163 protein-coding genes, 2 pseudogenes and 2 riboswitches (1 of these 167 running past the window's edge) are annotated in these 174379 nt (G+C 73.4%); of the genes and pseudogenes, 73 read left to right on the top strand and 92 right to left on the bottom strand.

The genetic code is table 11. The features are described from left to right. Nucleotides 1-159: 159 nt before the first annotated feature. Nucleotides 160-699: a hypothetical protein gene (locus tag ACFYPH_RS07355; RefSeq protein WP_354863216.1), complete on the top strand. Its 540-nt coding sequence runs from the start codon at nt 160-162 to the stop codon at nt 697-699. 269 nt (nt 700-968) lie between these two features. On the opposite strand, the gene ACFYPH_RS07350 is transcribed toward ACFYPH_RS07355, so the two are convergent. Further along, nucleotides 969-2501: a M1 family metallopeptidase gene (locus ACFYPH_RS07350; RefSeq protein WP_354863217.1), complete on the bottom strand. Its 1533-nt coding sequence runs from the start codon at nt 2499-2501 to the stop codon at nt 969-971. Between the two features lie 190 nt (nt 2502-2691). Here ACFYPH_RS07350 and ACFYPH_RS07345 point away from each other — a divergent pair, with 190 nt between their 5' ends. The 7 genes from ACFYPH_RS07345 (at nt 2692) to ACFYPH_RS07315 (ending at nt 11138) form a co-directional block, all read left to right on the top strand. Further along, nucleotides 2692-5247 (top strand): FtsK/SpoIIIE domain-containing protein, encoded by a 2556-nt coding sequence (locus tag ACFYPH_RS07345; protein WP_387179952.1) that lies wholly within the window; start codon nt 2692-2694, stop codon nt 5245-5247. 2 nt (nt 5248-5249) lie between these two features. Next, a complete protein-coding gene (locus ACFYPH_RS07340) occupies nt 5250-6149 on the top strand; it encodes a hypothetical protein (RefSeq protein ID WP_387179949.1) in 900 nt (299 codons plus the stop codon). 266 nt (nt 6150-6415) lie between these two features. Next, entirely contained in the window at nt 6416-7594 is a 1179-nt protein-coding gene (locus tag ACFYPH_RS07335) for a radical SAM/SPASM domain-containing protein (protein WP_387179946.1), read from the top strand. Nucleotides 7595-7598: 4 nt separating this feature from the next. After that, nucleotides 7599-7850 (top strand): phosphopantetheine-binding protein, encoded by a 252-nt coding sequence (locus ACFYPH_RS07330; RefSeq protein WP_354861041.1) that lies wholly within the window; start codon nt 7599-7601, stop codon nt 7848-7850. A 1-nt stretch (nt 7851) separates the two neighbouring features. Then, entirely contained in the window at nt 7852-9123 is a 1272-nt protein-coding gene (locus ACFYPH_RS07325; protein ID WP_387179943.1) for a hypothetical protein, read from the top strand. Between the two features lie 21 nt (nt 9124-9144). After that, nucleotides 9145-10230, top strand: coding sequence for a hypothetical protein (locus ACFYPH_RS07320; protein WP_387179941.1), 1086 nt, complete (start codon nt 9145-9147; stop codon nt 10228-10230). Beyond that, nucleotides 10227-11138, top strand: coding sequence for an NAD-dependent epimerase/dehydratase family protein (locus ACFYPH_RS07315; protein WP_387179938.1), 912 nt, complete (start codon nt 10227-10229; stop codon nt 11136-11138). Before ACFYPH_RS07320 ends, ACFYPH_RS07315 begins: the two co-directional genes overlap by 4 nt. 29 nt (nt 11139-11167) lie before the next feature. Here the strand turns inward: ACFYPH_RS07315 and ACFYPH_RS07310 are convergent, their stop codons facing one another. Both ACFYPH_RS07310 and ACFYPH_RS07305 read right to left on the bottom strand, forming a co-directional pair. Next, a complete protein-coding gene (locus ACFYPH_RS07310; RefSeq protein WP_387179935.1) occupies nt 11168-12454 on the bottom strand; it encodes an MFS transporter in 1287 nt (428 codons plus the stop codon). Next, nucleotides 12451-13716 (bottom strand): condensation domain-containing protein, encoded by a 1266-nt coding sequence (locus ACFYPH_RS07305; protein ID WP_387179932.1) that lies wholly within the window; start codon nt 13714-13716, stop codon nt 12451-12453. The genes ACFYPH_RS07310 and ACFYPH_RS07305 overlap by 4 nt, the downstream gene beginning before the upstream one ends. Nucleotides 13717-14356: 640 nt before the next feature. Here ACFYPH_RS07305 and ACFYPH_RS07300 point away from each other — a divergent pair. After that, complete coding sequence (locus ACFYPH_RS07300) at nt 14357-15604, top strand: FAD-dependent monooxygenase (RefSeq protein ID WP_387179929.1); 1248 nt, start codon at nt 14357-14359, stop codon at nt 15602-15604. On the opposite strand, the gene ACFYPH_RS07295 is transcribed toward ACFYPH_RS07300, so the two are convergent. The 4 genes from ACFYPH_RS07295 to ACFYPH_RS07280 form a co-directional block, all read right to left on the bottom strand. Then, nucleotides 15492-16541 (bottom strand): aminoglycoside phosphotransferase family protein, encoded by a 1050-nt coding sequence (locus tag ACFYPH_RS07295; protein WP_354861029.1) that lies wholly within the window; start codon nt 16539-16541, stop codon nt 15492-15494. The genes ACFYPH_RS07300 and ACFYPH_RS07295 overlap by 113 nt on opposite strands. Nucleotides 16542-16667: 126 nt before the next feature. After that, the gene (locus tag ACFYPH_RS07290; RefSeq protein ID WP_354861028.1) at nt 16668-17138 is read right to left on the bottom strand and encodes a hypothetical protein; all 471 of its coding nucleotides are present in this window, start codon (nt 17136-17138) and stop codon (nt 16668-16670) included. Then, nucleotides 17135-17899, bottom strand: a complete 765-nt coding sequence (locus tag ACFYPH_RS07285; protein WP_387179926.1) for a hypothetical protein — start codon at nt 17897-17899, stop codon at nt 17135-17137. Before ACFYPH_RS07285 ends, ACFYPH_RS07290 begins: the two co-directional genes overlap by 4 nt. A gap of 16 nt (nt 17900-17915) precedes the next feature. Then, nucleotides 17916-18266, bottom strand: a complete 351-nt coding sequence (locus ACFYPH_RS07280) for a hypothetical protein (RefSeq protein ID WP_387179925.1) — start codon at nt 18264-18266, stop codon at nt 17916-17918. Between the two features lie 181 nt (nt 18267-18447). On the opposite strand from ACFYPH_RS07280, the gene ACFYPH_RS07275 reads away from it, so the two are divergent. Together ACFYPH_RS07275 and ACFYPH_RS07270 are read left to right on the top strand one after the other, a co-directional pair. Further along, on the top strand, nt 18448-18693 hold the full coding sequence (locus tag ACFYPH_RS07275; protein WP_039906608.1) for a winged helix-turn-helix domain-containing protein: 246 nt from the start codon (nt 18448-18450) through the stop codon (nt 18691-18693). Nucleotides 18694-19012: 319 nt separating this feature from the next. Continuing rightward, nucleotides 19013-19276: a DUF6244 family protein gene (locus ACFYPH_RS07270; RefSeq protein ID WP_387179922.1), complete on the top strand. Its 264-nt coding sequence runs from the start codon at nt 19013-19015 to the stop codon at nt 19274-19276. Nucleotides 19277-19464: 188 nt separating this feature from the next. Here ACFYPH_RS07270 and ACFYPH_RS07265 read toward each other — a convergent pair whose 3' ends face one another. After that, complete coding sequence (locus ACFYPH_RS07265; RefSeq protein ID WP_354861020.1) at nt 19465-20046, bottom strand: Fic family protein; 582 nt, start codon at nt 20044-20046, stop codon at nt 19465-19467. Continuing rightward, nucleotides 20039-20569 carry a Panacea domain-containing protein gene (locus ACFYPH_RS07260; protein ID WP_387179919.1) on the bottom strand — a complete coding sequence of 177 codons (531 nt, stop codon included), beginning with the start codon at nt 20567-20569 and terminating at the stop codon, nt 20039-20041. Before ACFYPH_RS07260 ends, ACFYPH_RS07265 begins: the two co-directional genes overlap by 8 nt. A gap of 300 nt (nt 20570-20869) precedes the next feature. On the opposite strand from ACFYPH_RS07260, the gene ACFYPH_RS07255 reads away from it, so the two are divergent. Beyond that, a complete protein-coding gene (locus tag ACFYPH_RS07255) occupies nt 20870-21163 on the top strand; it encodes a hypothetical protein (protein ID WP_387179916.1) in 294 nt (97 codons plus the stop codon). Between the two features lie 142 nt (nt 21164-21305). On the opposite strand, the gene ACFYPH_RS07250 is transcribed toward ACFYPH_RS07255, so the two are convergent. The 4 genes from ACFYPH_RS07250 to ACFYPH_RS07235 all read right to left on the bottom strand — a co-directional run bounded on the left by ACFYPH_RS07250 (nt 21306) and on the right by ACFYPH_RS07235 (nt 25002). Beyond that, the gene (locus tag ACFYPH_RS07250) at nt 21306-21713 is read right to left on the bottom strand and encodes a hypothetical protein (protein ID WP_355067184.1); all 408 of its coding nucleotides are present in this window, start codon (nt 21711-21713) and stop codon (nt 21306-21308) included. A gap of 67 nt (nt 21714-21780) precedes the next feature. Beyond that, entirely contained in the window at nt 21781-22248 is a 468-nt protein-coding gene (locus ACFYPH_RS07245; protein WP_355067183.1) for a nitroreductase family deazaflavin-dependent oxidoreductase, read from the bottom strand. A gap of 200 nt (nt 22249-22448) precedes the next feature. Beyond that, nucleotides 22449-23426, bottom strand: coding sequence for an SEC-C domain-containing protein (locus ACFYPH_RS07240; protein ID WP_387179912.1), 978 nt, complete (start codon nt 23424-23426; stop codon nt 22449-22451). Between the two features lie 109 nt (nt 23427-23535). After that, nucleotides 23536-25002, bottom strand: coding sequence for an MFS transporter (locus tag ACFYPH_RS07235; protein WP_387179909.1), 1467 nt, complete (start codon nt 25000-25002; stop codon nt 23536-23538). 217 nt (nt 25003-25219) lie between these two features. Between ACFYPH_RS07235 and ACFYPH_RS07230 the strand changes: the two genes are divergently transcribed. Beyond that, nucleotides 25220-25795 (top strand): helix-turn-helix domain-containing protein, encoded by a 576-nt coding sequence (locus tag ACFYPH_RS07230; RefSeq protein WP_354861005.1) that lies wholly within the window; start codon nt 25220-25222, stop codon nt 25793-25795. A gap of 34 nt (nt 25796-25829) precedes the next feature. Here ACFYPH_RS07230 and ACFYPH_RS07225 read toward each other — a convergent pair whose 3' ends face one another. After that, complete coding sequence (locus tag ACFYPH_RS07225; RefSeq protein ID WP_387179906.1) at nt 25830-26126, bottom strand: hypothetical protein; 297 nt, start codon at nt 26124-26126, stop codon at nt 25830-25832. A gap of 188 nt (nt 26127-26314) precedes the next feature. Here ACFYPH_RS07225 and ACFYPH_RS07220 point away from each other — a divergent pair, with 188 nt between their 5' ends. Continuing rightward, nucleotides 26315-27130, top strand: coding sequence for an esterase/lipase family protein (locus ACFYPH_RS07220; RefSeq protein WP_387179903.1), 816 nt, complete (start codon nt 26315-26317; stop codon nt 27128-27130). Nucleotides 27131-27357: 227 nt separating this feature from the next. On the opposite strand, the gene ACFYPH_RS07215 is transcribed toward ACFYPH_RS07220, so the two are convergent. The 4 genes from ACFYPH_RS07215 to pdhA all read right to left on the bottom strand — a co-directional run bounded on the left by ACFYPH_RS07215 (nt 27358) and on the right by pdhA (nt 32747). Then, a complete protein-coding gene (locus ACFYPH_RS07215) occupies nt 27358-29037 on the bottom strand; it encodes a right-handed parallel beta-helix repeat-containing protein (RefSeq protein WP_387180529.1) in 1680 nt (559 codons plus the stop codon). Nucleotides 29038-29170: 133 nt separating this feature from the next. Next, entirely contained in the window at nt 29171-30571 is a 1401-nt protein-coding gene (locus tag ACFYPH_RS07210; RefSeq protein WP_355137235.1) for a dihydrolipoamide acetyltransferase family protein, read from the bottom strand. After that, complete coding sequence (locus tag ACFYPH_RS07205) at nt 30568-31584, bottom strand: alpha-ketoacid dehydrogenase subunit beta (RefSeq protein ID WP_355067829.1); 1017 nt, start codon at nt 31582-31584, stop codon at nt 30568-30570. Before ACFYPH_RS07205 ends, ACFYPH_RS07210 begins: the two co-directional genes overlap by 4 nt. Continuing rightward, entirely contained in the window at nt 31581-32747 is a 1167-nt protein-coding gene (gene pdhA / locus ACFYPH_RS07200; protein WP_387179900.1) for a pyruvate dehydrogenase (acetyl-transferring) E1 component subunit alpha, read from the bottom strand. The genes ACFYPH_RS07205 and pdhA overlap by 4 nt, the downstream gene beginning before the upstream one ends. Nucleotides 32748-32916: 169 nt before the next feature. On the opposite strand from pdhA, the gene ACFYPH_RS07195 reads away from it, so the two are divergent. Next, nucleotides 32917-33360 carry an Lrp/AsnC family transcriptional regulator gene (locus ACFYPH_RS07195; protein WP_234587152.1) on the top strand — a complete coding sequence of 148 codons (444 nt, stop codon included), beginning with the start codon at nt 32917-32919 and terminating at the stop codon, nt 33358-33360. 15 nt (nt 33361-33375) lie between these two features. Here ACFYPH_RS07195 and ACFYPH_RS07190 read toward each other — a convergent pair whose 3' ends face one another. The 4 genes from ACFYPH_RS07190 to ACFYPH_RS07175 are packed head-to-tail and all read right to left on the bottom strand — an operon-like array spanning nt 33376 to nt 37606. Then, complete coding sequence (locus ACFYPH_RS07190) at nt 33376-34347, bottom strand: DNA primase small subunit domain-containing protein (protein WP_355067818.1); 972 nt, start codon at nt 34345-34347, stop codon at nt 33376-33378. Nucleotides 34348-34384: 37 nt separating this feature from the next. Then, on the bottom strand, nt 34385-35689 hold the full coding sequence (locus tag ACFYPH_RS07185; protein WP_363941049.1) for an acyltransferase: 1305 nt from the start codon (nt 35687-35689) through the stop codon (nt 34385-34387). Nucleotides 35690-35711: 22 nt separating this feature from the next. Beyond that, a complete protein-coding gene (locus ACFYPH_RS07180; RefSeq protein ID WP_387179895.1) occupies nt 35712-36686 on the bottom strand; it encodes an NAD-dependent epimerase/dehydratase family protein in 975 nt (324 codons plus the stop codon). A gap of 29 nt (nt 36687-36715) precedes the next feature. Beyond that, nucleotides 36716-37606 carry a glycosyltransferase gene (locus tag ACFYPH_RS07175; protein ID WP_354862608.1) on the bottom strand — a complete coding sequence of 297 codons (891 nt, stop codon included), beginning with the start codon at nt 37604-37606 and terminating at the stop codon, nt 36716-36718. 207 nt (nt 37607-37813) lie between these two features. On the opposite strand from ACFYPH_RS07175, the gene ACFYPH_RS07170 reads away from it, so the two are divergent. The 5 genes from ACFYPH_RS07170 (at nt 37814) to ACFYPH_RS07150 (ending at nt 43304) form a co-directional block, all read left to right on the top strand. Next, a complete protein-coding gene (locus tag ACFYPH_RS07170) occupies nt 37814-39373 on the top strand; it encodes a glycosyltransferase family 39 protein (RefSeq protein WP_387179892.1) in 1560 nt (519 codons plus the stop codon). 72 nt (nt 39374-39445) lie between these two features. Next, nucleotides 39446-40177 (top strand): histidine phosphatase family protein, encoded by a 732-nt coding sequence (locus ACFYPH_RS07165; RefSeq protein ID WP_355067811.1) that lies wholly within the window; start codon nt 39446-39448, stop codon nt 40175-40177. After that, nucleotides 40161-41030 (top strand): NAD(P)H-hydrate dehydratase, encoded by an 870-nt coding sequence (locus ACFYPH_RS07160; RefSeq protein WP_355067809.1) that lies wholly within the window; start codon nt 40161-40163, stop codon nt 41028-41030. The genes ACFYPH_RS07165 and ACFYPH_RS07160 overlap by 17 nt, the downstream gene beginning before the upstream one ends. A gap of 91 nt (nt 41031-41121) precedes the next feature. Further along, nucleotides 41122-41622 carry a hemerythrin domain-containing protein gene (locus ACFYPH_RS07155; RefSeq protein ID WP_354862600.1) on the top strand — a complete coding sequence of 167 codons (501 nt, stop codon included), beginning with the start codon at nt 41122-41124 and terminating at the stop codon, nt 41620-41622. 136 nt (nt 41623-41758) lie between these two features. Next, a riboswitch (ZMP/ZTP riboswitch) is annotated at nt 41759-41848 on the top strand. 19 nt (nt 41849-41867) lie between these two features. Next, nucleotides 41868-43304 (top strand): glycine hydroxymethyltransferase, encoded by a 1437-nt coding sequence (locus ACFYPH_RS07150; RefSeq protein ID WP_354860687.1) that lies wholly within the window; start codon nt 41868-41870, stop codon nt 43302-43304. Nucleotides 43305-43447: 143 nt separating this feature from the next. Here the strand turns inward: ACFYPH_RS07150 and ACFYPH_RS07145 are convergent, their stop codons facing one another. The 6 genes and pseudogenes from ACFYPH_RS07145 to ACFYPH_RS07120 all read right to left on the bottom strand — a co-directional run bounded on the left by ACFYPH_RS07145 (nt 43448) and on the right by ACFYPH_RS07120 (nt 49772). Then, complete coding sequence (locus ACFYPH_RS07145; RefSeq protein ID WP_234587138.1) at nt 43448-43708, bottom strand: hypothetical protein; 261 nt, start codon at nt 43706-43708, stop codon at nt 43448-43450. After that, nucleotides 43708-45036, bottom strand: coding sequence for a PLP-dependent aminotransferase family protein (locus tag ACFYPH_RS07140; protein ID WP_355137245.1), 1329 nt, complete (start codon nt 45034-45036; stop codon nt 43708-43710). The genes ACFYPH_RS07145 and ACFYPH_RS07140 overlap by 1 nt, the downstream gene beginning before the upstream one ends. 3 nt (nt 45037-45039) lie before the next feature. Next, complete coding sequence (locus ACFYPH_RS07135; protein WP_387180525.1) at nt 45040-46143, bottom strand: alpha-hydroxy acid oxidase; 1104 nt, start codon at nt 46141-46143, stop codon at nt 45040-45042. 142 nt (nt 46144-46285) lie between these two features. After that, nucleotides 46286-47206: pseudogene (locus ACFYPH_RS07130) on the bottom strand (alpha/beta hydrolase); the annotation flags it as partial. A gap of 9 nt (nt 47207-47215) precedes the next feature. Continuing rightward, nucleotides 47216-48427, bottom strand: a complete 1212-nt coding sequence (locus ACFYPH_RS07125; RefSeq protein WP_363937640.1) for a cytochrome P450 — start codon at nt 48425-48427, stop codon at nt 47216-47218. A 67-nt stretch (nt 48428-48494) separates the two neighbouring features. Further along, nucleotides 48495-49772, bottom strand: coding sequence for an SGNH/GDSL hydrolase family protein (locus ACFYPH_RS07120; protein WP_387180523.1), 1278 nt, complete (start codon nt 49770-49772; stop codon nt 48495-48497). A gap of 310 nt (nt 49773-50082) precedes the next feature. Between ACFYPH_RS07120 and ACFYPH_RS07115 the strand changes: the two genes are divergently transcribed. The 3 genes from ACFYPH_RS07115 (at nt 50083) to ACFYPH_RS07105 (ending at nt 54026) form a co-directional block, all read left to right on the top strand. Then, on the top strand, nt 50083-51648 hold the full coding sequence (locus tag ACFYPH_RS07115) for an AMP-binding protein (protein WP_387179885.1): 1566 nt from the start codon (nt 50083-50085) through the stop codon (nt 51646-51648). Next, entirely contained in the window at nt 51645-52868 is a 1224-nt protein-coding gene (locus ACFYPH_RS07110; protein ID WP_354860692.1) for an MFS transporter, read from the top strand. The genes ACFYPH_RS07115 and ACFYPH_RS07110 overlap by 4 nt, the downstream gene beginning before the upstream one ends. A 234-nt stretch (nt 52869-53102) precedes the next feature. Beyond that, complete coding sequence (locus ACFYPH_RS07105) at nt 53103-54026, top strand: aminoglycoside phosphotransferase family protein (RefSeq protein ID WP_387179882.1); 924 nt, start codon at nt 53103-53105, stop codon at nt 54024-54026. A gap of 35 nt (nt 54027-54061) precedes the next feature. On the opposite strand, the gene ACFYPH_RS07100 is transcribed toward ACFYPH_RS07105, so the two are convergent. Next, nucleotides 54062-54637 (bottom strand): hypothetical protein, encoded by a 576-nt coding sequence (locus ACFYPH_RS07100; RefSeq protein ID WP_387179879.1) that lies wholly within the window; start codon nt 54635-54637, stop codon nt 54062-54064. A 302-nt stretch (nt 54638-54939) separates the two neighbouring features. On the opposite strand from ACFYPH_RS07100, the gene ACFYPH_RS07095 reads away from it, so the two are divergent. Next, nucleotides 54940-55896, top strand: a complete 957-nt coding sequence (locus ACFYPH_RS07095) for a sialidase family protein (RefSeq protein ID WP_387179876.1) — start codon at nt 54940-54942, stop codon at nt 55894-55896. A gap of 9 nt (nt 55897-55905) precedes the next feature. After that, the gene (locus ACFYPH_RS07090; RefSeq protein WP_387179874.1) at nt 55906-56577 is read left to right on the top strand and encodes an SGNH/GDSL hydrolase family protein; all 672 of its coding nucleotides are present in this window, start codon (nt 55906-55908) and stop codon (nt 56575-56577) included. 72 nt (nt 56578-56649) lie between these two features. On the opposite strand, the gene ACFYPH_RS07085 is transcribed toward ACFYPH_RS07090, so the two are convergent. The 12 genes from ACFYPH_RS07085 to ACFYPH_RS07030 form a co-directional block, all read right to left on the bottom strand. Beyond that, nucleotides 56650-58008: a hypothetical protein gene (locus tag ACFYPH_RS07085; protein WP_387179871.1), complete on the bottom strand. Its 1359-nt coding sequence runs from the start codon at nt 58006-58008 to the stop codon at nt 56650-56652. Continuing rightward, on the bottom strand, nt 58005-58973 hold the full coding sequence (locus tag ACFYPH_RS07080; protein WP_387179868.1) for an alpha-ketoacid dehydrogenase subunit beta: 969 nt from the start codon (nt 58971-58973) through the stop codon (nt 58005-58007). The genes ACFYPH_RS07085 and ACFYPH_RS07080 overlap by 4 nt, the downstream gene beginning before the upstream one ends. A 28-nt stretch (nt 58974-59001) precedes the next feature. Continuing rightward, nucleotides 59002-59973 (bottom strand): thiamine pyrophosphate-dependent dehydrogenase E1 component subunit alpha, encoded by a 972-nt coding sequence (locus ACFYPH_RS07075; protein ID WP_387179865.1) that lies wholly within the window; start codon nt 59971-59973, stop codon nt 59002-59004. Beyond that, nucleotides 59970-60761: a DUF3050 domain-containing protein gene (locus ACFYPH_RS07070; protein ID WP_354860704.1), complete on the bottom strand. Its 792-nt coding sequence runs from the start codon at nt 60759-60761 to the stop codon at nt 59970-59972. Before ACFYPH_RS07070 ends, ACFYPH_RS07075 begins: the two co-directional genes overlap by 4 nt. A 1-nt stretch (nt 60762) precedes the next feature. After that, the gene (locus tag ACFYPH_RS07065; protein ID WP_355067792.1) at nt 60763-61692 is read right to left on the bottom strand and encodes a phytanoyl-CoA dioxygenase family protein; all 930 of its coding nucleotides are present in this window, start codon (nt 61690-61692) and stop codon (nt 60763-60765) included. Further along, a complete protein-coding gene (gene hppD, locus ACFYPH_RS07060) occupies nt 61689-62780 on the bottom strand; it encodes a 4-hydroxyphenylpyruvate dioxygenase (RefSeq protein ID WP_387179861.1) in 1092 nt (363 codons plus the stop codon). Before hppD ends, ACFYPH_RS07065 begins: the two co-directional genes overlap by 4 nt. A gap of 71 nt (nt 62781-62851) precedes the next feature. Further along, nucleotides 62852-64090, bottom strand: a complete 1239-nt coding sequence (locus tag ACFYPH_RS07055; protein ID WP_387179858.1) for a beta-ketoacyl-[acyl-carrier-protein] synthase family protein — start codon at nt 64088-64090, stop codon at nt 62852-62854. 22 nt (nt 64091-64112) lie between these two features. Beyond that, on the bottom strand, nt 64113-65729 hold the full coding sequence (locus tag ACFYPH_RS07050) for a class I adenylate-forming enzyme family protein (RefSeq protein WP_387179854.1): 1617 nt from the start codon (nt 65727-65729) through the stop codon (nt 64113-64115). After that, nucleotides 65726-66220, bottom strand: a complete 495-nt coding sequence (locus ACFYPH_RS07045; RefSeq protein ID WP_354860712.1) for a beta-ketoacyl synthase chain length factor — start codon at nt 66218-66220, stop codon at nt 65726-65728. Before ACFYPH_RS07045 ends, ACFYPH_RS07050 begins: the two co-directional genes overlap by 4 nt. Nucleotides 66221-66318: 98 nt before the next feature. Next, complete coding sequence (locus ACFYPH_RS07040) at nt 66319-67416, bottom strand: beta-ketoacyl-[acyl-carrier-protein] synthase family protein (RefSeq protein ID WP_387179851.1); 1098 nt, start codon at nt 67414-67416, stop codon at nt 66319-66321. Further along, on the bottom strand, nt 67409-67654 hold the full coding sequence (locus tag ACFYPH_RS07035) for an acyl carrier protein (protein ID WP_354862636.1): 246 nt from the start codon (nt 67652-67654) through the stop codon (nt 67409-67411). Before ACFYPH_RS07035 ends, ACFYPH_RS07040 begins: the two co-directional genes overlap by 8 nt. Continuing rightward, nucleotides 67654-67920: an acyl carrier protein gene (locus ACFYPH_RS07030; protein ID WP_387179848.1), complete on the bottom strand. Its 267-nt coding sequence runs from the start codon at nt 67918-67920 to the stop codon at nt 67654-67656. Before ACFYPH_RS07030 ends, ACFYPH_RS07035 begins: the two co-directional genes overlap by 1 nt. A 30-nt stretch (nt 67921-67950) precedes the next feature. Between ACFYPH_RS07030 and ACFYPH_RS07025 the strand changes: the two genes are divergently transcribed. Continuing rightward, the gene (locus tag ACFYPH_RS07025) at nt 67951-68676 is read left to right on the top strand and encodes a 4'-phosphopantetheinyl transferase family protein (RefSeq protein ID WP_387180520.1); all 726 of its coding nucleotides are present in this window, start codon (nt 67951-67953) and stop codon (nt 68674-68676) included. Here ACFYPH_RS07025 and ACFYPH_RS07020 read toward each other — a convergent pair. Next, entirely contained in the window at nt 68571-69965 is a 1395-nt protein-coding gene (locus ACFYPH_RS07020; RefSeq protein WP_387179845.1) for a class I adenylate-forming enzyme family protein, read from the bottom strand. The two genes, ACFYPH_RS07025 and ACFYPH_RS07020, sit on opposite strands and share 106 nt — an antisense overlap. A gap of 356 nt (nt 69966-70321) precedes the next feature. Further along, the gene (locus tag ACFYPH_RS07015; protein WP_354862631.1) at nt 70322-70999 is read right to left on the bottom strand and encodes a TetR/AcrR family transcriptional regulator; all 678 of its coding nucleotides are present in this window, start codon (nt 70997-70999) and stop codon (nt 70322-70324) included. 292 nt (nt 71000-71291) lie between these two features. Here ACFYPH_RS07015 and ACFYPH_RS07010 point away from each other — a divergent pair, with 292 nt between their 5' ends. Together ACFYPH_RS07010 and ACFYPH_RS07005 are read left to right on the top strand one after the other, a co-directional pair. Beyond that, on the top strand, nt 71292-71951 hold the full coding sequence (locus ACFYPH_RS07010; protein ID WP_387179841.1) for a carboxymuconolactone decarboxylase family protein: 660 nt from the start codon (nt 71292-71294) through the stop codon (nt 71949-71951). Further along, a complete protein-coding gene (locus ACFYPH_RS07005) occupies nt 71948-72343 on the top strand; it encodes a DoxX family protein (protein ID WP_363940843.1) in 396 nt (131 codons plus the stop codon). The genes ACFYPH_RS07010 and ACFYPH_RS07005 overlap by 4 nt, the downstream gene beginning before the upstream one ends. Before the next feature lie 158 nt (nt 72344-72501). Here ACFYPH_RS07005 and ACFYPH_RS07000 read toward each other — a convergent pair whose 3' ends face one another. Genes ACFYPH_RS07000 through ACFYPH_RS06965 form a run of 8 tightly spaced genes read right to left on the bottom strand, consistent with a single transcriptional unit; the run spans nt 72502 to nt 80421 of the window. Next, nucleotides 72502-73752: a beta-ketoacyl synthase N-terminal-like domain-containing protein gene (locus tag ACFYPH_RS07000; protein WP_387179837.1), complete on the bottom strand. Its 1251-nt coding sequence runs from the start codon at nt 73750-73752 to the stop codon at nt 72502-72504. Further along, nucleotides 73749-75023: a beta-ketoacyl-[acyl-carrier-protein] synthase family protein gene (locus tag ACFYPH_RS06995; RefSeq protein WP_387179833.1), complete on the bottom strand. Its 1275-nt coding sequence runs from the start codon at nt 75021-75023 to the stop codon at nt 73749-73751. Before ACFYPH_RS06995 ends, ACFYPH_RS07000 begins: the two co-directional genes overlap by 4 nt. After that, nucleotides 75020-75424, bottom strand: coding sequence for a cupin domain-containing protein (locus tag ACFYPH_RS06990; protein WP_387179830.1), 405 nt, complete (start codon nt 75422-75424; stop codon nt 75020-75022). Before ACFYPH_RS06990 ends, ACFYPH_RS06995 begins: the two co-directional genes overlap by 4 nt. Continuing rightward, on the bottom strand, nt 75417-76199 hold the full coding sequence (locus ACFYPH_RS06985) for an SRPBCC family protein (protein WP_354862621.1): 783 nt from the start codon (nt 76197-76199) through the stop codon (nt 75417-75419). The genes ACFYPH_RS06990 and ACFYPH_RS06985 overlap by 8 nt, the downstream gene beginning before the upstream one ends. Next, nucleotides 76196-77638, bottom strand: a complete 1443-nt coding sequence (locus ACFYPH_RS06980; protein WP_387179827.1) for an acetyl/propionyl/methylcrotonyl-CoA carboxylase subunit alpha — start codon at nt 77636-77638, stop codon at nt 76196-76198. The genes ACFYPH_RS06985 and ACFYPH_RS06980 overlap by 4 nt, the downstream gene beginning before the upstream one ends. A 19-nt stretch (nt 77639-77657) precedes the next feature. Further along, nucleotides 77658-78320, bottom strand: coding sequence for an acetyl-CoA carboxylase biotin carboxyl carrier protein (locus ACFYPH_RS06975; RefSeq protein WP_387179824.1), 663 nt, complete (start codon nt 78318-78320; stop codon nt 77658-77660). Next, the gene (locus ACFYPH_RS06970; RefSeq protein ID WP_387179821.1) at nt 78317-80086 is read right to left on the bottom strand and encodes an acetyl-CoA carboxylase carboxyltransferase subunit alpha; all 1770 of its coding nucleotides are present in this window, start codon (nt 80084-80086) and stop codon (nt 78317-78319) included. The genes ACFYPH_RS06975 and ACFYPH_RS06970 overlap by 4 nt, the downstream gene beginning before the upstream one ends. Then, nucleotides 80083-80421 carry a TcmI family type II polyketide cyclase gene (locus ACFYPH_RS06965; protein ID WP_354862797.1) on the bottom strand — a complete coding sequence of 113 codons (339 nt, stop codon included), beginning with the start codon at nt 80419-80421 and terminating at the stop codon, nt 80083-80085. Before ACFYPH_RS06965 ends, ACFYPH_RS06970 begins: the two co-directional genes overlap by 4 nt. 446 nt (nt 80422-80867) lie before the next feature. Between ACFYPH_RS06965 and ACFYPH_RS06960 the strand changes: the two genes are divergently transcribed. From ACFYPH_RS06960 to ACFYPH_RS06940, 5 genes and pseudogenes are all read left to right on the top strand, one after another. After that, nucleotides 80868-81671, top strand: coding sequence for a BTAD domain-containing putative transcriptional regulator (locus tag ACFYPH_RS06960; protein ID WP_387179818.1), 804 nt, complete (start codon nt 80868-80870; stop codon nt 81669-81671). A gap of 102 nt (nt 81672-81773) precedes the next feature. Continuing rightward, the gene (locus ACFYPH_RS06955) at nt 81774-82121 is read left to right on the top strand and encodes a TcmI family type II polyketide cyclase (protein ID WP_354862794.1); all 348 of its coding nucleotides are present in this window, start codon (nt 81774-81776) and stop codon (nt 82119-82121) included. A gap of 1 nt (nt 82122) precedes the next feature. Continuing rightward, nucleotides 82123-82793, top strand: a pseudogene (locus ACFYPH_RS06950) (FAD-dependent oxidoreductase); the annotation flags it as partial. Nucleotides 82794-83189: 396 nt separating this feature from the next. After that, on the top strand, nt 83190-84242 hold the full coding sequence (locus ACFYPH_RS06945; protein WP_387179815.1) for a hypothetical protein: 1053 nt from the start codon (nt 83190-83192) through the stop codon (nt 84240-84242). Nucleotides 84243-84535: 293 nt separating this feature from the next. After that, complete coding sequence (locus ACFYPH_RS06940; RefSeq protein WP_387179813.1) at nt 84536-85741, top strand: low temperature requirement protein A; 1206 nt, start codon at nt 84536-84538, stop codon at nt 85739-85741. 43 nt (nt 85742-85784) lie between these two features. On the opposite strand, the gene ACFYPH_RS06935 is transcribed toward ACFYPH_RS06940, so the two are convergent. Beyond that, nucleotides 85785-86612: a hypothetical protein gene (locus ACFYPH_RS06935; RefSeq protein WP_387179810.1), complete on the bottom strand. Its 828-nt coding sequence runs from the start codon at nt 86610-86612 to the stop codon at nt 85785-85787. 252 nt (nt 86613-86864) lie between these two features. Here ACFYPH_RS06935 and ACFYPH_RS06930 point away from each other — a divergent pair, with 252 nt between their 5' ends. Then, nucleotides 86865-87071, top strand: a complete 207-nt coding sequence (locus tag ACFYPH_RS06930) for a hypothetical protein (protein ID WP_007460667.1) — start codon at nt 86865-86867, stop codon at nt 87069-87071. A gap of 307 nt (nt 87072-87378) precedes the next feature. Here the strand turns inward: ACFYPH_RS06930 and ACFYPH_RS06925 are convergent, their stop codons facing one another. The 4 genes from ACFYPH_RS06925 to ACFYPH_RS06910 all read right to left on the bottom strand — a co-directional run bounded on the left by ACFYPH_RS06925 (nt 87379) and on the right by ACFYPH_RS06910 (nt 94255). Beyond that, a complete protein-coding gene (locus ACFYPH_RS06925; protein ID WP_355067759.1) occupies nt 87379-89472 on the bottom strand; it encodes an amino acid transporter in 2094 nt (697 codons plus the stop codon). A gap of 100 nt (nt 89473-89572) precedes the next feature. Continuing rightward, nucleotides 89573-89962: a hypothetical protein gene (locus ACFYPH_RS06920; RefSeq protein WP_354863324.1), complete on the bottom strand. Its 390-nt coding sequence runs from the start codon at nt 89960-89962 to the stop codon at nt 89573-89575. A gap of 490 nt (nt 89963-90452) precedes the next feature. Beyond that, nucleotides 90453-91223 carry a DUF5995 family protein gene (locus ACFYPH_RS06915; RefSeq protein ID WP_354862756.1) on the bottom strand — a complete coding sequence of 257 codons (771 nt, stop codon included), beginning with the start codon at nt 91221-91223 and terminating at the stop codon, nt 90453-90455. Between the two features lie 134 nt (nt 91224-91357). Continuing rightward, complete coding sequence (locus ACFYPH_RS06910; protein ID WP_354862755.1) at nt 91358-94255, bottom strand: AAA family ATPase; 2898 nt, start codon at nt 94253-94255, stop codon at nt 91358-91360. A gap of 192 nt (nt 94256-94447) precedes the next feature. Between ACFYPH_RS06910 and ACFYPH_RS06905 the strand changes: the two genes are divergently transcribed. Next, on the top strand, nt 94448-96703 hold the full coding sequence (locus tag ACFYPH_RS06905) for an AAA family ATPase (protein ID WP_387179806.1): 2256 nt from the start codon (nt 94448-94450) through the stop codon (nt 96701-96703). 4 nt (nt 96704-96707) lie between these two features. Here the strand turns inward: ACFYPH_RS06905 and ACFYPH_RS06900 are convergent, their stop codons facing one another. Beyond that, entirely contained in the window at nt 96708-97253 is a 546-nt protein-coding gene (locus ACFYPH_RS06900; RefSeq protein WP_387179803.1) for a YciI family protein, read from the bottom strand. Nucleotides 97254-97312: 59 nt separating this feature from the next. Beyond that, the gene (locus tag ACFYPH_RS06895) at nt 97313-98131 is read right to left on the bottom strand and encodes a class I SAM-dependent methyltransferase (RefSeq protein ID WP_354862750.1); all 819 of its coding nucleotides are present in this window, start codon (nt 98129-98131) and stop codon (nt 97313-97315) included. A 12-nt stretch (nt 98132-98143) separates the two neighbouring features. Between ACFYPH_RS06895 and ACFYPH_RS06890 the strand changes: the two genes are divergently transcribed. Then, nucleotides 98144-98350 (top strand): hypothetical protein, encoded by a 207-nt coding sequence (locus ACFYPH_RS06890; protein ID WP_387179800.1) that lies wholly within the window; start codon nt 98144-98146, stop codon nt 98348-98350. A gap of 23 nt (nt 98351-98373) precedes the next feature. Here the strand turns inward: ACFYPH_RS06890 and ACFYPH_RS06885 are convergent, their stop codons facing one another. From ACFYPH_RS06885 to ACFYPH_RS06870, 4 genes are all read right to left on the bottom strand, one after another. Beyond that, on the bottom strand, nt 98374-98940 hold the full coding sequence (locus tag ACFYPH_RS06885) for a dienelactone hydrolase family protein (protein ID WP_387179798.1): 567 nt from the start codon (nt 98938-98940) through the stop codon (nt 98374-98376). Nucleotides 98941-98995: 55 nt separating this feature from the next. Further along, a complete protein-coding gene (locus ACFYPH_RS06880; RefSeq protein ID WP_387179796.1) occupies nt 98996-100102 on the bottom strand; it encodes a nucleotide disphospho-sugar-binding domain-containing protein in 1107 nt (368 codons plus the stop codon). 66 nt (nt 100103-100168) lie between these two features. Next, nucleotides 100169-101476 (bottom strand): phenylacetate--CoA ligase PaaK, encoded by a 1308-nt coding sequence (gene paaK, locus ACFYPH_RS06875; RefSeq protein WP_387179793.1) that lies wholly within the window; start codon nt 101474-101476, stop codon nt 100169-100171. A 78-nt stretch (nt 101477-101554) separates the two neighbouring features. After that, the gene (locus tag ACFYPH_RS06870) at nt 101555-102004 is read right to left on the bottom strand and encodes a MarR family winged helix-turn-helix transcriptional regulator (RefSeq protein WP_124816318.1); all 450 of its coding nucleotides are present in this window, start codon (nt 102002-102004) and stop codon (nt 101555-101557) included. 136 nt (nt 102005-102140) lie between these two features. Between ACFYPH_RS06870 and ACFYPH_RS06865 the strand changes: the two genes are divergently transcribed. The 7 genes from ACFYPH_RS06865 (at nt 102141) to ACFYPH_RS06835 (ending at nt 108698) form a co-directional block, all read left to right on the top strand. Further along, nucleotides 102141-103361, top strand: coding sequence for an MFS transporter (locus ACFYPH_RS06865; RefSeq protein ID WP_354862244.1), 1221 nt, complete (start codon nt 102141-102143; stop codon nt 103359-103361). Nucleotides 103362-103503: 142 nt separating this feature from the next. Continuing rightward, nucleotides 103504-104262, top strand: coding sequence for a class I SAM-dependent methyltransferase (locus ACFYPH_RS06860; RefSeq protein ID WP_387179789.1), 759 nt, complete (start codon nt 103504-103506; stop codon nt 104260-104262). Between the two features lie 156 nt (nt 104263-104418). Beyond that, nucleotides 104419-104895, top strand: coding sequence for a CrcB family protein (locus tag ACFYPH_RS06855; RefSeq protein WP_354862240.1), 477 nt, complete (start codon nt 104419-104421; stop codon nt 104893-104895). Continuing rightward, nucleotides 104892-105254, top strand: a complete 363-nt coding sequence (gene crcB / locus ACFYPH_RS06850) for a fluoride efflux transporter CrcB (protein ID WP_387179785.1) — start codon at nt 104892-104894, stop codon at nt 105252-105254. The genes ACFYPH_RS06855 and crcB overlap by 4 nt, the downstream gene beginning before the upstream one ends. An 89-nt stretch (nt 105255-105343) precedes the next feature. Then, entirely contained in the window at nt 105344-105868 is a 525-nt protein-coding gene (locus ACFYPH_RS06845; RefSeq protein WP_354862237.1) for a PadR family transcriptional regulator, read from the top strand. Then, a complete protein-coding gene (locus ACFYPH_RS06840; protein ID WP_387179782.1) occupies nt 105865-106545 on the top strand; it encodes an ABC transporter ATP-binding protein in 681 nt (226 codons plus the stop codon). Before ACFYPH_RS06845 ends, ACFYPH_RS06840 begins: the two co-directional genes overlap by 4 nt. Then, nucleotides 106542-108698 (top strand): FtsX-like permease family protein, encoded by a 2157-nt coding sequence (locus ACFYPH_RS06835; RefSeq protein ID WP_354862233.1) that lies wholly within the window; start codon nt 106542-106544, stop codon nt 108696-108698. The genes ACFYPH_RS06840 and ACFYPH_RS06835 overlap by 4 nt, the downstream gene beginning before the upstream one ends. Nucleotides 108699-108701: 3 nt before the next feature. Here ACFYPH_RS06835 and cobA read toward each other — a convergent pair whose 3' ends face one another. The 13 genes from cobA to ACFYPH_RS06770 form a co-directional block, all read right to left on the bottom strand. After that, complete coding sequence (gene cobA, locus ACFYPH_RS06830) at nt 108702-110390, bottom strand: uroporphyrinogen-III C-methyltransferase (RefSeq protein ID WP_387179778.1); 1689 nt, start codon at nt 110388-110390, stop codon at nt 108702-108704. Further along, on the bottom strand, nt 110387-110983 hold the full coding sequence (locus ACFYPH_RS06825) for a precorrin-8X methylmutase (RefSeq protein WP_354862230.1): 597 nt from the start codon (nt 110981-110983) through the stop codon (nt 110387-110389). The genes cobA and ACFYPH_RS06825 overlap by 4 nt, the downstream gene beginning before the upstream one ends. Beyond that, the gene (locus ACFYPH_RS06820; RefSeq protein ID WP_387179775.1) at nt 110980-111177 is read right to left on the bottom strand and encodes a DUF362 domain-containing protein; all 198 of its coding nucleotides are present in this window, start codon (nt 111175-111177) and stop codon (nt 110980-110982) included. The genes ACFYPH_RS06825 and ACFYPH_RS06820 overlap by 4 nt, the downstream gene beginning before the upstream one ends. Continuing rightward, on the bottom strand, nt 111165-112952 hold the full coding sequence (cobJ, locus tag ACFYPH_RS06815) for a precorrin-3B C(17)-methyltransferase (protein ID WP_387179772.1): 1788 nt from the start codon (nt 112950-112952) through the stop codon (nt 111165-111167). The genes ACFYPH_RS06820 and cobJ overlap by 13 nt, the downstream gene beginning before the upstream one ends. Further along, complete coding sequence (gene cbiE / locus ACFYPH_RS06810; RefSeq protein WP_387179769.1) at nt 112949-114307, bottom strand: precorrin-6y C5,15-methyltransferase (decarboxylating) subunit CbiE; 1359 nt, start codon at nt 114305-114307, stop codon at nt 112949-112951. The genes cobJ and cbiE overlap by 4 nt, the downstream gene beginning before the upstream one ends. Then, entirely contained in the window at nt 114304-115455 is a 1152-nt protein-coding gene (locus tag ACFYPH_RS06805; protein ID WP_355065295.1) for a cobalt-precorrin-5B (C(1))-methyltransferase, read from the bottom strand. The genes cbiE and ACFYPH_RS06805 overlap by 4 nt, the downstream gene beginning before the upstream one ends. After that, nucleotides 115452-116285, bottom strand: coding sequence for a precorrin-4 C(11)-methyltransferase (gene cobM, locus ACFYPH_RS06800; protein WP_387179765.1), 834 nt, complete (start codon nt 116283-116285; stop codon nt 115452-115454). Before cobM ends, ACFYPH_RS06805 begins: the two co-directional genes overlap by 4 nt. Next, on the bottom strand, nt 116282-117103 hold the full coding sequence (gene cobI / locus ACFYPH_RS06795; protein WP_387179762.1) for a precorrin-2 C(20)-methyltransferase: 822 nt from the start codon (nt 117101-117103) through the stop codon (nt 116282-116284). The genes cobM and cobI overlap by 4 nt, the downstream gene beginning before the upstream one ends. After that, complete coding sequence (locus ACFYPH_RS06790) at nt 117100-118455, bottom strand: cobyrinate a,c-diamide synthase (RefSeq protein WP_387179759.1); 1356 nt, start codon at nt 118453-118455, stop codon at nt 117100-117102. Before ACFYPH_RS06790 ends, cobI begins: the two co-directional genes overlap by 4 nt. Continuing rightward, a complete protein-coding gene (gene cobO / locus ACFYPH_RS06785; RefSeq protein WP_355137341.1) occupies nt 118449-119060 on the bottom strand; it encodes a cob(I)yrinic acid a,c-diamide adenosyltransferase in 612 nt (203 codons plus the stop codon). Before cobO ends, ACFYPH_RS06790 begins: the two co-directional genes overlap by 7 nt. A 73-nt stretch (nt 119061-119133) precedes the next feature. Beyond that, nucleotides 119134-121263: a VWA domain-containing protein gene (locus ACFYPH_RS06780; RefSeq protein ID WP_355137343.1), complete on the bottom strand. Its 2130-nt coding sequence runs from the start codon at nt 121261-121263 to the stop codon at nt 119134-119136. Next, entirely contained in the window at nt 121260-124928 is a 3669-nt protein-coding gene (gene cobN / locus ACFYPH_RS06775) for a cobaltochelatase subunit CobN (protein ID WP_387179755.1), read from the bottom strand. Before cobN ends, ACFYPH_RS06780 begins: the two co-directional genes overlap by 4 nt. 282 nt (nt 124929-125210) lie before the next feature. Beyond that, a riboswitch (cobalamin riboswitch) is annotated at nt 125211-125340 on the bottom strand. 283 nt (nt 125341-125623) lie between these two features. Beyond that, nucleotides 125624-125959: a hypothetical protein gene (locus tag ACFYPH_RS06770; protein WP_234589536.1), complete on the bottom strand. Its 336-nt coding sequence runs from the start codon at nt 125957-125959 to the stop codon at nt 125624-125626. Between the two features lie 262 nt (nt 125960-126221). Here ACFYPH_RS06770 and helR point away from each other — a divergent pair, with 262 nt between their 5' ends. Both helR and ACFYPH_RS06760 read left to right on the top strand, forming a co-directional pair. After that, nucleotides 126222-128384, top strand: coding sequence for an RNA polymerase recycling motor ATPase HelR (gene helR / locus ACFYPH_RS06765; RefSeq protein ID WP_354862219.1), 2163 nt, complete (start codon nt 126222-126224; stop codon nt 128382-128384). Between the two features lie 18 nt (nt 128385-128402). After that, nucleotides 128403-129065 carry a hypothetical protein gene (locus ACFYPH_RS06760; RefSeq protein ID WP_354862220.1) on the top strand — a complete coding sequence of 221 codons (663 nt, stop codon included), beginning with the start codon at nt 128403-128405 and terminating at the stop codon, nt 129063-129065. Nucleotides 129066-129132: 67 nt separating this feature from the next. Here ACFYPH_RS06760 and ACFYPH_RS06755 read toward each other — a convergent pair whose 3' ends face one another. Both ACFYPH_RS06755 and ACFYPH_RS06750 read right to left on the bottom strand, forming a co-directional pair. Continuing rightward, nucleotides 129133-130029 carry an aldo/keto reductase gene (locus ACFYPH_RS06755; RefSeq protein WP_354862221.1) on the bottom strand — a complete coding sequence of 299 codons (897 nt, stop codon included), beginning with the start codon at nt 130027-130029 and terminating at the stop codon, nt 129133-129135. Nucleotides 130030-130102: 73 nt separating this feature from the next. Beyond that, nucleotides 130103-131413, bottom strand: coding sequence for an MFS transporter (locus ACFYPH_RS06750; protein ID WP_387179750.1), 1311 nt, complete (start codon nt 131411-131413; stop codon nt 130103-130105). A 163-nt stretch (nt 131414-131576) separates the two neighbouring features. Between ACFYPH_RS06750 and ACFYPH_RS06745 the strand changes: the two genes are divergently transcribed. After that, complete coding sequence (locus tag ACFYPH_RS06745; RefSeq protein ID WP_355065277.1) at nt 131577-132566, top strand: LacI family DNA-binding transcriptional regulator; 990 nt, start codon at nt 131577-131579, stop codon at nt 132564-132566. Nucleotides 132567-132641: 75 nt separating this feature from the next. Continuing rightward, nucleotides 132642-133376: an alpha/beta hydrolase gene (locus tag ACFYPH_RS06740; protein ID WP_387179747.1), complete on the top strand. Its 735-nt coding sequence runs from the start codon at nt 132642-132644 to the stop codon at nt 133374-133376. Between the two features lie 4 nt (nt 133377-133380). Here ACFYPH_RS06740 and ACFYPH_RS06735 read toward each other — a convergent pair whose 3' ends face one another. Then, entirely contained in the window at nt 133381-134505 is a 1125-nt protein-coding gene (locus ACFYPH_RS06735; protein ID WP_387179745.1) for an aromatic acid exporter family protein, read from the bottom strand. Nucleotides 134506-134707: 202 nt separating this feature from the next. Continuing rightward, complete coding sequence (locus ACFYPH_RS06730; RefSeq protein ID WP_387179743.1) at nt 134708-135337, bottom strand: TetR/AcrR family transcriptional regulator; 630 nt, start codon at nt 135335-135337, stop codon at nt 134708-134710. Between the two features lie 66 nt (nt 135338-135403). Between ACFYPH_RS06730 and ACFYPH_RS06725 the strand changes: the two genes are divergently transcribed. The 18 genes from ACFYPH_RS06725 (at nt 135404) to ACFYPH_RS06640 (ending at nt 151127) form a co-directional block, all read left to right on the top strand. Then, nucleotides 135404-135505, top strand: coding sequence for an FAD-binding protein (locus ACFYPH_RS06725; RefSeq protein ID WP_387179740.1), 102 nt, complete (start codon nt 135404-135406; stop codon nt 135503-135505). Further along, complete coding sequence (locus ACFYPH_RS06720) at nt 135502-136581, top strand: FAD-dependent monooxygenase (protein WP_387179737.1); 1080 nt, start codon at nt 135502-135504, stop codon at nt 136579-136581. The genes ACFYPH_RS06725 and ACFYPH_RS06720 overlap by 4 nt, the downstream gene beginning before the upstream one ends. A gap of 206 nt (nt 136582-136787) precedes the next feature. Continuing rightward, nucleotides 136788-137588: an LppM family (lipo)protein gene (locus tag ACFYPH_RS06715; RefSeq protein WP_387179734.1), complete on the top strand. Its 801-nt coding sequence runs from the start codon at nt 136788-136790 to the stop codon at nt 137586-137588. Nucleotides 137589-137731: 143 nt separating this feature from the next. Further along, complete coding sequence (locus ACFYPH_RS06710; protein ID WP_355065267.1) at nt 137732-138067, top strand: hypothetical protein; 336 nt, start codon at nt 137732-137734, stop codon at nt 138065-138067. Between the two features lie 11 nt (nt 138068-138078). Next, nucleotides 138079-138687: a glycine zipper family protein gene (locus ACFYPH_RS06705; protein ID WP_387179731.1), complete on the top strand. Its 609-nt coding sequence runs from the start codon at nt 138079-138081 to the stop codon at nt 138685-138687. Beyond that, entirely contained in the window at nt 138684-139382 is a 699-nt protein-coding gene (locus tag ACFYPH_RS06700; RefSeq protein ID WP_355137365.1) for a carboxypeptidase-like regulatory domain-containing protein, read from the top strand. The genes ACFYPH_RS06705 and ACFYPH_RS06700 overlap by 4 nt, the downstream gene beginning before the upstream one ends. Before the next feature lie 23 nt (nt 139383-139405). Continuing rightward, nucleotides 139406-140641 (top strand): phage tail sheath subtilisin-like domain-containing protein, encoded by a 1236-nt coding sequence (locus tag ACFYPH_RS06695; RefSeq protein WP_355065261.1) that lies wholly within the window; start codon nt 139406-139408, stop codon nt 140639-140641. A gap of 3 nt (nt 140642-140644) precedes the next feature. Beyond that, nucleotides 140645-141127, top strand: coding sequence for a phage tail protein (locus tag ACFYPH_RS06690; protein WP_354862842.1), 483 nt, complete (start codon nt 140645-140647; stop codon nt 141125-141127). A 952-nt stretch (nt 141128-142079) separates the two neighbouring features. Beyond that, nucleotides 142080-142481 carry a hypothetical protein gene (locus ACFYPH_RS06685; RefSeq protein ID WP_387179727.1) on the top strand — a complete coding sequence of 134 codons (402 nt, stop codon included), beginning with the start codon at nt 142080-142082 and terminating at the stop codon, nt 142479-142481. After that, nucleotides 142481-143383 (top strand): hypothetical protein, encoded by a 903-nt coding sequence (locus tag ACFYPH_RS06680; protein ID WP_354862845.1) that lies wholly within the window; start codon nt 142481-142483, stop codon nt 143381-143383. Before ACFYPH_RS06685 ends, ACFYPH_RS06680 begins: the two co-directional genes overlap by 1 nt. Continuing rightward, complete coding sequence (locus ACFYPH_RS06675) at nt 143380-144972, top strand: contractile injection system protein, VgrG/Pvc8 family (RefSeq protein ID WP_387179724.1); 1593 nt, start codon at nt 143380-143382, stop codon at nt 144970-144972. The genes ACFYPH_RS06680 and ACFYPH_RS06675 overlap by 4 nt, the downstream gene beginning before the upstream one ends. Further along, nucleotides 144972-145310, top strand: a complete 339-nt coding sequence (locus ACFYPH_RS06670) for a hypothetical protein (RefSeq protein ID WP_354862849.1) — start codon at nt 144972-144974, stop codon at nt 145308-145310. The genes ACFYPH_RS06675 and ACFYPH_RS06670 overlap by 1 nt, the downstream gene beginning before the upstream one ends. Next, on the top strand, nt 145307-145738 hold the full coding sequence (locus tag ACFYPH_RS06665) for a GPW/gp25 family protein (RefSeq protein WP_354862851.1): 432 nt from the start codon (nt 145307-145309) through the stop codon (nt 145736-145738). Before ACFYPH_RS06670 ends, ACFYPH_RS06665 begins: the two co-directional genes overlap by 4 nt. Continuing rightward, complete coding sequence (locus ACFYPH_RS06660; RefSeq protein ID WP_355065249.1) at nt 145735-148371, top strand: putative baseplate assembly protein; 2637 nt, start codon at nt 145735-145737, stop codon at nt 148369-148371. Before ACFYPH_RS06665 ends, ACFYPH_RS06660 begins: the two co-directional genes overlap by 4 nt. After that, nucleotides 148352-148909 carry a phage tail protein gene (locus ACFYPH_RS06655; RefSeq protein WP_355065247.1) on the top strand — a complete coding sequence of 186 codons (558 nt, stop codon included), beginning with the start codon at nt 148352-148354 and terminating at the stop codon, nt 148907-148909. The genes ACFYPH_RS06660 and ACFYPH_RS06655 overlap by 20 nt, the downstream gene beginning before the upstream one ends. Beyond that, nucleotides 148906-149838: a hypothetical protein gene (locus tag ACFYPH_RS06650; RefSeq protein ID WP_387179720.1), complete on the top strand. Its 933-nt coding sequence runs from the start codon at nt 148906-148908 to the stop codon at nt 149836-149838. The genes ACFYPH_RS06655 and ACFYPH_RS06650 overlap by 4 nt, the downstream gene beginning before the upstream one ends. Then, nucleotides 149835-150293: a hypothetical protein gene (locus tag ACFYPH_RS06645; protein WP_355137383.1), complete on the top strand. Its 459-nt coding sequence runs from the start codon at nt 149835-149837 to the stop codon at nt 150291-150293. Before ACFYPH_RS06650 ends, ACFYPH_RS06645 begins: the two co-directional genes overlap by 4 nt. An 81-nt stretch (nt 150294-150374) precedes the next feature. Next, a complete protein-coding gene (locus tag ACFYPH_RS06640; protein ID WP_354863362.1) occupies nt 150375-151127 on the top strand; it encodes a hypothetical protein in 753 nt (250 codons plus the stop codon). Nucleotides 151128-151222: 95 nt separating this feature from the next. On the opposite strand, the gene ACFYPH_RS06635 is transcribed toward ACFYPH_RS06640, so the two are convergent. Genes ACFYPH_RS06635 through ACFYPH_RS06610 form a run of 6 tightly spaced genes read right to left on the bottom strand, consistent with a single transcriptional unit; the run spans nt 151223 to nt 157337 of the window. Further along, a complete protein-coding gene (locus ACFYPH_RS06635) occupies nt 151223-152197 on the bottom strand; it encodes a PmoA family protein (RefSeq protein ID WP_387179715.1) in 975 nt (324 codons plus the stop codon). After that, entirely contained in the window at nt 152194-152943 is a 750-nt protein-coding gene (locus ACFYPH_RS06630) for a hypothetical protein (RefSeq protein ID WP_387179712.1), read from the bottom strand. The genes ACFYPH_RS06635 and ACFYPH_RS06630 overlap by 4 nt, the downstream gene beginning before the upstream one ends. Next, nucleotides 152927-153826, bottom strand: coding sequence for a carbohydrate ABC transporter permease (locus tag ACFYPH_RS06625; protein ID WP_354863368.1), 900 nt, complete (start codon nt 153824-153826; stop codon nt 152927-152929). The genes ACFYPH_RS06630 and ACFYPH_RS06625 overlap by 17 nt, the downstream gene beginning before the upstream one ends. Continuing rightward, nucleotides 153826-154809, bottom strand: a complete 984-nt coding sequence (locus ACFYPH_RS06620) for a sugar ABC transporter permease (protein WP_363941924.1) — start codon at nt 154807-154809, stop codon at nt 153826-153828. The genes ACFYPH_RS06625 and ACFYPH_RS06620 overlap by 1 nt, the downstream gene beginning before the upstream one ends. Before the next feature lie 31 nt (nt 154810-154840). Further along, on the bottom strand, nt 154841-156187 hold the full coding sequence (locus ACFYPH_RS06615) for an extracellular solute-binding protein (RefSeq protein WP_355065235.1): 1347 nt from the start codon (nt 156185-156187) through the stop codon (nt 154841-154843). A 19-nt stretch (nt 156188-156206) separates the two neighbouring features. Beyond that, on the bottom strand, nt 156207-157337 hold the full coding sequence (locus ACFYPH_RS06610) for a LacI family DNA-binding transcriptional regulator (RefSeq protein WP_354863044.1): 1131 nt from the start codon (nt 157335-157337) through the stop codon (nt 156207-156209). A 238-nt stretch (nt 157338-157575) separates the two neighbouring features. On the opposite strand from ACFYPH_RS06610, the gene ACFYPH_RS06605 reads away from it, so the two are divergent. From ACFYPH_RS06605 to ACFYPH_RS06570, 8 genes are all read left to right on the top strand, one after another. Continuing rightward, the gene (locus tag ACFYPH_RS06605) at nt 157576-158904 is read left to right on the top strand and encodes a Gfo/Idh/MocA family protein (protein WP_387179707.1); all 1329 of its coding nucleotides are present in this window, start codon (nt 157576-157578) and stop codon (nt 158902-158904) included. A 23-nt stretch (nt 158905-158927) separates the two neighbouring features. Next, nucleotides 158928-160361, top strand: coding sequence for a glucuronate isomerase (gene uxaC / locus ACFYPH_RS06600; RefSeq protein WP_387179704.1), 1434 nt, complete (start codon nt 158928-158930; stop codon nt 160359-160361). Further along, nucleotides 160358-161662, top strand: coding sequence for an enolase C-terminal domain-like protein (locus ACFYPH_RS06595; RefSeq protein ID WP_387179701.1), 1305 nt, complete (start codon nt 160358-160360; stop codon nt 161660-161662). The genes uxaC and ACFYPH_RS06595 overlap by 4 nt, the downstream gene beginning before the upstream one ends. Continuing rightward, nucleotides 161653-163146: a mannitol dehydrogenase family protein gene (locus tag ACFYPH_RS06590; RefSeq protein ID WP_387179699.1), complete on the top strand. Its 1494-nt coding sequence runs from the start codon at nt 161653-161655 to the stop codon at nt 163144-163146. The genes ACFYPH_RS06595 and ACFYPH_RS06590 overlap by 10 nt, the downstream gene beginning before the upstream one ends. A gap of 55 nt (nt 163147-163201) precedes the next feature. Then, nucleotides 163202-164377, top strand: coding sequence for a Gfo/Idh/MocA family protein (locus tag ACFYPH_RS06585; RefSeq protein WP_387179696.1), 1176 nt, complete (start codon nt 163202-163204; stop codon nt 164375-164377). 213 nt (nt 164378-164590) lie between these two features. Further along, a complete protein-coding gene (locus ACFYPH_RS06580; protein ID WP_354862302.1) occupies nt 164591-164923 on the top strand; it encodes a hypothetical protein in 333 nt (110 codons plus the stop codon). Between the two features lie 112 nt (nt 164924-165035). After that, complete coding sequence (locus ACFYPH_RS06575) at nt 165036-166391, top strand: polysaccharide lyase family 1 protein (protein WP_387179693.1); 1356 nt, start codon at nt 165036-165038, stop codon at nt 166389-166391. Between the two features lie 69 nt (nt 166392-166460). Continuing rightward, nucleotides 166461-167183, top strand: a complete 723-nt coding sequence (locus ACFYPH_RS06570; protein WP_387179690.1) for an HD domain-containing protein — start codon at nt 166461-166463, stop codon at nt 167181-167183. A gap of 32 nt (nt 167184-167215) precedes the next feature. Here the strand turns inward: ACFYPH_RS06570 and ACFYPH_RS06565 are convergent, their stop codons facing one another. From ACFYPH_RS06565 to ACFYPH_RS06535, 7 genes are all read right to left on the bottom strand, one after another. Further along, the gene (locus ACFYPH_RS06565) at nt 167216-168022 is read right to left on the bottom strand and encodes a BTAD domain-containing putative transcriptional regulator (RefSeq protein WP_354862307.1); all 807 of its coding nucleotides are present in this window, start codon (nt 168020-168022) and stop codon (nt 167216-167218) included. Nucleotides 168023-168160: 138 nt separating this feature from the next. Next, nucleotides 168161-169288: a hypothetical protein gene (locus ACFYPH_RS06560; protein WP_354862309.1), complete on the bottom strand. Its 1128-nt coding sequence runs from the start codon at nt 169286-169288 to the stop codon at nt 168161-168163. A 13-nt stretch (nt 169289-169301) separates the two neighbouring features. Beyond that, a complete protein-coding gene (locus ACFYPH_RS06555) occupies nt 169302-171650 on the bottom strand; it encodes a hypothetical protein (RefSeq protein ID WP_387179686.1) in 2349 nt (782 codons plus the stop codon). Between the two features lie 11 nt (nt 171651-171661). Further along, complete coding sequence (locus ACFYPH_RS06550; RefSeq protein ID WP_387179683.1) at nt 171662-173098, bottom strand: baseplate J/gp47 family protein; 1437 nt, start codon at nt 173096-173098, stop codon at nt 171662-171664. Next, nucleotides 173091-173594 carry a hypothetical protein gene (locus ACFYPH_RS06545; RefSeq protein WP_387179680.1) on the bottom strand — a complete coding sequence of 168 codons (504 nt, stop codon included), beginning with the start codon at nt 173592-173594 and terminating at the stop codon, nt 173091-173093. Before ACFYPH_RS06545 ends, ACFYPH_RS06550 begins: the two co-directional genes overlap by 8 nt. 1 nt (nt 173595) lies before the next feature. Next, nucleotides 173596-173919, bottom strand: coding sequence for a hypothetical protein (locus tag ACFYPH_RS06540; RefSeq protein ID WP_354862316.1), 324 nt, complete (start codon nt 173917-173919; stop codon nt 173596-173598). A 10-nt stretch (nt 173920-173929) separates the two neighbouring features. Next, nucleotides 173930-174379, bottom strand: partial view of a hypothetical protein gene (locus ACFYPH_RS06535; protein WP_387179677.1) — the end only. The gene runs 1578 nt beyond the window's last position; the window shows 450 of its 2028 coding nt (coding positions 1579-2028); its start codon lies off the right edge, out of view — the gene reads right to left on this strand; its stop codon occupies nt 173930-173932.

Here is a 174379-nt window from a genome sequence, read left to right as displayed (position 1 = left end):
TACGGGGGGGGGGGGGGGGGGGCGGGGGGGGGGGGGGGGGGGGGGGGGCGCGGGGGGGGGGGGGGCGCGGCGCCCCCCCCCCGCCGGCCGGACGCCGGTGAGACAGCGGTCACCGCTGGCGGGACGAACCGGCGCCAAGATCATCGTTACGCTGCGGTCATGGACATCGAGGAGCGGTTGCGGCGTACGCGTCGGTGGCTGTGGATCGTGCTGATCGGCCTCTTCCTGAGCGGTGCCACCGCCTTCCCGCTGGAGATCGAGGTGCGCTGGCTGCTGCGCGCGCTGGACCCGCTCGCCGGGCAGATGCCGGCGCTGGTCGACTGGATCGAGCGGGTCCACACCGGACTCGTGACGGCGGGGCAGGACTACCCGTTCCTGCTCTACGGCACCGACTGGCTGGCCTTCGCCCACCTGGTGCTGGCGGTGGCGTTCTGGGGGCCGCTGCGTGACCCGGTGCGCAACGTCTGGGTGGTGCAGGTCGGCATGATCGCCTGCGCGGGGATCGTTCCGCTGGCGCTGATCTGCGGCCCGATCCGGGACATCCCGTGGTTCTGGACACTCATCGATTTGTCCTTCGCGGTCGGGGCGTTCCCGCCGCTGTGGTTCGCCTACCGGCACATCCGCGCCGTCGAGGCGAGCACGGCCGAGGCGGCCGGGTCCCCGGCGACCGTGGGCCGTCCGGTGGCGCCGGCGTCCTGAGCCGCCCGCCTGAATCCGGCCGCTGGCGACGACTCCGACCCGGAGGTCAGCCTCCCTCGCGCGTCCTTTGCTCTGCTTCACTCCACGCAACACCGCCCGTCCGATAGTCGGACAACCGGTGTTGCGTCCGTTGAAGCAGAGCAAAGGACGCGTGGGGGAGGGGCGACGGGGGACGCTGCGTTGACAGGTGAGATCGCTCCGGCGGGACCAGCGGGAAACGACGCAAGGCCCGCCGCCTGGGCGACGGGCCTTGCGGGTGACGACTGCCGCTAGTGCGACAGCAACTCGTGGGACTCCCGGATCTTGGCCCACGACTTGGGCTCGGCCGGCGGCGCGGCCTTGCGGGCGGCGCTGGCCACGTCGGGCCGGCCCGCGGTGAACAGCCAGGTGGTGAACAGCTCGTCCAGGTCCAGACCCGAGATGCGCTCAGCCAGGGCCTGGAACTCCTCGATGGTGCCGTTGCCGTGCCGGTGTTCGGCCGTCCACGCCGGCAGGATCGCGAAGAACGCGTCGTCGCCGACGGCCAGCCGGAGCTGGTGCAGGGTCATCGCGCCCCGGTCGTAGACCGCGTTGTCGAAGACCCGGTCCGCGCCCGGGTCACCGGGCAGCACCTGCCAGAACTCGTCGTCGGCCGGGTAGCTGGCGTAGGTGAAGTCGAAGACCTCCTGCGCGGTGCCCTCGTCCTGCTCCTCGGACCAGAGCCACTCGGCGTACGAGGCGAAGCCCTCGTTGAGCCAGATGTTGCGCCACTCGGCCACCGAGACCGAGTCACCGAACCACTGGTGGGCGTTCTCGTGGGCCACCACGTACGTGTTGGCGCCGCGACGCCAGAAACCCGGGCCGTACACCGGGCGGGTCTGCGTCTCCAGGGCGAAGCCGATGCCGTCCACCGGCCCGGCCACGCCACCTCGCGCCTCGAACGGGTACGGGCCGAAGATCCCGCTCTCCCAGTCGACGATCTCGCCGGTCCGCTCGATGCTGGCCCGCGCGGCCGGCCCGAGCGCCCCCAGCGAGGTGCTGTACGCGTTGATCACCGGCTGACCGCCCGGCGTGGTGTCGGTGACGATGTCGTACTGACCGATCGCCATGAAGGCCAGGTAGGTGGCGGTGGGGGAGGTGGTCCGCCAGATCCACCGGGTGCGGTTGCCGGCCTCGGCCGCCGGCGGACGGGGCTGCACGCCGTTGCTGATCACCTCGACGCCGGTGGGCACCGAGACGGAGATGTCGAAGGTGGCCTTGTCCAGCGGGTGGTCGTTGCTCGGGAACCACCACCACGCCGACTCGGGCTCGTTGACCGCGAGCGCCCCGTCGTCGGTGCGCGTCCAACCGGTGTAGCCGCCGACCAGGGTCTCCGACGGGATGCCGTCGTAGCGCACCACGATGGTGAGCTGCTGGCCCCGGGTGATCGTGCGGGTTGGCGTGACCACCAGCTCGTGCGTGCCCGCCCTGGCGGTGCCGGCCTCCCAGCCGTTGACCCGCACCGACTCGACGTCGAGCAGGAAGTCCAGGTTGAACGCCGAGAGGTCCTGTGTCGCGGTGGCGAGGATGGTGGTGGTGCCGGTGAGCCGGTCGGTGGCCGGGTCGTAGCGCAGCCGGACGTCGTAGTGCGAGACGTCGTAGCCGCCGTTGCCGTAGTCGGGGTAGTAGGTGTCGCCCAGGCCGGGAGCGCCGGGTTGCGGCGCGACCGAGACGACGGGCCGGCCCCAGCCCGTCGGGGCGGCCGGGGCGGGTGCGCCGGTGAGCATGGTGCCGGCGGTGGTGAGGGTCAGGGCGGCGGTGGCCGCCGTGAGGACTCGTCGCACGAGGTGGACTCCCTCCATCGGGTGTACGCACCGCCAACCTAATCGACAACTGTGAACGTCGCTGGCCCGGCGCGCTGTGGGCGTGTCACGGCGTCGGCCGCCGCGAAAGCGCGGGTCGCTACTGTCCCGGTGTCACCGCTGTCCGTTAGGGTTTCGGCGAACCGGACGGCCGTGGCGTGGGAGGCAGAGCGTGGGCAGGCTCGCGTCGGCGTACGGGCAGGCGGTCACCGCCCACCGGGCGGCCCGCGTACACCTGGATGCCGCCCGGGGCGTGCTCGGCGCGGCGCCTGCTCCGCCGGCGCAGGCGGGCGGGGGCGACCTCGTGGCCCGACTCGCGCGCCTCGGCGGCGCGCTGGCCACCCCCACCCCCGGCGCCACCGCGCTGACCGACACACCGGCCGCGGTGCGCATCGGCGAGGCGTCCACTCCGGACGGCGGCTTCCCGGTCCTGCTGCCGCTCGGCGGCGGCCACCACCTGGCACTGGGCACCGACGCCCGGGACGGGCGCGTCGCCGCGCTGCTGCGGGCGCTGGTGCTGCGGCTGGTCGCGACCGCGCCACCCGGTCGGGTCCGGGTCACCGGCATCGACACCGCCGCGCTGGGCGCCACCTTCGGCCCGCTGCGCCCGCTGCTCGACGCCGGCGTGCTCGACCCGCCGGCCACCAGCGAATCCGAGGTGGCCGCCCTGCTGACCGCCGCCGAACGGCACGCCCGCGCCGCCCAGCACGCCGATCCCTCCACCCGGCAGTTGCTGCTGGTGGTCGCCACCGCCGCCCCGCCGCCGCGCGAGCTGGCCCGGCTCGCCGCGCTCACCCACGCCGGCCCGGCCGCCGCCGTCTGCGTGCTCCTCGCCGGCCATCCGTCCCGGCTGCCCGGCGAGACCGCACCGCCGCTGGGCAGCACCACCGCCCTCCGGATCAGCGAGGGGTACGCGCACGTCGGCGACCCGCCCGGCGTCCCGTTCAGCGTCGACGGCAGCGGTCTCGCCGCCCCGGTGCTGCTCGACGGCGACCCGCCGCCGGCCTCGGTCCGCGCGCTCGCCGAGCACCTCGGCGCCGCCGCCCGCCGTGCCGAGGCGCTGCCCTTCGCCGAGCTGCTGCCCGAGCGGCGCTGGGCCGAGTCCGCGGCCAACGGGCTGCGCACCGTCGTCGGCCGGGCCGGCCCCGCGCCGCTGACGGTCGCCTTCGACACCGCGCTGACGGTCGCCTTCGACGACGCCACCCCGCACTGGCTGGTCGGCGGGCGCACCGGCGCCGGCAAGACCGTCTTCCTCCTCGACGTCCTGTACGGACTGGCCGCGCGCTACTCGCCGGCCGAGTTGCAGCTCTACCTGCTCGACTTCAAGGAGGGCGTCAGCTTCACCGAGTTCGTGCCCACCGGGCGTGACCCGTCCTGGCTGCCGCACGCCCGGGCCGTCGGCATCGAATCCGACCGCGAGTACGGCCTCGCCGTGCTGCGCGAGCTGCGCCGGGAGGCACAGCGCCGGGCCACCGCGCTGAAGCGGCACGGCGTCACCAAGCTCGCCGACCTGCCACGGGACAATCCGCTGCCGCGCATCGTGGCCGTCATCGACGAGTTTCACGTGCTGCTCGCCGGCAACGACGCGCTGGCCCGCGAATCGGTCGACCTGCTGGAGGAGCTGGCCCGCAAGGGCCGCTCCTACGGCATCCACCTGGTGCTGGCCAGTCAGAGCATGACCGGCATCGAGGCCCTCTACGGTCGGGCCGAGGCGATCTTCGGGCAGTTCGCGCTGCGGGTGGCGCTGCCCGGCGGCAGCGGTGTCCTCGACCAGCTCAACGACGCCGCGGCGGCCCTGCCGATCGGCTCCGCCGTGGTCAACACCGCCGCCGGCGCGGTCGGCGCCGACACCCTGCTGCGCTTCCCCGACGCGCACGCCGCCGCGGCCGACCTCGCCGCGCTGCGCCACGAGCTGTGGCAGGCCCGCCCGCCGGGCTCGCGGGCCCCGGCGGTCTTCAAGGGGTACGAGGCGGCGCGCGTCGAGGACGATCCCACCTTTGCCGGGCTGCGCCCCGGTGGCCGACGCCCCATGGCGCTGGTCGGCAGGACGGTCGACGTGCACGGCACCACGGCGCTGTTCCTGATGGACTCCACCCCCGGCCGGCACCTCGCCGTGGTGGGCACCGCACCGGCCGGCGCGGACGTGCTGCGCGCCGCCGCGCTGAGCCTGGCCCGTCAACACACCCCCGGCGACGCCCGGTTCCAGGTGGCCTCCCTGGTCACCGCCGCCGACCCGATCGCGGCCGAGACCGAGGCCGCGCTGCGGGCCGCCGGCCACCCGGTGCACCGCCTCGACGCGGCCGGGCTGCGCGACCGGATCGCCACGCTGGCCGCCGAGCCGGCCGGCCGCGAATACCTGGTGGTGTTCGGGATGGACGCCGCCGCTCCGGTCCTCGGTGCGGCCGACCCGGTCACGTTCCGCTCCGGCCTGGACGACCTGCGTACGCTGCTGCGCCACGGCCCCGCCCAGGGCGTGCACCTGCTCGGCTGGTGGCGCGGCCTGCGGCGGCTCTCCGACGACCTCGGCGGCACCCAGAACCGCGACGACGTCGCCTGCCTCGTCGCGCTCAACGTGCCCGGCGCCGAGCTGGCCCTGCACCTCGGGGTGCACGACCTGGCCTACACGCCGCGCGCCGACCGGGCGCTGCTGGTCGACCGGCACGACCAGCGCACCAGGCTGATCGTGCCGTTCGCCCGCGACGGGCACGAGCCGCACGGGGAGCGTTGACAGTGTCCTTCGAGGAGTACGCGGCGCTGGCCCGACAGCTCGCCGAGCACCGTCGCGCCTGCGAGCGGGACGCCGCAGCCGAGTCCGAGCGCCGCCGTGACCTGCACGCCGCCGCCGACTACCTGCACCAGCGGCTGACCGCCCAGGGCCACCGCCTCGACCAGCTCGGCCGCGCGATCGGCATTGACCAGCCACCGGCCGGCCCGACCGCCGCACCGGGCAACGACGCGCCGGGAACGAGTACGGGCGTCCCGCCCCGCCCGCCGGCAACCGGGCCGGCCACCACCTGGCCCGGTTCGCCGCCGCCGACCGGCTCGCCCATCGTCAGCGGATCGGGGGACGGCGGGTCCGCCGGCGCAGCCGGCGTGCCGGGGCGGGCGGGTGTCGGGGCGTACCCCGAGCTGCCGGTCGTGCAGTCGCCGCTGGCGCTGCCGACGGCGGTGAGCCCGGCGGGCGCCGGGGTGCCGGCGCAGCGGGCGGCGGCGGTCGACCCGGTGGTGGAGCTGGAGCTGGCCCGGCGGATGGCCGACGAGGCCGACCGGCACGGGCAGCAGGCCGAGCTGCTTGCCCAACGGCCGGCGCTGCTGCCGACGTGGTCGCCGCTGGCGCGGGCGGTCGCCGTCTACGCCGCGTGCGGGGCGGCGGCGGGGGTGCTCATGCTGACCCTCGTGCTCGCCTCCGGGGTCGGCCTGGTCGACGGCTTCACCCTCGGCGCGTGGATCTGTGCGGGGCTGCCGGCGCTGGCGTTCTTCGGCGGGTACCTGGTGCTGGGCCGATGGGGGAGACCCGCCATGGTCGCCGGCACCCCACCCCGGTACCTGCCGCTCGGGTTCCTGATCTGCTTCCTGCTGGTGCCGCTGGGCTACTGCGCCTACCTGCTGCTGTTCCGCGCCCTGCGCTGAGGCGCATCCGAGTGGCCGAAAGGCGGAGCACGCGGGGTTTACGACGAAGACCTCATGTGTCAGTGTGGTGAACGACCCGTGGCGGGGGGTGAGCAGGACACTCACATCCACGTCGGACTGCCGCCGCCGGTTCCTTGTGTGATACCGGGGGTTCGTGCGCATGTAGGGATGCGAACGGCCCCCGATCCAATCACGAATCTGGCGAAGCGATGTCCCCTGCCCCGCGCAGGAGTGACCGTTTCGTGGCAGACGAGCGGGGAGCCTGCATGTCCTACCCACGTACCAACAAGGTCTTCACGTCGGGGGAACTGCACGATCTGCGCCGGACGGTGGCGATCCGGTCGGCGACGCGCCGCAATCTGGCGGCGGACCCCCTCTACGCCACCGCGTTGCCGCAGGAGGTCAGCATGCAGCTGACCTACCGGTGCAATCTGCGGTGTCACCACTGCTTCCAGTGGAATGAGCAGGGGTTCTTCCACAACTACGACAGCCAGCGCAGGCGTTCCGAACTCGACCTCGACGTCGTCCGGGACGTGCTGGAGACGACCGCGCCCGAGCAGGCGAAGGTCTTTCTGTGGGGCGGTGAGCCCCTGATGCACTCCCGGTTCGGAGAGATCGCCAAGCTGCTGGGCGCCGTGCCGCGAGTCGTCAACATGTGCACCAACGGCCTGTTGATGGAGCGCAACGCGAAACACCTGCTGGCCATCGGGCCACGACTCAACCTGCTGGTCAGCCTGGACGGCTTCGAGCCGGAGCACGAGGCGTTGCGGGGCAAGGGATCGTTCCGGCGCACCCTGCGCAACGTCGAGGCGATGCTCGACCTCCAACGGCGCGGCGAGTACCAGGGCGAGTTGTCCGTCGCGTGCATGGTCAGCGAGGACATGGTCGGCCGCATGTACGAGTTCACCGAGTGGGCCGAGCAGACCGGCTTCAACTCGGTCTACTGGCTGCTGCCCTGGTACATCAGCCCGGAGACGGCGTCGGCGATGGACCGGCTCTACGAGGAGTCGTTCTCGTGGCTCAACCCGCCGGAGCCGGGCGACAAGCCGACGTGGCACTCGTACACCTATGCGCTGCCCGAGCAGTACCTGCCGGTGCTGAAGGAGTCGATGGCGCGGCTGGCGAGCCGGGTGTGGGATCTGCGGGTGCGCTACCAGCCGCAGGTCGAGGCGGATGAGATCGACGACTTCATCCGCGGCACGTCCCGTCCCGCCCAGCGGCGCAGCCGCTGCCTGGCGGTGTCCAACCGGATCGAGATCCACGCCGACGGCCGGGTCAGCTCGTGCAAGTTCTTCCCCGAGTTCGTCATCGGCGACCTGAGCGAGCAGTCCATGCAGGACATCTGGCAGAGCGAGCGGTTCACCCGGGTCCGCGGCATCCTGCGCGACAGCGGCCTCATGCCGGTGTGCTCGAAGTGCATCCTTCTCTACCTGAGCGGGGAGTGAACGCATGGCAGAGGTGGTCACCCGCATGGCGGTCCTGCTCGCGCGGGTTCTGGAGGATCCGGCGCTGGCCCAGGAGGTGACGGCGGACACGAATCTGCTGCTCGACCTCGGAATCGACTCGCTGCACATGATCACGTTCCTGCTCGCCGTCGAGGAGGAGTTCGACGTCGAGATCGACTTCGAGTCGCTGGACAGCATCCACCTGGAGTCGGTGAAGGCGTTCTGCCATTTCGCCCTCGACGGCGATGGTCGGTGAGGTGAGCGGGACCGTTCACTTCGGCTCGTTCGACGCGGAGGCGGCGTGGCGGCCGGAGGATCTCGCCGGGCTGCCCGCCGGCCCGGCGGCAGGTGGCAGCCGGGGACGTCGCGGCATGGACGAGCTGCTGGCGGTCGGGTGCGCTCCGGGCGATCTGCTGCTCACCGCCGAGCCGATGGACGAGGCCCTGGTCGAGGCGCTGGCGGTCGCCGGCATCGCGCCACGGGTCGCGGCCGTGCCGGGTCACCAGGACGCCACCGTGGAGGAGCGGCTGGCGTCGGCTGGTGGCACGTCCCTGCCGGAGATGTCCGGGTGGGCCGCGGCGTTCTACGCCGTCCGGCCGGACACCTCCGTGGCGGTGCGCCGACTCGGCCTGCGTGCCACGGTCCCCGCCGTCGAGGTCGTCGCCCGCGTCAACTCCAAGGTCTGGTCGAACGACCTGGTTCGGGACGCCGGCCTGCCCGGCGCCGCCGTCCTGGCCACCACGCCCCGGCAGGTGCGGCGGCTGGTGCAGGACGCGCCGGACGACGTCGTGCTCAAGGATCCGTACGGGGTCGCCGGCCGGGGCGCCCTGCGGGTCGGCAACCCTCGGGTGCTGGACACGGTCGTCCGGCACCTGGAGCGGCAGGTCGCGCGCGGGGCTCGGGTGGAGCTGCTGGTGCAACCCCTCTTCGCGGAGGCGTCCAGCTTCTCCACCCACCTTGAGGTCGACCCGAGCGGCGCGGTGCGGTGGCGGGGCGTACAGCACGTCGACAACGCCGAGTTCGCCTACCGCGGCTCCGGTCCGCTCCCCGCGGATCAGCACGCGAGCCTCGACACCACCGCGCACCGGGAGGTGATCGCGCGGGTCGGGACGGCGCTCGCGGCCGAGGGCTACACCGGGCCGGTCTGCGTCGACGGACTGCGGCTGGGCGACGGCACGGTCGTACCGGTGCTGGAGATCAACGCCCGACGATCGATGGGCCTGCTGAACCTGCACCTCGACCGGCGGGCCCGGACGGTCGGCCTGCGCTCCTGGTTGCGCTGCCGCACGACGCCGGTGCGGCCCGGCGACACGGTGGCCAGGCTGGTGTCCGCGTTGGACGACGCGAAGCTGCTGTTTCGCGGCGACGAGCCGGGGGTGCTGCCGCTGGCCTCGGGGACGCTCACCCCGCCCCGTGGGCGGCTCTTTCTCGCCGTGTTCGCCCCGGACGACGCGGCCCGGGTCGCCCTCGAAGCGCAGGTGGGCGACCTGCTCGTCGCGACGGCCGGCGCCCCGAGTCTCGTCACCTGACTCCCGACGATCGGAGCATCGATGGCCACTGTGCTGCTGACGTCGGGCGCCACGCTCGGCACCCACGTACCGGCCCTCATCCTGGCGGGTCGGTTGCGGGCCCTCGGGATCGAGGTGCGCGTGGAGGTGTTCGAGCGGCTGCTGCGACCCGACGAACTCGACCGGCTGAGGGCCGCCAAGCTGGCCTTCAGAGGGAACTTCAAGCTCGCGGTGGCCGCCCAGCGCATGGTGCGTGATCAGATGCCGGCGCTCGACGACGCTGCTGTCGATCAACTGCTGCACCGGTGGCGGGCCGCGGACGTGGACCAGGTGGTGATCTTCTCCGGCTTCTGGGTGCCCGTCGTCGAACGGTACGAGGCGCTCACGTCCCGAACGCCTCGGGTGGACATCTGTCACCTCGACGCCGCGCCGACCGCCTCCTTCAACCTCTTCCGGGCCCGCACGGAGCGCTTCCGTCACGTGTGGATGTTCGACGCCGAGCGGGGCACCGCGCCGACGAGCATCCGCGTCGGCGACGAGGGCCCGGTGCCGTGGCAGCGGCGGGAGCCCCGCCTGCTGGCGCACGGCGGCGGCTGGGGGCTGGGCACCTACCGGGACCGCGCGGCGGATCTCGCCCGGGCGGGGCTGCTGGTCGACGTGGTGACCCACGACCCGGCCGACGTGTCCGAGCTGCCCCCCGGCTGCCGGGCTTTCATGATCGACCCGGAGTGGGAGGCCTGGCAGGACGACGGCTTCCCACCGTTCGGCGAGATCCTTCCGGACGGCGCGGTGCGGTACCGACGGGGTGCGGCGTACCACGACTCGTTCGACCTCGCCCGACACCGCGTCGCCATGCTCTGCAAGACCGGCGGGGGCACTTTGATCGACTCGCTCTGGTCGGCCACGCCGATCGTGCTGCTGGCGCCCTTCGGCGCGCACGAGCAGGTCAACGCCGACCTGTGGCGTCGGCTGGGCTACGGCGTCACCGAGCAGGAGTGGCGTGACAGCGGATACTCCCTCGACCTGCTGGAGACCCTGCACCGCAACCTGCTGGCCGCCCGTGAGGGGACCGCCGACTACGCCGCCGACCTGGCGACCCGCGCCGTGCAGACCGAGGTCCCGGGATGAGCGCCGTCCCCGCCCCGGTCACGGTGGTCGTCGGGTCGGACGGTTTCATCGGCGCCAGTCTGTGCCGTGCGCTCGAACGCCGCCGCCTGCCTCCGCACCGGGTGACCCGACCCCGCAACGCCGTCGAGGAACACCGCTACGCCGATACGATCAGGCGGGCGGACCTGGTCTTCTGGGCCGCCGGCACGGTCACGCCGAAGAGGGCCGTCAGCCAGCCCGAACTCGTCGAGCTGGACCAGCGTGCCCTCGCCGCCGCGCTGGAGGCGTGCAAGCTGGGCGCCCGTCGTCCCACCTTCGTCCTGCTGGGATCCGGCGGGACGGCGTACCGGCCGGATGTGCCGCCACCGGTGGACGAGACCGGCCCACTCGGCCCCGACAGCGTCTACGGCCGGGCGAAGCTGGCCCAGGAGCAGGCCCTGCGCGAGGCCGCCGACCACCTCCGGCCGGTCGTGCTGCGGCCGTCCAACGTGTACGGGCCCGGCCAGCGCGCCGAGGGTGGGCTCGGCGTGGTGTCGCACTGGCTGGAGGCTGCGGCCGCGCACCGGCCGTTGCAGGTGTTCGGCGACCCGGTCACCCGTCGCGACTACGTCTACATCGACGACGTCGTGGCCGCCCTGCTGGCAGTGTGGGACCGTCACCTGGACCGCGACACCCGCGAGGCGCTCGACGGCGCCGTCCTCAACGTCGGCGCCGGCCATCCCACCTCCCTCGCCGAGCTGCTGGAGGTGGTGAGGGCGACCGTCGGTCGGCCGTTGACCATCCGGTACGCGGACCGTCGGGCCTTCGACCGGCGCGACATCTGGCTCGACGTCCGACGCGCGTCGGCTTTGCTGGGCTGGCATCCCGTCACCGACCTGCCCACCGGGGTGGCGCGTACGTGGGCGGCGCTGGCCGGCCCGAACCGCTGACGTCTCCGCGCCTCGCCGGCGACTCGCTGTCAGGCCTGGCTGGCCGGCTCGGGGACGGGCGTGAAGTCACGCATTTTCCGCAGCGGGGAGAAGTAGACCCACAGCCCGGAGGCCCAGACGCCGAGGGCGGCGATCACCAGGGTCTCGCGGACGCCGAGCCAGGTGCCCAGCACACCACCGAGGACCGCGCCGATCGGCAGGGCGCCCCACACGATCCAGCGGACCCCGGCGGTGAGGCGGCCGAGCAGTTCCGGCGGGCACATCTGCTGCCGGTAGCTGATCTGGGCCGCGTTGTAGATCGCGCAGAGTGCGGCGAAGCCGGTCATGCCGACGGTGTAGAACGCGACCCGCCAGCCGGGCTCGGCCAGCGGCACCAGCAGCATCGTCCAGCCGAGCCCGAGCAGGGAGACCCAGATGATGCGGGCGGTGCCGATCCGTCGAGCCAGCCTGCCGGAGGCGAGTCCGCCGGCGATGCCGCCGGCCGTGCCCAGCGCCAGTTGCACGGCCACCTCGGCCGGCGTCAGCTTGAGGACCCGGACCAGGTAGATGACCGAGAGGGCGTAGATCACCTGACTGAACACGTTCAGGGTGCCGCTGGCCGCGACGATCTTCCGCAGCACCGGATGCCGGAAGGCGAAGGCCAGGCCGACGGAGATCTCCTCCCGCAGCCGCGGCCGGGGGCCCTGCGGTACGGCCACCTCCGGCTCCTTGCGGCGGATCAGCAGCAGCGAGACGGCGCTGACCGCGAACGAGGCGGCGTCGATGAGGACCGTCCGCGCCGCACCGAAGACCGCGACCAGTCCTCCGCCGAGCCCGATACCCGCCACCTGAGCGACCGAGTACGTGGTGCTGAGTTTGCCGTTCGCGTCCAGCAGCTGGTCGGAGCGCACCACAGTCGGCAGGTAGCACTGGTAGGCCACCTCGAAGAAGACGGAGCAGACGCTGCACAGGGCCGCCACCAGCCACAACTGCGCCATGGTGAGTTCACCGGCGAAGAAGGCCAGCGGAATGGTGCCCATCGCGAGGGCCCGCAGCAGGTTGCAGAACACCATCAGCCGCCGCTTGCGCATCCGGTCGACGATCACCCCGGCCGGCAACGCGACGAGCAGGTACGCCGCCATCCCGGCGGCCTGCAGCAGGCTCACCGAGAACGTGGACGCGTTCAGCACGGACACCGCGATGAGCGGGACGGCGAGGGTGGACACCGCGGAACCGGTCTCGCTGAGGGTCTGGCCGGTCCACAGCGTCATGAAGTCCCGGTGACGCCACAGGCTCGGCGTGACCGCCGGGGTGGTGGGCGGCGCGGTCGTGGTCATCCGGCGGCCTCCGCGCTCGCGCCGACCAGCTCCAGCAGGTCGTCGCGCATGGCGACGAGCAGAGCGTCGAGTTCCGCGCGGCGGTAGCCCTCGCGGATCACCCGCACGGTCAGCCGGACCGTCGTGTCGGCGTTGGCCATCAGATAGAAGCCGGGCCCGGTCGAGCGGATCGGCACGTGCCACTCGATCCGCGATTCCTGGATCGTCTCCGGCGGCTGCACCACCATCGGGGGCAGCAGGAAGGTGAAGTGGTACCCCGGGTCGAGCGGGCCGCCCTCCCGTTCGGCGTCCTCGCGAATCCGCGCCACCGTGTCCGGGTCGTAGACCCCGTGCTTGAGGGCCCGCATGTTCCGTACGTACAGGGCGCGCGCGGTGTGCGCGAACGGTTCGTCCGGTTCCGGCGCGGCCAGCAGCGGCACCCACTGGTTCATCGACGTGACGAGCGACGTGACCGCCGGGTCGAAACGGTTGGACGACATGGGGTAGAGCAGGACCGGGGTGCTGGTGGTGCCCGTCGCGATGATCGCCCGGCAGTACGCGGTGAGCAGCACCCCTGCCACGGTCACGCCGATGCCGCGCGCCGCCTGGCGGAGGATGGGCTCGGGGATGCCGGTGTGCATCGTCGCCCGGAGCACCGGCCCCGGCGCGGGCGGGGTCCGCCGGGGTGCCCCCGCCAGCACCTTGCGCCAGTACGACTCCGCGGCGAGCAGTCTGGCGTCCATCTCGCCGGACCGTTGCCGCGTCGCGAGGTCGGCCGGCTGCGGCGCCGGTGGCAGCGCCTCCCCGGCCAGCAGGGCGTAGAAGTCCCGCTCCATGGTGTTGATGCCCGCGCCGTCGGCCGCCATGTGGTGGATGACGACCAACAGCTCACGGGCGCGGCCGTCGCTCTCGGTCAGCCACACCCGCCACGGCAGGTCGGTGGTGAGCGTGAACGGCCGCTGGATCTCCTCGGTCTCGATCCGGGACATCCCCGTCTCGCCGTCGGGCTGTCGTACCGCCTCGACCACGTCGGCGGGGGAATCCACCGCGACGCGCTGGCGCGGATCTCCCGGGTCCCCGACGTCGAACGTCGTGCGCAGCGAGGCGTGCCGCATGCCGAGTGCTCCGACCGCGCGCCAGACGTCCGCCGCGGTCACATTTTCCGGCAACGACCAGGAAAAGCAGAGGTTGCCCTCCCACCACTTCTCCGGATGCATTTTTTCGATGTCCCGCCAGACCGATAGTTGGCCGAGGGTCATCGGGTAGGTCGTCTCCGGGGTCACACCTGTTCCTTCCCGAGCGGGAACGGTTGCGCTGCCGATGAGCGTGTGCCGCGACGCGACACACGCTCATCGGGACGAAAGATAATTGGTTGCGTCAGCCGGCCGAGTTGTTCTTCATCACGACACCTCCCGAAGAATACGGTTGTCGGAAGTGAGGCCGCGGCCCTGCGCCGTGCTTAGGGGTGCATGACGCGCCACCGTCGGATGACGGGTGGAATCACCGTGCAGCAGTCCGACCAGCGATCGACCGAGCTGGTGCGACAATTGCCCAGGCCCTACTTCGGATGCTCTTCGCGGCAGTACCGCAGCACCCGACAGCGACCATGGACGACGGCCGTCCTATTCGGAGCATTCGCTGGCGGAGAGACTTCCAGTGATGGCCATGGAGCCGCGCACAGGCGAATGCAGTGAAAGACCGACTCCCCCGGATACGTGGCCCCGCCTCGGTTAGCAGGACCCCCACAGCATTCCGGCCGTCTATGCCGGTGTCAACCCTCACATTGATGGATCTTGCTGTCTTGACCACGATGGCCGCCGTGATTACGGTCGGGGCGGCGGACGTGCCCACAGCACCCGCCACACGGGGGCACAAAATGGGTACGACGAGTCCTTTCGGGCCACCGATGACGGCTGGCCCGACATGATCAATCCCGCGCACGCCGTCATCGTCGGGGCGGGAATCGCCGGAACGGCAGTCGGTCTCTTCCTGCGCCGGATCGGGTGGCGCGTGACGGTTCTCGAGGCCCGGCCGCCGCGCGAGCGGCCCCTCGGGTCGCACCTGAGCCTGGCCGACAACGGCCGTACCGTGCTGCGCGACCTGGGCCTGCTCGCCGCGGTCGACGCCGCCGGCACGCCGACTGACCGCATCTCCTTTTACGACCACCGGGGACGGGAGATCGGCAGCAACAACCAGGTGAGCACGCTGATCCGCCGGGACCGGCTCGGCGAGGTGCTGCGCGAGGCGGCCCGTGGCGCCGGCGTCCGTATCGTCGAGGGTGAGCGGGTCGTCGGGCTGCGCGATGACGGGCACGACCGGGTCGTCGCCACCCTCGCCGACGGATCCAGTCACAGCGGTGACCTCTTGATCGGCGCCGACGGGGTGCACTCGTACACGCGTCGGACGATGTTCCCCGAGCATCCGCCCGCCCGGTTCACCGGAGCCCTCGACGGCGGCGGCTCGGCCCCGCGGGTCGACGGGATCGCACCGGACGGAGTGCTGCGGCTGACGTTCGGCGCCAACGCGTTCTTCGGCTACCAGGCGTTGCCGGACGGCGAGGTGGTCTGGTTCCAGAGCCTGCTCACGGGCGAGGGGGAGGTGGTGGCGGGGCCACGGGCTGATCCGATGGACCGGTGGCGGCAGCGGCTCGTTGAGCTGCACGGCTCAGACCACCCGCCGATCCCCGCCATCATCGACGCCAGCACCGGCCCGATCATCCGGTGGCCGGTGCACGACCTCGTCCCGCCCGCGCGGTGGAGCCGCGGTCGGATGTGCCTGGTCGGCGACGCGGCGCACGCGATGCCGCCGCACGACGGGCAGAGCAGCTCCATGGCGCTCGAAGACGCCCTGGTCCTGGCCCGGTGTCTCGCCTCGGCAGAAGACGTCGGTGACGCCTTCGTGAGCTTCCAACAGCTGCGTGAGCCACGGGTGGCGACGGTCGCCGGGCTCGCTCGCCGTACCGGCAGCCTGAAGTTTCCGACCGGCGCCCGCGAGCGGCGGGCGCGCGACGCCGTGCTGACGATGTTCATGAGGGCGGGCGTGGCCGCCTCCGAGGACGTCAGCCGGTACCGCCTGCGATGGCCGACGGACTCGCACGCCGCAGCTCGGTCAGCTCCTGATCAAGCAGGTCGGCCAGCCGCTCGAACCGGTCCGGGCGATTCTCCCAGGTGATTCCCCGGCTGGGCATCTCGACAGTCATCAACAGGTACAGGTGCAGGCGGTAGAGGCTGAGCCGCCGCAGGGTGGACTCGTCGAAGACCACCGGATCGGCCGCGGCGGCGCGGTAGCCCCGCAGGAACGGGTGGTCGGGGTCGTCCTCCACCCGGCGATACAGCAGGGGTGACACGAGGTCCAGCAGCGGATCGCCGAACAGGAACCGCTCGCCGTCCACGATCCCGCGCAGGCGCAGGGTGCCCGCAGGCCCGGGTTCGGCGAGCACGTTGCCGTCCCAGCCGTCGAAGTGCAGCAGCGCCGGCCGGCGTACCTGGTCCAGGGCCCAGGCGTACCGCTCGGGCAACTCCCGGATCCGCGCCGGCGAGGTGGGAAGTCGTACGTCCCAGTCCGCCGCGTCGGCGAGCAGGTCGTCGAGCATGGCGGCGAAGGCCGTACGCCACGTCGCGCCACTCGCCCGGCCGCCGCCGTACCCGTAGTGGTCGCCGGTCACCCGGTGCAGCGCGGCGATCGCGACGCCGAAGTCGTAGCGGGCCGGGGTGTCGTCGAGGTGCTGCTCGCCCTCCGACCATTCCCGCAGCGACCGTCCGGGCAGCAGGCCGGTGACCAGCCACTCGCCGAGTTCCGGATCGTCGCCGTGGTGCAGCAGCGGCGGCACCGGCACCTGCGGCGCACGCGCGGCCACGAGGCGGAAATACCGGGCTTCGGCGGCGGCGAGCCCCCGCTCGTAGCGCAGCAGCGGCGCGTCGGGTGGTGGTGCCACCTTCAACACGACCTCGCGCCCGTCGTCGAGCGCCACCCGCCACACCGTCGCGAAGCCGCCGCCCAGGATCGGCCCGCAGTCCACGACCCGGCGGTCCGCGCCGAACGACGCCGCGACGAAGCGTTGCACCTGATCGTGGTCCAGTGGCCGCTGGGTGCGGCTGAGCCCTTCCACCCCGTGGTCCCTTCCTCCCCGCCGTGACGCCCGCCAGCGTGCCAGAGTCGTCGGGGAATTGTCGTCCTGGTCTTGGTCTTGGTCCGCCGGCCGACGATCCTGCGGAAGGTCCCCGGTGGTGGCGTCCTAGTGGGTCTCCTGCTGGTCCCGTGCGCCTGCCTGGTGCTCGTTCCCGCCCGGTGCGGCGTTGTCGGCGGTGTGCGCCGCCGCCGCGAGGACGTCGTCCCGTTCCCGGTCGGTGCAGCCCTCGTCCTCCAACAGGCCGAGCAGCAGCACCGTCCGGGCGACGATGGCCGGCGCGTCGTCGGGCACCGGAGGGCGTTCACCGAGCGCCGCCCACACCAACGCCTCGGCCAGCGCCGGCTCGACGTCCATTCCGGTGACGTCGTAGCGTTCCCGCGCGGATGCCACGAACCGGATCACCGGCGCCCGGTCCTGCCCCGCGACGAACCGCCGCCGCACCGCCACCAGCAGCGCTCCGGCGAGCAGGTCCGCGTACCGCCGCCAGTCCGCCTCGGTGAAACGGCGCAGCCGCCGTTCGTGCCCGCGCAGCCGTCCCGTCAGAAGGCCGCGCAGCGCTGCGTGCGGGTCGTTCACCACTGTCGCCCCCTGATCATCGTGAGTGGGTTCTTCCGTCGGCGTCGCCTGGTCACCAGGCCGCTCGCCACCCGGCAGCCGCGTGCGATCTCGCTGGTGCTGGTGCTGGTGCTGGTGGTGCTTCTTGGCGCGTTGGGTGCGGGGGCGGCCGGCTCGCCGGTCAACGCCGCCACCGAGCGGTCGATGCGGCAGCCGCCGATCGCCAGCCGGGTGACGACCAGGTCCAACCGGGTGATGGCCGCCGCGAAGTGCCGGGCCGCGACCGCGTCCGCCACGATGTGGGTACGCCGCAGCCGGTCCTCGGCCGCCGCCAACCGCCACCGGGTACGGGCGGCCAGCGCGGCGGCCCGGTCAGCGTCGACCCGAGCCGCGCGCAGCCCGGCGAGCAGCTCACCTGCTGTCGCGGTCACCGGCGATGCTCGATCGGCAGCCAGGCCGGCGTAGACCAGACCGAGCGCCCGCCAACACTCGGTGACCGCGTCCTGCCAGGGCAGCCTCCGGCCGGGTGGCCCCGCACCGTGCAGGTGCGCACCGGCCCGGTCGGCGGCGGCGATCGTGGCCAGCCAGGCGTCGCGCAGATCGTCCACCGGGCCGCCAAAGTGCGCCAGCCGGGCCCGCGCGGCCCGCTGCTCGTCGCACGGGCCAGGCCGTCCGCAGCTCCGGCAGATCCCGGTGTACGCCTCCGTAACGTGCTCGGCGACCCGCATCCTCGCGTCGATGACCTGCTGATTGGCGTGCGTGTGCAGATCATCCGCGTTCATCGGTGGCCTCGGCAGCTCACTGCTCCGCCTCGGCGGTGGCCTTGACCAGGCGGGCGAAGAGCACGTCGGTGCACGGGTAGTTCCTGCCGCAGCCGCAGACCCACCGGCGAACCACGCGCGGCGGATGGGCGAAGAGGGTGTCGTCGGCGTCCTCGACGTCCTGCTCGGACACGAGACGCTGGGCTGGAGGGTGTCGGGAGGGTGGGTCGGTGGGCTGGTCGTCGGGTCGATCGGGCATCGGGTGCTCCCGTCCGGTCGTCTCCTTGCTGGTCAGGGCGTTGCTCGTGGCGGCACGTGCCGCCCGGCGGCGGTGCGGTGGGGCGGCGGTGCGTTGGGCGGCGGTGCGGTGGGGGCGCCGTGCGGGCACGCCCCGGCACGCCCGGCCGGACGGGGGGACCGACCGACCGGGCGCTTCCTGCGCGGTGGGGAAAGAACCAACTCCGGGTTTGCAGACCTGGGAGCCGGTCAGGGGGAAGCGTATATAACAGGTCATGCATGCGCAAGCGTTGACCGCACATCGCTTGCTATACAAAGTTGCTCGTGATCGAATGGCGGGGCAGACCTGGGAGACACCAATGCCCGCCAAAGCCAAGTGGGCGCTGATCGCCGACGGCATCCGCGCTCAGATCCAGTCCGGCGAACTCGCGCCGGGGGACAAGCTGCCCTCGACCTCCGAGCTGTGCCGTCAGCACGACGTCTCGGCCATCGTCGTTCGCCAAGCCATCAACGCGCTCAAGATTGAGGGCTTGGTAGAGGGCGTCGGCGGTGTCGGCGTGTTCGTCGCCGAGCGCTGACCCCCTCGATGCCCCGGTTTCGGTGAACCCGGCCAGATCTTGGACAGTTTCCGTTAGCCGAGAACGGAAAGTGTCCAAGATCTAGAGATTCCGGCCGGGGTTCCTCGTCGATTCCTTGATCACTTGATGCGTACTAGTTGCCGAGGGCCTGCCCTGGCTGGTCAGCATCAAGTGATCTTCGCCTTGGGCGGCGGGGACACCGCGCACATCATGATTGGGCGATCGAGCGGTCGCGCTGGGTGCGCGGATCTCGTACGCTCCCTTGTGGTCTCCGCCGGTGCGGTGGTGGAGGCGATGGTCGACCAGGGGGAGGATGCGCGTGAGCGCAGCGCAGATCATCGCGAAGTTGGCGGCGGCGTCGCGGAAGCTCGATGAGGCGAAGGCCAAGACCGCAGCGGCAGCGCAGGACGCGGCCGAGGCGCGAACCCTTGTCGCCGGTGCGCTGGAAGGTGTTGCCGCCGGGCCGCTGGTCGGCATGATCGACGCGTACCGGCAAGCTCTGGCGCAGGCGTCCCAGGGCGGCGAGCCGGCTAAGCAGCACGTCCAGGAGACGATCGCCAAGGTCCGGGCACTGGGAAACTGACCACGGGTGGTGGTCCCACAACCCACCGTGGTGGTTCAACTATCTGGACAAGGTGGAGGCGGCAATAGAGGCCGCGGGGTGACCGGACGTACCTGGTCCGGCTAGCCGGGAGGCGGTGGGCCTGCTGTAGGGCTTCGCCAAGCCATGCCGGTGGGCTCCGACCATCCCCCATCGCACGTCGAGGAACATCAGCTCAATCGGCGGACGACTGGACGCAGGACCGCGACGAGGCGCCCGGTGTCGGTCGTGGCCAGGTGTACACGGCACGCTTCGATGTTGTCGGCTTCGTTGAGTTCCGACCAGTCGAGGAGAAAGCCCGCAGCGGCGGCAAGTTGCCGAAGAAAGGAACGGATGGTCCGGCCGTTGCCCTCGCGAAACGGGTGACACACGTTCAGCTCGCCGTAGTAGTGCGCGAGCGTCTCGACGAACACTTCGTGCTTGAGGCCGAGGAGAAAGCCATCCGCAGTCAATCCACCAAGGACCGCGCTGACCTGGTCGTCAATGAAGCGCCAGTGACAGAAGCGCGCTCCCGGCTTGCTGATGTCGACGGTTCTGGTCTGTCCGGCCCACTCGTAGAGATCTCCGAAAAGCTGCCGGTGGAACGTCTGAAGATGGTCGAGGCCGTAGTTGCCGGGAATGATCATGCGCGATGCCTGAACCTCCCGGATCGAGGTCAGGCGAAACTCGGCTTCCCGGAGGAGGTCCGGGTCGGTGATGCCCAGCTTGTTCTTGAGGCAGTCGGTCCCCGGCCAGCAGTACGGATCAGTCACCCTTGAGGCGGGCGATCTCTTCGGAGATCAGGTCGTCCGCGCTGATCACCCCTGCTGCCACGTCGCGAAGCTTGTCCTGCCAGTTCTGATCGAACTCAGCGCCTTCCAGGGCAGCGTTCGCGGTTGCGAGACCGACGGCAGTTTCCGAGTCTGCGATCTGCCGGGCGTAGTAGGTACGCATGAGGTCGGTGCTGATCCTCGCCGACGAGTTGGCCGACTCGGGAAGCCCACCCCGCGCAGCCCGCCAGGGAAGCTCGTTGTGTGTCATAACGGACAGCTGGCTCGCCGAGAACTTTCCGTACTGATCTGTGACCCACCGGACGGTTCTTCGTTCGTCGGGGGTCAGGTGGGAGGCTTGCCCGTGCGGCCAGTCAGACACGGTGAGCTGCCGACGGTGGTGCCGGTAGAGGGGCGGCACCACCGGCCCCTCCCGCCAAGCTTCGATCGGCTCGGGGAACAGCAAGGTGCCTTCACGTGCCAGATGCCACCCCTGGCAGTAGTAGACCAGCTTCTCCAGCTTCATGGCAGTGACGCTGCCGAGGTTGCCGAGTACTGTGGCAGCGACATCGTGCGCGGTAGCCATACGCTAACCACCTCCCACCTCAGCTTGCTCCCGACGCTAGCTACTGACGGTGATTCCGTCGGCGCTGAACTTGTGTCGAGCCCTATTTCGATCCTATAGGTCCGGGCGACACCTTCGTAGAACACAGGTTCTGCTAGAACGTGCTGTCGGATAGGTGTCACCGCGCGTGGCGGGGGCTGTGCAGACCGGTGATCTTCCCTATCCTGGCGTGTTCACCGACGGCTAGCGACGTGGAGTGTCGTGGATCCTCGACAGGTACGACGTCTGGCAGAGCAGTCCGCCAACTTCGGGTTCCTCAAGGAGCATCCGCTACTGGTCTGGTACGGCGCGGGCGCTGAGCTGCTCGTCTATGTCGACGCCCAGGCCGCGATGTTCAAGATCCGTGCCTTCGGTGACGAGTTGGCCAAGGACCTCGTTCGCCGCACCGGCGCGAGGCCCTTTTCGAGTCGCACTCCCCGGCCGGCGCGACGGTCACCGGTAAAGTGGCCATCAACGGATGGAGCGCGTGGAAGGTTCGCCGAGCGGACAGGTTGATCCCGCTGTTCGACGTGCGGGCGGATGCGCTATCTCGCGGCCTGCTTGAAGGAACGTCATAGGTGGCGCTTGTCGTCGCGCCGGTCGCGATGATTGTGGAGCCATCCAGGCAGCCGTTTCCTGGCTAGTGCGTCCGACCGGTTCAGCGGGTGATGCGGACCTCGTCTTCGAAGCGCGGGTAGTCGCACGCGTCCTGGCCGCACAGCTCGAAGCCGCCGCTGGCAAGCGCCACGCCCCGGTTGAAGGCGAAGCCGCCGCCTTCCGCGTACACGCGCCCGGTCACTGCCTGCGGTTGGCCGGTGCAGCTGACCGGCGCCCAGCCCGATCCGTACGCCACCCGGTTGCCCGAGCGCTGGCGCAGGATCAGCTCCGCGCCGCCGGATAGGCCAGCGTCGCAGGTCACGGTGAGGGTGAGGTCCACGGCGACGCCTTTCGCGACCAGAGTCGCGGACGTGACCTCGACGGTGCTCGCCGCGCTCGCCGGCGACGGCGTCAACAGGGCGAACAGGGACAGCCCGAGCAGCGCGATGGTGGTGGTGAGGCGGCGCACGGCGGCTCTCCTATCGGAGTAGGTGCTTACCTGCGGTCACCATAGCCCCCTGCGGCGCTGACGTGGATCAATAGATCGTCGAGTCTTCCGGGGACGTCCGCTCGATGACAACGACGGGGATCTCCCGGTCGGTGTCCCTCTGGTAGCGGGCGTACGTCGGGAAGACCTCCGTCATCACCGGCCACAGCCGGGCCCGCTCCTCGGTGGACGCCGTCCGGGCGCGAGCGGCGAACCGTTCCGCGCCGACCTGGACCTCCACAGTCGGGTCGGCGCTCAGGTTCAGGTACCAGGCGGGGTGCGTGGCAGCACCGCCGTTGGACGCCACCACCAGGTGGTCGTCCCCGTCGCGGCCATAGATCAACGCGGTGCGGCGGAGTGTGCCCGAGCGGCGTCCCCGCGTGGTGAGCAGCAGCGCGGGGTAGCCCTGGAAGGTGCCACCGTCGGCGCCGTCGGTCTCCACGTACCGCCGAATGTGCTTGGCCACCCAGCCGACCGGACTGTCCTCGATCGTCTCGTGCTGCTCCTGCGCGCTCACGCCATCGCCTCCGTCGCCGAATCCGCCCGGCTGAAGCGGAGGTGCCGATCGTACGCGGAGTGCCATGCTCTGGACCGGCCATGGCCATCGATGCGGCGGATGCGAGGGGCGTCCGTGCGGACGGGGTGAGCGCGGTATACCTGTGAGTCATCAATATGACTCACAGGTATACGTCTCTCAGGGGAAAGTGCCCCGGCGGGTCAGTCGCGCGAGCGGGGCAGGCAGCACTTCTTGTACTTCGCACCCGATCCGCACCAGCAGGCGTCGTTGCGCCCGGGCGGCCAGGACGTCAGACCCACCTCGTCGAGGCTGTCGGCGTACTCGTCAAGGGTTTCCTCGTCGATGGGGTCGCTGCCGGCGAACGCCGCCAGGCCCTCGACGGTGCCGGCGACCACGCCCAGGTCCGCGCCGCCCAGCCCGGCGGCGTCGGCGAGCGCGCGTTCGATCTGGGTACGGTGCTCGTCCCACGTCTTCGGGTAGCTGTCGACAAGCGCGGGCCAGCGAATCAGCAACGCGTTGAACTCGGCCTCCGGCCAGTACAGCAGCGTCGCGGGGCCGCCGTCGAGCGCGTCGAGGGCGTGGGTGCTCGCGGCGCGCAGCCGGTCGGCGAGGTTGTCGTACTCGTCGTGCGGGAGGCCCATCTCCTCGCGCAGGTGGTGCCGCCGCTGGGCCAGCCCGTAGATCATGGCCGCGGCCTCGTCCTGCGCGTCCTCGGACTCGTGCTGCTGGGTCCGGGTGCGTTCCAGGATCGTGTCGAGCGCCCCGGTCAGCCATTCCAGCGCCAGGTCGGTGTGGCCGGATTCGGCCAGCTCGTCGACCAGGTAGGTCGCGTTGGGGTTGGTCTCCAGCAGCGGACGCAGCTCGGTCAGCTCGGCCATGCCCTCGTCCGAGCGGCCGAGGCGCAGCAGCAGGCCGCCGCGCACCGCTCGAGCGTACGCGTCCTCGTCGGGCTGTTCGGCGATGGCGCGGGTGGCCAGGGCGAGGGCGTCGGCCAGGTCACCGGCCTGCTCCAGGATGTCGGCGGCGACCAGCAGCGCGTACCCGATGTCGTCGGGGTCGGCGAGGCGTCCCTCGTCGACGGCGCTCACCAGCTCGGCGACCAGCGCGGCCGGGTCCGGGCTCTTGACGCCCAGGGCGCCGATCTCTTCGATGCGGTCGGCGGTCAGCAATTCGGACATGGGCGCATCCTGAAGACGACGAACGGTGGATGGGGGAGCGGCCAGCGTACTCCCGAGCAGGCCGGAGCCCGGGCGGCGAACCGCCCGGGCTCCGACTTGCCAGCGAACCTCAGCGGGTCGCGGGCATGGTGGCGAACTCGCCGGCTAGCTCGGACTCGACGATCGTCGCGGCGGACGGCCGGCGACCGGCCGACGCCCGCCGGGCGGACGGGACGGCCAGGGCCGCGAGCGCGGCGGCGAGGGCGATCGCGGTGAGGACGAGAAACCCCGTCGTGAAACCGGCCTCCCGGGGCAGGCCGTTGGCCTGCGGGTGGGCGGTGATCACGCCGCTGACCATGGCCGCGCCGATCGCGCCGCCGATGGTACGGATGTTGGCGTTCATGCCGGTCGCCACGCCGGTCTGGCTGGCGGGCACGCTGCCGACGATCAGGTTGGCCATCGACGCGAAGGCCAGGCCGATGCCGAGGCCGACCAGGCTACCGGCGATGGCGACCTCCCAGCGGGTGTCGTGCGCGGCGGCCAGCATCGCGGAGGCGGCCACGTTGAACGCGGCGCCGGTGGCGAGCTGCGCCTTGGCGCTGAACACGGCTTGGAGCCGGCCGGCGACCAGGCCCGCGACGAACATCGCGACCAGCATCGGCAGCATGAGCAGACCGGACTGGCTGATGCTGGCGCCGAAGCCGTAGCCGGCGGCGGTCGGGGTCTGCACGAACTGGGGAAGGAACGCGTACACGGAGAACATCGACGCGCCGTAGAGCAGGGCGACCAGGTTGGTGGTCCACACGCCCGGCAGGCGCATCATCCGCATGTCGATCAGCGGGTTGGTCGAGCGCACCTCGGCGACGAGCCAGCCGATCAGCAGCACCACGGCGAGCACCAGCAGGCCGAGCACCCGGGTGGAGGTCCAGCCCCAGGCCGCGCCCTGGCTGATCGGCAGGAGCAGCGCGATCAGCCAGCCGGAGAGCAGCAGGGTGGCACGCCAGTCGATCCGACCGGGGGTTCGCACCGGCGACTCGGGCACGAACAGGTGCGCGGCGACGGCGGTCAGCCCGACCACGACCATCGGGATCCAGAACAGCCAGTGGTAGTCCAGCGCGGCCACGATCGGGCCGGCGAGCACGACGCCGAGGCCACCGCCCGCAGCGACGATCGCCGAGATGGAGGCGACGGCGCTTCCGACCCGCGCGGCGGGGAACTCGTCGCGGATGATGCCGAACGACAGCGGGAAGACCGCGCCGCCGATGCCCTGCACGACCCGGGCGACGATGAGGACGCCGATGTTCGGCGCGATGGCGGCCACCAGGCAGCCGAGGGCGAGGGCGGCGAGCGAGACGACAAGCATCCGCTCCTTGCCGACCATGTCACCGACCCGTCCGAGGATCGGCGTGAAGATCGACGCGGAGAGCAGGTAGGCGGTCAGGACCCAGGTCACGGTGTTCTGCGAGGTGTGCAGGTCCTGCTGGATGGTCGGCAGCACCGGGGTGATCAACGACTGGAGCATCGCGAAGAATCCGGCGCCGGCCGCGAGCACGGTGAAGGTGAGCCGACGCGAGCTGCGTCGGGATGTCACTGACACGAGAGAAAACTCCTGATGCGGTACGGAAGGAGGTTTGTCGCCCGTCGTCGGAGGCGGGCAGGTCTGCGGGGTCCGGGCGATCGGGTGGCCAGGCCGGATCGGGCGGGTCCCGAGGTACGCTAAGCGGAGGCTGTCCTCCGGCAGTTCCGGAGGGGTGCCTCCACTAAGCTAGCGGAGGGGTTCCTCCGGATGCAACCAAGGTGAGGTGACGCACGCCATGACCAGCGCGGGGCAGACGCCCGAGGTCTTCGCGCAGCGGCCCAAGCGGGCCGACGCGCGGCGCAACTACGACGCCCTGGTCACCGCGGCGCGCGAGGCGTTCGCCGAGAACGGCGCGGCCGCCTCCCTGGAGGACGTGGCCCGCCGGGCGGGGGTGGGCATCGGCACCCTCTACCGCAACTTCCCGACCCGCCGGCACCTGTTCGAGGCCGTCTACGTCGAGGAGGTCCGTGCGCTGAGCAGCTCCGCCGCCGACCTGGCCGAGCTGCCTCCGTGGGACGCCCTGGTCGCGTGGCTGCACCGCTTCGTCGCGTACGTCGCCACGAAGCGCGCGCTCGCCGAGCAGTTGCTGCACGACTCGGAGATCTTCGCCAGCTGCCGGACGGAGATCTACGCCGCCGGCGAGCCGTTGATGCGCCGCGCCCAGGCCGCCGGCGTGGTGCGCGACGACGTCGGTTTCGACGATGTGGTGCGCCTGATCAGCGGTCTCACGATGGCCCAGTTCCCCGCACCCGAGCAGCGTGACCGGGTGCTCGGCGTGGCCCTGGACGGGTTGCGCGCGACCGTCCGCTGAGGACCCGTCAGCGCGACCGTCCGCTGAGACCGCGTCAGCGCGACCGTGCGCTCAGCGCGCGTCGGCGGTCGACGAGCAGCAGCCCCTCGTCGTCGAGCCGTTCGACCACCGTGCCCGCCGGCCACCGGCCCGCGCTGTCGTTGCCGAGCAGCTCGACGGCCCGGGTGTAGAGCTCGGTCCGGCGGCGTTCGGCCGCGTCGTGTTCGGCCGCGCCGGACTGCCGGTCCTGATGGCGCTGCGGCCTCGGCCACCGACTCGGCGTGCGCCTGCCCCCGGTCCCGGTGTGCCTGGTCGCGGGCGGCGACCCTCGCGCGGGGCGGGGTACGCGCACAGCGGCGGGTGTCCGCTGTGGAGCGGCACCGAATTGCCGGTTTGTGCCGTCGGTGGAACAACGGGTTACCGGCGCGTAACAAGTCATTGACGTTTCTGAATTGTGACGTGCATCATCGTCGCACGGTCGACCGGACACCCCCACCCACCTGCCCGGTTCGCCGGGTGCCTCCCCCCGGAGGTGCAGCCATGCTGCTCCGAAAGACCGTCCTCGTCGTGTCCCTGGCCACCGCCGCGCTGCTGGCGTCCGCCGGCGCCGCGACCGCTGCCACCCCCACCGCCCCGGCTGCTACCGCCCCAGCTTCCACCGCCCCGGCTGCCACCGCCGCCTTCGCTGCCGCTGCCGCAGCCAACCCGGTCATCGTGGTCGGCGGGCTCAGCGGCGTCGCCGTGGCGTACGAGCCCATCGCCGCCCGGCTGCGCGCCGACGGCTACCGCACCTTCATCTACCAGCTGCCCGGGTTGGGCCTCGGTGACATCCCCGCCTCGGCCCGCGCGTTCGCCGGCTACGTGGAGCAGGTGCGCGCCAGCACCGGCGCGGCGACCGTCGACCTCGTCGCCCACTCCGAGGGCGGTCTGGTCAGCCGCTACTACCTCAAGAGCCTGGGCGGCACCGCCAGCGTCGGCCGGTACGTCAGTCTGGGCACACCCCAGTACGGCACCTACGTCGCCAACATCGTGGCGTTTCTCGGCCTCGGCAGCTGCGCCGGCATCGTGGCCTGCCAACAGATGACCATCGGCTCCGCATTTCTCGCCGACCTGAACGCCGGGGACGACACCCCGGGGTCGGTGCGCTACACCACCGTCCGCACACTCCAGGACGAGCTGGTCCGTCCGACCGGCAACGCCGCCGTCAACGACGGGGCGACGAACGTCCTCATCCAGGCGTACTGCCCGCTGCGGGTGGTCGGGCACCTCGGCCTGGTGCTCGACGGGACCGCGTACACCATCGTGCGCGGCGCCCTGACCGACGGCCCGGTGCGACCCAACTGCCTCGCGCTCTGAGAGCCGTGGGGGGGGGGGCCCCCGGGGGCCCCCCCCCCCCCCCCCCCCCCCCCCCCCCCCCCCCCGCCCGGGGGGCCCCCCCCCCCCGCGCGGGCCCCCCCCCCCCCGCCGTGGTGGGTTCCGCCCCCCCGGGGGGGCCCGGCCGGGCGCGTCCCCCCGGCCCGGGGGGGGGGGGCGCCCCCGCCGCCCCCCCCCCCCCCCCCCGCTTCGCGTTCCGGCCCGGCTGGTCAGCCCCAGTCGCTGTCAACGTGGTTGTCGCGCCAGCGTCCGCCCACCGGCGGGGTGTCCAGGCGCATCCCGCCATTGGCGTTGCCGGCGAGGTCGTTGTCCTCGACCCGGCAGTCCACACAGCTGCCCCGCTCGGTGATCCACAGACCGTGGGTCTGGGTGCTGTACTCGTGGTTGTCCCAGACCCGGTTGCCGCGGATGGTGGCCGAGTCGAACGCCGCGTCGATGGTGATGCCGGCCCGCCGCTCGGGTGCCGCGGACAGCTCGTACCCGCAGCCCGGGGGCGGTACGTCCCCACTCCACGCGGTGATGCCGTCGGGCCGGACCGGCGCCAGGACGAGTTCTTCGCCGGTGTTCGCGGCGACCATGGCCACGGCCCGTCCCACCCGCAGGACCTTGCCCCGGTGCCCGTCGTGCGGCCAGGTCGCCGACCGGTCCACCACGGACCGCTGGGCGTAGCGAACGGTCTCGCCACCGCCGCTGGCGGCCTGCGCGTACTGTCGCCCGTTGTTGCGGATCCGGTTGTTCAGCAGCACCGCGTCGGTCATCTGGTGGTCGATCCGGACGGCGTCCAGCCCGTTGCCCCAGAACTCGTTGCTCTCGATCACCACGTCCCGTACCGGGCCCTGGTAGCCCCGCCCGAGGTCCTGCCCGTGGTAGCCGTGCTGACCGTTCCCGCTGATCCGGTTGCCCCGGATGGTGTACGGGCCCGGGCTGTTGCCGACAATGACCCCGTCGCGGATGTTGCCGTCGATGACGCAGTCGGTGAGCAGCCCACCTCGTCCGGCCACCGCCGCGGTGCCCTGGGCGGAGATGTCGAACCCGGCCTCCAGGTTGCCGGTCATCGTGCAGGCGGAGACGATGAGACCGTCGGCACCCCAGTCGGAGATGCCGAACCGGTTGCCCTGGCTGTGACAGCCGATGATGCGGTAGCCGCGGGGCGGGGGCCAGTAGTCCTTCTGCAGCTCCAGGAAGATGCCGTTGGTGCCGTTGGCGAGCGTGGTGCAGTTGGCGATGGTCAACCGCTCCACCGCGCCCCAACCGCCGATGCCCACGCCGATGCCGGCGCCGCCGATCTGCTCGCCGTTGTCCAGTCGCCCGCAGCCGACGACCACCACGCCGTCGATCAGCGAGTCCTGGAGGAAGTCGCAGCCCAGCCCGGTGGCCGCGGTGTGGTGGATGTAGAGGTTGCGGAACACGCCGCGCACGACGTACTGCAGGCCCAGGCCCTTGGCGAGGTAGTTGTACTCGGCCATCGCCACGCCGGAGCCGTCGATCTGGAAGTCGGCGAAGGTGCAGTCGGCGATGTGCCGGTCCCGGTCGGCCCCGTGCTGCACGGTGGTCCAGAAGGCCAGCGGGGTCGGGTCGGCCCGGTTGCCCTCGTTGCTGAGCATGAACCGGGTCGCCGCCGGGCCGGCGCCGACCAGCGAGACCCCACTGCGCCACACCGTGCCGGAATCGCGGATCGAGTAGATGCCCGGCGGGCAGTAGATGACGCGGGCCCGCCCGTCCGAGGCGTACCCGGCGCCGAGGCGGTCCACGAGGGCGGCCAACGCCGGCTGGTCGTTGGTCGCGCCGTCGCCGGTCAGCCCGTACTCCAGCGCGTCGCAGTAGAGCGGTGCGCCGGCCGCGGCGGGCCGCCGCACCCGTACCGAATTCAGTAGCAGCTCGTTCGCCACGACCACGGGTCGGCTCCCTTCGACGCCTCCGGTGCGTACCGGCGGGGCCGACTTCCCGATGACGCGACCGCGAAACCACTGACGCACGCCGGCCCCGGCGCCGCGCGGGCGGTGCCAGGGCCGGGGGTACGCGTCAGACGGCGGCGATCAGCAGCGCCGGGCGCTCCACGCAGTCGGCGACGTGCCGCAGGAAGCCACCGGCCACCCCACCGTCGCAGACCCGGTGGTCGAACGTGAGGCTCAGCTGGGTCACCTTGCGCACGGCCAACTGCCCGTCGACCACCCACGGCTTGTCCACGATCCGGCCCACGCCGAGCAGGGCCGCCTCGGGGTGGTTGATGATCGGGGTGGAGCCGTCCACGCCGAACACCCCGTAGTTGTTCAGCGTGAAGGTGCCGCCGGTGAGCCGGGCCGGCGCGAGCGTCCCGGCCCGCGCCGCGGCGGTGGTCGCCGCCAGCTCGGCGGCCAGCTCGGCCGTGGTGAGTCGCTGGGCGTCGCGCAGCACCGGCACCAGCAGGCCCCGGTCGGTCTGCGCGGCGATGCCCAGGTGCACCCCGGCGGACTGGACGATCCGCTGACCCTCGGTGTCGACCCGGGAGTTGAGCTGCGGGAACCGGCGCAGACCGCTGAGGCAGATCCGGGCCAGCAGGGCCAGGATGCTCACCGGCGCGTCGGGCGTCGCCGCGTTGATCGCCGCGCGGGTCTCCAGCAGCCCGGTGGCGTCGACGTCGACCCAGATGGTCACCTCGGGGATCTCCCGCCGGCTGCGGGAGAGCTTGTCGGCGATCACCTTACGCACGCCGGTGAGCGGGACGATCAGGTCGCCGTCGCCCTCCGGGGTCGGCGCGACGTGCGGGTCCGGCACGGCGGCGAGCCGGGCGACGGGGACGGCCAGCGCCGCCTCGACGTCGGCGCGGCGGATCACCCCGCCGGGCCCGCTGCCACGGACCGTACCCAGGTCGACGCCGCGCTCCCGGGCCAGCCGACGGACGATCGGCGAGATGACCAGGGCGCTCGCCGACCGCACCTCGGCGGAGGCGCTGCCACCGACCGGGGCCGCTTCGTCCGCCGCCGGGCCGGCGCCGGCTGCCGGGACCGCGTCGGGCCGGACAGCGCCGGCCGGGGCGGCGTCGGCCGGTTCGGGCGCCAGCGCAAGTCGGGGTCGACGCCGACGGCGGGTCGCGCCGCCGTGCCCGGTGCCGTACCCGATCAGCACGTTGCCGGAGCCGGCACGCTCCTCCTCGCGGTAGGTGGCGTGCCCGGCGGGCTCGTCGCCGCCGTCCAGCGGCGCGATGGTGATCAGGGGCTGGCCGACCGGGCGGACCTCACCCGCCGCGCCGTGCAGGGTCACGACCCGTCCGGCGTACGGGCAGGGCACGTCCACGACCGCCTTGGCGGTCTCCACCTCGACCACGCTCTGGTCCACCGTGACGATGTCGCCCACGGCGACCCGCCACTCGACGATCTCGGCCTCGCTCAGCCCCTCGCCCAGGTCGGGCAGGAGGAAGACCTGCGTCCGCTCGACGGTGGTCATGCCGCGCTGCCCTGCGCCGCCCAGCGCGGGTCCGGCTGGTCGTCCCACTGCAACCGGGCCACCGCGTCGAGCACCCGGTCCACGCCGGGCAGGTGGGTGTGCTCCAGCATCGGCGCCGGGTACGGGATGTCCAGCCCGGCCACCCGCAGCACCGGAGCGTGCAGCGCGTGGAAGCAGCGCTCCTGCACCCGGGCGGCGATCTCTGCGCCGACACCCGCGAACCCGGGCGCCTCCTGGATCACCACGCACCGGCCGGTGCGCCGGACCGACGCGGTGATGGTGGCGTCGTCGAACGGCACGATGGTCCGCACGTCGACCACCTCCAGGTCCCAGCCCTCCTCGCGGGCGGCCTCGGCGGCCTCCAGCGCGACCGGCACCGCCGGCCCGTACGCCACCAGGGTGGCGTCGCGGCCGGGCCGGCGCACGACGGCCCGGCCGAACGGCTCGGTACGCGCCGGCAGCTCGGCGTCGGCGCTGCCGAAGTAGAGCTTCTTGGGCTCCATGAAGACCACCGGGTCGGGATCATCGATCGCCTCACGCAGCAGCGAGTACGCGTCCTCGACGGTCGCCGGGGTGACGACCTTCAGGCCGGGGGTGTGCGCGTAGTACGCCTCGGACGAGTCGCAGTGGTGCTCCACCCCGCCGATGCCGCCGGCGTACGGCACCCGGATGACGATCGGCACGCTGAGCTTGCCCCGGGTGCGGTTGCGCAGCTTCGCCACGTGCGAGGCGATCTGCTCGAACGCCGGGTACGCGAACGCGTCGAACTGCATCTCGACCACCGGCCGCAGCCCGGACATGGCCAGGCCGACGGCGAAGCCGACGATGCCGGCCTCCGCGAGCGGGGTGTCGAAGCAGCGCTTCTCGCCGAAGCGGGCCTGCAGCCCGTCGGTGATCCGGAAGACGCCGCCGAGCTGGCCGACGTCCTCGCCGAATACGACGACTCGCTCGTCGGCCGCGAGGGCGTCGGCGAGCGCGGTGTTGAGCGCCTTCGCCATGGTGGTGGCCATCAGTCGTCACTTTCCTCGTCGCGCGCGGCGGCCAGCTCGGCGCGGACCTGCTCGCGCTGCTCGACGAGCTGCGGGGTGGGCTCGGCGTAGACGTGGTCGAAGAGGCTCAGCGGGTCGACAGTGGGCTGGGTGTTCATCCGGGTACGCAGGTCCGCCGCGTACGCCTCGGCCTGCTCGGCGACCTCGGCGACCGCCGCGTCGTCGAGCACGCCACGGGCGCGCAGGTACGTCTCCAGGCGGGCGAGCGGGTCGCGGTCGCGCCAGGCGTCGACCTCGGCGCCGTCGCGGTAGCGGCTGGCGTCGTCGGCGTTGGTGTGCGGCTCCATCCGGTAGGTGTGCGCCTCCACCAGGAACGGCCCGTTGCCGGCGCGGGCGTGCGCGACCGCGCGGGTCAGAACGGCGAGCACCGCGACCGGGTCGTTGCCGTCGACCTGCTCGCTGGGCACCCCGTAGCCGACGCCCTTGTACGCCAGCGACGGCGCGGCGGTCTGCCGCGACAACGGGACGCTGATGGCATACCGGTTGTTCTGGACGAAGTAGACGACCGGCGCTTTGAACACGGCGGCGAAGTTGATGCCCTCGTGGAAGTCGCCCTCGCTGGTCGCGCCGTCGCCGATGAAGGCCAGCGCCACGGTGTCGCGCCCCTGGTACGCCTCGCCGTACGCGAGACCGGCGGCGTGCACGCACTGGGTGGCGAGCGGGGTGCACTGCGGCGCGGTGCGTACCTCGGTGGGGTCGTAGCCGCAGTGCCAGTCGCCGCGCAGCAGGGTGAGCACCTCGACCGGGTCGATGCCCCGGGCAACCAGCGCCATCGATTCACGGTAGGTGGGGAACACCCAGTCGGTGTCGCGGACGGCGAGCACGGCGGCGACCTGGCACGCCTCCTGGCCCCGCGACGACGGGTAGACGGCGAGGCGGCCCTGCTTGGTCAGCGCGGTCGCCTGGGTGTCGAACCGGCGGCCGAGCACCATCCGGCGGTACAGCTCGCGCAGCGCCTCGACGGGCGGCTCCGGGTAGTCGGTACGGGCCGGCAGCGGCGTACCGGTCGGATCGAGCAGGCGGACCGGTTCGGCGTCCGGCAGCAGCGGGCGCGCCGGGTCGGGCGGGGTGACCGTCCGACGGGCGCGCGGGGATGCCCTGCGGACCGCCTGGGGTGTGGTCGTCACGGCGGGACCTCCTGGGACGTGTGGTGAGCCTATGCTTCCGCCTGACGGATGATTGACTCAAGATCCACGCAGAAGGCGGGACGTCTGGCATGTGGGAGGCGCGTCGGTGAGCCAGGAGAACGGAGACGGAGCGAGCCGGGGAACCGGATCGGGACGATCGGCCCGAGCCATGGACGAGGTCGACCGGCGGATCCTGGACGAGCTGGTCCGCGACGGGCGCACGTCGGTGCGCACCCTGGCCGAGCGGATCCACATCTCGCGCACCAACGCGTACGCCCGGGTGGAACGCCTGCTGCGCGAAGGCGTGATCACGGGCTTCCGGGCGCAGGTGGCGCCCGAGGCCGCGGGGTTGGGCACGTCGGCGTACATGGCGTTGACGATCGAGCAGAACACCTGGCGGGAGGTGTCGGCCGAGCTGGCCCAGGTGCGCTACGTCGAGCACGTCGCGCTGCTCAGCGGCGAGCACGACGTGCTGGCCCTCGTTCGGGCGCCGGACAACGCCGCCCTGCGCGACGTGGTGCTCGACCGGGTGCAGCGCATCGCCGGGGTGCTGTCGACGCGGTCGTGGCTGGTCTTCGAGGAGTTCGACGGCACGCAGAGCCCGTGGCAGTAGCGCGAGCCTCGCCGGTCACCGCTCCGGCGGGGCCTCCAGACCCTCGGAGTCGGCCAGCTCCAGCAGGGGCTCCAGCGAGTGCCGATCCCCGTCCAGGCCGGCGTGCGGATCGCCGCGCTCGGCGAACCGGGCCGGCACGGTGAGCACGTCGAAGTCCTCCGGACGGGCGTCGTCCAGCTCCGCCCAGTCCAACGGCGCCGACACGAGCGCCCGAGGCGTCGGCCGGATCGAGTACGCCGACGCCATCGTGTGGTCCCGCGACATCTGGTTGTAGTCGACGAAGACCGGCCGGTCCCGCTGCTCCCGCCACCAGGTGGTGGTGACCAGCTCCGGCAGCCGGCGCTGCATCTCCCGGCCCAGCGCGAGCACCGCCCGGCGGCACTCGCCGAAACTCCACCTCGGCTCGATCGACAGGTAGACGTGCAGGCCCCGCCCGCCGGTGGTCTTCGGATAGCCGGTCATGCCCAGCTCGGCGAGGAACGCCCGCACCTCCCGGGCCACCGGCACCACCTGCTCGAAGCCCACGCCGGGCATCGGGTCCAGGTCGATGCGCAGCTGATCGGGGCGCTCCACGTCGGCGGCGGACACCGGCCACGGGTGGAAGCGCAGGGTGCCCAGGTTGGCGGCCCAGATCACCACGGCCAGCTCGCTCGGCGCGACCTCGTCGGCGGTCCGGCCGCTGGGGAAGGTGATGTGCGCCGTGCGCACCCACGCGGGCGCGCCCGCCGGCAGCCGCTTCTGGTAGAACGCGTCACCGCGGTTGGTCTGCCGGGTGGCGATCGTCGCGCCCTCGAAGACGCCGCGCGGCCAGCGTTCCAGCATGGTCGGCCGGTCGCGCAGCGCCCGCAGGATGCCGTCGCCGACCGCCAGGAAGTAGCGGACCACGTCCAGCTTGGTCAGTCCGCGTTCCGGGAAGTACGGCTTGTCGGGGCTGGAGACGCGGACCAGCCGCTCCCCCACCTGGATCTCCTCCGCCGCCGTGGCCACGCCCCCGAGGGTACGACGTGGAGGCGGGCCCGGTGGGCTACCGGCCGGGGACCAGCGTGGCGGGCTGCTGCGGCAGTTCCTCCGTCGGGCCGCCGACCGACACCGGCTGCGTCCCGGGTGGCTCCTCGGCCACCGCGGTCTGCTGCTCAACCGGCACCGTCCGCGTCGTGCGGCGGGCCACGAAGCCCGGCGTCCAGTCCTTCAACCGCAGAGCCGGCCGCTCGACGAGCTTCCACGACACGAACGCGGCGGCGAAGGCGACCGCGACCGACATCGCCGCGAACGGCACGTACCCCCAGCGGCTCCAGCCCAGGCTCGCCATCACCTGCTGGAAGACGAACCCGTAGATGTAGATACCGTACGAGTAGTCGTTCTTGCGGCCCACCCAGTGCAGCTGGCGCGGCATCCGCACCGACAGCCACACCAGCAGGTACGCGAACGCCGGCAGCCCGATGACGAAGAAGCCGCCGAAGAGCAGGGACAGCCCCAGCGCCACGGCCGAGCCGATGCCCAGCGCGTCGTTGATCGGCACCCGCTCCCGGTAGAGATCCAGCGTCGCGCCGAACGCGAACAGGAAGCCCAGGTAGACGATGTAGTGGAAGCTCATCACGCCCACCAGGGGCGAGTCGAACGACCAGCTCGCCGTGGACGCCGGCCCGCTGAACTGCCCGGAGCTCACCCAGTCCTGCAGGATGCTCAGGTAGAGCGCGACGGTCAGGAACAGCACGAACCGGCGGGCGTTGCGCAGCACCGCGGTGATCGCCAGGACGCCCACCACGACGTAGCAGAACATCTCGTACTTGAGCGACCACAGGGCGCCGTTGAAGACGCTGGAGCCGCTCTTCTCACCCCACGGGGTGGTCGGCTTGAGCAGGTCCTGAATGCCGTACTGACGGACACCGGTCCACCAGTTGGCCTGCAGGTAGGCCAACGGGCCGCCGCGGTCCCAGGGGTTGTCGAAGAGGCCGGCGGTGGTGCCGTGCTCGCGCAGCGCCACCAGTGGGGCCACCACCAGCGCGGTGATCAGCAGGCAGACCCAGAGCCCGGGGAAGATGCGCAGGGCCCGGTGCCAGGCGTAGCGGATGATGCCGGTACGCCTGGCGCTGCGGGTGATGAGCAGGCCGGAGAGCACGAAGAAGCCGTACACGGCCATGGTGCCGACGTTGGTCTGCCGACCGGTGATGTGGTAGCCGAGGTCGTTGGCCCCGAAGCCGAGCGGCTTGGAGTGCGACAACACGACGCCCACGGCGAGGCAGAGCCGGATCAGCCCGATGCCGTTGCTGCGGCCGGAGAGCAGATCGGCGAGCGTGCCACGGGAGCGGACGAGGGCGGGGGTAGTCATGCGGTCAGGAACCTCTCGACCATCAGGCGGGCACCTCGGCGCCGGCGTGCTCCCACAACTGCTTCATCTCGGTGTGCAGATCTTCGCTCGGCGACCAGCCGAGCACCTCGGCGGCCAGCCCGACGTCCAGCCGCTGCCAGTTCGTCTCGGCCGGGCCGGTGCGTTCCGCCTCGACCAGGTCGGTCGGCACCTCACTCACGTCGATGAGGAGCTGGACCATATCACGCGCGCTGGCGGCCACCCCCCGACCGATGTTGATCACGTGGCCGGCCGCCCCGGGGCGGGTCGCGGCCAGCAGCACGGCGGCGACGACGTCGCTGAGGCCGACGAAGTCACGCCGCGAACCCAGCGGAGCCAGCTCCAGCCGGGCCCGCTCACCGGCGCGCTGGGCGTCGCGCAGCCGACCCACGACCACCCCGAGCAGGCTGTGCCCGGGCTGGCCGGCGCCGATGACGTTGCCGACCCGCAGCGTGACGCCCTCGATCAGGCCCTGCCGGTCGGCCTCGGCGACCGCCGTGGTGCAACGCAGCTTGAACTCGCCGTACGGCATCACCGGCGCGGGCGGCAGCCCCTCGGGCATCGAGGTGTCGACCGGGACCAGCCCGTACTCGTGCACGCTGCCCAGCTGGATCACCCGGACCCGCCCGGGCAACCGGCCGGCGGCCTCGATCAGCCGCTCGACCAGCGTGACGTTGACCGCGAGCATCTGCGCGTCGGTGAGCCCCCACATGCCGCCCGCGGCGTTGATCACCACGTCCGGATCGAGCTCGCGCAGCACCGCGGTGATCTCGTCGACGTCGGCGGCGGCCAGGTCCAGCGCGCGGACCTCGACACCCGGCCCGACGTCGCGCGCGGTGCGGGCCACGGCGACCACGGTGTGCCCCTGGTCGGCCAGCGCCCGGCAGATGGGGCGGCCGAGGAAGCCGGTGCCACCGAGCACGGCCACCCTCCGCCGCTGTCCGGCGGCCTCCGCCGAGTGCCGTGGTTCGACGATCATGGCGCTGGCGTCTCCCTGGCTGCGGTCGGTCATCGGCCCGGCCCGAACGCGTGCCGCGACAGGCTCTTGACGCCGGTCATCCGGCCGGCGAGGACAGCCGTCGGCAGCAGCGTGATGGCGTGCAGCCGGGACGACATGTAGCGGCGGGCGGCCCGCGCCGCCCGGGGCCAGCCCTGCTCGTCCATCCGCCGGGCGACGTCGACGAAGAACGCCCGCGCCTCGGTGAACCGGGTGCCGGTGACCGCGTCGGCGGCGGACTTGCTGACCGCGTGCCGCCGGTACTGGAAGCACAGGGTGGTGTCGACGGCCATCTGCTCGCCGCGCTGGATCAAGTCGATCACCAGGGCCAGGTCCTGGATGACCTGGAACTCGTCGCGGAAGTCCACGGCCTTGAGCGCGTCGGTCCGCCAGCAGATCGACGGGAAGTAGAACCAGCAGCCGCGCAGCAGACTGGCCGCCAGATCCTCGCCGCCCATCAGCTCCCGGGACTCGACCCGCGGGGCGTAGAGCCGCCGCTTGGCCTCGTCGACCATGGTGTTGACCACCGCGCCGGTGGCGTCGATGATCTCGACCCCCGGCTGGACCATGCCGACGCCCGGGTACTGCTCGATCACCGACCGCACGGTGGCGACGTAGTTGGGGTGCATGATGTCGTCCGTGCCCATCATCACCAGGTACTCGTGCTCGGCGAGGCCGACGCACTTGCGGTAGTTGCCGGTGACCCCGAGGTTGCGCTCGTTGCGCTGGTAGCGGACCCGCTCGTCGGTGATCTGAGCGAACCACTCCGGTACGCCCGGCTCGGTGCCGTCGTCGACCACGGTCAGGCGCCAACCCGGGTCACTCTGCGCCATCACGCTGCGGACGGCCGCCTGCATGAGGGGCACGCTCCCGTAGTACGGCAGCATGATGTCGACAATCATCGGTTCCGCGGGCCTTACTGTGCGTGGTGGAAGTGCTCGACGGGCGCGGCCACATTATCAGGCATCCCGTCCGGATCCAGTACCGGCGAGCCGGCCTGACGGCCGTCGCGAGGCCACCGCCGGTGACCGCGCGACGGGGCCGACGGCGACCGCGGCGGGGGCTATCATCGTCGCGCCCGCACCGCACGCCCCCCCGATCGGACGCCGATGCCAGACCGCGCCGTCACCACGGACGCGCCTCCCGCGCAGACCGACGCGGGGCCGACCCCGCCAGCCACCGAGCCGGCCCGACGGCGACTCCCCCTCGTCCGCCGACTCGCGCTCAGCGTCTGGTTCTGGCCCACGGCCTTCGCCGCGCTCGCGGTCGGCTGGCGTCTCGGCAGCCCGGAGATGTGGCACGACGAGCTGGTGACCGTCGACGTGGCGACCCGCTCCACCGGGCAGATTCTGGGCATGCTGGCGAACGTCGATGCCGTGCACGGGGCGTACTACCTCTTCATGCACGGCTGGACGACCCTGTTCGGCACCGGCCCGGCCGTCGTGCGGCTCCCGTCGGCCCTGGCCATGGTCCTGGCCACCGCGTGCGTGGCGCTGGTCGGGCGACGGGTGTTCGGCCAGACGGCAGGGATCGCCGCCGGGTTCGTCTTCGCCCTCGTGCCCACGGTCACCCGCTTCGGGCAGGAGACCCGGTCGTACGCCTTCGTCGTCCTCGCCGCGGCCGCGGCAACCCTGTTCCTGCTGCGTGCGTTGCAGCGGCCGGGGTGGCTGCGCTGGATCGCGTACGTGCTCGCCGTGGCCGCCATCGGCCTGGTGAACGTGGTGGCGCTCACGCTGCTGCTCGGGCACGGCGTGGCCGTGTTGATCCACTGCTGGCGGGAGCGCCGGTGGTGGTCGCTGGCCTGGTTCGTGCTCGCCGCCGCCGCCGGGGTGGGGATCGCCGCGCCGGTGATCCTGCGCGGTATGAAGCAGGCGGGGCGGCAGATCAGCTGGATCCCGGACAGCGCGCCCTGGACGGTCTGGGAGCAGGCCTTCGGCTCGGTGCTGCTCGCCGCCGCGATCACCGCGCTGGCCGTGGTGGGCGTGCTGACCCACCTGCGCCGCGACGCCGCCGCGCGGACCGCCGTGGCGGCGGTGATCGCCGCCCTGCCGCTGCCGGTGATCCTGCTGGCCTCCACCGGCGACATCAACTACTTCTTCTCCAAGTACCTGCTGTTCCTCGTGCCGGCCTGGGCGGTGCTCGCCGGCGCGGGCGTCGCCGCGGTGCGCCGCGCCCCGCTGGTCGCGGTGGGGCTGGTGGTGCTCGCCGCCCTGAGCGTGCCCGGTCAGCTCGCGCTGCGCGGCAAGTACTCGCACGGCTGGTACACGTATCCGCAGGAGCGGGCGTTCAAGCCGCTGTCGTACTCGGAGGCGGCGCGGGTCATCGAGGCCGGCTACCAGCCCGGTGACGGCCTCGTGGCGGGCGGCCCCTGGTGGTGGATGCACGAGCCGGGGGTGCGCTACTACCTCCCGGCGGACGTGTCGCCGCGCAACGTCTTCCAACAACAGTCGGCGGCCCAGCGCAACGAGCTGTTCGGCGCGGACTGCGCCGACCCGGCCCGCTGCCTGCGCGACGAGCCCCGGCTGTGGGTGCTGCTGCCGACGGTCACCGACGCGCCGCTGACCGGCCTGCCGAAGAAGCAGTCCGCCGTGCTCGCCCAGCGCTACGACGTGGTCCGCGTCACGCACGTGACCGGGCTGACCGTGGCCCTGCTGCAACGGCGCGGCTGAGCCGACGCACCGGCCGCCCGGTGGCGACCCGGGCGCGGTTACCGCGCGCGGCGCCCGGGTAGGGGGGTCGGCATGGCGGAACTGTCGACGCTCTGGATCATCCGGCACGGGGAGAGCACCGCGAACGTGGCGGCCACCCGGGCCGAGGAGAACGGCGCGGACGTGATCGGGCTCAGCCACCGCGACGCCGACGTGCCGCTCTCCCCCACCGGCGAGGAGCAGGCGCGGGCGACCGGCCGCTGGCTCGCCGGGCTGCCCGAGGATCGGCGCCCCAACGTGGCGGTGGTCTCGCCGTACCTGCGGGCGGTGTCCACAGCCGAGCTGGCGCTGCACGGCACCGGGGTGCCGGTGAGCCGGGACGAGCGGCTGCGCGACCGGGAGCTGGGCATCCTCGACGGCCTGACCGGGCACGGGGTACGCCGCCGGTTTCCCGACGAGGCCGAGCGCCGCGCCCGGCTGGGCAAGTTCTACTACCGGCCGCCCGGCGGTGAGGCCTGGACCGACGTGGCGCTGCGGCTGCGGACGCTCCTCGGCGACCTGCGCCGCGACCACGAGGGCCAGCGGGTGCTGCTCTTCGGCCACGACGCGCTGGTCTTCCTCCTGCGGTACCTGGTGGAAGGGCTGACCGAGCCGGAGCTGATGGCGTTGACCCGCGAACACGTCATCGCCAACTGCTCGATCACCGACTGGTCCGCCGACGACCAGGGCAGGCTGACGCTGGGCGGTTTCAACGAGGTCGGCCACCTGCACCGGCAGGGCGCCGAGTCGACGAGGGAGGACGAGATCCATGCCGAACCGGTCTGAGGTGCAGGTGATCACGCCGGGGCTGCTGCGCGACTGGGCGCTGCCGGTGCCGGCCGGCGGCAAGGAGAGCCGGGGCACCGTCCTGGTGATCGGCGGCTCCCGCTTCACGCCCGGGGCGGTCCTGCTCGCCGGGGTGGCCGCGCTGCGCGCCGGCGCCGGGGTGCTCCAGCTCGCCGCCGCCGAGTCCACCGCGGCCACGCTGAGCATCCAGGTGCCCGAGGCGCTGGTGGTCGGGCTGCCGGAGACGTCCGACGGCGCGGTCGCCGCCGACCGGGCCGGCCAGCTCGGTGAACTGGTCGGCGTGGCCGACGTGGTGGCCCTCGGCCCGGGGTTGAAGGGCATCGACGAGACCGCCGAGCTGCTGAGTCTCGTCCTGGAGGCGGCGGGGCCGCGCACCCCGCTGGTCCTCGACGCGTACGCCCTGGGCGCGCTCAGCCACGAGCCGAAGCTGCTGGTCGGCGCGGGCCGCCCGGTGGTGCTCACCCCCAACGTGACCGAGGCCGGGCACCTGCTCGGCCGGGAGCCGGGCGACGACCTGGACGCTGAGGCCGCCGAGCTGGCGCAACGCTACGAGGCAGTCGTCTCGCTCTACGGCCACGTGGCCGCCCCGGACGGGCGCGGGTGGCGGGAGGAGAGCGGCGACGCGGGCCTCGGCACGTCCGGCAGCGGAGACGTGCTCGCCGGCCTGCTCGCCGGGCTGCTCTCCCGGGGCGCCGACCCGGCGCAGGCCGCCTGCTGGGGAGCGTTCGCGCACGCCGTGAGCGGCCAACGGCTGATCCCCCGGTACGGCCGGATCGGCTTCCTGGCGCGGGAACTGCTCGACGAGATCCCGCGCACCCTGGCCACCGTTTGAACAGGCGAGATCGGCCACATTCGCCCGTTTCGCCGCTCGGCCTCGGGGTACCGGATCGACACCCAGCCGAGCTACGAAAGGGGGCACGCCGGTGTCAACCGATGCCATCGTCCTGCTCAAAGAGGACCACAAGGAGATGCGTCGCCTGTTCAAGGCCTTCCAGGACGCCGAGGAGGGGCCGGCGAGCCAGCGGCAGAAGCTGGTGAACCAGATCCTCGAGGCCCTGACGGTGCACACCTACCTGGAGAACGAGGTGATGTACCCGGAGGTCCGCCGGCTCCTGCCCGACCTGGAGGACGACATCCTCGAGTCGTACGAGGAGCACCACGTGGCCGACGTGCTCTGCGCCGAACTGGCCAGCATGGACGCCGGCGACGAGCGCTTCACCGCCAAGACCACGGTGCTGATCGAGAACGTCACGCACCACGTCGAGGAGGAAGAGGAGGAGTGGTTCCCCAAGGTCCGCGAGGCGCTCGGCCGTAAGCAACTCCAGGAGATCGGCGAGAAGATGATCGCGTTGCGCGCGGACGCGCCGCGTACCCCCACCCAGCCGAAGGCGATCAAGAAGGCGCTCGACGCGGTGACCGCCTGAGCCAACCACCGTTCGACGAGGGGCCCGGCCTGGCCGGGCCCCGCGTCGCGCCGGCCGGCAGCAGCGCCGTCCAACCACCTCGGCGCGCTCACGTCGGGAGGTCGGCCGGGTCGCCCGGGGCCGGCCCGGTAGGATCGGCGCGGGCCGTTACTGGCGCGTGGGGATGGAGAACCATCGGGGAGCGGCCCCGTCATGAGGACGTCTGCCGAGCGCCTGGGCCTTCCCGCACGTCTGTTGGAGGTCGCATGTCGCACAACGCCGAGTCCACCGCATTCCGGAGCGCCCTTGAGGTGATCCGGGCTGTCGAGCCGCGGGTGGCCGACGCCATCGGCGCCGAGCTGACCGACCAGCGGGAGTCCCTCAAGCTCATCGCCAGCGAGAACTACGCCTCCCCGGCGACCCTGCTGGCCATGGGCAACTGGTTCAGCGACAAGTACGCCGAGGGCACCGTGGGGCGTCGCTTCTACGCCGGCTGCCAGAACGTCGACACCGTCGAGGCGCTCGCCGCCGAGCACGCCCGGGAGCTGTTCGGCGCCGCGCACGCGTACGTGCAGCCGCACTCGGGCATCGACGCCAACCTGGTCGCGTTCTGGGCGGTGCTGGCCGACCGGGTGGAGTCCCCCGCGCTGAAGAAGGCCCAGGTACGCCAGGTCAACGACCTCACCGAGGCGGACTGGTTCGCGCTGCGCCGCGAGTTGGGCAACCAGCGGATGCTCGGCATGTCGCTGGACGCCGGCGGTCACCTCACCCACGGGTTCCGGCCGAACATCTCCGGCAAGATGTTCGACCAGCGCAGCTACGGCACCGACCCGGCGACCGGGCTGATCGACTACGACCGGGTCGCCGAGGCGGCCCGCGAGTTCAAGCCGCTGATCCTGGTCGGCGGCTACTCGGCGTACCCCCGGAAGGTGAACTTCCGGATCCTGCGGGAGATCGCCGACTCGGTCGGCGCCACCTTCATGGTCGACATGGCGCACTTCGCGGGCCTGGTGGCCGGCAAGGTCTTCACCGGCGACTTCGACCCGGTGCCGCACGCGCACATCGTCACCACCACCACCCACAAGTCGCTGCGCGGCCCGCGCGGCGGCATGGTGCTCTGCCAGCCGGAGCTGGCCGACCAGGTGGACCGGGGTTGCCCGATGGTGCTCGGCGGTCCGCTGCCGCACGTGATGGCCGCCAAGGCCGTCGCCCTCGCGGAGGCCCGCCGCCCCGACTTCGCCGACTACGCCCAGCGGATCGTGGACAACGCGCAGGCGCTCGCCGACGGGCTGCTGCGCCGGGGCGCGACGCTGGTCACCGGCGGCACCGACAACCACCTGGTGCTGATCGACGTGTCCGGCTACGGGCTCACCGGCCGGCAGGCCGAGCAGGCCCTGCTCGACTCCGGCATCGTCACCAACCGCAACTCGGTCCCGCAGGACCCGAACGGCGCGTGGTACACGTCCGGCATCCGGATCGGCACCCCGGCGCTGACCACCCGCGGGCTGGGCACCGCCGAGATGGACCAGACCGCGGAGCTGATCCACACCGTGCTGACCCAGACCACGGCCGGCGCCAACGCCGACGGCACCCCGTCCAAGGCGAAGTACACGCTCGACGCCGACCTGGCCGACAAGATCGCCCGCCAGGCCACCGACCTGCTGGCCCCCCACCCGCTCTACCCGGCCATCGACCTGGGCTGACGGTCGTCGTCAACCGGGTCCGACGGCACCCGGGCCGGGCTGTCGGTGGCAGTCACCGAAACGAGCGGTATACCTCAGAGTCATGAATATGACGCTGAGGTATACCGCTCAACTGTGTGACCGCCCCGGCGGGCGGCCGGCAGTCAGTTCAGGGGACGCTTGAGGTGGTAGCGGTGAACCTCGGTGCTGCCCTGGACGTTGTTGACGTCCTCGGCGGCCGAGACCAGCTCCCAGCCCTCCCGGCCGGCGCGGTTGAGGTGCGCGATGGCCGTGTCGCCATAGGGGGTGATGTCCTTGCGCGACCCGTCCGGGCCGTACCAGACGAACGAGACGGTGAAATTGCGGCCCTGTCCCTGATAGCGGCGGACGAGCAAGGCGTACTCCCAGGCAACCATGCGGCCCATTATGACCGTCCACGCAGGAGCTCGTCGGTGATGAGGGCGGCGAGCCGGTCCAACCCCAGGTCGATCTGCTCGGGTGTCACCGCGCTGACCGACAACCGCAGCGCGCACACCGGCGCCGTGTCGTCGTAGAAGTGCGCCATCGGCGTCCAGAGCACCCCGTAGTCACGCGCCGAGGTGTCCAGCAACGCGTCGTCGACCGCGAACGGCACGGTCACCACCACGAAGAACCCGCCGGCCGGCACCGTCCACCGCACCACCGCCGGCCGGTCCGGCCGATCCGGGAAACGCCGGGCCAGCCCGGCGACCAGGTGACGCAGATTGCGGGCGTACGCGGCCCGCTCCCGGGTGTTCGCGGGCACCAGGCTGCACCCGTGCTCCAGCAGCCGCCCACCGATCACCGCCTGCGCGATCGGCGAGGTGTTCACGGTGACCATGCTCTTGATCATCGCGAGCTGGTCGGCGAGCGGGCCGACCCGGCCGTCCGACCCGGCCACCCGCTGGTCGGCGACCACGTAGCCGACCCGCGCTCCGGGCAGCACGGTCTTGGCGAACGAGCCGAGGTAGACCACCCGCCGGTCGGTGTCCAGCGCCTTCAGGGTGGGCGGGCGCGGCCCGTCCTCGACGGGGAACAGCCCGTACGGGTTGTCCTCCAGCAGGAGCAGGTCCTCCTCGGCGGCCAGCGCCAACAGCCGCTGCCGGTCCGGGACGTTCATGCTGACCCCGGACGGGTTGGCGAAGTCCGGCAGCACGTAGCAGGCGCGCGGCCGGCGCCCCGACGCCCGGGCCCGACGCGCCTGTGCCCGCAGGTCGGCCAGGTCCACTCCGGACGGTCCACCGGCGACCGGCCACACCGGCAGGTCCACCAGCCGCGCCGCCCCGGTCAGCCCGACGTAGGTCGGGGCGACCGCCAGCAGCACGTCCGCCGGATCGGCCCGCAACGCCCGCAGCACCAGGAACATCGCCTCCTGGCAGCCGACGGTCACCACGACGGCCTCCGGGTCGACCGTGATCCCCTCGTCGACCGCGAGGTTGCGGGCGATGAGGTGGTGCACGATGCCCTTGGTCCGGCCGTACTGCAACAGCAGCCGTCGGGCCTGCTCGGGCGCGTGACCCAGCTCGTCGACGAGGTGCCGGTGGAACGTGTCCAGGTGCCGGTGCACCGCCGCGACGTCGAAGAACTCCTCGTACGGGCGCCCGGCCGCGAGCGACACCGCCGCCGGATAGCGTTCGGACACCTCGTTGAGGAAGTTCATCGAGGTCAGCGCCGGATCACCCAGCGCGGGGTGCAGGTCGGCGACGCTCAGGTCGGCCGACTCCGTCGGGGCCACCGCTCAGCCCGCCGCGAGCGTACGCAGCTCGGCCACCGCCGCCGGATCGGCGCAGCCGGCCAGGGTGAACGCGTCCCGCACCTCCGCGGCGAGCAACGCCAACGCGTCCTGCGCGCCGCGCCGCCCTCCGACGGCCAGCGCCCAGAGCAACGGACGACCGACCAGGACACCCGCCGCGCCCAACGCCAGCGCCCGCAGCACGTCGGTGCCTCCACGGATGCCGCTGTCCAGCAGCACCTGCCCACCGTCGCCGACGGCGTCCACGACCTCCGGCAGCATGGTGACGCTGGCCGGCGCCCCGTCCAACTGACGCCCGCCGTGGTTGGACACCACCACCGCGTCCGCCCCGATCCGCACCGCCTCGACCGCGTCGCGGGGATCCAGCACCCCCTTGACGACCAGCGGCAGGTCGACGTGCTCACGCAGCCAGGCCAGATCCGCCCAGCGCAGGGCGGACTCGAACGACGCGTCGGTGTGCGCGGCGATCGCGGACACACCGGGGGCGCCGGCGTGCGCCAGGGCGTCCCGGCCGTGCGGCAGGTTCGCGGCGACCACGTCGGCCGGGAGGCGGAACGCGTTGCGCAGGTCGCGTGGGCGTCGACCGAGCACCGGAACGTCCACGGTGACCACCAGCGCGTGGCAGCCCGCCGCGACGACCCGGTCCAGGAGATCGCGGACCAGCGCCCGGTCGCGCAGCCAGTAGAGCTGGAACCAGACCTCGGCACCGGCTCCGGTGATCTCCTCGATCGGCGTGCTGCTCAACGTGCTCGCCAGATACGGCACGCCGGCCGCGCCGGCCGCCGCCGCGAGGCCCAGTTCCCCGTCCGGGTGCACGAGCCGCTGGTACGCCATCGGCGCGACCCCGACCGGCATCGCGTACGGCCGGCCGAGCAGCCGGGCGCCGAGGTCCACGGCGTGGCTGCCGCGCAGCACCCGGGGCAGCACGGCCACCCGGTCCAGCGCGGCCCGGTTGGCGGCCAGGGTCACCTCGGCCGCGCTGCCGCCGGCGATGTAGTCCCACACGTCCGTGGCCAGCACCGCCCGCGCCCGCGGTCCGTAGTCGGCGAACGTCACCGCCGCCGGCACCCCGGTCGGCAGGTCGGCCAGTACCGGCTCAGCCACCCCGCACCCCCGCGTCGGCCGCAGCGGCGTCCGGGCCGGCGGCGGCTGCGCCGACACCTGAGCCGGCGGCGGCCGGGTCATCGTCAGCCTGGCCAATGGCCGGGTCGTCCCGCAGCGGCGGCAGCCCGAACCGTTCCCGCAGGAACGCGGCCGCGCGGTGCTGCGCCCGCTGGCCGTCGGTGAAGGCGCCGGGCATGGCGAAGAAACCGTGGATCATCTGCGGATAGTGGTCGAGGCGGGTGGGCACACCGCAGGCCCGCAGCCGCTGCGCGTAGCGCTGCCCCTCGGCGCACAGCGGGTCCAGCTCGGCGGTGACCACCAGCGCCGGAGGCAGGCCGGACAGGTCGTCGGCGAGCAGCGGCGACGCCAGCGGATCCCGGGAGTGTTCCGGGTCGGCCAGGTAGTGCGTCCGGTACCAGGCCACCGACCGGCGGTTGAACAACGCCGGGTCGTCGTCGACCGGGCCGGACGGCTCGGCGCTGACGTCGGTGTTCGGATAGACCAACAGCTGCGCGGCGAGCGGAGGCCCGTCCGTGCGGCAGAGCAGCGTCACCGCAGCCGCCAGGTTCCCGCCCGCGCTGTCCCCGCCCACCGCCAGCCGGGTCGGATCAACGCCGAACCGGTCGGCGTTCGCGGCGATCCACACGGTCGCGGCGTGGCAGTCGTGCACCGCGGCCGGAAAGGGGTGCTCCGGGGCCAGTCGGTAGCCGACGGTCACCACCTGGCATCCCGCCGCGTTGGCCAGTCGTCGGCAGATGCCGTCGGCGGTGTCCACGCTGCCGAGCGTCCACCCGCCACCGAAGAAGTACAGCAGGGTGGGCAGAGGCCCGTGCCCGCCCGGCCTGTACACCCGGATCGGCAGGTCACCGCCCGGCCCGGGGATCCGCTCGTCGCGTACCTCGGCGACCTGCTCGACCGCGCCGCCGCCGGCGCGGATCGCGGCCAGGTCGGCGGCGCGCGCCTCGCCGAGGGTCTGCGTGTAGAGCGGCGGCGTGCCGGCGACGACGCGGGCGGCACGGTAGGCCGCCACCTCCGGGTGCAGGGCCACGCGGGTCTCCTATCCGCCGGTGCTGACCAGCAGCTTGTCGATGCCGCGCAGGAAGAGGCTGCCGCTGTACGTCGGGGTCTCGGTGACCGCGAGCCGGGGGAACCGGGCGAACAGGCGGGGCAGGGCGAGGCGTCCCTCCAACCGGGACACCGCTGCGCCGAGGCAGAAGTGCAGGCCCACACCGAAGGCCAGCGACGGCGGGCCGGGGCGGGTGGGGTCGAAGACGTCCGGGTCGGGAAACCGCGCCGGGTCCCGGTTGGCGGCCCCGATGATGATGAGCACGTTGTCGTCGCGGGTGACCGGCACGCCGGCCAGCACGGTGTCCTGCGGCGCGGCCCGGGCGAGGAAGTGCACCGGGCTCTGCAGGCGCAGCACCTCGTCGACGCAGCCCCGGGCGAGGTCGTCGTCGGTGGGCAGCGCGGTGACCGCCCCCGGGTGGGCCAGCAGCAGCGGCAGGCCGTTGCTGAACATGTAGACGGTGGTGACGAAGCTGGCGTTGAACAGGACGATCAGGTTGCTGATCAGCTCCTCCTCGGTCAGCTCCACCTCGCCCGAGCCGACGGCCTCGACCAGTGCGCTGATCAGATCCTCGCCGGGCGTGCGGCGGCGGTGGGCCAGCAACTCCCGGTAGAACGCCCGCAGCTCCTGCGCCGCCGTGTTCGCGGCGGCCAGCCGCTGCGGGGTCTTCCCGGCCACGTCCAGGAACTCGTCGATGCGCTCCACCCGGTCCCGGTACCAGGGCAGCTCCCCCGCCGGGATGCCGATGAACTCCGCCATCACCAGGGCGGGGATCGGGTACGCGAAGTCGGCCACGAAGTCGACGACGCCGCCACCGGCGTCGGCCATCCTGTCCAGCAGCTCGTCGACGACCCGCAGGATCACCGGCTCCAGCGCGCCGAGGCGGCGCGGCGTGAAGGTACGGGAGAAGACGTGCCGCATCCGGGTGTGGTCGGGCGGGTTGATGAACATCATCGAGGTCTGGAAGGTGCGCAGGATCTCGTGCTCCTCCCAGCCCGGCGGCGGCTGTTTGGTCCACTGCGGATCGCGCAGCAGCCCGTCGATCAGGTCGTACCCGACCGCCACCGCCGCCACCGTGCGGTGCTCGGCGCGGGGCGGCACCGCGCTGACCGGCCCGAGCCGGTGCAGCTCGGCGTACCACGGGTACGGGTTCTGGCGGCCTTCTTCGCTGTAGAGGCCGGTGAGCAGGTCCTGCACCGTCACGACGTTCTCCTCCCCAGGATGTCGGCGCCCGGGGGCGGCGGGATCGGCCGCCGCCCCCGGGCCGGTGTCACAGGTTGAGCAGCCGCAACGGGACGGCGTCGGCCATCGCCCGGTTGCCGGCGTCGTTCGGGTGGATGTGGTCCCCCGAGTCGTACGCGGGCAGCAACTGGCTGGGCCGGGCCGGGTCACGCAGCACCCGGTCGAAGTCGAGCAGCCCGTCGAACTCCCGGCTGCCGCGCAGGTACGCGTTCACTGCCTGCCGGGTGGCCTCCTTCTCCGGCGTCCACACACCCGGGGCGCCGTGCCCCTCGTACGGGGTCAGCGTGGCCACCAGGCTGGTCAGCCCGCGCTGCTGGAGCTGCTGGTTGATCTGCCGGAGGGTGGCGATGATCGCCTCCGGCGGGTCGTTGGACATCCAGATGTCGTTGATGCCGAGGTGCGTGACGACCGTACGGACCCCGGTCTGGGGAAAGACGTCCTCGTTGAGGCGGGCCGCCGCGTTCGGGCCGAGCTGGAAGTAGCCGGGGTAGTCGCCGGCGCCCGGCTCGGTGCCCTCGTGGTTGAGGCGGTTGCCGGCCAGGCTCAGGTTGAGCACGCCCGGGGTGCGCCGATCCGGACGGTCGGCGAGCAGCCGGTCGGAGAGCAGGTCGGGCCAGCGCCGGTTGGCGTTGACCGTGCTGCCGTTGCCGTCGCCGATGGAGTCGCTGAGCACGACCAGCGCCCCCGGAGTGCCCTTGCGCTGCACGTCGATGCCGGACAGGAAGAACCAGCAGCAGGTGGGTCGGATGGTGAACCCGCCGCCGTCGGCGGCCCCGGTCAGGTCGCCGGCGCCGATGAAGTTGGTCTGCTGGGACTGCCCGTGAAAGGTCGTCGGCCCGGTCGGCGTCGGGAAGTGCAGAGTGACCACCAGGTCGCTGTCGTCCGCGACGGTGAAGGTCAGGGGATCGCTGAGCAGCTCGGCGCCCCGGTTCATGGTGGCCGAGGCGGCGCCGGTGAACGTCAGCGCGCGCAGCGAGGCCGGGTCGATGTCGGAGACGTCGTCGACGGTCGCGGTGTTCGGCCGGGCGACGGTGGCCCGGCCCACCCGGACCGCCTGCTCGCCGTAGAGGTTGCTCAGCCGTACGCGCAGCGCCGGGCCACCCACGGAGACGTGTACGACCATCCGGACGCTCTGGTTGTTCAGACCGGTGTTGGTCAGGCCGACCGAGTTGCCCCGGGTGACCGCGGCGGCCCAACTGCCCGCCCACTCGCCCCGGTCCGGCCGGGCCGCGGCGGTCGGGGATCCGCCGGCGCTGGCGACGACGGCGGGTGTTGCCGTGACCAGCAGCGCCGCGGCCGCGGCGATGACATGCCATCTCTTCGGGGTCGACATTGAACCTCCATCGTGTGGCAGCCCAGGGCCGTCCGCTGACGGCTCCCGCCTGGACGATGGTCCAGAAACCTAGCCGCCGCCGATGACGGGCGTCAATCAACCTGATCGACGCGATCAAATGTCCACCGGGCCTGCCGGATCGCCCTTCGGCCCGGTCCCGCCGCGCCCTCGCCGGCCTAGGCTCGCAGGCGGCGGCGGTGCGGTCGCCGAACGCGCGCCCACCGCCCGCGACGTCACCGGGAGCTGCCCGGAGACCGCCGCTTCTCGGATGGGGGTTTGCCGGATGACTGACGGACCCGGGCACGCGACCTACGTGGACAGGGCACTGGATCTCTTCGCCGACTTCGGCGACCGGGAGGCGCTGGTCGGCGGTGGCCGCCGCTTCACGTACACCGAGGCCGCCGCGCTGGTGCGTGCGATGGCTGTGGCGCTGACCCAGCACGGCGTACGGCCCGGCTCGGCGGTGCTGGTGACCGTCGCGAACGCCGTGGAGGGGCCGCTGCTCCAGCTCGCCCTGCACCTGATCGGCTGCCGGACGATGTGGGTCGCCCCGGTCACCGCCCGCCGGGAGGTCGACGAGTTCATCCGGCTGGCCCGCCCCGACGCCCTGGTCTACGACGCCCGCGACCCGGCCAGCCTGGGGCCGGAGCTGGCCGCCGCGCTGCCCGGCGTACCGGTGTGCTGCCTGGGCCCCGGCGGCGCCGGCCCGGACCTCACGGCCGACGCCGAACCGAACCCGGCGCTGGCGCTGCCGGCGGCCGTCCGCGCGCCGGAGTCGTTCCTGCAGACCAGCGGCACCACCGGCACCCCCAAGCTGGTGCACCACACCGAGAGCTTCTACGCCCAGATCCGCACCCTCGCGGCCGACTTCCGCGCCGCCGGGTTCCCCCTGCTGCGGCACCTGTCGCACTCGCCGATGTGGCTGGCCAGCGGCCAGATCACCACCCTGTTCAACCTGTTCACCGGCGGGGTGCTGTACCTGCGCGACGACTGGGACCCGGCGGCGTTCGTGGCCACCGTGCAACGGGAGCGGATCAACTCGACCTTCGTCACCCCGCCGATGCTCTACGAGCTGCTGGACCATCCGGCGTTGGTGGGCGCCGACTTCTCGGCCATGTTCATGTTCAACGTGGGCGCCGGGCCCGCGGCGCCCGCCCGGCTACGCCAGGCCATCGCGCGCTTCGGCCCGGTACTGCGCATCGTGTACGGCCTCAGCGAGGCCGTGGTCATCACCGCTCTGCCCGGACTGACCGACGATCCGGAGCACCCGGAGCGGCTGCGCTCCTGCGGGCGGCCCTACGGCGACGTACGCATCGAGATCCGCGACGACGACGGCACGGTGCTGCCGCCGGGCCGCGACGGCGAGGTGTGGGTGCGTACGAAGCTGGGCTTCGCCGGCTACCACGGCCAGCCCGAGTTGACCGCGCAGACGCTCGTCGACGGGTGGGTCCGCACCCGCGACATTGGCCATCTCGACGGCGACGGCTTCCTCTATCTGGTCGACCGGGCGCACGACATGATCGTCACGCACCGGCGGAACTGGGCGATCTTCTGCCGCCCCATCGAGGACGTCCTGGCCGGGCACCCGCAGGTGCGGGCCGCCGCGGTGATCGGCGTGCCGGACGAGACGGTGGGCGAGGTGCCGTACGCGTACGTGGTGACCGCGCCCGGCGCGACGGTCACCGGGGCGGAGCTGATCGACCTGGTGACCGCCGAGCTCAACGAGATGTGGGCGCCGGCCGGGGTGGAGTTCGTCGACCGGTTGCCGGTGAACCGGTCGGTGAAGGTGGACAAGCGGGCGCTGCGCGCGCAGTACGCCGCGCGCCGGGCGGCGGCGGTCGGGACGTGACCCCCCGCCGGCAGCTGGTCGTCCTGGTCAGCGCGGACCTGGTCTCCAACCTGGGCACCCGCATCTCGGTGGTGACCATCCCCTGGCTGGTGCTGGTCACCACCGGCAGCCCGACCAAGATGGGTCTGGTCGCGTTCGCCGAGACGCTGCCGTACCTGCTGTCCAGTGCCCTGGGCACGCCCTGGGCGGACCGGATCGGCCTGCGCCGGACGTCGATCCTGTGCGACGCGGGCAGCGCGGTGGCCATGGTGGTCGTCGCGTTGACCCCGTGGCTGGGCTTCGCCCCCCTGGTGGCGCTGGTCGCGGTGGCCGGCGCGCTACGAGGCATCGGGGACCGGGTCAAGCACGTCATGTTCCGGCCGGTCGCCGAGGCCGCCGGGGTGCCGCTGATCCGCCTGACCTCGGCGTACGACGGGTTGAGCCGGGTGGTGACGCTGTTCGGCGCCGCCGTGGGCGGCCTGTTGATCGCCGCGTTCGGGGTGAGCCAGGCGATCCTCATCGACGCGGTCAGCTTCGCGATCTGTGCCCTGCTGATCGGCCTCCTGGTCCGACCCCCGGCCGCCCCGGCGCAGCCCACCGCCCCGGTCGGCTACCTGCGCGCGCTGCGCGACGGGTTCGGCTACCTCGGTCGGGACCGGCCGCTGCTGGGCATGCTGGTCGTCGTCTCGGCGCTGAACATGGTCGCCAACGCCAGCGTGGCCGTCTACATCCCGTTCTGGGTCGCCCGAGAGCTGCACGGCCCCAGCGGGCTCGGCCTGGTGCTGGCGGCGTTCTCGGCGGGCGCGCTGCTGGGCAACGTGCTGTTCACCGCGCTCGGTCCCCGGCTGCCCGGCCGGCTGACGTTCCTGCTCGGGGCGACGGTCGCCGGCACGCCTCGACTGGTCGCCCTGGCGATCAGCGACGAGTTGCCGGTCGTGCTCGTGGTGACGTTCCTGTCCGGCATCGGCATCGCGGCGGTCAACCCGCTGCTCGGGGTGGCGCTCTACGAGCGGGTGCCGGCGGATCTGCAGACCCGAGTGCTCGGCATCGCCGGATCGCTGGCCTTCGTCGGCCTGCCGGTCGGCGCGTTGCTCGGCGGCTGGTCGGTGGACGCGCTCGGGCTCACCCCGGCGCTGCTGGTCATGGCCGTGGCGTGCCTGCTCGTCACCGCGTTCCCGCTGGTGGCGAGGGCGTCCAACCCGAAGGCGCCGACGCGGCCCACACCTGCCGCCACCGCCTGATGCCCTGCTGCCCAGCGGCTCGCAACCGTCTCGTGCGCCCCCTTTGCTCTGCTTACACCCACGCAACACTTTCGGGGCGTCGGTGTTGCGGCGGTTGAAGCAGAGCAAAGGAGGCAGTTGAGGTACGGCCAGGCCCGCACCTCCCGGACACCTGTCCCGAGCGCTGGCCCGGCCGGTTCCACTGTCGGCGCAAATCGGTTGCGGGCGGCCGGCGGAGCCCGCAGGCTCGGGCGGATGAGCGCACAGCCCGCACCCGACGTGCCGGACATTGACGAGACGACGGCCCGGCGCATCGACGTGGGCCTGGTCCGCCGACTGGTCGCCGAGCAGTTCCCCCGGTGGGCCGAGCTGCCGGTACGCCCGGTCGAGGTCGGCGGCTGGGACAACCGGACCTTCCACCTGGGTGCGGAGATGACCGTGCGGCTGCCCAGCGGGGAGGGCTACGCGTTGCAGGTCCCCAAGGAGCAGCGCTGGCTGCCGGTACTCGGCGGGCAGCTGCCGCTGGAGATTTCTACCCCGCTGGCCCACGGGCGACCCGGCGCCGGCTACCCGTACCCGTGGTCGGTCTACGGCTGGATCGACGGCCGGACCGCGCGACCCGGACGGATCGACGACCCGACCCGGTTCGCCACCGACCTCGCCGCCTTCCTGTGCGCCCTGCGCGCCGTCGACACCACCGACGCCCCGGCGGCCGGCCCGCACAGCGCCTGGCGCGGCGGTCCGCTGTCCACGTACGACCCGGAGACCCGGGCGGCGATCGAGACGCACCGCGACCGGCTGCCCGTCGACGTGGTCACCGACATCTGGCAGGCCGCTCTCGATGCCACCTGGTCCGGGCCGCCGGTCTGGTTCCACGGCGACGTCGCGGAGGGCAACCTGCTGGTTCGCGACGGTCGGCTCGCCGCCGTCATCGACTTCGGCTGCTGCGGTGTCGGCGACCCCGCCTGCGACACGGTGATCGCCTGGACCCTGCTGCGCGGCGCCGCCCGGGCGGCGTTCCTCGACGCGCTCGACGTCGACACGGCCACCTGGGCGCGCGGGCGCGGGTGGGCGCTGTGGAAGGCGCTCATCACGCTGGACGCCCCGGAGCCGGCCACGGCGGCCTGGGCCCGGCGGGTGCTCGCCGAACTGCTCGCCGAGCACGCCGTGTCCCGCTGATCCCCTCCGCACCGGGCCCGGACCGGCGCGTCTCGTCAGGGACCGGTTCGGACCGGGGTGGCGTGTTCGGTCCGGCAGCGCGGGCAGCGCAGCTTCGCCCCGGCGGCGACTGTCGGCACGCGCAGCCGCTGCCCGCATCCGCAGGTGAACTCCCGGGCCGAGCGCAGGTACTCGGCGCGGTCGCGGCGTGGCCAGCGGCCGTGGCAGCGGGCACACCACTTCGGCGGGTAGCTGTGATACCAGGCCAGCCCGAACGCTCCCCCGACCATCAGGCTGCCGGGGACCAGCAGGCCCAGCGGCGCGAGCAGGGCAGGCCACAGTGCGCCGACGCCGTCGGACAGCACCGCGCCGACCACGACCAGCACGACCACCGGCACGCCGAGCAGGGTGAACCCGAAGCCCCACGCGAAGGCCAGCAGCGACAGCAGGAACACCACCCACATGCCGCCGGGCGCCCACCGCCGGACGCCGTACCCGCCGCAGCGTGGACAGTTCGGCGAGGCACGGTGCGGTACGGCCCGCAGCGCCTTCGGTGCGAGCCACTCGGTCAGTTTGCCGAGGATCGCCTCGACCAGCTTGCTCGCCAGGGCCTGCAGAAAGGCGCTGAGCATCGACACCTCCCTCCGACCGGCACGCCAGCCCAGGTCGGCTGGCCCACCGCCATCGTGGCGGACCCGTGCCAGCGCACCGCCCCACCGCGCCGACGCTGCGCCTCGATGACGCCGATCCGACAGGGTCAACGGACCTCGTCGTTCGTCGTCCGTTCTTCTGCTGGCCGCGCGGGCGTCGGCCGGGGCGGCTAGCGTCGGCCCGTCGCAGCCGCGCCGGAGCCCGTCGGGCCGGAGAACGGCCGACCCGGCCGCGCGTCGGCCCCGGGAGTACCGCTCTTTCCGCAGCCAGGAGGCCGCCGCGCATGACGTCGTCGTCACCCACCCACCGCCGCACCGCCGGGGTCACCGCCGTGCGGCGGATCGGCGACAGCGCGCCGCACAGCGCGTTCACCGACCTCGTCCGGTACGCCGGCATGTGGTTCTGCGCCTTCCGTGAGGCGCGGACGCACCTCTCCGGTGACGGCGTGATCCGGGTGCTGACCTCGGCGGACGGCCGGGCGTGGAGCTCCGCGGCGGTCATCCGGCAGGACGGCGTCGACCTGCGCGATCCGCGGTTCGTCGTCCGGCCCGACGGCCGCCTGCAACTGTTCGCGGCGGCGGCGACCGGAGAGACGAGCAAGACGTTCGACACGGTGACCTGGCTCTCCGGGGACGGGCGCAGCTGGGGCGACCCGGTTCCCGTCGGCGAACCGGGCCTCTGGGTGTGGCGGGCCGCCTGGCACCACGACGCGATGTACGCCGTCGGCTACGCCACCCGGGGGCCACGGTTCGCCCGGCTCTACCGCAGCGTCGACGGCGTCGACCTGCGGCAGTGGGTGCCGACGCTGTTCGAGGGCGGCTACCCCAACGAGTCGGGTCTGGCCTTCGCTCCGGACGGCACCGCCCACTGCCTGTTGCGCCGCGACGGCGACAGCGCCACCGCGCAGCTCGGCCGGGCCCGACCGCCGTACCGGGAGTGGACCTGGACCGACCTGGGGGTGCAGGTGGGCGGGCCGGCGCTGCTCCGGCTGCCCGACGGACGGCTGCTGGCCGGCGTACGGCTGCTCGACGGCGACGTCCGCACCGCGATCTGCGCCGTCGACCCGGAGCGCGGCGCGCTGACCGAACTGGTCGCGTTGCCCTCCGGCGGCGACACCAGCTACCCGGGCCTGGTCTGGCACGACGATCTGCTCTGGGTCAGCTACTACTCCTCCCACGAGGGGCGTACGTGCGTCTACCTGGCCGAGGTCAGCCTGGCCGAGGAGGCGGCGGTCGGTTAGCGTGCCGGCATGCCATCGACGCTCGACGAAGCGACCGATCCGTACTGCCTCCGCCCCGGGGAGGCCGGCGAACTGCTGCGCGGGCACCCGTGGCGGCGGTTCGTGGCGATCGGCGACAGCGTGGTGCAGGGCATGTGCGAGCCGACCCCGGGCTACCCGGACGTGCAGTGGGTCGACCGGGTCGCCGCCGAGCTGACCGCCGTCCGTCCCGAGCTGGCGTACCGGAACCTGGGTCGGCGCGGGCTGCGCGCGCACCAGGTGCGGGCCGCGCAGCTCGCCCCGGCGCTGGCCTTCGAGCCGGACCTGGCGCTGGTGGTCTGCGGCGGCAACGACGCCTTTCATCCGGCGTACGACGCGGACGCGGTGGACGCCGAGCTGACCGCGATGATCAGCGCGCTCCGGGACGTCGGCGCGGACGTGATCACGGTGGGCATGTTCGACGTGTCGCACAGCCCGGCCGTGCCCGAGCACGTGCGCGCCGGCCTGGGGGAACGGATGCGACGCCTCTCCGCGCACACGGCGCGGCTGGCCGAACGCCTGGGAACGGTCCACGTGCACCTCACGGACCACCCACTGACGGCCGACCCCACCCTCTACAGCACCGACGGCCGCCACGGCAGCGCCCGCAGCGACGCGGTAGCGACAGCCGAAACCCTCCGCGCCCTCCGACCGCGACGGTGATCATGAAGTTATTGCCGTCCGGCACGGCGTGTCGGGGCAATAACTTCATGATCAACCGGTTGGGGGTCGGGGTCAGTCGGACAGGAGGATTCCCGTGAGGAGGACTCCGTGGGCCAGGTTGAGGATTCCGTCGCCACCGGGAAAACCGACCCTCGCCAGGCCGCCGGAGGCGTGGCGGCCGAACAGGTAGGGGGCCAGGGAGTACGGGACGTCGGCCGTCACCGTCTCGCCGGTCTCGATCTGCACGAAGTCCATCGGCACCCGGTCGGCCGGCAGATACCGCTGCAGGATGTTGCCGCCCCGGTCGACGGCCGCGCGCAGGCCGTCGGCCCAGTCCGTCGGGCTCAGCTCGGGGCCGATCAGCACACCGTGCCCGGCTGAGCCGTCCGCCGGCTTCGCCACCAGCTCGGCCTGCTCGGCGATCGCCCGGTCGAGCACCGCGACGGTCAACGGCACCGTGTACGGCACGTGCCGGCGGATCAGCGTCTGGTCGTCGGCGGGCAGGGCGTCCACGTCCTCCCACAGCCAGGCGAAGGTGGTCTTGTTGCCGAGCAGCCAGGCCGCCGCCGACACGAACATCGGCAGCGTGCCGGCGGCCAACGCGCCGGCCACCGCGTCCAGGCCGGCGGTCGGGGTGACCCGGTTGGGCACGAAGAGGCGGAACAGCGCGTCGACCGGCGCGCCGTCGACCACGAGCCGGTCGTCGGCGGCCAGGGTGGCGGTGGACAGGGGCGCGATGACCAGGTCGATGCCGAAGTCCCGGGCCCGTACGGCGAGCGGGCTGAGGATGCGGATGAACGTCTCCGGGTCGTCCAGGCCCGGATAGTCGGCGTCGAAGTCCATCAGCAGCGCCAGCCGGGCGCCGTCGGGCAACCCCAGCTCCTCGCGGATCGCCACGAAACGCTGGTCCAGCAGCGACGGCGCGGCGCGTACCGGCAGCTCGTCGAGGATGCCGTGCTCGGCGTAGAGCTGCGCGAACCGCTGGATGACGGTGTCGGCGTCGAATCCTCCCCCGAGGCTGCTGTCGATGTTGTACTCGACGAACTTCGGCACGCCCTCGGTGAAGATCACATCCGGCCGGTACGCGGCCAGCAGCGCCTCGGTCAGCGGCTCCGACTCGTCCAGCAGTCGGGTCTCCCCCGCCGGGACGCCGAGCAGCCGGCGCAGCTCACCGGCGGTGTCCACCCGCCGCCGGCAGGCGTTCAGGATGAGTTGGGCCAGCCGGTCGCAGACCTCGTTCAACTCCCGCCAGGCGTCGGCGGTCAGGACCGGGGGGCGGGCCAGCCGCCACTCTTTGTTGTAGGTCGCCCGCCCGTGGAAGACGCGTTCCCAGGCGGCCGCGCCGGTGGCCACCATGGCCCGACGGGCCGGCTCCGGCAGGTCGGTCCAGGCCCCGTCGGCCGACGGCCACGAGTAGTTCGGGTCGATCATGATGAGTCCTTCATGGTCAGGTGGATGGCGGTGGCGAGCTGCTCCCGGGACGGCTGCACGGCGCGGTCCAGGGCAGGGGCGAACGGCAGCACCGCGCCGTCCGGGCGGGTGACCCGGCGCGGCGGGGCGATCAGCCGGACCCGCTCCACCACCGAGGCGATGATCTCGGCGGCCATGCCGCAGGAGCGGTTGGCGTCGTCGAGCACCACGAGACGCCCGGTGCGGGCCACCGACTCGGTCAACCCGTCGATGTCGAAGGGGTACAGGGTGCGCGGGTCGAACACCTCCACCGAGACCTGGTCGGCCACCTCCTCGGCGACCGCGAGCGCGTCGTGCACCAGGTGCCCGATCGCGACCACCGTCACGTCGTCGCCGAAGCGGTGGATGCGGCCCCGGCCCAGCGGCACCGGCTCCAGATCGGACACGTCGTCGCGCCTGTCCATCGCCCCGGCCGGGGCGAACACCACCACCGGGTCGTCGTGCCGGATCGCGCTGACCAGCAGCCCGTACGCGTCGGCCGGGGTGGCCGGCACGACGGTGACCACGCCGACGTGGGCGAAGAGGCTGTACGGGTGGTCGGAGTGCTGCCCCGCCCAGCCGGTACGCGACCCGGAGCCGGGCACCAGGTAGGTGACCGGCACCGCGCACTGCCCGCCGGTCATCAGCGGGAACTTGTGCGCGTGGTTGACGATCTGCTCGAAGACCAGGAACAGCAGCGACGGGATCTGGAACTCGATCACCGGCCGGAGCCCGGCCAGCGCCGCCCCGGTGGCGAAGCTGGTGAACGCCTGCTCGGACAGCGGGGTGTCGCGGACCCGGTCGACGCCGAACCGTTTGGCCAGCCCGGTGGTCACCAGCGACGCGCCGACCTGGATGTCCTCGCCGAGCAGGAACACCGCCTCGTCGCGGGTCAGCTCGTCGGCCAGCGCCCGGGTCAACGCCCGGCGGTACGACAGTCGGGGCACCTCAGCCACCTCCGGTGCGCACGGTCATTCAGCCACCTCCGGTGCGAGCGGTCAGGCCGCTGGCGTACAGGTACGCCAGCGCGTCGGCCGGGTCGGGATGCGGGCTGTCCAGGGCGAAGCGCACCGCCGCGTCGAGGGTCGCCTCGACCTCGGCGTCCACGGCGGCGCGCTCGGCGTCGGAGAGCCGTTCGCCCTGGATGCGCACCGGGTCCCGGGCCCTGCCCCGGCTCACCTCGTCGGGCGGGCGGTAGTCGAGGCGTACCGCGTGTTCGAAGGTGTGGTGGGCGTCGAAGCGGTAGGTCCGGGCCTCGATCAGCTCGGGGCCGCCGCCGGCGCGCATCCGGTCGACGGCGGCGGCCGACGCGTCGCGTACCGCCTCCGGGTCCTGGCCGTCGACCTCGACGGCCCGGATGCCGAAGGCGGCGGCGCGGCCGGCGATGCTGCCGGCCACCGCGCCGGCGACCGGCATGGTGGTGGCGTAGCCGTTGTTCTCGCAGACGAACAGCACCGGCACCCGCCACAGCGCGGCCAGGTTGAACGCCTCCAGCAGCATCCCCTCGTTGACCGCGCCGTCGCCGAAGAAGCTCACCCCGACGGTGTCGCGGCCCTGCCGTCGGCGGGCCCACACCGCGCCCGTGATGATCGCCCCGGAGGCGCCGACGATGGCGTTCGCGCCGAGCACGCCGATGCTGAGGTCGGCGGCGTGCATCGAGCCGCCCCGCCCGGCGTTGAGGCCGGTCAGCCGGCCGCACAGCTCGGCGAGCATCCGGGCCGGGTCGGCGCCGCGGGCCAGCACGTGCCCGTGCCCGCGGTGGGTGCCGGCGAGCACGTCGTCGGCCCCGAGCGCGGCGCAGACGCCGGCAGCGATCCCCTCCTGACCGAGGTACGGGTGGATGCCGCCGACGATCTGCCCGCCGTGGACCAGCTCCACCGCACGCTGTTCGAACCGGCGGATCAGCCGGACCGTGCGGTAGAGCCGGACCGGGTCGGCGTCGGTCACGCCGGCCCCTTGACCGCTGCGAGGATGTCGTCCCAGAGCCGGGCGCGGGCGGCCAGGGCGGTGTTGACCGTGTCGGCGCACTCCTGCCACTTCGTGTCGTCGTCGCCGCACAGGTCGGCGAGCATCTGCATGGCCATCGGGGTGTGCTGCTCGCCGTCGACCTCGATGTGCCGTTCCAGGTAGTCGACGAAGGTGTGCAGCCGGTTGCTGCGCTCGTTGACCGCGACGACCTGCGTGAACATGTCCGGGATCAGGTCCTCCCGGCCGAACGCGAAGGCCGCCGCCTGACAGTGCACCGGGGTGGACTCGATGATGTGCCAGGTGGTCGCGGCGAACCGCGCGGACGCGGCCGGCGCCCCCGCCTCGGCGAGCGCGTCGGTCACCGGCCGGCCGGCGCGCAGCAGGTCGACGAGGGCGTTCACGGCGGTGGTGTCCGCGCCGGCCTCGGCCATTCCCCGCACGTACAGCTCGAAGTGACTGATGTAGCCCTCGCCCAGCTCGTCGCTCTCCTCCACCATGACGATGTCGTTGATGAGGCGGCGGCTGCCGGTCGGGCCGGTCGGAATCCAGGGGACGGTCACGCAGGTCAACTGCCGCTGCAACGACTTGAGCAGCGACATGAAGTCCCAGACCGCGAAGACGTGGTGCTCCATGAAGGTGACCAGCGCCTCGTGGGTGTCGAGGTTGGCGTAGAGCGGGTGCTTGACCACGGCGTCGCGTCGCTCGGTCACCGCCTGTTCCAGCCGTTCGATGCCCGGGTGCGTCCTACCCCAGTCATACCGTGACATGTCAGCCTCCCTGCTGGGCGCGGTGGCGCCAGATGACCGGGCAGTAGTCGGGGTCCGCGTAGTCCGGCCGCCCGTCGTGGGTGCGGCGGACCAGCACGTCGTGGTTGTACGCGGCGAGCGAGCCGTCGGAGAGCGGGTACGCCCGCCAGGCGTTGTCGCCGTCCTGCAGGTGCAGCGAGATCGCCTGTCGGGGGCGACCGCTGACGTTGGGGCCGCTGCCGTGGTAGGTGCGGCAGTGGTGGAAGCTCACGTGTCCCTTGGGGATCACCATCGGGATCTTGCGGATCTCGGCGCCGTTGTGTGCGGCGTTCTCGGCCAGCATCTCCTCCAGCTGGCTGCGGTCGCGGTCGGCGAAGTGCCGCACGACTGTGTCGTCGGCGCCGATCTCGGACCACCGGTGCGAGCCGTCGACCATGGTGATGGTGCCCATCTCCTGGCCGCAGTCGTGAAAGGGGATGAACGCGGTGAGCATCTTCTCCGACGACGACGACGCCCAGTAGTGCTTGTCGAAGTGCCAGGGCACGATGTTGCTCGGCTCGCCGGAGATCGGCGGCTTGTAGATCAGCGTGGACTGGAAGACGCGGATCTCGTCGGCCTCGGCGAGCCGGGCGGCGACCGCGCCGATCAGCGGTTTACGCAGGATCGCGCCGAGGCCGTCGTGCTCGTGGTGGACGTAGTCGTTGTGCCGCTGCACCGGCCCTTTCGCGGGCTCCCAGTAGGCGAGCTTCGGTGGACGCACCGGCAGCCGCCGGTCGCGTTCGCCGTCGTAGTAGCGCTGTGCGGCGGCGGCGAGCGCGTCCACCTCGTCGTCGGTGAACAGCTTCTTCGACAGGTACCAGCCGTGCTCGGCGTAGTGCCGCACGTCGTCGTCGGAGGGCAGCAGCGCCCTCTCCTGGGCGGTCAGCGTCGGTTCGTACTCGGTCGCGGTCATGCCCCCACCCCCTGTGGTGTGGCCGCCGCGGCGGCCAGTTCCCGCTCCTTGGCCTCGTACAGCGCCTTGATGTTGCCGCTGCCGAAACCGCTCGCGCCCCGCCGCTCGATCAGCTCCAGAAACAGCGTGCGGCGCACGTGCATCGACTCGGCGAAGATCTGCAACAGCTGCCCGCCGTGATCGGAGTCGACCAGCACTCCCAGCTCGCGCAGTCGTTCCAGCGGGGCGTCCACCCGACCGACCCGCGCCTCCAGGGCGTCGTAGTAGCTGGCGGGGGTGCCGGCGAAGCGGACCCCGCGCCGGCCCAGCGACTCCACGGCGGCGACGATGTCGTCGGTACGCAGCCCCAGGTGCTGCACTCCCCCACCGGCGTGCTGGTCGAGGAACGCGTCGATCTGCCCCGGCCGGCGGGCCCGGTCGGGCTCCAGCAACACGACGGTGACCTGCCCGGACGGGCTCTGCACCACCTTGGAGTTCATCCCCTGCCCGTCGACCTCGATGTGCTCCTCGAAGATCTGCGCGAAGTCGAACAGCCCCTCGAAGTGCCGGACCGTCTCGTCCAGCTCGCCGGACGGCACGCAGACCGCCAGGTGGTCGACCTCGGCGAGGACCGACTTTCCCTCCTCCGCCGTGAACGGCGTCGGCGTGATCACGCCGGGCAGGAAGTCGGCCCGGCTCCCCCGGCGCTGCACCAGGCGGTGCCGCACGTCGGCGAAGCCCTCCACCTCGGCGGTCACCACCTCGGCGTCCGCGCCGGTCAGCGTGGTCGGTGGGGTCACGCCGGTCGCGCCCCGGCCCACCAGCTCGGCGTACGCCTCGGCGACGTCGCCGACCTCGACCGCGACGACCGCGATGCCGTCGCCGTGGCGCTGCACGTACCGGGCCGCCGGATGCTCGGCGCTCAGCCCGGAGGTGAGCAGCAGGCGGATGTCGCCGTGGCAGAGCAGCAGTGAGCGCTGCCCGGTCAGGCCGGTCTCCGGGCCACCCTGACCGCAGATCTGAAAACCGACGGCGGTGCTGAAGTAGAAGGCCGCCTGCCGGGCGTCACCTACGTAGAGTTCGATGTGGTCGATCCCACGGATGTCCATGTTCAGTGCCCTTCCCCATGCTTCCCCCCGCGTTGCCGTCCGGACGCCCCCCGTCCGGGATGCCGCGTCGCTCACCTCCTCGGCTCGGCGACCCGCGCGAGCAGCAGGCTCACGTTCTGGCCGCCGAACCCGAACGAGTTGGTCAGCGCGTACTCCGGGTCGGCCTTGCGGGGGGTGCCACGGATGTGGTCCGCCGGGCAGGCCGGGTCCGGGTCGTCGAGGTGGTACGTCGGTGGCAGCAGCCCCCGACCGAGCGCCAGCGCGGTCGCCGCGGCCTCCAGCACCCCGGAGGCGCCGAGCAGGTGGCCGGTGAGCGCCTTGGTGGAGCTGACCGGCACGCCGCCGTCGCCGAAGACGTCCGCGAGGGCGGTGGCCTCGGCGATGTCGCCGAGCTTCGTGCCGGTGCCGTGCGCGTTGACGTAGCCGACCGCGGCAGCGGGCACGCCCGAGTTGCGCAGCGCGCCACGGATGCACGCGGCCGCGCCGGCGCCGTCGGGGCGCGGGGCGGTCGGGTGGTACGCGTCGGTGGTCGCGCCGTAGCCGGCCACCTCGGCGTACCCGGTGGCGCCGCGTGCGGCGGCGTGCTCGGCACGTTCGAGCACCAGCAGCGCCGCGCCCTCGGCCAGCACGAACCCGGAGCGGGACGTGTCGAACGGCCGGCTCGCCCGGGACGGGTCGTCCCCGGCGCGGGCCAGCGCCCGCGCGTTGCCGAAGGTGTCGGCGAAGGTGGGGAAGAGCGGCGCCTCGCTGGCCCCGCAGACCACCACGTCGGCCTCCCCCGCCCGGATCAACCGGACCGCGTCGGCGACCGCCTGCGCGCCGGACGCGCAGGCCGTGCCGACCGACGAGCTGTAGCCCCGGATGCCGTGCGCGATGGCGATCCGCGCCGCCGGCATGTTCGGCAGGATGCCGGTGAGCAGGTACGGGCTGACCGCCGCGCGGCCCCGGGCGGCGCGGGCGAGCACCTGGGTCTCCAGGGTGGCCATCCCGCCGACCCCGCCGACGATCACGCCGATCCGGGACTCATCGACGTCGCGGCCCACCTCGATGCCGGCGTCGGCGAGCGCGTCGGCGGCGGCGAGCAGGGCGAGCACCACGATCCGGTCCAGCACGCGGCTCTCCGGCCCGGACACGACGCTGCGCGGGTCGATGTCCGGCAGCAGACCGGCGACGTCCAGCGACCCCCGCGCCGGATGACCGTCGGGCGGCCGGGTCAGCCCGGAACGGCCGGTGGTCAGCGCGTCGAAGGTCTCCTCGACGCCCCGCCCGACCGGGGTGAACAGACCCATCCCGGTGATCAAGGCCGTCACGACGGCGCTCCGGATCGCCCGCTCACGACGACGCCTCGCTCAGGTAGCGCTCGCGCAGGGCCACCTTGCGGACCTTGCCGGTCACGGTGACCGGGATGTCGTCCGAGCGCACCGGCACCACCCGGCGCAGCGTGGCGCCGACGTCCGCGCCGAGCGCGGCGCGGACCCGTTCGGTGCGGTCCTCGGCCTCGTCGGCCCCGGCCGCCAACTCCAGCAGCACGTCGGTGGCCACACCGCCGGCCTCTGCGACGATCACCACAGTGCAGTCGGTGACGTCCGGGCAGGTGGCGAGGATCTTCTCCTCGGACAGGGCGGTGAAGAACCTCCGGCCGTCTCCGGCGTCGACCGAGTCGACGGCCCGGTCCAGGTGGTAGTAGCGGCCGTCGGCGTCGGCCCGGACCAGGTCACCGGTGAGGTACCAGCCGCGCTGGCGGAACCGGTAGGTGGTGACCGAGTCGTTCCAGTAGCCCCGGAACAGCGACGGCGAGTCGACGCCGAGGAAACCCACCTCGCCGACCGGCACCGGCTCGCCCTCGGCGTCGAGCACCGCGACCCGGGCGAACGCGTACGGCCGGCCGATGCAGCGGCCGTACCGGTCGGTGTCGGCGCGGTGGGTGACGTGGAACATGGAGTGCCCCATCTCGCTGGAGCCCAGCCCGTCGATGAAGACCGAGCCGGGCACCCGGGCCACGCCGTCGCGGGTGACGGTGTCCCGCCAGCCGGTCGCGACCAGCCGGCGGATGTGCGGCTCGTGCGAGCAGTCGCCGGTGTTGAACCACAGCCGCACCGAGTCCAGGTCGTACCCGGACAGGTCGAAGCGGGCCAGCTCGGCCCAGGTGACCGAGAAACCGAACACCCCGTCGGGGCGCCAGCGCTGGATGGCGTCGAGCACCCGCTCGCCGCCCTGCTCGGACAGGAGGAACATCTCCGCGCGGTTGCCCAGCGCCTGGTTGACCATCAGCACGGTGGCGGTGTGCGGTGCGGGCAGCGCGTTGAGGATCCGGCGGGTGCCCTGCGCCTGCGGCATGGTGAGCAGGTGCCGGGTGGCGGCGAAGAGGCTGGCGTGCGAGTGCAGCACCGCCTTGGGCACCCCGGTCGTCCCGGAGGTGTGGGTGATCACGATCGGGTCGTCGGGGTGGTGCCGGTAGTGCGCCGGGGCCGCGGCCGGGTCGCCCGCGCCTGCCTGCGCGGGCGTGCCCAGCAGCGGTACGCCCAGGTCGTGTCCGGCCAGCAGCGCGGTGTGCGCGTCGTCGGCGAGCACACCGACGCCGCGTAGCCGGCGGATGTACTCGGCGGCGATCTCCGGGCGGAGCTTGCCGTTCATCAGCGCCGGGATCGCCCCGAGCCGGGCCAGTGCCAGGAAGCTCAGCACCATGTCGGCGGCGGCGGTGGCCCAGACGGCGACCGGGTCGCGGGGGCGTACCCCGCGCTCGTGCAGCCAGGCGGCGCGGGCGGCGACCCGCTCGTCGAGCTGGCCCAGCGTGAGCGGCGCCTGCGCCGGGTGCCCGTCGACGGCGGTGTCGAAGGTCAGGCCGGGCCCGTCCGGGTCGGCGCCGTGCGCCAGCACCCGGGCCAGCATGTTGCCCGCGCCCAGCTCGGTGTCGGCGGCCAACGCGCCGCGCAGTCCCGGTGTCCTCATGGTCGTGCTCCTCCCCCCAGCAGCACCGCGACCGCCTCGGTGGACGTGTCGGGCGCCTGTTCGATCAGGACCAGCAACACCTCGTCGGCGTCGCCGTCGTCGCGCAGCAGGGTCGCCTCGGCGGTGCCGTCGGCGTACGGGTCGCCGGTCGGGCTGAGGCAGACCACCGGGCCGCGCAGCCCCCAGCGGGCCGCGAGGTGCCCGGCGACGCTGTTGGGCACGGACTGGTAGAAGAACAGCGGGCCGACCCGTCCTCCGGCCTCGACCGTGGCCCGCACATGCTCGGCGCTGGCCCGGTCGCCGCTGGCGGTGACCAGCACGATCGCCGTCCGCGTCCCGGTGGGCACCGGCCCCGTCCCGTACCGTCGGCGCAGGCACCGCTCGGCAACGGCCACCACCACCGGCGCGAACCCCGAGAACACGAACCCCGGAACTCCCGGCACGTCCCCGTCCCCGTCCTCGGGCCAGCGAGCCCGGGCGAGCTCCCGCACCCCCGCCTGCCGCGATCGTGCGATTTCGGTAGTCGTTTCGCGTGCTTCCTGGGATTCGTCGGGACGGAAGGTGCACGATCGCGGGGAGGTCGGGGTGGTCACGGGGTGCCGACCAGGAGGGCGGTGTTGGCGCCACCGAAGGCGGCGTTGAGGGTCAGGGCGTGGGTCGCGGTCGTCCTGCGTGGACGGTCCGTGATGACATCCAGGGGGCACGCCTCGTCCGGGCCGCGCCAGCCGGCGTTGACGGGCAGTTCGCCGTGGCGCAGCGCCAGCGCGGTGACCACCAGTTCGAGCAGCCCGGACGCCTCCAACGCGTGCCCGTGCAGCGCCTTGGTGGAGCTGACCGGCACCTGCCCGGCGTACCCGTCGAGGGCCCGGCGCAGCGCTGCCGCCTCGGCGGCGTCGCTCTGCGCGGTGCCGGTGGCGTTGGCGTTGACGTAGCCGACGGCCTGCGGTGGCAGCCCGGCCCGGCGCAGCGCGGCGCGTACCGCGTGCGCCAGCCCGGTGCCGGACGGGTCCGGCTGGCAGGGGTGGAACGCGTCCCCGGCCCGCCCCCAACCGACCACGGTGGCCACCGGCTCACCGTCGCGTCGACGGGCCACCGCGCTGGACTCGAGCACCACCGCGGCCACCCCGTCGCCGAGCAGCAACCCACGTCGGCCGGCGCTGAACGGGCGTACCGCCCCGTCGTCGGAGAGAGCCCGGCCGGCGTCGAAGAGCGCGAACTGGTCCGGTTCGACGAGGTAGCCGGCGGCCACGACCGCCCGGTCCAGGTCGCCCCGGGCGATCAGCGTGGCGGCGTCGGCCACCGCCGTGCTCGCCGACACGCAGGCGCTGGTGTAGACGCGGGTCGGACCGGACAGTCCGCCGCCCTCGGCGAGCCGAGCCGCCAGCGCGGACGGGCCGGGCGGGCCGCCGTGCACGGCGAGCAGCAACGCGCACCCCGCCCGTCGTACGCCGGTCAGGCCGGCCGCCGCGCAGGCCGCGTCGATCGCCGCGGCCAGCTCGTCGGCGAGGGTGCCGACGTCGGGCAGGGTGGCGGCCACGGCGACCCGGCGGGCGGTGGTGTCGAAGCGGCGTACCGGGCCGAACGCCGGCTCGCCGGCCAGGACGCCGGCGAGCTGCGCGTCGGCGCCCCGACCGAGGGCGCTGACCGCGTGCACACCGGTGAGCTGGGCGACGGGTGGCTCAGCCATCTGCGGTAGCGGCCAGCGACGCCCGGAAGACCACCAGGGCGTCGTCGACGGTACGGATGCCGGCCAGGTCGTCGTCGGTGAGGTCGAGCCGACGCTCGTAGCGCTGCTCGATGAGGTGCACGAGCCAGGCGAGTTCCATCGAGCCGATCCGGTCGGGGACCTCGGCGGCGGGTTTCGCGGTGAGTTCGGCGAGCATGGTCAGCAGGTCAGCTCGCCCCAGGTCGGGCTGACCGGACATCAGGCGTTGTCGCTCGTCGCCTCGGCGACACGGTCGGCGACCATGGTGGTGAACTCGCCGACCGTCATGAGGGCCAGCTTCTCCGACTCGTCGTCGGCGAACGTCACGCCGTAGCGGTCCTCGACGCGGACGGACAGGTCGGCCAGGGCCAGCGACTCCAGGTCGACGCCGGACGGGCCGAGCGTGGTGTCGTCGTCGAGCCCCTCGACGTCGTAGTTCATGTCGGCGAGCTGCTCGACGATGAAGGCACGGACCTCGGCTCTCATGGATACCCTCTCTGCGTGGGCCAACTGACGGTGTCCGATCGGGACACCGCGTACGTGTGGGTCGGTCGGGACGCCGGCGGTCGGCCGGGTCCCGCCGTGCGGTTGCTGCGGCGGGCGGGCGCGGCGCTGCTCGGCCGCGCCGAGGCGGAGGTGGTGCTGGCACACGGCCCCGCCGGCAACCCGGTCGTACGGGTCGCCGCTCTGGCGGACCCGGGGCCCGTCGAGCTGCCGGTCAGCGTCAGCCGGGCCGGTCAGGTCGTGGTGGTCGCGGCCCGTGCGGCCGGCCCGGTCGGCGTGGACGTGGAGGAGATCCGTCCGCTGCCCGCGCTCGCGCTGGCCCGCCGCTGGTTCTCGCCGGACGAGCTGGCCTGGCTGGCCACTCGACCCGAGGCCGGCCGGGCGGCGGAGTTCCTCCGGCTGTGGACCGCCAAGGAGGCGGTCGGCAAGGCGCTCGGCCTGGGGCTGCGCGCCGGCGGACTGCTCCGGGAGATGCCCCCACCGGTCGGGCCCGGGCTGCCGCTGCGACCGGTGCCCGGCGGCGAACCCCTGCGGGTCGGTCATCCGGAACTGGGTGGCGGTCTCGTCCTGGCCGTCGCGGTACGCGCCGAGGCGGGCGTCGACGTCGACGTCGAGGTGGTGCAGCGGGCCGGTCACGACGTCGCCGCCGACCGCAGCGCGCCGGTCGAACGGACCAGCTTGCCGGTGGTGGTGCGGGGCAACGCGTCGAGCAGACGCAGCACCCGGGGCCGCTTGTAGCCGGCCAACCGCTCGGCGAGGAGCTTGTCCAGCATCTCCTCCGACAGCGGGCCGTCCGGCTGGACGTACGCGGTGATGCCGTCGTCCCACACCACCACGGCGGCGGCCACGCCGGGCAGCTCGGCGACGGTGGCCTCAACCTCGGTGAGGTCGACCTTCATTCCGCCCACCGAGACCTGCGAGTCGAGCCGGCCGCGCACGGTGACCAGGCCGGATTCGGCGTCGACGATGCCGGCGTCGCGGGTGTGCAGCCAACCGTCGGCCCAGCGGGTCGGGTCGCTCAGCCCGACGTACGGCGACGCCGGGCAGGACACCCACAACTCGCCGTCGGTCTCGCGGACCTCGATGCCGGGCGCCGGGGCGATCGACGGCCGGTGCGCTCCGTGCAGGTCGGTGCCGATCACCCCGACCTCGGTCATCCCGTACATGTTGCCCAGCGGCACCCCGTACCGGTCGGTGAACGCCTGGGCCACGGCGGCCGGCACGAGTTCGCCGCCGGTGGTCATCCGCCGCAACTGCGGCAGGGGCCCGGACGGCCGCGTGGAGGCGAGTAGACCGATGTGGAACGGCACACCCAGCACGGTGGCCGGTGTCGGATCGGCGGCGATCGCGGTCAGCACGGCGTCGCCGCTGAGCCGCTGTGGCGGCACCAGCTCGACCCCGGCGTGCAGGCCGTAGAGCAGGCCGCCGACGAGCCCGAGCACGTGCACCATGGAGGGCAGCAGGATGATGCGCTCGCCGGGCAGCGGCACGCCGTCGATGCGGGTGTAGCGGCCCACCTCGGCGACCAGGTCGGTGGCCGTACGGCCGATCACCTTGGACGGTCCGGTGGAGCCGGAGCTGAGCTGGATCACGGCGTGCCCGCTGACCGCCGGCCGGTCGGCGTAGCGGGTGATGCTCTCGGTGACGTCGACGAAGACCTTCAGCGCGCCGCCGGACGTCCGCAGCGGCGCGATCACCACCTGCGGGGTGAGCCGGGCCAGCGCCCGATCCACCTCGTGGTCGGTCAGCCGGTGGTCGAGCAGGATCGCCTGTGCGCCAGTGCGCCAGGTGGCCAGCAGGTTCACCACGTACGCCAGCGACGGCGGCAGTCGTAGCGCGGCGGCGCCACCGGGGCGCAGGCCGGCAGCGATGAGCCGGTCCTGCGCGGCGGTCACCAGCCGGTGCAGGGTGACCCGGTCGATCGATTCCGGCAGGCGGAGACAAACATCGGTCGGATGGCCGGAGAACAGGATGTCGTCCACCCATCCGGGGTCTTCAGCCGTAAGGTTTCCTGTCGATTGATCCATCGCCCTCGCCGTTCAACCCGCAGCACAAATTAGGGCATAGCTACCGTTTGTGAACAACTTTCGGGGTGCTGACGGAACCCTACGACAGCCGCGCGGAGCATCGCTAGATGCAAATGGCTAGATCAAACAGAGCGCCCGGACCGATTGCCACATACCGGTGCCCACCGTCACTCGGACCACCATCACGGCCCACCGCCCATGATCGACTCGGTTCCGTGAAGCCGGGGCGTCCGGGTGAGCGGGATACCGCGGCCTCCGGGAACCCGAGTCGATGTGGACCGCCGCGCGGCAGTAGACATGAGTGCCGCGTTGCAGGCCGGCGTGAATCGGCAGCCGGTGGGTGTGGGCGAGTTCGGTCAGTCGACGGTGTCGGGTGCGGTCGACGTGTCCGCCGGCGCAGGTAGCAGTTGGCCGATGAGGATTTCCGTCAGCCATTGTTCGTACCGCTGCGGAGACCAGCCTCGGTCGCTGACGAGCAGGCGGTAGACCTCCGGGGACGTGAGCGCGTTGATGATGTCGTCGGCGTCGCGTTCGCGCAGTGTCGGCTGTAGGGCGCCGGTGCGCGCGAGGGACCGCGCGAACTGCGCGTGGCCGTGTTGCCTCTGCCGCGTCAGCTCGGCGAGCAGTGCGGCGGCATCGGGATCGGTGCCCGCCGCACTGACGAGAATCCGGTGAACAGGCTCGGCCCTGGACATGATGCCGCGGACGAGGCCGGCCAAACCTGACAGCTGTTTCCTGGGGTCGCGGTCGGCGAGAAGCGCACGGACCATGGGCCGGTCGGGCAACGCTACGGCCTGGTCGTCACCGGCTATCGAGAGGTCGAGCAGCGCCTTGAGGATCCCGAGCTTGGAAGAGAACAGCCGGTACACCGTCGCGGGCGGTACGTCCGACACCTTGCTGATCGTCTCAATCGTCGTTGCGGCGTAGCCGCGCTCAAGAAACAGGGCCCGCGCGGCCGCAACGACCGCGGCGCGAGCCAGGCGGGTCCGCGCCTGACCGTCGCGGGACCCTTGTCCGCTGACCCTGGTCGCCACATGATCGAGACTACCACTCTCATTTCAAGAGTAGTACTCTTGAAATGAGAGTTCTACTCCACAGGAGACACACATGGCGAGCACCGCGACCCTCGGCCCGGCGCGGACGCTGCGCCCGGTCGAGCGGGTTCATCTCGCCCGCCTCGCGCCGGCCCGGGGTGATCGGGCGAGATCGCTGAGCGGCGGATCACCGGACCGTCGTGGTCAATACCAATCGGACCAGTCCCGGCCGTTTCAGGCCATGCCCGCCGTCGCGTCGGCAGAGGTGGATTGACGTCAGAGGAGGCCAGCAATGGCACCGTACCTGCCCCCGATCGACAAGCCGCGGGGCCCGATCATGAAGATGGTGTATGCCGTCAGCCGCCGCCAGTTCGGCAAGGTGATGACCCCGATCAAGGTGCTGCCCCCTCGCATGCCATTCGCGTTCGGGTCCTTCTACGGCAAGCTACCGAGACTGGACCGGAAACTCCGGCTTGCGTCGCAGACCGCGCTGCTCATCCGCGAGCAGGTGGCCAGTATCAACATGTGCATGTTCTGCATGGACGCGGCCAGGTGGTACGTCATGACCAAGACCCCCGACGACCTGGCACGCCTGGACGCGCTGCCGGAGTACCAGACCAGCCCGCTGTTCACCGATGCCCAGCGCGCGGCCCTGGACTACGCAACCGAGCTCACCCGCGACAAGAAGGTCGAGCCCACCACGTTCGCCCGGCTCACCCGCCACTACACCGAGCGCGAGGTCTGCGACATCGTCTGGCTGGTGGCCAGCGAGCACCTCAACAACATGACCAACATCGGCCTGGGCATCGGATCAGACGGCTTCTGCGAGCTGGCCCAGCGGGCCGGGACGAAGGGCCGGGTCCGCGCCCTGCCCGCCCCGCCGTCAGACGTGGCCCGCCACCGGACCGACGACGACGCTGCCGCCGGCACTGCCCGGGAGCAGCAGTCATGACCACGGCACCCACCACCGCCGCCCGAGGTCTTGGCCGGGCCAGTACCTACTGGGTCACCACCGCAGCCGTCGTCGCTGAATGCGCCATCGGCGGCACGATGGACCTGCTCCACATGCCGCCGTTCTACCCGGCGATGATCGACCTCGGGTATCCCGGCTACCTGGCCACCATCCTGGGAACCGCGAAGCTCATCGCCGGGGTGGTGGTGCTCGCGCCCCGCCTGCCACGGCTGAAGGAATGGGCCTACGCCGGCATCCTGATCAACATGATCGGTGCGGCCGCCTCAAACGTCGCCACGCGTCAATCGGCCACCGCTCTCATCCCACCTGCCATGGTCGCCGGGCTGGCGCTGCTGTCCTGGACGCTGCGCCCACCAACCCGACGGCTCTAGTACGGCATCCGTGTGCTCCTCGGATCGACTCGAGGTCGCCGATGTGGGGGCATCCGGACGCTCGGATACCCCCACAGCGCCGATCTGGAGTGGATCACCGCCGCTGGATGGGGTCTACCGGGCCCGGACCAGGAAGACCACTCAGGCCCGCTGCTCGCTCATGGCGTCTCTCCCCTCGCCGGCGCGGCCCCCCGCAGGACCAGCGCGCTGTTGAACCCGTCGAAGCCCCGCGCGCAGACCAGCGCGAGCCGACTGCGCGGCCGGCGATGCTCGCGCAGGAAGTCCAGCTCGCACCCGTCGGCCACCTCGTCCGGGGCGGCGGACGCGGGCAGCGTGTCGTGCGCGAACGCGAGCAGCGCGGTGGCCACGTCCAGCGCCGAGCCGCCCTGGTGTGCCCGGCCGGTCAACGGCTTCTGGGTGGTGACCGGGGGCGGCCGATCGGCGAACACGGCGCGCAACGCCTCGGCCTCGCTGCGGTCGTAGCGGAGCACACCGAGAGCGTCCGGCAGCACCACGTCGATCCCGGCCGCCGCGACACCCGCCCGGTCCAGGGCCAGCCGCATCGCGCGGGCGTACTGGCCCGGATCGCCGGCGCTGTCGGCCGTGGTGTGCGCGGCGTCGTGGGTGGCGCCCCAGCCGCTCACCTCGCCGTAGATCCGGGCGCCCCGCGACAGGGCGTGCCCCAGCTCCTCCACCACGAACACCGCGCCGCCCTCGGCCGGCAGGTAGCCGCTGGCCGCCGCGTCGAACGGCCGGTACGCCCGCTCCGGGTCGGCGACGTCGCTGAGCAGCCCGGAGCGCAGCTGGCAGGCCAGCGCGTACGGACTCAGTGGACACTCGGTCGCCCCGGCGATCACCACGGGCGTGCCCCGGCGTACGGCGCGGGCGGCGTGCGCGAGGCTGTCCAGCCCGCCGGCCGTCTCCGCGACCAGCACCCCGCTCGGCCCCTTGAACTGGTGGTGGATGGAGAGCTGCCCGACGCTGGCCGCGTAGAACCAGGCGATCGACTGGTACGCGCCGACGGTGCGCGACGTCCCGCCCCACAACCGTTGCAGCTCCCGCTGGCCGAACAGGTTGCCCCCGGACGAGCTGGCCAGGGCCACCGCGTAGCCGTACGGGTCGGGTGCCCGCTCGGGCAGGCCGGCGTCGGTAAGCGCCAGCCGGGTGGCGGCGAAGCCGAGGTGCGTCCACCGGTCGGTCTGCACCAGTTGCCGGCTGTCGGCGTAGGAGTCGGCAGTGAAGTCGGGGACCTCGCCGCCGAAGCGGGTCGGGTAGCCGGCCGGGTCGAACAGGGTGATCGGCCCGGTGCGCCGGGTGCCGGCCAGCACGGTGCGCCAGTGCGCGTCCACGCCGACGCCGCTCGGCGCGACCACCCCGATGCCGGTGACGACCGCCCGGCGGGCGCTCACGCCGGCACCGTCGGAGGCAGTCGAGAGAACACCATCGCCGACTGGAAGCCGCCGAACCCGCTGCCCACCGACAGGGCCACGTTGACGGGCACCTCCCGCGCCTCGTTGGGTACGTAGTCCAGGTCGCACTCCGGGTCGCGGGTGCTCCAGTTGGCCGTCGGCGGCACGACGCCGAACTCGATCGCGAGGGCGCAGGCGGCCATCTCGATCGACCCGATCGCGCCGAGCGAGTGCCCCACCATCGACTTGATCGAGCTGATCGGCACCCGGTACGCGGCCTGGCCCAGCGCCCGCTTGAACGCGGCCGTCTCGTGCCTGTCGTTCTGGCGGGTCCCGGAGCCGTGGGCGCTGATGTAGGAGACCTGCTCGGGGATGATCCCGCCCTGCCGCAGCGCGTCGGTGACGGCGAGGCCCATCTCCAGCCCGTCCGGGCGCAGCCCGGTCATGTGGTAGCCGTTGCTGCGGCTGGCGTAGCCGGCGACCTCGCAGTAGATGTGGGCGCCGCGCCTGCGGGCGTGCCCCGCCTCCTCCAGCACCAGCACCGCCGCGCCCTCGGCCAGCACGAATCCGTGCCGGTCGGCGTCGAAGGGACGGGAGGCGTGCGCGGGGTCGTCGTTGTCGGGGCTGGTCGCCTTGATCGCGTCGAACGAGGCGACGGTCACCGGTGAGATCGGCGAGTCGGCCGCGCCGGCCAGCACGATGTCCGCCTCGCCGTCCACGATCAGCTGGTGGGCGTAGCCGATGGCGTCGATGCCCGACGTGCAGCCGGTGGAGACCACCTGCGCCGGGCCGTGCAGCCCGTGCCGGCAGGCCACGTCGGCGGCCAGGCTGCTGGGCACCAGCGCCTGGTAGAGGTACGGGCCGCCGAGCGCCGCGTCGACCAGCCAACGCCGGCCATGGTCGCTGACCCGCACGTACTCCTGTTCCAGGGCCATCGTGCCGCCCACGGCGGTGCCGAGCACCACCCCGGCGCGGTCCCGCTCGGCGTCGCTGAGCACCAGGCCGGCGTCGGCGATCGCCTCGGTGGAGCAGGCCAGCGCGAACTGCACGTACCGGTCGGCGCGGCTCCGTTCGGCGTCGGTGAGCCCCGCGGCGATCGGGTCGAAGTCGCACTCGGCGGCGATCTGGGAGCGGAACGGCGACGGGTCGAAGAAGCTGATCCGCCGGGTGGCCGTACGTCCCTCGGTGATGGTCTTCCAGAAGCGGTCCCGGCTGGCGCCGCCGGGAGCGACCACCCCGATGCCGGTCACCACCGTGCGACGCCCGCTCACGACCCGCCCCGTTGCTCGACCAGCTCCGTGTCGACGTGTCCCAGCTCCGGACGCGGGGCCAGCGGGCCCAGGTGGAAGACCACCTCGGCCGGCTCGGACCCGGTGTTGCGCAGCCGGTGCCGCACGTTGACCGGCACGAACAGCGCCTCCCCGGCCGCGACCTCGGTGGGCTGGTCGTCCAGGTCGACCGTGATCGCGCCACGCGCCACGTACAGGAACTCCTCGCTGTACGGGTGGTAGTGCTCGGCGACCCGCTCCCCCGGCGCGAGGGTGGCCACCCCGAGGAAGCCCGAGGTGCTGCCGACGGTGCGGGGCCCGAGCAGCACCCGCAGTTCGCCGCCGCGCCGCCGGTCGGCCGGTACGTCCGCCGCGCCGATCGGCCGGGTGCCCAGGTCACTCATCGCCGGCCCCCGTCGACTCGCCGGCGGCAACCGGGCTGTCCTGCGCGGCGCCGGCCGCCGGGCTGTTCTGCTCCTCGCGCTGCCGGGCGATCCGCTCCACCCGGTCCTTGATCACCGCGAGTTGGATGACGCTGTTGGTGTTGATCCGCTCGGTCATCCCGGCGTTGTCGACCGGCGCGGTGGGCTTCATGGCGAAGTCCTGCGTCCAGGTCATCCGGGTGCCGCCGGCCTCCTCGGTGTAGCGCCAGTGGATCCGCATGTACTCGAACGGCCCGGTCTCCACCCGGTGCGCCCGCACCTGTCGGCTGACCGGGTCGGCGGTGCGTTCGCTGACCCAGCTCCACGCCACCCCGGCCTCGTCGGGGTGCATGGTGAGCCGGAACCGCACGGTGTGCCCGTCGCGGTGCAGGATCTCCACCACGGCGTACTCGGTGAACAGCTCGGTCCAGTTCGCCACGTCGTTGGTGACGTCCCAGACCAGCGCGAGCGGCGCGTCGATGACCACCGAGTTCTCGGTGTGCCCGGGCGGGTCGGTGCGCCGGGCGACCAGGTCGGCCACCGCCGGGATGCTCAGCTGCCCGGCCTGCTCGGGGATGCTCACCTGCCACCGGTCGGCGACGACCGCGGAGAGTTCCAGCAGGGCGAGCGAGTCCATGCCCAGCTCTTCAAGTGACGCGGCGGGCGCCCGCGCGGCGGCGTCGGCGTCCAGTCCGCAGTGCGCCACCAGGATGTCGGTGATCTCGGCGGTCATCGGGCGACCATGGGTGACGGTCATCGGGTCCTCCGGTTGGATACGTCGGGCTCCGCGGCGGGCGCGGCGCGGGGTGTGGGGGTGGCCGTCGGCCGCTGCGCGGGCACCGGCGGCGAAGCAGCGAGCAGGCGGTCGACCAGGCCAGTGGTGTAGCGGCCCTTGCGGAACGCGGCGTCGTCGAGCACCCGCCGGACGAACCCGATGGTCGTGTGCATGCCCGGCCCGGCGATGTCGAACTCCTCCAGGGCACGCTCCAGCCGGTTGAGCGCCAGCTCCCGGTCGGGCGCCCAGACGATCACCTTGGCCAGCAGCGAGTCGTACCAGGGGCCGACCAGGTAGCCGGCGCTGGCGTGGGTGTCCACGCGGGTGAACGGGCCGCCGGGCGGGGTGAACCGCTCCAGGCGGCCGGGCGTGGGCGCGAAGCCCCGCTCCGGGTCCTCGGTGTTGACGCGGCACTCCACGGCGACGCCGTGCAGCTGGATCTCCTCCTGCCGCCACCGCAGCGGCACCCCGGCCGCGATGTGCAGCTGCTCGTGCACCAGGTCGATCCCGGTGACCATCTCGGTGACGGGATGTTCCACCTGGATCCGACAGTTGATCTCCAGGAAGTGGAAGCGTTCCTCGGCGTCCACCAGGAACTCCAGCGTGCCCGCGCCGACGAAGCCGACCTCCAGGGCACCCCGCAGCGCGGTCTCGGCGATGGCGTCGAGCGCCGCGGCGGACAGCGCCGGAGCAGGCGCCTCCTCGATGAGTTTCTGGTGCCGGCGCTGCACCGAGCAGTCCCGGGTGCCCAGGTGCACGCCGTTGCCGTGGGAGTCGCAGAGCACCTGCACCTCGACGTGCCGGGCCTCGGTGAGGTACCGCTCGACGTACACCCGGTCGTCGCCGAAGGCGGCCTGCGCGGCGGCCCGTGTCCGCGCGTACGCCCGGGCCAGCTCGGCCGGACGGCGCACCACGGTCATCCCCCGGCCCCCGCCCCCGGCGGCGGCCTTCACGATCACCGGGTAGCCGACGGCGTCGGCGACCTCGGCCGCCGCGGCGGCGGTCGCCACCGGCGCGACGCTGCCCGCCGGCAGCGGCAGCCCGGCCCGGCTCATGAGGGCCCGGGCCGAGGACTTGTCGGCCAGCGCCGCCATCACCGCCGGCGGCGGGCCGATGAACGTCAGGCCGTTGTCCACGCAGATCTCGGCGAAGTCGGCGTCCTCGGAGAGGAAGCCGTACCCGGGATGCACGGCCTGCGCGCCCACCTGCCGGGCCGCCTCCACGATCGCGGCGGCGTTGAGGTAGCTGCGTCGGCTCGACGCCGGCCCGATGCGGACGGCCTGGTCGGCGAGGCGCACGGCCGCCGAGTCGGCGTCGGCGGCGGAGTAGACCACCGCCGTGCGCACACCCAGCTCCCGACACGCCCGCAGCACCCGCAGCGCGATCTCACCCCGGTTGGCGATCAGCACGGTCTCGAACATGGTTCACCCATCCCCGCCGTCAGGCCGGATCCAGCTCGACCAGTGGCTGGTCGTACTCCACCGGCTGGCCGTCCTCGACGAGGATCGCGGCCACCCGCCCGGCCCGGTCGGCGGTCACCTCGTTCATCAGCTTCATCGCCTCGACGATCGCGACCGGCTGCCCGGGGCTGACCAGGTCGCCCACCGCGACGAACGGCCTCGCGCCGGGCTCCGGCGCGCGGTAGAACGTGCCGACGATCGGCGCCCGGACCGCCGCGCGCCCGGGGACCGGCGGCCGGATCAGCGCGCCCGGCGGGCCGGGCACGCCCGCGCCCGCCGACGGTGTGGCGCCGGCCGGCGGCAGTGCCCGGGGTACGTCCGGGTGCCACTGAACCTCCAGCACCGTCGTCCCGCTGCACAACCGGATCCGACGCACCGGACCGGGGATTTCGGCGAGCAGGTGTTGCGCCTGTCGACGCAGCCCGACCAGCACCTCCTCGCCGTCCGCGTCGGTCCTCGGGTGCCCGTCCGCCGGCTGACGTCCGTCCGGGCGGACACCGTCGCGGGCGTCGGCCGGCTCGGGGCCGCTCTGCGCCGCGCTCGGGCTCTCGGCGTCGGCGCGGCCCTCGGCGTCGGTTCGGCCGTCCACGTCGGGTCGGCCGTTCGGACCGTCCACGGTGGATACCGTGGGCGCGGCGGTCATCGGGCACCCGCCCGGGCACCGGCGCGCGGGGCGCCGAACCGGCGGAACCGCTGCCGCCGCAGGCGGACCAGCATGGCGGGCGGCACGTCCAGCAGCGGCAGCAGGTTCGCCAGCAGCGCGGCGCGCAGCCGTCGGGCGGTCTCCGCGGGGTCGTCGTGGGCGGCCGTCGCCGGTTCGGGGACGATCTCGTCGACGACGCCGAGGCGATACAGGTCGGGTGCGGTCAGCCGGAGCGCGCGGGCGGCCTGCGGCGCGGCGGAGCGGTCCGGCCAGAGGATGGCGGCGCAGCCCTCCGGGCTGATCACCGAATAGACGGCGTGTTGGAGCATCAGCACCCGGTCGGCGACGGCGAGGGCCAGCGCGCCACCGCTGCCGCCCTCACCGGTGATCACCGCGAGGACGGGGGTGGGCAGCACGGTGAGGGTGAGGATGTTCTCCGCGATGGCTGCCGCCTGGCCCTGCTCCTCGGCGCTGATTCCCGGGTCGGCGCCGGGGGTGTCGACGAGAGTGACCACCGGCAGGCCGAGGCGGGCGGCGAGACGCATCAGTCGCAGCGCCTTGCGGTGCCCGGCGGGGCTGGCCATCCCGAAGTTGCGGGCGACCAGGTCGGCGGTGGTGTGCCCCTTCTGGTGGCCGATAACCATGACGTGTCGACCGGCCAGCCGGGCGACACCGCCGACGATGGCGGGGCAGTCCCCGCCGAGCCGGTCGCCGTGCAGCTCGACGAACCCGTCGAAGACCGAGTCGAGATAGTCCAGGGTGGTGGGTCGACCCGGGTGACGGGCCGTGCGCACGGTGTCCCACGCGTCGCGTACCGCAGGTGTCGGGCCGTCGTCGGCCGGCCGCTCCCCGACCGGGCGGTGGCCGTCGGCCTCCGCCGGCGGGACCGTCGGGACCGCGCCGGCCAGGCGCTCGTGGTGTCGCGCCGGCTCCTGACGGGGTACGGGCGCACGCGCCGGACGGCCGGCGCGGGCCGCGGCCAGCAACGCCGCCAGTCGACCCCGCAGCGACCGGCGCTGCACCACCATGTCCACCTGACCGTGGCGCAGCAGGAAGTCGGCGGTCTGGAAGCCCTCCGGCAGCGCCCGGCCGGTGACCTGGCGGATCACCCGTGGTCCGGCGAAACCCATCCGGGCGCCACTCTCGGCGAGCACCAGGTCGGTGTTGGTGGCGAACGACGCCGCCACCCCTCCGTAGGTCGGGTCGGTGAGCACACTGACGGTGAGCAGACCCGCCTCGCGCAGCGCGGCGATGGCCTGGCTGACCGTGGCCATCTGCATCAGCGACAGGGCGCCCTCCTGCATCCGTGCCCCACCGGACGCGGTGACCAGGATGAGCGGCACGCGGTCGTCCAGCGCCCGCTCGGCGGTTCGGGTGATGAGCTCACCCACCGCGCAGCCGAGGCTGCCGCCGAGGAAGCGGAAGTCCATCACGGCCAGAGCGGTCGGCTGTCCGCCGATGGTGGCGGTCCCGCAGAGGACCGCCTCGGCCAGGCCCGTGCTGGCCCGCGCGGCGCTGAGCCGGTGCGGGTACGGCAGCACGTCGACGAAGTCGAGCGGGTCCGCCTCGGGCAGCCGGTCGGGCAGGAGGCGCAGGGACCCCGGGTCCACGAGCTGCCGCAGGCGTTCCGGGGCGCCGAGCCGGGTGTGCTCACCGCACTCCGGGCAGACGTCCAGGTTGCGTCGCAGCCGCTTGCGGTAGAGCAGGCTCGCACAGCCGGCGCAGCGGGACCAGAGTTGCTCCGCGTGCCCGGCGGGGGCGGTCACGAACGCCCCCCGGCGTCCGGGGCGTCGAACCGGTAGAAGCAGTGCGCCATCGCGTCGCGCGGCGAGCGCCAGGTCGGCAGGTACGGCGAGACGTACGGCCGCAGGCGGTCGCTGACCCGGACGAACTCGGGGTGACCACGGGCGGCCTCCACCGCCTCCTGCGCCGGATGCTCGGTGTCGAGCAGGTGCACGTAGAGGTCGTGCAGTCGGTACAGCGAGCGGTGCCGGACGCCGACCAGGCGCGGCAGCTCGGTCGCGTCCGACTCGGCGAAGATGTCGGCGACCTGTTCCTCGGCGGTCGGTACGACCTTCGCGACGATCAGCGATCGGTCCATGGCTGGGCCTCCCCCCAACGGCGTCCGGGCCGGCCGGTGAACCTCCGGACGTGCTGGACGACTGCCGCCACGATGCGGCAGTCGTCGTCACGGCGGCGTCACCGCGGCGGACCGACTGGCAGCGCTGCACGGTGACGCTGCGTTGACGCAACCTGTGTATGAGCTATGCGTCCCATGTGTGCGGCCCCGACCCGAGAGATCGATGTTCTAGCAGTTCAGAACGGATCTCACGGTTGAGCACGGCTGAGGGAAGGCCAACATCGGCGTTGACTCACCGTGACCACTATTGATAATCTTCACGGTGGTCAACCCGGCGGCTCCGGCGGGCGATGCCGCGCATTCACAGCCGTGGTCGCAATCCGTCGACGGGGTCGACTGCGGCGAGGCGGCAGCCGATCCGGGACACAGCAGACAGTCGGGACGAGCGTTCCGCAGGGGGTGCCGCCGTGGCCGCTGAGCCGTCCGTGCCGACCGCCGCAGGTCCCGAAGAGGCCGACCTCGCACTGCACCTGCTCGGCGGTTTCCGGCTCCTGCGCGCCACCGCGCACATCGTGGTGCCGCGCGGTCTGCAACGGGTGATCGCGCTGATCGGGCTGCGTCCCGGCGCGACCCGCAGCCAGCTGGCCGGGCTGCTCTGGCCCGACGTGTCGGAGGACCGGGCGCTGTCGTCGCTGCGTACCGCGCTGTGGCGGCTGCGGCAGGACCCGTGCTGCCCGATGGTCGTGGCCGGCGACACGGTCCGACTGGCACCGGCGGTACGGGTCGACGTGGACGACCTCGTGCAGACGGCCGCGCGCGTCCGCAACGGTGACGACCCGCGGACCACCGCCGGGGCGCTCGCCGCCGGCCGGCACGACCTGCTGCCCGGCTGGTACGACGACTGGGTGCTGCTGGACCGGGAACGGCTGCGACAACTGCGCCTGCACATGCTGGAGCAGGTGGCCGCGCAGCACCTCGCGGCGGGGCGGCACGGCGAGGCGCTGGATGCCGCGTTGGAGGCGATGGCCGCCGAGCCGCTGCGCGAGACGCCACACCGGCTGGTGGTGCGCATCCATCTCGCCGAGGGCAACGCCTTCGAGGCCGTGCACGCCTTCTACGTCTACCGTGACCTGTTGCGCCGGGAGCTACGCCTGGAGCCCAGCCCGGCGATGAGCGCCCTGCTCGACGACACGCTCGCCCCGATCCGGGCGGCCACCCGCCCGGCGGCCGTCGGCCGGGAGCCCGCCGCCCGGCCGTCATCGGCCGGGTGACGCACGTGACGGTGACGTGACACACCCTGCGGCACGGTGGGCGCAACGAGCACGTGACCACCGGCCCACGGGCCGGGATCGGCCACCGGCGGAAGGGTTCACATGAGTCGTCTACTGATCGTCAACCGGATCATCCCGGGCGCGGAGGAGCGGGTCGCCCAGATCTTCGCCGAGTCCGACGCCACCGAACTGCCCGGTCTGACCGGCGTCACGCACCGGTCCCTGTACTGCCTGCACGACGTGTTCGTGCACCTCATCGAGACCTCGGACGTCGACCCGGGCGCCCTCGCCGCCGCCCGCAACCACCCGCTCTTCCAGCAGGTCAACGAGCGACTCGCCGCCCACACCTCGCCGTACCTGTCGACCTGGCGCTCCCCCCAGGACGCCATCGCCGACTGCTTCTACCGCTGGGACGCGGCCGACGTGGCGGCGCCCCACCCGGCCGGCTGACATGTCCACCGCCCCGCCGCACGTCCTGATCATCGGCGCCGGCACCGGCACCGGCGGGCTGCGCCTCGCGCACGGGCTGCGTCGCGCCGGGATCAGCGTCGCCGTCTACGAACGGCACCACCACAGCGCCGAAGGGCTGCTCGGTTACCGGGTGGGCATCGGCCCCACCGGCAGCCGGGCGCTGCGCGAGTGCCTGCCGCCGAAGCTGTCGCCACGTTCCTGGCCACCTGCGCCCGGCCGCCGAGCTACTTCAACGTCGTCACCCAACGGCTGCGCCAGACCGCCTCGTTCGAGTTGCGGCCGGCCGTCGACCCGGTGCGCACCGAACACTCGGTGGCCCGGATGGTGCTGCGCCAGGTGTTGCTGACCGACCTGGGCGACGTGGTGCGTTTCGACAAGACCTTCGTCCGGTACGAGCAGCACGACGACGGCACGGTCACCGCGTACTTCGCCGACGGGACCAGCGCCATCGGCGACCTGCTGGTGGCGGCGGATGGCACACACTCGGCGGTACGCCACCAGTACCTGCCACACGCGGTCACCCGCGACGCCGGCACCATCAACATCGCCACCCGCATTCCGCTGACCGCGCAGACCCGCGACCTCGTACCCGAGCGGGTCCGCAAGGGCATCTCGCTGATCTTCGGCGTGGTGGGCCAACTCGCGTTGCTCGGCGCGCGCGGCTACTTCGGAGTGACCAGTCGGGTGCCCCCGCTGCGGTGCCGCTTCGTCGACGACTTCCACACCTACGAGGGCGACGAGGACTGAGCGCGGCACCACCGACCCGGGCACGGCGACACGGCGCCGACCCGGGTCGCTGCGTGTGCGGCGGTCACCCCGGGGCCCGGCCCTGGTCGTCGCGCGGAACGCCGTCGAACGGTGCACGGGGCCCGCCGGTTCCGTCCTGCCGTGGCTGCGACGCTGCGTCACCCGTCAGGCACCACCCGAGGTGACCGTCCCGACCATCGTGCCGACGACCGGTCCTCTCTGTCATCGGCAAAGCACGTGTGCAAAGCTGCGGCGAGTTTTTCTCGTGACTTTTTCGATGAAATGAGAGGGAGGTTCGCCGTGGAGTGGTCTATCGGACACTCGCTGATAGTGGTACTGGCGTTGTTGCTGGGCCTGGCCGCCGGATGGTTGCTGCGCGGCCGGCAGGACACGCGGGCCAGCGGGCAGGGTCAGTCGATCGTGGACGGTGACCCCGTCGCCGGCCTGGCCGTGATCGACGCTCCGGTGCCGCCGGCCGCCACCGACGAGGCCTCCCCGGCGGCGGCCGTGGACGCCCCCCCGGCCGCGGTCACCGAGGAGCCGACCCCGGCGGACACGGTCAGCGCACCGGCTGCGGTGACCACGCGGGACGACTCCGCCCCGGACGCCGTCGACACGGGCGACATCGCCCTCACCGACGCCCCGCCGCCCGTCCCCGCCACCGAGCGGACCGACGCGGTCGACGAACCGCCCGCGGTCGCGGCGGAACCGGAGCCGGTCGCGGTCGACGAGCAGCCCGCCCCGGCGACGGTGATCGCCCCGCGGCAGCCGATGGACGACAGCATCGACACCCTGCCGTCCGAGGCGTCCCACGCCGAGGCAACCCCGGCGGAGATCGCGCAGGCGGAGACCAACCCGGCCGAGACCACCGAGGCCGAGGCCATCCCGGCCGAGACCAGCCCGGCGCAGACCAGCCCGGCCGAGACCACCGAGGCCGAGGTCACGCAGGCCGAGACCACGGACGCCGAGGTCACCCCGGCCGAGGCGACGCCGGCGGTTGCGGCGGGCGCGACCTCGGCGGACGTCGAGGACGCCGAGCCGGTGCGGGCCGCCCCGCCGGTCCGGATGGCCGAGACCACGCCGACGCAGGCGGACACCGAACCGACGGGCCCGGCGGACGACTTCCGCCGGATCCAGGGGGTCGGGCCGAAGATGGCGGCCGCGTTGCAGGCGGCCGGCGTACGCACCTACCGCCAGCTCGGCGAGCTGGACGAGCCGGCGCTGCGCGACCTGATCCGGACCGCCGGTCTACGTGCGGCACCCGCGTTGGCCACCTGGCCCCAGCAGGCGCGGGTGCTGGCCGGTGCCGGTGACCAGGCGACCGCGGTGTTGCCGGGTGGCAGCCAGGGCTGAGAGCCGACAGCGAACCCCCGGGCGCCCGTCTTCCCGACGGTCGGCCCGGGGGTTCCGTCGTTGTGGCGGAGCAGTCGGGGGCCGAGAGCCAGGGCCGTGATCGACCCGATGTCCCGAAAACCGGGCCATCCACCCGCCCGGACACCCCGGCCTCAGGAAAGCCGAGTCGATCAACCGCCTCCCCGGTCGGGGGACGACCAGACGAATCCGGAGTGGCGCGTCCGACCGCTGGCTAGCGTCGGTCGAGGTGGGCCGGATGGCTCGCCGCGTCCACCGGCACCGCAGGAGCAATCGTGCACCTCTCCGCGCCGGAGCCCGGGCACCGCAAGAGCCGACCGCCGGTGCGCGACCCGGATGCCCCCCGCCGGGTGACGCTGCTCGAACTCTTCTTCGACCTGGTGTACGTGGTCGCGCTCGCCCTCATCTCGCGGGGCATGGTCGACCAGCTCGACTGGCATCGGGCCGGTCAGTCGTTGATCCTGCTGGCCGCCGTCTGGTGGACGTGGGCGATCACCACCCTCGTCACCGACCTGTACGACCCGGACCGCACCGAGATCAAGCTGCTGATCAGCGCCGTGATGTTCGGCGCCCTGTTGATGACCACCGCGATCCCGGAGGCGTTCGGCGCACGGGGAATCGTCTTCGCCGCCACGTACGTGGCCATCCACCTCGGGCGCGGGCTGTTCCTGGTGCCGGCCGTGCGCCGGGAACCGCAGACCCAGCGCAGGGCCGTGCGCATCTTCGTCTGGTTCGCCGTGTCGGCGATCCCCTGGATCATCGGCGGGTTCGTCAGCGGCGACGCCCGGCTGGCGTGCTGGGCCATCGCGCTCGCCATCGACTACGGCGGCTTCCGGCTCGCGTACCCGGTGCCCGGGTTGGGGGTGGTGCCGGAGCCGCAGCGCAACGTCACGGCCGAGCACCTCTCCGAGCGGTACCAGCAGTTCTTCATCATCGCCCTCGGCGACGCCATCCTGACGATCGGCACCATGTTCAACCTGGCCCACTCCGCGGCGCAGAACATCGCGTCGTTCGCCGTGGCGTTCGCGACCACCCTGCTGCTCTGGCGGATCTACGTCCACAAGTCCGGCCAGCTGCTGCCGACGGCGATCAAGATGTCCGGGGCGCCGGGCAAGTTCCTGTTCACCGCGCCGTACACCCACCTGCTGATGATCTCCGGAGTGGTGGTCACGGCCTCCGGGTTCGACCTGGTGCTGCACGACGACCCCGGCCGTACGCCGCCGGCCTGGGTGGCGGTGATCCTCGGCGGCCCGGCGCTGTTCCTGGTCGGCCGGTCCTCATTCGAGTACGAGGTGTTCAGCCGGGTGTCGCCGTCGAGGGCCGGCGGCCTCCTGGCGCTGCTGACGATCGCGCCGGCGGCGATGTACCTGCCGCCGCTGTGCGCCTCCCTCGGCGCCCTGCTGGTGTTGGCCGGCGTCGCGTACGCCGACTATCGCCGCAGTCGCGGCAAACCGCCGGAGTCCCCCGCCCCGCCGCACTGACTCCCCGCACCGGCCAGCACCGGCAGGCCGATCCGGTGGTGGCTCACACCAGCAATTCCGCGTACCCCCGGACCTGCAACCGTCGCCCGGCGGTGCTGCCGAGGCGCACCTGAAGGCCCAGCGGAGCGGCGGCCCGGCGTACGTCGTCCAGGTGCAGCGAACCGTGCCGGTCCACGGTCAGTACCGGCGGCTCCTCCAGCTCGCACTCCGGCGCGTGGAAGGAGAGCAGGGTCACCGAGGTGGTGAGGTAGCCGGGGTAGGCGGCGCGGGCGGCCGCCTCGTCCGGGTGGGCGAGCACCACCAGGTCGTCGAGGTGGGCGAAGTCGGCGGCGAGCGCGCCGGCCTTCCAGTGCGCCGGCTCCTCGACCATCCCGGTGTGGTGTCGGGACCGGTTCGCCGACGTGATGTAGAGGTGATCGGTGCCAGTCTCGGCGAGCGCCCGCTCGAAGAACGTGTTGGACGGACAGGTCAGACCGGGAGCGATGACCTGGGTGGTACGCAGGCCGTGGTCGAGCTGGGTGAGGTGTTCGGGCAGCCGGTCGGCGGCGGGGCCCCGGAATCCGAACGGCCCGGCGCCGTAGAGGGCGTCCATCAGCGCCCGCACCCGGCCGATCGGCAGCCGGGGCGAGATCCGGGACCAGTCGAACATTCCCGGGATCCGTCCGATGGCGGTGGTGATGCTGCCGACCTGGTGGACCGGGCGGCCCTTGGCCAGGTTGACCCGGCGGACGGTGGTCGCGTCCGGCCGGGTGACGATCGCGTAGAAGTTGGCGAACGCCACCGCGACGACCGCGCCGCCGGCGAGCGCGCGGGCCGCGACCGCGACGTCCTCGGGGCGGTCGATGGACAGAAATGGGGTCGGCGCGTTCATGGGTCCTCCTCGGCGGGGCCGTGAGGCAGTTCTACGTCCGGTCGCTCGTACCGCGGCCGGGTCGGTCGGCGATCCGATAGCCGACCGTCGGGACGCGATGCGGGTGGCCGATGCCGACGCGGTACCGACGGCGGACGGCATCGGCCGGACGGAGGATCCGGCGTAGGGGCCGGACGCCCACCGTTAGCCGCGCGACCCGATTGGGTACAACGCCTGCACCTCAGATCCACCACATTCCTTCAGGAGGCAGCGATGCGCGGCACCTCGATACTCGGAGTCATCGTCGTGATCTGGCTGGTGATCGGCGCCATCGCCGGCGGCCAGCGGGGCTACTACAGCGGCGACGACACCAACTGCGCCGAGGCCGGCACGATCCTGGTCACGATCGTGGCCGGACCGCTGAACTACATCGGGGCCAACCCCAAGGTCGACTGCAAGCTGCCCGAGCCGTCCAAGTAGGACGAACACGGTCCACCGGCCCGCGCCCGTCCAGGGCGCGGGCCGTTTGCCGCCCGGGGTTGAGGGGCACGGTGCCCGCCCCGGGGCGGGCACCGTCACACCGCGCAGCGCGGACGGGCACCGTCACACCGCGCAGCGCGTCCTAGGAGGCTGGTTCGGAGGCGTGGGCGGGAACGTCTTCGCCGACGACCTCGCCGGCCGGCTGCGCGCCCTCCACCAAGGGTCACCTTAAGGCCGCAATACGACAGGAAGGTGTGAACGTGAACAGTGCTGCCATTCATCTTCAACGGCACCAGACGGTGCGCGCTCACCCGCCGACGTGGATGCCGGGCCGACGCAGCGGGTCGGGCTCGATACGGCGAATGATCTCCCGTACCACCGGCGGGGTGTCCCCCTGGCCGAGGATCAGGTAGCGCAGCAGATGCGCGATCGGGCTGCCCTCCGACCACTCGAAGTGCGCGTGCGGGCGTACCCCGGTGGCGTCGCGCAGCGCCAGCAGGATCGCGGCGATCGCGTTCGGCGCGGCCGGGCTGCTGGCCCGCAGCACCCGGAAGCCGGCCACCTCGACGCCGTGCACCCGCAGCACCTGGCTGAACCCCGACGGATCCACCACGTCGATCTCCAGGAACAGCACGTCGGCGGCCCCGGGCACCGGGTTGATGCTCCGCTGCGCCCGCTCCTTGATCGTGTACTCCTTCGCCGAGCCGCTCTGCCGCTTGTTGGCGATGAGGTGCAACTGCCCGTCATGAGCCAGCGAATCGGCGACGAACCGGCGGGCCGGCTCGTCGAACTCGATCCGCTCGGCGCGCAGCTCCGTCGTCCGGGTGACGCGGGAGATCAGCGACACCACGATGATGCCCAGGATGAACAGCGCCGAGATGGTGATCCCGTCCGGTTGCTCGACGACGTTCTCCAACAGCGCGTACAGCAGCACCAGGGTCAGCACCGTGAACCCGATGCCGGCGGCGCGCTGGCGGTGCCGGACCGCGGAGATGGTCACCGCCACCGCGCCGGAGACCATCATCGCCAGGATGCCGGTGGCGTACGCCCCGGCCTGGGCGTTGACGTCGGCCCGGAAGGCGATCGTGATGGCGACGCTGACCACGGTGTAGACGATCACCACCGGACGTACCGCGCGTGCCCATTCCGGGGCCATGCCGTACGAGGGCAGGTAGCGGGGCACGATGTTGATCAGGCCGGCCATGGCCGAAGCGCCGGCGAACCAGAGGATGAGCACGCTGCTCACGTCGTAGACGGTGCCGAAACCCTCGCCGAGATAGGTGTGCGCCAGGAAGGCCAGCGCCCGACCGTTCGCGGGGCCGCCCGGGCGGAACTCGGCGGCGGGAATGAGCGCGGTGGTCACGAAGGTCGTCGAGATCAGGTACACCGACATGATCAGCGCGGCGGTGGTGAGCAGCCGGCGGGTGTTGCGGATCCGGGCGGCCAGCCGGGCCGCCGGGTCCGGGCCGTCGGCCGACACCAGCGGCATCATGCTGACGCCGGTCTCGAAGCCGGACAGCCCCAGCACCAGCAGCGGGAACGCCAGCACGGCCGTGATCAGGACGTGGCCCGCCCCGCCGCCCGCGGTCAGCGCGGTGGTCCAGTCCGACACGATGGCGGGGTCCTCGACGATCCGGGTCACCGCGACCACCACGATCACCGCGTTGAGGACGAGGAAGACCGCCACCAGCGGGATGGCCACCACGACGGCCTCGCGGAAGCCGAGCAGGAACACGCCGCCGAGGACGAGCAGCAGCGCCATGGTGACCAGCACCGGCACCGCCGGGCCGTGCAGGGCGTCCGGCAGGTACGGGTTCTCCAGCAGGTGCACGGTGGCGTCGGCCGAGGACAGGGTGATCGTGATGATCCACGAGGTGGCCACGAACCCGAGCAGCACGAGCACGAAGATCTTGCCCCGCCAGAACGGCAGCAGCCGTTCCAGCATCGCGACCGAGCCCTGCCCGTGCGGGCTCTCCTGGGCCACCCGGCGGTACATGGGCAGCATGCCGAACAGCGTCAGCGCGACGATCAGCATGGTCGCCAGCGGGGACAGCGCACCAGCGGCCACCGCCGCGATGCCCGGCAGGTAGGACAGGGTGGAGAAGTAGTCCACGCCGGTCAGGCACATCACCTGCCACCAGGGGTGCCGGCGGCTCTGCCCCTCTTCGGCCTCCGGGCCGGGCGGCTGCACCTGGTGCTGGAAGAGCCACCGGCGCAGCGGGCTGGCCGGCGGCGCCGACCGGGCCGGGCTGTCGACCCGCTCGGGCACCACGACACCCCGCCGGCCGCCGGAGTGCGGGCGGGCCGGGTCGCGGGCGGCGCGCAGGGCCGGGTCCGGTCCCGTCGGCGTATGGCGTCGTCCGTTCCAGCGTCGCGGTCTCGCCCGGTGCTCGTCAGCCATCGCCCGTCCCACCCTCGCAGGTCCTGATCCGACGGTAGGTGGTGCCCGGCGGTCCGACCGGCGGAACCGGGTATGCGGATGGCCTGCTCAGGGCAGGTCCTCATCCGGCGAGCAGCCGAGCGAGGGCCGGCGGGTCGGCAACGGTGACCGTGGCCGCCGGATGCCGGGGCCAGCCGCCGGGCGCCAGAGCCGGCACCGGTACGCCGAAGCGCAGGCAGACCCCGCCCGCCGTGCTGCTGCCGAAGCTCACGCCGCCGTCGACCAACGACAGGTGCGGGCCGATCACCCGCCACCAGCGGTACGGGCCGCCCACCTCGGCGCCGAGCACGTTGTCCCGGCCGGTGCGCAGCCGCCACGGCCCGTACCGGATCAGGAGGTCCTGGTCGGTGACGGCGACCCAGGCCGTCGCCGGTCGGACGCCCAGCAGCGCCAACGGTGGACGGAACGCCGAGTCGAAACGGAACGGAAACCGGGCCAAAGCGGCGGTCATCGCGCGCCGGGACGGGCGGCGGGTCGTGGTACCGGGCCGCCCGGCCGGAGCGGACCGGGCCGCGCGGGGCGGGGTCGGGCGGCGGGCCGGCGCCGGGCCAGGACGGTCATGGCGCGGGCGTACCCCGTACGAGCCGACCGACACCCCCGGCCGGCGCCCCGTTGACGACCGAGCACACCGCGGCCGGTCCGGCCCCCCACCACCGTGCGGTGGCCCGTACCCCCGCGTGGCCGCTGGGCCGGCCGGCGGCCCGTCCCGTCACCGCCGACCGGCGCAGCGAGCCCGGCCCGCACCCGCTCCCCCGCCGCCGGCCGGCACCCCCCGGGCCGGCCGACGACGGCAGACGGTCGACACCCCCCGAGCCGACCGGCTGACTCCCCGCCGCCGCCGGTGAACACCGGTCGACCCGCGGGTGGTGGAGCTGGTGGGGCGGACGCGCCCCCGCGCTCCGCCGCCCCCACGGGCGGAGCGCGGGGACCCCCCGTCCCGGCTACTGCAGGAACGCCCCGAGGGGCGAGAGCAGCAACCGGCCGAGCGCCGCGGCGTTGTCGTCCAACCGCGTGCGCTCACACTCGCGGGCGTCCGGATCGTGCCGGCACCGCCAGATCTTCTGCGCGTTGCGCCAGGCGACATCGCGGGTGTACTCGACCAGTTCCCCCTGGTACCAGTCGTCGATGTCGCCGTTGAGCATGTCGATGAGCAGCTGCCACCGCTCCAGATAGCCTCGGCGCAGGCCGGGGATCTTGTCCGCGAAGATGTTGTTGATCTCCAGGTAGTCGTGGTGCTGGTCGGTGCCGTCGACCGGCTCCGACTCCAGGTGGTCGAACGTCGTCACCAACGCGAACGGCAGATCGAAGTTGATGTGCGCGTTCACACCTGCCGCCGCCGACGGCAACGGGCGAGCGTCCGGCCCGCGCATCCGCGAGAACAGACACGACCACGCCTTCGGCGTGCCGGGGCTGGAGTCGGTCCACAGCCGCAGGGCGTCGAAGTAGCGGGCCGCGAACTCGACGTCCAGCCGGGAGAGGAACACCGGGTCGACGAAACGGTCGTCGTACAGACCGTCCAGCACGCTGCTGGTGATCGTCAGGTAGAGCTTGTTGAAGTCGGCGAGCGGGCAGCTCGCCTCCAGCGGCGGCAGCCGCACCAGCATGTCCTGGAGCTTGGTGAGGTGATCGACCACCGCTGGCACGTCCGCCGGATGGTCGGCCAGCAGGTCGACGATGTCCCGGTGCACGGGCCCCCAGACGGGTTCGGTCATCTCTCCTCCATTGTGGTCGTGACGCCCCCGTGACGCCGTCGACGGGGCTCAGCCTCTCAGCCGAGGGCCGCCGCCGGGATCAGTAGAACGACGTATCCCGGCGCGCACACGCGCCGGGATACGTACCGGTGCCGTCAGCCGCGGGAGTTGCGCAGCATGATCGCGCTGGCCTGGACGCGGGTGCGGACCTGGAGTTTGTCGAAGATGTGCGACACGTGCACACCGATGGTCCGCTCGCTGATGAACAGCCGCTGCCCGATCTCCTTGTTGGTCAACCCCTCGGCGACGAGCGCGAGCACCTCCCGCTCGCGCGCGGTGAGGGCAGCCAACTCGTCGCCGACCGGCTCGGCCGACGCGGCGGCGCGCGCGCCGTCGGCGTCGCGCTCCTGCAGCGACACCCGGGCCCGCCCCGCCAACTCCCGGATCTCCGAGGTCAACGGCACCGCGCCCAACCCCTGCGCCACTCCGTACGCCTCCCGCAGCAGCTTGCCCGCGGTGGCCACCCGACTGCGCCGGGCCAGCAGAGCCTCCGCCTGCCGCAGGCGGGAGTACGCCGCCGGATAGGGGTGGTTACGCCGGTCCCACTCGGCGACCGAGGTGGCCCAAAGCTCGGGGTCGCTGCCGTTGAGGCGGCTCACCTCGGCGGCGCACAGGGCCAGGAAGCCCTCCACCACAGAGCGCACCGGTCGGGCCGCTCCGGCGCTCTTGCGGGCCATCCGGTCGGCGACGTCCCGCAGCCGGCGTACGGCCGTCGGGTCCACGTCCACGGTGCGGCTGGAGTGCGCCTCCGCCTCGGCGCGCAGCCCGTGCCAGACCAGGGCGGACAGGATCATCACGTCGTCGGAGCGGCTCTCGGTGAGGCCGCGCTGGACCGCCAGCCGCGCCACGTCGTGCCGGCCCTCCCACATCGCCAACCCGGACCGCAGGGTGAGCAGCGGGATGACGTGGCGGGCCCCACCGCCGGCGAGCAGGGTCGCCACCGCGTCGAGGTCCCGACCGGCGGCCTCGATGTCGCCGTAGCCCACCGAGAGCCGGCATCGGGCGAGCAGCAACTCGACGGCGTCCGCGCCGGACGGTCGGTGCCGCAGGGCCACGGCGACCACCTTCTCCGCCTCGGCCCACTGGCCCACCCGGAACAGCCCGTTGATGGCGATGGCCAGCAGTCGGGTGCCCCAGGTGCGGCCCAGCCCCAGCTCGGCCACCCGCTCGGCGCCCCGCCGTGCCACCACCACGCCCTCTTCGAGGATGTTCAGCGGCCCGGTCAGCAGCTCCGCCAGGTGCAGGTAGGCGCAGGCCACGTCCTCGGGCTGGCCGGCGCGCTCGGCGGTGTCGAGGGCGTCGCGCATGACCGCCAGACCGGCGTCCGGGTCTTCCAGAAAGGCGTCGCTGAAGCCCAGGGCCGAGCTGGCCAGCACGACCTCGGTGGCGGAACCCTCCGCGTTCTCGGCCAGCGCCAGCGCCTCCCGCGCCCGCTCGCCGGCGTCGGCGTAGCGGCCCAGGTGCAGCAACAGCTCGGCCAGCCGCGCGGCGGCGGCGGCCCGGTCTCGCGGCGAGCAGTCCGCCGCCTCCAGCGCCCGCTCGTACTCCTCCTCGGCGAGCGCCGAGCGCCCCGCGGCGGCCAGGTACCGGGCCCGGCGGATGTGCAGCGCGCAGCTCGGAGCGCCACCCTGTACGGCGGCCAACTCCTCCAGCAGGGCCAACGCGCGGGCGTGCTCCCCACAGTGGTGGGCCGCCTCGGCGGCGTTGCCGAGCAGCTCGATCCGGTCCACCTCCAGCGAGCCGGAGTCGCCGGCCAGGTGCAACGCCGCCGTCCAGTGGCGGTGCGCCTCGGCGTAACCGTGCAGCCGCTCGGCCTCCTGCGCGGCGGCCACCGCCGCCGGCAACGCCCGCGCCGGCTCGCCGGCCAGCCGCCAGTGATGCGCCAGCCGGGCCTGGTGCAGCTCGCCCGGCGCCGCGGTCAGCGCCTCGGCGTAGCGGCGGTGCAGCCCGGAGCGTTCGGCCGGCAGCAGCTCGTGCGCCAGCACCTCGGCGACGAGGCGGTGCCGCAGCCGGTAGCCGTCGTCGGCGCCGACCAGCAGCCGGTGCGCGACCGCGGCGCGTGCGGCGTCGATCAGCTCGTCCTCGGGCAGCCGCAACACCTCGGCCAGCAGCCAGTGCTGCACGGGCTCGACGCCCGCCGCCACCGCGTGCACCACGGCGTGCGCGTGCTGCGGCAGCGCGTCGACCCGGTCGAGGAAGATCTCGCGCAGCGTCTCGGACAGCCCGTCCCGCCCGTCGCGCAGGTCGCGGGCCAACTCCTCGATGACGAACGGGTTGCCGCCGCTGCGCTGCCACACCTGCTCGGCCGCGTCGGGCGGAAGCGCCCGGCCGACCACCGCGGCGGCGAGCTGCTCGGTGCCGGCGCGGTCCAGCGGGGACAGGTCGAGCACCCGGACCGTCCGCAGCCGGCGCAGCTCGGTGAGCACCCGGCGCAGCGGGTGCGCGCCCTGCAACGATTCGGCCCGCACCGCGGCCAGCACCGAGAGCTGGAGGTCACCGAGACCGGCCAGCAGATAGAGCAGGAGCTGGCGGGTGCTGCGGTCGACCCACTGGAGGTCGTCCAGGATCAGCACCAGCGGTCGCCCCTCGGCGATCAGGTGCAGGCCCCTGGAGACGCGTTCCAGCAGGGCGCCCGCGCCGTCCGGGCCGCCCGTCTCGTCGGCGAACATCTGCAACAGCCCGCGCACCGCCGAGGAGGTGCGCGCCTGCGCCGCGGACAGGTCCCCGTCGAAACGCCGCAGCGCCTGCAGCAACGGGTGCAGCGGCGAGGCGTCGCCGATGTCCAGGCAACTGCCGGTCAGCACCAATGCGCCCTGGTCGCGCAATCGGGCACCGATCTCACCGAGGAGGCGGGTCTTGCCCACACCGCTCTCACCGGTGAGGAAGACGGCGGCCGTCTGCCCCTGTGCCACGTCACCAAGCAGCGCCGACCGAACCGTCTGCACCAGCTCGGCCCGGCCCACGAGCGGTGCGGTGTCCACATCGCTGGCCATGGGACGCAGCCTAATCACACGCCCCCGTACCGTTCTACGGCCATCTGCCGCTTGTGGTACTCCTCGCGTCGACATTGCGACTAAAGGTTGCGGGTGGCCGACATACGTCGTTCTGCCGATCCCCCGTCAGCCCAGGAATGCCAATCTCCGAGGGTCGTCAGCCATCAGCGGGGGAAGGACCGGTGCGCACCCATGATCACTATCGTCGCCGACACGCAGCGGACCGACCGCCCACACTGGCCGGTGGCCGAGGAGAGACGGACGGTCACCGTGCTGTTCGCCGACATCGTCGGCTCCACCGCACTGGTCGACCGGCTCGACCCGGAGGACGTCCGGGCGCTGCAACGGGCGTACTTCGACACGGTCGCCTCCGTGCTGCGCCGCTGGCACGGCGTGGTCGAGAAGTACGTCGGCGACGCGGTGATGGCGCTGTTCGGGGCGCGACACTCCGACGGCTTCGACGCGTACCGGGCGGTGCGGGCGGGGCTGGAGATCCAGGCCGCGCTGGATCGCCGGCCGATCCTCGGCGACATCACCCTGCGGGTGCGCGTCGGGGTCGCCACCGGCGAGGCGGTGGTCGACCTGGGCGACGCGGTCAGCGGCGGCCACGGCGTGGCCAGCGGCGCGGTGATCACCACCGCGGCCCGCCTGCAGGAGTACGCCGCACCCGGCGCCGTCGCGCTGTGCGCCGCCACGGCGCGGGCCACCGCCGGTCTCATCGTGCAGCGTCAACTGGCGCCGGTGCCGGTCGCCGGCCGGGTGCCGCCGATGCCGGTGTGGCATGCCGCCGGCCTGGCGCGACCGGGCGCCGACCGACACGACGGCCCGCTGATCGGGCGACGTCGCGAACTAGCCAGCATCACCGACCAGGTGACCCGGGCGCTGCACGAGCACGAACCGCGCTGGGTGTCCCTGGTCGGCCCGAGCGGCAGCGGCCGCAGCCGACTGCTGCACGAGCTGGCCCGCGCGCTGCGCACGGTGGACGGGATGCCGGTGCGCTGGTGCGTGGTGGGCTGCCCGCCGTACCCCGACCAGGTGCTCGCGCCGGTCGCCGAGCTGGTCCGCGGCGTCGCCGGCATCCGCCACGGCGACGGCCCGGCGGCGGTCCGCGACCGCCTGACCGACGCTCTGACACCGCTGTACCCGCCGGACCGGGTCGCGGCGGCGGTGGTGGCGCTGCAATCGCTGCTGACCACCCCGGACGGTTCGGCCGAGGCGCTGGCCGCCGCGGCGGTCTGCCGGGACGTGCTGCTGCGCCTGGCCGCCCACCGACCGCTGGTCGTCGCCGTGGACGACGTGGACCGTGCCGCGCCCGTCGTGAGCCACTTCCTGCACGCGCTGTTCACCGCGGCGGCGGCACGCGGGCTACCGCTGGCGGTGCTCACCGTGCATCAGCCGCAGTGGGCCGACACCCGACCCGGCCCCGCCCGCCGCGTGCCGATCCGTCCCCTGGCCACGGTGCAGTCCGGGCGGCTGCTGCGCCACCTGCTCACCCGGGCGGGGCAACCGGTGACCCTGGCCGACCGGCTGCTGCCACTGGTGGCGGGCCGTCCCGGCCACGCGGCGGCGTACGTGCGGTCAATCGTGGACGGCGCCGACCGGGTGACGCTCCCGCTGCCCGACGCGGTCCGCCGGGCCGTCGGCGCGGAGCTGGACCACCTCGACGGTGAACGACGGGCGGTGCTGATGGCCGCTGCCACCACCGGCGGTCCGGTCTCCGGCACTGCCGTCGACCGGGCCCTCGGTTGGGCGCCTGGCCAATCCGCATCGGCCCTACGCGGGCTGGTCGCGGCCGGGCTGCTGCTCCCCCGGCGCGCCGACGGGTACGTGTTCGCCGCGCCCGCGCTGCGCCAGGTCGCCGCCGAGCGGTTGCCCCGCGCGTTGCGGGCCGTCTTCGGCCGCCGTGCCGCCGAAGCACCGCGCCTCGACACCGTCCGCCCGGACGCCCTCGACCCCACCTCGGTCCGTCGCGCCGCGGACCGTTCCGCCGCAGATCACCCTGTCGCGGACCGCCCAGCCGACATGGCGCGTCTCGACGCCGTTCGCTCCCGGGCTGGCCGCCTCGGCGCCGTCTTCGCGGTGGTGGTCCCGACGGTCTCATCGCGCCGCACCGAACCGCCGCGCCGACGTCTCCCGACGGCGACGATGGCCACCGCACCGGCCGCGCCGAGTCGCGGGGCCAACCGCCCGGCGGGTGCCCGCCGCCTGCGCGCCGTCGCGTCCGCCAGTGACGTGCCTCCGACCCGAGCGTCCGCGACGCCGACCAACACGGGCGGGCACTGGCTTGCGGACGTGGCCCGGGCCCCGGCGACGATCCGTGCGGTGCCCACCGTGCCGGGGCCACCCGAACGCGGCGGACCCGCCGGCGTCGGCCCACCGGCCAGGGTCGTGCGCGCCGCACCTCGCCCCCCGTTGATCCACTGGCCGAACGGCCTGGCCGCCGCCTGAGGGGTCAGACCGGTCGCCCGCCGAACTGCCAGTGGTGCACCTCGACGTCGGCGTACCGCTCCACGGTCAGGATGGCGCGCGCCGCGTCCGGGGTCGGCGCCCGAACCAGCGCGGCGGTGCCGAGCCAGGTGTCGCCGTCGTCGGACAGCAGCGGCCCGTACGCGATCAGCTCGTCCCGGTCGGGCGGCACGGCCAGGTCAACGGCCGGCCCCGCGCCGAGGCCGAGCACCAGATACCGGTTGCCGCCGGTCCGACCGCCGGGAAAGTCCCACATCGTGCGGCCCAGCGCGTTGCGCCACCGGCGCAGCAGCACATCCCGGTACACGCCGGCCTGGTAGTTCGGCTCGTCGAAGGCGAACGCCCGCGCGGCGCCCGGGTCGGGCACGTCGACGATGTGCACGCTGCCGGTGGCCGTGTCGCCGGACAGGGTAGGGCCACGCGTAATCATCTCCGCCGCGAACCGGTCCATGTAGGTCCAGTGCTCGGCCAGCAACTCGTCGCGCAACGTCGCCGAGTCGGGCCGGTCGCGGTGGTAACACAGGAACTCCATGCCGCCCATTCTCGACGCCGTGCCCCACCCCCCGGCGGGGCGGGCACAGCCGAGTCGTCCTACGGCACGGACGCCGAGGCCAACAGCGCGGCGGTGGGCAGCGCGAGCAGGCCGTCCGGGTCGCGGTAGGCGGCGGTCAGCTCGTCGTACGCGGCACGAATGCGGGCGATCACCGCCGGCGGCTGGGTCTCCATCAGCAGGCCGGGCCCGCTGATGCCGTTCGCCGGGCCGCTCCACCACGCCTCGGGGTCGGTGCGGTGCGCCCAGGTGATCGTCTCGCACCGCACGTCGGCGAGGCCGGGGGCGTCGAGCAACCCGGCGAACCCCTCGGGGGTACGGGGAAAGTCCCGCTCCGCGTCCACCCTCGGCATCGAGGTCGGGCGGTCGACCCCGGCAGCGTCGAAGACCTCGCCCCAGAGGCTCTGCGCCTCGGGCGGCGGGTGGGGCCAGATCGTCGCCGCGATCCGTCCGCCCGGCCGGACGACCCGTCGGAGTTCGGTGATCGCGGCCGCCGGGTCGCCCACGTGATTGATCACGAAGTTCGCCACGGCCGCGTCGAACTGCCCGGAGTCGAACGGGAGATGGGGCAGAGCCGCGAGGCTAACCTCGTCGGCGGACGGGAGCCGGCTGCGGGCCAGGTCGACCATGCTGGGCTCCGCGTCGACGGCCACCACACTGGCGCCGCGCGCGCACGCCAATCCGGCGACGGTCCCGGAACCGGTGCCGACGTCGAGCATTCGGGTTCCGGCATCGACGTGGGCGGCGTCCAACAGTGCCGGGGCGGGATGGGCGCACAGCAGCGCGAAACTGCCGTCGTACGCCGCCGCCCGCCCGGCCCAGCGCGACCGCTCGTGGTCGTCGAAGGCTGTGGTCGTCATTCCCGCACCCCCGTGAGGATCATGATTGCCGCCACGATAGCGCCCCGTCGAGGGTCCGACGGCCCCCGCCAACGCGCCGTGCTCGCGCTGCTGCTGGCGGCCCGGTGCGAGTTCGTCTCCGTCGGCCGGATGATCGAGGAGCTGGGGCGGGGTGACGCGCCACCGCGGGCGATCGTCTCTCTCTCCACTCCCCCGCGCATCGGCGCCACCACCCGCTGAACGTCGGGTGGCCCGGCCGGCGCTCAGTCGGCGGTGAGGAAGGCCAGCACCCGGGGCCAGACCTGCGCGGCGGCGTCCGGGGCGTACTCGGCGAGGTCCGGGTCGGTGAACAGGTGTCCGGCGCCGGGATAGCGGAACACGGTCAGGTCGGCGCCGGCGTCGGTCATCGCCTGCTGCCACTCGTCGACCTCGTCCGGCGCGTCGTACGGGTCCGGGTCGGCGACGTGCAGCTGCACCGGCAACCCGGGCCGCGCCGTGTCCGGCGCGCCGCCGGTGCCGTGCAGCAGGAGCAGGCCGGCGGCGTCGGGGCGCTCGGCGAGCAGCGCCCCGGCGACGCCGGCGCCCATCGAGAAACCGGCGAGGACCGTCTGCGGCGGCAGGTCGCGCAGCGCCGCGCGGGCCCGGTCGAGCACCACCTCGTGGCCGATCTTGTCGAGCAGCGCGAAGCCCTCCTCGACGGTGTCGGCGGCCGGGACGCCGTACAAATCGGGGGCGGTGACCTGGTGCCCGGCGGCGCGCAACCGGTCGGCGGCGGCACGAACGGCCGGCCGCAGCCCGTACACGGAGTGGAACAGCACGACGTGTCGCATCAGGCCATCCTGCCGCAGCCGGGCGTGGGCGCGGCTGTGGCACGCGGGGCGGGGATCAGACCAGCGCCGTCAGCCGGGCCACCAGGGCCGTCGGCGGTGGCATCGCGGCGATCTCCTGGCTGACCTGCCCGGCGGCCGTCCGCAGGCTCTCGTCGGTGAGCAGTTGGGTCAGTGTCTGCGCGGTGATGTCGGCCGGACGCAGCGCGAGGCCGGCGCCCCGGCGGGCCACCAGCTCGGCGTTGTGCCGCCGGTCCCCCGGGCCCACCGTGGCCAGTTGCGGCAGGCCGGCGGCGAGGGCGCCGTAAACGCTGCCCGCCCCGCCGTGGTGCACCAGCGCCGCGCTCGCCGGTAACGCCTCGTCGAGCGGGATCCAGTCGACCACCCGGACGTTGCCGGGCAGCGAACGGGCCGAGCGCTCATCGGGCCGGACCAGCACGATCTCGGCGTCCACCTGGGCCGCGGCGGCCACCACGGCGGGCATCGGGCCCCGGTCGCCGGGGCCGGTCAGGGTGCTGCGGGTGACCAGGATCCGCTGTCGCTCGCCCGGCTCGCGCAGCCAGGCCGGCAGCTCACCACCGCCCACGTAGGACGTGTAGCGCATCGGCCAGCCGGCCTGGGCGGCCACGCTGGGCGGGGCCACGGCGAGGGCGGCGGCGGGTGGCGGCAGCTCCACGAGGCCGTGCCGGCGCAGCGCGGCCCCGAGCCGGGCGGTGGTCGCGCCGACCAGGTCCCGGCCGTCGAAGAGGGTGTTCTCCTGGCGTACGGCCGGCACGTCGAGCAGCGCCGCCGCCACCGCGCCGGCGACCGCGAACGGCTCGTACACCACCAGATCCGGTCGCCACCCGGTGGCCAGCGTGACGACCGGGTCGGTGAGCTGGTCGTTGAGGGCGCCGAAGAGCAGCCCGGCGCCCCGGGTGCCGGCGGTGCCGGCCAGTTCGGCGCGCGCGATCAGCGGATGGCGGGGAAGGACCCGCAGCGCGATCCGGCCGAAGTCGAAGCCGGGCGCGACGTCGTGCACGGCCAGACCGGCGCCGGCGGCGGCCATCGCCCCACCGCCGGTGGCCACCAGCACGTCGTGGCCGGCGTCGCGCAGCGCGACGGCCAGCGGCACCAGGGGAAAGACGTGCCCGATGAGCGGGGCGGAGACCACCAGCACGCGCATCTCGCGGATCCTATGTCGACACCGCTGGTCGCGGTGCCCCGTTGACCCCGCGCCGTCAGTCGCCGTTCAGCCGCCGTCGCGCTGGTCGACGATGCGGCGCATCTTGCCCATCGACCGTTCCACCGAGTCCGGGGCGAGCACAGCCACCGCGACGCTCACCCCGATGGTGTTCTTCACCAGCTCGACCAGCGCCGCGCCGGCCCGCTCGGCGGCGTCCACGGCCACCCCGACGCGCCGCTCCACCCGTACGGTCAGGGTGTCCAGCCGGCCGCGCCGGTCGAGGACGCACTGGAAGTGCGGCGACAGCTGCGGCGTGCGCAGGATCAGCTCCTCGATCTGCGTGGGGAAGACGTTCACCCCGCGAACGATCATCATGTCGTCCGTCCGGCCGGTGATCTTCTCGATCCGGCGCATCGGCCGCGCGGTGCCGGCGAGCAGCCGGGTGAGGTCCCGGGTGCGGTAGCGCACCACCGGCATCGCCTCCTTGGTCAGCGAGGTCAGCACCAGCTCGCCCCGCTCACCGTCGGGCAGCACTACCCCGGTGACCGGGTCGATGATCTCCGGGTAGAAGTGGTCCTCCCAGAGGTGCAGCCCGTCCTTGGTCTCGACGCACTCGGTGGCCACGCCGGGGCCCATCACCTCGGAGAGCCCGTAGATGTCGACCGCGTGGATGTCCAACCGCTGTTCCATCTCGCGGCGCATGTCCTCGGTCCACGGCTCCGCGCCGAAGATGCCGACCCGCAGCGAGGTGGTGCGGGGGTCGACGCCCTGGCGCTGCATCTCGTCGACGATGGCGAGCATGTAGCTGGGCGTGACCATGATGACCTCGGGTTCGAAGTCGCGGATCAGCAGCACCTGCCGTTCGGTCATGCCGCCGGAGACCGGGATGACCGTGCAGCCGAGTTCCTCGGCCCCGTAATGGGCGCCCAGACCGCCGGTGAAGAGCCCGTAGCCGTACGCGACGTGCACGCGGTCGCCGGGACGGCCGCCGGAGGCGCGGATGGACCGGGCCATCAGCCGGGCCCAGGTCCGCAGGTCGTCGCGGGTGTAGCCGACCACTGTGGGTCGACCGGTGGTGCCGGAGGAGGCGTGCAGTCGGGCGACCCGCTCCCGGGGTACGGCGAACATGCCGAACGGGTAGTTGTCACGCAGCTCCGCCTTGCCGGTGAACGGGAAGCGGGCCAGGTCGGCGAGGTCGCGGCAGTCGTCGGGGTGCACGCCGGCGGCGTCGAACGCCCGGCGGTAGTGCGGCACGTGGTCGTACGCGTGCCGCAACGACCAGCGCAGCCGTTCGCGTTGCAGGGAGCGCAGCTCGTCGATGTCGGCGCGCTCGATCGGCTCCAGCTCTTCGGGACGAGGGGTGCGGTCCTGCATCGCCTGCCTCCTTGCGCGACGGTCCCGGTGCGGGCTGCGGGTACCGTACGCCCGCCGTCGCCCGGGCCGGCGGGGCGGTCAGCGGGCGGCTGGCAGCCGGTGCAGGGCGTCGACCAGTGGCGCCAGCTCGGGGGTGGCCTCCGCCTCGGCGAGCGCGTCGGTCAGCACCCGGTCGTGGGTCGGTCGGGTCTGGGCGAGCAGCTCGGAGCCGGCCGGGGTCAGCTCGGTGTAGATGCCGCGCCGGTCGTCGGCGCAGAGGATCCGGGTGAGCAGCCCCCGCTGCTCCAGGCGGGTGACCAGCCGGGTGGTGGCGCTACCGGAGAGCGCGGCGGCGCGGGCGAGCTGACTCATCCGCATGTGCCAGCCGTCCTGCCGGGACAGCGCGTCGAGGACCGTGTACTCCACGACGGACAGGCCGTGGCCGGCCTGCAGGGCCCGCTCCAGGGACGTCTCGATCAGCCCGTGCAGGGCGGCGAGGGTCCGCCAGCCCTGCGCGCGGATCTCGACCGCGTCGTCGGCGATGCCCATGGCGGCCTCCTCGGTGTGATCTGAACGGGCCCCAGGCTACCACGCTTGCGCCGATATCAAGCGCGTGCAAGTATTTCTTTGCCGGCGCGTGTAGTTGCACGCGCCGCATATCTGTTCCCCTCTTGATGGGAAGAACATGTCCGTACGCCACAAGTCCCTGCCGCCCGGCCTGATCGCGCTGGCCATCGGCGCCTTCGGCATCGGACTCACCGAGTTCGTGATCATGGGGCTGTTGCCCGAGGTGGCCGCGGACTTCGCGGTCACCGAGCCGGTGGCCGGCTGGTTGATCTCCGGCTACGCGCTCAGCGTGGCCGTCGGCGGGGTCGCCCTCACCGCGGCGGTCACCCGACTGCCCCGCAAACCGGTGCTGCTCGGCCTGATGGTGCTCTTCATCATCGGCAACCTGCTCTCCGCCGTCGCCGGCGACTACGCCGTGATGATGGCCGGTCGGATCGTCGCCGCGCTCTGCCACGGCGCGTTCTTCGGCATCGGCGCGGTGGTCGCCGCCGGCCTGGTCGCACCGGCCCGCCGGGCGGGCGCCATCGCCATGATGTTCGCCGGCCTGACCATCGCGAACGTGCTCGGCGTGCCCTTCGGCACCTTCCTCGGGCAGCACTTCGGCTGGCGGTCGACGTTCTGGGCGATCACCGCCATCGGGGTGGTCGCCCTGATCGGGCTGGCCCTGCTCATTCCCACCGGCGACACCGCGGACGCCGACCGCCCGGCGGGCGGGCTGCGCGGCGAGTTGCGGGCCTTCACCCACCCCCAGGTCTGGCTCTCCCTGGTGATCACCGTCCTGGGCTTCGGCGGGATGTTCGGCGCGTTCACCTACATCGCCTACACGCTCACCGAGGTCAGCGGTTTCGCCACCAGCACCGTGCCGTGGCTGCTCGTCCTCTTCGGAGTGGGGCTCTTCGCGGGCAACCTGCTCGGCGGCCGGGCGGCGGACAGGTCACTGTCACGCACCCTGGTCACCGTCCTGGCGGTGCTCACCGTGGTGCTCGTCGGCTTCGCGCTGACCGCCACCAACCCGGTGCTGACCATCGTCGCGCTGGTGCTGATGGGTGGGTTCGGCTTCGCCACCGTGCCGCCGCTGCAGATGCGGATCATGCGCTACGCCCACCAGGCGCCGACCCTGGCGTCCGGGGCGAACATCGCCGCGTTCAACCTCGGCAACGCGTTGGGCGCCTGGATCGGCGGGGTGACCATCGCCGCCGGACTCGGCTACACCTCGCCGATCTGGGCCGGCGCCGCGCTCACCCTGGCCGGCCTGGGCGTGCTCCTCGGCGCGCTGCGGCTGGCCCGTCGTAACGAGCCGACCCGGGCCGACGCGAGCCTGGTGGACACGACGGTCTGACCCCGCCGGGAGGACAACGCCGGGCCGGGCAGCTGCCCGGCCCGGCGTCGCTCTGATCATCGCCCTGCCATCTTCCCGCAATTGCAAAAGATGTGCAACAAGGTCTGGACAACGCCCTGGGCCCGTAACTAGCCTGATCGCTATGAGTCCTTACATCGCGGATCCCTGGGCCTGGCAGGAGAGCTGGGACCGCCAGCAGGAGGCCTACCTCCCGGACCGGGAACACCGGTTCACCGCCATGCTCGACACCGTCGAAGCGGTCCTCGACGGCCGGCCGCCGCGGGTGCTCGACCTGGCCGGCGGCACCGGCACCATCTCGCTGCGGACCCTCGCTCGCTTCCCCGCCGCCGAGGCGACCCTGGTCGACCTCGACCTGGCGCTGCTCGCCATCGCCAGCGCCTCGCTGGCCGACCGCGCCACCATCATCACCGCCGACCTCGGCGCCGCCGAATGGCGCTCCACGCTCCCGCACCAGGAGTACGACGCCGTGCTCACCGCCACCGCCCTGCACTGGCTGCCGGCCGACCGACTCGGGCAGCTCTACGCCGAGCTGCGCGACGTGCTGCGACCGGGCGGCGTCTTCGTCAACGCCGACCACATGCCGGACGACACCCTGCCGGAGCTGACCAAGCGGCTGATGGATCGGGCCCGGGACCGGCGCAACGCCCGGTACGCCGCTGGCTCGATGCTGTCCTGGTCCAACTGGTGGGAGCGGGCCGGCGCCGACCCGGCGCTCGCCCCGCTGGTCGCCCAACGACACGCGATCTACCCGACCGGGCACAGCCCCGAGTGGAACCCACCGGTCTCCTGGCACCTGGCCGCGCTCACCGCGGCCGGCTTCAGCGAGGTCGGCACGGTCTGGCGAGGCGGCCCGGACGCCGCCGTCGCGGCAGTTCGCTGACGAAGGCGGCGCGTTGACGCCGCCGCGCGCCGGCAGCGCGTTGACGCCGGCTGGCGCCGGCAGCGGGTTGAGGCCGCTGGCCCCGGCAGTGCGTTGAGGCGGCCCGCGCCGGCGGTGCGTCAACGCCGGCGGGCGCCGGCACTACGCTGAGGAGCCGTGCCAGAGCCGTTCGAGCCGCGTACCGACCCCGACGTCGACCTGCGGGTCCCCGCCGACCGCCGCGAGCTGACCGCGCACCCCGCGACGATTCTCGCCGTGATCGCGGCCGGCGGGGCGCTCGGCGCGCTGGCCCGGGCCGGTCTGCAACACGTCGCCCCGCACGCGCCGACCGCCTTCGGGTGGGCGACGTTCGGCGTCAACGTGTCCGGCTGCCTGCTGATCGGTGTGCTGATGGCGGTGCTCGGGCACCTCGGCGGTGGGCACCCGCTGGCCCGCCCGTTCCTCGGGGTCGGGGTGCTCGGCGGGTTCACCACGTTCTCCACCTACGCGGTCGACGTCCAGCAGGCCCTCGTGGCGGGCGCACCGGGCGTCGCGCTGGCGTACCTGGCCGCGACGGTGCTCGGGGCGCTCGTCGCGGTCGGGTTGGGCGACGCCGCCGCCACCGGACTGCTGCGACGCCGGGTCGCCCGATGACCGTGCTGCTCATCGCCCTGGGGGCGGCCGTCGGCGCGCCGCTGCGCTACCTCACCGACCGGGCCGTGCAGTCCCGCCACGCCTCGGCGTTCCCCTGGGGCACGTTCAGCGTCAACGTGGTCGGGTCGCTGCTGCTCGGCGTCCTGGTCGGGTGGCCGGTCGACCCCGCGGTCAGCGCGCTGCTCGGCACCGGGTTCTGCGGCGCCCTGACCACCTACTCCACCTTCAGCTACGAGACGTTGCGGCTGACCAAGGGTGGTCATCGGCTGCTCGCGCTGGCCAACGTGCTCGGCAGCGTCGCGGCCGGGCTCGCCGCGGCCACCGCCGGCTACGCCCTGGCCCGCGCCCTGCTGGGCTGACCTCCGCACGCCATGCCCTGAGCAAGGGGCCAACCGAGAACACCCCGAGGGTATATACGCGAGGTATACCCTCGGGGTAGTCTCCTGGCATGAGCGTGCCTCTGACCCTTCTCGGCCTCCTCGAACGGGAGCCCAGCCACGGCTACGACCTGAAGCGCGACTACGACGCGTTCTTCGGTCGGGGCAAGCCACTGCCGTTCGGCCAGGTCTACTCCACCCTCAGCCGCCTGGCCCGCGACGGCAAGGTGGTGATCAGCGACGTCGCGCCCGGCTCGGGCCCCGACCGCAAGCGCTACGTCATCACCGACGTCGGCGCGACCGAGGTCGAGCAGTGGCTGACCCAGCCGGTCGACCCGGAGCCGCACCTGCAGACGGTGCTCTTCGCCAAGGTCGTGCTCGCGCTGATGCTCGACCGGCCGGCCGCCGAGTACCTCGACACCCAGCGCAGCGCGCACCTGCAGCGGATGCGTGAGCTGACCGAGATCAAGCGCGCCGGCAGCCTGGTCGACGCGCTGCTCGCCGACCACGGCCTGTACCACCTGGAGGCGGACCTCCGGTGGATCGAGATGACCGGCGCCCGCCTGGACGCCCTGCGGAAAGAGGTGCGGCCATGAGCGTCGTGATCGAAGCACGGGACGTGGAATTCGCCTTCGGCCAGACACCCGCCCTGCGCGGCGCCAGCGTCGCCGTGGAGGCGGGCGAGATCCTCGCCGTCATGGGCCCCAGCGGCTCGGGCAAGTCCACTCTGCTGCACTGCCTGGCGGGCATCCTCGTGCCCAGCTCCGGCGAGATCCTCTTCGACGGGGCCCGGGTCGACGCCATGCCCGAGACCCAGCGCAGCAGCCTGCGTCGCGACCGGTTCGGCTTCGTGTTCCAGTTCGGCCAACTCGTCCCCGAGCTGACCGCGGTGGAGAACGTCGCCCTGCCCCTGCTGCTCAGTGGCGTACACCGCAAGCAGGCGTTGCCCAAGGCGTACGCCTGGTTCGCGCGCCTCGGCCTGGACGGCCTGGAGCAGCGCCGCTCGGGCGAGCTCTCCGGCGGGCAGGCGCAACGCGTCGCCCTGGCCCGCGGCCTGGTCGCCGAGCCGCAGGTGCTCTTCGCCGACGAGCCGACCGGCGCGCTCGACTCGCTCACCGGCGAGCACGTCATGGACCTGCTGGTCAGCGCGGCCCGCGAGCAGGGCACCACTGTCATCCTGGTGACCCACGAGGCCAGGATCGCCGCGTACGCCGACCGCGAGGTCATGGTGCGCGACGGGCGCGTCAACGCTCCGGACCGGATCGCCTCATGATCCGCTTCGGGCTCCGCCTCGCCCTGGCTGGCGGCCGGGAGGCACTCACCCGCCTGCTCGTCATCGCCGCCGCCGTCACGATCGGCAGCGGGCTGCTGCTGACCACCCTCGCCGGGGTCAACGCGGTCGACGCCCAGCTCACCCGCTACGCGTCGATCTATCCCCAGGCCTCCACCGCCGGCGCCGCCGATCCACTGTGGTGGTCGACGCGGGACGACTTCTTCCACAGCAAGCAGATCCTCCGGATCGACGTCGCCGCCACCGGACCGACCGCGCCCACCCCGGCCGGGATCCCGAGCACTCCGGGCCCCGGCGAATTCTACGTCTCGCCGGCGCTGCGGGAACTGTTCGCGGCACAGCCGGCCGATCAGCTGGCCGACCGATACCCGGGGCGTGACCTGGGCACCGTCGGACCGTCCGGGTTGACCTCACCGGACGCGCTGCTCGCCATCGTGGGCGGCACGCCGGACAGCGTCGCCAAGCTGCCCAACTCCCGGCAGGTCGCCAACCTCGATGACAAGCCCGCCCTCCCCGAGACCACGGTGAACCTCATCCTGGGTGTGATCGCCGGCGGGCTGCTCTTCCCGGTGCTGATCTTCATCGGCACCGCGACCCGGCTCAGCGCCGCCCGCCGGGAGCAGCGTTTCGCCGCGATGCGCCTGGTCGGCGCGACACCCCGGCAGATCTCGACGGTCGCCGCGGTGGAGGCGGCGGCCGCCGCCGTCGCCGGCACCGCCGTCGGCTTCGGCCTGTTCTACGCGTTCCGGGGCTCGCTCGCGGGCATCCCGTTCACCGGCATGCCGTTCTTCCCCGGCGACATGTCCCTGGGCCTGCTGAACGTCCTGCTCGTGGCGCTCGGCGTCCCGGCCGGCGCGGCGCTGGCCGCCCAGGTCTCGCTGCGCCGCGTACGGATCTCGCCGCTGGGCGTGACCCGGCGGGTCACCCCCCGCGCGCCGCGCGCGTACCGGCTGATCCCGATGCTGCTCGGTGTCGCCGTGCTGGTGTTCGCGCTCGGCTACCGGCCCGAGTCGTCCGACGGTCAGACCGCGATCTTCCTGCCCGGCCTGCTGCTCATCATGGCCGGCCTGGTCTTCGCCGGCCCGTGGTTGACGATGGTCGGTGCCCGGGTGATGGCCCGGTACGCCAACCGTCCGGCCACGCTCATCGCCGCGCGACGCCTCGCCGACAACCCGAAGGCCGGCTTCCGGGCGATCAGCGGCATCATGCTCGCGCTCTTCGTCACGAGCGTGGCCGTCGGCGTGATCACCACGATCGTCGATGAACGTGGCCCGGCCCCGGTCGGCTCGACCGACGCCGGCACGGTCACCACCGTCTTCGACGAGAAGGCGACGTCGGTGCCGGACACGCTCTTCGCCGAGTTGCGGGCGATCAGCGGCGTGCGGTCCGCGACCGCCATCCGGGAAGACCCGGACATGATCAGCGGTGGCGAGGGCGGATTGTTGGCGTGCGCCGACCTCCCGAGCGCGTACGGCCGGTGCGCCGAGGGCGCGAGCGTCATCGAGGTGCCGATAGGCCTCAGCCGCTGGCGGGAGTCGGCGTCACCCGCGACGGTCTGGCCCGCCGCGTCTCTCACCCTCGACGACCTCCACCGGCTACCGGTCGGATCGATAAGCGTCGGCACGGACGGCTCCGCCGCAACCATCGAGCGCGTCCGCACCGTGCTGGAGGTCGCCTTCCCGACCTTCTGGGTGGGGCCGAACGTGCCCGGCGACTTCGAGTCGGACTTCGCCGACACGCTGCGCGGCTGGGAACAACTGGCCAACGTCATCATCATCGCCAGCCTCGCGCTCGGCGGGTGCAGCCTCGCGGTGAGCGTCATCGGCGGCCTGACCGAACGCCGCCGTCCGTTCAGCCTGCTGCGCCTCAGCGGCGCTCCGGTGCGGGTCCTGCGACGGGTGGTGGCGCTGGAGAGCGCCGTACCGATGCTCGCCGTCGCCGCGCTCGCCATCGGGATGGGCCTGCTCGCCGCGCATCTGTTCCTGCGGGCACAGATGGACTACACGCTGGTCGCGCCGGGGCCGCGCTTCTACGTGATCGTCGTCGTCGGGCTGGTCGCCTGCCTCGGCGTCATCGCCTCCACGTTGCCGCTGCTGCAACGCATCACCGGGCCGGAGACCGCCCGCAGCGAGTAGCCGTCAGGCGCTCGGCCCGGTGGCCGCGAGAGCGACCACCGGGCCGAGCACGAAGACGGCCGGCGGGCCGATGCCCTCGCGGGCGGCGACCGCGCCGATCTCGTCCAGTCGGGCCGGCACGGACCGCTGGCCGGGCAGACCGGCGTCCTGCACGGCCAGCACCGGGGTCTCCGGAGCCCGACCGTGCTCGACCAGCACGGCCGCGATCTTCGCGATGGTGTCCACGGCCATCAGCAGCACGACGGTGCCCCGGGCGCGGGCCAGCGCCGCCCAGTCGACAAGCGAGTCGGGGTGCCCGGGCGGCAGATGCCCGGAGACCACGGTGACCTCGTGCGCCACACCCCGGTGCGTGACCGGCACGCCGGCGAGGGCCGGCGCGGCGAGGGCACTGCTGACCCCCGGGACCACAGTCACCGGTACGCCGGCCGCCGCGCAGGCCTGCACCTCCTCGTGGCCGCGTCCGAAGACGTACGGGTCGCCGCCCTTGAGCCGCACCACCCGGCGACCGGCCTTGGCGTGCGACACCAGGGCCGCGTTGATCGCGTCCTGGGCCATCGACGGGCCACGGGGCACCTTCGCGGCGTCGATGACCAGCACGTCGGGGCGCAGCCCGGCGAGCAGCCCCTGCGGGGCGAGCCGGTCGACCACCACGACGTCCGCGGCGTCGAGCAGCGCCCTGCCGCGTACCGTGATCAGGTCGTCGGGCCCCGGCCCGCCGCCGACCACGGCGACCGAACCGTGATCGTGGTGGTGGTCCTGCCCGTGGTGGTGATGGTGATGGCCGACCGGGTCGTCGGGGTGGTCGTGCGGGCGTTGCGGGCGACCCACCTTGTCCGCGAAGCCGGGCATCAACACCCGGTACACGCAGGTGTCGCAGTTCATCCGAATGTCCCCGCCCAGCGCCTCGGCGTGGCGTTCGAGCACCAGATCCGCGAGGGCGTCACAGTCGCCGATCACCTCGGCGACCCGGACGTCCAGGTCGGGGTGCGCGGCGGCGAACTCCGCCGACTGGGCGACGATCCGGTCGGGCAGCACCCCGGCGAACAGGAAGTACGGCGCGACGACGATCCGCCGCGCGCCGAGCCGGCGCAACCGGTCCAGCACCTCCGGCACCGACGGCTGCGCCAGCGAGATGAAGCCCGGCTCGACGCCCGCGTAGCCGCGCCCCTCCCAGAGCAGACGGGCGACCTTGGCCACCTCGGCGTTGGCGTCCGGGTCGGTGGACCCCCGCCCGATCAACGCCACCCACGTGCCGGCCCGGTCGGCACCCGCCAACGCCGTGCCGGCCCGGTCGGCACCCGCCAACGCCGTGCCGGCCCGGTCGGCACCCGCCAACGCCGCGTCGATGCGCTCTTCGAGGGCCGTGTGCAGCAGCGGGTGCGGGCCGAGCGGGCGCCCGTAGCGGTACGTCAGCCCGGGGTGCCGCTCCTGCTCACGGGCCATCGCGGCGGGGATGTCGCCCTTGCCGTGCCCAGCGCCGGTGAGCACCAGCGGCAACGCCACCAGGGCCCGGTGCCCGCGCGTGACGAGCGCGCCGACCGCGTCGGTCAGCGGTGGGCGGGACAGCTCGATGAAGCCGCCCTCGACGTCCGCGACGTCACCGCGACGGCGGACCCGCTCGACGAGCGCGACGAACTGGTCGACCCCGGCAGCGCTGCGCGTGCCGTGCCCGACGATGACCAGACCGGTCATGACCTCTCCTCGGTGTAGAGCAGGGCGTTGAGGGCGGCGGCGGCGACCGCCGAGCCACCCTTCTCGCCCACGTTGGACACCCCGGGCAGGCCGCTGGCCCGCAGCGCCGCCTTCGACTCGGCGGCGCCCACGAAGCCGACCGGCAGGCCGACGACCAGCGCGGGCGTGGCGTCCAGGGTGAGCAGTTCGACGAGCGCGGTGGGCGCGCAGCCGACCACCCACACCGCGCCGGGGCCGACCCGGTCCAGCGCGATCCGCACGGCGGCCGCCGAGCGGGTGATGCCGGCCGCGCGGCCCAGCTCGGCGGCGGCCGGCTCGGCGACCGGGCAGACCAGCTCCAGGCCGGCGCGGGTGATGCCGGCGGCGACCATCGCCACGTCGGTGACCACTGGCGCACCGGCGCGCAGCGCCGCCAGCCCCGCTTCCAGGGCGGCCTCGTCGCAGACCAGGTCGTCGACGTACGCGAGGTCGGCGCTGGCGTGTACCACCCGTTCGGTCACCGCTCGGCTCAGCGGCGGCAGGTGCGACAGGTCGACCCGCTCGCGCAGGATGCGGTACGACTCGACCTCGATGGGATGCACCACCCGGCTCATCGGGCTCCTTCGCAGGGGTCGGGCTCGGCGACGCGGATCGCGTCGACCGGGCAGATCTCCACGCACTCCAGGCAGCCGGTGCACCGGTCGACGCGGACCGTGAGGCCACCGGCGACCGGTCGGATCGCGTGTGTGGGGCAGGTGAGCAGGCAGGCGCCGCAGCCCTGGCAGGCGTCGATCGTCACGAGCGCCACCGGTACCCCCGGGGGGTGACCATCCGGCCAGCGACCAGCCGGGTGTCGCTGCTGCCGACGACCACGACGCTGTACATGTCGACGATGGCCGGGTCGAGTGTGGCCACTGTGGCGAGCTGCACCTGTTCGCCGGGGCGGCTGGCGTTGCGCACCACACCTACCGGGGTGTCCGGGGGCCGGTGCGCGGCGAGGATGCCGAGCGCCTTGCCGAGCTGCCAGTCGCGCGCCCGGCTCCGCGGGTTGTAGAAGAGCGTCACGAAGTCACCTTCGGCGGCGGCGGTCACCCGCCGCTCGATGACCTCCCACGGGGTGTGCAGGTCGGACAGGCTCACGTAGGCGTGGTCGTGTCCGAGCGGCGCGCCGAGCAGCGCCCCCGCGGCGAGCGCGGCGGTCACCCCGGGCACACCGACCACGTCGATCCGCTCGTCGGCGTACTCCAGGGCGGGGCTCGCCATCGCGTACACCCCGGCGTCGCCGGATCCGATCAGCGCGACCGACCGGCCGGCGGCGGCCTCGGCGACGGCCGCGCGGGCCCGCGCCTCCTCCGCGCCAAGCCCGCTGGACAGCACCCGGGTGCCCGGCCGCAGCACGTCCCGCACCTGGTCGAGGTACTGGTCCAGGCCGACCACCACCGCCGCGCGACGCAACTCCGCCACCGCGCGGGGGGTCCGCAGGTCGGCGGCGCCCGGCCCGAGGCCGACGACGGCGAGCCGGCCGCGCGGCGCGTGCCGGGCCACCGCGACGGTCGCCATCGCCGTCGCGGTCTTGCCGACCAGCAGCGTCGCGTCGTCGGATCGGCCGTCCGGTCCGAGCAGCGCCGCGGCCTCCGCGACGCTCGGCGTGCCGACCGCGGCGCGGACCACCTCGCTGGGATGCGGCACGTCGACCGCCGCCAGCCGCGTCGCCGGCCAGGTCACCAGGGGTACGCCGAGCGCGTCGGCGGTGCTGCGGATGCCCGCCTCGTCGGCTTTGACGTCGGCGCTGGCCAGGCAGCGCAGGCTCGCCGGGTCGAGGCCGGCCTCGGCCAGCACCCGGTGCAGCAGCTCCGCCACCTCGGCGGCCGGCACGCCCCGACTCGCGCCGACGCCGGCGACCAGCGACGGCGGCCGCAGCACGGCCGTGCGCCCGTCGAAGGGCACCACCCGGTCGGTGACCAGCAGCCGGTACCCGTCGTCCGGCGTGTCCTCGTGGCCGCCGGCGCTGCCGGCCCCGCCTACGGCGGTGCCGGTGGCCACGGTCGCCGGAGCGGTGGCGGCGTAGACGTTCGGGGGCAGGGCGGGCAGCGGCCAGTCGGCGTCGGCGATCAGCCGGACCGGTTCACCGTCCAGGATGGCCCGGGACACCGCGGCGACCGCGCCCTGCACCGGCCAGCCGAGGGTGTCCAGCCCCGGCAGGCCGACCGCGTCGGTGGCGGTGGTGATCACCGGTCGGGCGTCGAGCAGCGCGGCGACCTGCTCGGCGAGGGCATTGGCCCCGCCGGCGTGACCGCCCAGCAGCGCCACGGCGTGCCGGGCCGCCTCGTCGACGACCACCACGGCCGGGTCGGTGCGCTTGTCGTCGAGCAGCGGCGCGAGGATGCGCACCACCGCCCCGGTGGCCAGGAACGCGATCACCGCGTCACAGCCGGCCCAGGCGCTGCGCAACGCGTCGGCGACGGTCTCCCCCTCGACCAGCCAGGCGTGCGGCCACGCGGCGGTCAGGGTGTCGGCGTGCCGTCGGCCAGCGGCGGTGGCCGCCACCAGGCCGATCCGGGCAGGCGGGTTCTGGTCGGTCACGGGCGCTCCCCGGTGAGGACGACCACCGGGTTGGTGGCCGCGAGGCGGATCGACCCACCGGGCAGGTCGGCGAGGCGGGCGGCGGAGAGCTGGCTGCCCTCGACGGTGTAGCCGGCGGCGCGCAGCAGGCCCACGGCCGGCGCGACGCGGTCCAGCGCGGCCAGCGTGAGCACCACCCGCTCGGGTCGGCGGGCCACCACGGCGGTGAGGACGTCGACACCGCCACCGCCGACGAAGACCGCGTCCGGCTCGGGCAACCCGGCCAGCGCCTCCGGAGCCCGCCCGACGACGATCCGCACGTCGACGGCGTGCGTCGCGGCGTTGTCCCGAATCGTCGCGGCGGACGCGGGGTCCCGTTCGACGGCGAGCACGGCAGCGCCGAGCAACGCGCACTCGATGCCGACCGAGCCGCTGCCCGCGCCGACGTCCCAGACCAGCCGGCCCAGACGAGGCCGCAGCCGGGCGACGACGAGAGCACGCACCTCGGACTTCGTGATCATGGAATCGCGGTGGGCGTACCGGTCCTCCGGCAGCGCCCAGCCACCGGCCGGTGCCGCGGCCGGCTGGTTGTCGGCGCGCATCCCGCCGCTTGCGACCCGGTCGGGCGTGACGTCGGTGGGCACGAATCCGGCGGGTGCGGTGTCGGCGACGCTGACCAGGACGTGCGGATCGGACCAGGTGCCGGCGGCGGCCTGCTCGGGGGTCACCGCCCGGACGCGTTCGGCGTCGGTGCCGAGGTGTTCGGCGACCACCAGCCGGCGGGACCAGCCGATCAGTCCGGCGCCCAGCTCGGCCGCGCCGACGCCCGGCGCGGTGAGCACCGCGACCAGGGGCAGCGCCCGGCAGGCGTTCAGGGCCGGTCGCGGGTCGCGGCCGTGCGCGGTGACCACGGCGGCACCGTCCCAGGGCAGCCCGGCACGGGCGAACGCGGCGGCCACACTGGAGACCGCCGGCGCCACCCGCAGGGGCAGCCCGGCCGCGCGCAGCCGCCGGACGATGCCGAACAGGCCGGGATCGCCGCTGGCCAGCACCACGGCCGGCACCCCGGTGGCCACGGCGACGCTCAGCCGCCGTACGGCCGGGGCGAGCGGCCCGAGGACGACGGTGTCCACGCCGGGCGGTACGGAAACTGTGGCCAGGTGCCGGGCCGCTCCGACGACCAGCCCCGCCCCGGCCAACGCGGGCGCGAGGGCGGAATGCGGTGGCGCTCCGGCCGCGTCCACCCCGACCACTGTCACCAACGCATCCGGGCCGGCCACCGTCACCAACGGGTCCGGGGACGCCACTGTCACCAGCGCGTCCGGGGACGCCAGGTGCGCCAGCGGGTCGGCGGCCGTCGCGGTCGCCCGGCTCATCGCGGCCACCGGCCCGACGAGGCGACCACCCGCGCGCCGGCGAAGTCGACCATCGCCACGTCCACGGTGACCGTCGGCCCGGCGAAGCGACGCAGCACCTGCCCGACCCGCTGGCAGAGCAGGTCCCCGGCCGGGCCGAGCAGCCCGGCGGCCTCCCACAGCTCGTACGCGTGCCGCCCGGTGTTCGCCTCGGTCACCGCGGCGACCAGCGCCGGATCGCCGCCAGCGTCGGCAGTCACCGCGCCGAGCAGCGACAGGTCCACCTTCGAGCGGGTGTAGTGGGTCATCAGGATTCCGGCGGCGAGTTTGGCGAGCTTGCCGGCCATGCCGACGAAGACCACCCCGGTCATCGCGTCGCCCACCGCGGCGGTGACGGCGGCGCCGGTGAAGTCGCCCACCTCGACGAAGCACACCTCGGGCAGCTCGGGCAGCAGCGCGCGGGCGGCCCGCTCGGTACGCCCGCCGGTGCACAGCACCACGGTCCGCTCGCCCTGGGCGGCCATCACGTGCACGGCCTGGACGACGCTGGCCCGCCAGGAGGCGGTGGAGAAGGGTCGGACGATCCCCGTGGTGCCGAGGATCGAGATGCCGCCGAGGATGCCGAGCCGGCGGTTGGTGGTCTTGCGGGCCATGATCTCGCCCCGGGGCACGCTGATGACCACGCGGACACCGACCTCGGTGAGGTCGACGACCTCGGCCACCGCCTCGCCGATCATGCGACGTGGGGTGTCGTTGATGGCCGGGCCGCCGACCGCGAGGCCGAGGCCCGGCTTGGTGACGGTGCCGACGCCGGGACCGCCGGCCAGGCGCAGCCCGGGGACGTCGGTCCAGTCCACGGTGGCGGTCAGCTCGGCGCCGTGGGTGACGTCCGGGTCGTCACCGGCGTCCTTCACGACCACCGCCTCGGCGCGCGCCGGTGGGTTGCCGGTCACCTCGCAGCGTTCGACCGGGAACCGCACCCGCCGCCCGGCGGGCAGCCCGATCTCCACCTCCGGCGGGGCAACCCCGGTGACGAGCGCCGAGACGGCGGCCTTCGCCGCGGCCGTGGCGCAGGCCCCGGTGGTCCAACCCGTCCGCAGCGCGGTGGGCCGGACCTTCGCCGTACGCGGCAGGTCCGGCTCGCGCAGCGGCGGCTCGGCGTACGTCACGCTGTGCCTGTTCCCCCGGCGCGACCGCCGGTCTGGCGGCGCAGCTCGGCACGGGCGGCCGGCTCGGCGCGACGGAAGGTGTGGAAGTGCCCGGGGTGGTACAGGTGCGAGCGGGTGCCCTCGGCGGCCAGCGCCGGCCCGACCAGGAAGAGCGTGTGTTTCCACAGCTTGTGCTGCTTGACCGTGGCCTCCAGGGTGCCGACCGTGCAGCGCACGACCAGCTCGTCGGGCCAGGTCGCCTGGTACGCCACCACGGCCGGGGTGTCCGCCGGGTAGCCGCCGGCCAGCAGCTCGGCCTGCACCTGACCGGAGCGGGCGGCGGAGAGGAACAGCGCCATGGTGGTGCCGTGCCGGGCGAAGTCGCGGACCCGCTCGCCGGGCGGCATCGGGGTCTTGCCGCCTTCGAGGCGGGTGAGGATCACCGACTGGGCGACCTCGGGCACGGTCAGCTCCCGCCCGACGAGCGCCGCGACGGCGGTGAACGACGACACTCCGGGCACGATCTCGACGGCCAGGTCGAGCGTCCGGCACAGGTCCAGTTGCTCCTGCACGGCGCCCCAGAGCGCCGGGTCGCCGGAGTGGATGCGGGCCACGGTCAGCCCCTGCTCGGCGGCGCGCTGGTAGAGCGGGAGCACGCCCTCGATGGGCAGCTGCGACGAGTCGACGATCTCCGCGTCTCCGCGGGCGTGGTCGAGGACGTCGGCGTGCACCAGGCTGGCCGCCCAGATCACGATGTCCGCCGCGGCGATCACCCGGGCTGCCCGCAGGGTCAGCAGGTCCGCCGCACCCGGGCCGGCCCCGACGAACCACACCTTGCCGTTGCTGGTCACAGCTTTCCTCCTCGGTGGTCGCGGCGGGCGGGCACCAGCAGCGTCGACAGGTACGGCAGGTCGTGCGCGGTGTCGTCGACCCCGCCGACGCTCTCCCCGGGCAGGCCGAGGCTGCGCCCGAGCACCGCGTCGGCGAGGCGGCCCTGCCGGCGCAGCTCGGCGAGCAGCTCCGGGTGCCGCCGCCAGCCCTTGTAGGCGACAACGGTGCCCGGCCCGGCGAGGGCGTCGGCGAACAGCGCCAGACCGGCGGTGGCCGGCAGCAGCGTCAGCGGTTCGCGTCCCTCGCAGAGCGGAATGCCGCTGCGGGCGGCCAGCTCCTGCATGGCGGTCACACCGGGCACGGTCGCCACCCGCACGGTGGGGCGCAGCGCGCGGACGCTCTGCGCCAGATAGCCGAAGGTGGAGTAGACGTTGGGGTCGCCGATGGTGGCGAAGGCGAGGGACCGCGCGCCCGCGTCGACCGCGTCGACCACGCTCCGGGCGGCGTCGTCCCAGGCCGCCGCCCGGCGGGCGGTCACCCCACCCCGGTCGTCGAGGGCGAACGGCAGCCGACGCAGCCGATCCGCCGGCACGTACTCCCGGACGGTCGCCTCGGCCCGCCCGGCCTGCGCGCCCGGCGGCGTCGCACCGGCGGTCGCGCTCGGCGCGACCCGGTCCGCCATCACGGGTACGAACACCGCGTCGGCCGCGCGCAGGATCCGTACGGCCTTGACGGTGAGCAGTTCCGGGTCACCCGGCCCGACACCGACGCCGGTCAGCGTGGCGTCGGCGGGACACGCGTCAGCGGTCGGCCCCGCGTGGGTGCGCTGCGCGCTCATCGGCACGCCTCGACCAGCCGGCGGGCGGCGGCGGGGTGGCCGGCCCAGTGGGTGTGCAGGTAGGAGGCGTGCACGCGGCCGGCGACGAAGCCGTGGTCCGTGCCGTTCCAGCGCCACGCCGGCCGCTCGCCGTGAGCGGGGTCGGTGGTGGTGCGGTGGAACTCGTGGCCGCGTACCGGCTCGCCCGCGCGGGCCACCGGGGAGTCGGTGACGGCCAGGGCCTCGCGGTAGCCGAGGGTGAGCCGGCCGGTCATCCGGGCGGTGAGGTCCAGCCGACCGCACATCGGTACGCCGTCCAGGGCCCGCCCGAGGTAGAGCAGCCCGGCGCACTCGGCCACGACCGGCCCGTCGAAGTCGGCCAGCTCGGCCCGGAGCGTGCCGTTGCCCGCGAGGGCCTCCGCGTACGCCTCGGGGAACCCGCCGCCGATCACGACCGCGCGGGTGCCGGCGGGCAGCGCCGGGTCGCGCAGCGGGTCGACGGTGACCACGTCCGCCCCGGCGGCGGTGAGCAGTTCGGCGGTCTCCGCGTACGAGAAGGTGAAGGCCGGACCACCGGCGAGCGCGACGAGCGGGCGTTCGTGGCCGGCCGGCCCGCCGACGGCGGCGACCGGGTCCCACGCCGGGGTGGTCAGCGGCGCGGCGGTGCGGGCCAGGTCGAGCACGGCGTCGAGATCCACGGTGGCCTCGACCAGCTCGGCGAGGGCGGCGACGATCGCGAGGGACTCGGGCGCCCGCTCGGCGACCGGGACCAGCCCGAGATGCCGGGCCGGCGCGGCGACCTCGGCGGCGCGGGTGACCGCCCCGAGCACCGGTACGCCCACCTCGGCGAGGGCGTCGCGCAGCAGCGTCTCGTGCCGGGGCGAGCCGACCCGGTTGAGGATCACCCCGCCGATGCGGACCGCCGGGTCGAAGGCGGCCATGCCGAGGGTCAGCGCGGCGGCCGAGCGACCCTGCGCGGTGGTGTCCAGCACCAGCACCACGGGTGCCTCGATCAGCCGGGCGACGTGCGCGGTGGAGGCGAAGTCGCGGCGGCCCACCGCCCCGTCGTGCAGGCCCATCACACCCTCCACCACGGCGATGTCGGCGGGCGTCGGGACGCTCGCGCCGTGGCGCAGCAGACCGGCGATCCGCTCGGCTCCGACCAGGAACGGATCGAGGTTCCGGCCGGGCCGCCCGGCGGCGAGGGCGTGGTAGCCGGGGTCGATGTAGTCCGGGCCGACCTTGTGCGGGCTGACCGTCAGGCCGCGACGGCGCAGCGCGGCGAGCAGCCCGGTGGCGACGGTGGTCTTGCCGTGGCCGCTGGCCGGCGCGGCGATGACCACTCGGGGCAGCGCCCAGGGCGCGCTCACCACTCGATGCCCTTCTGGCCCTTCTGGCCGGCGTCCATCGGGTGCTTGACCTTGGTCAGCTCGGCCACCAGGTCCGCGGCGGCGATCAGGCGCGGGTCGGCGTCCCGGCCGGTGATGACGACGTGCTGGAAGCCGGGGCGGTCGGCCAGGGTGGCGACCACCTCGTCGACGTCGACCCAACCCCACTTCATCGGGTAGGTGAACTCGTCCAGCACGTACAGCCCGTACCGCTGCGCGGCCAGGTCGCGCTGGATCTGCCGCCAGCCCTCCAGGGCGTCCGCGGCATGGTCGGCCTCGCCGCCGCGCTGGATCCAGGACCAGCCCTCGCCCATCTTGTGCCAGGCCACCGGCGCGCCCTGGCCGGTACGCTCGTGCACCTCGCCGAGCGCCCGGAAGGCGTTCTCCTCCCCCACCCGCCACTTGGCGCTCTTGACGAACTGGAACACCCCGACCGGCAGGCCGGCGGTCCACGCCCGCAACGCCAACCCGAAGGCAGCGGTCGACTTCCCCTTCATCTGTCCGGTGTGGACGATCAGCAGTGGCCGGTGCCGCCGCTGCCGGGTCGTCAACCCGTCAGCGGGCACCACGCTCGGCTGTCCCTGTGGCATCAGCCCGTCCCCCGTCCCGCGGGCACTCCCGCGATCGTGCCGTTTCTGCTGGTCATCTGCGCACGTGGTCCCCTCATGTCGCGACCGGAACCACACGATCGCGGGGGCGGGTCAGGGCAGCCAGGGGGGTCAGGGGCGCGCTCAGCTGGGTGGCCAGGCGCCGCGCCAGGTGCAGACGGACCGGGCCGGACTCACAGTCGACGACGACGCAGGGGGCCGCTGTCGCGGCCAGCACCGTCGCGGCCGCCGCGGCCCGGTCCAGTGGACGCGGCCCGGCGGTGGCTCTGCCGTCGGTGACGATGAGGACCAGGGGGCGGCGCTTCGGGTCACGTCGGCGCTCCAGCCGCAGCAGCTCGGCGGCGGCGAGCAGGCCCTCGGCCAGCGGCGTGCGTCCACCGGTGGGCAGCTCGGCCAGCCGCGTCGAGGCGGCCAGCACCGACGAGGTGGCCGGCAGCAGCGTCCGCGCACCGCCGGCCCGGAAGGCGATCACGGCGACCTTGTCCCGCCGCTGGTAGGCGTCGGTGAGCAGCGCGAGTACCGCGTCCTTCACGGCGGTCATCCGCTGCCGGGCGCCCATCGACCCGCTCGCGTCCACCACGAACAGCACGAGGTTGCCCTCACGCCCCTCCCGGACCGCCTCCCGCACGTCGTCCGGGCGCAGTCGCAGCGGGCCGGTCAGCCTCCCCCGGGCCGCCTGATGGGGCGCGGCGGCGCGAATCGTGGCCGGCAGGTGCAGCGCGCCGACCCGAGCGGCCGGCACCCGGGCCCCGGTGGTGCGTCCCCGCCCGGTGCGGGCGCGCGACCGCCGCCCGGGCACGCCGTCACCGACGCCGGGCGCGGTGAGCAGCCGGGCCCGCAGACCACCGTGGGGTACGGCCACCGGCTGCCCCTGCCCACCGGAGCCCCGCTGCCGGGTCGATTCACCCTGGTCAGCGGCGTCGTCGCTGCCGTCGGAGCTGCCACCGTAGGGTCCCGCACCGTCGGGGCCGCTGCGGTCGGCACCGCTGCCGGCACCGCCCCGCGGGCCACCGTCGTCCGGGCCACGACGGTCGGCGCCGCCGTCGTCCGGGCCGCCGGGGCCGCCGGAGCCACCGCCCGGGCCGCCACCGTCGGGGTCCGAGCCGTCGGGGCGCGATCCAGCGGGGCCACCGTCGTGCGGGCCGCCGTCGTCGTCCGGATCGTCGGGGTGGGCGTCCTGGGCGCGCTGCAACGCCTCGTCGAGGCGCTTCTCATCCAGGCCCGGCGTGTCGAACGGGTCACGGCGGCGGCGGTGCGGCAGGGCGAGGCGGGCGGCGACCCGTACGTCGTCGATGGTGACCCGGTCCCGGCCGTGCCAGGCCGCGTGGGCGAGGGCGGTACGGGCGGTGACGATGTCGGCGCGCATCCCGTCCACGTCGAACGCGGCGCACACCTCGGCGATCTGCCGCAGCGCGGCGTCCGGAAGGCGTACCCCGGGAAGCCGGCGGCGGGCGGCGGCCACCTGGCCGGCGATCTCCGCGTCGGCGTCGGCCCAGCGGGCGGCGAAGCCCGCCGGGTCGGCGTCGGCGGCGAGCCGGCGACGCACCACCTCGACCCGGACCTCCGGGTCCCGGCTGGCACCCACCTCGACGGTGAGCCCGAATCGGTCGAGCAGCTGCGGGCGCAGCTCCCCCTCCTCCGGGTTCATGGTGCCGACCAGCAGGAAGCGGGCCGCGTGGCTGACCGAGACGCCCTCGCGCTCGACGTGGCTGCGGCCCATCGCCGCCGCGTCGAGCAGCAGGTCGACGAGGTGGTCGTGCAGCAGGTTGACCTCGTCGACGTAGAGGACGCCCCGGTGCGCGGCGGCGAGCAGGCCCGGTTCGAAGGCGCGTACCCCCGCACCGAGGGCCTTCTCCAGGTCGAGCGAGCCGACGACCCGGTCCTCGGCGGCGCCGACCGGCAACTCCACGAGACGGGCCGGACGGGTCTCGACGGTGGCATCGTCCGGGTGCGGCCCGTCCGGGCAGCCCGGGTCGGGCTCGGCGGGGTCGCAGCCGAAGCGGCAGCCGGCGACCCGGTGGACCGGGGGCAGCAACGCGGCGAGCGCCCGGACGGCGGTGGACTTGGCGGTGCCCTTCTCGCCGCGCACGAGGACCCCGCCGATCGCCGGGGAGACAGCGTTGAGCAGCAGCGCCAACCGCATGTCGGCCATGCCGAGCACCGCGCTGAACGGGTAGGTGATCATGCCCGGTCCTCCAGGTCGCCCTCGCTGGCCAGGTACGTGTCACGGAGTCGGTCCAGGGTGGCCGGCTCGGGTTTGGCCCACAGCCCCCGGTCGGCGGCCTCCAGCAGCCGCTCGGTGATGCCGCGCAGCGCCCACGGGTTGGACTGCTCCAGGAACTCCCGGGTCGTGTCGTCGAAGAGGTACGCGGCGGCCAGGTGCTCGTACATCCAGTCGTCGACCACGCCGGCCGTGGCGTCGTAGCCGAACAGGTAGTCCACGGTGGCCGCCAGCTCGAACGCGCCCTTGTAGCCGTGCCGGCGCATCGCCGCGATCCACTTCGGGTTGACCACCCGGGCGCGGAACACCCGCCGGGTCTCCTCGCCCAGCGTGCGGGTGCGCACGTCGTGCGGCATCGCCGAGTCACCCACGTACGCCTGCGGCGACGATCCGGTGAGGTGGCGGACCATCGCCACCATCCCGCCGTGGTATTGGAAGTAGTCGTCCGAGTCGACGATGTCGTGCTCGCGGGTGTCCTGGTTCTTCACCGCCACCGCGATCCGCGCGAACGAGCGTTCCATGTCGGCGCGCGCCTCCCGCCCGTCCAGGCCCCGGCCGTACGCGTAGCCGCCCCACACCGCGTACACCTCGGCGAGGTCGGCGTCGCTGCGCCAGGTCCGCGCGTCGATCAGCGGCAGCAGGCCCGCGCCGTACGCTCCGGGCTTGGAGCCGAAGATCCGGGCGGTGGCCCGCCGCTCGTCGCCGTGTTCGGCGAGGTCGGCGGCGACGTGCGCCCGCACGTAGTTCTCCTCGTCCGGCTCGTCCAGCGCGGCGACCCGCCGTACGGCGTCGTCGAGCAGCGCCACGACGTGCGGGAACGCGTCGCGGAAGAAGCCGGAGATGCGCACGGTCACGTCGACGCGGGGCCGGCCCAGCTCGGCGGTCGGCACCACCTCGATGCCGGTGACCCGCCGGGACCGGTCGTCCCACACCGGGCGGCAGCCCAGCAGCGCGAGCACCTCGGCGATGTCGTCGCCCTGGGTGCGCATGGCGCTGGTGCCCCACACGGTCAACCCCACCGAGCGGGGGTACGTGCCGGTGTCGGCGAGGTGCCGGGCCAGCAGCGAGTCCGCGAGGGCCACCCCGACGTCCCAGGCGTTGCGGCTGGGGATGGCCTTCGGGTCGACGGAGTAGAAGTTGCGGCCGGTGGGCAGCACGTTGACCAGGCCCCGGGTGGGTGAACCGGACGGTCCGGGCGGCACGAACCGCCCGTCGAGCGCCCCGAGGGTGTGGGTCAGCTCGTCGGTGGTGCGCGCCAGCCGGGGCACCAGTTCGGTGGCCGCGAAGCGCAGCACCGCGACGACGTCCGGGATCGGCTGCCCGGTCACCTCCGCGACCACCGCGTCGACCGCCTCGGCGTCCCAGCCGAGCGTCTCCATCCCGATGACCAACCTCCGGGCGAGCGCCTCGATGAGGTCGACGGCGTCGGCGGCCGTGCCGGCCGGCCCGTCCACCACGTCGGTCAACGCCGTGGGCACCGCCAGTCGTTCGCCCGGTGCCGCCAGCAGTTCCTGCTCGTCGAGGCCGTACGCGGCGGCGAGGGCCTGTCGCAGGCCGGGCAGGGCGTGGTTGCCGCCCCAGATCTGGGGTGCGCGCAGCACCGCGAGGACCAGGTTGACCCGCGGTTCGCCGACGGGCGCGTCGGCGAGGATGTGCAGCCCGTCGCGGATCTGCACGTCCTTGACCTCACAGAGGTACCCGTCGAGGTGCAGCACGAAGTCGTCGAAGTCGTCGGCGTCGGGCATCGCCTCGGCGTGCAGGTCGTGATGCAGCTCGGCGGCGCGCACCAGGTCCCAGATCTGCGCCCGCACGGTCGGCACCTTGGCCGGGTCGAGGGCCTGCACGGTGGCGTACTCGTCGAGCAGTTGCTCCAGCTTGGCCAGGTCGCCGTAGGTCTCGGCGCGGGCCATCGGCGGCACCAGGTGGTCGATCACCACGGCGTGTGCGCGCCGCTTGGCCTGGGTGCCCTCGCCGGGGTCGTTGACGATGAACGGGTAGACCAGCGGCAGGTCACCGAGGACCGCGTCGGGCGCGCAGTCGGCCGCCAGGCCGAGACCCTTGCCGGGCAACCATTCCAGGGTGCCGTGCTTGCCCAGGTGCACCACGGCGTCCGCGCCGAAGCCGCCGTCCGCGACGGGCGCGGCCAGCCAGCGGTACGCGGCCAGGTAGTGGTGGCTCGGCGGCAGGTCCGGGTCGTGGTAGATGGCGATCGGGTTCTCCCCGAAGCCACGCGGCGGCTGGATCAGCAGCACCACGTTGCCGAAGCGCAGCCCGGCGAGCACGAGGTCCCCGCCGTCGGTGTAGAGCTCGCCGGGCGGCTCACCCCAGTGCTCCCGCATCCGCTCACGCAGCTTGGCCGGTACCTGGTCGAACCACCGCCGGTAGGTCTCGCCGGGCACCCGGGCCTCGGCGGCGGCCAACTGCTCCGGGGTGAGCCACTCCACGTCGTGCCCACCGGCGGCGATCAGGGCGTGGATCAGCGCGTCGCCGTCGTCGGGCGGCGGCGCGTCCCCCAGGTGGTAACCCGCCTCGGCCAGTGCGGCGAGCAGCCGGACCGCCGAGACGGGGGTGTCCAGCCCGACGGCGTTGCCGACCCGGGAGTGCTTGGTGGGGTACGAGCTGAGCACGACGGCGACCCGCTTGTCGGCGTTGGGCACGTACCGCAGCCGGGCGTGACGCACCGCGATGCCGGCCACCCGGGCGGCCCGCTCGGGGTCGGCGGCGTAGACCGAGAGGCCGTCCGCGTCGATCCGCTTGAACGAGAACGGCACGGTGACGATCCGTCCGTCGAACTCGGGGATGGCCACCTGCATCGCCGCGTCCAACGGGGACAGCCCGGCGTCGCTGCCGGCCCACTGCTCCCTGGTGCTGGTCAGGCAGAGCGCCTGAATGACGGGCACGTCCAGGGCGGCGAGGGCGCCGACGTCCCACGCGTCCTCGTCGCCGCCCCCGGACGCGTCGGCGGCGACCGCTCCGCCGGCCGCGAGCACGGTGACCAGCAGCGCGTCACAGCGGGCGAACAGCCCGAGCGGGCCCGCGCCCGTGGTCAGGCCCCGCAGCGAGCCACAGAAGATCGGCAGCGGGTTGCCCCCGGCCTCCCGCACGGCCTCGGCCAGGACGTCGACGAAGGCGGTGTTGCCGGCGAGGGCGTGCGCCCGGTAGAAGACGATCCCCACGGTGGGCCGCCGCGGGTCGGTCGGGTGGTCGCCGTGTACGCCGTACGCCGGGGTCGGCGCGGGCGGGGCGAACCCCTCGCCGGTGAGCAGCACCGTGTCGCAGAGGAACCGGGCCAGGTGCCCGAGGTTGTCAGGCCCGCCCTCCACCAGGTACGCCAGCGCCTGGGTGACCACTCCGGACGGCACCGTGGAGATCGCCATCAGCTCCGCGTCGGGCACCGCCTCACCGCCGAGCACGACAGTCGGCACGCCGGTGGCGAGCACCGCGGCGAGGCCGTCCGGCCACGCCTGCCGACCCCCGAGCAGGCGTACGACGGCGAGGTCGACCCCGTCGAGCAGGGCGGGCACCTCGTCGGCCGCCACCCGCGCCGGGTTGGCGAGCCGGTAGTCGGCGTCACTGGCGCGGGCGGCCAGCAGGTCGGTGTCGGCGGTGGAGAGCAGCAGAACGCGCACGGCAGGCTCCGGACGGTAACGTCGGCACGCTCGCGAGAGCGGCCTGGCGACGTGGGATGGGCGCAGGGTTCAGCGGAGGCCGCGATCCGGCCGGCTCAGCGGCCTGCGGCCGGGAGCGACGGGCGGCGCGGTCCGGAACTCAGCGGTGAACGGAGTCGATGCCGATCGCGGCGACGGCACGGCCGCGGTGCGCAGGACGGCAGCAGCCGTCGGTGATGGAGACGCCAAGCGTCATCGGGTCCTCCTCGGGTGTCCACGCCCTGGGGTACGTCCCGACGGCCGAAGTATCCTGGCTTCCGGATCGACGCTCTCCCCCGGCCTTCCAACCGCAGACACACGGCCGTGACTCACGAGGGGGGATCGCTCCCCGGTGACAGTGGCGGGACCGCGTCGGATTCGCACCGACTTCCTTCACTGCCGTCAGGCCGCGAATGCTGCCACACCCCTGCGCTGCGGGTCAACGCTGCTCCGGCCCGACGAACGGGCGTGCGTCACCGAGCCTCAACTGTCGACGCGACAGCGGATCACCCGACCTCGATGCCCCGGATCAATGCCCGACATCCTTTGCTCTGCTTCCCTATACGCAACGGGAATGGGGCGTCACTGGCGCTTATTGGTAAGCAGAGCAAAGGATCGGCGGAGCACTCTGGCTCGCGCCGCTGGCCCGGCGGTGGTGGCTTCTGGGCGGAGGAGTCTCAGCGGGCGTGGCGCTCCGGGTGTGCCCGATTCCACACCCGCATCCGCTCCGGGTAGCCGGTGCGGGCCGCCTCGTACAGCGGCACCGCGTGCTTGCGGGCGATGGCGCCCGCCGCGCGGGGTGTGCCGGTGCGGCGGCGGATCCATTCGCCGTCGTGGGCGATCGCCACCACTGTGGTGTCGGTGGCGGTGGTCTCCGGCTCCAGGTAGAACTCCACTCCCCGCCGGCTGGCGACGAACGACTCCAGCGCGGCGAGATCGTCCCGGGTGGCCTCGCGGTCCAGCTTCGTTGGGGTCGCCTCGGTGCCCCGTGACCGCCGGTTGAACCAGCCCATGCCCAGCCCCTCTCCTCGGACGCCACTCCAGTTCAGCACCGATTCCTGGCAATACGCTGCACGCCAGGTGGGAGAAATCTGACTCGGCGGAGCGCGGACGGAACCGCTGGAGCGGGCGTACCGAACGGAAGCCCTGAAAGCGGGGGACAACACTCCCCGCCATATCCAACATATACCGCATGGGGGGACTTGCGGCAAGGCCCCAGGTGTACCGCAGAATTGCCCGTCCAAGGCCAGGACCTGCGGAAACGGGAGCCAATACATGCACAACTCGTCGGCGGCGGCCAGCGCGTTCGACCTTCCCGACAACCTCGCCGCCAAGGCCGACCCGGCGCTGATCGACCGTGACGAGCAGCACTTCGCCGTCATCGCGGCGAGCCTGGAGCAGTCGATCGCCGAGCTGTCCGACCGCCTCGACGCCGAGCGCCGGGCACCCGCCGGCAAGGGCCGCCAGGCGGTAGTCCGGGACGAGGAGATCCGCCGGCTGACCGCTCGCCTGCGCGCCCTGCGGCGCTTCGGTCTGGACCTGTGCCTCGGGCGCATCGTCAGCGCGGACGACCCCGAGCCGGTCTACATCGGACGCTTCGGCCTCACCGACGGCAACGGTCGGCGGCTGCTGCTCGACTGGCGCTCCCCGGCGGCCGAGCCGTTCTTCGGGGCGACCCACGCCAACCCGATGGGCCTGGCGAGCCGGCGTCGGTACCGCTGGACGCTCGGCCGGATCAGCGACTACTGGGACGAGGTGTTCACCCCGGACGGGTTCGAGGGGCACGCGGCGCTGGACGACCAGTCCGCGTTCATCGCCAGCCTCGGCGGCAACCGGTCGGCCCGGATGCGCGACGTGCTCGGCACCATCCAGGCCGACCAGGACGCCATCATCCGGGCCGGATCGCGCGGCGCTCTCGTCGTCGACGGCGGTCCGGGCACGGGCAAGACCGTCGTCGCCCTGCACCGCACCGCGTACCTGCTCTACTCCGACCCCCGCCTCGGTCACCGCCGCGGCGGGGTGCTGTTCGTCGGGCCGCACGAGCCCTACCTGGCGTACGTCGCCGACGTTCTGCCCAGCCTCGGCGAGGAGGACGTGCAGACCTGCACCCTGCGCGACCTCGTCCCCCAGGGTGCCGCGGCGACGGTCGAGGCCGACCCGGACGTGGCCCGCCTGAAGTCCTCGGCGGATCTGGTCCGGGCGATCGAGGCGGCCGTGCGGTTCTACGAGGAGCCGCCGACCACGGCGATGACGGTCACGGCCGGCGACGCCGACGTGCGGTTGAGCGCGGACGACTGGGCCCAGGCGTTCGAGGCGCCCGGACCCGGCACCCCGCACAACGAGGCGCGGGACGAGATCTGGCAGGAGCTGCTGGCGATCCTGCTCGGGAGGTACGACGGCGACGAGTCGGACGACCTGGTACGCGGGTCGCTGCTGCGCAACCGGGATCTGCGCACGGCGTTCAACCGCGCCTGGCCGCTGCTCGAAGTGACCGACATCGTCGCCGACCTGTGGTCGGTGCCCGCCTATCTGCGCCGGTGCGCCCCCTGGCTCGGCCCCGAGGACATCCGCCGGCTCCAACGCGTCGACGCCCGCGCCTGGACGGTGTCCGACCTGCCGCTGCTGGACGCGGCACGGCAGCGGCTCGGCGACCCGGAGGCGTCCCGGCGTACGCGCCGTCACGAGGCCACCATCGCCGCCGAACGCGCGCGCATGGCGACGGTCGTCGACGAGCTGATCGCGGCCCACGCCTACGACGACGGCGAGGGTGTGCTGTCGAGCCTGCGCCAACTGGACCTGCAGGACGCGCTGGTCGACGAGGCCGTACTCCCCAGCGCCGACGCGGATCTGCTGGCCGGCCCGTTCGCGCACATCGTCGTGGACGAGGCGCAGGAGCTGACCGACGCGCAGTGGCAGATGCTGCTGTCGCGCTGCCCGGCGCGCAGCTTCACCATCGTCGGGGACCGCGCCCAGGCCCGGCACGGGTTCACGGAGTCGTGGCCGGAACGACTGAGGCGCATCGGCCTCGACCGGGTCACCCTGACCTCGCTGAGCATCAACTACCGGACGCCACGGGAGGTCATGGAGCAGGCCGAGCCGGTCATCCGGGCCGTGCTCCCGGACGCGAACGTGCCGACCTCGATCCGCGGCAACGGGATTCCGGTGATCCACGGGTCGGTGCGCGAGCTGGACGCGATCGTCGACGGCTGGCTCGCGGAGCACGCCGACGGGATCGCCTGCGTCATCGGCGAGCCCACCTTCCGGCCGGCGACGAATCGCGTCCGGTCGCTGAGCCCGGAACTGTCCAAGGGGCTGGAGTTCGACCTGGTCGTCCTCGTCGACCCGGAGACGTTCGGCGAGGGCATCCAGGGTGCGGTCGACCGGTACGTCGCGATGACCCGCGCGACCCAGCGACTCGTCGTCCTCACCGGGTCCTGACCTCATAGGCTGCCGGGCGTGTCAAAGAACGTGCGGGAGGCGGCGGCGCACAACAACGCGCGATGGTGCGACGCCGTGTGCGCCAGCCACGGGCTGGCCGGCCGGATCGACGCCGAGGCGTGGTCGGTGCCCCGCCGCTCCCCACCCTGGTATCCGGACGCGGTCACCCTGCGCCCCGGCGTCGACCCCGAGGCGCTGCTGGCGCGGATCGACGTCGGGCCCGGCGCGTCGGTGAAGGACAGCTTCGCCGACCTCGACCTCTCGGCGTACGGGTTCCGGGTGCTCTTCGACGCGCAGTGGATCCACCGCCCGTCGACCGACCCGCCGGTCGGCCCGCCGCTCACGCCGGTCACCACCGGGCAAGGGCTGGCGGCCTGGGCGAGCGCGCACGGCGGCGGGGAACTGTTCCGCCCGGCGCTGCTGGCCGACCCGCGCATCCCGGTGCTGGCCCGCCACGACGAGCGGGGCGCTGTCGTCGGCGGGGCGGTGGTCAGCGGCGACGACCCGGCCGGCGTCTCCAACCTGTTCACCCACAGCGACGACCCGGACGAGATCTGGCGGGCGATTCCCGCCACCCTGCCCGGCGTACCCCTGGTCGGCTACGAGACCACCCCCGACCTACCACCCGCCCGCCGAGCCGGCTTCCTCCCTGCGGGCCCCCTCCGGGTCTGGCTCCGGTGATCATGAAGTTATCGGCGCGACACGCCGGCATCGATGGCAATAACTTCATGATCACCGGGGGCAGGGGTCAGGGGAGGCGGTTGAGGTCCTCGGGGGTCAGGCGTAGCGCGGCGGCGGCGATGTTCTCCCGCAGGTGGGCCGGGTCGCCGGTGCCGGGGATCGCGAGGACGTGCGGGCCCTGGTGCAGCGTCCAGGCCAGGCGTACCTGCTGGGGGGTGACGCCGTGGGCCCGGGCGACCGCCTCGACGGCCCCGCCCGGCGCGGCGCTCGCACCCGCCTCCCGACCGGTGCCGGCCAGCGCGAAGAAGGGCACGTAGGCGATGCCCCGCTCGCCGCAGGCGCGGACGAAGGCGTCCTGCTCCCGGTACGCGTCCAGGCCGTAGTTGTTCTGCACGCAGACCACGGGCGCGATGCCCGCCACCTCGTCCACCTGCTCGGGCCGGACGTTGGACAGCCCGAGATGCCGGATCAGCCCGGCAGCGCGCAGCTCGGCCAGGGCGCCGAACCGCTCGGCCAACGGCACCGCGCCCGGCCCCCGGCCGAGTCGCAGGTTCACCACGTCCAGCCGGTCGCGGCCGAGGCGTCGCAGGTTCTCCTCGACCTGGGCGCGCAGCTGCGCCGGGGTTTCCGCCTCGCTGAATCCGGTCACCGGGTCGTAGCCGAAGCCGACCTTGGTGGCGATGACCAGATCCTCGGGGTACGGGGCGAGCGCCGCCCGGATCAGCTCGGTGGCGTACCGGGCGGGGCCGGTGCCCACCCGCAGGGTTCCGCCGGGCGAGACGTAGAACGCGGCCGTGTCGATGTGGTTGACGCCCAGCTCCACGGCGCGGCGCAGCAGCGCGATCGCACGCTCGCGGTCGGGGTTCGCGGTGATCCGCATCGAGCCGAAGCCCATCCGATGCACGGTGCGGTCGCCCAGGGTCCAGCTGCCCGCCGCGGCGGCGGTGATCTCGTCGGTTGGCATCGGGCGACCGTAGCCAGCGCGGGCGCGCGACGCACTCGGCCGCGCACCCGATACCGCCACGGCCCGATCGGGGTTAGTTTTTCTGTGCTGCCGGAGCCTGCTCGTCGGCTGCTGCCGGAGCCTGCTCGTCGGCTGCTGCCGGAGCCTGCTCGTCGGCTCGCGGCGGGCGCAGCGCCGGCACCAGCGCGAGCGTCGGCAGGAGCAGCAGCGGCACCACCAGCAGCGCCCGCAGGGTGCCGACGTGGTCACCGAGCAGGCCCAACAGCGGCGGCCCGCCTAGGAAGGCCGTGTAGCCGATCACCGCGACCACGCTGACCCGCACCGCCGCGTGCGCCTCCTCGTCGGCCGCCGCGCTCATGCCGACCGGGAAGCCCAGCGACGCGCCGAGGCCCCACAACGCGACGCCGACGATGGCCACCGGCCCCGAGCCGGCCAGCACGGCCAGGCCGGCGCCGGCAGCGGCGAGCAGCAGGGTGCCGCTGAGCACCGGCACCCGACCCCAGCGGTCCAGCGCGATGGTGCCCGCGGTGCGCCCGATGGTCATACCGACGACGAACACGCCGAAGACCGCCGCTCCGGCCGCCTCGCTCAGGTCCCGGCCGTCCACGAAAGCGACCGCCAGCCAGTCGTTGGCGCTGCCCTCCGCGAACGCGGCCACCAGCACGAACAGCCCGATGAGCAGGGTGCGCGGCTCCCGCCAGGCGGCGAGCTGGGCCCGGCGGCGGCCGGCCGGGCTGGTGTCCGCCGTCTGGTTGCCCGCGTCGACGGCCGGTTGGGGCAGGAACATCCGGGAGGCGAGCACGGTGCCGACGAGCACCACCACCGCCACCGCGGCGAGGTGCGCGCCGACCGGCACGTCCAGGCGGGCGGCTCCGGCGCCGAGGCCCGCGCCGGCCACCGACCCGAGACTCCAGGCCGCGTGGAAGCGGGGCATGACGGTACGCCCCAACCGCCGCTCCACCGTGGCGCCCTCGACGTTCATCGCCACGTCGCAGGCGCCGGAGCCGTAGCCGTAGGCGACCAGCCCCAGACCGACGACGACGGACGACCCGGCGACCGTCGCGCCCAGCCCGGCCACGATCAGGCCGACCGCGACCAGCACGGTGGCGATCGTCACGGTGCGGGCCGAGCCGAGGCGCTGGGCGAGCAGCCCGGAGGTCGGCATGGCGAGCAGCGCGCCCACGCTCATCGCCAGCAGCAGGAGGCCGAGGCGCCCGGCGGAGAGGTCCAGCGCCTCGCGGACGGCCGGCACCCGGGAGAACCAGCTGCCGACTGCCAGGCCGTTCAGGGTGAAGGTGACGGCGACGCCGTTGCGGGCGAGCCGGACGATCCGCGCCGGAACGGTGGTGTCCGGGGCGACGGCCGGGCTGGTGGGGGCGCTCACAGGGCTGGGTCCTCTTCCTCGGGGTGATCTCTCCTGGCACGATCGCACACCTGAGAGCGCTACCACCACAAGCGGGTTGGCCCCTTACCGGAGACGCGCAGGCCGGGGGATGATTCCTGGCAGGCGTACGCCCGCCCCGGGCGGGCGCCGGGGGGAGGGCACGATGACGGCAGCGGCACACCGGCCAGCCACTCTGGAGGACGTCGCCCGGGCCGCCGGGGTGTCCCGGTCCACGGCCTCGCGGGTGATCGCCGGGACGGGGTTCGCCTCACCGGCCGCTCGGGAGCGCGTGGTGACGGCCGCCGACCAGTTGGGTTACGTGCCCAACCCGGCCGCCCGCGCGCTGGTGCGCGGCGGCGGCGTACGGCTGGTGGTGGCCGTCGCGGGGACCAGCGCGGCGGTGTTGGACGACCCGTACGTCCACCGGGTGGTCGGCTCGGCCGCCCGGGTGTGCGCGCCGGCCGGCGTCGGGGTGGCGCTGCACTGGCTGCCGCTGGGCGACCCACGCGGCCTGGACCGGCTCGCCGCCGACCGCAGCGTGTGCGGCGTCGTGCTGGTCAACACCACCGAGGCCCTGCTGGACGCCGTACCCCGCTCGCTGCACGGCCGGGTCGCCTCGATCGGCATCGGCTCGGCCGTGGTGCCGTCGTTCGACGTCGACAACACCGCTGGCGCCGGCGCGGTGCTGCGCCACCTGTACGCGACGGGCCGCCGCCGGATCGCCATGGTGACCGGTCCGGCGTGGCTGCCGTGCTCGCAGCGCCCCGTGCAGGCGTACCGCCACCTGATGCGCCAGGCCGGCCTACCCGAGCGGGTGGTCGACGGGGACTTCACGGCGGCGCGTGGCCGGGCGGCGGCCGGCGAGGCTCTGCGCCGCTGGCCGGACGTCGATGCGATCTACGCGATCAGCGACGAGACCGCGCTCGGGGTCATCGCGGCGCTCCGCGAGGGCGGTGTGCGGGTGCCCGGTGACGTCGCGGTGGCCGGCTTCGACGACATCCCGCTGGCCGGCATGACCGCGCCGGCGTTGACCACCGCGAGCCACCCGGTGGGCCGGATCGCCACCGCGGCGGCCACCGCCGTGCTGGCCGGCCGCCCGGCCGCGCCGGCGACGCTCTTCCCGTCCGCCCTGGTGACCCGCGACAGCGCCTGAGCTGGCCGCCGGTTAACCGGCGGCCGGTCGGGTAACCGCCTCGCACCTTTCGCCGACCGCGAGGAGTGGTGGCCCGTGTCCGACTCCGCGCCGCCGACCGGAGCGTCCGCGCAGGGTCCCCGGCACGGCCGGTTGACCACCCGCCCGCACCCGCCGGTGGTGTCGGGTCCCACCGGCCTCGTGCCGCTGCCCGGCGGCGACGGCGGCCGGCCGGCGATGGCGTACGTGCCGGAACCGGCGGCCGACGGCGCCGCGTACCGGCTGGTGGTGCTGCTGCACGGGGCGGGCGGCTCCGCACGGCAGGGCCTGGACCTGCTGCTGTCGGTGGCGGACGCGCAGCACCTGCTGCTGGTCGCCCCGCAGTCGTCGGGGGCCAGCTGGGACCTGCTCGCCGGCGGCTTCGGGGTGGACGTGCAGCACATCGACGCGCTGCTGGCCAGCGCATTCGACGGCTACCCCGTCAACGGTGTGACGCTTGGCGGTTTCTCCGACGGGGCCTCGTACGCCCTCTCGCTGGGCCTGGCCAACGGCGACCTGGTGGACGCGGTGCTGGCCTTCTCCCCCGGCTTCGCCGCGCCGCCGCGCATCCGGGGCCGGCCGCGGATCTTCGTCTCGCACGGGGTGGACGACCGCGTCCTGCCGATCGACGTGTGCAGCCGCCGTTTCGTGCCGCACCTGCGTGGCCTCGGCTACGACATCACCTACGAGGAGTTCCCCGACGGCCACGACGTCCCCGCCCCGATCCGCGCGAGCGCCACCGGATGGCTCACCGCCGGCACCGGGCAAGACCCGAGCGCAGGGACGCGGTGAGGGGTCACACGGCGGGCAGGCCGAGGGCCTCGTCCACGCGGGCCAGGACGGCGGCGTCGTCGTCGGGGTGCACGCCCCGCAGCAGGTCGATGGCCGTCGCCCGGATCTGTCCGATGATCATGGCGAGTGGGAGGGTCGGGGTCGACCCGAAGAGCTGCCCGGCCGTGCGGACGGCGGCCAGCGCCGCCTCGTCCGCCCGGGCGGCGTGCCGGTCGGCGGCCTCCTCCCGCCCGTCCAGGTCGGCGGCGAGCGCCGCGCCGGTCTCCCGGACCGCCTCGACCAGGCAGCGCAGCGCCTCGCCCAGCTCGGGCGGCGTCGGGGTCCGCAGTCGACTGAGCGTCACCCCGGCGCGGGCCAGCACCCGGACGTTGCGGACCACGTAGTCGGTCTGCCGGAACGACTCGTCCACCGACCGCAGCCGGCCGATGTGCCGACGCCGGCGCACGTTGAGCCGCAGCGCCTCACCGGCGGCGAGCACGCCCTCGCGCAGCCCGTCGACCCGGGCGTCCATGCCCCGGGCCCGCGTCAGCGCGGCCATCGCCGCCGACTCGTCGCGACCGTCCAGCGCGTCGGCGATCCCGCCCACCAGGCCGGCCAGCTCGTCGAAGGTCCGCCGCACCTCGGCGACGAGGGGGGCGAGCGGGTGCCGGGCGTCGACGAGGAGGCTGACCGCGAGCGCGACCGCGCCGCCGACCAGCGCGTCGACGAAGCGGAACGGCACCAGCGACCCGTCCGGTGGCGCGACCACCACCAGGTAGAGCGCGGAGACAGCGGCCTGAACCAGGGTCACGCCGGTGGCGCCGAAGGCGACCGCGAGCAGGACGGTGAGCAGGATGACGGTGCCGACCGTCCACGTGGTGCCCGGGCCGAGCGCCTGCACGACCAGGTCCGCGACGAGCACTCCGGCGGCCACCCCGAGTACGACCTCGACGGCCCGCCGGATCCGCTGCCCGCGGGCCTGACCGAGCACGATCAGCGCGGCGGCCGGCGCGAAGAAGGGCTGCGGATGCCCGAGCAGGCGGGTGGCGAGCAGCCAGGCCACGGTCGCCGCGACGGTCGCCTCCAGCACCGGCCGCCAGCCCTGCCGCAGCCGGTGAGCGGCGACCCGCAGGCCCCCGAACCACGCCATCGCCCACCTCCGCTCACCTCGACCGCACGCCGGGGGTCCATGATCGCCCGCGCCCTTCCGGCGGCCCGGAGCGCCCCTCGCGATCGTTCACCATCGCGCGATCGACCCGCTCACCGGGCTGCGCGACGGTCGCCGCGCCGTCCTGCCGCGCTCGGTGGTCGACCCGCCGTACGCGCTGCGGATCGGCGCACCGGCCCGAGGCTCAGCTGCCGGTCAAGGCGCGCAGCAGCGTACGGACGGCGCCCGCGAGATCGGCGCGGCTGGCCGGGCCGCCGGGGTGCGGGGCAGTGAGCGCGCCGGCGCCGACCAGACGGTCGAAGAGCAGACCGTCGACGAAGACGACGAACTGGTCGCCCTGCCGGTCGGGATCGGTGGCCCCGGCCCGGGTCAGCAGGTCCCGTGCCTGTGCCCGCAGGCCGGTGCCGTGGTGCAGGATGCCGCGCAGTTCGGGGCGGTGGACCGCCTCCAGCAGACAGGCGTAGCGGGCCAGCGTTCGGCTGCGTCCGGTGCTCAGCCAGCGGTCGAGAACCTCGGCCACCCCGGCGGCGAGCCGGTCGAGGTCGTCGCCGTCGAGCCGGGGACCCGGCGTCGGGGAGGGCGGGCCGGTCGGCAGGTCGTACGCGGCCAGGTCGGTCCGTTCCCGCTCGGCGAGGCGTTCCACCACCGCCTCGATCAGTGCCTGCCGGGTGCGCAGGTACGCGGAGGTGGTGCCGGCCGGCAGCCCGGCGCGACCGTCGACGGCCCGGTGGGTCAGCGCCCGCATCCCGCCGTCGGCGATCAGTTCGATGGCGGCGTCGGTCAGCAGCGCGATCCGGTTGGCGCGGGCCGTCACGGGTCTCCTTTCGGTCGAGGTCCGCAGGTAGTATCACTCTTCTACAGATGTAGAAGGGTGGGCGACATGGGCGAGCCACACGCGGTCGTGGTCGGCGGCGGCATCGGCGGGCTGAGCGCGGCCCTCGCCCTGCACCGGCACGGGTGGCGGGTGGCGGGTGGCGGGTGACCGTGCTGGAACGCGCCCCCGAACTACGCGAGGTGGGCGCCGGGCTGACCCTGATGGCCAACTCGCTGCGCGCCCTGGACTCCCTCGGCCTGGGCCCGGCGCTGCGGTCCAGCGCGCACGCCGAGGCCCCCGGCGGGATCCGGGACCGGCGGGGCCGGTGGCTGTCCCGGGTGGACGCGGCGGAGATGATCCGGCAGCTCGGCACCAGCGCGCTCGGCATCCACCGGGCCACCCTGCACCGCATCCTGCGCGAGGCGCTGCCCGCGTCGTCGCTGCACACCGGGGCCGAGGTCGAGCACGTTGAGTCCGAACCCGACCGCGCCACGGTGCGCCACCACGGGCCCGACGGCCCACGAACCCTCGACGCCGACCTGGTCGTCGGCGCCGACGGCCTGCACAGCCGACTGCGCACCCAGCTCTGGCCGGAGATCCCGGCCCCGGTGTACGCGGGCTCGACGGCCTGGCGGGCCGCCGTCGCGTTCCCCGACCCGATCCCGACGGCGATCACCTGGGGCCCGGCCGCCGAGTTCGGCATGGTGCCGCTCGGCGAGGGCCAGGTCTACTGGTACGCGGCACTCAACGCTCCGCCCGGTGGCCATGCCCCGGACGAACTGGCGGCCGTACGGGACCACTTCGGCGCCTGGCACGAGCCCATTCCCGCGCTGCTGGCGGCGACCCCACCCGGGGTGGTCCTGCGCAACGACATCCACCACCTGGCCACGGCGCTGCCCTCGTACGTGCGGGGACGGGTGGCGCTGCTCGGCGACGCGGCCCACGCGATGACGCCGAACCTCGGGCAGGGCGCCGGGCAGGCGATCGAGGACGCGGTCGTGCTCGGCGCGGCCTGCTCCGGCGGCGCAGAGGGGCTGCCGGCCGCCCTGGCGGCGTACGACGAGCAGCGTCGCCCCCGCAGCCAGGCCATCGCCCGTGCCTCGCTGCGCGCCGGCCGGTACGGCCAACAACTGCGCAACCCGCTCGCCCTCGCTGTGCGCGCCGCCGCGCTGCGACTGATCCCGGCCGGCGCCGTCCTGCGCGGCATGACCCGGCAGGTCGACTGGCGACCACCGACGGGCTGAGAGAGCGGCCACTCAGCCGGCCACTCAGCCGGCCACGATCATCGACTCAGCCCGGGGTCAGGCACACCGGGACGCAAAACTCCAGTTTATTCTTTTGCGCCGCTTCCCACCTCGGTCGAATACGACAGTGCGCCGGTACAATCGGCGACTGCCTTGTGACCGATCGCTGACTGCTCATGGTGAAAGCGATCACACACACTGAGCGCATGAACAGGAGCGTCAACCGCGGTAGGGCACTCCGCGTCGCGGTGTGCCTCCTTCTTCTCGCCGCGTTGAGCGGCTGCATGCAACTCAACATCGGGCTCACCGTCAACGCCGATGACACGGTCGACGGGCAGTTGCTGCTGACCGCCCAGAAGTCCCTGCTGAGCGCCCGGAACAAGAACATCCCGGCGGCCTTCGCCGAGCTGCGGCAGAACATTCCGGCGCTGCCGCCGGGCGAGGAGACCAGCTACGAGGACGGCAAACTCTTCGGCACCCAGATCAGTTACCGCAGGGCACCGCTGGCGAGCTTCGACAGCGAGAGCGTCAAACTGGTCCGAGACGGCGACTTCTACCGATTCACGTTACCGCTGGACCCGAAGAAATACGGCGGGAAAATTGCCCAGCAGAATCCTCAACAACAGCAGGCTTTCCTCAAGCTGATGTCGTTCGAGATCTCGGTGACGTTTCCCGGTCGGGTGATCGACACCAATGGCACCGTCAACGGCCGGTCGGTCACCTGGAAGGTCGACTCCAACCAGGACAAGCCGATCGAACTGCGGGCCGTCGCCGAGGCCCCGCCCCGCCCCTCGGCGTCACCGGCAGCCGCCGCCTCCGACTCCGGCGGTTTCCCGTGGTTGCTGGTCGGCGGCGGCGTACTCCTGCTACTGGTGCTCGCCGCGGTGGGCGTACTCCTGCTGCGCCGCCGTCGCCCGACGGCGCCGGCCGCACCCGGCGCGACCGCACCCGGGCCGACTGGGCCGACCTCGCCGGGCCCGCCCGCCGGCGCTCCCGGGCCCGGCTGATCCATCCGGTGGCCGGCCCCGCCGGCCACGTCCGGCCCCGGCCGCCCGCGACGACGGCGACCGGCGCCGGTGCTCCCCCGCGGAGCACCGGCCCTCACCACCACCACATCCCGGTCGCACCATCGCAGAAAAGGGGGATCGCCGTGAACGATCTCTTCACCTGGGCCGCCCTGGGGACCATCGCCGGCGCGAGCGCCGCCACCCTGCTGGCCACCAACGTCATCGGCGGGCTCATCGGCCCGAGCGGCGACAAGCTCCGCAAGTGGATCGCCATCGCCATCGCGCTGCTGCTGTCCTACCTGACCGCGGCCTTCGCCGACGACGCCGGCGGCGAGAAGTGGGTCATCGCGTTCTTCAACGCGCTGGTGATCTTCTCCGCCGCGCTCGGCGTCAACCAGTTCCCGCCCGGCAACCGGCAGGCGACGCCCACCCAGCTCGCGAGCGGTCGCGAGCCCCGTGTCTTCCGCTCGTGGGTCTGAGGAGTGACGTCATGATCTTCGGAATTCTCAGCGCGGCGATCCAGGTGGGTCTCGGCGCCGTCCTCGGCCTCCTGGCCGGCGGCCCGGTCGGCCTGCTCATCGGCGCCGTCGTGGGCCTGCTGGTCGGCGCGGCGTTCGGCTGGGCGGTCACCTCCGCCGGGGTGTACGCGCCGGACGCCCGCGGCATCTTCCTCTTCGTCGTCGACCACACGTGGAGCCTGCTCAACACGATCGTCGGGGCCATCTACCTGGCCGTGCACCTGATCTTCGGGCACTCGCTGGACCGGCCCACCTCGGCCGGCAGCGGCCGGGTCAGCGTGGTGGAGGGCGTCTCACCCCGCTACGCCACCACCATCGGCACCGTCTGCGCCGGCTCCAGCTCCGGCATCCAGCGCCACGAGGACGTGCACATCTTCCAGGCGCGTCTGCTCGGCCCGCTCTACATCCCGCTGGTGCTGGCGAACTACGTGCTGTTCACCATCGCGCCGGTCTGGCTGCTCTACCACGACCACACCAACGCGCCGATCAACCGGTTCACCCGCTACTTCGAGATCGGCGTCTACCCACACGTGTGGAACGAGGCCATCGCCTACCGGATCCAGGGGACGCCGCCGCGATGACCACCGACGGGCGCGGACCGATCGAGACGGCCACCGCCGAGCTGGCCGCATGGCTGACCGGCGTGGCGGGGCAACCCGTCCCGATCGGCCCGCCCCACGCGGGCGTCGACGCCGACGGGCTGACCCTGTGGCCCCTCGAACTGCGCCCGGCCCAGCAGACGCGCTCCAGCGGCGCGGTCCGCGAGCCGTACCGGTTCACGGTCCGCTACCTGCTCTGCGTGGCCGGGCCGGCCGGGCTGGCCGTCCTGGACCGGGTGCTCACCGCCGCGACCAGCGACGGCAGCTACCCGGTGGTGCTGGAGGCCGGCGACGCCGCGCTGTGGAACGCGTTCGACGCCGCGCCCCGACCGGCGCTGCTGATCGACGTGCCCACGCAGGTGGAGCACCCGACGCCGGCCGCGCCGCCGGTCCTGCAACCGCTACGGCTGCGCCAGCTGTCGATGCGCACCCTCGCCGGCCGGGTGGTCGGCCCCGCGGACCAACCGCTCGCCGCCATGCGCGTCGAACTGCCCGGCACCGCGTCCGCGACCCGCACCGGCCCCGACGGCCGGTTCCTGATCGCCGGGGTCCCGCACGACCCCGAACACCCCGGCCCGGTACGGCTGCGGCTCAGCGGGCGCGGTCTCGTGCTCACCGCCGACGTCGACGCCGGCGAGGACGACATCGTCATCGTCTGCGCACCACCGACCCACTGACGCCCACCCGCACAGGAGGACCGATGCCCAGCTACTTCTCCCCCGGCATCTACGTCGAGGAGGTCCCCAGCGGCGCCCGACCGATCGGACCGGCGAGCACCAGCATCGCCGCGTTCGTCGGCGTCGCCCCGAACCGCGGCGCCCACCTGGGCAAGGCGGTACCGGTCAACAACTGGACCGAGTTCCTGCGGCTCTTCGCCGACGGGAACCAGATCGAGAGCACCCCACTGGCCCGGGCCGTCTTCGGTTTTCTGGACAACGGGGGCGCCCGATGCTGGGTGGTCAACGTCGGCGAGGGCGGCGCCATCACCGGCACCGGCCAGCGACGCGGTGGCCTGCAACTGCTGGAGGCCATCGACGAGATCTCCATCATCGCCGCTCCGGGCTTTTCCGACGTGGTGTCCCACGAGGCGCTGCTCAGCATGGCCGAGCGCACCCGCACCATGGTGGCGATCTGCGACCCGGCCCCGGACATCGACGACATCTCCGCGCTGACCCGGGTCGCCACCCCGTCGTCCGGCAAGCCGCCCAAGCCCGCCGAGGGCGCGGCCGGCAGCGCGGGACCCGGTGGGTCCGGCGGCGGCGAGGGACCGGCGTACCGGCCCCGGCAGTCCGAGTTCGGCGCGTTCTACTACCCGTGGATCGAGGTACGCGACCCGATCAGCGGGGAGTTGGAACTCACCCCGCCGAGCGGGCACCTCGCCGGCATCTGGGCCCGCACCGACGCCCTGCGGGGCGTGCACAAGGCGCCGGCCAACGAACCCGTCCGCGGCGCGGTCAACCTGGGCTACCTGGTCACCCGCCCGGAGCACGACGTGCTCAACCCCAAGGGCGTCAACGTGATCCGCTACTTCGCCGGCGAGGGCATCCGCGTCTGGGGCGCCCGTACGCTCGCCGCCGAGGCCAGCGAGTGGCGCTACCTCAACGTACGGCGGCTCAGCATCGCCATCGAGCAGGCCATCGCCAACGGCACCCGCTGGATGGTCTTCGAGCCGAACGACTTCACCCTCTGGCGCTCGATCCGGCGCGACATCGGTGCGTTCCTCACCCGGGTGTGGCGCGACGGCGCGCTGCTCGGGCGCAGCCCCGAGGAGGCGTTCTTCGTCAAGTGCGACGAGGAGACCAACCCGGTGGACGTGCGCGACGCCGGCATGGTGATCGCCCACATCGGCATCGCCGTCGTCAAGCCCGCCGAATTCGTGGTGTTCAAGTTGAGCCAGTGGGCCGGCGGCACCGAGACCGAGACGATCGGAGGCTGACACATGCCCACCACAGCCACCCCGCAGCCGGGCGCCCCGGTCGACCCGTACCGGGCGTACAACTTCCGGCTCCTCATCAACGGCGTCACCAACGGCCACTTCACCGAGATGAGCGGACTGGAGGTGAACATCCCCGGGCAGCCGTACCGCGAGCACGGCCCCGGACCGACGCGGATGGTCCCCGGCCAGGCCGAGTACGAGCCGGTGACCCTGCACTTCGGCCTCACCGCGTCCCGCGAGCTGTGGGACTGGGTGAACGCCACCGCCCAGGGCACCCTCAACCGCCGCAACGTGTCGGTGGTGCTGCTGGACTCGGCGGGCACCGCCGAGGTGCTGCGCTGGAACCTGATCGACGCCTGGCCCACCCGGTGGCGCGGGGCGCACCTCAACACGGTCAGCCACGAGATCGCCATCGCGTCGCTGACGCTGCGCTACGAGGGCCTGGAGTTGGAGACCGGCGGTGCCGCCGCGCCGACGCCCGCGTAGCTGGCTGGCCGGTCGGCTCCGCTCCGCGGCCGGCGCGGTGCAGCGCCTCGCCGGACTCGTCGAGAACACCGGCGTACCCCCGGCGATTCCGGCGGAGGTGCCGCGTCGTCTCGGGGAGCCGCCCCAGCACTGGCTGAACCTGGTCGCCGCACATGCCCCCGGCCTGCTGCGCGAACTGGACCTCGACGCGACCCCTGGCGGCGTCGAGCAGACGCCGGGCCGCGACGACCGGCAGGACGGCCGGGGAGAAGGTGGCCTGCCGTCGTCCGCTCAGGCTCGCCCTTTGGAAATCGACGGAGGAACCGGCTCTGCCGATGAGAAGGACCGGCGCTTCGCCGAGCGGGCCGGCCGCCGCGCTCGCGGCCCGGCCGCCCAACCCGACGACGACGCACGCGGCGTCCGGGCGACCGGTACGGCGGACGACCTCGGCGCGACGGACGGCCCGAGCACGGTAGGCGGCCCCGGTGCACCCGACGGCCACGGCCTCAGCAGGACGGCCGGCCTCGGCGGGAGAGACGGCCTCGGCCGGACAGCCGGTCTCGCCGGGACGGGCGGGACAGACGTCCTCGGCGGGTCAGACGTCCTCGGCCGGACGGGTGCGGTGGGGGCGGACGGGAGACCGGACGGATGGCGGCCCTCCGGCCGGGATGGGAGGTCGGGTCGGGTGCCCGACGCCTCTGGCCAGGGCGGTCGACCGGGCGGCTCGGGAATCGGCAGTGTCAGCCCTGGTGGCGATTCCGACGCCGCCACCCACGTGTCGGGCGGGCACGGCGGGGAAGCGGCGTCCTCGCTGGCGAATCGGCGCTGGTCCGGCCGGATACTGGATCGTTGGCCCTCGCGCCCGTCATCGTGGCGGGGCGCGGCGACCCGGACGGCCACGGCGGCCGCACCGGTGGGACCGGCACGACGTGACACCCCGACCACCGACGCACGCGTCCCGACCCGGGCAGGCGTGCCCGCCGCCCCGCCGCTGGCCACCCGGCGCGGCTCCCCGCCCGAGATCGTCGAGGAATTCGGCCCCTCCAGGGGCACCTTCCAGCCACGATCCACTACCGCCCCCACCGCCGTCGGCGGGATGGCGGTGGGCGGCGCTGACAGGTGGCCCGCCCTACCGGACGAACGAGCGCAGCAGGGCGGCGTACGGGCCACACAGCCCGGCGAGCCCGACCGCAGCCACCGCGATCAACGCGAACCGAGTTCCGGGCAATGGTCGGTCGGCCTGGTGTTCCCGGCGTCCACGGCCGTCGACCCGTGGCCGGAACTGCCGGACGACGCTCCGCTGTGGACGGTGCCTGGGGCGGCGCTCGACGCCGGTCACGTGGACCGCCTGGATCGGGAACAGGCGGGCGGCTGATGGAACGTGTCGCCTTCCTCATCGACTCCTCCGGGGAGCGGGTGGACTGCCTGCTCAACCCGGAGACCGTGCAGGTGACCCGGCTCGCCGGCGTACGTCATCGGGGCGCGGGCGGCGGGCAGCTCACCGGGTCCGGCCTGGCCGACGACCCGTTGGTCTTCACCGGCGGCGGCCGTACGGAGCTGGTGCTCGACCTGCTGTTCGACGTCGACTTCGTCCAGGCCCAGGTCCGCCCCACCGACGTACGGGTGCTCACCCGGCCGCTGTGGATGCTGGCCGAGAACTCCACCGCCGAGCACGGGTGGCTGCGTCCGCCGCTGGTCCGGCTGGTCTGGGGTAAGACCTGGAACGTGCCCGGCGTGATCATCGCGGTGGCCGAGCGGTTCGACGCGTTCACCGGCACGGGCTCGCCGCGGCGCTCCTGGCTGCGGCTGAAGCTGGTCCGGGCCGCCGAGACGGCCGACCAGGCGCAGGCGGGATTCGCCGAGGAGCTGGCCGCGGTGAGCACCCCGGCGGCCGCCCCGGGCAGCGCCGTGGTCGCCGCCGGTGACGGTGCCGCCGAACCGGGTCAGTCCGGGGTGCGCTTCGACCTGCTTGCCAACGACGCGCTCGGGTCGCCGCTGCGGTGGCGGTTGCTGGCCGAGCACAACCGGATCACCGACCCGCTCGCGGTGCCCGCCGGCACGACCCTCGCGGTCCCCACCAGCGCCTCGGGCGGTGGCGGGCCGGAGTCGACGCTGGCCGGGATGGCGCGGGCGGTGGCCGGCGCGGTGGGCGCCGGCGCGTCGTTCGTGGGCGCCTCGATCGCCACCGCGAGCTGGGCCACGCCGACCGGCACGACGCCCGCCAGCACCAACCCGGACAGCACGCCGCTCGGCACCGGCTCGGGGAGTACGCCATGACCAGCGTCGCGCCCCGCGCGCTGACCGTTTCGCTGGACGGCGTGGAACTGAACGCCGCGGCCCGCCAGCGGGTCCGCTCGCTGCGGGTGGCCGCCCGGCTCGACCAGCCGACCCAGGCCGAGCTGGTGCTCGCCACCGCCGCCGGGGGCGGCGCTCTCGACCCGGCGGCGCGGCCGGGCACGACCCTCGACGTGCGGCTCGCCGATCATCCCGACGCGCTGTTCACCGGTGAGGTCACCGCAGTGGAGGTCGAGTACGCCGCCGACGGCGCGGCCGTGCTGCGCCTGCGGGCGTACGACGCGCTGCACCGCCTGCGCAAGCGGCAGGACCTGCGGGTCTTCACCTCGGTGACGGCGGCGGAGCTGGCCCGTGAGCTGTGCGGCGAGGTGGGGCTGACCGTGACGGCGGAGAGCGACGGGCCGCGACTGGAACGGCTGCTTCAGCACCGGCACAGCGACCTGGAGCTGCTCCGGGAGGTCACCGGCCGGGCCGGGCTGCACCTGGCCGCCGACGGCGACGACGTCCGGCTGATCACCCTCGCCGGCTACGGGGAGCCCGTCGCGCTGAGGTTGGGCGCGGGTGTGCACACCCTGCGACTGTCCACCAACGCCGACCAGGCCAGCGGCGCCAGCGCCGCGCTGGGTTGGCATCCGCAGCGGGCCGAGCCGATCAGCCAGCAGGCCGACGAGGCGCGCTGCGGCCGACCGGCCGGTGACCGGCCGGACCCGGCCGACGTCGGGGCGGACGGGGTACGCACCGCCGTCGACCAGCCGGGGCGCAGCGACGACGAGTTGGAGGCCCTGGCCCAGGCGCGACTGGACCTGCGCGCCGCCGCGCTGGCCACCGCCGAAGGGCTGGCCGAGGGCGATCCGGCGCTGCGGCCGGGCCGGCGGATCGACCTGACGGGTGTGCCCGACCCGCTCGCCGGGGCGTACGTGCTGACCGAGGTGGTGCACACCGTGGACGGCGACGGGCACCTGACCCGCTTCTCCACCGTGCCACCGCCCGCTGCCCCCACGACGGCGGGCGGCGCGGTGGTCACCCTGGGCACCGTCACCGACGTGGCCGACCCCGACGGGTTGGGCCGGGTGCGGCTGACCCTGCCGGCGTACGGGGACCTGGACGCCGGCTGGCTCGGCGTGCTCTGTCCCGGTGCGGGACGCGGCAAGGGCCTGGTGGCGCTCCCCGATCCGGACGACACCGTGCTGGTGGTGCTGCCCGGTGGCGAGCCCGCCTCGGGCGTCGTGCTGGGCTCGCTGTTCGGCGCCGTCGAGCCGTACGACGCGGGTGTCGACGACGGGAAGTCCCGCCGCTGGTCCCTGCGGACCGCCGGCGGGCAGTCGATCGTCGTGGACGACGTCCAGCGCAGCCTGCGGCTCGCCACCGAGGGCGGCAGTTGGCTGGAACTCACCCCCGACCTGGCCACCCTGCACGCGGCGAGCGACCTGGTGATCTCCGCGCCGGGCCGGGCCATGGTGGTCCGCGCCCGCAGCGTGGACTTCCTGCACGCCGAGGCGCCCGAGGACGCGACCACCGCGGCGCAGCAGGCCCGTTCGCTCGCTCGCGCCCATCACGAAGGAGGCGGCTGATGCGCTGGATCCACCGCGACTCGGTGATCACCTGCGACCACGACGGCCGGGTCGAGAACCAGCCCTCGCAGCTCTGGGTGACCGTCACCGCCGTGCCGGTGCTTGTGGACGACGACCCGGAGGGACGAAAGATCATCGCCTGCCCGAACTACGGCCCGACCATCAAGCCGTGCGCGAAGACGCTGACCGTCCGGGTCGGCTACAGCGACTGGCTGCGCGTCGACGGGCACCGGGTGGTGCTCTCGCACCTGGAGGGGTTCACCGACGGCACACCGCCGGGAGCGGTCCACCACACCGTCCGCGACCCGCGCCAGCAGTTCCTGGGGGCGGACCGATGAGGGCGTTCCGTTTCGTCGGCGCGGGCTTCGACGCCGGCCGGGGCGGCGGGCTGGCGCTCACCGCGGCCGGCGGCCTGGCCATGACCGAGGGCGACGAGAGCGTACGCCAGGCGCTGTTTCTGTTGTTGTCCACGACGCCGGGCGAGCGGCTGATGCGACCCGGGTACGGCTCCCGGCTGCACCGGCTGGTCTTCGCGCCCAACGACGACACGACGGCCGGGCTGGCCATCCACTACGTCCGGCAGGCCATCGCCCGCTGGGAGCCCCGGGTGGAGGTCATCGACACCGACGCCGGACCGGACCCGGACGACGCGTGGCGGCTGGTGATCCGGCTGGACTACCGGGTGCGGGCCAGCCTGACACCCGGGCAGCTGGTGTTCTCCGTGGACCTGCTCCCCGCCGACGACGAACCGGGAGGACAGTCATGACGCTGCCCGTGCCGCACCTGGACGACCGTGGGTTCCTCGACCTCGTCACCGAGGCCCGCGAGCGGATCCAACAGTCCTGCCCCGCCTGGACCGACCTGTCGGCGCATGACCCGGGCATGGCGCTGGTGGAGGCGTTCGCGCACCTCACCGAAGTGATGATCTACCGGCTGAACCAGTTGCCGGAGAAGGCGTACGTCTCGTTTCTGAACCTGCTCGGGGTGGCGCGGCACGCGCCCACCGCGGCCTGGGCGGACGTCGTGTTCACCCGCGCCGGCACCGACCGGGACGCGGTGCGGATCCCGGCCGGCCTGCGGGTCGCGGCGGCGCGCGGCGCCGATCCCCGACCGGTCCTGTTCGTCACCACCGAACCGGCCCTGCTGGCGGCCGGGGAAGCGTCGGTGACGGTCCGCATGCACCACTGCGAGCCCGTCGAGGCGGAGCTGCTGGGTGTCGGCACCGGCCAGCCCGGCCAGGTGCTCCGGGCGGCGCACGCTCCCCTCACCCACACCGGCGAGCCGCTGGACCTGCTGCTCGGGGTGGAGGTGCCGGCCGGCTCGGTGGAGCTGGGGGTGGCAGCCCGCGAGCACGACGGCCGCACGTTCGAGATCTGGCAGCCGGTGGACAGTTTCGCCGGGCTCGGTCCGCAGGCCAAGGCGTACCTCGTCGACCGCTGCTCGGGCACCGTCACCTTCGCCCCGGCCCTCGACCTGCGACCGCCCGCCGGTGCGGGCGAGGCCGCCGGGCCGGGCGGGGCGGTGACGGTGGCGGCCGTGCCGCCGGCCGGGCGACAGGTCCGGCTCTGGTACCGGGCCGGCGGCGGTCCGACCGGCAACGTGGCGGCCGGCACGCTGACCAGCCTGCGCGATCCACTGCCCGGCGTACGGGTCGACAACCCCGCGCCCGCGGCCGGCGGCCGGGAGATGGAGGCGCTGGAATCGGTGCTGCTGCGCGGCCCGTACGAGTTCTTCGCCCAGCAACGCGCCGTCACCGCCCGCGACTTCGAGGTGCTGGCCACCAGCTCCGGCGCGGTGGCGCGGGCCCGCGCGTTCACCCGCTCGGCCGTCTACAGCTTCGCCCGGCCCGGTGAGGTCGAGGTGGTGCTGGTGCCGTACGTGCCGCCGACGGCCCGCCCGGGCGGCCGGCTGCCGGTGGCGGTGCTGCGCGAGCACGAGGTGCCCGAGGCCCGCCACCGCGTCGAGGGCGACCTGGAACAGCGCCGGATGGTCGGCATCCGCTCGCGGGCCACCTGGGCCCGGTTCAAGGCGGTGTCGGTGCGGGCCCGGGTGGTGGTGCGCCGGGAGGAGGACGTGGACGCGGTCCGGCGACGCATCCACGACCGGCTGCACCAGACGCTCAGCCCGCTGCCCACCGCGCTCAACCCGACCGGGTGGCCGTTCGGTGAGCCGCTGCGCGCGTCCAACGTGTACCGGCTGTTGGAGCACGCCGAGCCGGGCGTGCGCTACGTCGAGTCGGTGCGGTTCGTGGTCGACGAGGCCCCCGACGCCGAGGTCCGCGCCCTCGCCGTCGACCAGTACCAGCCGCGCACCTGGTACGCCGGACGCGGCCCGGTGCTGTTCCGCTCCAGCAACGCGGGCTCCGGCTGGGAGCCGGCCGGCCGGTTCGACGACGAGACCGTGCTGCGGGTGGCGCCCGCGCCCGCGCCGGTGCGACCGGGCATCGTCGCGCGCCCCGGCTCGGTGGCCGTGGTGACGCTGCGCGCCTCGGGCGGCTCCCGGGTGCACCTGAGCACCGACCTGGGTGAGACGTGGTCGCTGCTGACCGACCTGGACTCGCGCATCTCCGACGTGGCGTGGCTGGACCGCGACGGCGCCGGCGCGCTGCTGGTGGCGACCGACACCGGGCTGTACGAGGTGTCGCTGCTGCCCGGCGCGGTGCCGTTGCAGATCCTCGTCGATTCGTCCGACGCCGACCGGGGCTTCTACGCCGTACGCGCGTTCGTCTCCGAGCGGGGCGCTCCCGGTGTGGCGGTCGCCGCGCAGGCGGGCTTCGGGGTGTACCTGTCGACCGCCGGTGGCCGGCCGGGCAGCTTCGCGCACGTCGGCCTCTCCAACGTGGACAACCGGGTCCTCGCGGTGCAGTACGACGGCCCGGCCACCCTGCTGTGGAGCGGCGCGGGCGAGCCGGACCCGAAGAAGCCCGGCCAGGGCTGCCACCGCACCCGGCTGTTCGAGTCCGACGTGCAGTGGCAGACCGTGCAGAGCGGCTGGATCGGCGGGACCTGCCGCGACCTGGCGTTCGCCGGATCGCAGGCCCTCGCCGCCACGCAGAGCGGCGGGGTGCTGCGGCTGGACACCCTCGCGGCCCAGCCGCAGTGGCAGTCGGTGTCGGTCAACTGCGGGCTGCCGCTGCGCGACCGGACCCGGTTCGTGCCGGTGGACGCCGTCGCCGTGAGCGGCCCGGCGACCGTCGGTGCGAACGGTCCCACGGCGGGCGACCGACTGGTCCTGGCCTGCGGTGAGCGCGGCGTGTACCGCAGTGCCGACGCGGTCAACTGGACCGCCAGCGCCAACCAGGCCACCGCCGACGTGGTGACCGTCCCGGACACGTGGCTGCTCTGCTCCGGCGAGCACGACATCGAGGTGGTGCGCCAGGATGCGACGCTCGGCGATTGAGCGGCTGCTGCCCGCCGCCTACCAGCGGGCGTGCGTGCCGGGCAGCGTGCTCTGGGCGCTGCTGGACGTCATGGAGGGGCTGCACGCTCCGGACGAGGCGATCCTCGCCGAGGTGGACGCCCTGTTCGACCCGTACCGGGCGCCCGACCACCTGGTCGTGCGGTTGACCCGCTGGGTGGCGATGGACCACGTGGTGGCCTCGCCTCGACCGGACGCCCCGCTGCCGCTGCCGGTGGGCCGGCTCCGTGACCTGGTGGCCAACGGCGCGCTGCTGGCCCGGTGGCGCGGGACCCCGTACGGGATGCGCCGAGCGCTGGAGCTGGCCACCGGGTTGCCGGGGTTCGTCATCGACGAACCCGACGAGCGGCCCTTCCACATCGTGGTGCGGGTGCCGGCGGCCGCCGCCGGTCAGCTCGCCGTGATCACCCGAATCGTCGAGGCGGAGAAGCCCGCGTCGACCACCGCCGAGATCGTCGTCGCCGCTTCGCCGCCACCCAGCCCGCCGAGCGCGACACCGTCCGCAGAGGAGCCGTCATGACCACCGAATGGACCGTCGTCGCCGCCGCGTCGCAGTTCACCCTGGATGCCGCCAACCACGGCGAGCTGACCTTCACCGTCTCCAATCCGGGCCTGGCACCGGACACCGTGGTCTTCGACGTGGCACCCGGCGAGGGCAGCCAGCGGGCCTGGTTCACGGTCACCGAGCCGCAGCGGGTGGTTCCCGGGCAGGGCTCGGTGTCCTTCCTGGTCCGCCTCGCCGTACCGGCGGGCATCGCGCCGCGCCGCTACGACATGACCGGGTTCGCGTACTCGGCGAACACCGCGCCGGAGGAGAGCTCGCGCTCCAGCGGCCGGGTGACGTACGAGGTCCGCGCGGTCGCCGCGCCGAAGCGGACGCCCTGGCCGTGGATCGCCGCCGCGGCGGCGCTGGTGCTGGTGGTCGCCGGAGTGGTCGGCTACCTGCTGACCCGCCCCGACGGCACACCCACACCGGGCACGCCACGGGTCGTGACGGTGGAGGCGGAGAGCCTGGTCGACGGCGCTCGAATCGAATCCCCGGCGAAGACCGCCGCGGCGGTCGGGGCGCAACCGAACTGCTGCGACGTGACCTGGTCGGGCGACAAGCAGCTGTTCTTCGCCGGCCTGGCACCCGGCGACCGGGTGAGCGTCACGGTCGAGCTGCCCGCCGACGCGCTCTGGCGGTTCTCCACCAGGCGCACCACGTCCTTCGACTACGCCAACACCATCTGGCAGGTCGACGGGGTGCAGCTCGGCGGCACCTTCTTCGGCTTCACGCCGACGGTCGTCCTGCAGGACTTCACCGACGTGGGCACCGTCCGGCTCGGGCCGGGTCGGCACACGCTCACCCTGGTCGCGGTGGGCAAGACGCAGGGCTTCGACAGGTACTTCGCCGGCGTGGACCAGATCCGGTTCACCGAGGTGACCGGGGCGGTCGCGCAGCGATGAGCGGTCGGCAGAAGGTGGTGCTGGTGACCCTGGCGGCGCTGCTGGTGGCGTTCTTCGTCCTCGCCGTCGGTGTCTCCGGCGGCGACCAGGGCCGCGCGGACGATCCGCCGGGGGTCGTCGAGCGGCTCGGCCGGCTCGCCGGCGCGAGTACGAGCGTCGACCCGGCGACCGTGCAGGCCGACTGCGACCGCACCGGCGACGTGCTCAGCTTCGTCGGCGGCTGCGCGGTGCGCGTCGCCGACCCGGGCGAGCTGCGGACGCTGGTGCTGCGCAGTGGTCGCCCGTTCGTGGTGCGCGCTCCGGCGCCCCGCGACGCCGACCTCACCGTGCGCTCCGAGGTCGAGCCGGACGACGGCGGCGAGGCGGTCGCCCGGATTGCCGTCGACCGTGCGGTCACTGTGCTGCTGAGCTGTCCGGGAGGTGTCGGATGCACGGTCACCGTCGCCGCCGACTGACCCGTCCCCCGGCCGGGCCCGTGCCGGCCGCCGGCCCCGGCCGCGCACCTGTCGGCCGGCACGACCGCGAGGAGGCCCGACATGGGTGACCTGCGCAAGCCCTTCCTGCTGCTCGCGCTGGTCGCGGTCACGCTGGTGGTCCTCGTCGAGGTCGGATCGTCACTGCTCACCGGGGGCGGGGACGCCACCGGCGCGCTGCTGGCCGGCGCGGCGGACCTCGGCGTGGAGGTGGACGCCGGCGGAATCAGCGAGCCCTCCGGGCGAGGTACGAGCTACCTGGCGCTGATCGACGTGGTGGCGCTGTGGACCACCGGTCTGTTCTGCCTGAGCCTGGTCGTGCCCGAGCGGGTGCAGGGCCGGATCCAGGGTGTGGCGACGCTGATCTTCTCGATCCTGCTCATCCTGGGCTCGCTCGTGCTGCTGATCATCGCTTTCGTGGAGCTGACCATCATGGTGTCGCTGTTTTTGGCCGTGCCGTTCGGCACCCTGGCGTACCTGGCGTTGTGGGGCTTCTTCCCGGTGGGTGAGGCGAGCCTGCTGCTGGGGCTGGCGCTGCTGCTGAAGCTGGTCTGGGCGGTGCTGCTGCTGCTCGCCCAGCCACGGTTCGCGCAGAACAAGGGCCTCGTGCTGCTGGCGCTCACCACCCTGCTTTGCACCGTCGTGCTGGAGTTCCTGCACCGGCTCGTCCCGGTCATCGTGGTGAGCATCCTCGACGACGTGGGCGCGCTGGTCTTCGCCATCGTGGCCATCATCTGGGGTCTGGTCCTGCTGATCGGCTCCATCCCCGCCATCGTCAAGTCCGTGCGGGTGACCGCCGCCCTGCCCACCCGCTGACAAACGCGACCCCCTGTGCGGTTGATCCACACCATATCGCCGATATGGGGGCATCCAGACGCCCGGACACCCCCATGTCGGCGACCTGGAGTGGATCAACCGCTCGTTGACCTCTGTTTCACCACATGATCACCGCTCACCACGTCAACACGGGCGGAGTTCGCGGCCACTGCCGCGGCGGTGGCAGGGTCCAGGGCTCCATCGGCGACGACCACGCCGTGCCGGCCCTGCCGCTGCAGGCCAGCCGCGATGGTGACCGGCCGTTCGAAGGCGAACGCCACCCCCACACCCGGGTACATCGCGGTCCGCACGAACCACCGGTCGTCGACCCCGAGACCGGTAAAGACCAGGGTGTACGCCCGACCGTCCGGCCCGGTGCCGCAGAGCGCAATCCACGGCTCGGCGGAGCCGTTGACCGCCTCCTCCCCCGTCGCCGAGGCGCTGAACACCGACGCGGGCGAGGCCGAGACCGCCCGCCAGAAAAACCCCCCGTAGCCGGCCCCGCCGGGGCGGCCGTTGGTGGCGGGGCTGCCCAGCCGCACGTCCTGCTCCGCCGGGGCGCTGAGCGTGTAGTCCATCTCCAGCCGCCAGGCCGACACGCCGCCGGTCAGCGGAACGGCGGCGAGCCGCCGCTGCTCCGTGAGCAGCACCGACCCGTGCCGGTCGCGCCACTGCAGCCGGTGCGCCAGCCGGTCGACGGCCCGCTCGGACCAGCCGGTGTGCGCGATCCGCCCGTGGTCGTCGCGCCACGTGTAGCCGACGTCGCGCACGTAGGTGCGCCCGCCCCAGAGGTTGCTGCCGTTGACGTCCTGCACGGCGAGGGAGGCGCCGAGGTGCCACACGTGGTCGGCGGCAAGCGCGTCGGTGACCACCGTGCCGCCGAGGGTGCGTACCGGGTGCAGGTACGGCCGGGGCCCGTGCCGCGCGTCCAGCGCCGGGTCCACCACGTACCGGGCCACCTCCGTCCCGCCGACCAGCAGTCGCGCCGGCTCCTCGGCGGCCGTCTCGACCTGGTCGGGGCCGGTACGGGCCGCCGCGTCACCGCCGGCGGCGGCCGGATCGGCGCTCACGGCAGCTCCGGCTGGGCGGAGACCGGCCGGGGACCGGCGACACCGGCGGAGATCGGCCGACGGCCGTCGGTGCCAGCGAGAGTCGAGCGGCCGCCGTCGACACCGGCGAGAGCCGGGCGGCCGCCGTCGATACCGGCGAGGGCGGGCCGGCGGCTGGCGACGGCGTGCAGGGCGGCCACGGTGTAGCCGGCGAGGATCGGCACGGCGACCGGGGATACCAGGACGGCGAGCAGCCCGGCCAGCGCCGTCACCCCGGTGAGCGCGGCCCAGCGGGTCGGCGCGTCGAGGCAGGCGCGGGCGGCGGAGCGGGCCGCGCCCCGCCACCGCCCGCCCCCGTCGCCGCCCACCTCGACGACGACCAGCCCGGCGTACCCGGCCAGCCCGGCCGCGACCAGCGCGGTCACCGCCAGCACCGGCGGGCCGCCCGGCACCCGGCCGGCGGCCAGCGCCGCCAGGTCGGCGGCGAGCAGCCCGGCCACGGCGAGCGCGAGCAGACTGACCGGCACGCCGGGCAGCACCGCGCGGCCGAACCGGCGCGCGGTGGCCCGCGCCGACGGCCAGCTGCCGGTACGCGTCCAGTCGTGCACGGCCGCGCTGGCCGCGCCGACGGCCGCGGCGGCGGTGAGCACCGGCGCCGCGGCGAGGGTCAGCAGGATGCCGAGCAGCGCGAGGTCGGCGGCGTCACGAGCGACGTCCCGCCAGTCCCGCCGCCCGCCGGTGTCGACCGGTTCAGCCCTTGATGCCACTGGTGTTGATCCCCTCGACGAGCATCCGCTGGAAGGCGACGAAGAACAGGAAGACCGGCAGCAGCGACAGCACCGACATGGCGAACATCGGCCCGACCGCGCTCTGGCTGGTCGAGTCGATGAACAGGGTCAGCGCGACCGGCACGGTGTAGTCCTCCAGTTGGGACAGGAAGACCAACTGGCGGAAGAAGTCGTTCCAGGTCCAGATGAACGAGAAGATCGCCGTGGTGACCAGCGCGGGACGGCTCAGCGGCAGGATGATGTGCCGGAAGATGCCGTACGGGCCGGCGCCGTCGATCCGGGCCGCCTCGTCCAACTCGCGCGGGACGCCGCGCATGAACTGCACCATGAGGAAGACGAAGAACGCCTCGGTGGCCAGGAACTGCGGGATGAGCAGTGGCAGGTACGGCCAGTCGCCGCCCACCAGCCCGAGCGTCCGGAACAGGATGTACTGCGGCACGATCAGCACGTGCTGGGGCAGCAGCAGCGTGCCGATCATGACGGCGAACCACATGCCGCGCAGCCGGAACCGCAGCCGGGCGAAGGCGTACGCGGCCAGCAGGCAGGAGAGCCCGTTGCCGACGACGGTGAGCAGGCTGACCATCGCGCTGTTGAGGAAGAACCGGCCGAAGCTGACGTCGAAGTTGGACCATCCGGCGGTGTAGTTGCCCGGGGTGAAGCGCTCGGGCAGCAGCCCGACGTTGTTGACGATCTCCTCCTGGGACTTCACCGACGTGCCCACCATCCAGATCAGCGGGTAGAGCACCACGACGACGATGATCACCAGGATCAGCAGCCGCAGCAGGGACCGGCCGCCGGGCCGACGACGCGCGTTAGGCGGCGCTGTGGTCGACGCCGCGGCCGCCGGGTTCACCGCCACCATCACCGGTCCTCCCCGTCGGAGTAGTGCACCCAGAACCGTCCGGTGCTGAAGAAGATCGCGGTGATGACCGCGATGGCGAGCAGGAACACCCAGGCCATCGCCGAGGCGTAGCCCATGTTGAGGTCGGTGAAGCCGGTGATGTAGAGGTTCAGCGTGTACATGAGGGTGGAGTCGACCGGGCCGCCGGTGCCGTTGCTGAGCACGAACGCGGCGGTGAAGCCCTGGAAGCCGTTGATCGTCTCCAGCACCAGGTTGAAGAAGATGACCGGGGAGAGCATCGGCAGCGTGACGTTGCGGAACTGGCGGAACCTGCCGGCGCCGTCGACCGAGGCGGCCTCGTACAGCTCGGTGGGCACCTGCTTGAGCCCGGCCAGGAAGATCACCATCGGCGCCCCGAACTGCCAGATGGCGAGCACCATCAGCGTCTCCAGGGCCCAGTCGGGGTCGTTGACCCACGGTCTGCCGGTGATGCCGACGAGGCTCAGCAGCGAGTTGAACGCCCCGTCGCGGTTGAACATGTTGACCCAGACGATGGCCAGCGCGACGCTGCCGCCGAGCAGCGACGGCAGGTAGAACAGCCCGCGGAACAGCCCGACGCCGCGCCAGGCTCGGTTGAGCAGCAACGCCACGCCGAGCGCGGCGGCCAGCTTCAGCGGCACCGCGACCAGCGCGAACGTCAGGGTGACCCGCACCGCGTGCCAGTACGACGGGTCGGCGGTGAACATCCGTTCGTAGTTGGCCAACCCCACCCACCGCACCTCGGAGAAGGGGGTGAGGATGTCGTAGTTGGTGAAGCTCAGGTAGAGCGACAGCAGCATGGGGACCGCCGTGACACCCATCAGGCCGATGAGCCACGGCGACAGGAAGACGTACCCCGCCAGACCTTCGCTGTGCCGGATGCTGCCGGGCCCACGCCTCTCGGCGTGAGCCCGGCCGGATCCGGGGCCGCGTCGGGTCGGGTCGGGCGCCGTGGTCAATGCCACGAACAGCTCCTCTCCTCGCCTCGTGCGGCGGTCAGGCGATGGCGGACTTGCACGCCTCGACGAACTGGGCGGCGGCCTGCGCGGACGTGGCCCGGCCGTACTGCACGTTCTCGGCGGCCTTGACCAGCTCGGACTTGACCTTGCTGTGTCCCTTGATCGGCACCTGCGGGGACTGGCCGAACTTCTGCGCCAGCTCGGTCTCGACCGCGATGGACTGCTTCATCGCCGGGTCGGTGGTGTCGTCGCTGACCACCCGACGCAGGTCCAGGTTGGACGGCAGACCGCGGTCGGTGCCGAGCAGCTTGACCGCCTCCTGGTCGTTGTTCAGGAAGTTGATCACGTCGACGGCGACGTCCTTGTTCTTGCTGCCCTTGAAGACCGACCAGTACATGGAGGCCCGGGCCCACTGCGCGCTGGGGTCACCGGGATAGGCGACGACCCCCAGCTCGTCCTTGGTGTTCTTCTTCAGGTCGGGCATCTGGTTGGCCCAGACCCAACTGGTGCCGGCCTTGCCGGTGACCACCAGCTGCTTGGTGACGTCGCTGGAGTTGCCCTCGTGGATGACGTCGGGGGTCGGGGTGGCCTTGCGGTCGCGGGCGCCCTTCCACAGGTCGAACCACGCGGTCACATCCTCGGCCGTGAAGCCCAGCTCGTTGCCCTTGTAGAGGTCCTTGCCCTGCTGGCGCAGCCAGATCCAGTACGCCTTGTAGTCGGCGCTCGGGTCCTGGGTGCCGGGCACCTTGGTCTTGGCGGTGACCTGCTCGGCCCAGGCGATGTGCTGCTCCCAGGTCATCCCGGTGGTGGGCTCGGGCAGGTTGTGCTTGGTCAGCAGGGTCTTGTTGTAGACCAGGCCCTGGGTGTTCTCCCCGGCGGCCACCCCGGCGAGCTTGCCATCGACCACGCCGTACTCCAGCAGGCTCTTGGGGAACTTGGTGACGTCGAGCTTGCCGGAGTCCTGGTAGCTCTTCAGGTCGAGGGTGGTGCTGCGGGCCGCGTACTCGGCGAGGTAGTTGTCGTCGATCTGGAACAGGTCCGGCGGGTTGCCGCCGGCGGTGAGCGTGGCGAGCTTGTCGAAGTAGCCCTGGTTGGCCTGCCAGGTCTTCTCGAAGGTCACGTTCGGGTGCTTCTTCGTGTAGAGGGCCAGGGCGTCCTCGGTCAGCTTGGCGCGGGCGTCGCCGCCCCACCAGAAGATCGAGAGCTTGACCGGGGCGTTCGGGTCGGCGGCGCCGTCGTCGTCTCCGCAGGCGGCGGCGCCGAACATCAGCGGCGCGGCGACGGTCGCGGCGAGCAGGCCGCGCAGGAGTCGCCGACGGGGCACCGGGGTACCGTGATGGCGCCCGACGGGCGTGTCAGTGGTGGGGGGCGTTGCGGGGTGCATGTGCGCTCACTCCTCGGCATTAGGAGGCGACGGCGTCACCGGTGGCCGCGGTCGGGACGCCCGGGCCCGCAGGGCAATGCGGGTCCGGGCCAGGCGGCGCGGCCAGGGGACGTGCCGGTCGGGCGTGCGGGCCCGGGCCGGTCGAGTCGCGGATGACCAGGTCGGTCTGGAGCATTACCTGTGCGGTGGTACGACGGACGCCGAGCGCCGTGCCGGCACCGGGGCCCCGCGCGCCGCGCGGTGACTCGATGTCCTGTTGCAGCAGCATGTCGACGGCCGTCCGGCCAGCGGCCCCGGTGGGTGTGGCCACCGTCGTCAGTTTGGGGCGGGTGAGCCGACTCAGGGCGATGTCGTCGACCCCGACGACACTCACCTCCTGTGGCACCCGGACCCCGAGCGCGTCCAGCCCCTCGATGAGGCCGATCGCCATCAGGTCGTTGTAGGCGAGCACGGCCGTCACGCCACTGCGCCGCACCTGGTCGGCGACGGCGAGGCCGCCGGTCTCGGTGGGCGCGTTGGGGCCGAGCACGGTCAGCTCCGCGCCGCCGCTCCGGGCGGCCGTGGCGGCGGCGCGGCGCATCTCCCGGTTGGTCCACGAGCTGCGGGGGCCGCCGAGCAACGCGATGCCGCGGTGACCGAGACCGATCAGGTGCTCGATCGCCGCCCGGGCGCCCTGCCCGACGTCCATCAGCACGCAGGGCAGGCCGGTCACCTGGCGGTTCACCACCACCAACGGCACCTCCCGGCTGAGCTGCTCGATCAGGCTGTTGCTCATCCGCGGGCTGCACAGCAGCACCCCGTCGACCTGCTTGGCGAGCGCGTGGACCAACTCCTCCTCGGCGGTCGGGTCCTCGTTGGTGTCGGCCACGAAGACGTGGTAGTCGCGATGGCGGGCCTGGCTCTCCGCCGCCTTGATCAGCGGCGGGAAGAACGGGTTCGCGATGTCCGCGATGATCAGGCCGATGTTGTGCGTCCGCCCGGTGATCAGGGCCCGGGCGGCGCGGTTCGGCCGGTAGCCCAGGTCCTCCGCGCAGGCGAGCACCCGGACCCGGGTCTCCGGGTTGACCAGGTGCGGGGCAGAGAAGGTGCGGGACACGGTGGAGATGTGCACCCCGGAGGCGCGGGCGACGTCCCGGATGGTGACTGGCACGGCGGGCCCTTCGTCCGATGTGGCGACGGTCACGTGGGTGCCGCCAATTAATGCAAACGGTTGCGCCAGTGTCAACGGTCAATGGTTGCGGTTCTGTTGCGTCGACGCTCCCCGTGGTGACCTACAACGCCGCAAACACTGACATTTATCGCCGATAGTGTCGTCAGCGTTGACGCGATCGCATCGATCGTGGTTACTTCACTGCAAACCTTTGCAGGGATCACCTGGGGGCGACCACATGTCACCGAGATCCGACGGGCGAGTCCGGTACGCCGTCGTGGGCACCGGCGCACGGGCCGAGATGTTCGTCCGGGCCCTGGTGCTCGACCACGCCGACACCACCGAGCTGGTCGCCTTCACCGACGTGAACCAGGCCCGGATGGACGCGCACAACCGCTGGCTCGCCGAGCTGGGCCACCGCCCGGCGCCGACGTACCCGGCCGGTGAGTTCCGGGCCATGCTGGACAAGGAGCGGGTCGACGTCGTGCTGGTGACCAGTGTGGACGTCACCCACGACGAGTACGTGGTGGCCGCGCTGCGCGCCGGCCGGGACGTGGTCACCGAGAAGCCGATGACCGTCGACGCCGCGCGCTGCCGACGCATCCTGGATGCGGTGACCGAGACCGGCGGCCGGGTGACGGTCGCCTTCAACTACCGCTACAACCCGCTGCACGAGCAGGTCCGCCGCCTGCTCGCCGACGGCGCGGTCGGTGAGATCGGCTCGGTGCACTTCGAGTGGCTGCTCGACGTTCGGCACGGCGCCGACTACTTCCGGCGCTGGCACCGCGACAAGGCCACCTCCGGCGGGCTGATGGTGCACAAGGCCAGCCACCACTTCGACCTGGTCAACTGGTGGCTGGGGGCCACCCCGGTCGAGGTGTACGCCGCCGGCCGCCTGTTCTTCTACGGCGAAGACGGTCGCCGGCACGGCTACGCCCGCGACTACGAGCGGGCGTACGGCTCCCCCGCCGCCGTCGACGACCCGTTCGCGCTGCGGCTGGACGCCCACCCCCGGCTGCGCGAGCTGTACCTCGACGCCGAGGCCGAGGACGGCTACCAGCGCGACCGCAACGTGTTCGCCCCGGGCGTGAGCATCGAGGACGACATGGCCGTGCTCGCCCGCTACTCCACCGGCGCCACGATGACCTACCACCTCACGGCGTACGCCCCCTGGGAGGGCTACCGGGTGATGGTCAACGGCAGCCGGGGTCGCCTGGAGCTGGAGGTGACCGAGAACGACTTCGTCGACCGGGGCACCGCGGGCGCGGTCAAGGGCGCCGCGCTGCACGGCGTCGAGGCGCCGACCGAAGGGGGCGGCGCGACGCTCACCCTGCGCCCGTTCTGGGAACCGCCCCGGCAGATCCCCGTCGAGGGTCGTACCCGACACGGGCACGGCGGCGCGGACGCCCGGATGACCGCGGTGCTCCTCGGCGGCCAGCCCGATCCGCTGGGCCGCGCCGCGACGGCCGACGACGGCGCGCTGGCCCTGCTCACCGGCCTGGCCGCCAACCGGTCCTTCGAGACCGGGCAACCGGTCCGGGTCGCCGATCTGCTCACCCCCCGCTGACCACCGACGAGGAGCCCAGCCCCGTGCCGACGTCCGACCACACCGACCTGCTCCTGCCCTCCGAGCCCGGGCAGCGCGCGATCGCCCGGGAGCTGTACACCCTCGCGGCGCAGCAGCCGATCATCTCGCCGCACGGGCACGTCGACCCGGCCCTGCTCGCGCAGGACCAGCCCTTTCCAGACCCGGCGCGGCTGCTCATCGTGCCCGACCACTACCTGACGAGGATGCTGCTCAGCCAGGGCGTCCCCCCGTCGGACCTGGGCGTGCCGACCCGCGACGGCAGCCCGACCGAGACCGACGGGCGGGTGATCTGGCGGCGCTTCGCCGCGCACTGGCACCTGTTCCGGGGAACCCCGTCGCGGCTCTGGCTGGAGCAGACCTTCCGCACCGTGTTCGGTGTGCAGACTCCGCTCGGCCCGGCCACCGCCGACACCGTCTACGACGAGATCGCGGCCCGGCTCGCCGAGCCGGACTTCCGGCCCCGGGCGCTGTTCGAGCGGTTCGGAATCGAGGTGCTCGCGACCACCGAGTCGCCGCTGGACGACCTCGCGCAGCACGCCAAGCTCGCCGCCGACGGGTGGGGCGGGCCGGGCGGCCGGGTGGTCACCACGTTCCGCCCGGACGACGTGGTGGACATGGAGTACGAGGGCTGGGCGTCCAACGTGGCGCGCCTCGGCGCGCTGACCGGCGAGGACACCGGCACGTACACCGGTTATCTGGCCGCGCTGCGGGCCCGGCGGGCGGCGTTCATCGCGGCCGGGGCGACCTCGTCGGACCACGGCCACCCCACCGCCCGCACCCTGGACCTGACCCCGGCCGAGGCCGCCCGGCTGTACGACCGGGGCCTGCGCGGCACGGCCGACGCGGCCGACGCGGAGGCGTTCCGGGCGCACATGCTCATGGAGTTCGCCCGGATGTCGCTCGACGACGGCCTGGTCATGCAGCTGCACCCCGGCGCGGTGCGCAACCACAACCGCTGGCTGTACGACCGGCACGGCCGCGACGTGGGCGGCGACGTGCCGCAGGCCACCGAGTACGTGCACGCGCTCGCGCCGCTGCTGGAGCGCCACGGCAACGACCCCCGGCTGCGGGTGGTGCTCTACACCCTCGACGAGGACACCTTCACCCGTGAGCTCGCGCCCCTCGCCGGCGGCTACGCCGCGCTGCTGCTCGGCGCGCCCTGGTGGTTCCTCGACTCCCCCGAGGTGCTGCGCCGGTTCCGGGAGACGGTCACCGAGAGCGCCGGCTTCTACAACACCACCGGGTTCGTCGACGACACCCGGGCGTTCTGCTCCATCCCGGTACGCCACGACGTGGCCCGCCGGGTCGACGCCGGCTTCCTGGCCCGGTTGGTCGCCGAGCAGCGGCTGCCGCTGGACGATGCGGCTGAGACGATCGTCGACCTGGCGTACCGGCTGCCCAAGCGGGTCTTCAACTTCGGAGGGGTCGACCAGTGAGTGTCACCATCACGTCCGTCGAGGTGCACGACGTGCGGTTCCCGACCGCCGCGCGGGGCGACGGGTCCGACGCGATCAACCGGGGCGACTACTCGGCGACGTACGTCGAGCTGGGCACCGACGCCGGGGCGGTCGGCGCGGGGTTCACCTTCACCAACGGCCGGGGAAACGAGATCACCTGCGCGGCGGTGCGGGCGCTGGCCCACCACGTCGAGGGGCGGACGGTCGAGGAGATCGCGGCCGAGCCCGTGGCGTTCTGGCGCTCGCTCAGCGCCGACGTGCAGTTGCGCTGGCTGGGGCCGGAGAAGGGCGTCATCCACATGGCGACCGGCGCGCTTGTCAACGCCGTGTGGGACCTGCGGGCCAGGATCGCCGGCAAGCCGATGTGGCGGTTCCTCGCCGAACTGCCCACTGACGAGCTGGTCGCCAGCATCGACTTCAAGCACATCACCGACGCGCTCACCCCGGACGACGCGGCGGCCATCCTCGACAAGGGACGCGACGGCCTGGCCGACCGACTGAGCACGCTCGAACGCGACGGTTTCCCTTCGTACACCACCTCGGTCGGTTGGCTCGGCTACCCGGACGACAAGGTGCGGGCGTTGACCCGGCAGGCGTACGACGACGGGTGGCGGGCGATGAAGATGAAGGTGGGCGGCCCGCTCGCCGACGACCTGCGCCGGGCCCGGATCATCCGCTCCGAGATCGGCCCGGACGCGCTGCTGATGATGGACGCCAACCAGGTGTGGGACGTCGACGAGGCGATCACGGCGATGACCGCCCTCGCGGAGGTGGACCCGTACTGGATCGAGGAGCCGACCCACGCCGACGACATCCTCGGTCACGCCCGGATCGCCCGCGCCGTCGACGAGCTGACCGGCGGGCGGTGCCGGGTGGCCACCGGCGAGGTCGCCGCCAACCGGGTGATCTTCAAGCAGCTGCTCCAGGCCGAGGCGATCGGCGTGATGCAGATCGACGCGTGCCGGGTCGGCGGCGTCAACGAGGTCCTGGCCGAGCTGCTGCTGGCGGCGAAGTTCGGGGTGCCGGTCTGCCCGCACGCCGGCGGCGTCGGCCTCTGCGAGTACGTCCAGCACCTGGCGATCTTCGACTACCTGCGGGTGGGCGCCACCCTGGACGGTCGGATGATCGAGTACGTCGACCACCTGCACGAGCACTTCGTCGACCCGGTACGCACCCGCGGCGGCCGCTACCTGCTGCCCGACCGGCCCGGTTACAGCGCCACCATGAAACCGTCGTCGATCGCCGAGTTCCGCTTCCCGGACGGTCCGGCATGGCGGTGACCGTCGGCGCGTCCCGCCTCGGCCTGGGGGTGCTGCGCCACCTGCCCGTCGAGTCCCGTCCCCTCATCCGGCCGGGCACCGTGCCGACGGGCGTCGTACACCTGGGGTTGGGTGCGTTCCACCGGGCGCACCAGGCCGTCTACACCGAGGCGGCGGTCGGCGCGGCCGGCGGCGACTGGGGCATCATGGCCGTCGCCCCGCGCAGCACCGCCCTGGTCGAGGCGCTCACCGCCCAGGACAACCTGTTCAGCGTCAGCGCCCTCTCCGCCGCCGGCACCACCACCCGGGTGGTGGGCGCGCTCAGCGGCGTACGGCATGCTCCCAGCGACCCGGGCGCCGTGGTGGCGTTGCTCGCCGACCCGGCGGTCCGCGTCGTGACGCTCACCGTCACCGAGAAGGCGTACCACCTCGATCCGGTGACCGGCCGACTGTCCCCGGACGCCGCGCTCGCCGCGGACCTCGCCGGTCATCAGGCGCCGACGACCGTGCCGGGGCTGCTGCTGCGCGGGCTGGCCGCCCGCGCCGCCGCCGACGCCGGACCGCTGGCGCTGGTGAGCTGCGACAACCTGCCGGCCAACGGCCGGCGGCTGCGCGGTCTGGTCGACCAGGCGGTCGAGCGGGCCGCCGGGGTGCCCGCCGGGCTCGTCGACTGGGTGGTCGCCAACGTGACCTGCCCCGGGACCATGGTGGACCGCATCGTGCCGGCCAGCACCCCGGAGACCATCGACGCGGCCCGCCGGGCGCTCGGTGTGACCGACCTGGCCGCGGTGGCCGCCGAGCCGTACGCGCAGTGGGTGATCGAGGACGACTTCCCCGGCGGGCGGCCGGGCTGGGAGCACGCCGGGGCGGTGCTCACCGGCGACGCCGGGCCGTGGGAGCGGTTGAAGCTGCGCACCCTCAACGGCGTGCACTCGGCCGTGGCGTACCTCGGCGCGCTGGCCGGCCGGGAGACCATCGCCGACGCCCTCGAGATCCCGCACCTGACCGACGTGCTGCGCCGGCTGATCGCCGAGGACGTCGCGGCCAGCTTCACGCCGCCGGACGGGGTGCGCGTGGTCGACTACGGCGAGCAGGTCCTCGCCCGGTTCGCCAACCCGGCGATCCGGCACCGCACCCTGCAGGTCGCGGTGGACGGCTCGCAGAAGTTGCCGCAGCGCATCCTGCACACCATCGCCGACCTGCGCGCGGCCGGCCGGTCCGCGCGCTGGGGCGCGCTGGTCGTGGCGTCCTGGTTGCGCTTCGCGCTGGGGTACGCCGACGACGGCGGACCGTTGCCGTTGCAGGACCCTCTCGCGGGGCCGATCCGGTCCGCCCTGGACGCCGGAGCGCGGAGCCCGGCCGGCGCGGTGGACGCCGTCTTCGCGCTGCGCGAGGTCATTCCGGCCGAGGTGGCCGACGACGACGAGGTACGCGCCGAGGTGACCGCCTGGCTCACCGCGCTCGGTCGACACGGCGTCGAGGCGACCCTGGCCGGTGCCCGGTGAGCGGTGCCGCGTGGGCCGGTGCCCCGGGGGCCTCGGCAGTCTTGACCGGCGTCTCGTGAACGGGTCGGCGCCGCCGCCGACGGTGGCGGTGATCGGGGCGAACGGGCACGGCCACTGGCACCGGCGGGTGATCGCGCCGCTGCACGCCGGCGGCCGGCTGCGGCTGGTCGCCCTGGTCGACGTTCAACCGGTGCGCGACGAGCGGGAGGCGCCGGTGCCGCCCGGGGTCGGGGTGTTCACCGACCACCGGGCGATGCTCGCCGCCACCCGACCGGAGGTGGTGGCGATCTGCACCCCGCCGCACACGCACCTGCCGATCGCCCGCGACGCCCTCGCGGCCGGCGCGGACCTGCTGCTGGAGAAGCCGCCGGTGCTGTCGCTGGCCGAGCACGACGAGCTGACCGACGCGCTGGCGGCGACCCGCCGCGTGGCCCAGGTCGGTTTCCAGGCGCTCGGTTCGGCGGCGCTGACCGCGCTGACCGACGCGCTGGCCGCCGGCCGCCTCGGCGCGGTCACCGGCATCGCGACCGTCGCGGCGTGGCAACGGCCGGACGCCTACTACGCCCGCTCCCCGTGGGCCGGCCGCCGGAGCGTGGACGGCCGACCGGTGCTGGACGGCGCGCTGGCCAACCCGCTCGCGCACGCGGTGATGCAGTGCCTGGCCGTCGCCGAGGCGCTCGGCGGGGCACCACCGTGGCCGGTCGCCATCGAGGTGGAGCGCTACCGGGTGCGGCCGATCGAGGTGGAGGACACGGCGGTGCTGCGGGTGCGGTTCCGCGCCGGTCCACCGGTGCTGGCGGCGGTCACCCTGGTATCCGAGGAGTTCGTGGCGGGCGAGGTGGTGGTGACCGGCACGACGGGACAGGCCGTGCTGGAGTACCCGACGGACCGGTTGCGCCTGCCCGGTGACGTGGTGACCCGCCGCGTCCCCGGTCGACGGGGCCTGCTGGAGAACCTGCTCGCCCACCGTGCCGACCCGGCCGGGGTGCCGCTGATCGCCCCGCTGGCCCGTACCGCGCCGTTCACCGCCCTGCTGGACGCGTTGCGGGCCGCGCCCGAGCCCCGACTGCTCGGCGGGGAGCTGGTCGACGTGGTGGGCGACGGTGACGAGCGGGTGTTGCGGATCCGTGGCGTGGTCGAGGTACTGCGTCGGGCGGCCGAGCAGGGTGCGCTGCCCAGCGAGCAGGGCGTGCCGTGGGCCGTGCCGGCGTACCGCGCGGACCTGGCGTAGTGGTGTCGCCCCGCGGTGGCGAGGGTGCTCCGGTTGTCCTTTGCTCTGCTTCAACCGAGGCAACACTTTTGCCCCGCAGGTGTTGCCTGGGTTGAAGCAGAGCAAAGGAGGCGACGGGTCGGTGCCCGCCCCTCCTCCGACACTCGGGGCAGGCGGCCGACGTCTAAAGAGGCGGCCCTCGGAGCGACTGTCCGTGCGATAACGTGCGTCCACATGGGAACAGTTGACCTGGCCCTGGCCGTCGCGGTCGGCGTGGCCAACCTGGCCGTCGCCGCCGTGCTGCTCGCCAGGAGCCGCGGTGGCACCGTGGCACCCCGGATCCTCGGCCGCCCGCAGCCGCTCCCCCGCCTGCGGGCCGCGATGCACGCCTGCCTGGGGCTGGGGCTGGGGGTCGGCTGGCTCGTCAAGGACATCTTCCCGCCCCACTCCACGGGCGACGCGGTGCTGTTCATCGTCATCAGGGTCCTGCTGGTGGCTGCTCTCGTCACCGCCCTGCTGGTCGCCTTCCGGCACGTTCGACCCGCGCGGGATGAGACCGCCCACTAGCGGCCGGCACCACTGCAACATTCCTGCAAACAATTTATATTGACCGATACAAAACCGCGAACCTACCGTTCCTGGTGAATGCCGAAACCACCACCAGCGAATGGGAAAATCAATGCGCGCACCCCTCGTCGGGGCGACGGTGATCGCCGTCCTGGTCGGTGCCACACCTGCCGCCGCCGCTCCCCGCCCCGACACTTCCGCCGCCGATCGGCTCTCCTGGTCGGCCCGTCACCTCGGTCGGCAGGCCCTGCCGGAGCGGGACGGCTGGGCGGCCGAGGGCGTCGGCACCACAGGCGGTTCGGCGGCGCCGCCGGAGCGGACCCGGGTGGTCCGCAGCAGGGCCGAACTGGTCGCCGCCCTCGGTGGCGACAACGCCGCCAACGCCACCGACGCCACGCCGAAGCTGATCTACGTGGCGGGCGCGGTCGACGGCTTCGAGGGGCCCGACAGCACAACACTGAGCTGTGCCGACCTGGCTGACCCGGCGTACCGGCTGGACGCCTACCTGGCCGCGTACGACCCGGCGGTCTGGGGTCGGGTGGCACCGGCCGGGCCGCTGGAGGAGGCCCGGGTGCGCTCGGTGGCCAACCAGACCCGCCAGACCCAGATCAACGTCGGCCCCAACACCACAATCGTCGGCCTGCGCGGCGCGCGACTGACCGGTCTCACCCTCATGATCGACCGGGCGTCCAACGTCATCGTGCGCAACCTGACCTTCGTCGACGCCCGGGACTGCTTCCCCGCGTGGTCGCCCACCGACGGCGACACCGGCAACTGGAACAGCCAGTACGACCAGATCTCGGTACGCCGCAGCGAGCACGTGTGGGTCGACCACAACACGTTCACCGACGGCGACAACCCGGACAGCGCCCAGCCCGTCTACTTCGGCCGGCCGTACCAGGTGCACGACGGGTCGCTGGACGTCACGCACACCGCCAGCGGAGTCACCGCCTCATGGAACCGCTTCACCGGACGGGACAAGCTGATGCTGATCGGCTCGTCCAACACCGTCGGCCCGGACGTGGGTCGGCTGAAGGTCACCCTGCACCACAACCTCTTCGACGGCGTCCTGCAACGGCTACCGCGGGTGCGGTTCGGTCAGGTCGACGTCTACAACAACCTGTACCGGCTGGGCGGCGACGGCTTCCAGTACGCCCTGGGCGTCGGTGTGCAGTCGGCGATCTACGCGCAGAACAACTTCTTCGCCCTCGACGCGGGCGTGGACCCGGCCGACCTGCTCTACGACTGGGGCGGCACCGCGCTCACCGAGTGCGGCTCCTGGGTGCGCCAGGGCGCCGGCCCGGCCCGGCCGGTCGACCTGCTCACGGCGTACAACGCGGCGCACGACCCCGACCTGGGCGCCGACGCCGGTTGGACACCCACCCTGCGCCGCGACCCGGTCCTGCCGGCGCCGCTGCTCCCGCTCCTGGTGGGCCCGCTCGCCGGGGCCGATCGGCTGCCGCTGTGACGACTCGCCATGGTCGGGTCGGCGACGTACCGGGCCATCGATGGGGGGAAGATCGGCTATAAGTGACGCATGGACTTCCCGCCGCACCTGGGCAGCATGCCGATGCACGCGATCACCGAGATCCACGGCGAACCGGGCCTGCTGGAGCGCTTCCGGCTGGAGGTCGAGCGCTTCGACGACGGCGAACGCGCCCGCCTGTCCGCCGCGCTCGACCTCGCCGCCGAGCTGCACCGCGACGACCGGCGGGTCCGCGAGCCGTACCTCAACCACCTGCTGCGGGTCGCCATCCGGCTCATGCACCACTACCAGGTCCGCGACGTCGACGTGATCGTCGCGGGTCTGCTGCACGACGCGGTGGAGGACCACCCGGCCGAGCTGGCCGACGGCGGCGGCGACCCGACCGCCGCGGCGCTGGCCGCGCTCGCCGCGCGGTTCGGGCCGCGGGTGGCCACCCTGGTCGCCGCGGTCACCAATCCGATGTACGACCCGCAGCGCGACCGCAACGAGCAGTACCGGGAGCACCTGGCGGTCAGCCTGGACCGGGAACCCTGGGCGCGGGTGATCAAGGTGTCGGACTTCACCGACAACGGAGTCGGGGTGATCCACACCGTCGGGCCGAAGGTCGTCTCGTCGGCCCGGAAGTACCGGCCGCTGGTGCCGCTCTTCCGGGACCTGATCGGTCGTGCGGACACCCCGCTCTCGCCTGCGGTGAAGGCCCACATCTTCGGCCAGCTCGACCTTGCCGAGGAGCGGTTCAGCGCCATCCTGGACCGGCCGGCCCACTCGCACTGAGCTGAGCTGAGCCGGGACGCGCGCCTGACGGGTCAGGCCTGCGTACCGCCGCCGAGACCCGACGCGGGCACGAACCCGTCCCGGCGCAGGCCCTCGCGCACCAGGTGCTCCAGCCAGGAGGTCGGGGCGACACCCAACTCCCGGCCCAGGTCGGCGCGGAACAGCTCCAGCCGGCGTACCGCCTCGTTGATGTTGCGTTCGGCCAGGTGCACGGCGATCAGCACGCGGGTGGCGCTCTCCCGCAACGGTTCCAACTGCACGGCGGTCAACGCCACCTGCACCGCCTCGCTGAAGCGTCCCTGCGCGGTCAGCCGTTCGGCCAACGCCTCCAGCGCGTACAGCTGGGTCTGGCGCAGCCGCTCCCGCTCGGTCAGCACCCAGTCGTCGTACCAGCCGGGCAGCAGCTCGCCCGTCGCCAGCGCCGGCACCCCCGCGCCGACACCCGCCGGCGCCCCGCCGGCCAGCAGCGCCGCGGACGCCGCGCCGAGCGTGGCGACGTCGCTGGTCACACCGGCGGCGAGGGCCAGCCGGTCGTCCTCCTCGACGAGGGGCTCGGGGGTGACCCGGTGCAGCCGCCAGAGCATGGTGCGCAGGTTGGCGCGGGCCCGCTCCTCGTGCGAGCCGGGCCAGAGGGTGCCGGCAGCCTCCCAGCGGGCGCACCGCTGGCGTACGCCGAGGTAGGCGAGCAGCCGGCGCGCGCCCTGCGGCACCACGACGGACCGGCCGTCGCGTTCCAGCCCGAAGCCGCCGAGCAGACGCAGCGTGTACCGGGTTGGTCGCGCCACGCCGGCCTCCTGCGCCCCGGAGCGGACGTCCTGCGTCACCTCGTGAACTGCCATCCCTGCGCCCTTCGCACCCGATCACCGGTGTGGGAGTTCCACGCTCGGGTGTGGACGGTCCGCACGCCAGCGCAGTGTCGTCACACCGACCCGGCGAACGGCGGGGATCAGCCGTTCGCCGGAGCGATGACCGGCCGTTCAGCGCAGCTTGCTCAGCGTCCGGGCGTAGCCGGTCCACTCGGCGGCGTCGCCGACGTCGGCGCGTACCCCGGCCTCCTTCATGATGCCGAGCACCCGCTCGGCCGGCGCCTCGGCCAGCTTGCCGAGCGTGCTGATCCCGGCGCGGGTCAGCGCCGCGCGGGCCTTGGTGGGCACCCCGGCGAGCATGGCGATGTCGGCGTCGGCGACGTTCTCCAGTTCCGCGTCGATGCCGAGCGCGGCGGAGACCGCCGACTGGGCGCCCGCCGTGGTCCGGACGATTGCCGCCTCCCGTTCGCTGACCTCGACGACCATCGCGTCCACGCTCGGGTAGCTGCTGTCCGCCGGCAGCACCTTGAGCACGTCGCGGATCGTCCGACCGTCGGCCACCTGGTCCTCACCGAAGGTACGGATGAACTCCACCACCTTCACCTCGCGCGGGAAGCGCTGCCGCACGTCGGCGTTCTCGACGGCGTACCGGTCGAGGTAGGCGGCGCCCCGGACCTTCGGGCCGGCGACCACGTCCACGCCGAGGGTCTCGACGGCGGGCAGCACGATCGTGCCGGCCTTGGTCTGCCAGATGCTGACCTTCTTGTCCATGAACATCGTGGTGCCCATGTACCGGCCGAAGTCGAGCGTGCCGATGTAGTTGGGGATCTGCTCGAGCTGGTACGGGCCGGGGCTGACCTTCGTCTCGTGCACCGTGGAGTGCAGCCGGTTGATCTCGGCGCGGATCTCGTCGAGCAGCCGGCGCAGGCTCACCCGCATCGCGGCCATGCAGGAGAACGCCTTGGCCAGGTCGGTGCCGAGGTGGTCCAGGTCGTGCTCGATGCGGTGGAACCGCTCGTTGAAGCCCTGCTCGCCGGTCGTCTGCCCGGCCTGCACGACGTCCTCGCCGTCGACCCAGTCGGTGTGGGCGAAGGTGCGGGCGAACGGTGGTGGCGCGCAGCCCGGCTCCACCGCCGGGAACGGCTCGGCGTAGCTGAACACCCGCTTCGCGGTGCCCACGTTCTCGTAGATCCAGGAGGAGACCAGCACGCTGGCGTCCGACTGCGGGATGCCGTGTTCGGTGAACATCCGGTAGAGCTCGGTGACGGTCACCCCGTCGTAGTTGATCTCGCTCGCCATGATGATGTCCCTCTCAGAGCTGGTCGTACACGCCGCGGTGCCGGCGCTGCTGGAAGGTGCGGAAGGTCCGGGCCACCGCCGGGCGCAGCGGCTCGGCGTCGCCGTCGGCGTCGAGGTCGACGTGGTCACGCCGGATGCCGAAGGTGTTGATCTCCACGCCGAGCGGGCAGACCCGCGTCAGGGTGTTCATCAGCCGCTCGTACTGGGCCAGGGTCAACGCCACCCCGTCGGGCAGCTCCACCCGGAACTCGTACGGGTCGGTCAGCCCGGTCCGCACGTAGGACAGCGCCACCACGGCGACCAGCCCGGCGTGGGTGGGGCGCAGCGTGGTCCGCGCGCCGACCGCCTTGATGTCCGCGGTGCCGCCGCCGAGCCCCACGGTGTACCAGCGGAAGCCGGTGGCCCGCCGCTCGGCCAGGTTGAGTCCGGCCTGGGGCAGCCCGATCACGCTGCACACCAGCAGCACCCGGTTGCCGGTGTCGACAAGCGGCAGCGCGGCGGCGAGATGCTGGTCGCGGAGCAGGCCGACCAGCCGGGCCAGCCGGTCGGCGGCGGCCGGCTGCCCGGCGATCAGCGCGGACGCCAGCGCCGCCGGCAGCTCGATGGTCTCCACCAGCTCGTCGGGGAGCCGGTTCAGCGCGGCCACCACGGGCGCCGGGTCGCGCACCGCGGGCAGGCCGGCGGCGGCCAGGACCGCATCGACCGGCTGCCCGGCCGGCCGGGTCGGTACGCCCGCCCACCGGGTCCGGGCCGCCGCGTCGGTCATCGGCGTCCACGCCGGCTCCCCCGCGCCCGTCCACGCCGTCGCGGCGGCGGCCAGGCCGGCCAGCAGCAGCGCGTTGCCACCCGGGTCGCCCGGCGCATGGAACTGCGCCTCGACGGCCACGTCTGCGCCGACCGTGGCGGCCGTCGGCGCGGTCACCGCCAGCCCACGGGTGGGCAGGTGCGACAGGTACATCCTGGTGGTGCTGATCCGGTGCGTGGTCTGCACCCCGCACACCCGCCACAGCCACGCCACCTCGCCGTCGGCGGCCACCGTGGGCACACCGGCGGCGCGGACGGCGGCGATCAGGGCCTCGGCGGTCCGGTCGCCGGTGACCGCGCGACCGGTGTCCAGCACCCGGTTGCGCAGGTCGGTGGCCTGGGCGGGGGTCGGCCAGCTCACGTCCACGCCGAGGCCCAGCTCGTAACGACTGCCACCGGCGTCGTCCTGGGCCCGGGTCACCTGCCACACCAGGGTCGAGCCGAGCGCCCGGCAGACGCGCCCGGCGCGGTCCAGCGCGGTGGCCAGCGGCGGCGCGATGGCGTGCGCGCTGTCGAAGGCGTACGACTGCCGCAGGCTGGCGCGCAGCGCCGTGACCTCGGTCAGCCGGCCGGACGGCAGCGCCCGAGCGGCGTGCGTGGTGTTGTTCGGCGGGGTGTTGGCGGGCAGCACCAGGCGGTCGCGGCGCAGTTGGGCGAGGAAGTTGGTGCGGTGCTGCGGGTCACCGGCGGCGACCAGCCGGATCGCCACTGCGAACCGGTCGTCCTCCTCGCGCAGCGTGAACCGGGCGCCGCCGGGCAGGTCGGCGAAGAGCCCCGCGTTCGGGTCGGTGTCCGCGCCGGGGCCGTTGAGCAGCCGGCGTATCGCGCCCGGAGTGGGCAGCAGGAACCGCCGGTAGAGCCCCAACCGGTGGGCGTACGCGGCGTCCGCCTCGCGGGCCGGCGGCGCCAGCCGGCGGGCGTACACGTCGCCGCTGGCCGGCTCGTGCACCAGCTCGTCGACGAACCGGGCCACCCCGACGTCCGCGCCGATCCGGTCCAGCGCGTCACGTCGGGCGTGCGCGAGGGTCCGGTAGGCGTGCACCTCCCGCGCCGTGCGGCGCAGCCGGTGCTTCTCGTACGACACCAGGTAGAGCAGCCGGCCCAGGTTGCCCTCCACGACGGCCAGCTCGACCAGGGCGGTGAGCGCCGCACCGGTGACCGCCGTGGCGGCCGCCCCGTCGACGGCCCGCTCGGCCGTCACAGCGACGGAAAACGGCGCTACCAGCGGCTCGTCGGCGGTGTCCGGCGCGTACGCCGGCACCGACGCTCCCGCGGCGGACCAGGGCGCGAAGACCACCGGCGGCAGCACCCGCTCGTCCCCGCCGCCGCCGGGGTTGACGGTGACGCTCACCCGGACGGTCTCCTCGACCAGGTCGCGACGCAGCACGACGGTGAGCAGGGGGTGCCGACTGGTCCAGTCCACCGCGGCGGCGCCGGTGGTGGCGAGCGGCACGACGACCCGGCGGACGGTCCCCGGGTAGGGGCCCTCCAACTGGTCGACGAGGTTGCGTTCGACGGACGGATCGGCGCCGTCCACCGGCACCCGGATGTCGGTCATCGCGCCCCCGCTCAGACGATCCGGAACGGCCGGGGATCGTCCCGGTCGACGTAGACGGGCACCTGGTTGGCGGCGAGCACCGCGTTGTCGCCGACCGGCAGCCGCTGCACCCCGTCGCCGGTGGGCGCGCTGCCGGTCACCACCACCGCCGAGTCGGCCGGGAACCGCACGAGGCGCAGCCCGCGTACGTCGGCGACGCCCGGCTCGTTCATCAGCGTCCAGATCACCTCGGCGGCCCGGACCGGCTCACCGAAGGGCAGCTCGTCGACGTAGCGGCGCAGCCGCGCGTGCAGCCGGGCGCGCAGCTCGGTGGCGGCGGTGGACGCGTTCACCGTCTCCTTCGAACCGGTGGGCAGCGGCAGGCCACGGATCACCAGGTCCGCCTCGACGCCGATGCCGACCTCGTCGGCCCGGTCCACCGAGGCGAAGATGCCCACCGGGCGCAGGTCCTCGATGACGGACTCGACGGCGGCGTGCAGCCCGTCCGGCCCGTCCCAGATGGCGGCGGCGGTCGGCGCGACGAGCACCGTGACGTAGTACGGGTTACCCAGGTCGCGTTCGGTGCTGAAGACCCGCTCGATGAAGTTGAAGTTGCCGAAGATCGACTGGTTGAGGTCCAACCCGCCCCGGCCGTCGAAGACCTGCACCTGACGTACGCCGGGCACGGTGGCCACGGCCAGGCCGATCGCCTCGGCCGTCCAGATCGAGCGGGGCGCGGCCAGCAGCAGTTGCCGGTAGCGGGCGTCGGAGACCTGCTGTTCACCCCCGGTCAGCGCGACGGTGTGGGTGATCTCGACCAGCTCCTTGCCGGCCGCCTGCTCGGCGTCGTCGAGGTCGGCCAGCAGGGTGTCGGCCCGGTTCCAGCGGTCGATCTTCTGGTTGGCCTGCGTCGGGTCGAGGTTGTGCGCCGGGCCGGGATAGAAGGCGGCGACGGCCGGTTCGCGCTCGCCGACGGCGGCGGAGAGCACCACTGTCTCGTCCAGGGCCACGTGGTGCCCGCCGGCTGTGGACAGCCGGGCGCCCCGGGGCAGCGTGAGCGGGGTGTGGCCGGCGGGCAGCGCCGCCTTCAGCTTCAGTTTCACCGTGCCCCGCGCGGGCAGGTACGGCCGGGCGATGCCGAGTTCCTCGCCGAGGCGGGTCAGCGCGTCGGCGGTCGCCGACACGACGAAGGAGTTGTCGTAGACCGCGCCGAGCGCCGCCCACAGTCGGGCGTCCTCCAGGGCGGCCAGTTCGAGGACCTTGCGCAGCACCGCGCCGCTGGTCAGGTCGACGTCCTCGCCGAAGAGCAGCCGGGCGGTGGCCAGCTTCTCGGCGAGCAGGCGGGCGAAGGACTTGGGCACGAAGCCGGTCTCGACGATGCCGAAGCCGGTCGAGCCGGTGGCCCGCAGCGCGGCGGCGTCGACGGCGAGGACATCGGCCAGCTCGGCCGGAAGGGTCGGGTCAGACACTGGGCAGCTCCCCGAGGCGCACCGAGAGCCGGTCGTCGGTGATGGTTTCGAACTGGACCTGCACCTGCAGGGTGCGCGACGAGCGCAGGGCGGCCGCCGCCGCGTCGTCGGCACTTCCCGCGCCGAGTCGGCCGTCGTCGAGGTTCACGTCGACGATCTTGCGGACCCGGGGATCGCGGTCGAGCAGCGTGATGATGCCGATGCGGACCTGCTCGCGGATGAGATTCGGCTCGATCTGCTCGGCGAGGGCGTTGAGCCCGTCGAAGCCGAAGGTGGCGTCGAAGACGTTCGAGCCGCGCAGCGTGGTCAGCGCCACCGCGAGGCTCTGCGCCACGTTGCCGGTGCCCTCGACGAGGGCCAGCGCCCGGCCGTTCGGGCCGTCGTCGAAGACGATGTCCCGGGCCAGGTCCACCCCGGGCATGGTGGGTTCGAAGGCGAGGCCCCAGCCGAGGTAGCGGCGCTGCGCGGCCTGCCGTTCGCGCTCGGTGCGGTCCATCTCAGACCGCCTTCAGTTTGCTCTGCCCGGCGGTGGCCGCGAGGCCGGAGGTGCTGCCGTTGGTGGCGCCGCTGAGGGTGTCCAGCGCCACCCCGGCACCCCCGACGTGCAGCTTCTGCGCGGCCCCGGACGCCGACACGACGTTCTTGCACTGCACGGTGGAGCTGCTGTCGGTGATCGCGCACCCGCTCACCGACTTGCCGGTGATGCCGTCCGGGCGGACGACCGGGGCGCCGGCCACCGTCAGCTTGGCCTGCCCGGCCGGGGTGACCGTGCCCTGGCTGGGGCAGTGCACGTTGCTCGACGTGGTGAGCACGAATGCCATGTCGTTCTCCTCAGTGGACGTTCATCGCGTTGTCGACCTGGACGTCGACGTCGTCGGCGGCGATGCTCACCGTGCCGCCGCTGATGTTCACCGCGCCGTTGCCGGCGTCCAGGTCGATCCGGGTGGCGGTGATGGTGATCGAGCCGTCCTGCTTCATGACGATCGACGACCCGCCGGCGGCGTGCTCGATGGTGATGCTGTCGGCCTCGTCGGCGCGTTGCGGGCGCTGCCCCCGTCCCTGCAGCTGGTCCCGGCCCACCCGCACGGTCAGCTCGCCCAGCTCGATGACGCGGTTGCCGTCGCCGTCGGTGAGGTCGTGCGTGACCTTGCCGTCGTGGTCGGCGGGCACCACCGAGTCGCCGATCGACGAGCGGCTGTTCGTAGCCACCCCGACCGGCAGCGACAGCCACCAGTCCCCCGGCTGCGACACCGGGGCGTGCCCGGTGGGCCAGAGCGCGCC

Source organism: Micromonospora sp. NPDC005252, assembly GCF_042872475.1.
Taxonomy (GTDB): Bacteria; Actinomycetota; Actinomycetes; order Mycobacteriales; family Micromonosporaceae; genus Micromonospora.
The sequence above is the reverse complement of the archived record's forward strand: the minus strand, read 5'-3'. Positions and strand labels throughout refer to the sequence as shown.

Excerpts from the sequence above, each read along its gene's own strand:
- ACFYPH_RS07355 (WP_354863216.1), top strand. The coding sequence starts at position 160 with ATGGACATCGAGGAGCGGTTGCGGCGTACGCGTCGGTGGCTGTGGATC.
- ACFYPH_RS07335 (WP_387179946.1), top strand. The coding sequence starts at position 6,416 with ATGTCCTACCCACGTACCAACAAGGTCTTCACGTCGGGGGAACTGCAC.
- ACFYPH_RS07330 (WP_354861041.1), top strand. The coding sequence starts at position 7,599 with ATGGCAGAGGTGGTCACCCGCATGGCGGTCCTGCTCGCGCGGGTTCTG.
- ACFYPH_RS07320 (WP_387179941.1), top strand. The coding sequence starts at position 9,145 with ATGGCCACTGTGCTGCTGACGTCGGGCGCCACGCTCGGCACCCACGTA.
- ACFYPH_RS07315 (WP_387179938.1), top strand. The coding sequence starts at position 10,227 with ATGAGCGCCGTCCCCGCCCCGGTCACGGTGGTCGTCGGGTCGGACGGT.
- ACFYPH_RS07310 (WP_387179935.1), bottom strand. The coding sequence starts at position 12,454 with ATGACCACGACCGCGCCGCCCACCACCCCGGCGGTCACGCCGAGCCTG.
- ACFYPH_RS07300 (WP_387179929.1), top strand. The coding sequence starts at position 14,357 with ATGATCAATCCCGCGCACGCCGTCATCGTCGGGGCGGGAATCGCCGGA.
- ACFYPH_RS07285 (WP_387179926.1), bottom strand. The coding sequence starts at position 17,899 with ATGAACGCGGATGATCTGCACACGCACGCCAATCAGCAGGTCATCGAC.
- ACFYPH_RS07275 (WP_039906608.1), top strand. The coding sequence starts at position 18,448 with ATGGCGGGGCAGACCTGGGAGACACCAATGCCCGCCAAAGCCAAGTGG.
- ACFYPH_RS07260 (WP_387179919.1), bottom strand. The coding sequence starts at position 20,569 with ATGAAGCTGGAGAAGCTGGTCTACTACTGCCAGGGGTGGCATCTGGCA.
- ACFYPH_RS07240 (WP_387179912.1), bottom strand. The coding sequence starts at position 23,426 with ATGTCCGAATTGCTGACCGCCGACCGCATCGAAGAGATCGGCGCCCTG.
- ACFYPH_RS07230 (WP_354861005.1), top strand. The coding sequence starts at position 25,220 with ATGACCAGCGCGGGGCAGACGCCCGAGGTCTTCGCGCAGCGGCCCAAG.
- ACFYPH_RS07220 (WP_387179903.1), top strand. The coding sequence starts at position 26,315 with ATGCTGCTCCGAAAGACCGTCCTCGTCGTGTCCCTGGCCACCGCCGCG.
- ACFYPH_RS07210 (WP_355137235.1), bottom strand. The coding sequence starts at position 30,571 with ATGACCACCGTCGAGCGGACGCAGGTCTTCCTCCTGCCCGACCTGGGC.
- ACFYPH_RS07195 (WP_234587152.1), top strand. The coding sequence starts at position 32,917 with ATGGACGAGGTCGACCGGCGGATCCTGGACGAGCTGGTCCGCGACGGG.
- ACFYPH_RS07185 (WP_363941049.1), bottom strand. The coding sequence starts at position 35,689 with ATGACTACCCCCGCCCTCGTCCGCTCCCGTGGCACGCTCGCCGATCTG.
- ACFYPH_RS07180 (WP_387179895.1), bottom strand. The coding sequence starts at position 36,686 with ATGATCGTCGAACCACGGCACTCGGCGGAGGCCGCCGGACAGCGGCGG.
- ACFYPH_RS07175 (WP_354862608.1), bottom strand. The coding sequence starts at position 37,606 with ATGATTGTCGACATCATGCTGCCGTACTACGGGAGCGTGCCCCTCATG.
- ACFYPH_RS07170 (WP_387179892.1), top strand. The coding sequence starts at position 37,814 with ATGCCAGACCGCGCCGTCACCACGGACGCGCCTCCCGCGCAGACCGAC.
- ACFYPH_RS07165 (WP_355067811.1), top strand. The coding sequence starts at position 39,446 with ATGGCGGAACTGTCGACGCTCTGGATCATCCGGCACGGGGAGAGCACC.
- ACFYPH_RS07160 (WP_355067809.1), top strand. The coding sequence starts at position 40,161 with ATGCCGAACCGGTCTGAGGTGCAGGTGATCACGCCGGGGCTGCTGCGC.
- ACFYPH_RS07150 (WP_354860687.1), top strand. The coding sequence starts at position 41,868 with ATGTCGCACAACGCCGAGTCCACCGCATTCCGGAGCGCCCTTGAGGTG.
- ACFYPH_RS07145 (WP_234587138.1), bottom strand. The coding sequence starts at position 43,708 with ATGGGCCGCATGGTTGCCTGGGAGTACGCCTTGCTCGTCCGCCGCTAT.
- ACFYPH_RS07115 (WP_387179885.1), top strand. The coding sequence starts at position 50,083 with ATGACTGACGGACCCGGGCACGCGACCTACGTGGACAGGGCACTGGAT.
- ACFYPH_RS07105 (WP_387179882.1), top strand. The coding sequence starts at position 53,103 with ATGAGCGCACAGCCCGCACCCGACGTGCCGGACATTGACGAGACGACG.
- ACFYPH_RS07100 (WP_387179879.1), bottom strand. The coding sequence starts at position 54,637 with ATGCTCAGCGCCTTTCTGCAGGCCCTGGCGAGCAAGCTGGTCGAGGCG.
- ACFYPH_RS07095 (WP_387179876.1), top strand. The coding sequence starts at position 54,940 with ATGACGTCGTCGTCACCCACCCACCGCCGCACCGCCGGGGTCACCGCC.
- ACFYPH_RS07090 (WP_387179874.1), top strand. The coding sequence starts at position 55,906 with ATGCCATCGACGCTCGACGAAGCGACCGATCCGTACTGCCTCCGCCCC.
- ACFYPH_RS07085 (WP_387179871.1), bottom strand. The coding sequence starts at position 58,008 with ATGATCGACCCGAACTACTCGTGGCCGTCGGCCGACGGGGCCTGGACC.
- ACFYPH_RS07070 (WP_354860704.1), bottom strand. The coding sequence starts at position 60,761 with ATGTCACGGTATGACTGGGGTAGGACGCACCCGGGCATCGAACGGCTG.
- ACFYPH_RS07065 (WP_355067792.1), bottom strand. The coding sequence starts at position 61,692 with ATGACCGCGACCGAGTACGAACCGACGCTGACCGCCCAGGAGAGGGCG.
- hppD (WP_387179861.1), bottom strand. The coding sequence starts at position 62,780 with ATGGACATCCGTGGGATCGACCACATCGAACTCTACGTAGGTGACGCC.
- ACFYPH_RS07050 (WP_387179854.1), bottom strand. The coding sequence starts at position 65,729 with ATGAGGACACCGGGACTGCGCGGCGCGTTGGCCGCCGACACCGAGCTG.
- ACFYPH_RS07040 (WP_387179851.1), bottom strand. The coding sequence starts at position 67,416 with ATGGCTGAGCCACCCGTCGCCCAGCTCACCGGTGTGCACGCGGTCAGC.
- ACFYPH_RS07035 (WP_354862636.1), bottom strand. The coding sequence starts at position 67,654 with ATGTCCGGTCAGCCCGACCTGGGGCGAGCTGACCTGCTGACCATGCTC.
- ACFYPH_RS07030 (WP_387179848.1), bottom strand. The coding sequence starts at position 67,920 with ATGAGAGCCGAGGTCCGTGCCTTCATCGTCGAGCAGCTCGCCGACATG.
- ACFYPH_RS07020 (WP_387179845.1), bottom strand. The coding sequence starts at position 69,965 with ATGGATCAATCGACAGGAAACCTTACGGCTGAAGACCCCGGATGGGTG.
- ACFYPH_RS07010 (WP_387179841.1), top strand. The coding sequence starts at position 71,292 with ATGGCACCGTACCTGCCCCCGATCGACAAGCCGCGGGGCCCGATCATG.
- ACFYPH_RS07005 (WP_363940843.1), top strand. The coding sequence starts at position 71,948 with ATGACCACGGCACCCACCACCGCCGCCCGAGGTCTTGGCCGGGCCAGT.
- ACFYPH_RS06990 (WP_387179830.1), bottom strand. The coding sequence starts at position 75,424 with ATGAGTGACCTGGGCACCCGGCCGATCGGCGCGGCGGACGTACCGGCC.
- ACFYPH_RS06985 (WP_354862621.1), bottom strand. The coding sequence starts at position 76,199 with ATGACCGTCACCCATGGTCGCCCGATGACCGCCGAGATCACCGACATC.
- ACFYPH_RS06980 (WP_387179827.1), bottom strand. The coding sequence starts at position 77,638 with ATGTTCGAGACCGTGCTGATCGCCAACCGGGGTGAGATCGCGCTGCGG.
- ACFYPH_RS06975 (WP_387179824.1), bottom strand. The coding sequence starts at position 78,320 with ATGACCGCCGCGCCCACGGTATCCACCGTGGACGGTCCGAACGGCCGA.
- ACFYPH_RS06965 (WP_354862797.1), bottom strand. The coding sequence starts at position 80,421 with ATGGACCGATCGCTGATCGTCGCGAAGGTCGTACCGACCGCCGAGGAA.
- ACFYPH_RS06955 (WP_354862794.1), top strand. The coding sequence starts at position 81,774 with ATGAGTCGTCTACTGATCGTCAACCGGATCATCCCGGGCGCGGAGGAG.
- ACFYPH_RS06935 (WP_387179810.1), bottom strand. The coding sequence starts at position 86,612 with ATGAACGCGCCGACCCCATTTCTGTCCATCGACCGCCCCGAGGACGTC.
- ACFYPH_RS06930 (WP_007460667.1), top strand. The coding sequence starts at position 86,865 with ATGCGCGGCACCTCGATACTCGGAGTCATCGTCGTGATCTGGCTGGTG.
- ACFYPH_RS06925 (WP_355067759.1), bottom strand. The coding sequence starts at position 89,472 with ATGGCTGACGAGCACCGGGCGAGACCGCGACGCTGGAACGGACGACGC.
- ACFYPH_RS06920 (WP_354863324.1), bottom strand. The coding sequence starts at position 89,962 with ATGACCGCCGCTTTGGCCCGGTTTCCGTTCCGTTTCGACTCGGCGTTC.
- ACFYPH_RS06915 (WP_354862756.1), bottom strand. The coding sequence starts at position 91,223 with ATGACCGAACCCGTCTGGGGGCCCGTGCACCGGGACATCGTCGACCTG.
- ACFYPH_RS06910 (WP_354862755.1), bottom strand. The coding sequence starts at position 94,255 with ATGGCCAGCGATGTGGACACCGCACCGCTCGTGGGCCGGGCCGAGCTG.
- ACFYPH_RS06905 (WP_387179806.1), top strand. The coding sequence starts at position 94,448 with ATGATCACTATCGTCGCCGACACGCAGCGGACCGACCGCCCACACTGG.
- ACFYPH_RS06900 (WP_387179803.1), bottom strand. The coding sequence starts at position 97,253 with ATGGAGTTCCTGTGTTACCACCGCGACCGGCCCGACTCGGCGACGTTG.
- ACFYPH_RS06895 (WP_354862750.1), bottom strand. The coding sequence starts at position 98,131 with ATGACGACCACAGCCTTCGACGACCACGAGCGGTCGCGCTGGGCCGGG.
- ACFYPH_RS06885 (WP_387179798.1), bottom strand. The coding sequence starts at position 98,940 with ATGCGACACGTCGTGCTGTTCCACTCCGTGTACGGGCTGCGGCCGGCC.
- ACFYPH_RS06880 (WP_387179796.1), bottom strand. The coding sequence starts at position 100,102 with ATGCGCGTGCTGGTGGTCTCCGCCCCGCTCATCGGGCACGTCTTTCCC.
- paaK (WP_387179793.1), bottom strand. The coding sequence starts at position 101,476 with ATGCAGGACCGCACCCCTCGTCCCGAAGAGCTGGAGCCGATCGAGCGC.
- ACFYPH_RS06870 (WP_124816318.1), bottom strand. The coding sequence starts at position 102,004 with ATGGGCATCGCCGACGACGCGGTCGAGATCCGCGCGCAGGGCTGGCGG.
- ACFYPH_RS06865 (WP_354862244.1), top strand. The coding sequence starts at position 102,141 with ATGTCCGTACGCCACAAGTCCCTGCCGCCCGGCCTGATCGCGCTGGCC.
- ACFYPH_RS06860 (WP_387179789.1), top strand. The coding sequence starts at position 103,504 with ATGAGTCCTTACATCGCGGATCCCTGGGCCTGGCAGGAGAGCTGGGAC.
- crcB (WP_387179785.1), top strand. The coding sequence starts at position 104,892 with ATGACCGTGCTGCTCATCGCCCTGGGGGCGGCCGTCGGCGCGCCGCTG.
- ACFYPH_RS06845 (WP_354862237.1), top strand. The coding sequence starts at position 105,344 with ATGAGCGTGCCTCTGACCCTTCTCGGCCTCCTCGAACGGGAGCCCAGC.
- ACFYPH_RS06840 (WP_387179782.1), top strand. The coding sequence starts at position 105,865 with ATGAGCGTCGTGATCGAAGCACGGGACGTGGAATTCGCCTTCGGCCAG.
- ACFYPH_RS06835 (WP_354862233.1), top strand. The coding sequence starts at position 106,542 with ATGATCCGCTTCGGGCTCCGCCTCGCCCTGGCTGGCGGCCGGGAGGCA.
- cobA (WP_387179778.1), bottom strand. The coding sequence starts at position 110,390 with ATGACCGGTCTGGTCATCGTCGGGCACGGCACGCGCAGCGCTGCCGGG.
- ACFYPH_RS06825 (WP_354862230.1), bottom strand. The coding sequence starts at position 110,983 with ATGAGCCGGGTGGTGCATCCCATCGAGGTCGAGTCGTACCGCATCCTG.
- cbiE (WP_387179769.1), bottom strand. The coding sequence starts at position 114,307 with ATGAGCCGGGCGACCGCGACGGCCGCCGACCCGCTGGCGCACCTGGCG.
- cobI (WP_387179762.1), bottom strand. The coding sequence starts at position 117,103 with ATGAGCGCGCAGCGCACCCACGCGGGGCCGACCGCTGACGCGTGTCCC.
- cobO (WP_355137341.1), bottom strand. The coding sequence starts at position 119,060 with ATGCCACAGGGACAGCCGAGCGTGGTGCCCGCTGACGGGTTGACGACC.
- ACFYPH_RS06780 (WP_355137343.1), bottom strand. The coding sequence starts at position 121,263 with ATGATCACCTACCCGTTCAGCGCGGTGCTCGGCATGGCCGACATGCGG.
- ACFYPH_RS06770 (WP_234589536.1), bottom strand. The coding sequence starts at position 125,959 with ATGGGCTGGTTCAACCGGCGGTCACGGGGCACCGAGGCGACCCCAACG.
- helR (WP_354862219.1), top strand. The coding sequence starts at position 126,222 with ATGCACAACTCGTCGGCGGCGGCCAGCGCGTTCGACCTTCCCGACAAC.
- ACFYPH_RS06755 (WP_354862221.1), bottom strand. The coding sequence starts at position 130,029 with ATGCCAACCGACGAGATCACCGCCGCCGCGGCGGGCAGCTGGACCCTG.
- ACFYPH_RS06745 (WP_355065277.1), top strand. The coding sequence starts at position 131,577 with ATGACGGCAGCGGCACACCGGCCAGCCACTCTGGAGGACGTCGCCCGG.
- ACFYPH_RS06735 (WP_387179745.1), bottom strand. The coding sequence starts at position 134,505 with ATGGCGTGGTTCGGGGGCCTGCGGGTCGCCGCTCACCGGCTGCGGCAG.
- ACFYPH_RS06725 (WP_387179740.1), top strand. The coding sequence starts at position 135,404 with ATGGGCGAGCCACACGCGGTCGTGGTCGGCGGCGGCATCGGCGGGCTG.
- ACFYPH_RS06715 (WP_387179734.1), top strand. The coding sequence starts at position 136,788 with ATGAACAGGAGCGTCAACCGCGGTAGGGCACTCCGCGTCGCGGTGTGC.
- ACFYPH_RS06705 (WP_387179731.1), top strand. The coding sequence starts at position 138,079 with ATGATCTTCGGAATTCTCAGCGCGGCGATCCAGGTGGGTCTCGGCGCC.
- ACFYPH_RS06700 (WP_355137365.1), top strand. The coding sequence starts at position 138,684 with ATGACCACCGACGGGCGCGGACCGATCGAGACGGCCACCGCCGAGCTG.
- ACFYPH_RS06695 (WP_355065261.1), top strand. The coding sequence starts at position 139,406 with ATGCCCAGCTACTTCTCCCCCGGCATCTACGTCGAGGAGGTCCCCAGC.
- ACFYPH_RS06690 (WP_354862842.1), top strand. The coding sequence starts at position 140,645 with ATGCCCACCACAGCCACCCCGCAGCCGGGCGCCCCGGTCGACCCGTAC.
- ACFYPH_RS06680 (WP_354862845.1), top strand. The coding sequence starts at position 142,481 with ATGGAACGTGTCGCCTTCCTCATCGACTCCTCCGGGGAGCGGGTGGAC.
- ACFYPH_RS06675 (WP_387179724.1), top strand. The coding sequence starts at position 143,380 with ATGACCAGCGTCGCGCCCCGCGCGCTGACCGTTTCGCTGGACGGCGTG.
- ACFYPH_RS06670 (WP_354862849.1), top strand. The coding sequence starts at position 144,972 with ATGCGCTGGATCCACCGCGACTCGGTGATCACCTGCGACCACGACGGC.
- ACFYPH_RS06665 (WP_354862851.1), top strand. The coding sequence starts at position 145,307 with ATGAGGGCGTTCCGTTTCGTCGGCGCGGGCTTCGACGCCGGCCGGGGC.
- ACFYPH_RS06660 (WP_355065249.1), top strand. The coding sequence starts at position 145,735 with ATGACGCTGCCCGTGCCGCACCTGGACGACCGTGGGTTCCTCGACCTC.
- ACFYPH_RS06655 (WP_355065247.1), top strand. The coding sequence starts at position 148,352 with ATGCGACGCTCGGCGATTGAGCGGCTGCTGCCCGCCGCCTACCAGCGG.
- ACFYPH_RS06650 (WP_387179720.1), top strand. The coding sequence starts at position 148,906 with ATGACCACCGAATGGACCGTCGTCGCCGCCGCGTCGCAGTTCACCCTG.
- ACFYPH_RS06645 (WP_355137383.1), top strand. The coding sequence starts at position 149,835 with ATGAGCGGTCGGCAGAAGGTGGTGCTGGTGACCCTGGCGGCGCTGCTG.
- ACFYPH_RS06640 (WP_354863362.1), top strand. The coding sequence starts at position 150,375 with ATGGGTGACCTGCGCAAGCCCTTCCTGCTGCTCGCGCTGGTCGCGGTC.
- ACFYPH_RS06625 (WP_354863368.1), bottom strand. The coding sequence starts at position 153,826 with ATGGTGGCGGTGAACCCGGCGGCCGCGGCGTCGACCACAGCGCCGCCT.
- ACFYPH_RS06615 (WP_355065235.1), bottom strand. The coding sequence starts at position 156,187 with ATGCACCCCGCAACGCCCCCCACCACTGACACGCCCGTCGGGCGCCAT.
- ACFYPH_RS06605 (WP_387179707.1), top strand. The coding sequence starts at position 157,576 with ATGTCACCGAGATCCGACGGGCGAGTCCGGTACGCCGTCGTGGGCACC.
- ACFYPH_RS06590 (WP_387179699.1), top strand. The coding sequence starts at position 161,653 with ATGGCGGTGACCGTCGGCGCGTCCCGCCTCGGCCTGGGGGTGCTGCGC.
- ACFYPH_RS06580 (WP_354862302.1), top strand. The coding sequence starts at position 164,591 with ATGGGAACAGTTGACCTGGCCCTGGCCGTCGCGGTCGGCGTGGCCAAC.
- ACFYPH_RS06575 (WP_387179693.1), top strand. The coding sequence starts at position 165,036 with ATGCGCGCACCCCTCGTCGGGGCGACGGTGATCGCCGTCCTGGTCGGT.
- ACFYPH_RS06570 (WP_387179690.1), top strand. The coding sequence starts at position 166,461 with ATGGACTTCCCGCCGCACCTGGGCAGCATGCCGATGCACGCGATCACC.
- ACFYPH_RS06565 (WP_354862307.1), bottom strand. The coding sequence starts at position 168,022 with ATGGCAGTTCACGAGGTGACGCAGGACGTCCGCTCCGGGGCGCAGGAG.
- ACFYPH_RS06560 (WP_354862309.1), bottom strand. The coding sequence starts at position 169,288 with ATGGCGAGCGAGATCAACTACGACGGGGTGACCGTCACCGAGCTCTAC.
- ACFYPH_RS06555 (WP_387179686.1), bottom strand. The coding sequence starts at position 171,650 with ATGACCGACATCCGGGTGCCGGTGGACGGCGCCGATCCGTCCGTCGAA.
- ACFYPH_RS06545 (WP_387179680.1), bottom strand. The coding sequence starts at position 173,594 with ATGGACCGCACCGAGCGCGAACGGCAGGCCGCGCAGCGCCGCTACCTC.
- ACFYPH_RS06540 (WP_354862316.1), bottom strand. The coding sequence starts at position 173,919 with ATGGCATTCGTGCTCACCACGTCGAGCAACGTGCACTGCCCCAGCCAG.